At 65.4% G+C, this 229310-nt stretch carries 217 protein-coding genes, 3 tRNA genes and 1 pseudogene; 122 read left to right on the top strand and 99 right to left on the bottom strand.

Features of this window, described 5'->3' with window-relative positions; translation table 11 throughout:
* The first annotated feature begins 107 nt into the window (after positions 1-107).
* The 6 genes from DFR49_RS14505 to DFR49_RS14530 all read left to right on the top strand — a co-directional run bounded on the left by DFR49_RS14505 (position 108) and on the right by DFR49_RS14530 (position 9323).
* Positions 108-1874: a site-specific integrase gene (locus DFR49_RS14505; RefSeq protein WP_147373708.1), complete on the top strand. Its 1767-nt coding sequence runs from the start codon at positions 108-110 to the stop codon at positions 1872-1874.
* Between the two features lie 604 nt (positions 1875-2478).
* Entirely contained in the window at positions 2479-3840 is a 1362-nt protein-coding gene (locus tag DFR49_RS14510; protein WP_211325908.1) for an Eco57I restriction-modification methylase domain-containing protein, read from the top strand.
* 66 nt (positions 3841-3906) lie between these two features.
* Positions 3907-4932, top strand: a complete 1026-nt coding sequence (locus tag DFR49_RS14515; protein ID WP_119036457.1) for a hypothetical protein — start codon at positions 3907-3909, stop codon at positions 4930-4932.
* 247 nt (positions 4933-5179) lie between these two features.
* A complete protein-coding gene (locus tag DFR49_RS14520; RefSeq protein WP_170151029.1) occupies positions 5180-7018 on the top strand; it encodes an AAA family ATPase in 1839 nt (612 codons plus the stop codon).
* Entirely contained in the window at positions 7019-7915 is an 897-nt protein-coding gene (locus tag DFR49_RS14525) for a sensor histidine kinase (RefSeq protein WP_119036459.1), read from the top strand.
* The gene (locus DFR49_RS14530) at positions 7896-9323 is read left to right on the top strand and encodes a phosphotransferase (RefSeq protein WP_119036460.1); all 1428 of its coding nucleotides are present in this window, start codon (positions 7896-7898) and stop codon (positions 9321-9323) included. The genes DFR49_RS14525 and DFR49_RS14530 overlap by 20 nt, the downstream gene beginning before the upstream one ends.
* A gap of 123 nt (positions 9324-9446) precedes the next feature.
* Here the strand turns inward: DFR49_RS14530 and DFR49_RS14535 are convergent, their stop codons facing one another.
* Positions 9447-11204, bottom strand: a complete 1758-nt coding sequence (locus DFR49_RS14535) for a hypothetical protein (protein ID WP_119036461.1) — start codon at positions 11202-11204, stop codon at positions 9447-9449.
* 323 nt (positions 11205-11527) lie between these two features.
* Between DFR49_RS14535 and DFR49_RS14540 the strand changes: the two genes are divergently transcribed.
* From DFR49_RS14540 to DFR49_RS14585, 10 genes are all read left to right on the top strand, one after another.
* Positions 11528-12043 carry a hypothetical protein gene (locus tag DFR49_RS14540; RefSeq protein ID WP_119036462.1) on the top strand — a complete coding sequence of 172 codons (516 nt, stop codon included), beginning with the start codon at positions 11528-11530 and terminating at the stop codon, positions 12041-12043.
* A gap of 1 nt (position 12044) precedes the next feature.
* Complete coding sequence (locus DFR49_RS14545; RefSeq protein ID WP_119036463.1) at positions 12045-12719, top strand: hypothetical protein; 675 nt, start codon at positions 12045-12047, stop codon at positions 12717-12719.
* The gene (locus DFR49_RS14550; protein WP_119036464.1) at positions 12716-13111 is read left to right on the top strand and encodes a hypothetical protein; all 396 of its coding nucleotides are present in this window, start codon (positions 12716-12718) and stop codon (positions 13109-13111) included. The genes DFR49_RS14545 and DFR49_RS14550 overlap by 4 nt, the downstream gene beginning before the upstream one ends.
* 70 nt (positions 13112-13181) lie before the next feature.
* Positions 13182-13676, top strand: coding sequence for a hypothetical protein (locus DFR49_RS14555; protein WP_147373709.1), 495 nt, complete (start codon positions 13182-13184; stop codon positions 13674-13676).
* A gap of 276 nt (positions 13677-13952) precedes the next feature.
* Positions 13953-15038, top strand: coding sequence for a dsDNA nuclease domain-containing protein (locus DFR49_RS14560; protein WP_119036466.1), 1086 nt, complete (start codon positions 13953-13955; stop codon positions 15036-15038).
* A 57-nt stretch (positions 15039-15095) separates the two neighbouring features.
* The gene (locus DFR49_RS14565) at positions 15096-16784 is read left to right on the top strand and encodes a coiled-coil domain-containing protein (RefSeq protein WP_119036467.1); all 1689 of its coding nucleotides are present in this window, start codon (positions 15096-15098) and stop codon (positions 16782-16784) included.
* 505 nt (positions 16785-17289) lie between these two features.
* Positions 17290-18387, top strand: coding sequence for an Ldh family oxidoreductase (locus DFR49_RS14570; protein WP_119036468.1), 1098 nt, complete (start codon positions 17290-17292; stop codon positions 18385-18387).
* Between the two features lie 90 nt (positions 18388-18477).
* Entirely contained in the window at positions 18478-19785 is a 1308-nt protein-coding gene (locus tag DFR49_RS14575) for an MFS transporter (protein WP_119036469.1), read from the top strand.
* Positions 19786-20115: 330 nt separating this feature from the next.
* Positions 20116-20778, top strand: coding sequence for a flavin reductase family protein (locus DFR49_RS14580; protein ID WP_245968586.1), 663 nt, complete (start codon positions 20116-20118; stop codon positions 20776-20778).
* Positions 20779-20788: 10 nt separating this feature from the next.
* Positions 20789-21601 (top strand): cupin domain-containing protein, encoded by an 813-nt coding sequence (locus DFR49_RS14585; RefSeq protein ID WP_119036470.1) that lies wholly within the window; start codon positions 20789-20791, stop codon positions 21599-21601.
* A gap of 35 nt (positions 21602-21636) precedes the next feature.
* Here DFR49_RS14585 and DFR49_RS14590 read toward each other — a convergent pair whose 3' ends face one another.
* From DFR49_RS14590 to DFR49_RS14625, 8 genes are all read right to left on the bottom strand, one after another.
* Positions 21637-22677, bottom strand: coding sequence for a DUF6282 family protein (locus DFR49_RS14590; RefSeq protein ID WP_147373710.1), 1041 nt, complete (start codon positions 22675-22677; stop codon positions 21637-21639).
* A 30-nt stretch (positions 22678-22707) separates the two neighbouring features.
* Positions 22708-24195: a hypothetical protein gene (locus tag DFR49_RS14595; RefSeq protein ID WP_119036472.1), complete on the bottom strand. Its 1488-nt coding sequence runs from the start codon at positions 24193-24195 to the stop codon at positions 22708-22710.
* An 89-nt stretch (positions 24196-24284) separates the two neighbouring features.
* Positions 24285-27092, bottom strand: coding sequence for a TonB-dependent receptor domain-containing protein (locus DFR49_RS14600; RefSeq protein ID WP_119036473.1), 2808 nt, complete (start codon positions 27090-27092; stop codon positions 24285-24287).
* An 81-nt stretch (positions 27093-27173) separates the two neighbouring features.
* Positions 27174-28406 (bottom strand): mandelate racemase/muconate lactonizing enzyme family protein, encoded by a 1233-nt coding sequence (locus DFR49_RS14605; protein ID WP_119036474.1) that lies wholly within the window; start codon positions 28404-28406, stop codon positions 27174-27176.
* A gap of 413 nt (positions 28407-28819) precedes the next feature.
* Positions 28820-30025, bottom strand: a complete 1206-nt coding sequence (gene pcaF / locus DFR49_RS14610; protein ID WP_119036475.1) for a 3-oxoadipyl-CoA thiolase — start codon at positions 30023-30025, stop codon at positions 28820-28822.
* Positions 30022-30696 carry a CoA transferase subunit B gene (locus tag DFR49_RS14615; protein WP_119036476.1) on the bottom strand — a complete coding sequence of 225 codons (675 nt, stop codon included), beginning with the start codon at positions 30694-30696 and terminating at the stop codon, positions 30022-30024. The genes pcaF and DFR49_RS14615 overlap by 4 nt, the downstream gene beginning before the upstream one ends.
* Positions 30696-31406, bottom strand: a complete 711-nt coding sequence (locus DFR49_RS14620) for a CoA transferase subunit A (RefSeq protein WP_119036477.1) — start codon at positions 31404-31406, stop codon at positions 30696-30698. Before DFR49_RS14620 ends, DFR49_RS14615 begins: the two co-directional genes overlap by 1 nt.
* Before the next feature lie 114 nt (positions 31407-31520).
* Positions 31521-32303, bottom strand: a complete 783-nt coding sequence (locus DFR49_RS14625) for an HpcH/HpaI aldolase family protein (protein ID WP_119036478.1) — start codon at positions 32301-32303, stop codon at positions 31521-31523.
* A gap of 192 nt (positions 32304-32495) precedes the next feature.
* On the opposite strand from DFR49_RS14625, the gene DFR49_RS14630 reads away from it, so the two are divergent.
* Positions 32496-33311 (top strand): helix-turn-helix domain-containing protein, encoded by an 816-nt coding sequence (locus DFR49_RS14630; RefSeq protein ID WP_119036479.1) that lies wholly within the window; start codon positions 32496-32498, stop codon positions 33309-33311.
* A 54-nt stretch (positions 33312-33365) separates the two neighbouring features.
* Here the strand turns inward: DFR49_RS14630 and DFR49_RS14635 are convergent, their stop codons facing one another.
* The 5 genes from DFR49_RS14635 to DFR49_RS14655 form a co-directional block, all read right to left on the bottom strand.
* Entirely contained in the window at positions 33366-34166 is an 801-nt protein-coding gene (locus DFR49_RS14635; RefSeq protein WP_211325909.1) for an amidohydrolase family protein, read from the bottom strand.
* A gap of 84 nt (positions 34167-34250) precedes the next feature.
* Positions 34251-34928 (bottom strand): fumarate hydratase C-terminal domain-containing protein, encoded by a 678-nt coding sequence (locus DFR49_RS14640; protein ID WP_211325910.1) that lies wholly within the window; start codon positions 34926-34928, stop codon positions 34251-34253.
* Between the two features lie 3 nt (positions 34929-34931).
* Complete coding sequence (locus tag DFR49_RS14645) at positions 34932-35798, bottom strand: fumarate hydratase (protein WP_119036481.1); 867 nt, start codon at positions 35796-35798, stop codon at positions 34932-34934.
* 151 nt (positions 35799-35949) lie between these two features.
* Entirely contained in the window at positions 35950-37611 is a 1662-nt protein-coding gene (locus DFR49_RS14650) for a sulfatase family protein (protein WP_119036482.1), read from the bottom strand.
* Positions 37612-37652: 41 nt separating this feature from the next.
* The gene (locus tag DFR49_RS14655; protein ID WP_119037222.1) at positions 37653-40484 is read right to left on the bottom strand and encodes a TonB-dependent receptor; all 2832 of its coding nucleotides are present in this window, start codon (positions 40482-40484) and stop codon (positions 37653-37655) included.
* A gap of 396 nt (positions 40485-40880) precedes the next feature.
* Here DFR49_RS14655 and DFR49_RS14660 point away from each other — a divergent pair, with 396 nt between their 5' ends.
* The 6 genes from DFR49_RS14660 to DFR49_RS14685 are packed head-to-tail and all read left to right on the top strand — an operon-like array spanning position 40881 to position 47310.
* A complete protein-coding gene (locus DFR49_RS14660) occupies positions 40881-41960 on the top strand; it encodes an ABC transporter ATP-binding protein (RefSeq protein WP_281271801.1) in 1080 nt (359 codons plus the stop codon).
* On the top strand, positions 41960-42847 hold the full coding sequence (locus DFR49_RS14665) for a carbohydrate ABC transporter permease (protein ID WP_119036484.1): 888 nt from the start codon (positions 41960-41962) through the stop codon (positions 42845-42847). Before DFR49_RS14660 ends, DFR49_RS14665 begins: the two co-directional genes overlap by 1 nt.
* Positions 42847-43671, top strand: coding sequence for a carbohydrate ABC transporter permease (locus DFR49_RS14670; protein WP_119037223.1), 825 nt, complete (start codon positions 42847-42849; stop codon positions 43669-43671). The genes DFR49_RS14665 and DFR49_RS14670 overlap by 1 nt, the downstream gene beginning before the upstream one ends.
* Positions 43668-44978 carry an extracellular solute-binding protein gene (locus tag DFR49_RS14675; protein WP_119036485.1) on the top strand — a complete coding sequence of 437 codons (1311 nt, stop codon included), beginning with the start codon at positions 43668-43670 and terminating at the stop codon, positions 44976-44978. The genes DFR49_RS14670 and DFR49_RS14675 overlap by 4 nt, the downstream gene beginning before the upstream one ends.
* A gap of 14 nt (positions 44979-44992) precedes the next feature.
* Entirely contained in the window at positions 44993-46501 is a 1509-nt protein-coding gene (gene arfA / locus DFR49_RS14680; RefSeq protein WP_119036486.1) for an arabinosylfuranosidase ArfA, read from the top strand.
* A 44-nt stretch (positions 46502-46545) separates the two neighbouring features.
* Positions 46546-47310 (top strand): FadR/GntR family transcriptional regulator, encoded by a 765-nt coding sequence (locus DFR49_RS14685; protein ID WP_119036487.1) that lies wholly within the window; start codon positions 46546-46548, stop codon positions 47308-47310.
* Positions 47311-47589: 279 nt separating this feature from the next.
* Here DFR49_RS14685 and DFR49_RS14690 read toward each other — a convergent pair whose 3' ends face one another.
* Together DFR49_RS14690 and DFR49_RS14695 are read right to left on the bottom strand one after the other, a co-directional pair.
* A complete protein-coding gene (locus DFR49_RS14690) occupies positions 47590-48636 on the bottom strand; it encodes an arabinan endo-1,5-alpha-L-arabinosidase (protein WP_245968590.1) in 1047 nt (348 codons plus the stop codon).
* Between the two features lie 10 nt (positions 48637-48646).
* Positions 48647-51448: a TonB-dependent receptor gene (locus DFR49_RS14695; protein ID WP_119036489.1), complete on the bottom strand. Its 2802-nt coding sequence runs from the start codon at positions 51446-51448 to the stop codon at positions 48647-48649.
* 304 nt (positions 51449-51752) lie between these two features.
* On the opposite strand from DFR49_RS14695, the gene DFR49_RS14700 reads away from it, so the two are divergent.
* The 3 genes from DFR49_RS14700 to DFR49_RS14710 are packed head-to-tail and all read left to right on the top strand — an operon-like array spanning position 51753 to position 56979.
* Entirely contained in the window at positions 51753-53300 is a 1548-nt protein-coding gene (locus DFR49_RS14700; RefSeq protein WP_119036490.1) for an alpha-N-arabinofuranosidase, read from the top strand.
* A complete protein-coding gene (locus DFR49_RS14705) occupies positions 53300-55630 on the top strand; it encodes a glycoside hydrolase family 127 protein (protein WP_119036491.1) in 2331 nt (776 codons plus the stop codon). The genes DFR49_RS14700 and DFR49_RS14705 overlap by 1 nt, the downstream gene beginning before the upstream one ends.
* A complete protein-coding gene (locus DFR49_RS14710) occupies positions 55630-56979 on the top strand; it encodes a glycoside hydrolase family 27 protein (RefSeq protein ID WP_119036492.1) in 1350 nt (449 codons plus the stop codon). The genes DFR49_RS14705 and DFR49_RS14710 overlap by 1 nt, the downstream gene beginning before the upstream one ends.
* Positions 56980-56986: 7 nt before the next feature.
* Here the strand turns inward: DFR49_RS14710 and DFR49_RS14715 are convergent, their stop codons facing one another.
* From DFR49_RS14715 to DFR49_RS14740, 6 genes are all read right to left on the bottom strand, one after another.
* A complete protein-coding gene (locus tag DFR49_RS14715) occupies positions 56987-57517 on the bottom strand; it encodes a gamma carbonic anhydrase family protein (RefSeq protein ID WP_119036493.1) in 531 nt (176 codons plus the stop codon).
* Positions 57518-57542: 25 nt separating this feature from the next.
* Positions 57543-57619: transfer RNA gene (locus tag DFR49_RS14720), tRNA-Arg, on the bottom strand.
* A gap of 35 nt (positions 57620-57654) precedes the next feature.
* Positions 57655-58083, bottom strand: a complete 429-nt coding sequence (locus DFR49_RS14725) for a DUF1178 family protein (RefSeq protein ID WP_119036494.1) — start codon at positions 58081-58083, stop codon at positions 57655-57657.
* Positions 58080-58901: a carbon-nitrogen hydrolase family protein gene (locus tag DFR49_RS14730; protein WP_119036495.1), complete on the bottom strand. Its 822-nt coding sequence runs from the start codon at positions 58899-58901 to the stop codon at positions 58080-58082. Before DFR49_RS14730 ends, DFR49_RS14725 begins: the two co-directional genes overlap by 4 nt.
* Positions 58898-59155 (bottom strand): glutaredoxin 3, encoded by a 258-nt coding sequence (grxC, locus tag DFR49_RS14735; protein ID WP_119036496.1) that lies wholly within the window; start codon positions 59153-59155, stop codon positions 58898-58900. Before grxC ends, DFR49_RS14730 begins: the two co-directional genes overlap by 4 nt.
* 32 nt (positions 59156-59187) lie before the next feature.
* On the bottom strand, positions 59188-59904 hold the full coding sequence (locus tag DFR49_RS14740; RefSeq protein WP_245968591.1) for a ComF family protein: 717 nt from the start codon (positions 59902-59904) through the stop codon (positions 59188-59190).
* Positions 59905-59964: 60 nt separating this feature from the next.
* Between DFR49_RS14740 and DFR49_RS14745 the strand changes: the two genes are divergently transcribed.
* Positions 59965-60798 (top strand): methyltransferase domain-containing protein, encoded by an 834-nt coding sequence (locus DFR49_RS14745; RefSeq protein ID WP_119036498.1) that lies wholly within the window; start codon positions 59965-59967, stop codon positions 60796-60798.
* Here the strand turns inward: DFR49_RS14745 and DFR49_RS14750 are convergent.
* Complete coding sequence (locus DFR49_RS14750; protein ID WP_119036499.1) at positions 60785-61213, bottom strand: (deoxy)nucleoside triphosphate pyrophosphohydrolase; 429 nt, start codon at positions 61211-61213, stop codon at positions 60785-60787. The genes DFR49_RS14745 and DFR49_RS14750 overlap by 14 nt on opposite strands.
* Positions 61214-61270: 57 nt before the next feature.
* On the opposite strand from DFR49_RS14750, the gene DFR49_RS14755 reads away from it, so the two are divergent.
* Together DFR49_RS14755 and DFR49_RS14760 are read left to right on the top strand one after the other, a co-directional pair.
* Complete coding sequence (locus tag DFR49_RS14755) at positions 61271-61450, top strand: Flp family type IVb pilin (RefSeq protein WP_119036500.1); 180 nt, start codon at positions 61271-61273, stop codon at positions 61448-61450.
* A gap of 123 nt (positions 61451-61573) precedes the next feature.
* Entirely contained in the window at positions 61574-61750 is a 177-nt protein-coding gene (locus DFR49_RS14760) for a Flp family type IVb pilin (RefSeq protein WP_119036501.1), read from the top strand.
* Positions 61751-61985: 235 nt separating this feature from the next.
* On the opposite strand, the gene DFR49_RS14765 is transcribed toward DFR49_RS14760, so the two are convergent.
* From DFR49_RS14765 to DFR49_RS22030, 4 genes are read right to left on the bottom strand one after another with little or no spacing between them, the layout of a single operon-like run.
* Positions 61986-62933 (bottom strand): acetyl-CoA carboxylase carboxyltransferase subunit alpha, encoded by a 948-nt coding sequence (locus DFR49_RS14765; protein WP_119036502.1) that lies wholly within the window; start codon positions 62931-62933, stop codon positions 61986-61988.
* A gap of 13 nt (positions 62934-62946) precedes the next feature.
* Positions 62947-63852 carry a tyrosine recombinase gene (locus DFR49_RS14770; protein ID WP_281271777.1) on the bottom strand — a complete coding sequence of 302 codons (906 nt, stop codon included), beginning with the start codon at positions 63850-63852 and terminating at the stop codon, positions 62947-62949.
* A complete protein-coding gene (locus DFR49_RS14775; protein WP_119036503.1) occupies positions 63849-65669 on the bottom strand; it encodes a hypothetical protein in 1821 nt (606 codons plus the stop codon). The genes DFR49_RS14770 and DFR49_RS14775 overlap by 4 nt, the downstream gene beginning before the upstream one ends.
* Positions 65650-65787: a hypothetical protein gene (locus DFR49_RS22030; protein ID WP_170151030.1), complete on the bottom strand. Its 138-nt coding sequence runs from the start codon at positions 65785-65787 to the stop codon at positions 65650-65652. Before DFR49_RS22030 ends, DFR49_RS14775 begins: the two co-directional genes overlap by 20 nt.
* A 98-nt stretch (positions 65788-65885) precedes the next feature.
* On the opposite strand from DFR49_RS22030, the gene DFR49_RS14780 reads away from it, so the two are divergent.
* Genes DFR49_RS14780 through DFR49_RS14790 form a run of 3 tightly spaced genes read left to right on the top strand, consistent with a single transcriptional unit; the run spans position 65886 to position 69272 of the window.
* Positions 65886-66425, top strand: a complete 540-nt coding sequence (locus tag DFR49_RS14780; protein ID WP_119036504.1) for a shikimate kinase — start codon at positions 65886-65888, stop codon at positions 66423-66425.
* On the top strand, positions 66422-67519 hold the full coding sequence (aroB, locus tag DFR49_RS14785; protein WP_119036505.1) for a 3-dehydroquinate synthase: 1098 nt from the start codon (positions 66422-66424) through the stop codon (positions 67517-67519). Before DFR49_RS14780 ends, aroB begins: the two co-directional genes overlap by 4 nt.
* Positions 67512-69272: a class I SAM-dependent methyltransferase gene (locus tag DFR49_RS14790; RefSeq protein ID WP_119036506.1), complete on the top strand. Its 1761-nt coding sequence runs from the start codon at positions 67512-67514 to the stop codon at positions 69270-69272. Before aroB ends, DFR49_RS14790 begins: the two co-directional genes overlap by 8 nt.
* Here DFR49_RS14790 and DFR49_RS14795 read toward each other — a convergent pair.
* The 6 genes from DFR49_RS14795 to DFR49_RS14820 all read right to left on the bottom strand — a co-directional run bounded on the left by DFR49_RS14795 (position 69262) and on the right by DFR49_RS14820 (position 74613).
* On the bottom strand, positions 69262-69594 hold the full coding sequence (locus DFR49_RS14795; RefSeq protein WP_245968592.1) for a DUF423 domain-containing protein: 333 nt from the start codon (positions 69592-69594) through the stop codon (positions 69262-69264). The two genes, DFR49_RS14790 and DFR49_RS14795, sit on opposite strands and share 11 nt — an antisense overlap.
* Entirely contained in the window at positions 69591-71354 is a 1764-nt protein-coding gene (locus DFR49_RS14800) for a cation:proton antiporter domain-containing protein (RefSeq protein WP_119036507.1), read from the bottom strand. Before DFR49_RS14800 ends, DFR49_RS14795 begins: the two co-directional genes overlap by 4 nt.
* On the bottom strand, positions 71354-71791 hold the full coding sequence (locus DFR49_RS14805; RefSeq protein WP_119036508.1) for an iron-sulfur cluster assembly scaffold protein: 438 nt from the start codon (positions 71789-71791) through the stop codon (positions 71354-71356). The genes DFR49_RS14800 and DFR49_RS14805 overlap by 1 nt, the downstream gene beginning before the upstream one ends.
* Before the next feature lie 42 nt (positions 71792-71833).
* The gene (locus tag DFR49_RS14810; protein WP_119036509.1) at positions 71834-72394 is read right to left on the bottom strand and encodes a CvpA family protein; all 561 of its coding nucleotides are present in this window, start codon (positions 72392-72394) and stop codon (positions 71834-71836) included.
* A gap of 61 nt (positions 72395-72455) precedes the next feature.
* Positions 72456-73829 carry a DNA repair protein RadA gene (gene radA / locus DFR49_RS14815; RefSeq protein WP_119036510.1) on the bottom strand — a complete coding sequence of 458 codons (1374 nt, stop codon included), beginning with the start codon at positions 73827-73829 and terminating at the stop codon, positions 72456-72458.
* A gap of 79 nt (positions 73830-73908) precedes the next feature.
* Positions 73909-74613 (bottom strand): glutathione S-transferase family protein, encoded by a 705-nt coding sequence (locus DFR49_RS14820; RefSeq protein WP_119036511.1) that lies wholly within the window; start codon positions 74611-74613, stop codon positions 73909-73911.
* A gap of 159 nt (positions 74614-74772) precedes the next feature.
* Here DFR49_RS14820 and DFR49_RS14825 point away from each other — a divergent pair, with 159 nt between their 5' ends.
* Positions 74773-75918, top strand: a complete 1146-nt coding sequence (locus DFR49_RS14825) for a glycosyltransferase family 4 protein (protein WP_119037226.1) — start codon at positions 74773-74775, stop codon at positions 75916-75918.
* Between the two features lie 42 nt (positions 75919-75960).
* Here DFR49_RS14825 and DFR49_RS14830 read toward each other — a convergent pair whose 3' ends face one another.
* Positions 75961-76245 (bottom strand): DUF2218 domain-containing protein, encoded by a 285-nt coding sequence (locus DFR49_RS14830; RefSeq protein WP_119036512.1) that lies wholly within the window; start codon positions 76243-76245, stop codon positions 75961-75963.
* Positions 76242-76817, bottom strand: a complete 576-nt coding sequence (locus DFR49_RS14835; protein ID WP_245968638.1) for a PadR family transcriptional regulator — start codon at positions 76815-76817, stop codon at positions 76242-76244. The genes DFR49_RS14830 and DFR49_RS14835 overlap by 4 nt, the downstream gene beginning before the upstream one ends.
* A 150-nt stretch (positions 76818-76967) precedes the next feature.
* Between DFR49_RS14835 and DFR49_RS14840 the strand changes: the two genes are divergently transcribed.
* The 5 genes from DFR49_RS14840 to DFR49_RS14860 all read left to right on the top strand — a co-directional run bounded on the left by DFR49_RS14840 (position 76968) and on the right by DFR49_RS14860 (position 81414).
* A complete protein-coding gene (locus tag DFR49_RS14840; protein ID WP_119036514.1) occupies positions 76968-78287 on the top strand; it encodes a replication-associated recombination protein A in 1320 nt (439 codons plus the stop codon).
* The gene (locus DFR49_RS14845) at positions 78284-78634 is read left to right on the top strand and encodes an MmcQ/YjbR family DNA-binding protein (RefSeq protein ID WP_119036515.1); all 351 of its coding nucleotides are present in this window, start codon (positions 78284-78286) and stop codon (positions 78632-78634) included. Before DFR49_RS14840 ends, DFR49_RS14845 begins: the two co-directional genes overlap by 4 nt.
* Positions 78631-79503: a hypothetical protein gene (locus DFR49_RS14850; RefSeq protein ID WP_119036516.1), complete on the top strand. Its 873-nt coding sequence runs from the start codon at positions 78631-78633 to the stop codon at positions 79501-79503. The genes DFR49_RS14845 and DFR49_RS14850 overlap by 4 nt, the downstream gene beginning before the upstream one ends.
* Positions 79504-79601: 98 nt before the next feature.
* Positions 79602-79677 (top strand) — tRNA-Thr (locus tag DFR49_RS14855).
* A 117-nt stretch (positions 79678-79794) separates the two neighbouring features.
* Positions 79795-81414, top strand: coding sequence for an arylsulfatase B (locus DFR49_RS14860; protein WP_119036517.1), 1620 nt, complete (start codon positions 79795-79797; stop codon positions 81412-81414).
* A gap of 21 nt (positions 81415-81435) precedes the next feature.
* Here the strand turns inward: DFR49_RS14860 and DFR49_RS14865 are convergent, their stop codons facing one another.
* The 5 genes from DFR49_RS14865 to DFR49_RS14885 all read right to left on the bottom strand — a co-directional run bounded on the left by DFR49_RS14865 (position 81436) and on the right by DFR49_RS14885 (position 87827).
* Entirely contained in the window at positions 81436-82395 is a 960-nt protein-coding gene (locus tag DFR49_RS14865; protein ID WP_119036518.1) for a quinone oxidoreductase family protein, read from the bottom strand.
* On the bottom strand, positions 82392-83759 hold the full coding sequence (locus DFR49_RS14870; RefSeq protein WP_119036519.1) for an MFS transporter: 1368 nt from the start codon (positions 83757-83759) through the stop codon (positions 82392-82394). Before DFR49_RS14870 ends, DFR49_RS14865 begins: the two co-directional genes overlap by 4 nt.
* A gap of 29 nt (positions 83760-83788) precedes the next feature.
* Positions 83789-84943 carry an acetyl-CoA acetyltransferase gene (locus DFR49_RS14875; protein ID WP_119036520.1) on the bottom strand — a complete coding sequence of 385 codons (1155 nt, stop codon included), beginning with the start codon at positions 84941-84943 and terminating at the stop codon, positions 83789-83791.
* The gene (locus DFR49_RS14880; RefSeq protein WP_119036521.1) at positions 84940-85320 is read right to left on the bottom strand and encodes a Zn-ribbon domain-containing OB-fold protein; all 381 of its coding nucleotides are present in this window, start codon (positions 85318-85320) and stop codon (positions 84940-84942) included. Before DFR49_RS14880 ends, DFR49_RS14875 begins: the two co-directional genes overlap by 4 nt.
* Positions 85321-85451: 131 nt before the next feature.
* On the bottom strand, positions 85452-87827 hold the full coding sequence (locus DFR49_RS14885; protein ID WP_119036522.1) for a TonB-dependent receptor: 2376 nt from the start codon (positions 87825-87827) through the stop codon (positions 85452-85454).
* A 250-nt stretch (positions 87828-88077) separates the two neighbouring features.
* Here DFR49_RS14885 and DFR49_RS14890 point away from each other — a divergent pair, with 250 nt between their 5' ends.
* A complete protein-coding gene (locus DFR49_RS14890) occupies positions 88078-89265 on the top strand; it encodes a CaiB/BaiF CoA transferase family protein (RefSeq protein WP_119036523.1) in 1188 nt (395 codons plus the stop codon).
* 124 nt (positions 89266-89389) lie between these two features.
* Here the strand turns inward: DFR49_RS14890 and DFR49_RS14895 are convergent, their stop codons facing one another.
* The 5 genes from DFR49_RS14895 to DFR49_RS14915 all read right to left on the bottom strand — a co-directional run bounded on the left by DFR49_RS14895 (position 89390) and on the right by DFR49_RS14915 (position 95170).
* The gene (locus DFR49_RS14895) at positions 89390-90241 is read right to left on the bottom strand and encodes a MaoC/PaaZ C-terminal domain-containing protein (RefSeq protein WP_119036524.1); all 852 of its coding nucleotides are present in this window, start codon (positions 90239-90241) and stop codon (positions 89390-89392) included.
* Between the two features lies 1 nt (position 90242).
* Complete coding sequence (locus DFR49_RS14900) at positions 90243-91049, bottom strand: enoyl-CoA hydratase (protein ID WP_119036525.1); 807 nt, start codon at positions 91047-91049, stop codon at positions 90243-90245.
* Positions 91034-91954, bottom strand: coding sequence for an SDR family NAD(P)-dependent oxidoreductase (locus DFR49_RS14905; protein WP_119036526.1), 921 nt, complete (start codon positions 91952-91954; stop codon positions 91034-91036). The genes DFR49_RS14900 and DFR49_RS14905 overlap by 16 nt, the downstream gene beginning before the upstream one ends.
* Positions 91951-93624, bottom strand: a complete 1674-nt coding sequence (locus DFR49_RS14910; RefSeq protein WP_119036527.1) for a thiamine pyrophosphate-binding protein — start codon at positions 93622-93624, stop codon at positions 91951-91953. The genes DFR49_RS14905 and DFR49_RS14910 overlap by 4 nt, the downstream gene beginning before the upstream one ends.
* A gap of 109 nt (positions 93625-93733) precedes the next feature.
* Positions 93734-95170 (bottom strand): NAD-dependent succinate-semialdehyde dehydrogenase, encoded by a 1437-nt coding sequence (locus DFR49_RS14915; RefSeq protein WP_119036528.1) that lies wholly within the window; start codon positions 95168-95170, stop codon positions 93734-93736.
* Positions 95171-95315: 145 nt separating this feature from the next.
* On the opposite strand from DFR49_RS14915, the gene DFR49_RS14920 reads away from it, so the two are divergent.
* From DFR49_RS14920 to DFR49_RS14930, 3 genes are read left to right on the top strand one after another with little or no spacing between them, the layout of a single operon-like run.
* Entirely contained in the window at positions 95316-96248 is a 933-nt protein-coding gene (locus DFR49_RS14920; protein WP_119036529.1) for an alpha/beta hydrolase, read from the top strand.
* On the top strand, positions 96248-96829 hold the full coding sequence (locus DFR49_RS14925) for a cupin domain-containing protein (protein WP_119036530.1): 582 nt from the start codon (positions 96248-96250) through the stop codon (positions 96827-96829). Before DFR49_RS14920 ends, DFR49_RS14925 begins: the two co-directional genes overlap by 1 nt.
* A complete protein-coding gene (locus tag DFR49_RS14930; RefSeq protein ID WP_119036531.1) occupies positions 96829-97989 on the top strand; it encodes an acyl-CoA dehydrogenase family protein in 1161 nt (386 codons plus the stop codon). Before DFR49_RS14925 ends, DFR49_RS14930 begins: the two co-directional genes overlap by 1 nt.
* Positions 97990-98053: 64 nt before the next feature.
* Here the strand turns inward: DFR49_RS14930 and DFR49_RS14935 are convergent, their stop codons facing one another.
* From DFR49_RS14935 to DFR49_RS14950, 4 genes are all read right to left on the bottom strand, one after another.
* Entirely contained in the window at positions 98054-99628 is a 1575-nt protein-coding gene (locus tag DFR49_RS14935; RefSeq protein ID WP_147373711.1) for a class I adenylate-forming enzyme family protein, read from the bottom strand.
* Positions 99629-100735, bottom strand: a complete 1107-nt coding sequence (locus tag DFR49_RS14940; RefSeq protein WP_147373712.1) for an acyl-CoA dehydrogenase family protein — start codon at positions 100733-100735, stop codon at positions 99629-99631.
* Positions 100736-100737: 2 nt separating this feature from the next.
* Positions 100738-101958 (bottom strand): acyl-CoA dehydrogenase family protein, encoded by a 1221-nt coding sequence (locus DFR49_RS14945; protein WP_119036534.1) that lies wholly within the window; start codon positions 101956-101958, stop codon positions 100738-100740.
* 283 nt (positions 101959-102241) lie between these two features.
* Positions 102242-103150 (bottom strand): LysR family transcriptional regulator, encoded by a 909-nt coding sequence (locus tag DFR49_RS14950; RefSeq protein ID WP_170151031.1) that lies wholly within the window; start codon positions 103148-103150, stop codon positions 102242-102244.
* Positions 103151-103417: 267 nt separating this feature from the next.
* Here DFR49_RS14950 and DFR49_RS14955 point away from each other — a divergent pair, with 267 nt between their 5' ends.
* Together DFR49_RS14955 and DFR49_RS14960 are read left to right on the top strand one after the other, a co-directional pair.
* Positions 103418-104098: a nitroreductase gene (locus tag DFR49_RS14955; RefSeq protein ID WP_119037227.1), complete on the top strand. Its 681-nt coding sequence runs from the start codon at positions 103418-103420 to the stop codon at positions 104096-104098.
* A 214-nt stretch (positions 104099-104312) separates the two neighbouring features.
* The gene (locus DFR49_RS14960) at positions 104313-106028 is read left to right on the top strand and encodes a hypothetical protein (RefSeq protein ID WP_119036536.1); all 1716 of its coding nucleotides are present in this window, start codon (positions 104313-104315) and stop codon (positions 106026-106028) included.
* 12 nt (positions 106029-106040) lie between these two features.
* On the opposite strand, the gene DFR49_RS14965 is transcribed toward DFR49_RS14960, so the two are convergent.
* Together DFR49_RS14965 and DFR49_RS14970 are read right to left on the bottom strand one after the other, a co-directional pair.
* Positions 106041-107594 carry a hypothetical protein gene (locus tag DFR49_RS14965; protein ID WP_211325911.1) on the bottom strand — a complete coding sequence of 518 codons (1554 nt, stop codon included), beginning with the start codon at positions 107592-107594 and terminating at the stop codon, positions 106041-106043.
* Positions 107595-107608: 14 nt separating this feature from the next.
* Positions 107609-110410 carry a TonB-dependent receptor gene (locus DFR49_RS14970; RefSeq protein ID WP_170151032.1) on the bottom strand — a complete coding sequence of 934 codons (2802 nt, stop codon included), beginning with the start codon at positions 110408-110410 and terminating at the stop codon, positions 107609-107611.
* A 218-nt stretch (positions 110411-110628) separates the two neighbouring features.
* On the opposite strand from DFR49_RS14970, the gene agaR reads away from it, so the two are divergent.
* Complete coding sequence (agaR, locus tag DFR49_RS14975) at positions 110629-111408, top strand: transcriptional repressor AgaR (RefSeq protein WP_119036538.1); 780 nt, start codon at positions 110629-110631, stop codon at positions 111406-111408.
* 14 nt (positions 111409-111422) lie between these two features.
* Here the strand turns inward: agaR and DFR49_RS14980 are convergent, their stop codons facing one another.
* The gene (locus DFR49_RS14980; RefSeq protein WP_119036539.1) at positions 111423-112535 is read right to left on the bottom strand and encodes an amidohydrolase family protein; all 1113 of its coding nucleotides are present in this window, start codon (positions 112533-112535) and stop codon (positions 111423-111425) included.
* A 146-nt stretch (positions 112536-112681) separates the two neighbouring features.
* Here DFR49_RS14980 and DFR49_RS14985 point away from each other — a divergent pair, with 146 nt between their 5' ends.
* The 5 genes from DFR49_RS14985 to DFR49_RS15005 all read left to right on the top strand — a co-directional run bounded on the left by DFR49_RS14985 (position 112682) and on the right by DFR49_RS15005 (position 119147).
* On the top strand, positions 112682-114784 hold the full coding sequence (locus DFR49_RS14985) for a glycoside hydrolase family 36 protein (protein ID WP_119036540.1): 2103 nt from the start codon (positions 112682-112684) through the stop codon (positions 114782-114784).
* Positions 114781-115728: a DMT family transporter gene (locus tag DFR49_RS14990; protein ID WP_119036541.1), complete on the top strand. Its 948-nt coding sequence runs from the start codon at positions 114781-114783 to the stop codon at positions 115726-115728. The genes DFR49_RS14985 and DFR49_RS14990 overlap by 4 nt, the downstream gene beginning before the upstream one ends.
* Before the next feature lie 71 nt (positions 115729-115799).
* A complete protein-coding gene (locus DFR49_RS14995; protein WP_119036542.1) occupies positions 115800-117080 on the top strand; it encodes a D-tagatose-bisphosphate aldolase, class II, non-catalytic subunit in 1281 nt (426 codons plus the stop codon).
* On the top strand, positions 117073-118206 hold the full coding sequence (locus DFR49_RS15000) for an SIS domain-containing protein (RefSeq protein ID WP_119036543.1): 1134 nt from the start codon (positions 117073-117075) through the stop codon (positions 118204-118206). Before DFR49_RS14995 ends, DFR49_RS15000 begins: the two co-directional genes overlap by 8 nt.
* Positions 118203-119147, top strand: coding sequence for an N-acetylglucosamine kinase (locus tag DFR49_RS15005; RefSeq protein WP_119036544.1), 945 nt, complete (start codon positions 118203-118205; stop codon positions 119145-119147). Before DFR49_RS15000 ends, DFR49_RS15005 begins: the two co-directional genes overlap by 4 nt.
* A gap of 51 nt (positions 119148-119198) precedes the next feature.
* Here DFR49_RS15005 and DFR49_RS15010 read toward each other — a convergent pair whose 3' ends face one another.
* The 8 genes from DFR49_RS15010 to DFR49_RS15045 form a co-directional block, all read right to left on the bottom strand.
* The gene (locus DFR49_RS15010; protein ID WP_119036545.1) at positions 119199-120596 is read right to left on the bottom strand and encodes an alginate export family protein; all 1398 of its coding nucleotides are present in this window, start codon (positions 120594-120596) and stop codon (positions 119199-119201) included.
* Positions 120597-120654: 58 nt separating this feature from the next.
* Positions 120655-120834, bottom strand: a complete 180-nt coding sequence (locus DFR49_RS15015; RefSeq protein WP_119036546.1) for a YezD family protein — start codon at positions 120832-120834, stop codon at positions 120655-120657.
* Positions 120831-121889: a sulfate/molybdate ABC transporter ATP-binding protein gene (locus DFR49_RS15020; RefSeq protein ID WP_119036547.1), complete on the bottom strand. Its 1059-nt coding sequence runs from the start codon at positions 121887-121889 to the stop codon at positions 120831-120833. Before DFR49_RS15020 ends, DFR49_RS15015 begins: the two co-directional genes overlap by 4 nt.
* A complete protein-coding gene (gene cysW / locus DFR49_RS15025; protein WP_119036548.1) occupies positions 121886-122719 on the bottom strand; it encodes a sulfate ABC transporter permease subunit CysW in 834 nt (277 codons plus the stop codon). The genes DFR49_RS15020 and cysW overlap by 4 nt, the downstream gene beginning before the upstream one ends.
* Positions 122716-123603, bottom strand: a complete 888-nt coding sequence (cysT, locus tag DFR49_RS15030; protein WP_245968593.1) for a sulfate ABC transporter permease subunit CysT — start codon at positions 123601-123603, stop codon at positions 122716-122718. Before cysT ends, cysW begins: the two co-directional genes overlap by 4 nt.
* 6 nt (positions 123604-123609) lie before the next feature.
* A complete protein-coding gene (locus tag DFR49_RS15035; protein WP_119036549.1) occupies positions 123610-124695 on the bottom strand; it encodes a sulfate ABC transporter substrate-binding protein in 1086 nt (361 codons plus the stop codon).
* A gap of 71 nt (positions 124696-124766) precedes the next feature.
* The gene (locus DFR49_RS15040; protein ID WP_119036550.1) at positions 124767-125225 is read right to left on the bottom strand and encodes an RrF2 family transcriptional regulator; all 459 of its coding nucleotides are present in this window, start codon (positions 125223-125225) and stop codon (positions 124767-124769) included.
* A gap of 52 nt (positions 125226-125277) precedes the next feature.
* Positions 125278-126987, bottom strand: a complete 1710-nt coding sequence (locus DFR49_RS15045; RefSeq protein ID WP_147373713.1) for an SLC13 family permease — start codon at positions 126985-126987, stop codon at positions 125278-125280.
* 260 nt (positions 126988-127247) lie between these two features.
* On the opposite strand from DFR49_RS15045, the gene DFR49_RS15050 reads away from it, so the two are divergent.
* The 4 genes from DFR49_RS15050 to rplL all read left to right on the top strand — a co-directional run bounded on the left by DFR49_RS15050 (position 127248) and on the right by rplL (position 130879).
* Positions 127248-129029 (top strand): DEAD/DEAH box helicase, encoded by a 1782-nt coding sequence (locus tag DFR49_RS15050; protein ID WP_119037230.1) that lies wholly within the window; start codon positions 127248-127250, stop codon positions 129027-129029.
* Positions 129026-129475, top strand: coding sequence for a YaiI/YqxD family protein (locus tag DFR49_RS15055; protein ID WP_119036552.1), 450 nt, complete (start codon positions 129026-129028; stop codon positions 129473-129475). Before DFR49_RS15050 ends, DFR49_RS15055 begins: the two co-directional genes overlap by 4 nt.
* A gap of 435 nt (positions 129476-129910) precedes the next feature.
* Positions 129911-130426, top strand: a complete 516-nt coding sequence (gene rplJ, locus DFR49_RS15060) for a 50S ribosomal protein L10 (protein ID WP_119036553.1) — start codon at positions 129911-129913, stop codon at positions 130424-130426.
* A 72-nt stretch (positions 130427-130498) separates the two neighbouring features.
* Entirely contained in the window at positions 130499-130879 is a 381-nt protein-coding gene (gene rplL, locus DFR49_RS15065; RefSeq protein WP_119036554.1) for a 50S ribosomal protein L7/L12, read from the top strand.
* A gap of 124 nt (positions 130880-131003) precedes the next feature.
* Here the strand turns inward: rplL and DFR49_RS15070 are convergent, their stop codons facing one another.
* The 3 genes from DFR49_RS15070 to phaP all read right to left on the bottom strand — a co-directional run bounded on the left by DFR49_RS15070 (position 131004) and on the right by phaP (position 133953).
* Positions 131004-131414 (bottom strand): glycine zipper 2TM domain-containing protein, encoded by a 411-nt coding sequence (locus DFR49_RS15070; protein WP_119036555.1) that lies wholly within the window; start codon positions 131412-131414, stop codon positions 131004-131006.
* Between the two features lie 126 nt (positions 131415-131540).
* Positions 131541-133499, bottom strand: coding sequence for a CocE/NonD family hydrolase (locus tag DFR49_RS15075; protein ID WP_119036556.1), 1959 nt, complete (start codon positions 133497-133499; stop codon positions 131541-131543).
* A gap of 91 nt (positions 133500-133590) precedes the next feature.
* Positions 133591-133953 (bottom strand): TIGR01841 family phasin, encoded by a 363-nt coding sequence (phaP, locus tag DFR49_RS15080; protein WP_119036557.1) that lies wholly within the window; start codon positions 133951-133953, stop codon positions 133591-133593.
* A 106-nt stretch (positions 133954-134059) separates the two neighbouring features.
* Here phaP and DFR49_RS15085 point away from each other — a divergent pair, with 106 nt between their 5' ends.
* The 12 genes from DFR49_RS15085 to DFR49_RS15140 all read left to right on the top strand — a co-directional run bounded on the left by DFR49_RS15085 (position 134060) and on the right by DFR49_RS15140 (position 144382).
* On the top strand, positions 134060-134635 hold the full coding sequence (locus tag DFR49_RS15085) for a NifU family protein (RefSeq protein WP_119037231.1): 576 nt from the start codon (positions 134060-134062) through the stop codon (positions 134633-134635).
* Between the two features lie 29 nt (positions 134636-134664).
* On the top strand, positions 134665-135264 hold the full coding sequence (locus DFR49_RS15090) for a malonic semialdehyde reductase (protein WP_119036558.1): 600 nt from the start codon (positions 134665-134667) through the stop codon (positions 135262-135264).
* Between the two features lie 74 nt (positions 135265-135338).
* Positions 135339-135956 carry a tRNA (adenosine(37)-N6)-threonylcarbamoyltransferase complex dimerization subunit type 1 TsaB gene (gene tsaB, locus DFR49_RS15095; RefSeq protein WP_119037232.1) on the top strand — a complete coding sequence of 206 codons (618 nt, stop codon included), beginning with the start codon at positions 135339-135341 and terminating at the stop codon, positions 135954-135956.
* Positions 135953-136429, top strand: a complete 477-nt coding sequence (gene rimI / locus DFR49_RS15100) for a ribosomal protein S18-alanine N-acetyltransferase (protein ID WP_119036559.1) — start codon at positions 135953-135955, stop codon at positions 136427-136429. Before tsaB ends, rimI begins: the two co-directional genes overlap by 4 nt.
* Before the next feature lie 108 nt (positions 136430-136537).
* Positions 136538-136960 carry a Ros/MucR family transcriptional regulator gene (locus DFR49_RS15105; RefSeq protein WP_119036560.1) on the top strand — a complete coding sequence of 141 codons (423 nt, stop codon included), beginning with the start codon at positions 136538-136540 and terminating at the stop codon, positions 136958-136960.
* A 174-nt stretch (positions 136961-137134) separates the two neighbouring features.
* A complete protein-coding gene (locus DFR49_RS15110) occupies positions 137135-137557 on the top strand; it encodes a Fur family transcriptional regulator (RefSeq protein ID WP_119036561.1) in 423 nt (140 codons plus the stop codon).
* Entirely contained in the window at positions 137529-138299 is a 771-nt protein-coding gene (locus DFR49_RS15115) for a lysophospholipid acyltransferase family protein (RefSeq protein WP_119036562.1), read from the top strand. The genes DFR49_RS15110 and DFR49_RS15115 overlap by 29 nt, the downstream gene beginning before the upstream one ends.
* Before the next feature lie 183 nt (positions 138300-138482).
* The gene (gene miaB / locus DFR49_RS15120; RefSeq protein WP_119036563.1) at positions 138483-139790 is read left to right on the top strand and encodes a tRNA (N6-isopentenyl adenosine(37)-C2)-methylthiotransferase MiaB; all 1308 of its coding nucleotides are present in this window, start codon (positions 138483-138485) and stop codon (positions 139788-139790) included.
* A gap of 696 nt (positions 139791-140486) precedes the next feature.
* Entirely contained in the window at positions 140487-141488 is a 1002-nt protein-coding gene (locus DFR49_RS15125) for a PhoH family protein (RefSeq protein ID WP_119036564.1), read from the top strand.
* 67 nt (positions 141489-141555) lie between these two features.
* Positions 141556-142074, top strand: a complete 519-nt coding sequence (ybeY, locus tag DFR49_RS15130) for an rRNA maturation RNase YbeY (RefSeq protein ID WP_119036565.1) — start codon at positions 141556-141558, stop codon at positions 142072-142074.
* 77 nt (positions 142075-142151) lie between these two features.
* Positions 142152-143054: a hemolysin family protein gene (locus DFR49_RS15135; RefSeq protein ID WP_119036566.1), complete on the top strand. Its 903-nt coding sequence runs from the start codon at positions 142152-142154 to the stop codon at positions 143052-143054.
* Positions 143054-144382 (top strand): PQQ-dependent sugar dehydrogenase, encoded by a 1329-nt coding sequence (locus tag DFR49_RS15140; RefSeq protein WP_119036567.1) that lies wholly within the window; start codon positions 143054-143056, stop codon positions 144380-144382. The genes DFR49_RS15135 and DFR49_RS15140 overlap by 1 nt, the downstream gene beginning before the upstream one ends.
* A 131-nt stretch (positions 144383-144513) precedes the next feature.
* On the opposite strand, the gene DFR49_RS15145 is transcribed toward DFR49_RS15140, so the two are convergent.
* On the bottom strand, positions 144514-144801 hold the full coding sequence (locus DFR49_RS15145; RefSeq protein WP_119037233.1) for a hypothetical protein: 288 nt from the start codon (positions 144799-144801) through the stop codon (positions 144514-144516).
* Positions 144801-145904 (bottom strand): glycerophosphodiester phosphodiesterase, encoded by a 1104-nt coding sequence (locus DFR49_RS15150; protein WP_425454952.1) that lies wholly within the window; start codon positions 145902-145904, stop codon positions 144801-144803. The genes DFR49_RS15145 and DFR49_RS15150 overlap by 1 nt, the downstream gene beginning before the upstream one ends.
* A 29-nt stretch (positions 145905-145933) precedes the next feature.
* Here DFR49_RS15150 and DFR49_RS15155 point away from each other — a divergent pair, with 29 nt between their 5' ends.
* A complete protein-coding gene (locus DFR49_RS15155) occupies positions 145934-146509 on the top strand; it encodes a nucleotidyltransferase family protein (RefSeq protein ID WP_119036569.1) in 576 nt (191 codons plus the stop codon).
* 108 nt (positions 146510-146617) lie between these two features.
* Here the strand turns inward: DFR49_RS15155 and DFR49_RS15160 are convergent, their stop codons facing one another.
* From DFR49_RS15160 to DFR49_RS15215, 12 genes are all read right to left on the bottom strand, one after another.
* On the bottom strand, positions 146618-147826 hold the full coding sequence (locus DFR49_RS15160; RefSeq protein ID WP_119036570.1) for an ABC transporter permease: 1209 nt from the start codon (positions 147824-147826) through the stop codon (positions 146618-146620).
* Positions 147826-148548, bottom strand: coding sequence for an ABC transporter ATP-binding protein (locus DFR49_RS15165; protein ID WP_119037234.1), 723 nt, complete (start codon positions 148546-148548; stop codon positions 147826-147828). Before DFR49_RS15165 ends, DFR49_RS15160 begins: the two co-directional genes overlap by 1 nt.
* Positions 148549-148555: 7 nt before the next feature.
* Positions 148556-149953 carry an efflux RND transporter periplasmic adaptor subunit gene (locus DFR49_RS15170; protein WP_119036571.1) on the bottom strand — a complete coding sequence of 466 codons (1398 nt, stop codon included), beginning with the start codon at positions 149951-149953 and terminating at the stop codon, positions 148556-148558.
* The gene (locus DFR49_RS15175) at positions 149953-151434 is read right to left on the bottom strand and encodes an efflux transporter outer membrane subunit (protein ID WP_211325938.1); all 1482 of its coding nucleotides are present in this window, start codon (positions 151432-151434) and stop codon (positions 149953-149955) included. The genes DFR49_RS15170 and DFR49_RS15175 overlap by 1 nt, the downstream gene beginning before the upstream one ends.
* Before the next feature lie 92 nt (positions 151435-151526).
* Positions 151527-153617, bottom strand: a complete 2091-nt coding sequence (locus tag DFR49_RS15180; RefSeq protein WP_119036572.1) for an acetyl-CoA carboxylase biotin carboxylase subunit — start codon at positions 153615-153617, stop codon at positions 151527-151529.
* 285 nt (positions 153618-153902) lie between these two features.
* Complete coding sequence (gene bioB, locus DFR49_RS15185; RefSeq protein ID WP_119036573.1) at positions 153903-154907, bottom strand: biotin synthase BioB; 1005 nt, start codon at positions 154905-154907, stop codon at positions 153903-153905.
* The gene (locus DFR49_RS15190; RefSeq protein ID WP_119036574.1) at positions 154904-156181 is read right to left on the bottom strand and encodes an O-acetylhomoserine aminocarboxypropyltransferase; all 1278 of its coding nucleotides are present in this window, start codon (positions 156179-156181) and stop codon (positions 154904-154906) included. Before DFR49_RS15190 ends, bioB begins: the two co-directional genes overlap by 4 nt.
* A complete protein-coding gene (scpA, locus tag DFR49_RS15195) occupies positions 156178-158322 on the bottom strand; it encodes a methylmalonyl-CoA mutase (RefSeq protein ID WP_119036575.1) in 2145 nt (714 codons plus the stop codon). Before scpA ends, DFR49_RS15190 begins: the two co-directional genes overlap by 4 nt.
* Before the next feature lie 67 nt (positions 158323-158389).
* The gene (locus DFR49_RS15200; RefSeq protein ID WP_119036576.1) at positions 158390-159175 is read right to left on the bottom strand and encodes an enoyl-CoA hydratase-related protein; all 786 of its coding nucleotides are present in this window, start codon (positions 159173-159175) and stop codon (positions 158390-158392) included.
* Positions 159176-159179: 4 nt separating this feature from the next.
* Positions 159180-159599, bottom strand: a complete 420-nt coding sequence (mce, locus tag DFR49_RS15205) for a methylmalonyl-CoA epimerase (RefSeq protein ID WP_119036577.1) — start codon at positions 159597-159599, stop codon at positions 159180-159182.
* Positions 159600-159606: 7 nt separating this feature from the next.
* Entirely contained in the window at positions 159607-160389 is a 783-nt protein-coding gene (locus DFR49_RS15210) for a hypothetical protein (protein ID WP_147373714.1), read from the bottom strand.
* A 12-nt stretch (positions 160390-160401) separates the two neighbouring features.
* The gene (locus tag DFR49_RS15215) at positions 160402-161928 is read right to left on the bottom strand and encodes an acyl-CoA carboxylase subunit beta (RefSeq protein ID WP_119036579.1); all 1527 of its coding nucleotides are present in this window, start codon (positions 161926-161928) and stop codon (positions 160402-160404) included.
* 145 nt (positions 161929-162073) lie between these two features.
* Here DFR49_RS15215 and DFR49_RS15220 point away from each other — a divergent pair, with 145 nt between their 5' ends.
* Both DFR49_RS15220 and acs read left to right on the top strand, forming a co-directional pair.
* Positions 162074-163468 (top strand): helix-turn-helix domain-containing protein, encoded by a 1395-nt coding sequence (locus tag DFR49_RS15220; RefSeq protein WP_119036580.1) that lies wholly within the window; start codon positions 162074-162076, stop codon positions 163466-163468.
* Between the two features lie 64 nt (positions 163469-163532).
* Positions 163533-165476, top strand: a complete 1944-nt coding sequence (gene acs / locus DFR49_RS15225) for an acetate--CoA ligase (RefSeq protein WP_119036581.1) — start codon at positions 163533-163535, stop codon at positions 165474-165476.
* A gap of 22 nt (positions 165477-165498) precedes the next feature.
* Here the strand turns inward: acs and gorA are convergent, their stop codons facing one another.
* On the bottom strand, positions 165499-166845 hold the full coding sequence (gene gorA, locus DFR49_RS15230) for a glutathione-disulfide reductase (RefSeq protein ID WP_119036582.1): 1347 nt from the start codon (positions 166843-166845) through the stop codon (positions 165499-165501).
* An 89-nt stretch (positions 166846-166934) separates the two neighbouring features.
* Positions 166935-168431, bottom strand: a complete 1497-nt coding sequence (pgi, locus tag DFR49_RS15235) for a glucose-6-phosphate isomerase (protein WP_119036583.1) — start codon at positions 168429-168431, stop codon at positions 166935-166937.
* A 116-nt stretch (positions 168432-168547) separates the two neighbouring features.
* On the opposite strand from pgi, the gene lepB reads away from it, so the two are divergent.
* The 4 genes from lepB to era are packed head-to-tail and all read left to right on the top strand — an operon-like array spanning position 168548 to position 171357.
* Positions 168548-169366, top strand: coding sequence for a signal peptidase I (gene lepB, locus DFR49_RS15240; protein WP_119036584.1), 819 nt, complete (start codon positions 168548-168550; stop codon positions 169364-169366).
* A complete protein-coding gene (gene rnc / locus DFR49_RS15245) occupies positions 169363-170025 on the top strand; it encodes a ribonuclease III (protein WP_245968594.1) in 663 nt (220 codons plus the stop codon). Before lepB ends, rnc begins: the two co-directional genes overlap by 4 nt.
* A gap of 52 nt (positions 170026-170077) precedes the next feature.
* Positions 170078-170467 (top strand): GIY-YIG nuclease family protein, encoded by a 390-nt coding sequence (locus DFR49_RS15250; protein WP_119036585.1) that lies wholly within the window; start codon positions 170078-170080, stop codon positions 170465-170467.
* Complete coding sequence (gene era, locus DFR49_RS15255) at positions 170464-171357, top strand: GTPase Era (protein WP_119036586.1); 894 nt, start codon at positions 170464-170466, stop codon at positions 171355-171357. The genes DFR49_RS15250 and era overlap by 4 nt, the downstream gene beginning before the upstream one ends.
* On the opposite strand, the gene DFR49_RS15260 is transcribed toward era, so the two are convergent.
* Together DFR49_RS15260 and DFR49_RS15265 are read right to left on the bottom strand one after the other, a co-directional pair.
* Positions 171354-172058, bottom strand: coding sequence for an NAD-dependent deacylase (locus tag DFR49_RS15260; protein WP_119036587.1), 705 nt, complete (start codon positions 172056-172058; stop codon positions 171354-171356). The two genes, era and DFR49_RS15260, sit on opposite strands and share 4 nt — an antisense overlap.
* A 51-nt stretch (positions 172059-172109) precedes the next feature.
* A complete protein-coding gene (locus DFR49_RS15265; RefSeq protein ID WP_119036588.1) occupies positions 172110-172397 on the bottom strand; it encodes a PspC domain-containing protein in 288 nt (95 codons plus the stop codon).
* A gap of 296 nt (positions 172398-172693) precedes the next feature.
* Here DFR49_RS15265 and dapB point away from each other — a divergent pair, with 296 nt between their 5' ends.
* The 4 genes from dapB (at position 172694) to DFR49_RS15285 (ending at position 175908) form a co-directional block, all read left to right on the top strand.
* A complete protein-coding gene (dapB, locus tag DFR49_RS15270; RefSeq protein ID WP_119037237.1) occupies positions 172694-173422 on the top strand; it encodes a 4-hydroxy-tetrahydrodipicolinate reductase in 729 nt (242 codons plus the stop codon).
* A complete protein-coding gene (gene nth, locus DFR49_RS15275; RefSeq protein WP_119036589.1) occupies positions 173419-174063 on the top strand; it encodes an endonuclease III in 645 nt (214 codons plus the stop codon). Before dapB ends, nth begins: the two co-directional genes overlap by 4 nt.
* Before the next feature lie 257 nt (positions 174064-174320).
* Positions 174321-174397: transfer RNA gene (locus DFR49_RS15280), tRNA-Arg, on the top strand.
* 407 nt (positions 174398-174804) lie between these two features.
* Positions 174805-175908 carry a hypothetical protein gene (locus DFR49_RS15285; RefSeq protein ID WP_119036590.1) on the top strand — a complete coding sequence of 368 codons (1104 nt, stop codon included), beginning with the start codon at positions 174805-174807 and terminating at the stop codon, positions 175906-175908.
* Positions 175909-175947: 39 nt separating this feature from the next.
* Here the strand turns inward: DFR49_RS15285 and DFR49_RS15290 are convergent, their stop codons facing one another.
* Positions 175948-176625, bottom strand: a complete 678-nt coding sequence (locus DFR49_RS15290; protein WP_119036591.1) for an Abi family protein — start codon at positions 176623-176625, stop codon at positions 175948-175950.
* 561 nt (positions 176626-177186) lie between these two features.
* Here DFR49_RS15290 and DFR49_RS15295 point away from each other — a divergent pair.
* Positions 177187-179217 (top strand): ParB/RepB/Spo0J family partition protein, encoded by a 2031-nt coding sequence (locus tag DFR49_RS15295; protein WP_119036592.1) that lies wholly within the window; start codon positions 177187-177189, stop codon positions 179215-179217.
* Between the two features lie 144 nt (positions 179218-179361).
* Here DFR49_RS15295 and arsH read toward each other — a convergent pair whose 3' ends face one another.
* From arsH to DFR49_RS15325, 6 genes and pseudogenes are all read right to left on the bottom strand, one after another.
* On the bottom strand, positions 179362-180117 hold the full coding sequence (arsH, locus tag DFR49_RS15300) for an arsenical resistance protein ArsH (RefSeq protein WP_119036593.1): 756 nt from the start codon (positions 180115-180117) through the stop codon (positions 179362-179364).
* A complete protein-coding gene (arsB, locus tag DFR49_RS15305) occupies positions 180114-181190 on the bottom strand; it encodes an ACR3 family arsenite efflux transporter (protein WP_119036594.1) in 1077 nt (358 codons plus the stop codon). Before arsB ends, arsH begins: the two co-directional genes overlap by 4 nt.
* A gap of 32 nt (positions 181191-181222) precedes the next feature.
* Positions 181223-181753, bottom strand: coding sequence for an arsenate reductase ArsC (locus DFR49_RS15310; RefSeq protein ID WP_119036595.1), 531 nt, complete (start codon positions 181751-181753; stop codon positions 181223-181225).
* Positions 181754-181764: 11 nt separating this feature from the next.
* Positions 181765-182097 (bottom strand): ArsR/SmtB family transcription factor, encoded by a 333-nt coding sequence (locus DFR49_RS15315; protein WP_119036596.1) that lies wholly within the window; start codon positions 182095-182097, stop codon positions 181765-181767.
* 65 nt (positions 182098-182162) lie between these two features.
* Positions 182163-182386: pseudogene (locus DFR49_RS15320) on the bottom strand (YnfA family protein); the annotation flags it as partial.
* 60 nt (positions 182387-182446) lie between these two features.
* Complete coding sequence (locus tag DFR49_RS15325) at positions 182447-182851, bottom strand: MerR family transcriptional regulator (RefSeq protein WP_119036597.1); 405 nt, start codon at positions 182849-182851, stop codon at positions 182447-182449.
* A gap of 68 nt (positions 182852-182919) precedes the next feature.
* Between DFR49_RS15325 and DFR49_RS15330 the strand changes: the two genes are divergently transcribed.
* The 26 genes from DFR49_RS15330 (at position 182920) to DFR49_RS15455 (ending at position 205085) form a co-directional block, all read left to right on the top strand.
* Positions 182920-183567, top strand: a complete 648-nt coding sequence (locus DFR49_RS15330; RefSeq protein WP_119036598.1) for a cation efflux transmembrane domain-containing protein — start codon at positions 182920-182922, stop codon at positions 183565-183567.
* 340 nt (positions 183568-183907) lie between these two features.
* Entirely contained in the window at positions 183908-184207 is a 300-nt protein-coding gene (locus tag DFR49_RS15335) for a DUF736 domain-containing protein (RefSeq protein WP_119036599.1), read from the top strand.
* A 289-nt stretch (positions 184208-184496) separates the two neighbouring features.
* Positions 184497-185339 carry a DUF932 domain-containing protein gene (locus tag DFR49_RS15340; protein ID WP_119036600.1) on the top strand — a complete coding sequence of 281 codons (843 nt, stop codon included), beginning with the start codon at positions 184497-184499 and terminating at the stop codon, positions 185337-185339.
* Between the two features lie 243 nt (positions 185340-185582).
* The gene (locus DFR49_RS15345; protein ID WP_119036601.1) at positions 185583-185834 is read left to right on the top strand and encodes a helix-turn-helix domain-containing protein; all 252 of its coding nucleotides are present in this window, start codon (positions 185583-185585) and stop codon (positions 185832-185834) included.
* A 139-nt stretch (positions 185835-185973) separates the two neighbouring features.
* A complete protein-coding gene (locus DFR49_RS15350) occupies positions 185974-186237 on the top strand; it encodes a DNA -binding domain-containing protein (RefSeq protein WP_119036602.1) in 264 nt (87 codons plus the stop codon).
* Positions 186238-186398: 161 nt separating this feature from the next.
* On the top strand, positions 186399-187178 hold the full coding sequence (locus tag DFR49_RS15355) for a DUF2285 domain-containing protein (RefSeq protein WP_119037238.1): 780 nt from the start codon (positions 186399-186401) through the stop codon (positions 187176-187178).
* A gap of 120 nt (positions 187179-187298) precedes the next feature.
* A complete protein-coding gene (locus tag DFR49_RS15360) occupies positions 187299-187565 on the top strand; it encodes a helix-turn-helix transcriptional regulator (RefSeq protein WP_119036603.1) in 267 nt (88 codons plus the stop codon).
* A gap of 7 nt (positions 187566-187572) precedes the next feature.
* Positions 187573-188466 carry a replication initiator protein A gene (locus tag DFR49_RS15365; RefSeq protein ID WP_119036604.1) on the top strand — a complete coding sequence of 298 codons (894 nt, stop codon included), beginning with the start codon at positions 187573-187575 and terminating at the stop codon, positions 188464-188466.
* A 261-nt stretch (positions 188467-188727) separates the two neighbouring features.
* Positions 188728-189249, top strand: a complete 522-nt coding sequence (locus tag DFR49_RS15370) for a DUF2840 domain-containing protein (RefSeq protein WP_119036605.1) — start codon at positions 188728-188730, stop codon at positions 189247-189249.
* Positions 189246-189824, top strand: coding sequence for a S26 family signal peptidase (locus DFR49_RS15375; protein WP_119036606.1), 579 nt, complete (start codon positions 189246-189248; stop codon positions 189822-189824). The genes DFR49_RS15370 and DFR49_RS15375 overlap by 4 nt, the downstream gene beginning before the upstream one ends.
* Entirely contained in the window at positions 189805-190137 is a 333-nt protein-coding gene (locus DFR49_RS15380) for a DUF736 domain-containing protein (RefSeq protein ID WP_119036607.1), read from the top strand. Before DFR49_RS15375 ends, DFR49_RS15380 begins: the two co-directional genes overlap by 20 nt.
* Positions 190137-190895, top strand: a complete 759-nt coding sequence (locus tag DFR49_RS15385) for a lytic transglycosylase domain-containing protein (protein WP_342768476.1) — start codon at positions 190137-190139, stop codon at positions 190893-190895. Before DFR49_RS15380 ends, DFR49_RS15385 begins: the two co-directional genes overlap by 1 nt.
* 259 nt (positions 190896-191154) lie before the next feature.
* Positions 191155-192885 carry a relaxase/mobilization nuclease domain-containing protein gene (locus DFR49_RS15390; protein WP_119036609.1) on the top strand — a complete coding sequence of 577 codons (1731 nt, stop codon included), beginning with the start codon at positions 191155-191157 and terminating at the stop codon, positions 192883-192885.
* Between the two features lie 14 nt (positions 192886-192899).
* Entirely contained in the window at positions 192900-194927 is a 2028-nt protein-coding gene (locus DFR49_RS15395; RefSeq protein WP_119036610.1) for a conjugal transfer protein TraG, read from the top strand.
* Entirely contained in the window at positions 194924-195343 is a 420-nt protein-coding gene (locus DFR49_RS15400) for a CopG family ribbon-helix-helix protein (RefSeq protein ID WP_119036611.1), read from the top strand. Before DFR49_RS15395 ends, DFR49_RS15400 begins: the two co-directional genes overlap by 4 nt.
* Positions 195344-195483: 140 nt before the next feature.
* The gene (gene trbB, locus DFR49_RS15405; RefSeq protein ID WP_119036612.1) at positions 195484-196470 is read left to right on the top strand and encodes a P-type conjugative transfer ATPase TrbB; all 987 of its coding nucleotides are present in this window, start codon (positions 195484-195486) and stop codon (positions 196468-196470) included.
* Positions 196467-196799, top strand: coding sequence for a TrbC/VirB2 family type IV secretion system protein (locus DFR49_RS15410; protein ID WP_119036613.1), 333 nt, complete (start codon positions 196467-196469; stop codon positions 196797-196799). Before trbB ends, DFR49_RS15410 begins: the two co-directional genes overlap by 4 nt.
* A complete protein-coding gene (locus DFR49_RS15415) occupies positions 196799-197068 on the top strand; it encodes a VirB3 family type IV secretion system protein (RefSeq protein ID WP_119036614.1) in 270 nt (89 codons plus the stop codon). The genes DFR49_RS15410 and DFR49_RS15415 overlap by 1 nt, the downstream gene beginning before the upstream one ends.
* Positions 197065-199536, top strand: a complete 2472-nt coding sequence (gene trbE / locus DFR49_RS15420; RefSeq protein WP_119037239.1) for a conjugal transfer protein TrbE — start codon at positions 197065-197067, stop codon at positions 199534-199536. Before DFR49_RS15415 ends, trbE begins: the two co-directional genes overlap by 4 nt.
* Positions 199533-200255, top strand: a complete 723-nt coding sequence (gene trbJ / locus DFR49_RS15425; RefSeq protein WP_119036615.1) for a P-type conjugative transfer protein TrbJ — start codon at positions 199533-199535, stop codon at positions 200253-200255. Before trbE ends, trbJ begins: the two co-directional genes overlap by 4 nt.
* Positions 200256-200264: 9 nt before the next feature.
* A complete protein-coding gene (trbK-alt, locus tag DFR49_RS15430) occupies positions 200265-200570 on the top strand; it encodes a putative entry exclusion protein TrbK-alt (RefSeq protein WP_119036616.1) in 306 nt (101 codons plus the stop codon).
* Complete coding sequence (gene trbL, locus DFR49_RS15435; protein WP_119036617.1) at positions 200567-201952, top strand: P-type conjugative transfer protein TrbL; 1386 nt, start codon at positions 200567-200569, stop codon at positions 201950-201952. Before trbK-alt ends, trbL begins: the two co-directional genes overlap by 4 nt.
* Before the next feature lie 4 nt (positions 201953-201956).
* On the top strand, positions 201957-202640 hold the full coding sequence (gene trbF, locus DFR49_RS15440) for a conjugal transfer protein TrbF (RefSeq protein ID WP_119036618.1): 684 nt from the start codon (positions 201957-201959) through the stop codon (positions 202638-202640).
* Positions 202637-203653, top strand: a complete 1017-nt coding sequence (trbG, locus tag DFR49_RS15445; RefSeq protein WP_119036619.1) for a P-type conjugative transfer protein TrbG — start codon at positions 202637-202639, stop codon at positions 203651-203653. Before trbF ends, trbG begins: the two co-directional genes overlap by 4 nt.
* Positions 203650-204867 (top strand): TraB/TrbI/VirB10 family type IV secretion system protein, encoded by a 1218-nt coding sequence (locus DFR49_RS15450; RefSeq protein ID WP_119036620.1) that lies wholly within the window; start codon positions 203650-203652, stop codon positions 204865-204867. The genes trbG and DFR49_RS15450 overlap by 4 nt, the downstream gene beginning before the upstream one ends.
* Positions 204864-205085 carry a DUF2274 domain-containing protein gene (locus tag DFR49_RS15455; RefSeq protein WP_119036621.1) on the top strand — a complete coding sequence of 74 codons (222 nt, stop codon included), beginning with the start codon at positions 204864-204866 and terminating at the stop codon, positions 205083-205085. The genes DFR49_RS15450 and DFR49_RS15455 overlap by 4 nt, the downstream gene beginning before the upstream one ends.
* A 13-nt stretch (positions 205086-205098) precedes the next feature.
* Here DFR49_RS15455 and DFR49_RS15460 read toward each other — a convergent pair whose 3' ends face one another.
* The 6 genes from DFR49_RS15460 to DFR49_RS15485 all read right to left on the bottom strand — a co-directional run bounded on the left by DFR49_RS15460 (position 205099) and on the right by DFR49_RS15485 (position 212999).
* Positions 205099-205407, bottom strand: a complete 309-nt coding sequence (locus tag DFR49_RS15460; protein ID WP_119036622.1) for a hypothetical protein — start codon at positions 205405-205407, stop codon at positions 205099-205101.
* Positions 205404-206351 carry a LysR family transcriptional regulator gene (locus DFR49_RS15465; protein ID WP_119036623.1) on the bottom strand — a complete coding sequence of 316 codons (948 nt, stop codon included), beginning with the start codon at positions 206349-206351 and terminating at the stop codon, positions 205404-205406. The genes DFR49_RS15460 and DFR49_RS15465 overlap by 4 nt, the downstream gene beginning before the upstream one ends.
* A gap of 82 nt (positions 206352-206433) precedes the next feature.
* Positions 206434-209523 carry an efflux RND transporter permease subunit gene (locus DFR49_RS15470; protein ID WP_119036624.1) on the bottom strand — a complete coding sequence of 1030 codons (3090 nt, stop codon included), beginning with the start codon at positions 209521-209523 and terminating at the stop codon, positions 206434-206436.
* Positions 209520-210695 carry an efflux RND transporter periplasmic adaptor subunit gene (locus DFR49_RS15475; protein ID WP_342768477.1) on the bottom strand — a complete coding sequence of 392 codons (1176 nt, stop codon included), beginning with the start codon at positions 210693-210695 and terminating at the stop codon, positions 209520-209522. The genes DFR49_RS15470 and DFR49_RS15475 overlap by 4 nt, the downstream gene beginning before the upstream one ends.
* Before the next feature lie 424 nt (positions 210696-211119).
* The gene (locus tag DFR49_RS15480; protein ID WP_119036626.1) at positions 211120-212538 is read right to left on the bottom strand and encodes an efflux transporter outer membrane subunit; all 1419 of its coding nucleotides are present in this window, start codon (positions 212536-212538) and stop codon (positions 211120-211122) included.
* 29 nt (positions 212539-212567) lie between these two features.
* Positions 212568-212999, bottom strand: a complete 432-nt coding sequence (locus tag DFR49_RS15485) for a cupin domain-containing protein (protein ID WP_119037240.1) — start codon at positions 212997-212999, stop codon at positions 212568-212570.
* A gap of 381 nt (positions 213000-213380) precedes the next feature.
* Between DFR49_RS15485 and gcvA the strand changes: the two genes are divergently transcribed.
* The 8 genes from gcvA to DFR49_RS15525 all read left to right on the top strand — a co-directional run bounded on the left by gcvA (position 213381) and on the right by DFR49_RS15525 (position 218742).
* On the top strand, positions 213381-214346 hold the full coding sequence (gene gcvA / locus DFR49_RS15490; protein WP_119036627.1) for a transcriptional regulator GcvA: 966 nt from the start codon (positions 213381-213383) through the stop codon (positions 214344-214346).
* A gap of 18 nt (positions 214347-214364) precedes the next feature.
* Positions 214365-214946 carry a chromate transporter gene (locus DFR49_RS15495; RefSeq protein ID WP_119036628.1) on the top strand — a complete coding sequence of 194 codons (582 nt, stop codon included), beginning with the start codon at positions 214365-214367 and terminating at the stop codon, positions 214944-214946.
* Entirely contained in the window at positions 214933-215469 is a 537-nt protein-coding gene (locus DFR49_RS15500; protein ID WP_119036629.1) for a chromate transporter, read from the top strand. Before DFR49_RS15495 ends, DFR49_RS15500 begins: the two co-directional genes overlap by 14 nt.
* Positions 215470-215480: 11 nt before the next feature.
* A complete protein-coding gene (locus DFR49_RS22120; protein WP_211325912.1) occupies positions 215481-215753 on the top strand; it encodes a hypothetical protein in 273 nt (90 codons plus the stop codon).
* On the top strand, positions 215741-217156 hold the full coding sequence (locus DFR49_RS15510; protein WP_119036630.1) for a cytochrome ubiquinol oxidase subunit I: 1416 nt from the start codon (positions 215741-215743) through the stop codon (positions 217154-217156). The genes DFR49_RS22120 and DFR49_RS15510 overlap by 13 nt, the downstream gene beginning before the upstream one ends.
* A 12-nt stretch (positions 217157-217168) precedes the next feature.
* The gene (gene cydB, locus DFR49_RS15515) at positions 217169-218176 is read left to right on the top strand and encodes a cytochrome d ubiquinol oxidase subunit II (protein ID WP_119036631.1); all 1008 of its coding nucleotides are present in this window, start codon (positions 217169-217171) and stop codon (positions 218174-218176) included.
* On the top strand, positions 218176-218319 hold the full coding sequence (locus DFR49_RS15520) for a DUF2474 domain-containing protein (protein WP_119036632.1): 144 nt from the start codon (positions 218176-218178) through the stop codon (positions 218317-218319). Before cydB ends, DFR49_RS15520 begins: the two co-directional genes overlap by 1 nt.
* Before the next feature lie 246 nt (positions 218320-218565).
* Entirely contained in the window at positions 218566-218742 is a 177-nt protein-coding gene (locus DFR49_RS15525; RefSeq protein WP_245968596.1) for a type 2 periplasmic-binding domain-containing protein, read from the top strand.
* A gap of 170 nt (positions 218743-218912) precedes the next feature.
* Here DFR49_RS15525 and DFR49_RS15530 read toward each other — a convergent pair whose 3' ends face one another.
* Positions 218913-219791: a LysR family transcriptional regulator gene (locus DFR49_RS15530; protein ID WP_119036634.1), complete on the bottom strand. Its 879-nt coding sequence runs from the start codon at positions 219789-219791 to the stop codon at positions 218913-218915.
* A 98-nt stretch (positions 219792-219889) separates the two neighbouring features.
* Between DFR49_RS15530 and DFR49_RS22125 the strand changes: the two genes are divergently transcribed.
* The 3 genes from DFR49_RS22125 to DFR49_RS15540 all read left to right on the top strand — a co-directional run bounded on the left by DFR49_RS22125 (position 219890) and on the right by DFR49_RS15540 (position 221190).
* Positions 219890-220063 (top strand): thioredoxin domain-containing protein, encoded by a 174-nt coding sequence (locus DFR49_RS22125; RefSeq protein WP_211325913.1) that lies wholly within the window; start codon positions 219890-219892, stop codon positions 220061-220063.
* 114 nt (positions 220064-220177) lie between these two features.
* Complete coding sequence (locus tag DFR49_RS22130) at positions 220178-220558, top strand: hypothetical protein (RefSeq protein WP_211325914.1); 381 nt, start codon at positions 220178-220180, stop codon at positions 220556-220558.
* 23 nt (positions 220559-220581) lie between these two features.
* Positions 220582-221190, top strand: a complete 609-nt coding sequence (locus DFR49_RS15540; RefSeq protein WP_119036635.1) for an NAD(P)-dependent oxidoreductase — start codon at positions 220582-220584, stop codon at positions 221188-221190.
* Between the two features lie 78 nt (positions 221191-221268).
* Here the strand turns inward: DFR49_RS15540 and DFR49_RS22395 are convergent, their stop codons facing one another.
* A complete protein-coding gene (locus DFR49_RS22395) occupies positions 221269-221397 on the bottom strand; it encodes a hypothetical protein (protein ID WP_281271780.1) in 129 nt (42 codons plus the stop codon).
* Positions 221398-221423: 26 nt separating this feature from the next.
* The gene (locus tag DFR49_RS15550) at positions 221424-222788 is read right to left on the bottom strand and encodes a tyrosine-type recombinase/integrase (protein WP_119036636.1); all 1365 of its coding nucleotides are present in this window, start codon (positions 222786-222788) and stop codon (positions 221424-221426) included.
* Between the two features lie 632 nt (positions 222789-223420).
* Here DFR49_RS15550 and DFR49_RS15555 point away from each other — a divergent pair.
* Positions 223421-223693, top strand: coding sequence for a hypothetical protein (locus DFR49_RS15555; protein ID WP_003168944.1), 273 nt, complete (start codon positions 223421-223423; stop codon positions 223691-223693).
* A gap of 18 nt (positions 223694-223711) precedes the next feature.
* On the opposite strand, the gene DFR49_RS15560 is transcribed toward DFR49_RS15555, so the two are convergent.
* Positions 223712-224488 (bottom strand): 2-keto-4-pentenoate hydratase, encoded by a 777-nt coding sequence (locus DFR49_RS15560; RefSeq protein WP_119036637.1) that lies wholly within the window; start codon positions 224486-224488, stop codon positions 223712-223714.
* Positions 224489-224808: 320 nt separating this feature from the next.
* Here DFR49_RS15560 and DFR49_RS15565 point away from each other — a divergent pair, with 320 nt between their 5' ends.
* Both DFR49_RS15565 and DFR49_RS15570 read left to right on the top strand, forming a co-directional pair.
* The gene (locus tag DFR49_RS15565; protein WP_119036638.1) at positions 224809-225954 is read left to right on the top strand and encodes a porin; all 1146 of its coding nucleotides are present in this window, start codon (positions 224809-224811) and stop codon (positions 225952-225954) included.
* A gap of 64 nt (positions 225955-226018) precedes the next feature.
* Complete coding sequence (locus DFR49_RS15570; RefSeq protein ID WP_003168941.1) at positions 226019-226327, top strand: hypothetical protein; 309 nt, start codon at positions 226019-226021, stop codon at positions 226325-226327.
* A gap of 170 nt (positions 226328-226497) precedes the next feature.
* Here the strand turns inward: DFR49_RS15570 and DFR49_RS22135 are convergent, their stop codons facing one another.
* On the bottom strand, positions 226498-226893 hold the full coding sequence (locus tag DFR49_RS22135; RefSeq protein ID WP_170984267.1) for a hypothetical protein: 396 nt from the start codon (positions 226891-226893) through the stop codon (positions 226498-226500).
* A gap of 239 nt (positions 226894-227132) precedes the next feature.
* Between DFR49_RS22135 and dapA the strand changes: the two genes are divergently transcribed.
* The 4 genes from dapA to kdpF all read left to right on the top strand — a co-directional run bounded on the left by dapA (position 227133) and on the right by kdpF (position 229287).
* The gene (dapA, locus tag DFR49_RS15580; RefSeq protein WP_211325915.1) at positions 227133-228041 is read left to right on the top strand and encodes a 4-hydroxy-tetrahydrodipicolinate synthase; all 909 of its coding nucleotides are present in this window, start codon (positions 227133-227135) and stop codon (positions 228039-228041) included.
* A 182-nt stretch (positions 228042-228223) separates the two neighbouring features.
* Complete coding sequence (locus tag DFR49_RS15585; RefSeq protein WP_119036639.1) at positions 228224-228418, top strand: hypothetical protein; 195 nt, start codon at positions 228224-228226, stop codon at positions 228416-228418.
* 54 nt (positions 228419-228472) lie between these two features.
* Positions 228473-228721, top strand: coding sequence for a hypothetical protein (locus DFR49_RS15590; RefSeq protein ID WP_003168933.1), 249 nt, complete (start codon positions 228473-228475; stop codon positions 228719-228721).
* Between the two features lie 476 nt (positions 228722-229197).
* Positions 229198-229287 carry a K(+)-transporting ATPase subunit F gene (gene kdpF, locus DFR49_RS15595; RefSeq protein ID WP_114076011.1) on the top strand — a complete coding sequence of 30 codons (90 nt, stop codon included), beginning with the start codon at positions 229198-229200 and terminating at the stop codon, positions 229285-229287.
* The last annotated feature ends 23 nt before the right edge of the window (positions 229288-229310 follow it).

Here is a 229310-nt window from a genome sequence, read left to right on the forward strand (position 1 = left end):
TCTGTTCTTCCGAAAACTGCTTCCGCTTCATCTGTCCGTCCCTTTGTCGGGTCGGACTCTAGCTCCAACTGAAGGAAAAAGCGGGGGTCACGTCAAAAGTGATCCGAATGGCAGCACCGTCAAAAGATCCTCGCACTGGTATTTATCAGTTTCGTCGCGCCGTCCCCGAGGCGCTGCGTCCGTTCTTCGACGGCGGCGTAAGAGAGTTCAAGCGCACGCTGGATACCAGAGATCCGGTGGAAGCGAAGGAGCGCTATCCCGCCTTCGCGCTCATCTACGAGCAGAAGATCGCAGCGGCGCGTCGTGCGCTTCTCCACGATCACGTCCGTTCGGCCAAGGGCATGGTTGATGCCTACCTCGCAGGAACCAGCGAATCGAATCTCCGGGGCGTGGCCATGAAACTGGCGTCGCTCGAGCTCGACGCCTTCGATCACGCACACGGTGGAATGGGCTTTCTCCCCGGCGCACGATACGATTTCGGAACGCCGCCAAGCGCTGAGGATCTGCGTGACCACCGCGCACGTAAGCAGATGCTCGAGGCGGTGGATGACTTCGCGCCATTGCCTTGGCTCGAAACGCTCCGACGGATCGGCTCACTGCAATCGCTGGCGCCGATTGATCCCCTTATCGCGACGATCGCCTATAGAGCCGGTATCCAGGCAACCCCCGGCACGCCGATTCACGAGGCAATCGGCCGAGCCTATCTCGACCGCTTGTGTGCAGCGTGCGCCGTCAAGGTTGAACCAGGACGCACCCGCCTGATCCCGCCCGCCGTGATCTCAGGCGAAAACTTATTCACCCATAAGGCCAAGAGTTCGGCACCGATCATCACGGCCGTGTTCAAGGCGTGGTGTGAGTTCAAGTCTCGGGAACCTAAGCTGGTCGACGAGTGGAAGGTTGCCATCGATCGTTTCGTCGCCTTGAGTGGTGATCTGCCCGTCGATCAGATCACCGCATCGATGGTGCGCGATTTTCGCCGGACTTATGCGGGCCTTCCTTCGCGCCCTAAGAAGGCGATCAAGGAATTGCCCCTCCGCGAGCAGGTTGAATATGCCAAGGAGCATGAATTGCGAACGCTTGCTCCCGAGACGGTCAACAAGGCCCTCTCCGGCCTGCGCGTCACGTTAGAGCACGCCGTCGAGGAACTGGAGGCGGTCGAGGAAAATGTGGCGAGGACGGTAAAGTCGCTGCCAACGGATGTCATTGAGGATCCGCGTTTGCCCTTCGAGCCGGAGGACATGCAGAAGATTTATTCTGCGTCCCTCCCACAGAAAGACGGCGTGGCGACGACTACTTTATATTGGGCGCTGCTTCTTGCTCCGTTTACCGGCTGTCGTCTCGAGGAACTCGGCAAACTGCGTCCCGGCAACATCCGCCGTTACGACGGTATCGACTATATCGCGATCGAACCCGACCGGCGTCGAGTCCGCGAACAATCCGGAGACAACAAGCGCGTGAAGACCGCGAGCGGGAAGCGCGACTTTCCGATCCACTCGATGATTGCACGAGCTGGCTTTCTGGACTTGGTCGCCCAACGACGTTCAGAAAATGCGAGTTGGATTTTTCCCGAGCTGCAGCCGAACAAATACGGCAGCCGAACGACCCGTCTATCGCGGGTTATGAACGATTTCCTCGACGAGATTGGATTATCGGATCCGGAACTGGTCTTTCATTCGTTCCGGCACACGGGCAAGCGAGCCGTTCGCGGTAAGGTGGACGGCGAGATAACCGACCTTCTGTTCGGTCACGCTGACGGACGAGTATCTACCAAATACGGTCGGGGTGCGGAAATGGCCGTGCTTCGCGACGCTATAGAGGTGCTGAGCTATCCGGAAGTTGATTGGGATAAGTTTATCGCAAACGCGCCGCGCTGATGGCGTCCAAAATCGCTCGATAGCCAGCCGATCTCGAATAACTGTGAATCCTCAAATACTGCATAGCGACCGAGATCAAGATCGTCGATGTTCGCAATGACGGGCAGAGGGGTGACGGTCGTGATGCGGGCGCGCATGGCAGCAATTTGGGCCGGGAGCGGAATGACTGGTTTCCGCCGACAGGCCGACGAAAACAGCCATAGAGCGGCTGCATTTTAATTTGGCGAGTCCTTGGTTTGAGCCCAATTTATGAGGACCGCCCCAGGCGACCGCTGATCGGTGATGCCGACTTTCGCGCCGGCGCTACGAGAACGGGGTCGGCGCGCTCGGGTCTGATCGAGGCGAGCGTGTAGAAGACCTGTCTCGGCGTTGCTGCGTTTTGCGCGAGCCACGAGTAGCGGCTCGACCGGTGTCACTTGCCTCAAGTTATCGTTCCTATTATGTTCTTATATGTTCGGTTGCGGAACAACCCGATCTGGCTAAGGTGCGTATAATGGTGGGGACCACTCCGGAATATTCACAGAAGCGCTCGGGCGCCTATTTCACGCCCGATGACGTGTGCGCGGCACTTGTTGCTTGGGCTTGCCGCAAGCCGAGTGACCGCATGATTGACCCCTCGTGCGGCGATGGCCGCTTCCTCGCGCTTCACCGTAACAGCGTTGGGATCGAGCAGAATCCGATCTCGGCGCATACCGCGATCAAACGAGCGCCAGGCGCGCTGATCCACGAAGGCGATTTCTTCACCTGGGCGACCGAGACCCATGAGCGTTTCGAATGCGCGGCCGGGAACCCGCCCTTCATCCGCTACCAGCATTTCAAGGGCGAGACGCGGCGGCGCGCGCTGGACCTGTGCCTCGACCTCGGGGCGAGTTTCAGCGGCCTGACCTCGTCCTGGGCGCCATTCATCGTGGCAACTGCGGGGCTGTTGAAGCGTGGCGGGCGGATGGCGTTCGTGGTCCCGGCCGAGATCGGCCATGCGCCCTATGCGGCCCCGCTCCTCGACTATCTGGTCCAGTCGTTCGCCAAGGTGCAGATCGTCGCGGTGCGCGACAAGCTTTTCCCGGCGCTGTCGGAAGATTGCTGGCTGCTCTACGCAGACGGCTTTGGCGGCACGGCCAGCGCGATCGACATGACGGTCGTCGACAGCTTCGTGCCGACCCGGACACCGCCTAAGCCGACGCTGCGGGTCGACCTCGAAGATTGGCGCGGGGTCTGGAACCGGCGCCTCCGCCCCTATCTGCTCCCGGCGTCTGCGCGGGCGCTTTACGCCGCAACGCTGGGCCGCCCTGACACGCACCGGCTCGCCGACTTCGCGAGCGTCGGGATCGGCTATATCAGCGGCGACAATCAGTTCTTCCATCTGCGGCCCTCGGAAGCCAAGAAGCTCCGCATTCCCGTCGGCTTTCTACTGCCGTCGATCCGAAACGGCCGAGCGATGCCCGATGCGCAAGTCACCAAGGCGACCGTCGCCGACTGGGCTCGCAACGATGACCCGGTGCTACTGCTCCGGCTCGCCCGCGACATTGAGCTGCCCAAGTCAGTCCGGGACTATCTCGATTCTGCTCCCGGCCGCGAGGCCCGGCTCGGGTATAAATGCCGCAACCGCGCGCCTTGGTATGTCGTGCCTGATGTGCAGATCCCCGATTATGTGATGAGCTATATGTCGGGACGCGGCGCCAATCTGGTCCGGAACATGGCCGGCGTGTCTTGCACCAACAGCGTCCATGCGATCCGGGTGCGCGACAAGGCCCTTGCCGCCAAGCTGATGCCAGGCTGGTCCTCTCCGTTCGTGCGGCTGAGCTGCGAGCTTGAGGGCCATGCGCTTGGCGGCGGCATGCTGAAGCTCGAACCGCGCGAGGCAGGCCGGATCGCATTCCCGGCCGTGGCGACTCGACCGAAGGCTGAAACCGAGGCGCTGGAGGATGCGGTCACGGTCATGCAGCGCTGGAGGCATTATGCCGATTGATCCCTCGCGCCCTGCCCTATTCCCGCACTTCGCGGCCTGCCAATCCTCGACGCGCGCCGACTGATCGTGGCGATTGAACCCTCATCGAAGGCCAAGGCCTGGGTACTGTTCGACCATATCGTGGCGGACGCCGCGCCGGGTGGCGTGCCGACAAATCCATGGATGATGGGCCGCGATGGACAGCTCCGCTTCGAGCCGGATTATGCAACGCTGGAGCGCTTGCTCGGCGTGCCGCTGCATCTGAAGGCAAGCACGACCTCCGGCGTGCCGGCGCTCGCGCTTGATGTGTGGCTGAGCTACGAGCTACGCCGCGCTGGCTTCGTCGCCGACCAGGTCTGGCCGCGCCCGGTGCACCCGCGCATCCTGCCGGCGGCGGCCGCCAATCTGATCAAGTCGCTGCCGGGCGCGCTGCGCAATCAGGTCGCGGACCGCGTCGCCAAGATGAGTTCGATCCCGGGCGTGACGGCGTCGTCGGCGAATATCCTCGGCAAGAACTACCTGAAGCAGGTCGATGTCATTATGACCGACTGGGTCACAGGCCCCGAATTGCTCATCTCAACCAAGCGGATGGATTCCTCCTACGGGAAGAACGCGCCCAACCGGATCGAAGAATCCTACGGCGACGCCAAGAACCTGCGGCTGCGCCATCCGCTAGCAGCGCTGGGCTTCGCGTTCGGACTGCGCTCGGACATCCTGCAGAAGGAACCTAAGACCGCCGAATGGCTGTTCGATCTTCTCGCCAAGCTCGGCCAGGAGGACGATGCCTATCACGCGACCTGTCTGGTGATGATGGGCTATGCCGACGAGGAAGCCGTCGCCGACACCGCCACGGAACAGCCCGTTGGCATTCTCGAACCCGGGCTCGAGGCCGAACCTAGCGTTGAGGAAATCGCTCCCGTACTCCCAGAGGCCAGCGCTCCCGAGATCATCGCTGCGCTCCCGAAGGTAACGATTCTCACCGACCAGATCCCGGCGATCCTCTCGCCCGGCCGGTTCTTGACCATGATGGTGACGCGAGTGCTGGCAGCAACGCCGGTCAACATGCACGAGGAAGCGCGAGCACGCCGCACGTCGGCCGTCGCTGCTATCTAGCCAGTTTGCCATCGATCGCCCGAGCGGCTGCGCAGCGGGTTGGTCAGACCGCCGCATTGCACTGCCTAATCGGGGCTGTGACCGTGAGATCGACCGAGCGACATTTTGTGAGGCAGTGTTGGATTTAGCGGGGTAGAAGTCGAGCGAAGCGGGAGTCCAGCGAGGATTCGGAAGGCAGCATCGACGGCATTCTCCCGGCATCTCATCGGAGGGCGCCGCGCGCCCTGCGCCGGAAGGAACGGAAGACGTGGATATTGAACGGCTGCAAATCGAGGGGGGGTTTCTCGACGGGTTCGACGTGAAATTTGCCGATGGTCTCAATGTGCTGATCGGAGCCCGCGGAACGGGCAAGACCTCGGTCATCGAATTGATCCGATTCGCCCTGGCGGCGCGCAATCACACCTCGGAGGCTAGCGAGCGATCGGCGGAGCATGCTGAAGCGGTCCTCGCAGACGGCTCGGTTACGATCGAGATGAGTGACGTGATCGACACGGTTACGGTCACGCGCGCGGCCGGCGAGGATCAGCCGCAAGCTAGCGGCGACTACGAGAAGCCGCTCGTTTTCTCGCAGACCGAAATCGAGAACCTCGGGCTCAGTGAAGGTGGCAGGCTGCGCTTACTCGACGGGTTTGTCAGCGGCGGGGCGAAGCTTGCATCGGAGGAGGCATCCGCGGTCGCGGGCATCCGCTCCGTCTTCAAGGAGATTGGGGCCGCCGAAGCCGATCGCGTCAATCTCGCCAGCGGGCTCGACACGCTTAGCGCGCTCAATGAGCAGATTAAGGCGCTGAAAGCACAGGCGGTCAAGCATCAGGCATCGTCCGCCGATTTGGCAGGGAAGCAGAAGCAGCTCGCTGCTGTCACCGAATCCATTTCAGCTTCGGCGGTTCGCGAGGGCGTGCTCGAACGGTTCGCGGGGTCAGCACAGGAATGGGCGGACGCGCTCACCGGACTCGCCGAAGACGATTTCGGGGTCGAGGAATGGGACCCGCTCGATGGCGACGATCCCCTCGCCGAGGCCCGGCCAGCCTATGCGAAGCTGGTTGCCGAAGCCAAGGCGCTCGCCCAGCGCTTTGACGCGCTGGCCGGCAAGGCAACGAGCGATCGCGAGACGTTGATGAAAGCGCGGATCGCGCGCGAGAACCAGGCGCGCAGTGTCCGGGCGGAGGTCGAACAGTCGGTCGCGGGCGCCGGCACGGTGTCCCGTCAGCTGACGCAGGCTCAGACCGAGGTCGCGCAGCTGATGTCGCGTCGTAAGATTGTCGAAGAACGCGACCACCGGTTGACGCTGTTGCGTACCCGTCGGGACGAGCGGATCAAGACGCTCGACGCGGTGCGCTCGGAGCGCTTCGCTCGCCGCCAAGCGGTTGCCAAATCGCTGAGCAAGGCACTCTCGCCCCAGATCCGAGTGACGGTCGAGCGCTACGGTCAATATGCCGAATACGGCAAGGCGCTAACCGAAGCTTTGCGGGGCAGCGGGATGCGCTATACCGACCTCGTCACTGCCCTCACGCAATGCGTCAGTCCGCAGGAGCTGGTCCGTTTCATCGATTCGAACGATTTCGTCAGCCTCGCTGACATTGCATCGATTCCGAAGGATCGCGCTGCCCGGCTGCTCGGCCATCTGCGCGAGAACGGCGCTGCCGATGTCGTCGTGGCCAGTATCGAGGACAATGTCCGTATGTCGCTGCTCGACGGCGTCGACTATAAGGATGTCGAGAATCTCTCGGCTGGCCAACGATGCACCGTCATCCTGTCGATCGTGCTGCAGCATACGTCGCGGACGCTGATCATCGACCAGCCCGAGGACCATCTCGACAACGCCTATATCGCAACGACGGTGATCAAGGCGATTCGCAATCGCAAGGCGCACGGCCAGCTCATTATCTCCACTCACAACGCCAATATTCCGGTGCTGGGCGGCGCCGACCTGGTGGTCGAGATGACATCGGACGGGCGCAACGGGTACGTCCAGGTCTGCGAGCAGCTGACCAATCCTAAGGCGGTTGACGCGATCACCAACGTTATGGAGGGTGGGCGTGAGGCCTTTGCCAACCGCGCTGCCTTCTATGATGAGCACGAGCTTTGAATGTTGCGTGAGGAAGCGCTCGCCGCACTGACATCGCGAGAGGCCGACGAGCGCCTGAAGGCGGCGCGCTTCTTCGCGATGAATGCGGTCGGCGGCGACCGCCGCAAGCTTCGAGCAGCACTCAACAAGGAGACCGTGCCCTGGATTAAGCGCGCGCTTGAGCGGTCGCTGAGCCGCGCGGTGCCTATTGCTGAAGCTGTGCCGCGCCTGGGGGTCTATGCAGATCCGCCGGTCCGGGTGCTAGCCGAACTTCGAGCCGCGGCGATCGACGAAGTGGCGAGCACGATCATCCATGAACTCGCGACGCTGGTCGGACGCCTGCGCATCCGCGCGCCGGTTGAGGTCAATGAATACCCTGAGAGCGACACCAGAACCCTCGTTGACTCGCTCGCGGGCCTGCTAGCCGGCATCCGCAATCTCAAGACCGCCGTAGCGCAGCCCGATTATGCCGAGACCGACCTAGCGACGGAATGCCGCGAGACGTGTGCGATCTTCGCGGAGGCGGCGGACGCCTTCCGTTTTGGAGGTCCCTCGCCTTTCCTCGCCGAGATCGATTCTGGACTGTTCAAGCTCGCGCTGACGAACGTGGTGCGTAACGCCGTCGAATCGATCAGCGCAGCCGCAGAGGCAGAAGCGCTAATCACCCTCAACTGGGGCCGAGCCGGGCACGAGGTGTGGGTCGCGGTGATCGACAATGGCCCGGGCTTCGATCGCGACCCGTCATCGCTCGTCGATTTCGGCAAGAGCACCAAGGAAGAACATATCGGTTTCGGTCTCGCGACTGCAAAGCAGGCGATGCAGGCCATGGAAGGTGACGTCTATCCGTCAAACGCCGCTGAGGGCGGCGCCCGCGTTGAACTAAGGTGGTTTGGCACCCATGAGAATCCTGTTCGTTGAAGATAATGACGGGTTCGCCCGCGATCTCGAACCCGTGCTGCGCGAAATTCCGGGCGTTGGCGACGTGTTGCGCATCATCGACAAGGAGAGCGCGGCAACAGCGCTGCGCGACGAACTGATCGACCTAGTCATCCTCGACCTTTCGATCCCGCCGAACAGCACGGTGGACACGCCCGATCCCGAACATGGCCAGGCGCTGTTCCATGAGGCTCGCGAGCTGCGTCCGGGCACGCCGATCTTCATCCTCACCGGCGCGGAGGTCGAGAAATTCAGCCGCGGGCTGGCCAAGTTCGGCAACCAGGTGAAGCTCTGGGGTGACAATACCGCGATCGAGACCGTCAGTTTCTTCCTGAAGGAGGAGGTCGACGAGCTACTCGGCCGGGTCCGTGCCCTCGCCGAGATATTCGGCAAGATGAGCGCCGTAGCGATCAATACGCGCGGCAAGGACCTCGGCCTGACACCGATCCAGGATCAGATGCTCAAAAGCTTCGCTAATCTCGCCGATGGGGTTGCTTGCGATGTCAGCCTGCTGAGCGGCGGCCTGTCCGAAGCGATGGTTGTCAAGGCCTCAGCGATGGACAAGGGGCGCAAGCCGCAGGCTCTATGTGCGGGCAAACTTGGCCCGATCAGTGTCATCCGGTCTGAACATGAAGCCTATGAGAAGCATGCGCGCAAGCTCGGTATCGGTGCCTGTCCCCCGCTCTACTGCGCAATCGATGTCGGCGTCGGGATGAATGGCGCTATCTTCTACACGCTGACCGACGACGATACGGCGCCTCTGTTCGATCGGCTCAAGGCGGACCCGGCGATCGGCCCGGCGGTGGTCGGCCGGGTGCGGAGCGGATTGCAGCGCTGGTCCGAGGCTGCAACTGCCGACATGGTGGCTGTGGCGGACATCCGCCGCCGCCTGATAGACGATGACGATGCTGCCGCGATCGAGGCGAAATTCAAACTCGGGCCGCTGCGCAATGTTGAGGAGCGGACAGTCCAAGCGTCGCAGAGCTGCATCCATGGCGACCTACATTGTGGCAACGTTCTCGTCAAAAGCGATGGCGAGGCGGTGCTGATCGATTTCGGCGATGCCGGGCCAGGTTTCACCTCGCTCGATCCGATCGCTCTGGAGCTCAGTCTCGTCTTCCACCCGGATGCGAAAAAGCTTGGCTTGCGCGACGGGCTGATGGCCAATCTCGACGCTTGGCCGGATGTGGACGGGTTCGTGCAAAACGACAGTCTGAAGCCGATGGTCGCGGCGTGCCGGGACTGGGCGCATGACGTTGGCGGCGGCGATCAATCAGTGCTGGCGTCGGCCTATGCTTATGCGCTGCGCCAGCTCAAATATGACACGGTCGATCCCGCGATCACGGTCGCCTTTGTCGCGAAACTCTCCGAGCGGATCGCAGCCGCATAATGCAACATTGAGCTCGGGAGTCTGACGTCAGCTTTTGGGCGAACCAGATACTGCGGGAACAACCGATATGGGGCGCATTGTTGCCGTTCTGCGCGGCCTGTCCACAGGACGGCTGGACATCGATTATCGCTCGAACCCATCGTTGTTGCGGTCAATAGCTTCATCGCCTTCGTCCCGCTCAGACCCCTTGGCGTTGGTTACCCCCAGTCGCTGCAGGCCGACGGCCTGGTTGAATATGCCCGCCGAGCTCAATGTTCCTTGGATCGCCGGCGAACGGCTAGCCTCGGGAACGGCATCCCAATCAGTTAGGAAGCGCTGGGCGCGCGCAAGGATGCCGTCGATGGCGCTTCCTCGCTTGTCCAACTCAGCTTCCCGCTTATCCAACTTTCGCTCTCGAGCGGCAGCGCGAATAACGGCCATGTCCTGATTCTTGCGCCACTTTACCGCTGATCGAACCATGGTCGCGGCGAAATCGTGCACGCGGCCTGACCAAGCCGACCGATACGCGATCTGCTCGGTGGTATCCATCGACGCTTCATTCATGCTGAACCCGCGGTCGCTAAGATCGGCCTTCAACGCAAGCTCGCCGTCATGAAGAGCGCGACCGAGCAGCGCCATCTGCTTGCCGTCGAGCTCAACGTTCGCCATCGCCCGCTCCGCGTCGGCTTGCGCCTTGGCCGCCGCACGCTCGGCGGCATCTACATGCGTTCGACGCTCATCCAGTCGGCGCTCGGTTTCGGAAAGTTCCGCCTCGCGAGTCTTGGTCGCCTTCAGCACCCCTTCCCGCACAAGGTGGTCGAACCGCGCTTTCATGATCCGGCCCAATCGCCGCACGGCTTCGAGCCGACGCTTGGCTCGTGCCCGTAATGTGTCAGCTTCCGCCTCCGCCGCCGACCTGATGGCCGCAGCCTCCAATCGGGCAGCATCGCGAACGGCCTGGGCGTCACGTTCCGCTCGTTCGGCCGTGTCCAGCCGCGCCTTTCTGGCATCCTCCTCGGCCGATCTACGGATGGCATCGGCCTCCGCTGTGGCGCTGGCGATCATCTGCCGCCCCTTCTCAACCGCCGTGCCCTTGATATCTTCGCCGGCGCGCCACGCGTTCTCAAGGCCCTTCACCAGTTCGTCGCCGCGCGCGGCCAGCTCTTGTTCCTGGGTGGCGAGGCGCCCCTCGATCTTATCGTGATACTCCGCCGCGACCATTCGGTCGGCTCGCGCGATCTTGCGGTCGACATCGGCGCCGAAAGCCTCGGGAGACACCCAGTCGTCTTCCGTCGTCTGCTTCTTCTGGCCGCGGATCGCCTGATACCCTTCCGCGCGAAGGAACGCCGCGAACTCGTCCTGCAGCGCCTGACCCTGCGCGCGCAGGACATTCCGGTCGCTCGGCAGCGGCCCATATTTCTCGGCCATAATCTTGAGGTGCCGCGACAGGCTGATCGCGATCTTTTCGGCGTTCTTGGTTTTCTTCAGATACCGAGGCGCGATAAACAGGTCGGCGTTGGTCAGCGATTTCTCGTCCCGGTCCATACGCGCGGCGAACACCGCCTCGTCGCCGAACACGCTGGTCGCGAACTTGACCGCCACCGCGAGGGCGCGTTCGGCGTCTTCTGTTGTCGCCACTGGAACAGCCTCGGGAAACTTCACCAAGAGGTGAAGCACCTTGGACTTGGCGCGGGGAATGAATGCGCCTTCGACGTGTTCCTTGTAGCGCTCGACCAGCGCTAAATGATCCGCGTCAGTATGGTGTGGGACCCATGTGATCGGCGGTACGTCACGGACGCGGCGTTGCTGGGAACGTGCGTCGCCGCGGCGCGCATGTACTTCGGCCTTCTCAAGCGCGGCGAGCGTGAGCCGTCTGGTTCGAGCCATGCAGTACAGCGACACGGGCGCCCCCTTTTTCAAGCGTGGCGGCTGTAAAAGTGAACCCGCTATTCTTTTTTGTCAGCCACCCCCTCGGGTGGACGTCAAAAAAGGCGGGCCGGGGCAAGCCCTGGACTAACAAATCGCGCCGGTGGCGCGAACTCGCGCGGCGACCGATCATGGGCCTGACAGCCTCGATCCGCCGCGCTCGTGGAAGGGGCGCGCGCTAATGCGCCCGCCGAAGAAGGACGCCGCAGCCGGTGAAGCTGCCAGCGATAATGAAATGAAGCGGGCAGCCTGATCCGGACCATCCGGCCCGGGGATCATCCGACCCGAAAGGTATATTCATGTCGTTGCTCCCGACCGCCCACGCGGCCGACCCCTCGTTGCGCCTACTGGCCCTGCCGCTCCGCGCGCTCGGTCATTCCGGCGGCCTCACCTTGCTCACCTCGTCGGGGCTCCCGTCCGGCACGATCGAAATCATCGATGCCAATCTCGTGCTCGCCGCGACGCCGTGCGCGCACCCCATGTTCGCTGGCGTCGCCGTCCACGCCGCCGAGCGGCTCGGCAAGGATGTCGTCATCACGCGCACCGGGCTTCACCCGGAGACGCTCGATCCCGTCACGTCCGACGTCGCGCTGCATTCGACCGCGGGTGTGATCTCGCTGTCCGACATGTTGTTCGCGCGCCACGAGGAAGGCGGTCTCTGGCTGGTCCGGCACGGCGGCGGCCCTTTCGTCCAAATCGCGCCAGGCGGCTTGCGGCTCGAGATGGAGTCGCCGTTCGTCACGTGGCACGAGATCGGCGATACGGCCTGTCGCGCGGCCGCCGAGATCGTCCGCCTGTCAGCCGGAGGTCGCTGACATGGCCGTTAAGAAATCCTCGACCCGCAAGACCTCGAGCAAGACGATAACGAAAGCGGAGAAGGTCAACAACGCCGACCCGCAGAGCTGGCTCTACCTCAATCCCGCTGGCCCCATGCGGTCGGGGCTGGTGTTCGGCGTGCTGCGCAAGACCTATCGGCGCGGCGTCGGCGAGGAGCGGAAAAACACCGCGCTCGAGTTCGGGTGGCGCAAAGCTCACGTCGGACGCGCGTTCGAAAAGGGCGACCAGTCGATCTGGTCGCCGAACGTAGAGCGTATCGAGACGGTTCTGCCGGCTACGGCTGACGACAGTCTGGCGGATCCGGCAATCCTGCTCGGCCAGATGGACAAGCACGCGATCGAACGTGAGCAGGCGCTGCTCGTCTACCTGACGCTGCCGTTACATGACGTGCAGCGGGCGCATCATGGTTGGGAGCGTGCGCGAGCGTTCGCTCGGGGGCTTGCGGATGATCGAGAGCTGGCATCGCTCCTCGTTCTCCACGCGCCAGGCACTGTGAATGCGCCCTTCCCGCTTCACGCGCATTGCCTCATCGTGCCGCGCAAGATCACAGGCCTTGGGTTGCGTCACGGAACCTACGATGACGCGCTCACCTGCGACGGGGGCCAAGCGATCCTCGACAATTTGTGGACCGAGCATGTGGCGGCATTCGGATGAGCGGCCGTTTCGATGATCCCGGCGACATGATCGATCTCGCTGGGCGCATCATGCTGACACATCGGCTCGCTCCGGAACTCGCTATGCGGGCTCTCCGGATTGAGCGCAGCGATGCCGAGCGCATGATTGTCGAGGGCCGGCTTTCCCGGCCCCTCGAACCAACCGTCGGGGAGCGCCTGCGGCTGTTCGTCAACATCCTCACGCGGCTCGAGCACCGGCTCCGGCACGACAGTGCCGCAATACGCCGCGCGTTCGAAACGCCGCTCGACGCGCTCGAACGCAGATCGCCCACCGATATGCTCAACGGCGATGCGGCGGCGCTATTCGCCGTCCGCCAGGCGATCGATCACATCGATACGCCGAAGGAGAAGTGGTGGCGGGTCGGGCATTAGCCCGCCCGCCAGAAGGGGCTGGAGGATGGAGGTGGTCCCCGGTCCCGGGGATGAAAATCAGGAGAACATCATGATCGACACCACCGACATCATCCGCACGCACGTTCAGGCGGTTACCGCAATGCTCTTGGGGGGAAGTAAGATGGAGGACGGCATCGCCATTGTCGGTGGCGCACCGCTCGACGTCGAGGGTCGTATTGGCGTCGGCAAGATGGCCAAGGAGGCCGGGACGGACATTGTGCATCTCGAGTTCGACCGGGCCGAGCACAGCGATTTTGGGCTGCGCGGTATCAACCTTTTCGCCGTGCGCGATGAAATGTGCTTTATTCAGACGCGGTGCCAGCTTTGGCTGCCGCGGACCGGTAAGCGCGCCGTGATTTTGCCGCAGGCGCACGTGCGTGGCCAGTTCCGGTTGAACCCGCGCGAACTGATTCATATTGCTGGAAAGCCCACCGATACTGAACAAGGCATTGAGCGCGCGCAGGTTCGGTTAAACCGTCTAGTCGAACGAGACGTGTTCGACGGCACGCAAACTACCATGACGGTGTTGCCGAAGGCAGCGTAACCCCGCCCCGGGCGGCGCTTGCCTTTAACAGGTTCGCCGCCCAGCTTCGCTTCGCGCCCCCATCTCGGTTGTTCACGCTACCGATTAGGAGTCCTGAAATCTGCCCTCCATTCATGTAGGCCGCATGCAGGTTAGACGACCAGCATTGAATCTATCTCCTCGGCCAAGGGTCGATGGTGTTTGCTCAGTTCGGGACCTAGTGCGGCTCGCACAGCAATATTGCTGGTTGCAAAGGTATAATCGCGTGGCATCCTAGCGCTGGGGGAAGCAATTTCTATGGCATCCAAAGCTCTGATTGCAAAGAAGCCGCGTGAACAAGCAGGTTCAGCGGCCTCGCGCGCTTTTGACTTTCAAATGCACGCGTCGATGGCGCGCATCCTCGAGGCCTACCAAAACGGCGAAGGCTTCGTCGCCTATTTCGACTTCTTTGACGACCTGATCTTCCTGACCGGAGACGGCGACGACGCTGCGATCTGCTTCTATCAGATGAAGTCACGTGCAAGCTCGGCCTGGACGCCTAAACGTCTGGCGAGCAGGCCGGCCAAAGGCAATCTGCCCAAATCCATTGTCGGCAAGAGCTATCATAATCTGCATGAATTCGGGGTGTTGGTTCGCAAGGCGGCAATTATCTCGAACCAGCATCTGCAGGCCAAATATCCCGATGGCAGCAAGACCGGGCCAGACGACGGTGAGATATCGCTTTCGGCGTTATCGGCTGAGGATCACGGCGTCTTGGTCACTGCGATAGAAGCCGATTTCCCCGGCGGCATTGATCCACGGCATGCCGAGGTTCTGGTTTATGAGCGCATCGCGCTCGACATGCAGAGTTTCCGTCAAACCCTGCTCGGCATAGTCACGGAGTTCGCGAACGCGATCGGGCCAGAATATGGGGTATCCGCCCAGCCGCTTTATCAAGCGCTGCTCAGCGAAATCTCACGTTGCACCGGCACCGTCGCCACCAATGCTAAGACCCTCAACGAGCTGAAGAAGCAAAAAGGACTCGCGACCTCGGACATTGGATCGTTGGTCGAGCAAATGAAGCGACGCGGCCGAACGCCCGCCGAGTGGTGGCCTACTGTCGAAACCGAGCTGACAGCCGAAGGGTGGAAAACCATCTCGTTGCGCCGCTTATCGCTCGCCTGCCTCGAATATTGGCGTGCCCGCGAACGCGGCAACGCGATTGCCCTCGATCTTCATCAAGCGCTGGCTGAGCTGCTCACCGCGCACCCAAACTTCATGGACGACACGATCGTCGGAACAATGGCCGCTTATAAGCTGGCCGGCAGGATAACAGACCCGGTGGGCGAGCCCTACACCGGCCAGGCCGCACTCCTTGTCGAAATCATGGAATCGCTCGGATGACGGGCCCCAATGTCACGCGGCTACGCCGCATTTTGCGATCGCTAAAAGAGGCTAGCCATGGCCAACGTAAAATTCGTCGGACTCTTCCTGTTATCGCAGACCGAGAAGCGCGCGTTGAAGGTGCCCTTGAACGCATCAAGGATCGTCATTCAAGGTGGAAACAGCTTCGGAAAATCAGCGATTCTGAAGAGCATCTACGAGACACTGGGAGCCTTGCCGCAGAAGATTGATCGCCGATGGCGGTCCGCGCACGTTTCGAGCGCATTGGTCTTCGAATATCATGGCAATCGCTACACAGTGGTGAAGGCGCTAGGCATGCACGCCCTGTTCAGCGCCGAGCGCAAACTGCTGTTCTCCGGACAGCAGGTGGTGAAGGAGTGGGCTCCGCAGCTCGCGCGTTTCTTCGGCTTTAAGCTGATCATGACCGATCGCGACGGCGATATCGTCGTACCGCCACCGTCCTACATGTTCGCGCCCTTTTATATCGATCAGGATATGGGCTGGAGTCGGCCCTGGGCATCCTTCCAGGATCTCTACCTCCCCGACAGCGCGCGCACCTTAGCCGACTATCATTCTGGGCTCAGGCCCGATGCCTATTATGAAGCTCGCGCTAATCTCGCGGTGGATCGCATCGCGCTTTCCGAACTGGAAGCGAGTGTCTCGACGCTGCGGGAGGCAATCGAGCAAATCCAGCAGATCGATGAAGGTGTCAGCCCCACCTACGACATGGGAGAGTTTCGGGCCGAGATTGACGACCTTGTTCGGGAAAGCGAGACGCTGCTCACGCAGCAGCGTCAATTCCGAGGCGACATCTCCGAACTGCACGAAGAAACGCACCTGCTTCAGGCCGAGAAGAGCCTGCTCGAGCGAGCGTTGCGCGAAGTGCGCGAGGAGTTCGACGTCGCTGCCGCGCTACCCGACGAGATCGATTGCCCGACCTGCGGCCAAAGCTATGCGAACGAACTCGCCGACCGCTTTGCGCTAATCCAAGACGAGGGAGTGCTTACCGAGGCAATCGGCGCCGCCAACATCAAGCTGACTCGGGTCAGGGACGGCGAGCAAGAGAAACTGGCCAAGCTGCACGACATTGAGAAGAGTCTGCGTCGAATCGAGCATATCCTTGCTGTCGAGCGAGCGGCCCTGTCTTTCAACGATGTCGTGATCGCCGCGGGCAAGACCGAAGCTGCCAAGATACTACGCGGCTCGCTGGGCGAGAAAGCTGCGGATGCCGCTGATGCGCGCCAACGCGTTGACAAGCATCGAGATATCATGACCAGTCTCACCACTACCAAGCGTAGCGCAGAGATCCTGAAATTCTATCGCGCGCTTCTCGCTAAATATGCCTTCGACCTCGACGTCTCGCTCGAGGAGGACGGCGCGCAATCAATACACCGTATCCAGGCCGCGCGTGGCAGCGAGGGGCCTCGCGGACTGTTGGCATATTACTACGCTTTTCTGCGGACCCGCGATCAATATGCGACCGCTACGGCCTTCCCCATCGTAATCGACGCCCCAAATCAGCAGGGTCAGGACGCAGTTCACCTGCCACAGATGCTGAAATTCATCTTCGCGCAGGCACCGGCCGATGCGCAAGTCATCGTCGCCGCCGAGGAGGCGTCGCGGGGCCTACCAGACGATGTAGACATTCGATCCTACGGCGTGCAGCGGCGGCAAGTGCTGCGCGAAGCCGAGTTCGATGAGGTCAACGAAAGGTTCGCTATTTACACTAGGCAGCTACTGGTTTGATAGTGCGGCTAGATGAAACGGTGGCAGCTCTCGTGCAAAAGTGCGCTTACCGCAATCGGCCCCATTGCGGTCCTATAAAACCCATGAAAGTCAGGTTGACACGGTAGGCACAACAGCCGATTCTTGCTCATCGCGCATACAGCGCGTGCATACAACGCGATGGGTGTGGCGTCTCAGTAAGCGCAGAAATCCTTCATTTGCTTGGCACGGGACGCCTCCCGTAGGGGTCACCAGGCTGCAAAACCCGGCCATTCGTGGCGACGCTGCCGGGGCCGGGTTCCCCATAAGCCGGCGCAAGCTCCCGTTTAGCCGGCGGGTGCTCAACCTGTTCCCGGTCGCTGATACCCGCCCCGATCGCTCAATACACTCAACCCGCTGACCCTCGGTGCCATCGGCTCGAAGCGTTCGGCCATTTCGATTGGCGGAACGCGTCGCCAATCCACCGGCCTCTTTGGATCGGACGGTATAATCGTCCAATGCATCGTAATGTTGGAGGCGGGAGGGCGTGGGCGATACGGCGGCCCCGGATCAGGCGCGAACGGCCATAGTGTCGGTATCAGCCTTGCAAAAGGTGGTCGCGGCCCTGTTCGTGGATGCCGGTATGCGTGAAACGGCGTCGCAAACGATCGCGACAGCGCTCGTTGAAGCCGATCGGCAAGGGATCGGCTCGCACGGCGTCGCGATGGCGCAGATGTACATCGAACGTTTGGAGCGCGGATCGGTCTCGCGCGCGGAAAGCGTCACGATCGTTCAAGATAATGATGCGGTGGCGGTGCTCGACGCGGGTCATATGCTCGGCCATCTGGCCGGCGACGAGGCGATGGCGATCGCCGTCGACAAGGCGCATCGCTTCGGCCTCGGCGTGGTCGCGGTGTGCCACGGCTTTCATTTCGGTGTGGCGGGCCGCTATGCCGCGAGCGCGACGCGCGCGGGCTGCATCGGCATCGCCATGTGCAATACGCGCCCCATGATCGCGCCGCCGGGCGGGCTTGCGCCGACGGTGGGAAACAACCCGCTGGCGATCGCCGTTCCCACCAGCAGCGGCACGCCCATCCTGCTCGATATGGCGATGAGCGAGGTGGCGCTGGCGCGCATACGAGCGGCGGCCCGCAACGAACAGGCGATCCCACCCGATTGGGCCGTCGGCGCGGACGGTCGCCCCACGACCGATCCGCACGTCGCCCTCGAAGGCATGTTGGCGCCGATGGGCGGTACCAAAGGTTTTGCGCTCGCGCTGTTGATCGATGCCATGTGCGGTCTGCTTGCCGGCGGCGCCTGGGGCGCGGACGTGAAGCCGTTGTTCGACGACCTTTCGCAGCCCGCCGATTGCTCGTTCCTGTTCATCGCATTGAACATCGCACATTTTCGCCCGATCGAGGGCTTCCTGGAGGAGGCAACGATGATGCGCGAGCGTGTCCGTGCGGTGCCGAACCGCAACGAAGGCCAGACGCCGGTACCTGGCGACAGGAGAGCCGCGCTCGCGCGGGAGCAGGCCGCGCACGTGGCGCTCGACCAAGCCGTGCTGGATCGGCTCACGCACTTCGCGGTGGAGCGCGGCGTTGACGCCTCCTCCCTCACCTCTCTTGCCGCAGTGCCATTATGAGCGTCATCCACACGCCGCCCCCTTTTCGGTCAACCGATCCTTTCGCCTCGCACCGTCACCGGCCCCTTCGCGCCCAAGTGGAATAATCCCATGTCCAGCTATGTGCATTACGAACCGAACGCCGAGCAGAAGGCCTTGCTCGATCGTGTGTTGTGGAAGGTGATGCCCCTCGTCATCGCATTGATGGCGATCGGAACCATCGATCGCTCCAATATCGGTTTCGCCAAGCTGACGATGGTGTCCGATCTCGGCATGAGCGAAGCCGTGTTCGCACTCGGCGCCTCGCTGTTCTATCTGGGCTATATCGTCTTCGAAATCCCCAGCGCGCTCGGGGCACACAAATTCGGCGCACGAATCTGGTTTGCGCGCATCATGTTGACATGGGGCGCGGCCACGGTGGCGCTCGCCTTCACCAGTTCGACCGCAATGTTCTACCTGTTCCGGTTTCTGTTGGGCGCTGCCGAGGCGGGGCTTTATCCCGGGCTTCTCTTCTACGTAACTTTGTGGTTTCCGAAATCCTATCATGCCAAGGCAATGGGACTGCTTACCATCGGCAGCGCTCTCGGTAACGGTCTGGGGGCTCTGATCTCCGGGCCGTTGCTCGATCTGAACGGCTTCATGGGCGTCGCCGGTTGGCAATGGATCTTCATCGTCACCGGGTTGATGCCGATCCTGGGCGTGGGCGTCGTCGTGATGACCATGAGCGACACGGTCGAGAAAGCCAGGTTCCTTACGAATGAGGAAAAGGCTGAACTCAGCGCCCTGATCGGGCCGCGGCGCGAGACCAGGCACCACAGCTTCATGGACATCCTGAAGGCAATCGCCACCCCCCGCGTGCTGGGCCACGGCCTCACTTATACAACCCTCCTCACGGCGCTGTACGGCGTGATCTATTGGGCGCCGAGCGTGGTGCGCACCTTTGGTGTCACCGGCACCCAAAACGGCCTGCTCGTAACACTGCCCTGGGCGATCGACATCGTCCTGCTGCTGCTGATCCCCCCGCTCTTGCGCAACCGCCCTGCGGTGCTGAAGGCATTCATCGCGCTGACGCTCGTCGGCAGCATCGCTTTCGCCGCCGCTGTGTTCATCGATCAATCGATTTTCCGGTACGCGATGCTGCTCGTCGGCATTCCCTGCATCTCTATCGGGCTGGCGCTGTACTGGACCTTCCCCGCGCGCCTGTTGACGGGGGCGCAAGCTGCGGCAGCGCTGGCCGCCATCAGCACCTTCGGCAATACCGGCGGGCTGGCCGGGCAAAACCTGATGCCGGCCTTGGCCAAAGTCGGTGGCGACGCATCCGCGGCGCTGCTGGTGCCTTGCGTCTGCCTTGGCCTGCTCTGCTTCGGGGCGCTGGTGCTCCTCATTCGCAGCAGAGAGGACGGCCGCCCGGCAGCATGACCGCCGCCGCATGGGGCAGCATGTGCAACGTAGCGCGTCGCTGATCCCGCTGGATTCCCGCCAACACGTTGCGCAGTGCAAGGCACATCGGGACCCGAACGCAGGCGGCGGGGTCGATCGCCCCGCCCTGTACGTGCTCCAATCGAAGCCGGGCTATCCGACTAAACTTCAACAATAAATTTCGACGGCATTCCATGCCGCCCGCCGGCGCCTTTCGTTCCGTTCTATGGAACGTCCGCAAGTTGAGAATCCTATCCCCTCGTCAATGCCTCATATCGTCGGCTTCGGGGTCAAAGGCTTCGCCGACCATAATCGCCCGTTAGAAAGGACATGTCGACGATGCCAACCGGCAACTTCCGTTTCATCGACCCAGAAGTACAGGACGATTTCAAGCGGGGGATTTTCAACGCCATCATCGCGCCTCGGCCGATCGCATGGATCAGCACGCTCGATGCTAACGGCCATGCGAACCTCGCGCCCTTTTCCTATTTCGCCCTGTTTTCGTCGTTGCCGCCGATCATCGCCTTCTCATGCAACACGCCCGAGGACCGGCAGGCCAAGGATACGCTGGCAAATATCCGCGAGACCGGCGAGTTCGTCTACAACATGGCGACCTACGATCTGGTCGAAGCGATGAACGCGACCTCCGCGCCCCTGGCGGCCGGCGCCGATGAATTTCTGCTCGCAGGCATCGAAAAGGTGCCGAGCATCAAGGTTCGGCCGCCGCGCGTGGCCGGCACCCCGGCCAGCCTGGAATGTGTCGTCGATCGGATCGTGCAACTGGGCGAGCGCGAAGGGGAAATCCCGACGCACGTCACGTTCGGTCGTGTCGTCGGCATTCACCTCGACGAGGATTATCTCGACGAAAGCGGATATTTCCTGACCGAGAAGGCCAATCCGGTCGCACGGCTGGGCGGCATCCAATACGCCGTCTCGGCGCCGCCGTTCGAGCTGCCGCGCCAGTTCACCCGGGCACGTGAAGATTCCTACTGAGAGAGGTGCCATGCCGACCGAAACGCTTGCCAGCGGCGCGACATTCACATCGTTCGACCTTGCAGGCGGCAGCGGCCGCCAGATCGCCCGGGCGCAGAATTTCATCGTGGAATGGATAAGTCAGCGCGATCGACTCTACAGCGCGCGCAGTGACAACGAGATGATCGTTCTGCTCGCCGCCGGCATCGCGCGGCTTGGGGACGACGGAGAGATTGTTCTCGCGGGGGCTTCGGTCGCGATTCTGCCGGCGGGTGTCGTGGAATTGATGCTCGTGGAGGGCGGCCCGTTGCTGGTGCTGGCGACCGGCCGCTCCGACCTGGATGGCGCGGCAGATGCCGGGAATACCAGGTTCGACCCGCGCATCGCACCGATTGGCGTTCCCCTCGCTCGCCGGCAGCCGATCGAGCACCCCGTCGTGACGGCGCTCGACGACCTTCCCAATCCTTCGGGTAATCCGCGGATCCGGTTTCTGCAAAGCGAGACGATGAGCATCAACATCGTCCGCTACGACGGGCCACGCGACGCCACATCCCTCAGCCCCCATGCCCATGACGATATCCAGCAGGGCACGCTCGCGATCGCGGGGCACTATGTCCACCACCTCCGGACTCCCTGGGGGAGAGATGTTGCCGAATGGCGCGAGGATCAGCACATCGATGCCGGCCCCGGTACGCTGCTGCTGATCCCACCGGAAATCGTCCACACGACGCAAGGCGTGGGCGCGCATCCGCACCTGATGCTCGACATCTTCGCTCCGGCGCGACGCGATTTCATCGCCAAGGGCTGGATGGCGAATGCAGACGATTATCTCGCACCCGCATAAGTAGACGCAACATCCCATCCGCGGTCGATCGGCCGCTATTCGGCGGGTAGCCCCAGCACCATCGCGGGGTTGCGCTTGAACATCGTTTCCAGATCGTGCTCGCTGAACCCCGCCTTACGCAGTTCACGCGCGGCAAGGACCAGCGCATCGGGGCTATTGGCCGTCCCGACGAGACCGCTATCGGTGGAAATGATGCAATGCTCGACGCCGACCGCGCGGATCGTGGCAAGCGCCGCTTCCCGGCTCGTCTCCCGACGCAACCTGCCGCCGACGATCTCGATGAAACCGCCAAGGTCCGCCGCCTGCCGAAGCTGATCGTTCGTCGGGTCGGTATACATCGGGCCAAGGTTGGGATGGGTGATGATAATCCGCTTGACCCCACGCCGACGGGCCTCGCGCACGATCATCAGCATTTCCGCGTCGGTGACATGCCCGGTCGCCAGCGTCAGATCGTATTGCGCGATCAGATCCAGCACCTCGTATACTTCCGGCAACAAGGTGCCGTCCCGCGACACCTGTACATAGGGCCGCGCTTCGCCGCGCGTGCGAACCTCGTGCTCGGAATCGTGCGTCGGCATCCAGACGACCTTGCCGTAACCGCCCTCCACCTCGGCGAAATAGCGCACTGCTTCCGGATTGATGCCGCCTTCCGGCGTGTTCAGCGACAGGCTGCCGAACACCTCGAGGCCGGGTGTCGCATATTTGCGGACGAGGTAGGCAAGGCCCGCCGATTCCGACCAGTGGTTCTTGAAGACGATGCCCCGCATTCCGCGCTGTTGCGCAAGCCGCGCGATCTCGAACAAATCCCACTGGCGCGGATAGGTATCGGGGCCGAAATGGGCGTGGATGTCGATCGCCCCTTTCAGGATCGGATCATCCAGATGTTGGTCAGCCGATGGCTGCGTCGTGCGATGTTTATATGCTTCCCAGCCGCTCAGGGCGATATTGTGCGAGGGCGTGACGATCGAGGATAGATGCCTGGCCCAATGGATCTCTCCAACCTGCAACCCCGCGACTGCCTGCGCTGCCAGCAAGACAACGCAGGCGGTCGCGCTTCCCATCAAAAGCGTCTTCACGATCGTCCGCCGTGCCCCTCGCTGACGGAGTCAGACTTGCCGAAGCGTTGCCGCCGGCGTCGCATCGACCGCATGGAGCAGCCTCGTCAACATCTTGAACTGTTCGTACCAGAGCGTCGGGCTGAGCTTGTCGAGATGCCCGTTGGTGCCGTCATCAGCCATCAGGTAACTCGGGATGCTGATATAGGCGAAGCTCGGCATCTTGATGCGCCGATAGGCCGCGATGCCGGGCGTGAACGCATAGTCGGCCGTACTGAGGATCACCTCGCGGCCGATCGGCTGATCCGCCACCGCCTGTTTCGCCAGCGTGCGCATCGGCGCGGTCGGGCAGAAGGCGAAAGCGACTTCAAGCTCGCCGGTCGGCGTATAGGTATTGGAGATCGGGTCGCTCAGCCATTCGGTGCCGCCCAGATGTTCCGCGGCGATCAGCGCCACCGAGTTTTCGACGAGATCGGGCCGTTCCGTGATCCACGCCGATGTCGAGATATATTGCTCCGCGAAGTGGCTTTCGGGGATCACGACCTTGATCGTGCGCCGCCGCTCCGACCGCGGAATCTTGGAATAATAGCGCATCATGTTGAGCAACGCGATCGAGCCGTTTTCCTGAAGCGCATTCGGGCCATCGGTATGCGTCCACAGGATGATGCTTTCTTCGGTCGCCCCCGGCAGCGTGGCGACGATGGTGCGCGTGGGGGCGTTCTTCTGGGTATCGGCCTCCACCGTGAGGGTGACCGGCTCGCCCGTCTGGGCAAGCTGGATCAGCTTGGCGCCCGTTGTCGGCACCACCCAGATCGATGGGAGATGCTCGGTGCCCAGCCGCGACTGGCCCTTGGCATCCGCATCCGACAGGCCCCGCCACGCGTAGATCAGGCCTACGGCACCAGCTTCCTTCAGCTTGCGCTCGAAATCGTCGGGGGTCGCCGCCATGTTCGAGGCGCTCGGGCCTTGCAGCGGCGGCATCGGCCGTCCCAGCTTGTCGAACATGTAATCGACGCGGTCCTTGAACATCAGCCCCAACGGGCGGTGCCCCACCGTAATCTCGACCAGCGCGATCTTGCCACGGACGTCGGGTGGGATCGGCAACGCACTGCGGCGCTCCGGGTAGAGCCCCATCGAGAAACGCGACGCCCCCTCCACGCGGCCGAGATAACATATCGGCGCCGTGACGCCGCGCGGCCCGGTCTGCGCCGACCAGCGGCAGAAGGCTCCGACCGGCAACGCTTCGCTGCGGCTACGCAGCGCGACGTTGCGCGGCAGCCACTGCATCAGCGAGGTGTGCGGAATGTCGCTCAGCGTCATGCCGCATTTCTCGAATTCCTCGTCGAGGAAGTTCATCAGCCGGTTATGCGCATCGTTCCCGCAATAGCGCGGCCCGAGCCCGCTCAGAAACTCCACCTCCTTCCAGACACTTTGCTGGGAGGGCAGTTGGGCAAGCCGGATTCCGTCCTGGCCGAAAAGCCCGCCTGCCATCGCACGGCCATGCGTTGCCAGCGCTCCGAACGCGGCTGCGCCCGTCATGAATTGGCGACGTGATCCTTTCACTGAATCTTCTCCCCTGTCAGATGCGGCGAGAATGCCGCGGAATTTATCTACATTCGCCCGGTCGTTCAAAGGCGGAAGCGCACCCCGGCTGCAAAGCGGCGGCCGAGCTTGTCGTAATAAGGCGATGATGTCGGCGTCGGGTTGAACGCGCTGATCGGCGTCAGCGGCGGATCGTTGTCGAACAGATTGTCGATCTTGAAGAAGAGATCGACGCTGTTTTCGTCACCGGAGCCGAGCACGCGATAGCGCCCGGAGACGTTGAGGTAGGCGCGACCGCTGATGTTGTTGTCCGTGATGTCGTATTGGCCGTAGGTCTTGTCCCACACGCCGCCATCCACGTAGAGGCCCGTCAAGGCGACGCGCACGGGGCCGCTATCGTAGGAAAGATTGACCGTCCCGCGCCAATGCGGGACGCCGCCGCCGACAACCTGCCCGGCACGATCGAGCACGATGTTGCCGTCCTTCTGGCTGAATTCCTTGACGTAGGTCGCCAGCATTCGGAATTGCAGATCGCCCGACCACGAACTCACCAGGCGATCCACCGGCGTGCGGTAGGAAAGCTCGAAATCATACCCGCTCGTCCGCAGTTCCTGCAGGTTGAAATATTGCGAATACACCGTCGCGATTCCGTTCGTCGTCGGATCGCGGACGATGCCGGCGCAGGCCGGGGCCTGCCCGTTGTAGCAGGCGTCGATCGTGCCCTGGGCTCCCAGGGTCGTGATGGCACCGTCGAGATCGATCGAGAAATAGTCCACCGATGCCCGAAGGCCGGGAATGAAGCTCGGCGACAACACGACACCGACGGTGAACGTATCGGCTTCCTCGGGTTTGAGCAGCGGATTGCCCCCGGTGAAAGTCGGAATGCTGACCGTCGTATTTGTGAAGGGATCGTTCAGCGTCGGAATATTCTGCCGAAGCGACGAGAACAGTTCGTTGTTGTTTGGGGCACGGATGTCGCGCGACTGCGTTAATCGAACGCGGATGTCGCGGATCGGTGAATAGTTGAGCCCGACCTTCCAGGTGGTGACGCCGCCGCTCGTGCTGTATTCGGCATAGCGGGCGGCGCCGTTGACTTCGAGATTGTCCGCGAACGGCAACCCGACCGCGAGAGGAACCAGCGCCTCTACATAGGCCTCCTTCACGTTGTAGCCGCCCGAGATCGGCTGCGCGTTGACCTGGCGCCAGTTCATGATCTGCGAGTTGTAGTCGGAATCACCCTCCAGGTTGTCCTCACGATACTCAATACCCGTCGCGACGGACACGGGGCCGGCCCAGAGCGAAAACGGTTCGCCGTTGATGTTCAGCGCGAACACTTTCTGTTCGGAAACGGCATCCTGCCACGAATCGCCCGACACATAGGATTTGACGTCCGGGGAGATCGCTCCGGCACCGAACACATTCGCCGGCACGCACCCGTTACCGGGATCGGTCAGCGTGGAGCGGCAGATCGGGTCGCCCGTCACGGGGTCGAGGATCGAATCCACCGCCAGCCGCCATTGTTCCTGGAGGCGGTTCTCGATGACCTGGGCATAATAGCGGTTCTTGCTGTAGCTCAGATAGGATTCCCACTGCCAATCCCCGAGGACACCTCGGGCGCCGGCAACATAGCGGTGGTTGGTGTTTCTCGAATCCGGCCCGTCGAGGCCCAATTCCGGCTCGAGCCGCCCCAGGCGGAAGCTGCTGATGTGTTCGGCATCCATACGGGCGGCGATATCCGCCGGCAGGAACGCATTTTCTCGCGTGATCAGCAAACCGCGCGAGCCGAGGTCATTATGCTGCCCGGAATCGTACCAGGAATGCGTCCGCGTATACGACGCCTCGGCGAAAAAGGTTACGTTGTCAGTAAGATCGTAAGTAACCGTGCCGTACAAGGAATGCCGGTTGAGAGGCGCGACGCCTTCGCGCTGTTTGCCCGTCCAGCCGTCGTCGGTGCCGCCGATCATGTGCGTGGTGCCAACATTCGTGCCATATTCGAACGGCGCCGAAATGCCACCCGGCAGGAAATAGGTGCCCTTCAGCGGCCCGGTTGTGATGAGACCGCCGAAGGTGCCGCTGGCGAGCCGCGCGTTCGGTGAGATGATCTGCCGATATTCGCCGTTGCCCGGCGCGTAGTTGGGATTGAGCACCAGCGCCCAATTGTCTTGACACCAATCACGCTTTTCGCACGTTTCCATGCCTTGGTTGTCGGTATACTCGCCGGCAAGAACGAGGTGCCCGCGCCCTTCCGCAAACTTCGTGCCCCACGCCAGCGATGCCGAATATTCCTCGCTGTCACCATATTCGGTGATGCCGTATTGCGCATCGCCCTTGAGACCCTCCAGCGTCGTGTTGAGCTGGAGGTTGACCATGCCCGCGACCGCATCCGATCCATAGGTTGCTGATGCGCCGCCGGTGACGACGTTGACGCTTTGCACCAGCGCGGCCGGAACGACATTGATATCGGTTCCGCCCAAGGGGTTCGTCTGCGACACACGCCGCCCATTGATGAGCACCAGCGTGCGCGCGGCCCCCAGGTTGCGCAACGCCACATATTGGGCACCCACACTGGTGGCGCCACCGTTACCGCTCGTCATCGGTGCGATCGAGGGCAGTTCATAGAGCGACTGCGAGATATTGCGGTTTGCCTGCGTCTCCAGCGTCTCGGCCGCCATCACGGTTTCGGGAGTCGGCGATTCGAAGCCGTCGCGCTTCACGCGCGATGCGGTGACGACAACATTGCCTTCGCCGCTCGCCGTTTCCTGCTCGGGCGCGGCTTGTGACGCCGGCGCCTCCTCTTCGGGCGCAACCTGCTGCGCCGACGCCGGATGGGCCGAGGCAAAACATATCGTAAGCGCGGAAACGCCAAGCAAACGCGATCGTAGACTGATGGACATACATCCTCCCCTAAGATTTACCGGCCCGTGTTCGGGTATCGGCTCATTGTTTTCCTCGCCCGCCGATGCGGTGTCGGGCGGCTAGAAACGTTCTTCGATGAGATCCGCCGGAATGACGACGCCGAGACCGGGCCGCTTGGGTACCGGTAGATACCCTTCCTTATCGAGCTTCGGCCCGTCGGCGAAGATCGACCATATCTGGTGGAAATCCTGGAAGGGCGGATTGTGCTGCACTTCCATATGCGGCGTAAGGTCGAAGGTGCCGTAGGCTGCCTGGGGCTGCGTCGCCGCCAGATGGATGTGGCAAACCACGGCGAGGATATGCCCCGCATGCGGCACGACGCGTCGGTTGTGGGTGAAGGCCATCGCCTCGATCTGGCGATAGAGCGTAGGGCCGACGACGCTGCAATCGGTGTTCAGGATATCGTAGCAACCCTGATCGACATAGGTCCGGAATTCGGAAAGCGCCGTATTGCCTTCCCCTCCGGCCAGTCGCATCTGGTGCAACTGGCTGCGCAGGCGCGCGAGCCCTTCGTAATCGTGGCGGCCGAGCGGCTCTTCCAGCCAGTACAGGCCCAAATCCTGATAGGCGAGCGCGGTCTCGATCGCACGCGGATAATCCCACAGCGACAGCAACTGTGTCGCCGCGCCATAAGGCCCGGCCTTGTTGGCGTCGGTAAGGATCACGAAATCGTCGCCCAACGCTTTGCGAACACCTTCGATCAACGCAATGTCTTCGCGCATGGTGGGAAAGCTGGAGCGCATCTTGACGGCCTTGAATCCGTCGTTCCGGACCTGCGTGGCGCAACGGATGCGCTCGGCAACGCCGTCTCCGATGCCCAGCGTGGCGCCATAAGGGAGCACGCGATCCATGCCGCCGCCCCACAGCTTGGCCAGGGGCTGGTTGCACGCCTTGCCGACGAGGTCCCAAAGCGCGATCTCGACCCCCGTGCCCCAGCGCCCCTGAACCTGCAACCAACGGGCATGAAGACCGACATCGAAGGGATCTCTCCCGATCAGGCGCTCTTTCGCGCGCTCGAGCTGTTGCGCGTCGATTCCCGGGCCAATCCCGACGGGGCCCTGATCGGTATGGATTTCCGTCATGGTGAAGCCACCGACGCGCGCGGGAAAGCGCGCGGGCGGCTCATGAAAACGGCTCTCGTACACGCCGAGATCGCGCACCGTGCGAAGCCGTGCGACCTTGATGTCGGTGATCCGAAGGGGCGGCGCCACCGATTGCGCCATCAATGTGCCCGGCAGCGCGAAGGCGGGGAGCCCCGCAGCAAACGCCGTCAGCAAGGTTCTGCGATCCATCGGTTCCTCTACCCCTGAATGAGCGCGACGTTGGATGTGCTTTCGTCTGCGGAATTAGGGGTTGGGGAGGCTCCAAATTGAAGATCGAATACGCCGCATTCCATTGCACGAAACGCTGCTGTCGTTCGGATCGGGCCGCCGATCGCGCGTAAATGCAAGGATAACGGCGGGAAACGCGGCCGCGACTGTTGGATATGGATGGCGCTGCAATACCCGCCCGAAGCCCCCGCGCGCAGCGCGCGGACACGAGAGGCATGGAGGCTGCGGGAGCAATGCACGACCCGCTTGCGGTTGCGGACCGGCGGGTAACGATCGATGCACGCGATGCACCCGCTCCCGCCCGGTCGCCTTGCGGCGCCGATTCGGCGCGGCGCGGATATCGTCTACCGCCTGCCTCGACCGGCCGTCTTCAATCAGGTCCGCTCGAGCAGCAGCGCCACGCCCTGCCCGACGCCGACGCACATGAAAACCAGTGCATGGCGGCCGCCGGTGCGATGCAATTCCTCGACGGCGGTCATCGTTATTCTCGCCCCCGACATCCCCAGGGGATGGCCCAGCGCGATCGCGCCGCCATTCGGGTTGACGCGCGTGTCGGCCAGCGGATCGATGCCGAGCGCGCGACAGGTGGCAATCGCCTGGCTGGCGAACGCTTCGTTCAACTCGATCACGTCGAGCTGGTCGACCGAAAGCCCGGTGCGCGCCAATAGTCTACGCGCCGCCTCGATCGGGCCGATGCCCATCACGCGCGGCGCGATGCCCGCCGCCGCGATGCCGAGCACCCGCGCGCGCGGAACCAGGCCGTTGGCCTTTGCCGCGGCTTCGGACGCGACGATCATGGCCGCCGCGCCGTCGTTGAGCCCCGACGCATTCCCCGCGGTGATGGTGCCGCCCGCCCCCAGTGCCGGTTTCAGCTTCGCCAGCGCCTCGGCATCGGTATCCCGCGGATGCTCGTCGCGGTCGAAAACGATGGGGTCGCCTTTACGCTGCGGAATGTCGACCGGGATGATTTCCACCGCCAGCCGGCCATCGGCTTGCGCCTTCGCCGCCTTTTTCTGGCTGGCGAGCGCGAACGCGTCCTGTTCGGCTCGACCGACCTCGCATTCCGCCGCGACATTCTCCCCGGTCTGCACCATCGAATCGACGCCGTAGCGCTCGCGCATCCTGGGATTGACGAACCGCCAGCCGAGCGTGGTGTCTTCCACCTTCTGGGCGCGGTCGAACGGCTTGGCCGCCTTTCCCATCACAAAGGGCGCGCGCGTCATATGCTCGACGCCGCCCGCGATCATCAGATCGCAGTCGCCCGAACGGATCGCCCGCGCCGCCAGCCCGACGGCATCGAGGCCAGAGGCGCACAGGCGATTGACCGTCACGCCGGGGACCGTCTCCGGAAGGCCGGCAAGCAGCACGGCCATCCGCGCAACGTTGCGATTGTCCTCGCCTGCCTGGTTGGCACAGCCCAGCACGACATCGTCGATCGCGTTCCAGTCGACGCCGGGGTTGCGCGCCATCAACGCCTTGAGGGGCAAGGCGGCGAGATCGTCGGTACGTACGGCGCTCAGCGCGCCGTTGAGCTTTCCGATCGGTGTACGGATGGCATCGCAGACATAGGCGTCGGTCAAAAAGAGTCTCCATCGATGGCGGCGTGTATCTTGAGCGACGCGTCGACCGTGAACGCCGCGCCGGTCTTTGCCCGCATTTCGTCGAGCATCACGCCCGGTGCAAGCTCGATCAGTCGCAAGCCAGGCTTGTCGCACGCCAGCACGCCGAGATCGGTAATGATGAGATCGACGCAACCGGCGCCGGTGAGCGGCAACGCGCAGGCGTCGACGATCTTGGAGTCACCGTGCTTGCTGACATGTTCCATGACGACGACGATGCGCTTCACCCCTGCGACGAGGTCCATCGCGCCGCCCATTCCCTTGACCATCTTGCCGGGAATTGCCCAGTTCGCGATGTCGCCATTGGCGGCAACCTCCAGCGCGCCGAGCACTGTGAGATCGATATGCCCGCCGCGGATCATGGCAAAACTGTCGGCGGACGAAAAAATGCTGGAAGTGGGCAATGCCGTGATCGTCTGCTTGCCGGCGTTGATGAGATCGGGGTCGACCTCGTCCTCCTCTGGAAACGCCCCCATGCCGAGAATACCGTTCTCCGATTGCAGCGTCACTTCCACGCCCGCGGGGATATGGTTTGCCACCAGCGTCGGTATCCCGATGCCGAGATTGGCGTAATAGCCGTCCTTCAGTTCCTGCGCCGCGCGCGCGGCCATCTGATCGCGGTCCCAGGCCATCAGCAGATCCTCCCTGCGCGCGTTGTCCGCTTCTCGATACGCTTTTCGTTGATCGTGCTCTTGACGACGCGGTCGACGTAGATGCCCGGCGTATGGACACAATCGGGGTCGAAGGTGCCGGCCGGCACCAACTCCTCGACCTCGGCGACGGTGATCCTGCCGGCCGTCGCCATGTTCGGATTGAAGTTCCGCGCCGTCCTGCGAAACATCAGGTTGCCGGCGGGATCGCTACGCCACGCCTTGATGATCGCAAGATCCGCGCGCAGCCAGGTCTCCCGAATGTAGCGAACCCCCTCGAATTCCTCGACCGGCTTTCCCTCGGCGACCACGGTGCCGTAGCCGGTCCTGGTATAAAAAGCCGGGATACCCGCACCCCCCGCACGAATCCGCTCGGCGAGGGTGCCTTGCGGATTCAGTTCCAGTTCCAGCGCACCCGAAAGATATTGCTGCTCGAACAGTTTGTTGTCCCCGACATAAGACGAGATCATTTTCTTCACCTGCCGGCTTTCCAGCAGCATCCACAGGCCGAAACCATTGGCGCCGGCATTGTTGGAAATGACGGTCAGTTCCTTCACGCCCGCCGCCCGGATTTCCGGTATCAGGCTCTCGGGATTACCCGACAGGCCGAAACCGCCGGACATGATCGTCATGCCGTCGAACAGCAGGCCGTCGAGCGCCGCTCGCGGGCTGTCGTAGATCTTGTCCGTCATGCTCGCTCCAGAAATGTCGGGGTGAATATCCCGTCAAAGCCTTCGTCGCTCACCGCAATCATGCAGCAGGACAGCTAACGGCGCGGGGAAATCGTGCCGTCTCTCGCGCGCCGTTCATGTGCCTTCGGGGGTCAGCCGCTCGCACCGCAACGCCGCTTCGGTGACGATCTGCGACGCCTTCGCTTTCAGGTACGATTGGTCCGATCCGAGAACGATCGCGCGCGCGCCTAGGTCGATCAGGCGATCGGCCTCGGGCCACCCCGCGGCAAAGGCGCATATCGCCTTTCCGTGTTGCCTGGCGGCTGCCGCGATCGATCGGGCCGCCATCCAGATTTCCGGCGCGTCGCTGGATGCCGCACGCATCGATACCGCAAGGTCGCCCCGCCCGATAAACAGCCCGTCGATTCCTTCACAGGCCGCGATCTCCGCCGCTCGATCGACGGCAGCCGCATCCTCGATCTGCGCGATAACGACGATTTCGCGATCGACGGCCGCGATCGCCTCGCGCATCGCGCCGCGATTGCGCGTCGACCGAACCGCTCCCGAATACCCGCGACCAGCCCTGTAGCGGCAAGCCGCAGCCGCGCGGCGCGCGGTTGCGGCATCGCCGACATGCGGCAGCAGAATGCCCGCCGCGCCGCCATCGAGCGCCGCCAATATGACGCTCGGCTCGCTGGTCGGCACGCGGACGAGCGCGGGAAGGCCGCGTGACCGCGCTGCGAACAGCAGGATATCGAGCGACCGGCGGTCGAGCGGGGCATGTTCCTGGTCAAGCACAACGAAATCGATCGCGCTATCGGTCAACATCTCAATGACCGATAGGTCGCCGATTTTAACGAAGGTACCAATGGTCAGATCGCCGCCCTGGAATTTCGAACGAAAATCTTCGTTATTCATACAATTCTTCGCAATTTTGATATTTTCATTTTTCTATTGTCAATTATTGAATGATCTCTATAGGTATTTACTAATATTATAGACGATCTATTCAAATTTATTGACGTGATGCCCGGATATTCCGTATGCTGACTTTCGCCGTCGGATGCGCGAAGCTCCACTCCATTCTCGCACCGTTCCGCATGGAGGAATATGCAACCCGGCCTTTCCGAACCCGACCCGCAGGACATGGGCTGCGCTGGACGCAAGGATGGCCATGTCCAATCGGTGGTCCGGGCGCTCAGGCTTCTTGAATCGCTGAATCGGCGCAACGTCAGTTCGGTTGCCCAGCTCCACAAGGAAACGTCGCTCCCCAAGCCGACGATCGTGCGGATGCTCAAGACGCTTGTCGCCGAAGGGTATATCTCGAGCGATCACCGACAAAGCGGCTACAGCGTCACCGCGCGCGTCAATTCGCTGAGCTGCGGCTACCATGATGATCCTATGGTGGTGGAGATGGCCAAGCCCTGGGCGATCGCCCTGACCCGGAAATTCGGCTGGCCGACGGGCGTCGGGCTGCTGGATCAGAACGCCGTCGTCATCCGGTTCAGCACGATTCCGGATAGCACGATCTCTCCGTTTCATTCGTCGCTCAACCTGCGCATGGGGCTGATTTCCCGCGCGCTGGGCCTCGCCTATTTCGCCTTCTGCTCGAACAGCGAGCAAAAGCTTCTCCTCAAGCAGCTCGACGAGGCCGACAAGACCTTGCTCGGAGAACGCGAATCGGGCTGGCTCGACCGCCGCGTCAATATCGCGCGCAAAAACGGGTTCGCCCATCGTGATCCAGGCGTTGAGCCTCGCAATTCCGATACCGTGGCCGTGCCGATCATGGTTCGGAACCGCGTCGCCGCGACGATCGGCCTGACCTATTTTCGCGTGGGCGTCTCGCAGACCGATCTCAAGGCGTTCGCGACCAGCCTGAAGAAGACCGCCGCCGAGATCGGCGCGCGTATCGAGGACCTCGCTTAACGGCGATAGCGCGATGACGAGACGCGCGCCCGCACCAGGCGACCCCAACCGCGTTCAAACGAAGCCGTACAGCGCCGCGGGATTGGCGACCAGCAACCGATGGCGCTCGTCTGGTGTCGGCGCGAACTGTGGGATGAGCTGAACCAGATCAGCATTGTCGACAGGATCGGCAAGATTGGGATGGGGAAAGTCGGAGCCCCACAAGGCGCGGTCGGGGGCGGCTTCCAGGAGCGCGCGCGCGAACGGCACGGCCGCGCGGTAGGGCGACGGCGCCATCCGCTCCGCGCAAGACAGCTTCACCCAGCCATTGTCGCGGCGAACCAGGTCGAGCAGCGCCCGGAAAGCCGGCTGGCCGAGGCCGAGCCCGGTTTCCACGCGGCCCATATGATCGATCACGAACGGCACGTCGAGACTGGCGATCTCGTCGCGAAGTTCCAGGATATCCTCCCCCTTCAAATGGAACACAATGTGCCAATCCAGGCTGGCGGCTCGCGCGACCGCCGCGCGAAACTCGCCGGGATCGGGATAACCGCCCAGCGATTTGACGAAATTGAACCTGATGCCGCGAACGCCGGCCTCGTTCATCTGCTCCAGCGTGCGATCGTCGATCGTGCTGTCGATGATCGCGACCCCGCGATAGGCATCCGGCCGCCACGCCAGCGCATCGAGCATGGCGCGGTTGTCGGTGCCGTGGGCGCTCGCCTGGATGACGACGGCCCGGTCGATCCCGAGCCCGCGATGGAGCGCCGCCAGCACTTCCTTCGGTGAATCCGCGGGATCGTATTTGCGATCGGCGGCGAACGGAAAACGGGTTGCCGGGCCAAAGATATGGCAATGCGTATCACAGCTAAACAATGGCGGCTCGAACGGAGCGGCGTTGGCGCTGGTTGGTATGGCGGCTCTCCTTCGCGCGAAGGATAGCGAGTCACACCTCCGGGCTCACGGGCGCGTCCTGGGCATTTCGTCATGCGGCACGATCGGCGTGCGATCATTCCGCCCCAGCGGATCGCGTCGTCCCGCCATGCCGGAAAGAATAGCCGGCAGCCGCTGGCGTGCCACATCCGCGAGCTGGCCGTACAGATTGCCGCCGTGGGCATCGATCGCGATCGTCAGCGGCCCAAAGCCCCGAAAGCGAATACGGGTCAGCCGGAATTGCGCGATGAGGTCATCCCATCCGGTCTCGACGACCTCCGTTATGGCCGCTGTCAGCAGCGGGGCCGCGCCGCCCACGATCGCCATATAGACGCACCCCTGTGCCGCCATCGCATCGACCGATGCCTGGTCCAGCCCGCCTTTGCCGGCAACGGTCGTCAACCCGAGGCGGCGGATCATGGTCGGCAATTGAGCGGCGAAGCGCGTGCTCGTGGTGGGATTGACGTAGAGCGGCGTGGTGTCGCCGCCTTCCGCCGCCTCGCACAAACCGAGATGAAAAAATGCTTGGCCGCGCAACTCGAGGGGAAGCGGCAGAGCCTCGTCCAGATATCGTACGATACGCTCATGCGTGGGCAGCCCCGCGGTGATGACGGCTTCGCCATCGGCAAGCACGACATCACCGAGCTTTAGGCGCCGCGCCGCATCAGGCGAGAGCGGCAGTTGCACACGGGGAAGCATCGCCATGCGCTACTCCAACCGCTCCACGACGCCCGAGTTGTAAATCCGTGCGCGGGTGCGCCGGTTGATCCAGCAGTTGAAGCACACGGCCACCGGCGTGAAGCCGTGTCCCGCCGAATAATCGACGTGAACGGCGAGGGCGGTCGTCTGCCCGCCCAACCCCATCGGGCCGAATCCGGTCGCGTTGACGGCGGCGAGCAACCTGCCTTCCATATCCCGCAACACGGGTTCGTCGTTCGTCGAGCCGATCGGGCGCAACGTCGCCTTCTTGGCGATCGCGGCCGCGCGATCGAAGCTGCCGCCGATGCCCACGCCGATCACCACCGGCGGACAATGCTGGCCGGCGGCGTTCATCACGACATCCATGACATAGGTTTCGATCGTCTCGAGCGTGGGATAGCTGAAAATCTCGAGCGCCGCCCACCGGCCCGATCCCAGCGATTTCGGCGAACAGGTGATGTCGATGCAATCGCCGTCGGTAAAATCGTAGGAGACGATCGGCATGTCCTTGCCGCGATAGCCGCGTTCGTTCGTCAGCGGGTTCGTCACGAATTTCAAAATCGGTGGCTCGATGGTGCGCACCAGATCATCGAAGCCGTCGACAAACGCCTGCCGGATATCGCCCGACATGACGGCCTGCGCCCCGATCCTCACGAAAAAGACCGGAATACCGGAATCGGAACACAGGAATTTGTCGTCCCGCTCGGCGCGTTCCGCGCTGGCGAGCATGAACTTCAGCGTCTCTCGCGCACGCGCGTCCGGTTCCGATACTTGCGCCCGTGCCAGGGCGGCATGCGTATCATCGGGCACCTTCCGCAACGACCAACTGTAAAGGTCCGCGGACAAGGCGCGAACCATCTCCTGGGTTATCGGCATGAATCCTCCACGCGGACGATAATGCCGCGACAGCCGCAAGAGACGCGCTATCACGCCTCATTCCACTGGTCGAAACGCCGTGGCGGTTTGCGTCTCGATCATAACCGTAGAACGGCGCCGTCACGGCGATGGCGCCGTTCTACCCTCAGCCTCAGGGAATGAAGGCCGTCGGCGCAGTGCCATGCCGATATGGTGCGTACCAATTATGTGGACGCGCCCATTTGGTTCGATACTTGTTGTTCTGCGGGCCGGTCGGCAGGCTGTCCTGGTTGCGGATCGTCCACATCGCCAGTTCGGCCATCATTGTCGCCTGGTCGGCGGCGTGCTGCGGCTGGTTGAACAGGTTCGTCAATTCGCACGGATCGGTCTTGAGGTTGTAGAGCTGGCCGTAGCCCATCATGTCGTAGATCAGCTTCCAGTCGCCCATCCGCACCATCTGCGCGTTGCCGCTTTGGGTGATGCCGTTGAGTTCGTCCCAATGCCCGCCCGTGCCGCGGCTGACCGTGACCGGGATATCGTCCTTCTCATCGTAATAGAGCCCGCCCACGCCGACTTGGGCAGTGATGCTGCGGAATTCCTCGGCCGGGAAATCCTCACCCTTCAGCAGCGGCAGCAGGCTCCGTCCCTGCACCCCCGGCGGAATCTCGGCGCCCATCGCCTCGCAGATCGTCGGCATCACGTCCGCCATCGACACGAAGGCCGTTTCGCCGACCTCGGGACGCGGCTTGATGCCGGGGCCGTTCCAGATCATCGGGATGTGCGTCAGCAGCTCGGGCAACCCCACGCCTTTTCGCGCCAGCCCGTATTCCATCAGATAATCGCCGTGGTCCGCCACACGCACGATGATCGTGTTGTCGAGCAGCCCCTGCTTGTCCATGAAGTCGAGCATACGTGCGACCTGATCGTCGATCATGCGCAGCGCGCCGATATAGTTGGAGACGTAGCGCCGCCAGACCTTCTCGGTGTCGGGAAAACCCGCGCGCTGGAGCCGATCGAGCCAGTTGGCGCGATAGCCGAGCCTCTCCAGCGCCTCGCGGCCCGCGCAACGCTCAGGGATCTCGTCGGGCGGGAACATGTCCCAATAGGGATGCGGCACCTGTTCGGGATCGTGCGGCTCGGGGATCGAGACCTGCATGAAGAAGGGCTGGTCGCGTGTCGTGCGCATGAATTCGATCGCGTCGGAAACGATGCGATAGGGAAGCTGCGTCTCAAGCGGGAACGGCGCGGGCTCGAGCGCGACGTTGAAGTCCAACTCGTCCATCCATTTCTCGAACCCGGCGATGTCGGCCGACGCGCCGGGCGCCTTATACCCCTTGTTGTGATCGTACTGGCGCCAGAAATCGACGCCCTGCGCGGTCTTGTACGTATGGTTCTTGCCGCACAGCGCAGTGCGATAGCCCTGATCGTGTGCGACCTGGTAGACGTCCTGCGAAAAGAAGGCGTCCTGCGGATCGAGGTTCATCCGCACGCGCGTGGCCTGCGGCCAGCGACCGGTCAGCATCGATGTGCGGCTCGGGACGCAGGCGGGAATCGTGCAATAGGCGCGGCGGAAATCCACGCCGTTCGCCGCAAGGCGATCGAGCGTCGGCGAGGTGTCGAACTTGTAGCCCGATCGCTTGGTGAGCCCGGCGCTCGTCTGGTCGGTGATCAGGATGATGACGTTCGGCCGCCCCGCGGCACCGGCCTTGCGCCTTGCCGGCGCCCTCTGCGCGCGCGCGCCCGGCGCGGCGGCCGCGGCCATTCCCGTGCCGCCCGCCAGCACCGTCGCCAGCGCGCCGCCGGATACCTGCCTCAGAAAGTCACGCCGCTCCATCGCCCTTCTCCTCCTTTTTTCCGTTTGCCCTCGACGTCGATTTAGAGCCGTACCCGCACGCCGATCGTATAGGTCGTCTCGTCGCCGAAAACCTCGCCGTTGATGAAGGATTGGCCGATATAGGTCTTGGTCTCGTTCCGCAGGATGTTGCTGCCGCCGACATCGATGTGGAATTGCGGCGTCACGTCGTAACCGATGCTGAAATCGAGCCGGCCGGCGGGCCGGGTATAGGTCAGCAGCGTCGGCAGATAGGGGTCGTCGACCGGGCGGCTCTGATCGTACGGCCGCACGTTGGTGCTGCCCGTGATGTCGCCGTCATAATATTTCGAGCGGAACGTATAGACCAGCCGCGCGCTCAACCCGCCCTTGTCGAAAACGCCGCCCACCGTGTAATTATATTTGGAGACGCCCTGGAGCGGATAGCCCGACAGCGGATCGTCCCCCCGAATCTCCGAATCCACGTAGGTGAAGGCGCCCAGCACGCCGAGGCCGGAAAGGTCGCCGGGCAGGAAATCGAAGAAATACTGGCCGCTGGTCTCGATCCCCTTCAGCTTCACGCTGCCGACGTTGCGCGGCGTCGAGATGATGAAATTCTCGCCGTCGATCTGCTGCTGCGACGCGGAACTGACGACGCGGTCCTGGATGGTGCGATAGAAACCGGTCAGCGCAACGAACCCGCTGTGGAAATAATATTCCGCCGAGGCATCGAAACTGTTCGATTTCTGCGGTTTCAGGTCGGGATTGCCCTGGCTCCCGTTGTTGATCAGGATCGGGTTGCCGACATAATTCAGCTTGCGCACCGGATTGAGCGAGCCGAAATCCGGCCGCCGCATCGTGCGTGAATAACCGGCACGTAGCTGGAAGCCGCCGGGGAACTTCACCCGCGCCGTCGCGCTCGGCAGAATATCGACGTCGCTGGTATGGGCGGTGACCTTGGTCAGATCGCCGTTATCCTCCGCGCGGAAGGAACTGATCGTGCGATCGGTCTTGATCACGCGAACGCCCACCGTGCCGTCGAGCGAAATGTCCGATCCCAGGGGGAAATCGTAATCGCCCATCGCGTAGGTGGCGTAACTCGTCTCGGTGGCGTCGAACTCGTGGGTCGGATCGTAATCGGGCTGGCTGAGCGCCAGGCCGTACAGCGCACGCAATTCGTTGCGCCCTTCCTCTGAGCGCAGATAGGCCGGATTGGGGCCGACGAAATTAGTGCCGCCGTTCAGCCGCGGCGCATAGCCGATCGTGCCGATGAAATCGGGCGACAGGCCCAGCGACGATACCAGACACGCCTCCGCCTGCGACGCTTCCTGATTCTTGCAGCCGTTGGGGCCGAACTGCTTGAGTTCGCCAATCTTGTTCGTCTGCTGCACGTTCTGGCTGACTGCCTCGCGCCGGGCGAAACGGAAGCCGGTCCTGATCTTGCTCAGGATACCGTCGAAATCCTGCTCGCCGTCGAGCCTGGCCTGGATCAGCGATCCGGTGTTCAGCGTGAAATTCTGGTTGAACGAATTGCGCAGATAAAGATCTGTATTCATCGGATATTGATCGCCGACCGTGAAGCTCGGGCCGCCGTCCACGTCGGTCTCCACATCGACCCAGGGCACGCGCTGGCCGGCTTCGGCGTTAATGCCCTCGTTGAAGCTCTCCGATGTCTCATAGGCGAGATCGAAATTGAGCTTGGTGCCGTCCTGATCGTAGCGCAGCCCGCCGCCGACCATCTTGTTGCGCTGGGTCAGGCGGATCGAGGACGAGTTTTGGTTGATGATGATGTTGTTGAAGCGGACGCTCTTGACGTTGCACACCGTTTGCACCGTGAAGGGCTGGAGCGAGTGGGTGCCATCCGCATTGTTGATGATGTTGGGGTTGGTGCCGCCGGCGGTGACGCGGGCGTCGAAACAGTCGTCGGTCGCGACCACGTTCGAGAGCGTCAAATCCTTGCCACTGACAAAGGGCGAGGGATTGAAGCCCGCGAAACCCGATGTCGTCCGGAAATAGGTGTAGAGACCGTCGACATAGGCCTGAAGCGACGGGGTCGCCTGCCATTGGAGGGCGGCATTGGCCTGCCAGCGCGTGACCGAGCCGACATTGGGCATGTTCCGGCTGACTTCGGGGATCAGGTAATTCCCCTGGTTGATCGGGTTGCCCGCCGAGCTGCGCCGATTGCCCAGGTTGCTGTTGCTGCGTTCGTTGGCGGCATGCGACCAGGTCGCGTTCACCAGCACGCCGATCTCGCCGATGCCGGTATCGAACCGGTCGGTCGCCAGCGCGCCGATCTGCGGATTACCCCGGTTCAGCCGCGTCACATAGTTTTCGCGCACGTTGAAGACGAGCGTCGGCTTGTGGAAATCGAACGGCTTGTTGAGCCTCAGGTCGATCGCGCCCGCCACGCCGCCTTCGATCTGATCGGCGGTCTGCGACTTGAACACGTCGACGCGCTTCAACGCCTGCGCGGGCAGATCCTTGAGATCGAACGCGCGGCCGGTGGTGGTGAAGACCTCGCGCCCGTCGACCGTCGTCGAGATATCGGACAGGCCGCGAATCTTGACGTTCGACAGTTCGTTGTCGCGATCGTTGGAAACCTGGACGCCGGGCACACGCTGGAGTGCGGCGGCGGTGGTCGGATCGGGCAGCTTGCCGATATCCTCCGCGACGATCGAATCGACCACCTGGACGGCATTCTGCTTGACCTCGGCGGCGCGTTCCAGCGACGAACGGATGCCGGTGACGACGATGGCGTCCTCCGCCGGTTCGCCCGACAGGCTGGCTTGCGACGCCGCCGGCGCATCGGCCTGATCCTGGCCCACGGCCTGTGCGAAGGCCTGCGAGGCCGCAAGAGTCGATGCGCTGATCAGCAGCGCCGAACGCCAAATTTTCATCATTCCTCCCCTGCGCATCCCCGAAAGCTGGGTGCGGGGGCGCCAAGTCGGCTTAGCAAATCCCCTCTCTGTTGCAAATATATATATGATCAATAGGACGGCCGGCTGGATTACAGGCGGAATACTGTGGCGCGCAGGCCACACCGGGCACGCGCGGCGGACACCCGAATGCCGGCACCCCGAGCGCCAACGCGCGCCCGGAATTCCGTCCTGATCAAGGGAGTGCATCGCCGATATCGACCGAGGGCACGCCCGCCGGCATCCCCCGGCGGCGATCGGCTCGCGCGCGTGCCGTTGAGGAATCCCGAAAGAAGAGCAAACTGACGGTTGACGTCCTCGCACCCTGCCTTCATTACTCAGACAAATAAAGATGGGGAGGATCGTTTGTCGGGCGTCGTGCTGGATGGAGTGAGCAAGCGATACGGCGCGGTGACCGTGATCGATCGGCTGTCGCTAACGATAGCGGCGGGCGAGTTCGTGGTGTTCCTCGGCCCGTCCGGCTGCGGTAAATCCACGTTGCTCAGGATGATCGCCGGGCTCGAAACCGTCGACGGCGGCGAAATCCGCATCGGCGCGCGCCGCGTCGATCATTTGGCCCCCGGCGCGCGCGGCGTGGCGATGGTGTTCCAGCAATATGCGCTCTACCCGCATATGAGCGTGCGCGAGAATATGGCGTTCGGCTTGCGCAACGCGCATGTGCCTGCCGACGAGATCGACCGCCGCGTCGCCGCCGCCGCCGACGCGCTCGAAATCATGCCCCTGCTCGATCGCAAATCGACGCAGCTTTCGGGCGGCCAGCAGCAGCGCGTCGCGATCGCGCGCGCGATCGTCAAGCAACCCGATCTGTTCCTGCTCGATGAACCGCTGTCGAACCTCGACGCCGCGCTCAGGATGCGCACCCGGCTCGAGATCGCGCAGCTTCATCAACGTCTCGGCACGACGATGATCTTCGTCACCCACGATCAGGTCGAGGCGATGACGCTCGCCGATCGGATCGTCGTGCTCAACCAGGGCGGGATCGAACAGGTCGGCAGCCCGATGGACATCTACCTCACCCCGCGCACCGAATTCGTCGCCAGCTTCGTCGGATCGCCCAAAATCAACCTGCTGCCGGTGACGGTCGAGGCGGCGGGCGAAATGACCCGCGTCCGGCTGGCGAACGGCGCGATCATCGACACCGCCGTTGCCGCGGCCGATTTGCCCGCGGGCGCTATGACACTCGGGCTGCGCCCCGAATGTATCCGCCCCGCCGCGCTCGACGGCGCCCCGCTCGCCGCGCGCGTGCAGGTGGTCGAGCGGCTTGGCGAACGCACGCTGCTCCACGTCGTGCTCGATGACGGCACCCCGATCGTCGCCGAGGATAGCGGGCTGTCGGCGGTACGCCCCGGCGATCGCATCGGCCTCGCGGTCCAGCCCGAACGCGCGCATTTGTTCGATGCCGACGGTCTCGGCCACCATCCGGCGCAGCGCGGCTGATGGCGTCCCTTACGCCTCGGCGCCGCCGCGCGACGGATTGGACGAACGCCTTGTTCGTGCTGCCCTATCTGATCGTGTTCGTCGCGATGATCGTCGTGCCGCTGGCGTGGGGCATGTGGCTGTCGACCACCAAAAGCGACCTGTTCGGCACCGAAGGCTTTGTCGGCCTCACCAATTTCGTGCGGCTGTTCGGTGATCCGATCTTCCTCCAAACCGTCTGGAACACCTTCTATTTCGTTCTGCTGACGGTGCCGCTGCTCGCGGTGCTCGGGCTCGCACTGGCGCTGGTGCTCAATCGGCAGGCGCGCTGGGCGGCGGTGCTGCGGACGATCTTCTTCGCCTCGACGGTGCTGTCGGTGACGGTGGTGACATTGGTGTGGCGGCTGGTGTTCCTGCCCGACAGCGGGCTGCTCTCGGTCGTCACCCGCGCGCTTGGCGGCACGCCGATCGCGTTCCTCAACGACGAGACGCTGGCGATGCCCGCGATCGCGATCACCACGATCTGGTGGTGCATCGGGCTGCCGATGGTGCTGTTCCTCGCCGCGCTCCAGCAGGTGCCGCGCGCGCTGTACGAGGCCGCCGCGCTCGACAACGCCTCGCGCTGGCGGACGCTGACGCGGATCACCCTCCCCGCGATCCGGCGCACCTTCGCGCTCGTCATCATCATCGAGGTGATCCTCCAGTTCCAACTCTTCGGCCAGCCGCAGTTGATGACATTGGGCGGCCCCAACAACGCGACCCGCCCGATCGTGCTGTTCATCTACGAGACCGGGTGGCGGCAGTGGGAGCTTGGCTATGCCTCGGCCGCAGCTCAGGTGCTGTTCGCGATGATCCTGATCGCGGCGATGGTGCAATATTGGCTGTCCTCGCGCCGGGAGGCCCGCTGATGCGTTTCGGTCGCACCCACCCGGTTGCACTCACGCTGATCGTCATCGCCGCGGTGCTGATGATGGTGCCGCTGTTCTGGGTGCTCGCGCTGTCGTTCAAGGCCAATGCGGCGCTGATGGCGGATACCAATTCGGTGTTCAGCCTGCCCTATACGCTCGCCAATTATCGCACGCTGTTCGGTGATGGGCAGGTGTTCCGCTGGATCATGAACAGCCTGATCGTATCGCTGGGCATGACGGCGGGGGTGCTGATTCTGTCGAGTCTGGCGGGCTACGGCTTCGCGCGGCTCGACTTTCCGGGGCGATCGGTGCTGTTCGTGATCGTGCTGCTCGGCCTTGCGGTGCCCGAACAGGCAGTGATTATCGCGCGCCACCAGATGCTCAGCCTCGTCTCGATGCACAACACCTACGGCGCGCTAATCCTGCCGGGCCTGTCGGCGCCGTTCGGCGTGTTCCTGATGACGCAATATTTCCGCGCGATCCCCCGCGACATCGATGAGGCCGCGCTGCTCGACGGCGCCTCGCGCTTCAAGATCTTCTGGAAGGTGCTGCTGCCGCTCACCATCCCCGCACAAGCGACGCTCGGCATCTTCACCTTCCTCTCCGCCTGGAACGATTATTGGTGGCCGCTCATTTCGGCGACTAACAAGCAGATGTTCACGCTGACGGTCGGCATCGCCTCCACCCAGATGAATTTCGCGCAGACCGAGGGGCTCGGCTTCCTGATGGCGCAGGCGGTGCTTGCGGGGCTGCCGATCCTGATCGTCTATCTGTTCTTCCAGAAATATATCGTCCAGGCGGTCGCCGGAGCGGCAGGCCGATGAGGCCGCTCGCGCTCCTTGCGCTCGCGCTCCTCGTCGCCTCGTGCGGCGGCGCGACCCATGACGATCGCACCACGCTCGTCGTCCAGCGTTTCTTCGGCGCATGCGAGGCCGAATACGGCCGCAACACCGATGTCGCCGCAGCCGAGGGCGAATGCGGGATCATGACCTCGATCATCAACAGGTTCGAGGCCGACAATCCCGACATCCGCGTGGTCGAGAACATCGTCTTCTGGCCAGGCTACGATCAGCTCACCGCCCAGCTCGCCGCCAATGACGCGCCCGATCTGGTGACGATGCACGGATCGGTGATCGCCGATTATCAGGCGCGCGGCCTGCTCGATCCCGTGGGCGGCGATCTCGCGACGGTCGGAATCACGCCCGATCAGTTCACCGACGCCGCCCGCCGTGCGGTGACGATCGACGGGAAAATCTGGGGCCTGCCGCTCGATAGCTGGACGATGCTCTGGCACGTCAACACCAACCTGTTCCGCAAGGCCGGGCTTATGCGGAACGGCCAGCCCGTCCTCCCCCGCTCGCCCGAGGAACTGCTCGCGCAGGCCGAACAGTTCGAGCGCCGCACCGGCAAACCCTATCTGGTGCAGGCGACCGCCAACGAATATGCGAGCTACACGCGCAATTTCTACACCTTCGTCATGCAGCAGGGCGTGCCGCTGTTCACCGACGCGCGCCACGCCAATTTCCGCACCCCCGCCGCGCACCGCGCGCTCGAATTGTTCAAGCAAATCCGCGCGCGCGATCTCACCACGCAGAATCAGGATTACAGCGCGGCGGTGGCGAGCTTCCTGAACGGCGGCGGCGGCGTGTTCCTCGTCGGCACCTGGATGGTGCAGGATTTCGATACCGCCTCGCGCAACCCGGACAGCGCGCTCCACAACGGCTATGCCGTCTTCCCCTACCCTCAACTCTTCCAGCGCAACGTGACCTTCGCCGACGGCCACAATTGGGTGATGCCGCACAATCCCGAACGCACCCTGGCCGAGCACGAAGCGGTGCTGCGCTTCCTCAAATTCTTCGCCGCGCATGATGCGGATTGGGCGCGCACCGGCCACATGCCCGCATTCGCTGCTGTGATCGACAGCCCCAAATGGCGCGCACTGCCGCACCGCGCGGCGCTCGCCGAGATCGCCCACACCGCGACGCCGCTTCCGAAACAAATCCGCCGCCAGTTCCCGATCGAAACCGTCGTCGGCCAGGAAGCCGCCGCCGCGATCGCGGGCAACAAGTCGATCGATCAGGCGCTCGCCGACATGGAGCGGCGCGTGAACGACATCCTCCAGCATATCTAGGATTTTAACCGACCATGCTCTCATCCCATGTCATCGCCGACGCCGATTTCGTGATCGCCCCCGTCGCCCGCCACGTCTTCGGCAGCTTCGTCGAGCATCTCGGCCGCTGCGTCTATGGCGGCATCTACGAGCCCGGCCATGCGACCGCCGACGCCAACGGCTTCCGCGGCGACGTGCTCGCGCTGATCCGTGAGCTTGGCCCCACGATCGTGCGCTATCCCGGCGGCAATTTCGTCTCGGGCTATGATTGGGAGGATGGCGTCGGCCCGAAGGACCAGCGCCCTGTCCGCCTCGACCTCGCCTGGGGGTCGACCGAGACCAACCAGTTCGGCACCAACGAGTTCATGGACTGGTGCAAGGCCGCCGACATCGAGCCGATGTTCGCGGTCAACCTCGGCACGCGCGGGGCCGCCGAGGCGCAGAATTTCCTCGAATATTGCAACCACCCCGGCGGCACCCATTATGCCGATCTGCGGCGGAGCCACGGCTATGAGGCGCCGCACGACATCAAATTCTGGTGCCTCGGCAACGAGATGGACGGCCCCTGGCAAACCGGCGCCAAGACCGCCGAGGAATATGGCCGCATCGCCACCGAAACCGCCAAGATGATGCGCTGGACGTCGGACGGCCTCCAGCTCGCCGCGTGCGGCTCCTCGGCGCGCACGATGCCCAGCTTCGGCGCGTGGGAATATGAGGTGCTCGATCATTGTTTCGAGCAAGTCGATTACATCTCGCTCCACCAGTATTTCGAGAATCACGAACATGAGGTCGATCGCTTCCTGACCGCGATCGACGATCTCGAAAGCTTCATCACAGAGGTCACCGCGATCGCCGATGCGGTTGCCGCCAAGCGCCGGTCCCCCAAGCGAATCATGCTCTCGCTCGACGAATGGAACGTCTGGTATCGCGCGCGCTCAGGCGAGCAATTGCGCGGGGTGGGCTGGCCCGAGGCGCCGCCGCTGCTCGAGGAAATCTACAATATGGAAGACGCGCTGGTCATCGGCGGCGCGCTGCTCACCATGATCAACCACGCCGATCGCGTGAAAGCGGCGTGCCTCGCGCAGCTCGTCAACGTGATCGCCCCGATCATGACCGAAACCGGCGGCCCGGCGTGGCGGCAGACGATCTTCCACCCGTTCGCGCAGGCCTCGCGCCACGCCCGCGGCAACGCGCTGCGCTTGAAGGTCGATACCGGCACCTTCACCGCCGGCAACCAGCAGGCCGCGCCGCTGCTCGTCACCGCGGTCGTCCACGATCCCGATACCGGCGCCGCAACGCTGTTCGCGCTCAACCGCAGCCTCGATGAGGAGATGACGCTCACCGCCGAATTGCGCAACATGGGCACGCGCCGGCTTGCCAGCGCGGACGAACTGCACCATCGCGATCTGGAGGCGACCAATACGAAGGACGCGCCCGATCGCGTCACCCCCGTCGCTCATCCCAAGGCCGCGCTCACAGATGGCGTGCTAACGGCTACGCTTAAACCGCTGTCATGGAACGTCTTTACGACGATCCCGGCATGACGCGGCAGCTTTGTCTTCAGGTCGGTCCACGCTAAGGGAGAAATATGCCGTCGCGCGCCCGCACCACCACGATCATCGACACCCCCGAGGGGCGCAAGCTGCTGCGTATCCACGGCACGATCGCGCGCGATATCGGCATCCGCATCGTCTCGGGCCAGTTCCAGCCCGGTGAGGTGCTCAACGGCGAGGTCGAGGCGAGCGACCGGCTGCGCGTCTCGCGCACCGCCTATCGCGAGGCGGTGCGCATCCTCGCCGCCAAGGGGCTGGTCGAATCGCGCCCCAAAACAGGCACGCGCGTCAGCCCGCGGGCGAAATGGCATCTGCTCGATCCCGACGTGCTGTCGTGGATTTTCGAATTCGAGCCCGGCGACGATCTGCTCGCCAGCCTGTTCGAGCTGCGCAAGATCGTCGAGCCGGAGGCCGCCGCGCTCGCCGCGCAGCGCCGCACCGAGGCGCAGGTTACCGCGATGGCCGAGGCGCTCGCCGACATGACCGAACACACGCTCGCTTCGCCCGAAGGCCGGGCCGCCGATCAGCATTTCCACGCCGCCCTGCTCGAGGCATCGGGCAATCCCTTCCTCGTCACGCTCACCAGCGGCGTCGGCGCGGCGGTCGCATGGACGACGATCTTCAAGCAGCGCCACATGCCGCTCAGCCGCGATCCCATCCCCGATCACCGCCGCGTGTTCGAGGCGGTCGCCGCGGGCAATGCCAAGGCCGCGCACAAGGCGATGGCGAACCTCGTCGACATGGCGTTCCTCGATACCACGCGCGCCCTGCCCGGCCCGGCGGATCGCAACGCGACCTAGGCTGCGATGACTTTACATTGATCCGTTCGCCCTGAGCTTGTCGAAGCCTGTCCTGAGCGCCTGCCTTAGCAGGCAGTCGAAGGGGGCCGTTCTGCGATGGGCCCGCTGATCGCTTGCGGCGCGGAGTACGGTGCTTCGACTACCCCGGATCAAGTCCGGGGACGAACGGGTTTTAGGATGCGGCTCAACGCAAAGTCATCGCACTCTAACGCCTCCCCACCCTGCAAGGGAGGGGCCGGGGGTGAGTCGCGAGCAACGCGAGCGTCCGACGCCCGCTCCTTACACCACCGTCGGCCAGCCGTCCGTGCTCCAGTCGAGCGGGTGAATGCGCAGCGTCGGCACGCCGTCGCGCTGCGTGTCATAGGCGTGATAGACGATATAATCGCGGTCGCTGTCCTGAAGCACCGCGCAATGGCCGGGGCCGACGAACCGGTCGCCGGCGCTGCGGTCGGCGCGCAGGATCACCATGCCGCCGCCCTTGAGCATCGATCGGCCTTCGCGGTCGACATACGGCCCGTCGGCCTTGGCCGCGCGCCCGACCACGGTGTAATAGGTGCTGTTCGCGCCCCGGCAGCAGAAATCGAACGACGCGAACAGGTAATAAAAGTCGCCACGCCGGATGATGAACGGCGCCTCGATCGCATCGGGCATCGGCCGCCGCGCGATCGTGCGCGGTTTGGCACCGGCGGGCGGCTTGCCCGTCGCGGGATCGAGCGGCACGATCTGCAACCCGCCCCAGAAGCTGCCGAAGGCGAGCCACACCCGCCCCTCAGCATCAACGACATGATTGGCATCGATCGCGTTGTAATCATCTTGCGGCGTCGATCGGAGCACCACCCCTTCGTCGCGCCAGCCGAACGCTGGGTCGGCCGTGTCGAGCGTCGGCGTCGTCACCAGCGCGATCGCGGAGCGGTTTTTCCCGAAGGTCGAGAGCGAGTAATAAAGGTGATAGCGCCCGTCGCTGTACGAGATGTCGGGCGCCCAGATGCCGCGCGTCCCCGGCACCTCGTCCTGCGCCCAGCCGGGCAGGCCATCGAACACGCTGCCGTGCGCGCTCCAGTGAATCAGGTCGGTCGAGACCCGCCACGGCAGCACCCCCGCGCCCTCGCCCACATGCCCGGTGCAGAACAGATGATAGGTGTCGCCCTGGCGGATGATGCAGGGATCATGGACCGGGCTGATCGCCCCGGTCAGCCGGTCGGCAAAATTGCCGCTGCCGCCGACCGAACCGCTCGGCCGCACCCCTGCCGCCGCGCACGCCCCGGCGGCGAGCGACGCGAGCACGAAGCCGCGCCGCCCGATCGCCGCCGGATCGATTCGCGTCACCCGCGCCGCCTCAATTGAAGCTGTAGCGGACGCCGAGCGCGAAGGTCCGCGACAGCAGGGTCGAGCCGAGATTGTCGGTCGCGAAGCCGCCCGCATCGCCGAACCGGTAATAGCTCTGCTGCACCTCGTTGGTCAGGTTGGTGGCATCGAAGGTGATGCCCAGCCGCTTGGTGACATCGAGCGTCACCTGAAGGTCGAGGCTCTTTTCGGGCACGCGCCACACGCCGATCGGATTGGCGAACAGCCGCGCCTCGTTGTTCGACAGGAAGTTCTTGCGCCAGACATAAGAGAGCCGCACCCCGACCGGCTTGCGATCGTAGGCCAGCGTGACGTTGTACGACAGATCGGACACCCCGAAGAACGGCGACGAATCCTGCCCGATCACATTGCCGTCGATATCGACCTGCGGGATGTTCTGTTTCGAATCGAGGATGGTCATGCTGCCCTGCACGCCCAGTCCGCGCAGGATGCCCGGCAGGTAATCGGGGAAATAGAGCGCCCCCAGTTCGATTCCCTTGAGCACGCCGTTCGACGCGTTCTGCGGCCGCGTGACGAGGAAGGTATCGGTGTTGAGTCCCGTCCCCGGCACCTGCACCAGCGAGGTGATCGGCACCACCAGCCCGTCGACCTCGCGGCGGAACAAGGTGGTGTAGATCGCGCTGTCGCGATCGAAATACCATTCGAGCGAGAGATCGTAATTGGTCGATTGGGTCGAGCGCAGGTTGGGGTTGCCCGCCGAGCCCGAACCGTAGCCGACCTGCGTCAGATCGCCCGTCAGGTTGAAATTGGAATTGAGATCGCCGAACGCCGGGCGCCGCAGCGTCTTGCCGTAGTTGAACCGCAACCGGAGTTTGTCGGTGACGTCGAAGATCGCGGTCGCGCTGGGCAGGAATTTCCAGGTCCCCGACGACCCTCTTGTCGTCACCAGCGAATAGCGGTCGGTGAAGGTCACGTCGGTATCGACATCGGTATAGCGCAACCCGGCCTGCAACCGCAGCGGCCGGCCGAAGATCGTCAGCTCGCCATCCGCCTGGATATAGGCCGACATCGTGATCTCGTTGATGTCGAACACCCGCGTCATCGTCAGATCGTCGCTGAGCAGGATGCCGGGATCGACCGTCGAGCGATAGAGTTCGCGGATCTCGTCGGCATGGGCGAGGTTGTAATAGCCGTTCGCGACCACCCACGACGTGGGCACGCTCGCGCGGCCGTTGAAGAAGCCGTGGTTCAGATATTGCGCGCCTTCGGGCAGCGAGGTGAACGGCACGTTGAGCGCGGGCGCATCCTGCCCGCGCACCGAGGACGCGGCCTTGCGGTTGTCGTAGCGAATGCCCGCCTTGACCTGTCGCAGGAAGCCGCCGTCGAAATCCTTCTTGCCGTCGAGCCGGAAGGTCCAGGCCGAACCGCTTGACTTGTCGGCATTGTCGTACAGTTCGCCGACCGTCCACGCGCTCGGATCGGCAAGCACCGAATTATCCGAGAAATTGTATGACGGATACCCGTTACCGGTGTTGAAATCGACCATGATCTGCGGCGCCACGCGCGTGGTCCGCATCGCGAAGAACTGCGACTGGTTCTTGCTGTCCTGATACGCGAGGTCGGCGGAGATGTGCGCGCTGTCGCCCACCTCCCACTGGCCATTGAGCGCATAGACGAAGCTGTCGGTCTTGCTCTTGGTGATGTCGCCACTGTTGAACCCGAACACATCGCCAACGGTGCGCGTCTTGATGATGTTGGTGCCGGGATAGAGCGTGATCGTATCCGCGGGATTGGGGCCGAGGCTGCCCCACCAGTCGACGAAGCTGAAGAACAGATTGTTGAAGGTCGTCTGGCGGAACCCCGTCCAGAAGAATTCGGCCGTATAAACCGAACTCGAATTGGGCGACCATTGCAACGCCGCATTGACCGAGGGCCGTTTGCGATCGCCGCGCACGTCGGGGCTGAACACCGCGTCGCGGGCAAGGTAATAGGGCGTATCAATCCCGTTCAGGACGAAGGTCGAGCCTTCCTCGGTCGGAAGCCCGCGATCGAGCCCCGGCTGCCACGCACCTGTCTCCGGGAAAACGCGCTGGAGCGGCGTAAAGCCCGTGCCCGCCGGCGGATTCTCGGTGACGAACGGCACCAGCGCGCCCGCGGTGATGCTCATGTCGCGATATTTGGTGCGGGCGTAGCTGCCGTTCACCATCAGGCCGATATCGCCGACCCCGGTTTCCCAGCGATCGCTGACGAGCAGGCTGACATTGGGGTTCAGCGTATCCGAGGTCTCGTTATAGATGCCGCGCCCCGTTGCGGAGAGCGCGAAACCGTCGAAATCGAACGGACGGCGTGTCTGCACGTCGATCTGCCCGGCAAGCCCGGTCTCGATCTGGTCGGCCGCGCGCGTCTTGTAGACGTCGATCCGCTTGACGAGCGTCGCGGCGATATCCTGAAGCGCGAACGAGCGTCCCGCCGCGGTGAAAATCTCGCGGCCGTTCATCGTCGTCAACGGATCGGGCAGGCCGCGAATCGACAGCGTCCCGGTTTCGCCGCCGCCACGGTTGGTCACCTGCACGCCGGAAAGCCGCTGGAGCGCCTCGACGACGTTGTTGTCGGGCAGCTTGCCGACATCCTCGGCGACGACCGATTCGACCACCTGGGTCGAATCGCGCTTGACCTCTAGTGCCTGGATCATGCTGGCGCGAACGCCGGTGACGACGATATCGGCGCCGGTGTCCTGCCCATCATCGACAGCGGTTTGCGCGAACGCCGGGCTGCCCGCAGCAGCCAGACCGATCAACGATGCCGAACACAGGATTGCAAGCTTCGCAGCCATTTAAACTACCCCTCTCCCCAAATCGGACGGTTCATCGGCTTCGCGCCGCTTTCTCGTCGGATTATTAACTCAGACAATTTATTAGACCCGCGATCGGTAGCGCGCAAGCGCCTGTGCGTATTTCTCAGACAAAAACCAACAGGTGTTGCCGGAAATCCACGACCGTGCACCATTCCGTGGTTTCTGAGAGCGCTATCGCTATCGACACGAAGCGATTGACGTATCGCGCCAGCATTATATGTCTGAGTTAATAGAACCCGCCGGAAGCCGGCGATCGATTCTTTGAAAAAAGGGGAGCAGAGCGATGAAAATGTGGACGCGCACCGCCTTGTCGGCCGCCGCGATGATGGTGGCGATGCCGGCGATGGCACAGCAGCCCGCGCAGGTTTCGGTCGCGATCGACCTTAATTCGCCCGGCGCGAAAATCGAACCCGCAATCCAGGGCCAGTTCGCCGAGGATCTCGGCCGCGGCCTCTACGACGGCATCTGGGTCGGCCCCGATTCGAAAATCCCCAACACCAACGGCTATCGCAGCGACGTGATGGCCGCGCTCGACAAGCTGCATATCCCCGTGATCCGCTGGCCCGGCGGCTGCTTCGCCGATCAATATGACTGGCGCGACGGCATCGGCCCGCGCGAGAAGCGCCCGGTGCGGATCAACTATACCTGGGGCGGCGTCACCTATGACAACAGCTTCGGCACCAACGAATTCATGGACTATGCCGAACGGCTCGGCGCCGACGCCTATGTCGCGGGCAACATGGGGTCGATGGCGCCGCGCGACATGCAGCAATGGATCGAATACATGACCGCCGGCGGCAAGTCGACGCTCGCCGAGGAACGCCGCGCCAACGGCCGCGACAAGCCGTGGACCAACCTCAAATATTTCGGTGTCGGCAACGAAACCTGGGGCTGCGGCGGCAACATGACCGCCGAGCACGCCGCCAACGAGCATCGCCGCTATGCCACCTTCGTCCAGCGGCAATCGGAGGGCGGGCCGATCGTGCGCGTCGGCTCGGGCGCCAATGTCGACGATTACCACTGGACCGAAGTGTTCATGCGCGACGCCGCGCGCACGATGGACGCGCTCAGCCTGCATTATTACACCTTCCCCGGCTCGTGGGAGCATAAGGGGCCCGCGACGGGCTTCGACAAGGCCGCCTGGGCCTCGACACTCGTCCACGCGCTGCACATGGACGAACTCGTCACCAAGCATTCGGCGATCATGGACAAATACGATCCCGACAAGCGCGTCGCGCTCTATGTCGACGAATGGGGCACCTGGTACGATCAGGAACCCGGCTCGCACCCCGGCTTCCTCTATCAGCAGAACAGCCTGCGCGATGCCGAGGTCGCGGCGCTGACGCTCAACATCTTCCACCGCCACACCGATCGCGTGAAGCTCGCCGCGATCGCGCAGATGGTGAACGTCCTCCAGGCGATGATCCTGACCAGGGACGACAAGATGCTGCTGACGCCGACCTATCACGTCTTCGACATGTACGTGCCGTTCCAGGGCGCGACGCCCTATCCCGCCACGGTCGAAGGCCCGCGCTACAAGCAGGGCGAATACGATCTGCCGATGGTCGACGTCTCCGCCGCCAAAGGCGCCGACGGCAAGCTGTACCTGTCGCTCGTCAACCTCGATCCCGATCGCGCCGCGCGGGTGACGACCGGGCTTGGCGGCACCGCCACGGGCCGCATCCTCACCGGCCCCGCGATCGACACGCACAACACGTTCGACGCACCCAACACGATCCACCCGGTCGCCTATGCGGGCAAGAACGTGGGCGGCAAGCTGGTGTTCGACCTGCCGGCCAAGTCGGTCGCGGTGGTCGCGGTCACGCAGTGATGCTGTCGCGGCGCGCTTTCCTGGCGTCGGCGAGCGTGGTCGCGCTCGCCGGCCCGGTGGCGGCGCGCACGGCGGTGGCAAGCCCCCGCATCCGCGTCGAGCCCGTCCCGCTCGACGCGGTGCGGCTCGGCCCCTCGCCGTTCCGCGATGCGGTGGACAAGAATCGCGAATTCCTGCTGTCGCTCGACCCCGACCGTCTGCTCCACAACTTCCGGGCAAGCGCCGGGCTGAAGCCCAAGGCGCCCGTCTATGGCGGCTGGGAAGCGCGCGGCATCGCCGGCCATTCGCTCGGCCATTACCTCTCCGCCTGCTCGCTGATGCACGCACAGACCGGCGACGCAGCGGTGCGCGACCGCATCACGCACATCGTCACCGATCTCGCCGAATGCCAGCGCGCGCATGGCGACGGCTATATCGGCGGCACCACCGTCGAGCGCGACGGCAAGGTGGTCGACGGCAAGATCGTGTTCGAGGAAATCCGCCGCCACATCATCCGCACCGGCGGGTTCGATATCAACGGCGGCTGGGTGCCGCTCTACACCTGGCACAAGGTTCATGCCGGGCTGATCGACGCGTACCGGATCGGCAAGATCGCGGCGGCGCTGCCGGTGATGCTCGCGATGGCGGGCTATCTCGCGACGATCCTCGAAGGCCTCGACGATGCCGAGATGCAGACGCTGCTCGCCTCCGAATATGGCGGCTTGAACGAAAGCTATGCCGATACCTTCGCGATCACCGGCGACCCACGCTGGCTCCGGCTCGCCGAGCGTATCCACGATCGCAAGATCCTCGATCCCCTCGCCGCCGAGCACGATCAGCTTTCGGGGCTCCACGCCAACACGCAGATCCCCAAGCTGATCGGCCTCGCCCGTCTCTACGAATTGACCGGCAATCGCGATCACCAGACCGCCGCGCGCTTCTTCCGCGACGTGGTGGTCCATCATCACAGCTACGTCATCGGCGGCAATTCGGAACGCGAGCATTTCGGCCCGCCCGACAAAATCGCCCCCTTCATCACCGAGCGCACCTGTGAGGCGTGCAACAGCTACAACATGCTCAAGCTCACGCGGCATGTGTACGGCTGGGCGCCCGATGCGGCCCTGTTCGACTATTACGAGCGCGTCCACCTCAATCACATCCTCGCGCACCAGCACCCGGCCACCGGCATGTTCGCCTATTTCATGCCGCTCTCGGCGGGCGCGCGGCGCACCTGGTCGACCCGCGACGACAGCTTCTGGTGCTGCGTGGGCTCGGGGATGGAGAGCCACTCAAAGCACGGCGATTCGATCTACTGGCACGACGCGCGCACGCTCTACGTCAACCTGTTCATCGCCTCGACGCTCGATTGGGACGGCTGGAAACTCGATCTCGCGACGCGCTTTCCGTTCGAGGACGAGGTGACGCTTACGGTCGCCAGGCCCGGCAAGACGCGCGCCCTCGCGCTCCGCCTTCCCGGCTGGGCGAAAGACCCGATGATCGCGATCAACGATGTCGCCACCCCGATCGAGCGCCGCGACGGCTATGCGCTGCTCGATCGCCGCTGGCGTGCGGGCGATCGGATCACGCTGACGTTGCCGATGGCGCTCAAGGCCGAACCCACGCCAGACGATCCAACGATCGTCGCCTATACCCACGGCCCCGTCGTCCTCGCCGCCGATCTCGGCCCCGCGAACGCCCCTTTCGACGCCCTCCCCCCAACGCTCGTCGCCGCCGATGCCGGCGCAGCGCTCACGCCGCTGGACGCCACCGCACACCGCTTCCGCATGGCGGATGCGAAGCCCGAGCCCGCCACGCTTGTCCCCTTCTTCGCGCAATACGACCGCCGCACCGCGGTTTATTTCCCCACCTTCACCGCCGATCGCTGGGCGAAGGAGGAAGCCGCCTTCATCGCCGGGCAGCGCGCCAGCGCCGCGCTCGCGAAACGCACGGTCGATGTCATCCAGCTTGGCGAACAGCAGCCCGAACAGGATCACGGCTTCGCCTCCAACCAGAGTGATCTTCTTTCGTGGGACGGACGCGCCGGGCGGCAGGCGTGGTGGGGCGTCGGCAACTGGCTCGAATTCGACCTCGCCGTCCGCCCCGGCCCGATGGCGATGCGCGTGCTCTATTGGGGCGAGGAGACCAACAAGGATTTCGTCATCCTGATCGACGGCGTGCAAATCGCCGAGGAACGCCGTGCCGAGCCGCCGGTGAAGGCGTTCGTCGCCAAGGATTATGCGATCCCGCCCGATCTCACGCGCGGCAAGGCCAAGGTCCGCGTTCGCATCGAAACGCGCGGCACCGATGCGCCGGTCTATGAAGTGCGGATGATCGAAAGCGAGGCCCGCTGATGCCCGGCTGGACGCGACGCAGCACGATGGCGGGGCTCGCCGCCGCCGCCACGCTGACGCCCGCCTTCGCTCGTGCGGCCACCGCGCCCGACTTCCACGATCTCGCGCCACGCCCGCCGATGGGCTGGAACAGTTGGGACAGTTTCGCCGCGACGATCAACGAAGCGCAGGCGCGCGAAATCGCCGCGATCATGGCCGAAAAGCTGCTGCCGGCGGGCTATGACATCTTCACGGTCGATATCCAGTGGTATGAGCCCGGCGCGACCGGGTTCGAGTATCGCACCGGGGTCGAACTGGCGATGGACGGCTATGGCCGCCTGCTCCCCGCCCCCAACCGCTTTCCCTCGGCCACAGGCGGCGCCGGCTTCCGCCCGCTGGCCGATATGGCGCACGCGCTCGGCCTGCGCTTCGGCATCCACCTGATGCGCGGCGTGCCCCGGCTTGCCGCCGATCGCAACCTGCCGATCGCGGGCACCCGCCACCGCTGCGGCGACATCGCCGATCGCGTCAACGTCTGCTCGTGGAATTCGGACATGTACGGCGTCGATATGAGCAAGCCGGGCGCGCAGGCCTATTATGACAGCGTGTTCCGGCTGATTGCGTCGTGGGGCGTCGATTTCGTCAAGGTCGACGACATCAGCCGCCCCTATCACCGCAACCAGCCCGAGATCGAGGCCGTGCGCCGCGCGATCGACGCATCGGGCCGTCCGATGGTGCTCAGCCTGTCGCCGGGCGAGACACCGCTATCGGCCGCCGATCATGTCGCGGCGCACGCGAATATGTGGCGGATCAGCGACGATTTCTGGGACGAATGGCCGCTGCTTCTCGCGCAGTTCGAACGGCTCGCGAACTGGGCGCCGCACCGCCGCCGCGGCGCCTGGCCCGATGCCGATATGCTCCCGCTCGGGCTGCTCGCGCTGGGCGAGCGCCCCACGCGCTTCACGCCCGACGAACAGCGCACGATGATGACCTTGTGGGCGATTGCCCGCTCACCACTCATCATGGGCGGCGACCTGCGCGCGCTCGATCCCGCCACGCTGGCGCTGCTCACCAACCCCGGCGTGATCGCCGTCAATCAGGCGAGCGAGGGCGGCCGCCAGTTGTTCCGCGAGGGCAACCGCGTCGGCTGGGCCGCGCGCGAACCCCGAACCGGCGATATCTATCTCGCGCTGTTCAACCTCGGCGATGCACCCGAATCCATATCGGCGCCGCTTGCCGGCCTTGGGCTGGGCGAGGGTGCGGCGGTGCGCGATCTCTGGGCCGGGGCACCGATTGCTACTGTCCGGCGCACGTTCGGGACCACGCTGCCGCCCCACGGCGCGGGCCTCTTTCGCCTGAGCGCCGTATAGACCGCCGTCAATCTATCCGCCGCAAGTCCCCGGAGAAATGCCGCTGACGCGCCACATAGTGATCGGCCCCGCCCTTGAGTTGGGCGATCATCTCGGGCGTCAGTTCGCGCACCGCGCGTGCGGGCGCACCGACGATCAGGCTGCGCGGCGGGAAGGTCTTGCCCTCGGTCACCAGCGCGCCGGCGCCGATCAGGCTATCCTCGCCGATCACGGCCCCGTTGAGCACGGTCGCGCCCATCCCGACCAGCACCCGGTCGCCGATCGTGCAGCCGTGCAGGATCGCGTGATGGCCGATCGTGCAATCTTCCCCCAGCGTCAACGGAAAGCCGGGATCCGAATGGAGCATCGCGCCTTCCTGCACATTGGTGCGATCGCCGACGACGATCGCGGTATTGTCCGCCCGGATGACGGCGCCGAACCAGATCCCGACCTCGCGCCCCAATTGCACATCGCCGATCAGGTCCGCCGAGGGCGCCACCCAGCTCGACCCGTCGGCGGGAAGCTGCGGCGCTTTGGCATCGATTTCATACAGCGGCATCGCGGGCCTCCCTGTCGCAAAAGACTGGTGCCCCCGAGAGGACTCGAACCTCTGGCCTGCGGTTTAGGAAACCGTCGCTCTATCCTGCTGAGCTACGGGGGCGCCGGCCGGTCTGGTAATGGTGGGCGAACCTGCGGTCAATTGCGGGCACCGGGCGGAATGATCGGGAACGGCAACGGCGCGACCGGAACGCCATCCTCGACGAGCGCCTTCGCTTCGGCAGGCGTCGCCTGGCCGTGGATCGTCGCCTGCGCTTCCTCGCCGTCGTGCATCGCGCGGGCGCGATCGGCGAACGAGCGCCCTACCCATTCCGAGCCCTCGAGCGCCTTTTCCTGCGCCGCCGCCAGCGCCGCGAGCGCGGCCTTCATCTCTGCGGGCGCGGCACCGCCGGTACGATTGCCCTTGGCGGCGACGTTGGGCGCCATCAGCGCCTTTTCCACGCCCGCATCGCCGCAGATCGGGCATGCCACCAGATTGCGCGCACGCTGATCGTCATAATCGGCGGACGAGCCGAACCACGCCTCGAAGACATGGCCGGTCGCGCAGCGCAGGTCGAAGACGATCATGCCAGCGTCACCTCGGGGATAGCGCGGCGATGCGCGATCACCGGGATGCGCGCGCGCACCGCCTCGATCGCCGCCGGATCGATCTCGACCATGCCGAGCCCCGCTGCCTCGCCCATGTCGAGCAGCACCTCGCCCCACGGATCGATCACCAGCGAATGACCATAGGTTGCCCGGCCATCCTCGTGGATACCGGTCTGCGCGGCAGCGACGACATAGGCCGCCGATTCGATCGCGCGGGCGCGCAGCAGGATATGCCAGTGCGCCGCGCCCGTCGGCCGGGTGAAGGCGGCGGGCACCGCGAGCACGCGCGCGCCGGCCGCGCTCAATGCCTGATAGAGCGCCGGAAACCGCAGGTCGTAACAGATCGAGAGACCAAGCGGCCCGGCCGGTGTCTCGGCCACCACCGCCGTCTCGCCACCGGCAAACGCCGCCGATTCGCGCCAGCTCTCGCCGGTCGGCAGATCGACGTCGAACAGATGGAGCTTGTCGTAGCGCGCGCGGATCGCGCCATGATCGTCGATCACGAAACCGCGATTGGCGAGCCGCCCGTCGTCGCGCCGGAGCGCGAGCGAGCCTAGATGCACCCATATCCCATGCCGCGCCGCCGCCTCGCGCACCGCGGCGAGCACGCGATCGTCCGCCTCGGTCGCGATCTGCGTGTGCCCCCGCGCGCGATCACGATCGAGCAGCCCAGACATTTCTGGGGTGAACACCATCGCCACCCCATCGCCGGCCGCACGCTCGATCGCGTCGACGATCGTGCCGGCGTTGGCCGCGGGATCGATCCCGCTCGTCATCTGGAGCAGCGCGAGCTTCATCGGCCCAGCAGCGCGTCCAGCCGCCCGGCACGCTCGGCCTCGGCAAGGTCGTCCGAACCGCCGATATACGCGCCGTTGATGAAGATCTGCGGCACCGTCATCCGCCCGCCCGCGCGCTCGATCATCTCGGCGCGCTTCGGCCCGCCCATCGTGATATCGGTTTCCTCATAGGCGACGCCCTTGTCGTCGAGCAGCCGCTTGGCGCGCGCGCAATAGCCGCAGAATGCCTTGGTGTAGATTTCGACCTTTGCCATGCCTTCCGAGGTGTGGCGCGATCGGGCGCTTGTCAATCGTGCGGTTCGCCCGCGAGCACGCGCGCCCAGCACAAGACGGTCACCCGTGCCGCCCCGGCCTTGCGCAAAGCGCGGGTACAGGCGTCGGCCGTGGCGCCGCTGGTATGAACGTCGTCGATCAGGACGATGCGCTTGCCGCCAAGCGCCGCCGTCGCACGACCGGCGACCTCAAAGGCACCCGCTACCGTCTTCGCGCGGGCACGCGGCCCCATGCCACGCAATGGCGGCGTCCTACGCCGACGCACGAGCAGCGTCGGATCGCTCGCCACCCCGCTCGCCTTTGCGAGCGCGGCCGCGATCAGCGCCGCCTGGTTGAACCCGCGCGACCACAGCCGCCAGCGGTGCAGCGGCACCGGCACGAGCAGATCGGCATCGGCGGGCAGCAGCCGCGCCATTGGCCGCGCGACCGTCTCGGCAAGCGCGGCACGGCCGCCATATTTGAGCCGCAGCACGACGCGGCGCGCAATCTCGCCATAAGCGACCGCCGCGCGCGCGCCGTCATGGCGTGGCGGCGAATCGAGGCAGGCGCCGCAACGCGCATTTTCACCGCGATCGAAGGCAAAGGGCTCGCCGCACCCTGCACACCACGGCGGGCCGAGGAAGCGGAGCTTGCCCCAGCAGGCGCCGCAAAAGCGGTGATCGGCCTCGGCCACCGCCCCGCAGCCGGGGCAACGCGACGGCAGCGCCCACCGCACCCCCCGGCCGAACATGCGCGCTATTCCCCCCATGCCCCCTTGTCGCCAAAGCGGCGTGGCGGCACAAGTGCCGCCGTGGACCGCCCCGACATCTTCGATCGCCATCGCCGCCGCTTGCGGCGGGATCGCGCCGCCCCGCATTTCGGCGATTACGATTTCGTGCGGGCACAGATGATCGACGGCATCGCCGAACGACTCGCCTCGGTGAAGCGACACTTCGACGACGTGCTCGATCTCGGCTGTTTCGACGGCGGCTTCACGCCCGCCAACGCCCGGCGGATCGCCCGCATCGACGCCGGGCGCCACTTCGCCGCGGCGGCCGGAGGCATCCAGGCCGACGAGGATCGCCTGCCGATCGCCGATGCAAGTGTCGATCTGGTGGTATCGGCAGGCGTGCTCGACAGCGTCAACGACGTGCCCGGCGCGCTCACGCTGGCACGGCGCGCGCTGCGCCCGGACGGGCTGTTCCTCGGTGCGTTTCTCGGCGGCGACAGCCTGGCGACGCTGCGCAGCGTCTTGCTCGATGCCGAAGCGGCGCGCCCGGCGGCGCGCACGCATCCGCGCATCGACGTCCGTTCAGCGGGCGACCTGCTGGTCCGCGCAGGCTTCGCGCTGCCGGTTGCGGACACCGAGACGCTGACGGTGCGCTATCGCGACATCTTCAGCCTGCTGCGCGACCTGCGCGGGATGGCCGCGACCAGCTTGTTGCCCGATCCCACCGCGCTCGGTCGCGACACGCTTGCCCGCGCCGCCGCGCTGTTCGCCGAACGCGCCGATAGCGACGGCCGCACCGCCGAACGTTTCGACATCATCGCGCTGACCGGTTGGGCACCGGCGCCCTCGCAACCCAAGCCCGCGCGGCGCGGCAGCGCCACGGCGTCGCTTGCAGCGGTGCTCAAGTCGCGCTGAGCCACGGCGCCAGCGGATCGATCAGCGGCACGTCCGCCGGCGGCATCGGAAGGCGGCGTAGCGCGTCGATGGCGCACCATCGCAGCGCCGCCGCGTCGAACGGCCGCGGCACGCCGCGCCATACCCGGCTCGCGAACAGCAGCAGCACGAGCGACAGCGCGTCGTCCGTCGCGGTGGAGAAAGCGACCGGCGACAGCGCCGCCGCGTCGATCGCGATCCCGAGTTCCTCGTCGAGTTCGCGCACGAGCGCTTCCTCCGGGCTTTCCCCCGGCTCGGCCTTGCCGCCCGGAAATTCCCACAGCCCCGCCAGCGATTTGCCCGGCGCGCGCTGCTGCACCAGGACGCGCCCTTCGGGATCGATCAGCGCGGCGGCGACGACGAGGATCGAACGACGCGCCGGCCCGGCATTCTCCATTTGTTAACCCTCCCGATCTAGGCGTGACGTTCGACGTCGTACCAGAATGGGGCCGCGATGCTGCAGTTCGCCCGCAACCTCTATCGGAATCGCCGAGGCGGCGCCGCCATCGAATATGGCCTGATGTGCGCTTTCATCGTCCTCGCGATGATGGCCGCGCTCACCCAACTCGCCGACGTGACCACCAACTTGTGGAACACGATCGACAATAATGTCGCGGCGCCCGGCGACGATTGACGCCGCCGAAACGGTTCGCGTTTAGAGATTCTCAACTTCCTCTCCGTAATCCCCTGTCTGCTGGCCCGGTCTCTTCCGGTTCAGCCGGGTGACTGAACGTTTGGAACCATTGGAGATCGGATCATGAAGACGATTCGCAAGATTTTTTCGGACAAGAAGGGCGCGACCGCCATCGAATACGGCCTGATCGCCGCGCTGATCGCGGTTGCCGCGATCGCCGCGATGTCGGGCCTCGGCAAGCAGCTCGGCAACACCTTCAACGAGGTGTCGAGCACGATGGCGAACGGCTCGGGCAGCTAAGCGCGCCATAGCCTGAAACGTCTGGGGCGGCGAGGCCAAGGCTTCGCCGCCCTTTTCGTATACCGCGCCACAAAACCAATCATCGCCGCGCGGACGTCAACGACGTCGGCGCTTCGTCCTCCCCAACTCCTCTTCCCCGGCGAAGGCCGGGGTCCAGTTACGAGCGGCCCGATGCTGGACCCCGGCCTTCGCCGGGGAAGCGCGCGCGGGTGATTCCACCCGGCTCGAAATCGCTCTACAGCCGCCCGATCGCGAGAAATTTGGCACGACGATCGGCGCGCAGCGCGGCGGCGTCGAGCCCGTCGAGTTCGCCGAGCGCGCCCGCGATCGCATCACCCAGCTCGGCGATCGCCGCCGAAGGCTCGCGATGCGCGCCGCCGAGCGGTTCGGGCACGATGCCGTCGATCACGCCCAGGCTCTTAAGATCCTGCGCGGTCACCTTCATCGCCTCGGCAGCCTCGGCCGCCTTGTCGCCGGTGCGCCACAGGATCGAGGCGCAGCCTTCGGGCGAGATCACCGAATAGACGGCGTGTTCGAACATCAGCACGCGATTGCCCGTCGCCAGCGCGATCGCGCCGCCCGAACCGCCCTCGCCGAGGATCGACGCGACCATCGGCACGCCCAGCGCCAGGCATTGTTCGGTCGCGCGCGCAATCGCCTCGGCCTGCCCGCGCTCCTCGGCCTGGACGCCGGGGAAGGCGCCCGACGTATCGACCAGCGTCACCACCGGCAGGCCGAACCGGTCGGCAAGCTGCATCAGCCGGATCGCCTTGCGATAGCCCTCGGGCTTGCCCATGCCGAAATTGTGGCGGAGCCGGCTCGCGGTGTCGTCGCCCTTCTCGTGGCCAAGCACCATCACCTTGCGGCCGCGGAAGGTCGCGAAACCGCCGAGGATCGCCTGATCGTCGCCAAAGGCGCGATCGCCCGCCAGCGGCAAGAAATCGTCGAACAGCCCCTCGACATAATGTTTGAAGTGCGGCCGATCGGGATGCCGCGCGACCTGCGTCTTTTGCCACGGCGTCAGCTTGGCATAGGTGTCGCGCAGCAGCTTGTCGGATTTGGCCTGGAGCCGTGCCACGTCGGCGCTGATATCCAGCGCGCCGTCGCTCGCGGTCTCACGCAGTTCGTCAATCCGGCCCTGAAGCTCGGCGATCGGTTTCTCGAAGTCGAGGAAGCTTGCCATCAGGAGCGTTCGGTTAAGCGTGCCGCCGCTCTACGTCAACGAGCGGGTGGCGCTGGTTGACCAGTTCGACCAGCCGGCGGGCATCGACATGGGTGTAGATTTCGGTGGTCGCGATGTCGGCATGGCCGAGCATCGATTGTAGCGCGCGCAGGTCCGCCCCGCCTTCGAGCAGGTGGGTGGCGAAGGCGTGGCGCAACACATGCGGGCTGACGCGATCAGGCGGCACCCCCGCCTCGGCGGCGAGCGCCTTGATCAGTTGATAGAGCCGGACGCGCGACAAATGCCCCTTGCCCGAGGGAAAGAGCCACAATCGCCCGGCCGCGACATGATCGCGCCACGCGCCGACCGCGGCGCGCGCGCGATCGGAGATCGGCACCATCCGCTCGCGCCCGCCCTTGCCTTTCAGGATCAGGAACGGCCGATCGGGCGCGACCGCGTTCCTCGGCAGCGACACCAGTTCGCTCGCGCGCAGCCCCGATCCGTAGAGCAATTCGACCAGCGCCGAGAGCCGGAGGTCGTTGGGATCGGCCGGATCGCGCGCCAGCCGCGCTTCCACGCCCGCGAACAGCCGATCGACATCGGCGTGCGACAGCGTCTTGGGCAGCGCCCGCGCGGTGCCGGGCCGGGGCAGCGCCGCCCCCGGATCGTCGCCGCGCAGCCCTTCATCGGCAAGAAAGGCGTAGAAACGCCGCAGCGCCGCCGCCTTGCGCGCCACCGTCGATCGCGCCAGCGTCGCCCAGCCGTCGCCCAATCGCGCCAGATCGACTTCCGAAGCCTCGACCAATCCGCCGTCGAGCGCCACCGAGGCAAGATCGAGGTCGCTGCGATAGGCGGCGATCGTGTTGGCGGCAGCGCCGGCCTCGGCGGCCATCATTTCGAGGAAGCGCTCGATCAGCGCGCGATCCCCCCCGCCGGTCACACCCGGCCGACCGCCTCGGCCGCGATCATCCGCGCATAGCCTTCGAGCCCCGTCGCGCGGAGCGCTGCGACGATGTGATACAGGTTCTCGGGCGGCACGGCGCGCCAGTCGCTGCCCTGCATGCCGACAGCGGCCAGCAGCATCACCGTCGCGGGCTGGTTCTGCGCCGCTGCGCGGTCGATCGCTTTGGTCCAGGAATTGATCGCGCCGATCCTCAGATCGAGTTCCTTCGCCGCGCGTTCGGCATCGTCGGCCGACATCCGCCCCAGCCCGGCGGCCCCCGCGAGGAACAGCCGCGATCGCGTGAAATTCGCGTCGTCACGATCATGGACCGCATCGACATCGCCATAGCTGATCCGCGCGCGCGACGACGGATCGGCGAGCGCGAGCATCGCCCACGCAGGCTCTCCGCGCACAACGTGCGGCTGCCAGCGCAGCGCCGCGCGATCGAAGCCCGCCGTCAGCATCGAGGCGACGATCGTATCGGCCTCGGCGGTCTTGTCGGCGGGGGCGACGCGCGCCGCGGCGCGCGCGGTCATCACCAGCCGGCCATAGCGATCCAACGGATCGTCGCCCGCATCCCAGAGTGCGCGCAACGCCGACAGGCGATCGTCGCGATCCTGATCGACATAGGCGCTGCGCAGATCGCTGGCGACCGCGGCGGCGGCCGATCCGCTATCCTCGCCGGCGGCGATATCGCCGAACAGATCGACCAGCGCGACGTTCGAGAGCACGCCGCGCGCCGCCGCCCGCTGCGCCGGCACTGCCCGTTCGGTCGCGCTCAGCATCGGCGATTGCGCGCGCCAGCCGGTCACCCAGGGCGCGACCGTGGCGTAGAGCTTGTCGGGAATCTCGACCCCGGTCGCCATCGCCAGCCCGTAACGCCACGCGGTAAGTTGATCGACGCCGGTCCATTCGATCGTCACCGCGCCCCGGCGCGAGGCGGCGCCGAGCACCTTTTCGGCCAGATGGAGGTCGATCCCGGTCGCAAGGCGCTGGCGCCGGACCGTGGCCAGCGCCGCATCCGCCTGTTCGGCATGGCCACCGAGCGCGGCGCACATCACGCGGGCGAGCGGCCAGCCGGCGGTATGATCGTCATAGCGATCCATGACGTCGCCGAGCGGGCACAGCCCCGCCGGATCGCCGGTCGCGAGCGCGGCCTGCATCGCCACCTGGAGCAGCTTAGGGGTGTAATTGCCGGTATCGACGTCCTGGATCAGCGAGCGCGCGACGACGGGCTCGCCCATCCTGATCAGCAGCCACGCGCGCTCGGCGGCGAAGTCGGCGCCGTTGACGTCACCCGGCGTATCGAGCCCCGAGGCGAGCATGCGACGCAGCCCGATATGCAGCCAGCGCGACGGCAGCGGCGTATCGAGCCGCCGCATCAACGCTTCGAGGAAGCGCCCGTCGGCATCGCCGAACGCATCGGCGCGCAGCCCGTCACCCTCCCGGGCCGAGCCCACGCGCGCAAGCGAATGGCGCGCGAATGCGGGCAGCGTATAGCGCGCGAGCACCGACGCCTGATCGGGCGTCTCGGTGGGGCTGGGCGTCGGCGTTCCCGACGGTGATGGCGATGGCGACGCGGTGGCGCCGGGCCGTTCGAGATCGGGCAGCACCAGCCGCGGCGAGGGGCTGGCGCCCGGTCGCGGCGTCGCACGCGGGGTCGGCGTGGGGGTGGGGGCCGGCGTCGGCGCGGGATCGCCGAAACCGGGCGGCAGGATCGATTCGGGCGTCTCCTGGCTCAGCGCCGGGATCGACGCGCCCGCCAGCAGCAGCGCGACCGCGCCAAGCGCGACCTCAGCTCGCGAGATTCTCAAGCGCCACGGCCTTTTCGACACGAACCGGGGTCTGCTCGGCGTCGCGACCGGCCAGAAAGAACAGCCCGCCAACAATGACGACCAGGATGAGCAGGAGAATCACAAGCGAACGAGACATGGCAACCCTTGTACCGACCAACACAGGACGAACCGAAAGAGACGGAGCGGAACGGCCTTTTGCCCGAGCGAGGGCCACGCTGTATAGCCCCGGCCGCAATGTTGCAAAGCCGGTCCCGAAAACTAGCCTGGAAAGGCAAGCCGATCGTGCTCGTCGGATTGATGGGCGTGGGCAAGTCGACCGTGGGCAAACGCCTCGCGACCCGGCTCCGTCTCCCGTTCGTCGATGCCGACACAGAGATCGAAACCGCCGCGGGCATGTCGATTTCCGACATCTTCGACCGCTTCGGCGAGCCCTATTTCCGCGATGGCGAGCGGCGCGTGATCGCGCGGCTGGTCGACGGCACGCCCAAGGTGATCGCCACCGGGGGCGGCGCGTTCGTCAACGACGACACCCGCGCGCTGATCCTCGAATCGGCGCTGGCGATCTGGCTCGACGCCGATGTCGAGGTGCTGGTCGATCGCGTCGCGCGCCGCGACACCCGCCCGCTGCTGCGCGATCAGAACCCGCGCGCGGTGCTCGAATCGCTCGCCGAGGCGCGCAATCCGCTCTATGCGCAGGCGCATATCCGCGTGCCCAGCCATCACGCGCCGCACGAAACCACCGTCAACGCGATCCTGGAAGCGCTCGACCAATGACCATCCACGTCGCGCTCGGCGCGCGCAGCTACCCGATCCACATCGAGCGCGGGCTGCTCGGGCGCGCCGCCGATCATCTGGTGCCGCTCGCACGCGGCCGGACGATGGCGATCGTCACTGACGAGAATGTGCGGCCGCATCTCGATACGCTCCAGGCGGCGCTGACGGCGGCCGGCGTGGCGAGCGAGGCGATCGTGCTCGCACCGGGTGAGGCCACCAAGAGCTGGGGTCAACTCGAGACGCTGACCGATCGGCTGCTCGACCTCGGCGTCGAGCGCAACGATCACGTCGTCGCGCTGGGCGGGGGCGTGATCGGCGATCTGGTGGGGTTCGCCTGCGCGATCCTCAAGCGCGGCTGTAACTTCGTGCAGGTGCCGACGACGCTGCTCGCGCAGGTCGATTCGTCGGTCGGCGGCAAGACCGCGATCAACGCGGCGGCAGGCAAGAATTTGATCGGCGCGTTCCATCAGCCGGCGATGGTGCTGATCGATCCTGACACGCTCGACACGCTGCCCCCGCGCGAGGCCCGCGCGGGCTATGCCGAGATCGTCAAATACGGGCTGATCGACGATCCCGAATTTTTCGCGTGGTGCGAGGCGAACGGCGCCGCGTTGCTCGCGGGCGATGCCGATGCCCGCATCCACGCCATCACGCATTCGGTGACCGCGAAGGCGCGCATCGTCGGCGAGGACGAGCATGAGACGCGCGGCCGCCGCGCATTGCTCAACCTCGGCCACACGTTCGGCCACGCGCTCGAGGCGGAAACCGGCTATTCGAGCCGCCTGCTCCACGGCGAGGCGGTGGCGGCGGGGATGGCGCTGGCCTTCGCCTTTTCCGCCGAACAAGGATTGTGCGCGGTCGAGGATGCCGCGCGGGTCGCGGCGCACCTGCGCGACGCCGGCCTGCCCGGCGGGCTTGCCGCAGCGGGCGTCGACGCCGATGGCGAAACGCTGGTCGCGCACATGCTCCACGACAAGAAGATGGACGCGGGCACGTTGCCCTTCCTGCTCGCGCGCGGGATCGGGCAGACCTATCTCGACCGCTCGGTCGATCTCGGGGCGGTCGCCGCTTTCCTGAACGCCGCGCGTGGCTGATCCGGCGGGCGGCCGCCAGACGCCGCCCGAGTTCGCGGAAGCGCGTGCGCACGCCCGCACCGGCCGCAGTGGCGAGGCCGCCGACCGCTACCGCGCGTGCATCGCACGCCATCCCGGCTTCCTGCCTGCTTATGTCGAGCTTGCGCAGCTTCGCGCGCACGACGATCCAGCAGGGGCGCGGCGTCTGTTGATGACGGCGCTGACGCTGGCACACGATGCCCCCGCCGCACGATCGGCGATCGCGCGGATGCTCGCCGCGCTGATCGCGCCGCTGTCACCGGATATCTATGACGCGGACCTGGAAGCACAGCTTGTCGCGTGCCTCGACGACCCCGCGCTCGATCCGCAGCCGCTCGCCCAAACCGCCGCCGAACTGCTCTTGCTCAAATATCCCGTCGTCGATGCCGAGGCGGCCGCCCACGATCCGCTTTGGCACGCGTTCCTTGCACGCTGCCGCAACACGCTGCCCGCGATGGAGCCCCGGATCGCCGCGTTGCGCCGGCACGTCCTCACGCACGACGACTCAAGGCTCGACCCCCTCGCCGCCGCGCTCGCGCTGGAGTGTTTCGCGAGCGGCTACGTTCTGCCCGTGACCCCGGAGGAAATCGAACTCCTGAACGAGTATTCCCGCGCAAGCGGGAATCCAGGAGTCCGGACGGCTCGCTCCGAGACCCTGGACTCCCGCTTGCGCGGGGTTGATGGCGGAGCATCTGCCTCGGCAACGCTCCGCCGCGCGATGGTTGCGCCGCTGATCGATCTCGATACGCCGCCGCCACCCCTCACCTCTCCGCTCGTCGCCGCGCTCGTCAAACGCACGCTGACCGATCTCGCCGAGGAACGCGCGCTCGCCGCGGCACTACCCAGCGTCGGCGCCACCAGCCGCTCCGCCTCGCAGCACGTGCGCGCGCAATACGAATCGCACCCCTATCCGCGCTGGCAGACCCCGCCCACGCCGCGCCCGGCCGATCTCCGCGCACTCATCGAGCGTTTGCCGGGGATCAACCACGCCGCGCTACCCCCTGCCCCGCTTGCGACGCTGATCGCGGGATGCGGCACTGGATACGAGGCGATCGATCTCGCGCGCACCGATCCGAGTCTCGCGATCACCGCGATCGACCTCAGCCGCGCCAGCCTCGCGTTCGCGCAGCGCAATGCGGCCGAGCTGGGGCTCGGCGCGATCGCCTTCGTCCAGGGCGACCTGCTCGACCTCGGCGCGGAGCGCTTCGATCTCATCACCGCGACCGGTGTGCTCCACCACCTCGCCGATCCGCTCGAAGGGCTACGCACGCTCACGGCCGTGCTGGCGCCCGGTGGGGTGATGCGGATCGCACTCTACAGCCGCCGCGCCCGCGCGCTGGTGCGCGAGGCGCACGCGCTGATTACCGCGCGCGGCTGGCAGGGCGACGACGGCATCCGGGCACTGCGCGCGCATATCCTTGCGCTCGCGCCCGAGGCGCCGCTCGCGCGGCTCACCGAAAGCGACGATTTCTGGAGCCTGAGCGGGTGCCGCGACCTGCTGTTCCATGTCCTCGAACACCAGTTCGACGTGCCGGAAATCACGCGGATGATCGATACAGCGGGTCTGAAATGGATAGGGATCGATGCCTCGCCCGAGGCGCAGCACCTGTTCCGCGCGCGCTTCGGTGACACCTCGCCGCTCGATCCGCAAAAATGGGACTCGCTGGAGGCCGATCACCCCGCGCTGTTCGCCGGCATGGTCCCGCTCTGGTGCCAGAAGCCGGTCAGCCCCTGATCGCGGTATAAGCGAGCCACAGCCAGCCCGCGATCAGCAGCACGCCGCCGATCGGCGTCACCGCGCCCAGCCAGCGCGGCAGCCCGAGCGCCATCAGATAGAGCGAGCCGGCGAACACCAGCCCCCCGGCGAGGAACAGCCACGCCGGCCCGCGCGCGCCGAGCTGGAGCGCGACCAGCGCCGCCACCGCGTGGATCAACTGATATTGCCCGCCGGTCTTGAGCCATTCGGCCGCCGCGCCGCTTGCGCCATGCGCGCCGAACGCCCCCGCGCCGACCGCGAGCGCACCGGCAAGCGCGGCGAGCAGCAGGATCATGTTCATCCGCAATCTCCATCGGCCATCGTGGCCTGCGTCGCCATCCGTTCGGCGGCGGCGTGCATGTCGCCGGTCTCGATCTGGCGCGTCAACCGTTCGCCGTCGCGCTCGCGATAATCGGCCTCGGCATTGTCGATCGCCGCGTCGTCGAGCCCGAGTTGGTCGAGCGCGAGCCGCCCCATGCAGATCGCCGATTCGTACACCTCGCGCACGCTCGCGGCGATCGGCGCGCCCTTCAGCTTGATCAGCGCGCGGCGATCATAGGTGCGCATCAGGATCCGCGCTTCGGGAAATGCCTTGTGGATCGCGTGCACCTGACCGGCATCGAGCGCATCGCCGTCGAGGCAGAAGGCGAGCAGTTCGGCTTCCCCGGCGCCCGCCTGCCGCAGCAGATCGATCCGCGTGCCGTCGCCATAATAGACCTTGGCGCCGAAACTCCCCGCCACCTCGATCATCTCGACATCCTGATCGATCAGCGTCACCGCGATATTCTGCCCGATCAGCATCTGCGCGACAGTCTGGCCGAACCGGCCGTACCCGATCACGATCGCATTGGCGCCGTCCTGATTGGGGGTCTCGAACCCGTCGCCGGTGCGCTCGGGCTCGGTGCGCAGCCGCGCGGTCGCCATCATCAGGAACGGCGTCGTCGCCATCGACAGCGTCACCACCGCGCCGAACAGGCTCGCCGCCTCGGGCGCGATCAGATACGCGCCCTGCGCCTGCGCGAACAGCACGAAGCCGAACTCGCCGCCCTGGCTGAGCAGCAACCCGAACGCGAGCGCCTGGCGCCACCCCAGCCGGAAGGCGAGGCCGAGCCCGAAGATGATCGCCGCCTTGGCCGCGATCAGCGCCGCCGCCATCGATACGACGAACAGCGGCCGTTCGGCGATCGCGGTCAGGTTGAGCATCATCCCGATCGACAGGAAGAACAGCCCGAGCAGGATCGATCGGAACGGCTCGACATCGGCTTCCAGCTCGTGCCGATACGGGCTGTCGGCGAGCATCACCCCCGCGACAAACGCGCCGAGCGCGGTCGACAGCCCCAGCGCCTCCATCACCGCCGCGCTCGCGATCACGGTGAACAGCGCGGCGAAGATGAACATCTCGCGCTCGCCGAGATTGCCGATCAGCATGAACAGCGGGCGCAGCAGGAACCGCCCCGCAAGCACCAGCCCGGTGACCGCGAGCACGGTGTAGAGCGCGAGCTGCCAGCCCGGCGGCCCCATCTGATCGGCGGGGTTGCGCGACAGCGCGGCGATGATCGTGATCAGCGGCACGATCGACAGATCCTGGAACAGCAGGATCGAAAAGGCGCGCTCGCCGAACGGGGTGCGCAGCCGGCCCGCCGATTGCAGCATCGGCAGCACCTGCGCGGTCGACGACAGCGCCAGCGGCAGCCCGAGCGCGATCGACGCGGCGAGCGAGAAGCCGGTGAAGAAGAACACCACCCCGGTCAGCGCGAGCCCGCACAACACCACCTGCAACGTGCCGAGCCCGAAGATGTCGCGGCGCATCCGCCACAACCGCGACGGGCTGAGTTCGAGCCCGACGATGAACAGCAGCAGCGTGATGCCGAGTTCGGCGATCCCCATTTTCGATTCGGCGCCGCCGACCAGCCCGAGCACCTGCGGCCCGACGACCGCCCCCGCGACCAGGAAACCCAGCGTCGCGCCCAGCCCGAGCTTGCGGAACAGGAGCACGAAGCCGAGCGCGAAGCCGAGCAGCAGCACGCCGTCCCGCAGCAGCGAGGTGGCGTGCCCGTCCATCAGCCGACCGCTGAGCGGGCGCGCGCCTCGGCCGCCGCATCGGCAATCGCTTCGAAGGCGAGCCGGATCGAGGGATGGCGCGCGCTGTGGGGAAGCGCGGGAGCGAGCGTCTCGAGCCCCGGCCAGTCGGGCACGCCGCCCTCGCCGCGCAACCATGCCGCCAGCGCATCGCGCGCGGCGGCGAGGTCTTCGGCGCCGCGCCCGATCGCATTGGCCGCCATCAGCGCGGACGACGCCTGCCCCAGCGCGCAGGCGCGCACGAGCATCCCGATCGCGGCGACGCGGCCCTCCTCGTCCACATCCACGTCGACGGTCACGCGGCTGCCGCAGACCGGCGAGCGCTTCTCCGCCGACCCCATCGGCGCGGGCAAACGCTCATGATAGGGGATCGAGGCCGCCAGCCGCAGGATGTCCGTATTGTAGAGCGGGGCCGTCATGAATGCGGATGTAGGCGCGAACCACGCCGAACGCATCCCCTGTCAACCAGTTGTATTTGCGGGCGCGCGGCCATCGTCCCGGCGCCGCTCGAATACCGGCTCGCCATGCCGCCGCCGGTCGACGAAATCGGCGATGCTCGCGCTCGTCGCGTTGAGCAGCGGATAGCTGCGCGATTGGGTCAGCCAGCCCGGCCGTTCGGTGGGGCCGCCGCCGGTTGTGTCGAGCACCAGCACCGCGAGCAGGAACAACAGGCTCGCGAGGATCAGCCCTTTGAGCGCACCGAAGCCGAAGCCGAGCGCGCGATCGACCGGCCCGACGATCGAATTGCGCGTCCGCCGGCCAAGCGCGTTCGCCACCATCCGGCCGCCGAACCAGGTCACCCCCGCGATCAGCACGAACGCGAGCACCGCCGCCCCGCCGACGGTTCCCACCACCGGCGCCAGCATCGCCGCGAGCGGGGTGTGGAAAAGCTTGAGCACGAACACGATCGCCACCCAGGCGAACAGCGACAGCACCTCGGTGACGAAGCCGCGCATGAGCCCGAGCACGGCGGCGCCGCCGACGAGCAGGAGCACAAGGATGTCGAGCGTGGTCAGGCCCATCGTCTTATCCGAATAACACAGTCAGAGGTGGCGGCGAAGCCCGTTTGCGGGTTGTGCGGCGCTAGCCTCGCCCGAGCATATGATCAACCAGCGCGCCGAGCGTCTTGAACCCCGATAGCCGCAACCCGCTCTTTTCGCCCGCCATTCCCGCGGGCACCAGCGCGCGCTCGAACCCCAGCTTGCCCGCTTCCTTGAGCCGGAGCGCGCCATGTGCCACCGGCCGCACCTCGCCCGACAGCGCGACCTCGCCGAACGCCACCGCGTCGGCGGCCACCGGCCGCTCGCTCAGCGCCGAGACGAGCGCGGCGGCGACCGCGAGATCGGCGGCCGGATCCTGCACCCGATACCCGCCGGCGATGTTGAGATACACCTCGCACGCCGAGAAGCTGAGCCCGCAGCGCGCCTCGAGCACCGCGAGGATCATCGCCAGCCGCCCCGAATCCCAACCCACCACCGCGCGCCGCGGCGTCGCCCCCGACGCCAGCCGCACCACCAGCGCCTGGATTTCGACCAGCACCGGGCGCGTGCCCTCCAGCGCGGGGAACACCGTGGCGCCGGTGACATTCTCGTCACGATGCGTCAGGAACAACGCCGAAGGATTTGAAACTTCGGTCAATCCTTCGGTCTGCATCGCGAACACGCCGATCTCGTCGGTGCCGCCGAAGCGGTTCTTGAGCGCGCGCAGGATGCGATATTGGTGGCTGCGCTCGCCCTCGAAGCTCAGCACCGTATCGACCATATGTTCGAGCACGCGCGGCCCCGCGATCGTGCCGTCCTTGGTCACATGCCCCACCAGCACCACCGCGCTGCCGCGTTCCTTGGCGAAGCGGATCAGTTCCTGCGCCGAAGCGCGGACCTGGCTCACCGTGCCGGGGGCACCTTCGATCAGGTCCGAATGCATCGTCTGGATCGAATCGATGACGAGCAGCGCGGGCGGGGTGCCTTGCCCGAAGGTGGTGAGAATATCGCGGGTCGAGGTCGCCGCGGCGAGCTTGATCGGCGCGGTGCCCAGCCCGAGCCGTTGCGCGCGCAGCCGCACCTGATCGGCGGCTTCTTCACCAGATACATAGGCGATATTGTGCCCAGCCAGTGCGAGCTGTGCCGCGGCCTGCAACAGCAGCGTCGATTTGCCGATCCCCGGATCGCCGCCGATCAGCGTCGCCGATCCTTCGACCAGCCCGCCGCCGAGCGCGCGATCGAGTTCGGCGATTCCCGTCGCCAACCGCTCGGGCAGCGCGACCTCGGTATCGAGCTGGACGACCTGCAAGGCGCGGCCGCCCGATTGCAGGTTATGCTTGGCCTGAAACGGCGTCACCACCGCGCCCGCTTCCTCGATCAGCGTATTCCATTCGCCGCAATCGGCGCATTGCCCCTGCCAACGATGGCTCACCGATCCGCACGATTGGCAGACGTAGCGTTTCTGGGGTTTGGCCATCTCCAAGCCTGTAGCAGAACGAGAACGATAGGAGAACAGAGAAATCGTACGCCCCCTCCTGAAAGGGGCGCGCCGAAGCCTATTCCTTCGACGGTATCGCCAGCCCCCGCTGCACCGCCGGCCGGTCGAGCCCGCGTTGCAGCCACGCGGCGACGTTGCCGAAATCGTCGAACCCGACGATATCGCGCGCCTCGTAAAATCCGATCAGGTTGCGCACCCAGCCGAGCATCGAAATGTCGGCGATCGTATAGGCGTCGCCCAGGAACCACGTCTTGCCCGCGAGCGCCCCGTCCATCACCCCGAGCAGCCGCTTCGATTCGTCGACGTAGCGTCCGAGCGGGCGCTTGTCCTCCCACGCCTTGCCCGCGAACTTGTTGAAGAAACCGAGCTGGCCGAACATCGGCCCGACGCCCCCCATCTGGAACATCAGCCACTGGATCGCGTGCCAGCGGCCCGCCGGATCGTGTGGCACGAACTTGCCCGTCTTGTCGGCGAGGTAGAGCAGGATCGCGCCCGATTCGAACAACGCCAGCGGCTTGCCCCCCGGCCCCGCCGGATCGAGGATCGCGGGGATTTTGCCATTGGGGTTGAGCGACAGGAATTCGGGCGTCTTCTGATCGTCGGTGCCGAAATCGACGAGATGCGCCTCGTACGGCAACCCCGTCTCTTCGAGCATGATCGACACCTTCACCCCGTTGGGGGTGTTGAGCGAATAGAGCTGCAACCGATCGGGATGCTCGGCCGGCCAGCGGCAGGTGATCGGGAAATCGGCAAGGGGGTCCACGCGCTACATCCTCGAACCTGAAGCCTTCCCGACTTCTGGCGAGTTTGGCGTCCGTCTTCAACACCCTTTCCCATCGTCGCCGCCGACCCGGACCACACAGTGGCAAATTCTGATATCGTTGCGGTGGCGTTTGTCGTCGGCTGCCGCTATCGGCGCGGAATGAAGCCGAGCGATCTCCGCGTGGCGCTGTTCAGCGGCAACTATAACTACGTCCGTGACGGCGCCAATCAGGCGCTCAACCTGCTCGTCGGTCACCTGCTCGACCGGGGGGTGCATGTGCGCGTCTATTCGCCCACCGTCGCCGAACCCGCCTTCGCTCCGACCGGCGATCTGGTCGACGTGCCCGCGATGCCGCTGATCGGCGGGCGCGGCGAATATCGGGTGGCGGGCGGAATCACCCGGCGCGTGCGGCGCGATCTGGAGGCGTTCGCGCCCAATCTGGTCCATGTCTCGGCACCCGATTGGCTCGGCCACCGGGCGGTCTGCTTTGCGCGCCGTCGCGGTCTTGCGACGCTGGCCTCGCTCCACACCCGGTTCGAAACCTATCCGCGCTATTACGGGCTGCCGTTTCTCGAGCCCATCTTCGTGTGGATGCTCCGCCGCTTCTACGGCCGGGTCGATCAGGTGATGGTCCCCACCCCCAGCATCGCCGACCTGCTCGAACAATGGGGCGTCGCCACGCCGATCGGCATCTGGTCGCGCGGGATCAACCACGATCGCTTCTCGCCCGCACGCCGCGATCTCGCGTGGCGCCGCGCGCACGGCATCGGCGACGATGAAATGGCGATCGGCTTCCTCGGCCGGCTGGTGAAGGAAAAGGGGCTCGACATCTTCGCCGAGGTCGTCACCGATTTGGCGCGGCGCGGCGTGCCGCACAAGGTGCTCGTCATCGGCGAAGGCCCGGCGCGGGACTGGTTCGAAAACCAGGTGCCCGAGGCGGTGTTCGCGGGCTTCCAGTCGGGTGACGATCTCGGCCGCGCGGTCGCATCGATGGACGTGTTCTTCAACCCCAGCATCACCGAGACCTTCGGCAACGTCACGCTCGAGGCGATGGCGGCGGGCGTGCCCGTGGTCGCCGCGCGCGCGACCGGCGCGGTCGATCTGATCGACGAGGGCGTCACCGGCTTCCTCGTCCCCCCGCGCGAGGTCAGCGGCTATTCACAAGCAATCGAGCGCATCGTCGGCGATCCCGCGCTGCGCCGACGGATGGGCGCCGCGGGCACCGCGTGCGCGGCGGGCTATCAATGGGAAACCGCCAACCAGGCCGTGCTCGACGCCTATCTCGAGGTGATGGCGCGGCGCTGACCGCCGCCGCAGCGCGCGAACGAAGCAGCGGCGGACAGGCTTTCATTTCCAATCGTAGGTCAGCGGTCCTTCGCGGAATGCGAAGCGATCGATATGCTTTTCGACCACCTCGCGCATCCGGCCACTATCCTCGCCCTCGGGCACGGTGAGTTCGAGATCGAGGCTCTCGCTGTCGGCGCGCATCGCGAGCCGGCTGCCGCCCGGAAAATCGATCGTGCCCTCCTCCGGCGTGAACACGACCGTCATCTTGTGGCTCCAGTGCTTGGCAAGCTGCTGGAGATAGCGGCTGGCCGACGCCGTCGGCACACGGGCGACCGAGAGGCTCATTTGAGCCGCTCGATCTTCTGCGCGGCTTCGTCGATGATCGCGGCAACGTCGAGCAGCGTCTCGACGCCGACATCGTCGCGCGTCAGCCGATGCTGGAGCACCTGCCGCAGATTGCCCATCGCCCGCCGGATCGGCGCGCCGTCGGTGCGCTCGCGCATCTCGCCGACTTGCGCCAGCCGCGCCATCAACGCGGCGACTTCCTCGACATTCTCGTCCAGATGCGCGCGCCCGGCATCGGTGATCGCGAATTTCTTGCGGGTGCCTTCGGCCGCCTGCTCCTCGATCAACCCCATGTCGCCGAGCAAGGTCAGCGTCGGATAGACGACCCCCGGGCTGGGTGCATAGGCGCCGCCGGTCAGATCCTCGATCTCGCGGATCAGGTCATAGCCGTGGCGCGCGTCGTCGGCGATCAGCTTCAACAGCACGAGCCGCAGTTCGCCGCCGTCGAACATCCGCCGCCGGCCGCGCCCGCCGCCACGCTCGCGGCCCCAGCCGCCGTGGCCGCCATGCCGGTCGCCCCAGCGCCCCGGCCCCATGTGCATGCCGCCGCAGCGGCCATGTCCGTGTCTCATCATGTCATGTCCTTCATTTAAGATGGCGTTAAGATATATCTTGATAGAGTTTATGCAACCCACTTTTTTGGGATGTTTGGGCTAAACTTCGCATCGCCTTCCGGCTCGAGACGTGCGTTCCGCCGACAACCATCCTATCTTCCCCGCACGATGGCAGACCTCTTCGCCGATCAGGAACCGACAGCCGCCGCGCCGCCCGAGCCCGACGATACCGCGCCGCTCGCCGATCGGCTGCGGCCGCGCGCGCTCGACGATGTGGTGGGGCAGGAGCATCTGACCGGCCCGGAAGGCGCGATCGGCCGCATGGTCGGCGTCGGCAAGCTCTCGTCGATGATCCTGTGGGGGCCGCCCGGCACCGGCAAGACGACGATCGCGCGGCTGCTCGCCGATGCGGTGAGCCTGCGCTTCGTGGCGATCTCGGCGGTGTTCTCCGGCGTCGCCGATCTCAAGAAGGCGTTCGCCGAGGCGCGCGAACATGCCCGGATGGGCAAGCGCACCTTGCTGTTCGTGGACGAGATCCATCGCTTCAACCGCGCGCAGCAAGACGGTTTCCTGCCCTTTGTCGAGGACGGCACCGTCACGCTGGTCGGCGCGACCACCGAGAATCCGAGCTTCGAATTGAACGCCGCGTTGCTCAGCCGCGCGCAAGTGCTGATCCTGTATCGGCTGGGGCATGAAGCGCTGGCGACGCTGCTCGACCGCGCCGAGATGGTGGAGGATCGCCCCCTGCCCCTCACCCCGCCGGCGCGCGACGCGCTGATCGCCAGCGCCGATGGCGACGGCCGCTTCCTGCTCAACCAGGCCGAGACGTTGTTTTCGGTCGCGTTGGAGGCGCCGCTCGATCCGGCCGGGCTCTCGGCCTTTCTCCAGCGCCGCGTCGCGGTCTACGACAAGGATCGCGAGGGGCATTACAACCTCATCTCGGCGCTCCACAAATCGATCCGCGGCAGCGACCCGCAGGCCGCGCTCTATTATCTCGCGCGGATGCTCGTCGCGGGCGAGGAACCGCTCTACGTACTGCGCCGGCTGACGCGGATGGCGTCCGAAGATATCGGCCTCGCCGACCCGCAGGCGCTCGTCCAGTGCCTCGCCGCCAAGGACGCATACGATTTCCTGGGCTCGCCCGAGGGCGAACTCGCGATCGTGCAGGCGTGCCTCTATCTCGCGACCGCGCCCAAATCGAACGCGGCGTACAAGGCGGCGGGCGCGGCGTGGCGATCGGCGAAGGAGACCGGCTCGCTGATGCCGCCCCAGAACATCCTCAACGCGCCCACCAAATTGATGAAGCAGATCGGCTACGGCAAGGGCTACGCCTACGACCATGATCAGGCGGAGGGCTATTCGGGCGCGAATTACTGGCCCGACGACATGGCGCCGCAAACCTTCTACACCCCCACCGACCGCGGCATGGAAAAGCGCATCGCCGAACGCATGGCTTGGTGGCGCGAACTGAAGGAGCGCGGCACATGATCACCCTCGACGATGCCGTCGCCTACGCGCTGGGCCTTCCCGATACCGAATTGTCGACGAGCTACGGCCAGCCCGCGGTCAAGGTCGCGTCGAACGGGCGCGCGTTCCTCTATACCGGCCACGAACGGGACACGTCGTTCGGCCTCGCGCTCGATCTCGACACGATCGAGATGCTCAAGGAAACCGATCCCGACACCTATTGGCAGAGCGCGCATTACGAAGGCTGGCCTGCGGTGCTGGTGCGCTACGACAGCCCCGATCCCGAACGCGTCCGCACGATGACCGAGCGCTCGCGCGACTGGACGGCCGCCAAGCCCAAAGTGCGGCCCCGCAAACGCAAGGCGTGACGCCTTTCACCCATTTCGCCGCGATCGACTGGTCGGGCGCGGTCGGGCCGCGGCAGAAGGGGCTCGCGGTGGCGCTCTGCACCATCGGCAGCGAGGCGCCGGTGCGCGTGCGGCCGGGCCATGTCTGGTCGCGCGGCGAGGTACTCGGCTGGCTCGACCGCGAGATGCCGCGCGATACGCTGGTCGGGCTCGATCTCGGCCCATCGCTGCCCTTCGTCGATGCCGGCGCCTTCTTCCCCGGCTGGCGCGAGAGCCCCGCCGATGCGCGCGGGTTGTGGGCGCTGGTCGAGCGGCTGTGTGCCGACGATCCGCACCTTGCGGCCTCGTCGTTCGTCGATCACCCGCAAGCCGCGCGCCATTTCCGCCGCCACGGCGGGCGCACCGGCGACAAGTTCGGCGTCGGGCGCGGCCGGCTGCGCGTCACCGAGTTGGCGCAGCGCGCGCAAGGGCTCAACCCGTACAGCAACCTCAACCTCGTCGGCGCGGCGCAGGTCGGCAAATCGAGTCTTACCGGCATGCGCGTGCTCCACCGCCTCGCCGGCCGCGTGCCCGTCTGGCCGTTCGATTCCGCACCGCCGCGCGGGCCGCTGATCGTCGAGATCTACACCAGCCTCGCCGCGCGTGACGCGGGCCGCCCCAAGGGCCGCAGCAAGATGACCACGATCGCCGCGCTCAACGCCGCGCTGACCCACCCGGCGATCGGCAGCGCCCCGGTGCCCGGCGACGGCGCGATCGACGATCACGGCGCCGACGCGCTGCTCACCGCCGCCTGGCTGCGCGCCAATGCGCACCGCGCGGCGTTGTGGCAACCGCACGACCTCACGCCTCAAATCGCGCAAACCGAGGGCTGGACCTTCGGCGTCGTCTGACGCATGGGGCGTTGACGAGGCGGCATCGGCCCGCTTCCCCCACCTCGTCACCGGTGGCCGGGTGGGGGAAGCGGGCCGGTGCCGCGACCGATAAGAACGCCGGTTTAGCTCAGTTGGTAGAGCAGCGGTTTTGTAAACCGAAGGTCGCGGGTTCGAATCCTGCAACCGGCACCACCGCGCTAAAAGGCGCCCCGATGCCGCCGGATTATCGGCGCAACTACCGCCGGCCGACCGACTGGCGACGACGTTGGCCGACACCTCTTGTCGGCGTGAATGGATTAGGAGAGGCCAATGGCGCACCCGCGTTTCGGCAGGCTTTTCGGCCGGTTTTCCAGCACATCGGCCGCATCGCCGGCGCAAGCGCCGCGACTCCTGCGCCTCAAGCGGCGAGGGGTGATCCTGTTGGGCGTCTCGGCGGTCGCCTGCGCGGCGGTCGCCTCCCCCGTCGCCAGCGCGCTCGCGCCAACGCCGCGCGAGGGCGTGGAGCACGACCAGCCCTCAACGGCGCGCGCGCCCAATATCCTCGTCATCGTCGCCGACGATCTGGGATATCAGGACGTGGGCTTCAACGGCGCGTCCTTTCCAACGCCCAATATCGATCGGATCGCCGATAGCGGGATGGTGCTCGACCATTTCTATACTTCGGCGCTGTGTTCGCCCTCGCGCGCGGGGTTGTTGACCGGCCGCTATCCGCACCGATTCGGCATCATGGGCGACACCGTCACGCCGGGGAGCGACTTCGGGCTCGATCCGCGGGAGGAAACGATCGCCGACGTGCTGGCGCGCGCCGGCTATGCGCGACGGTCGTTTCTCGGCAAATGGCATCTCGGCCATCGTTCGCGGGCCTATCACCCGATGAACTTCGGCTTCACCAGCTTTTACGGGCATTACAACGGCGCGATCGACTATTTCACGCACAAGCGCGAAGGGCAGGTCGATTGGCATCGCGACTATGCGCCGTCCGCCGACAAGGGCTATTCGACCGACCTGCTGGCCAATGAGGCCGCGACGATCATCCGCAGCCCGTCGCCGAACGGGGGTCCGTGGTTCATGTGGCTTGCCTTCAACGCGCCGCATGGTCCACTCCAGGCGCCGCCGGCGGATCTGGCATGGGCCGGGTTCGATCGCTCCAAGCCGCGCTTCACGCTGCACGAGAGCAAGCGTGAAGGCGTCGGCTACGGCGCGCAGGGGCGCGGCAACACGCACCGGCAGACCGCGATCGCCGCGATCCACGCGCTCGATCGGAATATCGGCACCGTGCTCGACGCGCTTCGCGAGACCGGGCAGCTCGACAACACGCTTATCCTGTTCACCAGCGACAATGGCGGCCCGGGCCGGGCCGGCGGCAAGGACAATGCGGCGAGCAACGGTCCGCTGCGCGGCTGGAAGGCCCAGCATTACGAAGGCGGCGTGCGCGTGGCCGCCGCGATTTCCTGGCCCGCCAGGCTGAAACCGCGTGCCGATGCCGGCATCGGCCCCGTCTCCTACGTCGATCTGCTGCCGACGCTGGCGCACATTGCCGGCGCGACACCATCGCGGACGCTCGACGGCAAGGACATGTCGACCGCCTTGCTCTCGGGCCAGCGGCCCGCGGGCGGCCGCACGTTGTTCGTCGGCGAGGATTATCGGACGCCGCCCAAATATGGGAACCGCTTCCCGGGGACTCCCGCCATGCTGCGCGCGCGCGCCGGAGCGGTGATCGTGGGGCAATGGAAGCTGGTGGGCGACCAGCTCTTCGATCTCGCGAGCGATCCCGACGAGAAGAACGACGTCGCCGCGCAGCACGCGGATATCGTCCGGCAACTCAAGACGCAGATCGCGACATTTTCCGCGCTGCGCAAGGTGTCCCGCGATCAATTGAACGCCACCCACCTGCCACCGCTGCCGCTCTGGACGCTTCCGAAAGAGTAGCGCGAGCCGCCTGCCCGTGCATCAGGCGCTCAGCAGCACGACCTTGCCCAGCGTATCGCGCTCCTGAATCGCCCGATGCGCGGCGGCCGCTTCGTCGAGCGCGAAGCACGTCGTGGTGATACGAAGATCCCCGTCCACGCACAGCGCGAACAGCGCTTGCAGGTCCGCACGCAGCGTATCCCGATCGACGTGTCTCGCGAACGCAAATCCGCGCAGCGATACGTTGCCCAGCACCAGCTTGCGCATCGCCACCGCGCCCAGCGTGAGTGGCGCCAGGCACGGCGCGCCGTAGACGAACAGCGTGCCCCCCGGAGCGACGGCACCGAGGCAGGCGAGCAATGTCTCGCCGCCGACCGAATCGCAGGCGATATCGAAAGACGCACCCGCGATGTCGGCATAGGCGATCGCCGCATCGGCGCCATTCGCCGTGGCGAGATCGCGCTTGGCCTGCGAACTTGCCACGGCGACGATCCGGGCGGCGCCGTGATGCCGGGCAAGCTGGACGAGCAACGATCCCACCCCGCCCCCGGCAGCGGTGATCAGCACCGATCGATCGCGCACCGCCGCCGAGCGGACGAGATACTGCGCGGTCGCCCCTTGAACGAGCAGCGCGGTCGCATCGGCGAACCCAAGGCGATCGGGAAGCGGCGCAACGGCCCACGCCTTCGCGGTCACGAACTGCGCATAGCCGCCGTGCAGCTTGCCGCTCGCCGCCAGTGCGGCGCCGACGCGCTGCCCGGGCGCGAGATCGGCCACCTCGGCGCCGACCGCCTCGATCGTGCCCGCCACCTCCGATCCGGGGATCGCGGGCAAGGCGTAGGACGCGACATAGCGATCCTCCCGCATCAGCGTCTCGGCGAAATTCACCCCGGCCGCGGCAACGCGGATCAGCACCTCGTCGGCCGCCGGTTGCGGGATCGGCATGTCCGCGACCTCAAGGACGTCCGGCCCGCCGAAGCGCGCGATGCGGATGGCTTTCATGCCGCCGGCTGCGCCTCGGCGCGTTGCTCGACCATCAGCGCGCGCGTCTGTCGGCGCACCAGCGCGAGCAGCACCGCCGCGATCACCAGCCCCGCCAGCGCCACGATCGCCATCGCCGGCTGCAATCCGTCGGCCGCGGTGAACCAATGGTCGGACAGCACGCCGATCAGCAGCGGCCCGATGCCCATGCCGACCAGGGTGACGAACAACAGATAGATCGCGATGATCCGCCCGCGCATCCGCGGCGGTGCCATCAATTGCAACGCGGTGCCCTGCACGCTCGATGCCGCCGTCGTCAGCATCATCGTCGGCACCAGCAGCGCGAAGGCGAGCGTCACATTGTCGATCAGGAACGCGGCGGGCATCAACGGCATCTGGGCGATCAACGTCCAGAAGGTGACGCGTACCGGCGCGTCCACCTTGCCCTTCTGGATCAGGCGATCCGAAAGCGCGCCGCTCGCCAGCATGCCGATGCTGCCGAAAACGCCGATGATCGCCCCGAGCACGAGCCCCGTGGTCCGCGCGTCGAGGCCGTGGACGCGCATGAACAGCGGCGCGCCCCACAGGAACACGACATAATTGGCGACATTGGCGAAGCTGAAGGCGCTCAGCGTGCCGATCATCGCCGCCGGCCGCCGCATGATATAGCGCCCGAGATCGGCGAAGGGCGGCGCCGGTGTCGTGATCCGGCGCGGCGCCTCGCGCATCGTAAGCGCCATCAGCAAGGCGAGCGGCAAGCCCAGCAGCCCGACGACGAAGATCGCCAGCCGCCAGCCGCCCACCGCCCCGACCAGCGGCACGGCGACCGTATGATCGGTCGCCCAATTGACCAGCACGCCGCCGAACATCGTCGCCAGCCCGCCGCCCAGCGACACCCCGATCGCATAGATCGCGATCGCGATCCCCAACCGGCGCGGCGGAAACCGGTCCGCGATCGTCGAATAGGCGCTGGGCGACAGCGTCGCCTCCCCCACCCCGACCAGCGCGCGCATCATCAACAGCATGGTGAAGCCGCCCGCGAAGCCGCTGGCACTGGTGGCAAGGCTCCACGCGACCAGCCCGAACAGGATCAGGTTCCGCCGGTTCGCGCGATCGGCCAGCGCGCCGAAAGGCAGGCCCAGCACCGAGTAAAAGACCACGAAGCCGAAGCCGATCAGCGCGCCGATCTGCGTGTCGCTGAGCGCGAATTCGCTCTTGATCGGCTCGATCAGCAGGCTGATCAGCGTCCGATCCATGAACGACAGCATGTAGGTGACCGACAGCAACCCGACGACATAATAGCCGTAGGTCAGCCGCTGGCCGCCCTCGGGCGCCGCGGCGATCGATCCGTCGGTGGTGTCGCCCGCCGCGCCTGGTGTGGCCATCGTTACTCTCCCGCCGCCTTCGATGGCGGTTACAATGTGCTTGCCGACCCCAGCACCACCGTCGCCTGGCTCGACAGCAGCATGCCGTTGCCGTGCGCCAGGCTGAGATCGACGGCGCGGTCGATCTGGTGCGCGCCCGCGGTCCCCATCAACTGGTCCGCCGCCTCGGCCAGCGCGAACAGGCCGTACATGCCCGGATGCACGCATGAGAGGCCACCGCCGTTGGTGTTGACCGGCAGTTCGCCGCCCGGCGCGATCCGCCCGCCCGACACGAAGCGACCGCCCTCGCCCTTGGGGCAGAAGCCGAGATCCTCGAGGAACAGGATCGGGTTGATCGTGAAGGCGTCGTAGAGTTGTAGCGCGTCCATGTCGGCGGGGCCGTAGCCCGATTGCGCCCAGACGCGCGGCCCGGTGTCGGCGGCGCCGGTCACCGTCAGATCGGGCATCGCCGCGATCCGGTTGTGCGTGGTCGCCGCCGCGCCGGCGAGCAGATAGGCCGGGCGCGCCGACAGGTCGCGTGCGCGGTCCGCCCGCGTCATCACCACCGCCGCGCCGCCATCGGTGACGAGGCAGCAATCGCGCACCGACAGCGGATCGCAGACCATGCGCGCGCCGAGCACGTCATCGATCGTCAACGGCCCGCGCTTCACCGCCTTGGGATTACGGTTCGCCCAGCCCCGCGCGGCCACCGCGACCTCGGCGAGTTGTTCGCGCGTCGTGCCGAATTCATGCATGTGGCGCGCCGCCGCAAGCGCATAGGCCGAAATCGGATAACGCGCCTTGTACGCCCATTCGAAGGGATCGGGCGGCGGTGGCGAAATCGCCCCCGCGCCGGTGCGCAGGTTGCTGCCGTAAGCGATCAGCGCGACATCGCACAGCCCTGCGTCGAGCGCCAGCGCAGCGGCGATCGCGAGTGTCTGGAAGGCCGATCCGCCGGTGCGGTTGTTGTCGGTGATCCGGGGATGGATGCCGAAATATTCGGGCACGCTGAGCCCGGAAATCAGATCGAACGGCATGCCGGTGAAGACACCATCGACATCCGCCGGCGTCAGCCCCACTTTCGCCAGCGCCGCGATGCTCGCATGCGCCAGCAGGTCGATCGATTGCAGGCCGGGCGCTTCGCCCATACCGTAGGTCGCGGTCGAGACGATCGCGGTGCGGCCGCGCGGGAACTTCTCGGTCATGCCGCGCTGTCCGGCTCGAACACGACGAACGGCCCGCCGCCCTCGTCGACGATCCGCGCGCGGACCGCCATGCCGATCGTCACCTCATCGGGGGCGATGCCGTCGATCCGGGTCAGCATCCGCGGCCCTTCGGCGAGATCGACGAGCGCAAGGCTCGCATCGGGCGCCGGCGGCCGGTTGCGCTGGACCGTGACCGAATAGACGACCCCCCTGCCGCTCGCCTCGACCCAGTCGAGATCGGTCGCCCCGGTGCGGGGCTCGGCGACGCGCGGATAGAAGACATGGGCGCCTGAACCCCGCGCGCGTTGCAGCATGAAGCGCCCCTGTTCCAGGAAGGCGCGAAACTGTTCGGCGGGGTGGATGGGAGCGTCGATCATGGTCCAAGGCTAGCAAGAGTTGGCCGGCCGCTCCATTTCGTATCCCGGCATGAGGCCGATCGCGGAACGGCGGTTGGCGACGCGACCCGGAAAAAGGGGGGAACGGCCCGCCGCTCCCCCATCGCCCCCGATCAGAACTTGAAGCCGATCTGTATGCCGTAGGTCGCGGGCTGGCCGGCCAGACGGCGCACGGTATCGTTGAACTTCGCGACGTTGGTCCAGTAATAGGCGTTGGTCACATTGTGGCCGAACACCTGGACGCTCCATTTCTTGTCCGGGTCCTGGATGCCGACGCGCAGGTCGACCAGCGCATAATCGTCGATCGCCAGATACGGATGCGTGCCGAACCCCGCGGTCGTCTTGGTGCGGTAGTTCATGTTGCCGCCGATCAACCCGTCGACGCTGCTGCTCAGCGGGAAGACGTACTGGCCGTCGAGCACGACCTGCCACTTGGGCGTGTATGGGAACGGGTTGCCCTTGAAATTCTCCTGCGTGGCCAGGATCGTATAGTTGATGAAATCGTCGGTGACCTTGGATTTGAGATAGGTCGCCGCGGCGGTGAGCGTCAGCCCGCTGACCGGATAGACGTTGATCTGGCCTTCGGCGCCGATGATACGCGATTTGGGCACGTTGATCAGCGCGGGCAGCGCGCCCAGCAGGTTCGGCGTCGTGATCCGGCGCGCCAGCAATTGCTTGTCGGTATAGTCGTAATAGAACGCTGCCCCCGACAGATCGACCAGCCGGTTGGCGAGCGAGACCTTGAACCCGCCTTCATAGGCCAGCACCGATTCCTGGCTGACGGGATCGAATTCCTCAAGGTTGATCGCGCCCGGCGCGGGGACGCTGCCCGCCTTGTAGCCGCGCGACACGTTGGCATAGAGGAGCACGTCGTCGGTGGGTTTGAAATCCACGCCCGCGCGCCAGCTCACATTATCCTGATCGAAGCTTTCCGCGCGCAGGTTGGGCGTCAGCGTCGCATCGAGCGATTGGCAATCGCCCGCGCGCAAGGGGGCGATCGGATCGAGCCCCTGGCCCGCGCGCAGGGCGTTGAACAACGTCGTGATCGCCGCGCCGGAGGCGTCACTGTTAACCTTGGTGCAGCCCGAATAATCGAGATCCGCCTTGGTGTAGCGCACGCCGGCATGCAGCGTGAACTTGCCGATATCGAGATCGACGTTTCCGAACGCGGCGAGGGTGCGGAAATCCTGCGTCGTGAACGGATTGGTGGCATCGTAATTATAGTCCGGGGTGAAGGCATGCACCGCCGAGGCATAAGGGAAATTCAGATAATCGTTCTCGATCGTATGCTCGCGCGCGTAATTGCCGCCGACGATCCAGCGCAACGCGCCGGTATCGCCCGAAAGCCGCGCTTCGGTGGAAAAGGACGTGATCTTGCCGACCACGGCGATATCACTGCTCGGCAAGGCGGTGCCGTCGACATCGTTGTTCTGGTCGATCGACGCGCGCGACCACGCCGTCACCGACGTGAAGGTGATGTCGTCGGTCAGGTCGTAATCGCCCCGCAGCGACGCCTGATAGAAGTTGTTGTCCTTGTGATAATTGGTCGCCGGGTCCCAGTCCGCGGCGCGGTTGTTCTTCGGGGCCAGCGGATAGGTGCCGAGCAGCGGCACTTCGTCGGCAAGCCGCGGCGTGACGTAGAGAATCCCGATCAACTGCGCGGCCTGCGTCTCGCCATGATCGACGAAGCCGTTGAGGTTGGCCGACAGCGACAGCCGATCGGTCGGCTTCCAGTCGAGCAGGATGCGGCCCTGGGTGAAGTCGCGCTGGCCGATCGCATCGTCGCGCGTGTAGCTTTTCTGCCAGCCGCCGCCCTGCACGCTGCGCGCCGCGACGCGGATATTCATGGTCGGCGTGATCGGACCGGTCACATAGCCCTGGAAATCCGCGGTGGCGAAGCGTTCGAAGCTCACCAGCCCGCCCATTTCCCAATAATCCTTGGGCTTGGCGGCGATATAGTTGATCGCGCCACCGGTCGAGTTCGAGCCGAACAAGGTGCCCTGCGGCCCCTTGAGCACCTCGACGCGCTCGAGATCGAACGCCGCGCCCTGCGCCATGACCGAGAAGGGCAGCGGCACCTCGTCGGTATAGACCGACACCGTCGGGCGCGCGCCGATCGAGGTTTCGAAGAAGCCGACGCCGCGCAGCGAAAAGACCGGCGTCCCCTGCCCGCTATCGGTATAGCTGAGCCCCGGCGTCACCTTCACCAGGCCCTGAACGTCGGTGATGCCCTTTTCGCGCAGCGAATCGCCGCTGATCGCGGTGATCGACATCGGCACGTCGCTGAGATTCTCGGCGCGCTTGGAGGCCGTGACGACGATGTCGCCGGGATAGGATTGGGTCGCCTGCCGGCTTTCCTGATCGCCCTGCTGATCCGCCGCGGCGACGCCGTCGTCCGCAACCGGAGGCGTGGCCGTTTGCGCCTGCGCCTCGCTCGCAAAGGCAGCCAGCAACGCAAGTGCAGATACCGACCAAAGGTGTTTACGCATCAGCCAATCCTCCCCAACAAAACGACACAAGCGGGTCTTCATGCCCGCTGGTTCATCGTCTCCGGAAAGGCACACGACCGATCCGCCGTCCTGCCCCTGGTGATGGAGCGGGCGCGAAAGCCGGGGTCCGTCCCGAACGACGACATCCTCGAGCTAACATCGCCCCGACCGCCAAGCACTTCGCATGTCGCTATGGGTGCGATTACAAATTCGTCCTAGTGAAGCGGACACCGAAAGCCATGAGTATCGCATGACCTCAGCACATGACGCCCCCGCGCCGCTCGCCGGCATCAAGATTCTCGAGCTGGCGCGTATCCTCGCCGGCCCTTGGGCGGGGCAAACGCTCGCCGATCTGGGCGCCGATGTCGTCAAAGTCGAGAGCCCCGAGGGCGACGATACCCGCACCTGGGGTCCGCCCTTCGTCGCGGCGGCCGACGGCGGCGATCTGTCGGCCGCCTATTTCCACGCCTGCAATCGCGGGAAGCGCTCGATCGTTGCCGATTTCACCACCGCCGAGGGGCAGGCGCTCGTCAAGAAGCTTGCCGCCTCGGCCGATGTCGTGATCGAGAATTTCAAGGTCGGGGGATTGCGGAAATACGGGCTCGACGCCGATGCGCTGATGGTCTGCAATCCCCGGCTCGTCGTCGCCTCGATCACCGGGTTCGGGCAGGACGGCCCCTATGCCACGCGCGCGGGCTATGATTTCCTGATCCAGGGCATGGGCGGCGCGATGTCGATCACCGGCGACCCCGCCGGCCAGCCGACCAAGACGGGCTATGCCGTGGCCGATCTGTTTTCCGGTCTCTACGCCGTCATCGGCATCCTCGCCGCGCTGCGCCGGCGCGACGAGACCGGCAAGGGCGGCTGGATCGATTGCGCGCTGCTCGACAGCCAGGTCGGCGTGCTCGGGAACCAGGCGCTCAACTATCTCGTCTCGGGGGACGCACCGTCACGCCTCGGCAATGCGCACCCCAATGTCGTGCCCTACGAGGTATTTCCGGCCAGCGACGGCCACGTCATCATCGCCGTCGGCAATGACGGGCAGTTCCGCCGATTGTGCAAGGCGCTGGATTTGGCCGATCTCGGCGACGCGCCCGATTATGCGACCAACAAGCTGCGCGTCGAGAACCGCGTCGCCCTCATCGCCGCGCTGGTGAAACGCACCGCCACCCTCACCCGCGCCGATCTGCTGGCGCGGCTCGAAGCGGCGACCGTCCCGGCGGGGCCGATCAACACGATCGCCGACGTGTTCGACGATCCGCAGGTACAGCACCGGGCCATGCGCGCCGATCTGCCGCATCCCGCCGCCGCCGGGGGCAGCGTGTCAGGATTGCGCACCCCGATCGTGCTCGACGGCCGGCCGATGATGCACCCCGGCCGCTCACCGATGCTGGGCGAACACGGCGACGCGATTCGCGACGATCCCGACTGGAGTTAGGACCATTTCGAGGAAGCGGCACCGGCCCACGCCCCACCCGGCCACCCAACGACGGTATCCTATGGGTGGCCGGGTGGCGAAGCCGGCCGGTGCCGCACCCGATTCAGCGTAGCTCAATCCGACTCTAACGCAGTTCCACCTTGCCGTGGTCGATCGCGACCACATCCCGCCCGGCGACGCGGGTGCGGAAGCTGACGACCGCGCCGTCGATCCAATAATCGGTGAGGAACGTCTCGCCCGGAAAAACCGGCGCGGTGAACCGGCCCGCAATACTCGCGATCCGGCCGGGTTCGTATCCGCACACCGCCTTGAGCAAGGCATGCGTCGCCACGCCGAAGGTCGACAGGCCGTGGAGGATCGGCCGATCGAAACCCACGCGCCGCGCCGCCTCGGGGTCGGCATGGAGCGGATTGTAATCGCCCGACAGGCGATAGATCAGCGCCTGCTGCGGCATCGTCGGCAGCGATACCGTGCCGTCGGGCGTACGATCGGGCAGCGGATGGGGCGGCTGTTGCTGCCTTGCCGGGCCGCCGATCCCGCCGTCGCCGCGCGCGAAGATGGTTTGGCGGATCGTCGCCAGCCGCGCGCCCGTCGCGGCATCGGAAAGCACGCGCTCGGCGATGATCAGCGCGCCTTTGCCTTCGCCCTTGTCGATCACGTCGACGATGCGCAGCGACGCCGTAACCTCTCCTTCGGACGGCAGCGGGGCGTGGAACGCGCCCGATTGCTCGCCGTGGACGATCCGGGCGTAATCGAGCCCGCTCTCGCGCACCCACGCCCCCGGCAGCGCGAGCACGAAGGCCTGGGTCGGCACCACGCGCAGGCCGTTTTCATAAACGAAGCGAAGCTGCTCGGCATCGGTGGGGTCGGCGCCCATGCCGATACCGAGCGCGTAGAGCATCGTGTCGCGCGCCGTGTATCGCTGGGTCACGTCGGGCACGCGAAATCCCATCAGCGTTTCATAATCGACAGCCATATCAACGTCCCTCGAAATGCGGCGAGCGCTTCTCGACGAAGGCGCGCTTCGCCTCGGCATGATCCGCGGTATCGGCGCAGCGCTGCTGGTGGATCGCCTCGATCTCGAGCATCCGTTCAAAGGGCGCGCTTTCGGCGGCAAGCAGGTTGCGCTTGATATAGCCGTAGGCGAGTCGGGGGCCGGCGGCGATCTCGCGCGCCCGCGCGATCGCGCGCGGCAGGCATTCCTCATCGGCGGCGATCTCGCTTACCAGGCCGATGCGCAGCGCTTCCTCAGCATCCACGCTGCGGCTGGTGAGATAGAGGTCGCGCGCCAGCGTCGGGCCGATCAACCGCGGCAAAGTGTGCGATCCGCCCATGTCGCCCGACAGGCCGACCTTGGCGAATGAGGTGGAAAAGCGCGCGCTCGCGGCGGCGATACGCAGATCGCACGCCGCGGCGAGCGTGAAGCCCGCACCGGCCGCCGGCCCGTTGACCGCCGCGACGACGACCTTGGGCATCGCGCGGATGAGCGCGGGCACGCGGTGCATCTGCTTGAGGTCGGCCACCCGCCCCTCGAAACTGCGCGGGCCGCGTGCCGCCATATTCTTCACATCGCCGCCCGCGCAGAAGCCGCGCCCCGCGCCCGTCAGCACGATCGCCCCCACCGCGTCGTCGCCTTCGAGATCGGCGAGCATATCGGCAAGCGCGATCATCATCGGCAAGTGGACGGCGTTCATCCGATCGGGCCGGTTGAGCGTGACGATCGCCACCGCGTCGGCGCGCTCCAGCAGGATTTCCGGGGCGACCATCGTCAGATCGGCTCCCACGGGAACACCCCCGCTGCCGTCACCGGCTCGCGGAATCCGGCGGCGAGACCGGGCATCGCGACATCGGCGATGCTGTTGGGGGTCCAGCCGTCGACATCGGCCACCACGCGCGCCAGATCGAACTGGTTGTAGAGATAGATTTCGTTCTTGCGCACGCCGAACACCTGCCCGCTGACATGCGCGGCACGATCGGATGCGAGATACACCGCGAGCGGCGCGTTCTTTTCGGGCGTGATCTGCATCATCTTTTCGACCCGCGCCTTCTGTTCGGGCGTGTCGGTGGGGATCGAGCTGACCATCCGGCTCCACGCCACCGGCGAAATGCAGTTCGAGCGCACGTTGTAGCGCTTCATGTCGATCGCGATCGACTTCGAAAGCGCGGTCATGCCCAGCTTGGCGGCGGCGTAGTTCGCCTGCCCGAACGCCCCGATCAGCCCCGAGGCGCTGACCATGAAGACGAACGCGCCCGATTCCTGCTGGCGGAAATGCTGCGCGGCCGCCGACGCGACATAGAACGACCCGTTGAGGTGGACGTCGACCACCGACTTCCAGTCGTCCGCGGTCATCTTGTGAAAGATCGAATCGCGCAGGATGCCCGCATTGTTGACCACCGCGTCGATGCGGCCGAAATTGTCGAGCGCGCATTGGACGATCTTCTTCGCGCTTTCGGGGTCGGCGACGCTGTCAGTGCTGATCGCCGCCTCGCCGCCCGCCGCGCGGATCGCGTCGCGCGTTTCCTCCGCCGGCGAGGCCGAGCCGCCCTCACCCGTCAGCGACACGCCGATATCGTTGATGATGACCTTCGCCCCGTGCGCGGCCATCATCACCGCGATCGCGCGGCCGATGCCGTTGCCGGCGCCGGTCACCACCGCGACCTTGCCTTCCATCAGTCTCGTGTCGGTCATATCGCCTCCTGTTGCCGCCTCGCTGCGTCGCGGATCTGGTCGAGTGTCATTGTCGGCGTGATCGCCTGGCTGTCGAGCTTGCAATGCAGGATCGCCGGGCGCCCGCTGGCGAGCGCGCGCTCGAAGGCGGGCGCGAAGGCGTCGGTGGTCTCCACCGTCTCGCCATGCCCGCCGAAGGCGCGCGCGAGCGCGGCGAAATCGGGACTGGTGAGCGTCGTCGCGGCGACCCGGCCGGGGAAGGTGCGTTCCTGGTGCATCCGGATCGTCCCATAGATGCCGTTGTCCACCACCACCACGATCAGCGGAATCCGGTGATGCACCGCTGTCGAGAATTCCTGCCCGTTCATCAAGAAGTCACCGTCCCCCGCCATCGTCACGACGATGCGATCGGGATGGTATCGCTTGGCGAAGACGCCGGCAGGAACGCCGTAGCCCATCGATCCGCTGGTCGGCGCCAATTGGGTCGCGAAGCCGCGGAACCGGTAATAGCGGTGGACCCACCCCGCGTAATTGCCCGCGCCGTTGCAGATGATCGCGTCGTCGGGAAGGCGATCGCGCAGCCACGCCACGACCTCGCCATATTGGAAATCGCCGGGCAGTGGTGCGGGCTGGTCGCTCCAGACGCGATAGGCATCGCGCAGCGCCGCACGCGCGTCGCCCCACGCGGCTGTCGCCCGCGTCTCTGCGACCGCATCCAGAAACGCGCCGGGCGTGGCGTTGATCGCGAGCACGGGCTGGTAAACGCGCCCCAGTTCAAGCGGATCGGGGTGGATGTGGACGAACGGCTGTTCGGGCCGGGGAATCGCGAAGTGCGCGTAGGAATTGGACGCGATTTCCGACATCCGCCCGCCGATCAGCACCACGAGATCGGATTGGGCGACATAATCGGCCAGCGCCGGGTTGGGGCCGATCCCGAGGTCGCCGACGAACTGCGCGTTCGTCGCCGGGAACAGCGCCGCGCGCCGGAATGCGGCGGCAACCGGCAGGTCGAGCCGCTCGGCAAGCGCGATCAGCGCGTCGCGCGCATCGGGCGTCCAGCGCGATCCGCCGACGATGACGATCGGCCGCGCCGCCTGCGCCAGCAGCGTCTCGAATCGCGCGATGTCGTCGGGGAGCGGCGCCGGGCTGGCGGGCACCACCACCGGCGCATCGGCGACAATCGCCACATCGTCGAGCATATCCTCGGGCAGCGCGATCACCACCGGGCCGGGGCGCCCCTGCATCGCGACGCGGAAGGCGCGCGCGATGAGTTCGGGAATCCGGCGCGCGTCATCGATCTCGACCGCCCATTTCGCGACACCGGCAAAGGCCTGCGGATAATCGAGTTCCTGGAATGCCTCGCGGTGGCGGAAGCCGCGCTCGACCTGCCCGACGAACAGGATCATCGGCGTCGAATCCTGCATCGCGATGTGCAGCCCCGGCGCGGCGTTGGTGGCGCCGGGGCCACGCGTCACGAAGCAGATGCCGGGGCGACCGGTGAGCTTGCCGTGCGCCTCCGCCATCATCGCCGCCCCGCCCTCGGCCCGGCAGGTGAGGAGATCGATTCCGCTGTCGATCAGCGCGTCGAGCACCGAAAGATAGCTCTCGCCGGGAACGCAACTCGCGTGCGTCACGCCTTGCGCGATGAGCTGATCGACCAGAATCCGTGCGGCGGTGCGTGCCTGCGCCATAACTCTCCCCGTCGCCAATCCGCGCCGGCGGAGCGACGCATCGCGCTATAGGGGTGCTTGCCGCGGGGTGACCAATGCCGATCCGATATGCGGCTGATAGCGCGGGGCGCTACGCGATGTGCACCGCCTTCGTCACCATGTGCGCCATGATCCCTTCCGGCCCATCCTCCGATCCAAAACCCGATTCCTTGACCCCGCCGAACGGGCTGTCGGGCCACGTCATCCGCGCCTGGTTGATCGCCAGCATCCCCGTCTCCACCGCCTCGGCCAGCACATTCTGTCGCCGTCCGCTTTCGGTGAAGCAATAGGCCGCCAGGCCGTAGGGCAACCGGTTCGCCTCGGCGATCGCGTCTTCGTCGGCGGTAAACGGGCGGATCAGCGCGACCGGGCCGAAGGGCTCGTCGATCATCGCTTTGGCATCGAGCGGCACGTCGGCCAGCACCGTCGGCTGGAAGAAGAAGCCGCCCTCTTCGCCGCGACCGCCGCCGGCCAGAATCCGCGCGCCTTTCGCCGCGGCATCGTCGACCATCGCCGCGACTGCCTCGGGCCGGCGCGGGTTCGCCATCGGCCCCATCTGCACGCCGGTCGCTGCGCCGTTGCCCACCGTCACCGCGCGGGTGCGCTCCGCGAACCCCTTGGCGAAAGCCTCATAGACGCCTTGCTGCACATGAAAGCGCGTCGGCGACACGCACACCTGGCCCGCGTTGCGAAACTTGTTCGCCACCAGCAGGTCGAGCGTCTTGTCGAGATCGCAGTCGTCGAACACCAGCACCGGCGCATGGCCGCCCAGTTCGAGCGTCATCTTCATCACCGTGTCGGCGGCGAGCCGCATCAGATGCTTGCCCACCGGCACCGATCCGGTGAAGCTCAATTTGCGCGTGATGGGCGACGCGAGCAGGCGGCGCGAGATCGTGTCGGGCACACCGAACACCAATTGCGCCACCTCACCCGGAACGCCCGCATCGGCGAAGCAGCGCATGATCTCCACCGCGCTGCCCGGCGTCTCCTCGCTGGGCTTCAGGATGATCGAGCAGCCCGCGGCGATCGCGGGCGCCAGCTTGCGCACGACATTGAGCGCCGGGAAATTCCACGCGCAGAAGGCCGCCACCGGCCCCACCGGCTGGTGCAGCACCATGCTGCGCATCCCCGCCGGCCGCATCAGCACGCGGCCATAGACGCGCCCCGCCTCGGCGGCGTGGAAATCGATCAGCCCGGCCGAGCCGAGCACCTCGCCCTTGGCTTCGGCGAGCGGCTTGCCCTGTTCGAGCGTCACGATGCGGGCGATCCGATCCGCGCGCTCACGGATCAGCGCCGCCGCGCGCTGCAACACCCGCCCGCGCTCGTCCGGCCCGACGCCCCGCCACTGGCGGAATCCCCGCTCCGCCGCATCGAGCGCGCGATCGAGATCGTCGTCGGTGGCATGCGGCACCTCGGCGAGCACCGATCGATCGGCGGGATTGAGGACCGGTTCGCTGTCGCGCGCGCCGCCGGTGATCCATTCGCCGTCGATGAACAGCGCGGGTTGCGTCTCATAACCTTCAGCCACCGTATGCGTCTCCCTTCGGTATCGCCGCCATCATCGCACCGCGCGCGCGCATTGCGTTATGCCAAATCACAAACGCGGTGATGCGAAATCGGTAAGCTACTTCATCGGCTGCGCTCTTTATCCCTTCAACCCGAAAGGATGAGCCATGCACCCCGCCGCCGAACCGGAACGCTACACGATCGACAGCGAAAACCCGGCGCACGCGCTTCATCTGCTGCGCGCGCAGCCCGCCGATCGCGACGGCCGCGCCCCGGTGCTGTTGCTTCACGGTTCGACGCTGCCGGGCAGCATCGCCTACACACTGCGGTTCGACGGGCGATCGTGGCTCGATGATCTTGCGCAGCGCGGTCGCGACGCCTGGTCGCTCGACATTCGTGGCTACGGCCGCTCCTGGCACCCCAAGGATAGCGGCGATCGGCCGTGCGCGCCCGTTGCCGATACCGCGCAAGCGCTGGAGGACGTGGACGCCGCGATCGCCTTCATCCGCAAAGAAACAGGCGCGCCCTCGATCGATCTCGTCGGCTGGTCGTGGGGGGCGACGATCGCTGCCGCGTGCGCGGCCGGCGGCGGCGCAGTCAACCGGCTGGTGCTGCACGCCCCGCAATGGCTGCGCGACACGCCGTCGCCGCTGGTGACGCCGCAGACGATGGCCGAGCCCTATCGGACGGTCGACATCCCGGCCTTTATCGAACGCTGGCTCGGCCGGGTGCCGCCCGAGGCGCGGGCGACGCTGGAACGTTGGCGCGACACGCTGGAGCGCGCGCTTGCCGAAAGCGCGCCGATCCTCGTTCCCAACGGCAGCATCCGCGACATCGCCGGGCAATGGATGGCGGGATCGCCCGCCTACGATCCCGCCGCCATCACCGTCCCGACGATGGTCATCGTCGGCGCCGCCGATACCGACACCCCGCCCGCGCTGGGGCGTGAGGTGTTCGACCGACTCGGCACCGACGAGCGCATTTTCGCGCAGGTGCCGGGCGGCACCCATTTCACCGTGTTCGAACCTGCGCGCGACCATCTGTTCCGCGCGGTTGCCGGATTCCTGGACGCAGAGACGACCCCGAAAGGAGCAATTTAATGAAGACGATCGACATCTCGCCCGAGGAGATGAACAAGCGCGTGGCGCGCTACGCAGACCTCGTTCCCTATGGGAACCAGCACACCGGCACGATCAACCCCGAAGTGTTCGAGCACCTGACGGCGCGCCGGGTGCTGTCGATCATGGCCCCGCACAATTATACCGGCCGCAGCGCCCAGGCGCCGATCAAGAGCCTGCCCGGCGCGGTGATCTCGATCGCCGAAACCCCGCCCGGCAATGCCCCGGCGCTGCACGCCCATGATACCGCAATCGAGAATTTCTTCGTCATCAACGGGCGCTACAAGATATCGTGGGGCGACGAGGGGCAGCACAGCCTCGAGCTGGGGCCAATGGATTTCATCTCGATCCCGCCGCGCGTCAATCGCACTTTCCTCAACATCACCGACGAGACGGCCCGACTGCTCGCGATCATCCAGCCGCTCGGCGAGGATCAGGAGGATCGTGTCGCCTTCGCGACCAGCGTGGCGCCGAAGATCTCGGATCAATATGGCGAGGAAACGCTGGCGGCGCTGCGCGAAATCGGTTTCCACTTCGACGCCGGCCAGGACTCGGAAGCCTGATGGATTTCCGACTGTCCGAGGACCAGCTCGCGCTTCAGGAAACCGCGCGGAAGTTCGCCCAGAGCGAGCTGCCGGCGCTCGCCGAAACGATCGAATCGACCTCCAGTCCCGTCCCGCACGACTGGCTCAAACGCTATGCCGAAATGGGCTTTCTGGGCGTCAACACGCCGGAGGCGCTCGGCGGGCTCGGGCTGACGCTGCTCGATGCGCTGATCGTGATGGAGGAATTCGCGAAAATCTCGGTCGGCGTCGCGTTTCCGGTGTTCGAATGCTGCACCGGCCCGGTGCGGATCGTCGAGCGGCTGGGGTCGCCTGAACTTCGCGAGCGGATCGTGCCGCGCGCGGCCGGCGGCGAGATGCTGGTGGCGGTGTCGATGTCCGAACCCGATGCCGGCACTGCGCTGACCGATCTCAGGACGCGCGCGTCGATCGACGGCGACGAAATCGTGCTCGACGGCACCAAGCGCTGGTGTTCGGGCGCGGGTCATTCGGGCGGCTATGTCGTCTTCTGCCGGTTCGACGGCATCGAAAGCGCGAAGGGCATCGGGGCGGTATTCGTCGACATGGGAACCCCGGGCCTGAGCTTCGGCGATCAGGAACGGATGATGGGGTTCCGCGGCGTTCCGTCGGCCGACATTTTTCTCGACGGCGTGCGGGTGCCGAAGGAAAACCTGCTCGCGGGGCCGGGCGATTTCGCGCGGCTGATGCAGCTTTTCAACATCGAGCGGCTGGGCAATGCCACGATGGCGCTCGGCGTGGCGGCGGGCGCGCTCGAACGGGTGACCGCTTACGTTCAGGAACGCCGGCAGTTCGGCAAGCCGCTGGTCGATTTTCAGGCGGTGCAACTGCGCGTCGGCGACATGGCGTGCAAGGTCGAGGCGGCACGGCTGCTGATCCACCGCGCGGCGGCCAACGCCGGCCACGATCTTCCCGATCCGCAGGAAGCTGCGATCGCCAAATGTTTCGCCAACGAGATCACCCGCGCGGTCACCGCCGATGCGATGCAGCTCATGGGCGGATACGGCTATGCCCGCGAATACGGCATGGAACAGAAGCTGCGCGATTCCTACGGCTGGGGCATTGCCGGCGGCGCGATCGACATCCAGAAGGTGAACATCGCCGGCGGACTCGTCGGCCGCCGCTTCAGCCAGCGGGGCTAGAGTTTGATCCACTGGCGTGGAAGCGCTCAGAGGAAAAGGTACGGTTCGTGCCGATCGGGAAAACTCAGGCCGCCGCCGTCCGCTCGGACCGCACCACTGCCTTCGCCACCTTTCCCGCCCCCGATACCGGCAAGGGTGTCGTCCGAAACGCGATCGATCGCGGCACCTTATAGCCCGCGATCGCCGCCCGGCAGTGATCGGCCACTGCCTGCTCGCCAAGCCGGGTTTCCGGCTGGAGCACGATCTCGGCATGCACGATCTCGCCCCAGACGGGGTCCGGCAGGCCGATCACCGCGACATCGGCAACGCCGGCCATCGCACGGATAACGGTCTCTACCTCGACCGAATAGACATTCTCGCCGCCGGTGATGATCATGTCCTTGAGCCGGTCGACGAGGAAGAAATTGCCCTGCGCATCGGCACGGCCGAGGTCGCCCGAGCATAGCCAGCCGTCGCGGATCGTCTGCGCCGTCGCTTCGGGATTGCGCCAATATCCCTTCATCACCAGCGGCCCGCGCATACGGATCTCGCCGACCTCACCGGGGACGCATTCGCGGTCCGCGGCGTCGAACACCCGCACATCGGTGAGCGGCATGGCCCGGCCGATGGTCGACCATTGCCAGTCGTCCTCGGGCCATTCGTCCTCGGGAAGGTCGCTGGCCGCGATGCCGTCGCTCACCGTCGCGGCCGACGTCACCTCGGTCATGCCATAGGTGTTGTAGAAACGCGCGTTGGGAAAGCCCGCGACCAGTTCGTGGAGCAGACCCGCGGGCATCGGCGCGCCGCCCATGTTCATGCCGACAAGGCTGGTCAGATCGCGATCGGCGAAGCCCGGCGCATCGACGATCATGCGAAACATCGTCGGCACGCCGTTGGCGAAGGTGATCCGGTGGCGCTCGATCAGCTCGGCATAGCCCGCGGGATCGAATTTGGGCATCATCACGATCGTGCCGCCCACGAGCAACACCGGCGGGATCACCGCCGCGGCGGCGACATGGAACATCGGCGCGGAGCCGAGCAGCACGACATCGCGCGACCAATGCCAGTGCGCGACGTACATCAGCGCCGAGGTGACGAGGTTGGCGTGCGTCTGCATCACCCCCTTGGGCAGCCCCGTCGTCCCGCCGGTGAAGAAGATCGTCGCAACATCGTCCCCGCCGCGCATCGCATCGGGCGCCGCCGCGGTCTCAGCGATCGCCGTTTCGTAATTGATCAGCCCGGCGGGCGCCGCGTGGTCGCTCATCAGCACGACGTGCTCGATGCAGCCGGCTTCGGCGCGCAGCGTCTCGGCCAGCGGCAGGAATTCGTCATCGACGATCAGTACGCGCGCCTCGACCATCCGCACGATACCGACAAGTTCGGCCGGCGACAGGCGATAATTAAGCGGCGCCGCGATGCCACCCGCCCAGATCGCGCCGAACAGCGCCTCCAGATTGCGGTGCGAATTGAGCGCGAGGATGCAAACGCGATCCTCCTCGCCGACGCCGAGGCTACGGAACAGACCAGCGCAGCGCCCGGCCCGATCGTGCAGCGCCGTATAGCTCAGCCGCTTGTCACCCTCGATGATCGCCGTGCGCTCGCCATGATGCCGACGGGCGGCGTCGAGCAACTGGGTCAGGCGCATCCGGCCGTGCGTCACTCAATCGAACTCCCGCGCGTACCGGGCGAGATGGTAATCGCCGTTTCCATACAGCGTTTCGAGCGCGAACACCCGCTTGAAGCAATGGCTGACCTTATAATCGTTCACGGTGCCGACCCCGCCATGCACCTGGATACCCTGATTGACGACGAAGCGCGCCTTCTCGGCGACCAGCACCTTGAGCGCCGACGCGGCAAGCGCGCGTTCGCCGGCGTCGGCAGCGACATTGGCGAGCGCCTCGAACACCCCGCCACGCAGCGCTTCCAGCTCGATGAACATCCGTGCCAGCCGATGGGCGATCACCTGGAAGTGCGCGATCGGCCGGCCGAACTGCTCGCGCTTGCCCGCATAGCCGGCGGTTTCGTCGAGCGCGGCCTGCGCGGCGCCCGCCGCTTCGGCGCCCAGCGCGGTGATCGTGCGATCGATGCCGGCCGTGATCGCTGCCCCGACGCCGCCGCCGATGGCGACCGCGCGCGCCGCAACCCGATCCAACGTCAGGTCGGCGGCAGCGGCATCGTCGATCGTGTAATAGCCGGTACGTACCAACCCTTCGGCCTCACCCGCCACCATGAACAGCCCCGTCGTGCCGTCCGCCAGACGCGCGGAGACGAGGAGGTGATCGGCATCGGCGCCGTCCATGACCACCGCCTTGCGGCCGCTGAGTACCCAGTCTTCGCCTGCCTGCTCGGCGCGGGTGGTGACGACCTCTGGCCGGAACCGCCCGCCGGGTTCGTACAGCGCCGCCGCGAAGCGCCCCTCGCCCGATCCGATGCGGGCGAGGATATTATCCGCAAGCGCCGGCTCGGCCGCCTCGAACACCAGGTTGGCGACCAGGAAGGCCGATCGGAAAAACGGTTCGACCACGACCGCGCGGCCAAATTCCTCGGCGATGATCGCGGCATCGATCGTCGATTGCTCGATGGCGTCGCGGTTCGGCAGCGCGCGCGCGATCCAGCCGCGGTCGACCATCGTCCGCCAACGCGCGTCGTCGCGCGACGTGGCGGTCGCCGTCCGCGCGAGGTGCGCCGCGAACGTGTAATCGGAATCGAGCCATGCGCGCAGATCGTCACGCAGATTCTGTTCGGCGTCGGAAAGCTTCAGGTCCACGCTCAATACCCCCACACCGTCTTCGCGATGATCCCGTGCTGCACTTCGCTCGACCCGCCGAAGATCGTGATCGCCCGGCGGAACATCAGGTGCCCGAGCTTGCCGGGGGCATAATCGGGCGCGAATTCGGGCGCTTCGTCACGATAGGGGCTCTGATCGAGATCGTGTTCGGTGGTCGCATCGTGGTTCGGGAAATAGACCGGGCCGTATTGCCCCAGCGCCTCGACGATCAGCGCGGAAACCTCCTGCTGCGCTTCGCCGCCCTGCACCTTGATCGCCGCGGTCGAGGCCGCGACGCTGGGGGTCGCGTCGGTCAGCAGGCGCTGCATCTGCCAGCGCAGTGATTTGAGCTGGATCTCGAGGCGCGCGACCTTACGGCGATAGGCATCGTCGTCCCATAGCGTCGCATCGCCGTCGCGCTGGTCCCGCGCGAACGCCTTGGCGCGCTCTACCTCGTGCCGGATCAGCCAGCTTTGCGCCACCATCCCGCGCTCGCGTGAGAGCAGGAACTTGGCATAGTCCCAGCCCTTGTTCTCCTCGCCGATCAACTCGTCGGCGGGCACGCGGACGTCGCGCAGGTGGACCTCATTCACCGTATATTGGTGATCGTACATGTGGATGGGTTTCAGCTCGACGCCCGGCGCGTTCATGTCGATCAGCAGGAAACTGATGCCCGCCTGCTTGCGCACGTCGGGATCGGTGCGCACCAGCGTGAACATCTTGTCGGCGAAATGCCCCTCGCTGGTCCACGTCTTGACGCCGTTGACGACGTAATGATCGCCGTCGCGCACCGCCGTCGTGGTCAGCGACGCGAGGTCGGACCCGGCATTGGGTTCCGAAAACCCCTGGCAGAAGAAGATATCGCCATTGGCGATCGGTTCGAGATATTTCGCTTTCTGCGCCTCGGTGCCGAAGGTGAAGATCACCGGCGCGACCATGAAGACGCCCAGGTTCGATACCCCCGGCGCCCCCGCGCGGCCCAGTTCCTCGACGAACATGTCGACCTGCGTCGTGTCCCAGCCGGGGCCACCATATTCCTTCGGCCAGTTGCGCCCGATCCAGCCGCGCCGGGCAAGGATGCGCATCCACTCGCGCAGATCCTCCTTGGGGGGATGGAAGCCGCTGGTCGCACGATCACGAAGCGACGCGGGGAGGTTGTCGGCGATCCACTGGCGCATCTCGGCCTTGAGGGCCGCGTTTTCCGGGCTGAGCGTGAACTTCATCTAATCCCCTCGATCGCCGTGGCTTTCGCGCCATCCATGACGGGCCATGCTTGCACTTCGGGATACGAAGCACCACCGCCCCCCTTCAAATGCCGAATTGCGATTCCGGGCATAGCCGGCGGGTATGCGCATGGCTGTTCGGGAAATCGCGAAAGAGCGATTTCCGGAGCGGCACCGGCCCGCTCCCCCACCCGGCCAACCACAGGATCATGCTGGATGGGTGGCCGGGTGGGGGAGCGGGCCGGTGCCGCAATGCGCCTTTCGGCGCATTCCCAAACGACCCCTAAGAACGCCGCGGGAAGCGTTCCTTCAGGATCGTGCTCAGCCGCTGCGTCACTTCGAGCACCGCGTGCGAGGGGGCATGTTCGGCCGATCGCGCCACGATCCGTTCCAGCCGCAACGCCTCGATCGGGCGCACTGCCAGCGATCCTTCGCGAATCCCCTGTTCCGCCGCGCTTTCGAGGCTGATCGTATACCCCAGTTTGCGCGCCACCATCGGGCGCGCCATCAGCGTGGTCTCGACCTCCGCAACGACGTTGTTGGGCGTCAGGCCGGCATCGGCGAAGGCGCGTTCGACGATATCGCGAATCCCTTCCTTGCGGATTCCCGCGATGATCAACGGAAGATCGACGATCTCGGCGAGCTTGAGCGGCTCGTCGCCATCGAGCAGCGGATCGCCCTTCGCCCCGACCAGCGAGATCGGCTCGGTGAACGATGCGCCGAGGATGAGGTGCGCGGGATCGACGTTGAGCGACAGCACCGCGACGTCGACCACCCCCGTCACCAGCATCTTGCGAAGCCGCGGCGACAGGCCCTCCATGAAATTGAGCGTGATCTCGGGAAAATCGGTCCGCACCTGCTCCAGCAGGTCCGACGCGATCCATTCGGCAAGCGTCGGCGCCAGCCCGATATTCACCTTGCCGCCGACATGCGTCTGGCGAAACAGGATGCGCTGCTTGACCTGTTCGGTCAGGTGCAGGATCCGCTCCGCCTCCTCGAGCAGCATCAAGCCGTCCTCGGTGGGGATCGAGCCGCGCGTGTGGCGAGTGAACAGCGTCGTCTTGAGTTCGTGCTCGAGCAATCCGATCTGGCGGCTGAGGGCGGGCTGCGCGATGTGCAGTTCGATCGCGGCCTTCTTGAAACTTTCGTTCCGCGCTACCGCCACGAAGTAGCGGAGTTGACGCAGTTCCATTCTTTCACCTCTCCAACGAGGAGGACGCCGGCCACATGCCGGCGCACCTCCCATTCTGCGCCCGGCGGCGATCGTGTTGCTGTCGGGATCACGCGTGCGATGCCGGGGGCGACCATGCTGCCGGACTCATGCCGCATCTTGCCGCTGCGGGCAAAAGGCAAGTCGCCCCCCGGCACGAAGGCGGCACGCTCTCCCATGTCAATTCGCGTCTTGCTATCGGCTCCATGTGCTTGCGAACCGGTACGCGATTGAAGCATGGCTGCCGCGATGCGCGATCTTGACCAGTTCGAAGCGATCGCCGGGCGCAGGCGCGCGGTTCGGGCCTTTCTTCCCCGGCCGGTAGACCGCGCGCTGATCGCGCGCGCGATCGCGATCGCCGCGACCGCGCCATCAAGTTGCAATACCCAGCCCTGGACGCTCCACATCGCCTCGGGGGCGGCACTCGATCGCCTTCGTACGGCGCTGACCGAGGCGGTGTCGTCGGGCAGGCCGCCCGCTTACGAGGTCGAGGCCGCCGATCGCTACGAAGGGCCGTTTCGCGAACGGCAGATCGACGCTGCCGTCCGCCTGTTCGAGGCACAGGGCGTCGGGCGGTACAACACCGCGGCACGCGCGCAATCGATGCTGCGCAATTTCGCCTTCTTCGGCGCGCCGCACGCCGCATTCCTGTTCATCCCGGCCGGCGGGGGGCTTCGCGAGGCCGCCGATTGCAGCAAGTTCGCGCAAACCTTCATGCTCGCGCTCGCCGCGGCAGGGCTCGGATCGTGCCCGCAGGGCGCACTGAGCGGCTATCCGGCGGTCGTCCGCCAGGCGCTGAGGCTGGGAAGCGAAACCGGCAAGCTGCTGCTCGGCATCTCGTTCGGCTATCCCGATGACGACGACCCGACTGCCCGCGTCCGTCCGCCGCGTTGCCCCACACAGGATATCACCCGTTTCCACGACGATTGAAGGCGCGGAAAGGCGGGGAAAAGCACGACCCGGCGTGGCGTCCGGCCGCGCGCCGGCAGCATAAGCGTCGGCTGGCAGTTTGTTTTATAATTGACACATCGTGTTATATATGAGACTTACGACCCAAGTTCGGGCGGGAGACGCGGCGCCGGGCAGCGATCGAATGGCGGGAAAACGATTCCATTCGGCGCCGAAAAGGGGAGCTTCCTGGGAAATGAACCGCTTCGCAGCCCTGCTCATCGCCGCACTCGCATTGCCCTCGCCGGCGCTCGCCGAACAGAAGAGGCCGCTCGTCCTGGTCGACGACGAGGTCGCGCCCCTGCCCGGGGCGGACACGATCGGCACCCGCCCGAATTCGCCGATCGATGTCGCCGACTATATGACCCCCGAACAGGTCGCCGACGTGATCGCCGGCACCAAGACGCTCGATGTCACGCAAGCGGTGCAGAACTGGCTCGCGGCGTGCGTTGCGCAGCATCGCGCCTGCCGCGCCATGCCCGGCATCTACCGGCTCAGCGGCCCGATCGTCTTCGAACAGGCCGGCAACCTCACCACCGGGCTGACGGTCTATTCCGAATCCCCCGGCCAGACCATTTTCGACAACAGCTATACCGCCGGCCTGCCCTTTCTCCTCCAGGCCTCGGGCGGTACGCCAGAGGCGCCGGTCAGCGCGACCTACGCCTATCTCAGCGGGCTGGCGTTCCGCTGCAATTATGCCGGGCCGTGCGTCACGATCGGCAGGCCCGATTATGCGGACCAGATCAACGAATTCACGCTCTGGCGGCTGTCGGTGCAGAATGCCAACGCCAGCGCAGGCAGCACCGCCTATGAATTCAACGCGGTGTTTTCAGGCTATGTCTATGCCAATGGGTCGACCGGGGCTTCGCCGGGCCGGATCGCCAAGCTGGGCACGATCACCGGTGGCAGCGGCTATGTCGACGGCACCTATGTCGATGTGCCGCTGACTGGCTCGGTTCAGGGCTCGCTCGCGAAGGCCGAGGTCACGATCGCCCGTGGCAAGGTGACCAACGTCATGATCACCTCGGGCGGCGTCATTTACAATGTCGGCGATGTCGTGACGATCCCCGCCGCCAGCGTCGGCGGCCGCGGTGCGGGGTTCTCCGCCCCCGTCACCGCCGTCACCAACGTCGCGAACGACATCTACCGCATCAAGCAATCGGCGTTCACCAGCTACAAGATCGGCGGCTCGAGCGGCTGGAACTTCGTCCACCTTACCGACACCTATTCATACGGCAACACCTTCATCTCGCCCGACTGCGAGATCGTCGCGACCTGCTACAAGATCGACAGCTTCAACGCGGTGCGCAACACCAGCCTCGGCGGCACCTATGCCTATTCGAACTATGGCCACGGCGTCGATGCATCGACGGGCAGCTTCGTCGCGATCAACCCCAACATCAACGCCGACGCCTCGCGGTTCATGGCACCGGGCTCCACCGCCTTCGCTGCGCGCTGGACCAACGACACCGTCGCGCTGACCAACGCGCCGACCTTTTCCTCCTCGGTCACCACGCGCAACCCGTCGGGCGCCGCGACGCTGGCGCTCACCTCAGCGGCGCACACGACCAAGCTCAACGCCGATACCGGCGGCAATTTCTTCCTGAGCAACACCAAGCAGGGCGGCTTCACCGTGCTTGATCAGGCCGGGCGGGGGGTACTGCAATTCAAGGTCAACGGCGCGCAGGTCGCCGCGATGTTCGATTCGACGACGATCTTCGACACCAAGACGACGGCACCCGCGATCGGCACGTCGGGCTATATCGTGTCGACGCTGCCCGCATCGCCCGCCAACGGCGATCGCGCCTATGTCACCGACGCCCATGCCTGCACCTTCATGGCGACCCCGATCGGCGGCGGCGCCACTTTGTGCCCGGTGATCTATCTCGACGGCTGGAAAGCGGGCGGCTGATCGACCGCGGGCCTACAGATTGCGTCGCAGCGTCAGCGACCCATCGGCGTTCAGCGTCTGCCGGCACGCCCAGCGCATCGGGTAGCGCGCGCTCTTGACCTCGATTTCGGCGCTGAGGCGCAGGCCGGCCCAGTCCCTGATCCCCGGCAGCGGCAGCAACGCCTGGCGGATACCCGACGGCCGAGGATAACCCGGATCGACGCAGCCGCTCGCCACGACCTCTCCATTCTCGCGCCGCAGCGTGAGGCGCAACACGCCGGGCACGCCCGCCACCCCGTCATTGGCGAGCCCGATCACCAGCCCCGCGCCGCCCTCGCGCTCGAACGCCCAGATGAAAGCGGGATAGACACGGTAGCCGATCCGCCGTGCGATCCGGTCGATCGGCTCGGGGTAGCGCTCGTAGTAACTGAGCACGTTGGCGGCAGCGATGTTGTGCCAGTTCCAGATCGACCAGTAATTCGCCCCCACCGCGAGCACATGATCGATGATCTGCTCGTTCCTGGTGACGCCGTCGACGAGCCCGAGCTGATCCGGCGCGCCGGTCGTCATCCCGACTTCGCTGATCGCGGCGGTCCACGCCGGCCGATTGCTGAGCGCCTCGATCTGCGTGTTCTCGATGAAGATCGTGTCGCTTCGAATCCAATTGCCCGAACGCACGCTCCGGTCGAGCATCGCGGCGTTGCCGACATGGTTGAAATCGGGCTGGGTGTTGGTGACCAGCGGCGTTGTCGTCCAACGGCGCACCTGGCTGTCCATCATCTTGCGCCAGGTGCGTTCGGCGCTGGCATCGTCGGGAAAGACATTGCCCTCGAACGGCCAAGCATGCCCTTCGCCCCAGAAGCCGTACATCATCGTATCCATATATTCGACGTCGGGGCTGCCGTTGAATTGATCGGCGAGCAGCGCGTTCAACTCCTCGAACGCGGCCTGATACGCGGGATGGTCGTAGCGCGGCAGCGCGTGTTTCTTGGCGTAGCGCACCTGCGATCGATCCCCGGCCCATACCCCCTCGAGCGGCACCGAAGGAACCTTGTCGATCAGGAACGCGGGCATCCCCGGCTCGGCGAAATCGGGGTTTTCGAGCATGATCCGAAACCCCACCCTTTTGCCGTACGCGCGCGCCAGATCGAAGGTGATCCGCCACCAATCGGGCAGGTCGAGCCGCCCCGGCCTTGTCTGCACCTCGCGCCAATTGGGCCGCAGATAGACCTTCTGCGTGAACGGCAGGCTGACGATATCCTCGATCGATCGTTCGAGCGTCTGGCCGGGGAGCCGTGGCGGGCCGATGTCGCCCGACACATAGGCGGTGAGCCCCATGCCGAAATTGGGGACGATCTCGCGCGACGGCGTGGTCCCCATCACGACATCGCCACCGGGCGCGATCGCCGCCGGGCCGTAATTGGGGAATGGCCCCTGATAGAGGCGGTCGTGGACGTCCGGCCCCGGCCCCCAATCGTATCCGGCCCAATTATGGTCGGGCAGCTCGCCACGCGCCGCGCGCGCCCCGAAGGCGGCGGCGACGGCGGCAGACCCCGCCCCCACTTTCAGGAAGTCACGCCGATCCATGCCGCGGTCCGCTCCTACAGGCGGCCGCGCACGCCGAAGAAGAAGCTCCGGCCCGAATATTCGTAGAAATCGGGGACGTTGCGATAGAGGTTGAACCGCTCGATCGCCGAGCCGAGCAGGTTCGATCCCTCGACATAGACCTGGAAATGGTCGGTCAGGTCGTAGGCGAGGCTCGCCGACATTTCATGATACGGGTCTTCCTTGATCGGCAGATAATCGATCAGCCCGGACTGCGCCTGCACATAGCGCGACGCGTAATTGTACGAAACCTGCGCGTTGATGCCGTGGCCTGCGTAGAACAGCTTGAGGTTCGCCGAAAACGGGATCGCCCCGGGCAGATCGGTGGTCACGTCGCCGCTCTTGGCGCGCGAATGGTTGTACGTCGCATTGGCCTGGATGCCGAAGCCGTTGTCGAGGAAATATTGCGCGCCCGCCTCGATGCCGTAGACGTTCGCCGAATCGCCGTTGAGCACCTGAACGCGGGTGAAATCGAACGATGCCGGCTCGCCCGCCGGCTGATCGGTGGGCGCGATCGTGACATCGACGGGCATCGAGGTCACGAAACTCTTGATGTGCTTGTAGAAGCCGGCAAGCGTCAGCGCGAGCTTGTCCGACCGGTAATATTCGAGCGAGATGTCGAACTGGTCGGCGGTTGTCGGCTTCAGATCGGGATTGCCGGCATCGAAGATGATGAACGTCCCCGATTGCGCCGATGAGGCGTCGCTCGCCGGCGACAATTGCGCGAAGGTCGGCCGCGCGATCGCCTTCGATGCCGCCAGCCGCAAGCGCAGCTCCCCCGTCAGATCATAGGCGAAATTCACCGAGGGCAGGATCTTGGTGTATTTGCCGCCGCCCGTCTCGGGGACGGATTCGTTGAACTGGACGTTGTAATCGGCCTGGTTGCCCGCGCGTTTGACGATGCTCTTGATCGTGGTCGAAAAGCCGTTCGACGAGACGCGCGTGTTGACGACGCGCACGCCGATGTCGCCGCGCCAGTTGGCACCCTCGAAATTGGCCTGGACGTACCCGCCGAAGGTGCGCTCCGAAATGCGGAACGACAGCGGCAGATCGGGCTGGATGATCTGGTTGGCATAGCCCGACGGATAGGGCTCGCCCGTTTCGGGGTTGAGCACCGCGGGGTTGTTCTCGGCATCGGGCAGCGCGTTCAGATAGGTGTCAATATCGAACGACGCGAAACCGCGCGGAAAATTGCCGGGCTGCTTGAACAGCAGATTGTCCACCGGGAAGCCGCGGATCACATCGGCGCCGATCTGGCCGAAGGTAAAGGGATAGCCGCAGAAATTGCACTCGGTCGCAAGGTTGTCGATCACGGTGTCGCGCTTCTTGCGATCGGTCCAGGTCGCCCCGGCGGAAACCGATTTCAGCACCCCGGCAAAGGTTTCCAGCGTCGCATCGAGCCGGGCGCCCTGGGTTTCGTCCTTCAGGTCGTCACCGCCGATCCCGATATAATGCGCGCGGTAATCGTCGTTGGTCGCCTCCGACAGCGGCCGCCCGCCGGGGATGGTGATCGCGAGATCGGGCAACGCACCGTTGCGGGTCGCGAAATCGGCCGACGCATCGAGCACGCCCGCGACGACGAAACGCTCCTTGGCGCCCGAATTGCGCGTCGCCTGCCCGCGATAGCCGTCGATCGCGACCGTCAGGCTGTCGATCGGCTTCCAGTCGATATGCCCGCCGATCTGATAGGTATCCACCGTCCGCGGCTCGTCGGTCGTCAGCACCTCGGCGACGAGATCGTTGATCGTGAAATTGGTGACGACGTTGTTCTCGTCGACGCGCACGCTCGCGGGATCCCATTTGACCGGCGAATCGAGATCGTTGCGCGGGCTCAGGAAGTTGGACTGGCGGTAATTGTGCTGGATGTCCTTGTAATGGCTGTACAAGCCGTCGAGCGTGATCGTCATCCGGTCGCTCGGCTTCCACTGGACCGCGCCCGACAGGCCGAGCCGCTTGCGCTGCCCCAGCACGACGCCGTTCGAATAGAAATCGGGCCAGACATATTCCTGCCCGTCGTCGTCGATCGTGCCGTTGCCGTTGAAATCGAACTGCTGGCCCTCCTCGGTATCGCTGGCGGGGGAATATTCGCCGAGATTGTCGGTGCGCAGCTTGGTCGAGGAATAGGTCGCCGACAGCAAAACGCCGAAGGTGTTGTCGGCGAACGTATCGCTGACGACGCCCGACGCCTTATAACCCATCTTCTCCGAAAGATCGTTGTACTGGCCCTCGATCGAGCCCGACAGGCGCAACCCGTCATGGTCGAACGGGCGCGCGGTGCGCAGGTCGATATTGCCGCCGATGCTCCCTTCGAGCGCAGAGGCCTGCACCGCCTTGGTGACTTCGGCGCCCGAGATCATCTCCGCGGGCAACACATCGAACGCGAAGGCGCGGTCGGTCGAGTCGGTCGGCAAGATGCGACCGTTGAGCGTGGTGATCGCGAATTCCTCGCCCAGCCCGCGGACGGTAACGGTGCGCCCCTGCCCGCGGCCGTCCCGCCCCACCGTGACGCCCGGAATGTTGGCGAGCGCCTCGGCGACATTGCGATCGGGGAATTTGCCGAGTTCTTCGGCCGAGATGGCATCGACGATCGTGCCCGAATTGCGCTTCGCCTCGATCGATCGCAACAGGCTGCCGCGCACGCCGCGAACGACGATCTCCTGCGCGTCGCTGGCGGCCTGGTCGCCGATCCCGGCCTGCTGCCCGGCCGCGACCGTATCAGCCTCGGAATCGGGCGTCGACGCGACCTGACCGATCGCCGGAGCCGCCGCCAGCAGCGCCAGACTGCTCGCCCCGGCCATCGCTAACGCGCGCGTGCACCTGCCTAAAACCATTCCTCTCCCTTTCTGTCGCGCCGCCTCGTGACGACTCTTTCTTTCGATTTGCATTTATGTTGCGTTTAGACGCTATCTCAATACCCGCATTGCTGTCAAAACGAAATTTAGCGAAACAAGTTGGCGAGATTGATTGCGCTTGTGCAGCTTGATAGGAGAGTAGGGAGATCCAGGGGTTCAGAATCTTGCCAGTTACACGCGATACGAGCGCACGGCGCCAGCAGATCAGCGCGATGGTGCGCGAACGGGGCAGCGTCCAGGTCGCGCCGCTCGCGCGGCAATTCGGCGTGTCGATGCAGACGATTCGCAAGGATCTCCATTTCCTGAGCGAACGCGGGATCACCGAGCGCTCTTATGGGGGCGCGATCCTGGCCGGGGCGATCAACGCCGTCACCGAACCCGGGCTCGATACCAAGCGTGCGACGCATACCGACGAGAAGGTACGCATCGGCGAGATCGCCGCGGCGATGGTGCAGCCCGGCGATTCGATCGTGCTCGATTCGGGGACGACCACGCTCCAGATCGCGCGCCACCTGCCCGACGATGAGACCATCACCGTCCTCACCAACGATTTCGACATCCTGTCGGTGCTGACGCGCAAGGCACGGATCAACGCGGTCATGCTCGGGGGGGCCTTGCGCCGCCGGAACATGGCCTTTTACGGCGCGCAAACGACAGGTGCGCTCGCCGATCTGCACGTCGACAAACTTTTCCTCGGCGTCGACGGGTTCGACGTCGAACGCGGGATCACCACGCATTACGAGCCCGAAGCCATGCTCAACCGCGCGATGGTGCAGGCCACGCGCCAGGTCATCGTCGTCACCGATCGCTCGAAATTCGGCCGGATCTGCCTGCACCGCATCGTCAGCATCGACGAGGTCGACGATCTGGTGACCGATGGGCCCCTGCCCGACGATATTCGCGCGGCGGGCGAACGAATGAATTTCGGCGTCCATCTCGCCTGACGCGCGGCGCGCGATCACGCGCCCTTCAGGAACACCCGGCGGGCGTTCTTGTAATAGATTTTGTCGATCACCGTCCGCGGCAGCGCCAGCCCCTTCACCTCAGCATCGAGCGCGGCGATATGCTGGCTGTTCGGGGTGGCGAGATAGCGCCAGTCCGATCGCCACACGCTATCGGCCTCCTGCACGAAATCGTCGGTCATCGGCGGGTTTTGCGCGAGAGCGTCGGGCCCCGGCGGGCTCGCGGTCAGATCGGTGCCGTAGAGCAGCCGGTCCTGATATTTGATCAGAAACGCGCGGACACGCTCGTAATCCTGGTTGGACTGGTGCTGCAACTCGCTCATCCGCGCGGCCATGTCGACCGTCGCATTGGGGAAACGATCGAGGAATTCGGCCACCCGATCGACGTTCCATTCGAGGCTGGCGAGATGGGCGCCGACGAACGGCAGACGGGGATGGAACGCGACGAAGCGATCGCGCGCCGCCATGATCATTTCGTAGCTCGGCTCCTCGGGGTGGAGATACATGTAATAATTGGGATGCGCCTTGAAGTAGCTGCGATCGTTGTCGGTCGTCATCTGATCGAGCGGCAGCCAGCAATTCCTGGGTTCGCCTTGGTGCGCGATCAGCGGGACGTGCGCCTGCCGGATGTGCGCCATGACCGGATCGAAGCGCGGATCATCGAGGAAGACGCGCTTTCCGTTGGCATCGTTCTCGACCATGCCGATATTCTTCCAGACCTTGACCGCGATCGCGCCCTTGGCGAACGCCGCATCGAGCGTTTGCAGCACCCGCCCGCTCCATCCCGGCGTGCCGAATCCCTTCATTGAGAAGGTCGTCGCATAGTGGAAATGCGCCGGATCGGCCTTGTGGAACTTCTCCGCCAGCCGCGCCTGCGTGTCGATCGGCGGGAAATCGGGATAGTCGACATTGATCGACAGCAGCTCGAATCCATCCTTGCGGGCGATCTCGAGGAATGCGGGGCTGTCGTCGTTGGCGTGAACATGGGCGTCGAACTTCGGCACCGTCGCGAAATCCCGCTCGCTGTAGGTTTGCCGGGAATTTTGCTGCGCCTGCGCACCGGCCGCCGCCATGATCGCCAATGCCGAGACGACTCCTTTGATCCACATATCCTGCTCCTTCGCGCGAAAACGAAATATAACGCGTTATGTATCGTGCTTTTAAACTTGCGTTACGCAGCTTTCCAGTGCAAGCCTTTTCCCGGAGGACGCGGCGGGGAAGCCGGCCGCCCCACAGGATGGAGGTGAGGAAGATCATGCTGGACCGCGCCGTTTCGCGCCGAGGAACCATTGCCACGCTGCTCGGCGGCAGCGCCGTCATGATGTTTGCCACCCTCTCCCCCCGCCCCACCCTCGCCGCCGCCCCGGCCTCGGCGACGCTCTCCGACGGCACGATCAGCATCGACATCGACGGGTCGATGCACAGCCGGATCGCGCTCCGCGGCAAGCCGCTGACCGACATGGAGGCGAGCGATACGCTGCGCCTGGCCGGCGGCGAGACCATCGATCGCTTCATCCTGCTCGATCATGAGACGCACGCGCTGCCCGCATCCGCCCCGCACGGCGCCGGGACGCTTCATCGGCTACGCGGCGCGGCGGGCGCCGATCTGGAAAAGACCGTCGAGATCGCGTTCCACGATCGCTATCCCGGCCTCGCATTGATCGACACGCGCTATCGCAACACCGGCAAGGCGGCGGTCAGCGTCGCGCGCTGGCGCGCCGCGTCGCATCAATTGCTCGCCCATCCGGCGGGCGCATGGACCTTCGCAGGCGCCTCCTTCCCCGATCGGCGCGATTGGGTGCAGCCGGTCAAGGCCGGGTTCGATCAGCACAATTTCATGGGCATGAACGGATCGGATTATGGCGGCGGCACTCCCATCGCGGTGGTCTGGCGGCCCGATGCCGGGCTTGCGGTCGGGCATATCGAAACGGTCCCCCGGCTCGTCTCGCTGCCGGTGGCACACCGGCCGCATGGTACAGCGCTCGGGATCGAGGGCGATCAGCCGGCGCTCCTCAAACCCGGCGAGGCGCTGACCTTGCCGCGCGTGTTCCTGATGGCACACGAGGGCGATTATTTCCGGCCGCTCAACACCTATCGCAAGGTGATGGCAGAGCGCGGCCTCGCGGCGCCGGACATCCCCGAATCGAGCTACGCGCCGATCTGGTGCGCCTGGGGTTATGAACGCAATTTCACGACGGCGCAGGTCTACGGCACGCTGCCCAAAGCCAAAGCGGTCGGGCTCGAATGGGTGGTGCTCGACGACGGCTGGCAGACGTCGGAAGGCGATTGGAAGATCGACCGTACCAAGTTTCCGCGCGGCGGCGCCGATCTCAAAGCCTTCGCCGACACCGTTAAGCAGGCGGGCATGAAGCCGCGGCTGTGGTTCGCGCCGCTCGCCGCCGACCCGGGCACCGATCTGCTGCGCGACCATGCCGATATGCTGCTGCTCGGCAAGGACGGCCAACGCCAGAAGGTGACGTGGTGGGACAGCTATACCTTGTGCCCCGCCTACGCGCCGGTGGTGGAATATTTCAAAGGCCATGTCCGCCGGATGATCGGCGACTGGGGGTTTGAGGGCATCAAGTTCGACGGCCAGCATCTCAACGGCGTCGCGCCGTGCTACAATCCCGCGCACCACCACGCACGCCCCGAGGAATCGTTCGAGAAGCTCCAGGATTTCTGGAAAGCGATGTACGACACCGCGCTGGCGATCAACCCGCAGGCGGTGATCGAAATCTGCCCGTGCGGCGATTCGTTCGCGTTCCACAACATGCCCGCGATGAACAACACCCCCGCCTCGGATCCCGAATCGTCGTGGCAGGTGCGATCGAAGGGCAAGACCTTCAAGGCGCTGATGGGCCCGTCCGCGCCCTTTTCGAGCGATCATGTCGAACTGAGCGATGGCGGCGACGATTTCGCGTCGGGCTATGGCGTCGGCGCGATCCCGTCGACCAAGTTCACCTGGCCCAAGGATACCGACAAACCCACCGATCCGTTGCCCCCGGGCGGCTTCGTGCTGACCCCCGAGAAGGAAGCGGTGTGGCGCCAGTGGGTCGCGCTCTACAACAAGAACCAACTCGCCAAGGCCAGCTATCGCGGGGCGCTCTACGATATCGGCTTCGACAAGCCCGAAGCCCATGCAATCGAAGCGAACGGCGCGATGCATTACGCCTTCTTCGCCGATCGCTGGGATGGCCCGATCACGCTGCGCGGGCTCGGCAAGGGGCGCTATCGGCTGACCGATCCGATCAACGGCCGCGGGCTCGGCATCGTCACGGCCGATGCTGCGACGATCCCCGCACGCTTCACGCACGCACTGATTGTCGAGGCCGTCCCGATGACGGGGGGCGCCGCGTGATCGCGCGGGCCGGCGCGAATCGCGCGTGGCTTCTCTATGCCCTCACCACCGTCGTGCTCTGGGGTTTCTGGGGCGCGTTTTCGAGCCTGTCGCCCGAGCACGGCTTCCCCGAGACCCTCGTCTATTGCATCTGGTCGCTGACGATGATCCCGCCGGCGCTGATCGTGCTGGCACAAAACAAGTGGCGGTTCGATCGCACGCCGCGCGCGATCCTCTACGGCCTCGCGATCGGGCTGCTCGGCGCGGGCGGGCAGTTGGTGCTGTTCTACGCGATCACCCGCGGGCCGGCGTATCTCATCTTCCCGATCATCTCATTGTCGCCGGTCGTGACGATCGCGCTTTCCTTCTTCCTGCTCGGTGAGCGGACCGGCAAGCTCGGCGTAATCGGCATCGTGCTCGCGCTGCTGGCGCTTCCGACATTCGATTTCATACCGCAGGCTGGCGGCAGCGGGCAGGGATCGACGTGGTTCGTGCTCGCGCTGATCGTGATGGCGTGCTGGGGCGTGCAGGCCTATTTCATGAAGGCCGCCAACGGCTTCATGGCGGGCGAAAGCATCTTCTTCTACATGATGGTCGCCGGGCTTGCGCTGGCGCCGGCCGCTTATGCGATGACCGACTTTTCGCAGCCGATCAACATGGGGGCGGACGGGCCGTTGCTCGCCGCGGGGATCCAGGTGCTCAACGCGATCGGCGCGCTGACACTGGTGTTCGCGTTTCGTTACGGCAAGGCGATCGTGGTCGCACCGCTCAGCAATGCGGGTGCGCCGCTCGTCACCGCAGCCATTGCGCTCGTGATCGCCGGGGTGATTCCCAATCCGCTCAAGCTGGCGGGGCTCGCGCTGGCGCTGGTGGCGGCGGTGCTGCTCGCGATCGAACCGGACACTGCTGACGAAACGCTGGACGACGAAACGGCATCCTTGCCGCCGCTTTCCTCGGCCATATAATTTCGTTTAGTTTCTTTTTATTGCGTTATCTGCGCTTAACGCCTATATGCGGATGCGCGAAAGGAGCCGGCATGCAAGCGATCCGCGCGTTGGTTACGCGGCACAAATCGGGCGAACGGGTGGGCATCACCTCGATCTGCTCGGCGCACCCGCTGGTGATCGAGGCGACCTTCGTCCACGCGCTGCGGCACGATCTCCCGATCGTGCTGATCGAAGCGACCTCGAACCAGGTCAATCAGGACGGCGGCTATACCGGCATGGTCCCCGCCGCGTTCCGGTCGTTCGTCGAAGGGATCGCGGCGCGCGTCGGCTTTCCGCTCGATCGGCTGGTGCTCGGCGGCGATCATCTCGGCCCCAACGCCTGGACGGCGCTGCCCGCCGAAGCGGCGATGGCGAAGGCCGAGATCATGGTGGCCGATTATGTCCGCGCCGGGTTTCGCAAGATCCACCTCGATTGCTCGATGAGCTGCGCCGACGATCCGGTTCCCCTTCCCGAACACCTGATCGCCGATCGCGCCGCTCGCCTCTGCCGTGCCGCCGAACAGGCGTTTGACGGTGCGCCCGATGACGCCCCCGTCTACGTCATCGGCACCGAAGTGCCGGTGCCCGGCGGCGCGGCAGAGGACCTTGATGAACTCGCCGTCACCACCCCCGAGGCCGCGCTCGCCACGGTCACGATGCACCGAGATCTGTTCCATGAGCGCGGGCTCGGCGCCGCATGGGATCGCGTGGTCGCCACGGTCGTCCAGCCGGGAGTCGAATTCGATCACGACAAGGTCGTCGATTATCGCCCCGAGAAAGCGCGCGCGCTGAGCACAGCGATCGAGCCGGTCGATCACATCGTGTTCGAGGCGCATTCGACCGACTATCAACCGCCCCAGGCGCTCGCGGCGTTGGTGCGCGATCATTTCGCGGTCCTCAAGGTCGGCCCTGGCGTTACCTTCGCCCTGCGTGAAGCGCTGTGGGCGCTCGATGCGATCGAGGCCGAATGGATCGCCGACGGCCGCGCCGCAATGCGCGAGGTGACACTCGCGCGGATGAAGGCCGATCCGGCCAATTGGCGCAAATATTATCACGAACAGGGCCGCGCGCTCGATCTTCAGCTCCAATACAGCCTCAGCGACCGGATCCGCTATTACTGGCCCGATCCCGCCATCGTGGCCGCGCAGCAAACGCTCTTCGCCAACCTGCGAAGGTCGCCGCCGCCGATGGGACTCGTCAGCCAGTATCTGCCCGCCGCCTTCGCCGCAGTGCGCCGCGACGACATCGCGACCGATCCCGCCGCGCTCGTGATCGCCCATATCGGGATCACGCTCGACGCCTATTACGGAGCCTGCTACCCTCATGTCTGATGTGCTCCCGCCGCGCGCCGACGCCGCCGAGTGCTGGACGCGGCGTGAAATCTTCCAGCAGCCGCAAACGCTGCGCGACACGCAACGCCTGCTCAGCGATCAGGCGGCGGCGATCGAGCGTTTCATCAGCCCGCTCCTCGCGCGACCGAACGTGCGCATCGTGCTGACCGGCGCGGGCACCTCCGCCTTCGTCGGCCAATGCCTCGCGCCCTGGCTCGCACGCGAGACCGGCCGCAGGGTCGACGCGGTTGCCACCACCGACATCGTCAGCGCGCCCGATCTCTATTGCGAGCGCGACACGCCGACGCTGCTGGTGTCGTTCGGCCGTTCGGGCAACAGCCCCGAAAGCGTCGCCGCGGTCGACATCGCCAATACCCGGATCGCGCGCGTCCATCATCTCGTCATCACCTGCAACGCCGAAGGTGCGCTCGCCCGGAATGCGGGGGCCGACAGCTATGTCGTCACCCTGCCCGACGCGGTGAACGACCGCGCGTTCGCGATGACATCGAGCTTCTCGTCGATGATGTTCGCCGCTTTGTCGATCCTGTCGGGCATCGGGAAACTGGACGCGCGCGTCGCCGCGATCGCCGACGCGGTCGGGGGCATCCTCGCCGATGGGGAAGCGCAGATGGCCGCGCTCGCCGCGCAGCGCTTTGCGCGCGTCGTCTATCTCGGCAGCGGCTTGTTCGAAGGGCTGGCACGCGAGGCCGCGCTCAAGTTGCTCGAACTCACCGACGGCGGCATCGTGACGTTCTTCGACACGCCGATGGGCTTTCGGCACGGCCCGAAGACGGTGGTCAACAAGGACACGCTGATCGTGGTGTTCGTCTCGAACGATCCGTATACCGCGCGCTATGACCGCGACCTCATCGCCGAACTCCGCCGCGATCGGGTGGCAGGAGCGATCGTGACGATCGCGGCACACGCGCAGGCCGACGATACGCTCGCGATCCGCCATCTCGACAAGGTTGACGATGCCGATCTGCTGTTCCCTTATATCGTCCCGGCACAGCTCTTCGCCCTCCACGCCTCGCTCGCGCTGGGCATGACGCCGGACACGCCCAACCTCGCCGGCACCGTCAATCGCGTCGTCCGGGGCGTTCGCATCCATCCCCTCAAGGCATGACCGTCCGCTATTTTCTGGGCGTCGACGGCGGCGGCACCAAGACGCAGTTCGTCTGCATCGACGATGCGGGCAACGTCGTCGCCAGCCACCGCGAACCGACGACCTATCATCTCCAGGTCGGGCTCGACGGGGCGGAGCGCGTCCTTCGCGCGGGTGTCGCGGTGATCTGCGGCACGCTCGGCATTTCGCCGACAGGGTTTGCATACGTCTTCTTCGGTCTGCCCGCGTTCGGCGAGGACGACGAGGTGGACCCGCAGCTCGACCGGCTGTGCGGCGACATCCTCGGCCACGCGCGCTATCGCTGCGGCAACGACATGGTGTGCGGCTGGGCGGGCTCGCTCGCCTGTGAAGACGGGATCAACATCGTCGCGGGCACCGGGTCGATCGGCTATGGCGAACGGCAGGGGCGCGCCGCGCGCGTCGGCGGTTGGGGCGAGGTCTTCGGCGACGAGGGCTCGGCCTATTGGATCGCGATCCAGGGGCTCGACGCCTTCGCGCGGATGAGCGACGGCCGCCTCGCCAAGGGGCCGCTGCACGAGGGTTTCCGCGAAGCGCTGCACCTCGACACCGATCTCGGGCTGTGCGCGGCGATCATGGGCGAGCACGGCCTGACGCGCGATGCGATCGCCGGGCTGGCGCCGATCGTCGCCGCGGCCGCCGATCGCGGCGATCGCGCGGCGCGGGCGATCCACCGCCACGCCGCGATCGAACTCGCCGGTATGGCGGACGCGCTACGCCGCACGCTCGGTTTCGCCGACACCGAGCAGGCGCTGCTGTCCTGGTCGGGCGGCGTCCTCAACCATGTGGCGGCGGTGCGGGAGGCGTTTTGCGCCCGGCTCGATCGATCGGGCGGCTATTGCGTGATCGAGCCACGTCACGAACCCGGCTACGGCGCAGCGCTCTACGCGAGGCACCTGCACAAAAACGCTGCATCCGCCTGAGGGCTTGCCGCCTCGATCGCAGATACCGCGCGACGGCCATCGCCGCCGCCATCAGAACGTCGCCGTCAGGTCGAAATAACCATAAACAGGGTCGCCGAAGCCGTTGGCGTTGGGCGCGTCGTTCAGGAACCGGCCGTTGATCAGCAAAGCCGCGCCGGTATCGACCCGCAGCAGCTTGGGGACAATCCAATAGCGCACGCGGCCTTCGATCTGATGGCCGCCGAAACGCCCCGATGCGCCACCGGGGTCGCGCACGCCGGTATTGGCGAAGCTGTCGATCGCGCTGTCGAGCCAGTTCGCGCGGTACATCACGAAACCGTCCCAGCGCTTGTCCGGCGTCACCTCCAGCCGGACGCCCGGCGAATCGATGTTGTTGCGGCCCAGCGGGCCATAGATGCTGCTCGGCCCGTAATCGGGGCGCCGCACGCCGTAGAGGCTGTCGAACCGGCCGAAACCGCCCCCGGCACGATCGCCGCTCGCCCGGTCATATTCGATCGAAACCCGCGGCGTCCACGCGATGTCGAACTGATGGCCGATCTCGGCATGGACGAAATAGGCCGACACGTCCTGCTCGGGCGCTGTCGCCGTCGTGCCGGTACGGGCGCGGCCAAACTGATAGGCGCCCTCGATCTCGAAATCGGTCTTGCCCGGCTTGGGGTCGGAGAAAATGCGAATCCCCGGCGTATAGAGATGGCGATTTTTGGTCGGATAATCAGGCGAATCGCGCTCGGTCAGCCCATAGAAATAGAAATCGAGATTGGCGCGGCCCGCAAGCGCCGGCTTGTTGAGGAAGCCGCCCCAGAAGGCGACGTCGAAACTCTCGCGATCCCACATCACCTTGTTGTCGAGGATACCGGCCTTGTCGCCCGGCAGGCGATTGAGCGGCAGCGCGTAGAAGGCGGTGAGATAGGTCTTGTCGGCGCCGCGGAATTCGGCACGGATGCCGGCGAACGCGTTGGTCGCGTTACGGAAATTGTTGCGCCCCACCAGGCGACGAGATCCCAGATCCATCGTGAACCGTCCGACATCGACGCTGGTCGAAGAGCCACTGCCCAGCGCATCGTCGAGATCGACTCCGACATAGCCCTGGATCAGTTCGGCCGCATTGACCTCGCCGGTCGATACCGAACTGCCCGCATCGTCGAAATAGGCGCGTGAATCCATGATCTCGCCGCCGATCCGGATCGGCCCGGTGTCATATTCGGCGAACAGCGTTGTGCGCAGCACGACGAGATCGTCATGCCGGTCGAGCCCGGGGCGGAACTGGTTGCCGAGCACTTCGTACCGGCCGCGCACGCTGCCCGAGATCGTCAGGCCATCGGGATCGCCCAGCGCCTGCTGAAGCGTGAACGGCGCGTCCTTCTTTTCCTGTTGGTCCTGCGCCCGCGCGGGCACAGTAGCGCTCGCCGAGGCAAGCAGGGCGGCTATCAAAACGGGGCGTGCGATCATAAGTCCTCCAGATGGATCGCGACGCCTCCGGTGGTCCGGTCGGCATCAGGAGTGGTGGTCAGGTGCCCAAGCGGTGCTTTTCGCTGATCTCGATCAGGGTCACCCGGCCTTCGTGAACGGTGAGCGCGACGCTGCCGAAGCGCAGCCGTCGCAGCGCGTCGCGTACCGCGGCAACCGCGCGCTCGATCTGCGCGTCGTCGGCATTGGCGGCGGCCAGGCGCTGCGGTGCCAGGCTCATGCCGCCCGCGCCCCGGCGATGCGGTCGGCAAAGACGCGCGCTCGTGTGGGAACGATACGGATTGCCTGTCCGGGCGTTGGCGCCGCGTCGGGCGCGACATCAAGCTCGATCGGGCCGGAAACGCCGTCGATCGCGCTCTCGACGCGGACCCGCCCTTCACGCGGACGCACGAGCGAGACGATCGCGTCGATCCCCACCTCGTCGACGCTACCGATCCGCGCGTCGTGCGGCCGGAAGAACAATTCGCCCGGCCCGCGCACCCCGTTTGCATCGACGTCGAGCGCGCTGCCGCGAAAGATCGCCTTGCCGTCAGCCGCCGTCACCGGGATGCGGTTCGATTCGCCCACAAAGTCGAACACGAAGGCATTGGCGGGCGCGTCATAGACCTCGGCGGGCGTCCCGATCTGTTCGATCGCGCCGTTGCTCATCACGACGACGCGGTCGGCGACCTCGAGCGCTTCCCCCTGATCATGCGTCACGAAGATCGATGTCAGCCCGACGCGATCGTGGAAACCGCGCAGCCAGTGGCGCAATTCCTTGCGCACCTTGGCGTCGAGCGCGCCGAACGGCTCATCGAGCAGCAGCAGGGTGGGGTCGACCGCGAGCGCACGCGCCAGCGCCACGCGCTGCCGCTGCCCGCCCGAAAGCTGCGCCGGCAGCCGGTTGCCGAGATCGCCCAACTGGACGAGATCAAGCAATTCCTGCGCTCGCGCGCGGATCGCACGGCGCGACGGCCGCTCGCGCCGCGGTCGCACCGACAGGCCGAAGCCGATATTCTCCGCCACCGTCATATGCTTGAACAGTGCATATTGTTGAAACACGAAGCCGATCCGTCGCTCGGCGACGCTCAGCCCGGTGATGTCCGAACCCTCGAAATGGACTGTCCCCCGTTCGGGAAACTCGAGCCCCGCGATGATCCTCAGCAACGTCGTCTTGCCCGATCCCGACGGCCCGAGCAGCGCGAGGAACTCACCCGGCCGCGCGGTGAGGTTGATGTCGGTTAGCGCGGTGAACGCGCCGAACCGCTTCGAGATGTCGGTCAGCCTGATGCTCAATATCCTGTCCTCCCGTGGATGCCGTAGCGCCATTCGAGGATGCTCTTGAGCGTCAGGGTCACCAGCGCGAGCAGCGCCAGCAGCGACGCCACCGCGAACGCGGCGGCGAAATTATACTCGTTGTAGAGAATCTCGACATGGAGCGGCATCGTGTTGGTCTTGCCGCGGATATGGCCCGAGACGACCGACACCGCGCCGAATTCGCCCATCGCCCGCGCGTTGCACAGCAGCACGCCGTAAAGCAGTCCCCAGCGGATATTGGGCAGCGTCACGCGGCGAAACGTCTGCCACCCGCTCGCCCCCAGCGACAGCGCAGCCTCCTCGTCGTCGCGCCCCTGTTCCTGCATCAGCGGGATCAGTTCGCGCGCGACGAAGGGAAAGGTGATGAACATCGTCGCCAGCACGAGCCCGGGCACGGCGAAGATGATCTCGACATCGTGCGCGCGCAGCCACGGGCCGAACCAGCCCTGCGCTCCGAACAGCAGCACATAGATCAGCCCCGAGACCACCGGCGAGACCGAGAACGGCAGGTCGATCAGCGTGATCAGCACACTTTTGCCGCGAAAATCGAACTTGGCGATCGCCCAACTCGCGGCCAGCCCGAAGACGATGTTGAGCGGCACGCTGATCGCCGCGACCAGCAAGGTCAGCCGCACCGCCGACAATGCATCGCGCTCGATCAGCGCGGCGCCGTAAGCGGCAAATCCCTTCGACAGCGCCTCGGCGAACACCGCCACCAGCGGCGCGACGAGAAACACGCCCAGAAAGGCGAGCGCGATGCCGAGCAGCGCGGCGCGCGCGAGCGGGGTCGATGCGGCGCCGCGCGTCATGCCATCCCCCGCTTGCGCGACCAGACCTGGATCAGGTTGATCAGCAGCAGCAGCGCGAACGACGCGATCAGCATCACCGCCGCGATCGCGGTCGCGCCCGCATAATCGAACTGTTCGAGCTGGGTGACGATCAGCAACGGCGCGATCTCGGTGCGATACGGCATGTTGCCCGCGATGAAGATCAGCGAACCATATTCGCCCACGCCACGCGCGAAGGCGAGCGCGAAGCCGGTCAGCAGCGCCGGGCCGATCGCGGGCAGGATGATGCGATGGAAGGTCTGCCACCCGCTCGCGCCGAGCGTCGCGGCGGCTTCCTCGACATCCTGGCCGAGATCGGCCAGCACCGGCTCGACCGAGCGCACCACGAACGGGAGCCCGATGAAGACCAGCGCCACCACCACGCCTATGGGCGTGAACGCCACCTTGATCCCGAGCGGCGCGAGTAGGCCGCCGAACCAGCCGTTATCGGCATAAAGCGCGGTGAGCGCGATGCCGGCGACCGCGGTGGGCAGCGCGAAGGGCAGGTCGACCAGCGCGTTGACGATGCGCTTGCCGGGAAAATCCTGCCGCACCAGCACCCAGGCGACCAGCATCCCGAAGACGGTGTTGATTCCCCCCGCTGCCAGCGAGGCGCCGAAGCTCAGTTGATACGCCTTGAGCGCGCGCGCCGAGAGGCCGACCGCGACGAAATCGTCCCAGCCCATGCCCGCGGCGCGGATGAAGATCGTGGTCAGCGGAACGAGGACGATCAGCGACAGCCACGTGATCGTAAACCCCAGCGTAAGCCCGAATCCGGGAATGACCCTGCGATGATTGGATTTGGGTGACGAGCGGTGCCACGCCCGCCCGTCACCCATGTCGATCGCCATCTCCGCCGACTGCATGGGAGCTTAGCGTTTGATGCCGGAGAAGATGCGATCGAACACCCCGCCGTCCGCGAAATAGGTCGTCTGCGCTTGCTGCCAGCCGCCGAAATCCTTGATCGTCACCAGATCGAGCTTCGGGAAGGTGCCGGCATATTTGGCTGCCACATCGGCGTTGCGCGGGCGATAATAGTTTTTGGCGATCAGTTCCTGCGCCTCGGGCGTGTAGAGGAACTTGAGATATGCCTCGGCCACGGCGGTCGTGCCGTGCTTGGTCGCGTTGGCGTCGACCAGCGCGACCGACGGTTCGGCGAGGATCGAGATCGACGGCACGACGATATCGAACTTGCCGGCGCCCAGCTCCTTTTGCGCCAGGAATGCCTCGTTCTCCCAGGCAAGCAACACGTCGCCGATGCCGCGTTCGACGAAGGTCGTCGTCGCCCCGCGCGCGCCCGAATCGAGCACCGGCACGTGACCGAAGAGGTCGCCGACGAATTTCTCCGCCGCCGCGTCCGACCCGCCGGTCTTGCGACCGTACGCCCAGGCCGCGAGGAAATTCCACCGCGCGCCGCCGCTCGTCTTGGGATTGGGCGTGATCACCGCCACGCCGGGCTTCACCAGATCGCCCCAATCCCGGATATGCTTGGGGTTGCCCTTGCGGACGAGAAACACGATCGTCGAGGTGTAGGGCGCGCTGGCATCGGGCAGGCGCTGCTCCCAGTCCCTGGCGAGCACATTGCTGTTCTGCGCGATCGCATCGACGTCATAGGCGAGCGCCAGCGTGACGACATCGGCCTCGAGCCCGTCGATCACCGCGCGCGATTGCTTGCCCGAGCCGCCGTGGCTCATGTTGATCGTCACGTCCTGGCCGTGCTCGGCCTTCCACTGCGCGGCGAACGCGGCGTTGATGTCTTTGTAAAGCTCGCGCGTCGGATCGTAGGAGACGTTGAGCAGCTCGATCGCGCCACCGTTCGCCGCTTTGTCGGCCGACGTCTTGGAGCCGCAGCCGGCCAACGCGAAGACGGCCAGCGCCCCGATCGCCGCCCCGAACCAGCGCCGACCGCGCGCGCGCGGCTGCGAAACCTGTAGAAAACGCTGTCCCCGTTCGATCATCAGTGCCTCCAGAGCCGTTAAGCCCTTATAACCTACCTGTGTAGTAGGCTAAAGCAACTGAAGTTTCGCTTTCAGGCGCTTCGGCGTGCGCTTTTGTCGTCCTGGCGCTCGCCCTCCTCGCGCGTCAACGCATGGCCGAGCGTGCGGTTATCGAGAATCGCCCGATACGCATCATAGGCGCGGCCGAATTCGCGTCGGATGTCGCACGCCTGTTCGTTGACGCAATCCTCGCACCGCCGATAGGCCTGGCGCGACAGGCAAGGCAGCGGCGCCAACGGACCTTCGAACAGGCGCAAAACCTCGCCGAAGGTGATCATATCGGCGGGGCGCAGCATCACATAGCCGCCGTGCTTGCCGCGGCGACTCTCGAGCAACCCGGCATTGCGAAGATCGACGAGGATCTGTTCGAGGAACTTGTGTGGGATGGCGTGGCGCGTCGCGATCTCGGCGCTCGTCAGCGGCTGGCCATCGGGCATCTCGGCAATGGCGAGCAGCGCCCGGAACGCATAACGGGCCTTGTTGGAGATCATCGAACAAATCCTAGTGGAAATATGGGGAACCTAGCAGAATTTTGGGCGGCTGTCATATCCAGAACACCCGGATCCCCAGCAACGCGACGATCAGGTTCACCGCCAGCAGCGGCAGCCCCAGCTTGGGAAAATCGCGGAAGCGATACCCCGCCGCCCCCATCACGACCGCATTGTTGTGATGGCCGAACGGCGTCAGGAAATCGAGCGACGCCCCGATCGCCACCGCAACCAGCAGCGGCTCGATCGGTATCCCCGATCGCGTCGCGACCCCGGCGGCAACCGGACTCAGCACCGCGGCGACCGAAACATTGTCGACGAACGGCGTGAGCAGTGCTGCGAACCCCAATGTCGCCCCCACGACGACGATCGGATCGGCCGTCGGCAGATGGCCGACGACCGCGTCGGCGATGACGCGCGCCGCGCCGGTTTGTTCGACCGCCATGCCCAGCGGGATCATGCACGCCAGCAGGATCACGATCGTCCAGTTGACGTCCTGCAACCCGCTGCGTAGCCGCAGCGAGCCGGTCAGCGCCATCGCCAACACGACGCCGCCGAACGCGATTTCGGGCGGCACCAGCCCGAGTGCGGTCGACGCCACCCCGATCGCGAACACCGCCACCGACAGGAACGCATCGGGGCGCGCGGCTGCCGGGGCTTGCGGCATCAGCGCCAGCAGCCCCGCGTCGACGATCGCCTCGCGCAACACCTCGCGCTCGCCCGCGAGCAGCAGCACGTCGCCGAGGCCGATCTGGAGGTCGCCGAACCCGCCCTCTATCCGCCGCCGCCGGCTGGCGATGCCGATCACCCGCACACCGCGCTCGGCCAATGTGTCGAGCGCACCGATCCGCGATCCCACCAGATAGCTGTCGGGGGTCACGACCGCCTCGATCCGCTCGTCCGGCCCGGTCGGGCGGTGAATCGCGTCGAGCGCGTCGAGGCCGCCTTCGACCAGCACGACATCCCCCGGTTCGACGTGCATCGTATCGCGCCGTGCAAAAACGTGCCGTCCATCGCGAACGATGCCGTGCAGCGTCAACGCATGACGCTGCTCGATCGCAGCCGCCGACAAGCCGACCAGCGCCGATCCGGGCAGCGCCCGCAATTCGGTGACGAACGCGCCCGGCGTCCCGGCGGCCGCGCTCACATCGGGTTCGAACCGCCGGAACAAACGCGGCGCCACGATCACCATCCAGCCGATGCCGAGCATGGCGATCGGCCCCCCTACCGAACCGAACGCGAAATAGCCGAACCCGCCCCCCGTCTGCGCCACCTTCCAATCGTTGACGATCAGGTTGGCGGGGGTGCCGGTGAGCGAGCACATGCCCCCCATCAGGGTCGCGAACGACAGCGGCATCAGCATCCGCGCGGGCGCGATCCCCAGCCGCGTACACACCGACAGCGCTACCGGAAAGATCAGCGCCAGCGCCCCGATATTGTTCATGAACACCGAGACGAACGCCGCCGCCGCGCACAATATCGCCAGCGCGATTCGCTCGCCCCCGGCGCGGTCGACGATCAGCCGCGCGAACGATTCCACCGCGCGCGTCCGCGCCAGCACCGAGACGATCAGCAGGATTTCGACGACCGTGATCACCGCCGGGCTCGAAAAGCCGCCGAACAGTGCGGTCGAGGGAACCAGCCCGATCGCGAAGGCCGTTGCCAGCCCGGTCAGCGCCACCAGTTCCACCCGGAAACGGTCGAGCGCGTAAGCGACGAACATGGTGCCCAGCAGGATTATGATGGCGACTTGATCGATCGTCATGAACACCGTATCCGCGCGTCCTTGATCCAGATGCTTATCGGCTAAGCGCGCGATGACCAAGAACCGCGAACGGCCGATTCGGAAGCGCTGGGGAAAAATGGCGTCCCATCCGACGGCCGCACCTTAAGCGACCATCGAAACCCGCGAGCCAGGCGCTCGAGGCCGAATCCGGCCCGTGCCGTCCTCGCGAATGGGCAGCAACGCTATACCGGCCAATGTTCCGCCTGCCGCCGCTGCGGCTGGCCAATTTCGTGAGTCCCATGCCCTTTTCCGATCTCCCCCCCGTCCTCGTCCAGGCCCTTACCGAGCACGGCTACACCGCCCCCACCCCGGTCCAGGCCGCGGTCCTCACGCCTGAGGCGCCGGGCCGCGATCTCGTGGTCTCCGCGCAAACGGGATCGGGAAAGACGGTGGCGTTCGGCCTCGCGCTCGCCACCGATCTGCTCGACGACGACGACGACGACGGCACGCTCCTGCCCGCCGAGACGCCACGTGCGCTGGTGATCGCGCCGACGCGCGAACTCGCGTTGCAGGTCAGCCGCGAACTCGCCTGGCTGTACGGCAAGGCCGGCGCGCGGATCGCGACCTGCGTCGGCGGGATGGACGCCGCGAAGGAGCGGCGGTCGCTGCGCGGCGGCGCGCATATCGTCGTCGGCACACCGGGGCGGCTGCGCGACCATCTCGAACGCGGGGCGCTCGATCTGTCGGCGCTCAAGGCCGCGGTGCTCGACGAAGCCGACGAGATGCTCGACATGGGCTTTCGCGAGGATCTCGAACAGATCCTCGATGCCACCCTCGACGGGCGCCGCACGCTGCTGTTCTCCGCGACGATGCCACGCCCGATCGTCGCGCTCGCCAAACGCTATCAGCGCGACGCGCTGCGCATCTCGACCGTCAGCGACGAACGCGGGCATGGCGACATCACCTATCAGGCGGTCACCATCTCGCCGTCCGAAACCGAGGCCGCGGTAATCAACCTGCTGCGCTTCCACGAGGCGGAAACCGCGCTGCTGTTCTGCGCGACGCGCGACAATGTCCGCCGCTTCCACGCCACCCTGCTCGAACGCGGCTTCTCGGCGGTCGCGCTGTCGGGCGAACATTCGCAATCCGAACGCAACCACGCGCTCCAGGCGCTCCGCGATCGGCGCGCGCGAATCTGCGTCGCCACCGATGTCGCCGCGCGCGGCATCGATCTGCCGAGCCTCGGGCTCGTCATCCATGTCGAAATCCCCCGCGATCCCGAAGCGCTCCAGCATCGCTCGGGCCGCACCGGCCGCGCCGGCAAGAAGGGAACGGCGGTGCTCGTCGTCCCCTATCAGCGGCGCAAGCGCGTCGAATCGCTGCTGCGCGCGGCGAAGGTCACCGCCGAGTGGATCGAGGCGCCGACCCCCGAGGCGATCCGCAAGCAGGACCGCGAACGCCTGCTCGCCGCCTTGCTCGAGCCTGTCGCGTTCGACGACGAGGATCGCGCGCTCGCCGAGCGGCTGATGGCCGAGCGCCCGGCCGCCGACATCGCCGCCGCTTTGGTGCGCGCGCACCGCGCGCAGATGCCCCAGCCCGAGGAATTGATCGGCAACAGCCCCGATGCACGCCGCGCCGCGCAGGCCGAGCGCCACCGGCCGGGGTTCGAGGACACTGTCTGGTTCCGCATGGATATCGGCCGCCGCCAGAATGCCGATCCGCGCTGGCTGCTGCCGTTGCTGTGCCGGCGCGGCCACATCACCAAGAACGAGGTCGGCGCGATCCGGATCGGCGTGAACGAAACCCATTTCCAGATTCCGCGTGCGATCTCGGGCAAGTTCAGCGCCGCCGTCGCGCGGACCGTCGGTGCGGAAGGCGGGGACGATCCCGTCCACATCGAGCCGTCACAGGCCGGCCCGCGTGAAAGCGCGCGCGCGAACCGCGCGGGCGGCCCCCGTCCCCACGCCGGCGCCGCGCCCTATAAAGCGCGCCCGAACGGTCGCGGTCCGGGCAAGGGCGGCAAACCGTTCCGCAAGCCCGGCGATCGCGGCCCGGGGAATCGGGGCGGCCACCACAAATGACCGTCCGCATCCTCGTCGATGCCGATGCCTGCCCGGTCAAGGACGAGATCTACAAGGTCGCGTGGCGCCACAACGTGCCGGTGACGATCGTCAGCAACAGCCGCCTGCGCGTGCCCGACCATCCGCTGATCGGCGGCGTCGTGGTCGGCGACGCGTTCGACGCGGCCGATGACTGGATCGCCGAGCGCAGCGATCCCGCCGCGATCGTCGTCACCGCCGACATCCTGCTCGCCGATCGATGCCTCAAGGTGGGTGCCACCGTCATCGCGCCGACCGGCAAGCCCTTCACCGCCAATTCGATCGGCGGCGCGATCGCGGTGCGCGCGATCATGGCCGATCTGCGCGCAGGCGGCGATGTGATCGGCGGCCCCGCGCCTTTTTCAAAGACCGATCGCTCACGCTTCCTGCAAGCGCTCGATACCGCGCTGGTGCGGCTCAACCGCTAGGCTGTATCGACATTCAGGGTCCGTTCGTGCTGAGCCTGTCGAAGCACCGTCCTTCTTGCGGCGGCGTCGAGAGAAAGAACGGCCCTTCGACAAGCTCAGGGCGAACGGGTCCGGATTAGCGCTCTTGGTGCTCGGTTGTGGAAGCGACCCCCGCCCGCTTCCCCACTCCTCGACAATTGACTCTGGCGCCCGAAGCGCTAGAGGGCAGCGCTTGATCGGGCCTCGGCCCGGTCGCCGTCCGAGACAGCGGGTGGGCCTCGGCCCTTAATCTCCCGCCGAGACGGGGAAAAGGATTTCGGTTCGGCCGCCGATGCGCGCCGATCTGCCGCTGCCATGCGGCGCCCTTCCCCATCGCAAGGACAAACCGGGTGCGGGTTCGCCCTCGCCCGGCGTGTAACCGGGCCTCTTTCGAGAGGCCCAAACGTGGAGAATGGCATGGATCGTGCTCAAAAGACCGAGGCCGTTGCCGAGCTGAACCGCACCTTCAACGAGGTCGGCGTGGTGGTCGTCACCCGCAACCTCGGGCTCACCGTCGCGCAGTCGACCGAGCTTCGGATCAAGATGCGGGAAGCTGGCGCGACCTATAAGGTCTCGAAGAACAAGCTTGCCAAGATCGCGCTCAAGGACACCGATTACGCCGGCATCAGCGACCTGCTGACCGGCCCGGTGGGCCTTGCCACCTCGTCCGATCCGGTTGCCGCCGCCAAGGTGGTCGCCGATTTCGCGAAGACCAACGACAAGTTGGAAATCGTCGGCGGGGCGATGGGGGCGACGATCCTCGACGTCAAGGGTGTGAACGCACTCGCCGCGCTGCCGTCGCTCGACGAGCTGCGGGCCAAGATCGTGGGCCTCGTCCAGGCGCCCGCGACCAAGCTCGCCCAGCTCACGAACGCCCCGGCATCGAAGCTCGCGCGCGTGTTCGCCGCCTATGGCGACAAGGACGCCGCCTGAACGATCGATCAGGCTCAATTCGACGTTATCGACCTGAACAATTGGGGGCTTTCCCCCGCATGGAGACTTAAAATGGCTGACCTTAGCAAGATTGTTGACCAGCTTTCGGAACTGACCGTCCTCGAGGCCGCTGACCTCGCCAAGCTGCTCGAAGAGAAGTGGGGCGTTTCGGCCGCTGCCGCGGTTGCGGTTGCCGGCCCGGCCGCCGGTGGCGCCGGTGGCGGTGCCGCCGAAGAAGCCAAGGACGAGTTCGACGTGATCCTCACCGGCGACGGTGGCAAGAAGATCAACGTCATCAAGGAAGTCCGCGCGATCACCCAGCTCGGCCTGACCGAAGCCAAGGCGCTCGTCGAAGGCGCGCCCAAGGCCGTCAAGGAAGGCGTGAACAAGGAAGAGGCCGAGAAGATCAAGGCCCAGCTCGAAGCCGCCGGCGCGACTGTCGAACTGAAGTAAGCCGCAAGGCTTGTTTCATCCCGGCGCAGGCCGGGATCCAGAACAAAAAGAAAGGGCGGCTTCCCACGCGGGGAGCCGCCCTTTTGCTTTCACGTGGATTGCGGCCCCGGCCCGCTTCCACCAATCAGCGACACTTGATGTCGCCGCGATCCAGCTCGCGGCCCAGCAGCGCGCCGCCGCCCGCGCCCAGCAAAGTGCCGAGCGTCTTGCCGCCGCCGATCACCTGATCGCCGAACAAATTGCCGAGCACGCCGCCTGCGACCGCACCGATCACCAGACCGGTCGTGCCGTCGTCGCGTTTGCAGTAATAGCGCCCGTCATTGCCGCGATAGATGCGGTCGTTGCGGCTCATGCGGCGCTCGTGGCGCTTGCTGCGCGCCTTGTAATGGTTGGACGGGTTCCAGTTGCGGTTGTTATGGTCGCCCTGCCAGCGATAATCGCGATCGCGATGATGGCGCTGCGCGGCGGCCGGGGTCGGCAACGCCACTGGAGCCGCCACCGCGAGCGCGGTGAATGCGATCAGAAACTTCTTCATCGTGTCGTTCCTTCCAAAAGACCCCGTCTCAATGCCGGAGCGCGCGGGAAGGTTGCATGAACGCAATGCTCATTCGCGCGACAGGCAAGGCGGCCGCGCGCGCCCGGCGCGGGCCGCCCCGTTCGGTCAGTTCGCCCCCGTCGCCATCGCCGCCGATTGATCGAGCGGCACCACCGGCAGCCACACCTTGCTGCCCTCGGCGCCGCCCCGCATCAGCGTGATCGTCGCCTTCTGGTAATCCTTCTTGTCGGCGAAGAAGATGTTGGGGACATATTTCTGCGGATTGCGATCGTAGAGCGGGAACAGGCTCGACTGCACTTGCACCATGATCCGGTGCCCGGGCTGAAACACATGGTTCACCGTCGGCAGGCGGAACTTGTATTCCTGCACCTGATTGGCGGGGATCGGCGAGGGATGCGCGAAGCTCTTGCGATAGCGGCCGCGGAAAATGTCGAGGCTGATCGCGAGCTGATAGCCGCCCATCTTCGCATCGGTGGCATTCTCGGCCGGAAAGACGTCGATCACCTTGACGACGAAATCGCCGTCGGTGCCCGTCGTCTTGGCGAACAGATCGGCGATCGGCGCGCCCGAAACACGCACCGCCTCCGTCAACACCGGCGTCTGATAGGTCATCACGTCGGTGCGCCCGTCGAAGCTGCGCTGATCCTGCACCAGCCAGTCGGGCCAGCGGCCGTCGCCGAAATTCACCGGCCGCGGCAGATGCGGCACCGGCTTGGCGGGATCGGAGACATAGCTGTCGCCCCCCGCCGCGGGCACATCGAAACCGAGCCCGCCCTCGGCCTGAAGGTAGATCGGCTTGAGCGCGTTGGCGCAGCCCTCGACGCACGCGAGCGGCCAGGTCGAGAAGCGATCCCAGTGGTTCTCGCCGGTGTTGTAGATCGCCGCCGCAGGCAGCCTCACCGCGGGGCCGTCGTTCAGATACTGGTTGAAGAAGGGCAGCACCATATCCTCGCGGAATTGCGCGGCGGTGTCGCCGTTCCAGGTGAACGGGCCAAGGCTCCGGCCCTCGCGGTTGATCTGGCTGTGCCGCCACGGCCCCATGACGAGATGGTTGTTGCCCATGTGGCCCGCCGCCTTGAGCGCTTCCCAACTCGTGATCGCGCCGTACATATCCTCTTGGTCCCACAACCCCTGTTCCCAGATCGTCGGGACGTTGGACGGATTGGCGGCGATCAGCTTGTCGAGCGCCTGCCCCTGCCAATATTCGTCATAGGCGGCATGCTCGCTGGTCCGCTGCCAGAAGGGCAATTGATCGTAGCCCGATTTCTTCGTCCACGCGCCCGCCGAGCCGATCTCGCGGAAATTGTCGTAATCGTCATAGCCGCCCGACGGCGGCGCCTTGCCGCGCCCCTTGTAACCGGTCTGCCCGCCGATCCAGCCGATGTTGGCGAGGCGGAAGGCGCCGTAATGGAACCAGTCGTCCCCCATCCAGCCGTCGACCATCGGGCTTTCGGGCACCGCCGCCTTCAATGCCGGATGCGGATGGAGCAGCGCCATCACTACGGTGAAGCCCTCGTAGGACGATCCGATCATGCCGACTTTGCCGTTCGATTGCGGCAGGTTGGCCTTGTTCACCAGCCAGTCGATCGTGTCATAGGCGTCGGTGACGTGATCGGTGTCGGTCGGGTTGAGCGGCCCCTTCACTGGGCGCGTGACGACATAGACGCCTTCGGACCCGTATTTGCCGCGCACGTCCTGATAGACACGGATATAACCCGCCTTGACGAACGGCTCGTCGGCGAGCGGCAACGTCGAGAGCATCGACGGCGAGTCCATCCGCTCGGCGCGCCCCGCGGCATTGTACGGCGTGCGCGTCAGCACGATCGGCGCGTTGGTTGCGCCCTTGGGGATGACGATGACGGTATAGAGCTTCACGCCGTCGCGCATCGGGATCATCACCTCGCGCTTGATGTAATCGCGCGCGACTGTGGGTGGCGTGAAGTCCGCCGGGATGTCGCCCTTGGGCGGCCAGATATCCGCCGGCACCTGCTGCGCGACCGCAAACCCGGTGCCCGTCGCTGCCAGAACCAGGGCGAGCGCCGCCCCTCCAAATCGAATGCGCATGATCCTGCCCCTCAATTCTGTCGTGATGCGACTTGCTAGCACATCACGGCCTCAGAGGAAGCGCGCGCGCGACGACCCGAGGGACGCCGTCTTATTTGTTCTCGTCGCGCCCGGTTACGCGGTTGATCGCGTCGCGGCCGAAATTGGCGATCATCTCGCCCACCTCGCGCGCCTGCGCCATCGATCGGCTGCCCTGCTCGCGCAGATACTCGCCCTGGACGTGCATCACCTCGGAAAGGTCGCGCGCTTTGGCGGCACGGCGCATCGCCTCGAACGCCTCGCGCGTGTTCTGTTCGGCCTGGTCGAGCAACTTCATGCCTAGGTCACTGCCGTGCCCCGCGATCCGCTCGCCAGAGGCACGCATCTTCTCGCCGGCCTCGCGGACCTTGTCGGTGATCCCGCTCGCGGCGGTCGTGCCCGCTTTGCCGGTGCCGGGTTTCTTCGCTTGTGCCATCTCTACCTCCTGTCGGCCCGGATGCGGGCCTCGTCCCGCAGCGACGCGTGAAACGGGGGCAGGTTCCACCCTTGATCCCCGGCGCCGTCGCCGCCACATGGCATATATGCTGATCGAGACCGAGACCACGCCGAATCCGGCGACGCTGAAGTTCCTCCCCGGCCGCACCGTCATGGAGGCCGGCACCCGCGATTTCGCGAGCCCCGAAGAAGCCGACGCCTCGCCGCTCGCCGAGGCGCTGTTCGGCCTCGGCGACGTGACGGGCGTGTTCTTCGGCAAGGATTTCGTGTCGGTCACCGCCGCGCCCGGGGTCGAGTGGCGTGGGCTCAAGCCCGACGTGCTGGCGCTACTGCTCGATCATTTCTCGGCCAATATGCCGCTGTTCAAGCCGGGCTCGGCCGCCGCGATCAGCGTGCCCGGCGACGACACCAGCTATGGCGACGATCCCGCCGATGCCGATATCGTCGAGCAGATCAAGGATCTGATCGACACCCGCGTGCGCCCCGCGGTCGCCAATGACGGCGGGGACATCATCTATCGCGGGTTCGACAAGGGGAAGGTCTTCCTCCAGATGCAGGGCGCCTGCTCGGGCTGCCCTTCCTCGACCGCGACCTTGAAGAACGGGATCGAGCAACTGCTCAAATATTACGTGCCCGAAGTCACCGAAGTCCGCTCGATCTGATCCCCAACCCCAGGACGACAGGGAACCCGATGGGCGAGAAGCTATCCGATTCCGCGCTCGACACGATCTTTCGTACCGCGCGCACCTATAACGGCTACACCGACGAACCCGTCACGCAAGACCAGATCCGGCAGATCTACGACCTGCTCAAGATGGGGCCGACATCGGCCAACCAGCAGCCCGCGCGCTTCGTGTGGCTGCTGAGCCAGGAAGCGAAGGACACGCTCGCCGCGTGCGCGACGGGCACCAATCCGGACAAGATCAGGAAAGCGCCCGCCGCGGTCGTGATCGGCATGGACGAGCATTTCCATGATCACCTACCGTTCCTCTTTCCCCATACCGACGCCAAAAGCTGGTTCGAGGGCGACGCCAAAGCGGCGCTGCGCCACGATCACGCGTTCCGCAATTCGTCGCTCCAGGGCGCCTATCTGCTGATCGCCGCGCGCGCGATCGGGCTCGACACCGGCCCGATGTCGGGTTTCGATCCCGATGCCGTGAACAAGGCGTTCTTCGCCGATCAGCCGAACGTGACGGTGAACTTCATCGCCACGCTGGGCCACGGCGATCCGGCGACGATCTTCGGCCGCAGCCCGCGCCCCGATTTCGAAAGATTCAACCGGGTCGATTGACGCGATCCGTCACGCCGGCGAAGGCTGGAATCTTTCGACAACTGGAGATGCCAGCCTTCGCTGGCATGACGATCATGGCCCTTACTCTCGTCATCGATACCGCGACGGCGGCCTGCTCGGTCGCGCTGATCGACGATGGCCATGTCGTGGCCGAGCGACACGAGATCGTCGGGCGCGGCCATGCCGAGCGGCTGCTGCCGATGATCGCCGAACTGCCCGATGGTGGGCGCGCCGATACGATCCTCGTCGATGTCGGGCCGGGCAGCTTCACCGGCACGCGCGTCGGCATCGCGGCGGCGCGCGGGCTCGCGATCGGCTGGCGCGTGCCGGTCACCGGCTATTCCTCCACCGCGCTCCTCGCCGCCGCCGAATTCGCGCGCGATCCCGCGCTGGCGCGGCTTGCCGTCGTGCTCGAGGGCGGGCATGGCGAGGTCTTCATGCAGCCCTTCTCGCGCCCGATTCTTGCCGATGCCGCGCTCGCGTCGCTCGCGCCCGAGGCGGCGCGCGCGCTGATCGAGGGCCGTCGCGCGATCGGCAGCGGGATCGGATGGCTGGGCGCGCTCACCGATGCGCGCGACGCGCTGCCCCGTGCCGCCCAGGCGATGCTGCTGCCGTCGGCGTTGCGCGTACTGGCGCCAAGCCCGATCTACGGCCGCCCGCCCGATGCGGTGCCGCAGCAGCCCCGCACATGAGCGCCACGCTCACCCAGGTCACGCTGCGCCGGGGCGGGATCGATGATCTCGCGCTCGTCGAGCCGATCATGCGGGCCGCATTTGATCCGCGCTACGGCGAGGCGTGGACGCGCAGCCAGTGCGCCGGGGTGATGGCGATGCCCGGCGTCACGCTGACGATTGCCGAACTCGACGGCCGCGTCGCGGGCTTCGCGATCGCGCGCACGATCATGGACGAGGCCGAACTGCTGCTGCTCGCGGTCGACCCCGCACGGCGCCGGCGCGGTATCGGCCGGGCGTTGCTGCGCTCGGTCATCGCCGACGGCGAATCGCGGGGAATTGCGAAAATTCATCTCGAAGTGCGGGCAAGCAACGGCGCGATCGCGCTCTATCGGCAAACGGGATTCGAGAAGATCGGCGAACGGCGGGATTATTATCGCGGGACGAACGGCAAGTTGTTCGACGCGCATACGTTTATGCGAATGCTGCGCTGACGTCATGATTTCGGGACAAAACTTCGCTTGCACGGCGCACCCGTTCGCTTGATAGAAGCCGGTATGCCTGTTTTCCCTAGATAGGCAGTACGGGTCGAAAGGAACGAAATGGATACCGATACCGAAATGCACGAGACACTGGTTACGCTGACCGCGGATATTGTCGCCGCCCATGTCAGCAACAACAGCGTCGCGGTTTCCGACCTTCCGTTGATCATCCAGAACGTCCACGGGGCGCTTTCCGCGCTCGGTACGCCCACTGAAGAGCCGCCGGTCAAGCAGGAACCTGCCGTTTCGATCCGTTCTTCGGTAAAGCCGGACTATATCGTCTGTCTCGAGGACGGGAAAAAGCTCAAGATGCTCAAGCGGCATCTGATGACGCACTATCAGATGACCCCCGAACAATATCGTCAGAAGTGGAACCTGCCTGCCGACTATCCGATGGTCGCGCCCAGCTATGCGGAGCAGCGCCGCATGCTCGCGAAGAAGATCGGGCTCGGCACCAAGACGAAGCGCCGCAAGACGCGCTGATCTGTCGCGGCGCCGGCCCGCTCCCCCACCCGGCCATCCAACGCCAGTATTCTACGGGTGGCTGGATGGGGGAGCGGGCCGGCGCCGCCTTTTCGTGCGATAGCGCGACAACAACGCTCTTGTTGCGAGTCGGTCGCCCTTGGCCCCCGCACGATATGGCATTACATCATGGCTATGCCGCGCAAGATCGATCTCGAAGCCCTGTGCAACGAAAAGGGCCTCCGCATCACCGAGCAGCGTCGCGTTATCGCGCGCGTGCTCTCCGACGCCGACGACCATCCCGATGTCGAGAAGGTCTATGAACGCGCCTCGGCGATCGATCCGGGCATCTCGATCGCGACCGTCTACCGCACGGTGCGGCTGTTCGAGGAGGCGGGCATCCTCGATCGCCACGATTTCGGCGACGGCCGCTCGCGCTACGAGCCCGCGCCCGAATCGCACCACGATCACCTGATCGACGTCGAGACCGGCAAGGTGCTCGAATTCGTCGATCCCGAGCTTGAGCAGCTCCAGAAGCAGATCGCGGAGCGGCTGGGCTTCCGCCTCGTCGATCACCGCATGGAGCTTTATGGCGTCGCACTCGATCGCAAGAATTGACGTCGCCGGCCGGATAAGGATCGGCCTGAGGCTCGCGGGCCTCGTCCTCGCCCTCATCGCCTGCGTCGCCGCCCACGGCCTGTGGCGGCTGTTCCGCCTGCCCTCGCCCTGGCCGCGCTGGTTCCTCGGCGGCGCCGCGCGCATCTGCGGCGTGCGCCGGCACGATGTCGGCCGGGCGATGCGGCGCGACGTGATCTTCCTCGCCAACCATACGAGCTGGCTCGACATCCTCGTGCTTGCCGGCGGCACCGGCACCGCCTTCGTCGCCAAGGCGGAGCTGCAAGGCGTCTCGCTGATCGGCTGGCTGTGCACCTTGAACCACACGATCTTCGTCGCGCGCACCGATCGGATGGGGATCGCCGCCCAGATCGCCGACCTCCACGACGCGCTTGCCCAGGCATGGCCGGTGACGATCTTCCCCGAAGGCACGACCAGCGGCGCCGACGAATTGCTTGCCTTCAAGGCTTCACTGCTCGCGGTCCTCGAACCACCACCGCCCGGCGTGATGGTGCAGCCCGTCCTGCTCGATTACGGCACCGGCGCCCGCGCGGTGGAGTGGCTCGGCGACGAGACCGGCCAGGCCAACGCGCTCCGCATCCTCGCGCGGCGCGGCAGCTTCGCGGTGCGGGTGGCGTATCTCCCCCCCTTCGACCCCGCCGACCACGCCGGCCGCAAGGGCATCGCCGCGGAGGCGCGAAGGCGCATCGCCGAGGCGATGGGGCTTCCCGCAAGCGACGACTAGCGCCCCAATTGCCGTCATGCCAGCGAAGGCTGGCATCCATGACTCTATCGGAAATAAGCGCGCTGCCTTGCTGGAGAGATAGACCCCAGCCTTCGCCGGGGTGACGAAACTCGGAACGACCGCTTTCCACCAACAGCCACCCACCCTAGCCCCGACCCCCGCACCCGCGTATAGGCCGCCTCCATGCCAAAGCCCGCCCCCAAGACCTTCGCCGTCAAGTCGTTCGGCTGCCAGATGAACGTCTATGACGGTGAGCGCATGGCCGAATTGATGGCGGCAGAGGGTCTGTCGCCCGCCGATGCCGCCGACGCCGATCTGGTCGTGCTCAACACCTGCCACATCCGCGAACGCGCGACCGAGAAGGTCTATTCGGATATCGGCCGCCTCAGGAAGCACGGTGATCCGATGATCGCGGTGGCGGGCTGCGTCGCGCAGGCCGAGGGCGAGGAAATTTTCGCGCGCGCGCATGTCGACGTGGTCGTCGGCCCGCAAGCATATCACAACCTGCCCAGGCTCGTCGCCGACGCCGCTGCCGGTCGCCCCGCGCTCGATACCGACATGCCGGTCGCGTCGAAATTCGGGGCACTCCCCGCGCGCCGCAAGGTAGGGCCGTCGGCGTTCCTCACCGTCCAGGAAGGCTGCGACAAATTCTGCACCTATTGCGTCGTGCCCTACACGCGCGGCGCCGAGGTCTCGCGCGCGTTCGCCGCGATCGTCGACGAGGCGAAGGCGCTGGTCGATGCAGGCGCGAAGGAGATCACGCTGCTCGGCCAGAACGTCAACGCGTGGGCGGATGCGGACGGGCGCGGGCTCGATCACCTGATCCGCGCGCTCGACCGGATCGAGGGGCTGGCACGCATCCGCTACACCACCAGCCACCCCAACGACATGACGGAGGGACTGATCGACGCGCATGCGCAGGTCGAGCGGCTGATGCCGTTCCTCCACCTGCCCGTGCAATCGGGCAGCAGCCGCATCCTCAAGGCGATGAACCGCAGCCATACGCGCGACAGCTATCTGCGCGTGCTCGACAAGGTCCGCGCCGCGCGGCCCGATATCGCGCTGTCGGGCGATTTCATCGTCGGCTTCCCCGGCGAGACCGACGCCGATTTCGAGGAGACGCTGCGCCTCGTCGACGAGGTGCGCTACGCGCAGGCGTTCAGCTTCAAATACTCGCCCCGGCCCGGCACCCCCGCCGCCGAGATGGCCGATCAGATCGCGCCCGAGGTCATGGACGAACGGCTCCAGCGGCTCCAGGCCGCGATCAACCGCGATCAACTCGCCTTCAACGAGGCAAGCGTCGGCCGCCATTGCCCGATCCTGATCGAACGCAAGGGCAAGCTGCCCGGCCAGATGCTCGGCAAGTCGCCCTGGCTGCAATCGGTCCACCTGATCACCGACGCGCGCGTCGGCGACATGGTCGAGGTGACGATCGAGAGCGCCGGCCCCAATTCGGTGGGCGGCGTAGAGCGGCTGCGCGCCGCCGCCTGAACCGGCAGCCGACTCGAGAGCCAGCGTGCCGCCGCGGCTTTTCGCACGCAAAAGTGACAATGCCGCCACGCGTTCGACAATAGTCGACCAGATGTGTCTGGCCGTCGACGAATCACCGCCGCCCGTGCGATCTAGATCGACCCGCCGCCCGGCCTCGCAATATCGATTTCCGCCACCGTCGTTCGCGCAGTTGCGAAAATAAAATTATTAATCAACACGTTCCCGGCACCGCATTCGCCCATCCCGTCGCCGAGCCGGCGTCGGCCCGGGCGGAGTGCCGGATCGGCCTCGAACGTGGGCGGACTTGACGTTTTTACAGAGATGCTTAGGGCAGCCGGAGAGACACGCCTCTGAGAAGGGTTGCCTCAGAGAGCCCTTTAAGGCTCCCCCTTTGAGTTGTGTTTCCGGTGGATGGGTTCGCCGAGGCGAACCCCAGACGTCTTGCGTTCCCATCCACCGTTAGCCGGTCGGGCTATCGGCGGTGCGGCATCCCTGCCACGCTTGTGCGCAAAGGTTGTGGCTGGCGCGTGCAAGCCCTGTCCTATACGCGTGCGCTCTGCCACACTCGCCCCGGATGAGTCTCGCCACCCCCTTCGCCAGCGCCTGCGGAACCCACGTCCGCCCCCGCCGTTCGGTCGTGGGAGCGATGGCGCGCCAGACCGTCAACTGGGTCAACTTAGCCCCCGAAAGGACCGCATGAGCCGCAAGCCCGTTCCCGCCCAATCGGGCGATCGTTCTCGCCTCGAGGTAGCGTTCGACAAGCCGCAACTGCTCAGCGTCCTCTTCGGCCAATATGATCAGAATCTGGTGGCGCTCGAAAACCGGCTCGGCGTCTACATCACCGCGCGGGGGAATCGCGTCGGCCTCGAAGGCGCGGCCGAGAATGTCGCCCTGGCGCGCGACGTGCTGAGCGATCTCTACAAGCGCATCCAGCGCGGCGAGGAGATCGATACCGGCCTTGTCGACGCCGCGATCGCGATGGCCTCCGAACCCGAACTCGACGGCATCGTCCGCGCCGAGGCGGGCGATCGCGCGCCCTCGATCATGATCCGCACGCGCAAGAAGACGATCGTCCCGCGTACGCCGATGCAGGCGCATTACATGCGCGAACTGGTAGCGAACGACATGATCTTCGCGCTCGGCCCGGCGGGCACGGGCAAGACCTATGTCGCGGTGGCGCAGGCGGTGGCGCAGCTCATCACCGGCAGCGTCCAGCGCCTCATCCTCTCGCGTCCCGCGGTCGAGGCGGGCGAGCGGCTGGGCTTCCTGCCCGGCGACATGAAGGAGAAGGTCGATCCCTATCTCCGCCCCTTGTACGACGCGCTCTACGATTGCATGCCGCCCGAACAGGTCGAACGGCGGATCGCGAGCGGCGAGATCGAGATCGCGCCGATCGCCTTCATGCGCGGCCGCACGCTCGCCGACGCCTTCGTCATCCTCGACGAGGCGCAGAACACCACACCCGCGCAGATGAAGATGTTTCTGACGCGCTTCGGCCAGAACAGCCGGATGGTGATCTGCGGCGATCCGCGTCAGGTCGATCTGCCCGGCGGGGTCGCCGCCTCCGGGCTCGCCGATGCGACCGCGCGCCTGGAAGGGATCGAGGGCATTGCGATGGTCCGCTTCACCGCCGCCGACGTCGTGCGCCACCCCATCGTCGGCCGCATCGTCGAGGCATATGAAGGGGTGGACGCATGATGCCCGGCATCAACGTCTCGGTTCGCCCTGAACCTGTCGAAGGGCCGTCCACCTATGGGGTTCACCGATGATCGAGGTCGAACTCGCCCGCGAATCCCCTTGGCCGTCCGCGACCGACTGGGCCGCGCTTGCCCGCCGCGCCGCGACGGCGGCGATCGCGCGCACGCCGCACGGGCCGCTGATCGATACCCCTGCGCATATCGAGATTTCGCTGCGGCTGACCTCGGACGACGAGGTGCGCGGGCTCAACCGCGACTATCGCGGCAAGGATGCGCCGACCAACGTGCTCTCGTTCCCGATGGTCCAGCCCGATCTGATCGAGGCGATCAGCGAGAATTCGGACGATGGCGAGGTGCTCCTCGGCGATATCGTGCTCGCGCATGGCGTCTGCGCGCGCGAGGCCGCCGAAAAGAAGCTTTCGACCGAGGATCACGCGGCGCATCTGATCGTCCACGGCACGCTCCACCTGCTGGGCTACGACCATATCGACGACCTGCAAGCCGAGGAAATGGAGGAGATCGAGCGTCAGGCGATGGCCGATCTGGGCCTTGCCGATCCCTATCTCGTCCGCGAGGACGAGGGGTAAACCCACAAGCCCTCTTAACGAACCCGGCGCCGCGCCGCTATATGGCGGGCGCAACCCTGAGGAAATGACGACGACCAATGCCCGACGATTCGAGTACCACGCCCGCCGATAGCGGCGGGATATGGCGCGGCCTGCGCGCGCTCCTGTTCGGCGACGAGGCCGACGAGACGCTCCGCACCCGGCTCGAGGAGGTGATCGACGAGCATGAAGGTGAGCCCGGCCCCGACGCCAAGGGCGATCTTTCGCCGCTCGAACGCCAGATGGTGCGCAACCTGCTCCATTTCGGCGAACGCGACGCCGGCGATGTCGGCGTGCCGCGCGCGGATATCATCGCGGTCGAACAGGGTATTTCCTTCGACGATCTGGTGAAGACCTTCGCGAGCGCCGGGCACAGCCGGCTCCCCGTCTATCGCGACGCGCTCGATACGATCATCGGGATGGTCCACATCAAGGACGTGTTCGATATCCTCGCCACCGGCGCGCCGCATCCGCACGACATCACGGCGCTGATCCGCGAGCCCGTCTATGTGCCGCAATCGCGCGGCACGCTCGATCTGCTCGCCGACATGCGCCAGCGCCGCGTCCACCTCGCGATCGTGCTCGACGAATATTCGGGCACCGAGGGGCTGGTGACGATCGAGGATCTAGTCGAGGAGATCGTCGGCGATATCGAGGACGAGCATGACGAGGCGCCGACCGCGCTGATCGTGCCGATCGAAGGCGGCGGCTGGGAGGCCGACGCGCGCGCCGAGTTGGAAGACATCGCCGAGGCGATCGACCCGCGCCTCGCCGATACCGAGGACGATATCGATACGATCGGCGGGCTGGCCGCGACGCTTGCCGGGCACGTCCCCCAGGCGGGCGAATGCCTCGAACACCAATCGGGCTGGACGCTCGAGGTGATCGAGGCCGATCCGCGCCGTGTCGCGCGGTTGAGGCTGCATCCGCCGGCGCGGCAGGCAGAAGAGGAAGAAGCATAATGCGCAGACACATCCTGATCGTCCTCGCGCTGATCGTGATTGTCGCGGCGGGCTTCTGGTTCTGGATCAGCCGCCCCGATACCGCGCGAGTGCCGGTGGCGGCGGTGATGGGCGCGCGGCCGGACATCGGCGCGCCACGCGACCAGTGGGTTCCGACGGTGAAGGTCGCCGACGCGGTCGGCTGGAAGGACGGGCAGACGCCCGCCGCCGCGCCGGGGCTCGCAGTCAACGCCTTCGCGACCGGGCTCGATCATCCGCGCTGGCTCTATCGCCTGCCCAATGGCGACGTGCTGGTCGCCGAGACCAATTCGCCCCCTCGAACGGGCGGCGGGATCGCCGCTGTCGTGATGCGGCGTCTGATGGACAAGGCGGGCGCGGGCGTGCCCTCGGCCAACCGGATCACGCTGCTGCGCGACGCCGATCATGACGGCGTCGCCGAGGCGCGCTCGGTGTTCCTCGCCGGCCTCAACTCGCCGTTCGGGATGACGCTGGTGGGTGACAGCCTGTACGTCGCCGACACAGACGCGCTGCTGCGCTTCCCCTATAAATCGGGGCAGGCAGTGATCACCGCCAAGCCCGAAAAGATCATCGATCTGCCGGGCGGCGGCAACCATTGGGCGCGCAACGTCGTCGCGGCGCCCGATGGCACCCGGCTCTACGTGACGGTAGGATCGTCGAGCAACATCGCCGAAAACGGCCTCGACGCCGAGCAGAACCGCGCCAACATCCTCGAGGTCGATCCCGAGGCCAAGACATACCGCATCTATGCGGCCGGGATGCGCAACCCCAACGGCGTGGATTTCGATCCTGCGACCGGGCAGATGTGGGCGGTCGTCAACGAACGCGACATGATGGGATCGGATCTGCCGCCCGATTATCTCACGACCGTGGCACTTGGCGATTTCTTCGGCTGGCCGTGGTTCTACTGGGGCGGCTATCCCGACACGCGCGTCGAGCCGCAAAACCCGGCGATGCAGGAATATTCGAAGCGCCCCGATTACGCGCTCGGCCCGCACACCGCGTCGCTGGGGCTCGCGTTCGCGCGCTCACCGCTGCTCGGCGATCGCTTCGCTCGCGGCGCGTTCGTCAGCCAGCACGGCTCGTGGAACCGCAAACCCAAATCGGGCTACAAGTTGATCTACATCCCCTTCGACGATCGCGGATTCCCCGTAAAGGGCGCCAAGCCGATCGACGTGCTGACGGGCTTTCTCAGCAAGGACGAAGACGAAGCCTATGGCCGTCCGGTCGGGGTAATCGAAGGCGACAACGGGCTGCTGGTCGCCGACGATGTCGGCAACACGATCTGGCGAGTCAGCAAGGCGGGCTAGAATCGGATTCAGCTACGCTGAATCGGGTGCGGTGCCGGCCCACACCCCCACCCGGCCACCCATAGAATACCCTGTTGGGTGGCCGGGTGGGGGTGTGGGCCGGCACCGCTTCCACGCGAGTGGATCAAACTCTAATCGCCGTAACCCGCGCGGTAGCCATCATATTGGCCCTGGCACGAATCGGGATGCTTGCGGCATTCCTTTTCGCGCTGCTTGCGCTCGCGGCCTTCCTTGGCTTCCTGCTTGCGCATCTCGCGGCCGTAATTGCGGTCGGCCTCGTCCTGGCTGGTCGTCGTCCAGTCGACCACCTGGCCGCCCGCGCGCACCGGCGCAGTCACGACATTGGCCGCGGTCTTGACGAGGCAACCGCCCGCCAGCAGCGGCAGCAGCGCCACCGGCACGATCAGGATTTTCCGCATCACTCGGCACTCCTTGCGGGTGCGGCAGTGCGCGCCGCATCCCGCGCTTCTACACCAATCGCCGGGAAATCGGTGAAAAATCCATCGATCCCGGCCTGCAACTGGTCGCGAATCTCACCGGCAACGTCGCCGTGGCCGCGCGGGTTGATGCCCTTACGATACGTGGAAGGCAGGAAATAATTCTCCGCGCGGAAGGTCCAGGGGTGGACACGCAGCCCCGCCGCGTGCGCGTCTCGCACCAGATCGGTCGGCATCCGCCCGTTCATCACCATCGCCTTGTTGGGGCCGATCCCCCAGGCATAAGCGGCGATCGCCTTCAGCCCCGCCGGGGTCGTCATCGCGGCATAGCGCGCCACCGCGCCGTCGGCCGGCCCACCTTCCTTGTCGAGCAACTGGATGAGGCGAACCGGCGTCAGCGCGTGCAGCGCCTTCAGATTGTCGACCTCGAACGACTGGATGAACACCGGCGCATCGGCTGAATCCCACCCCGCCTGCTTCAGTTCGGCGATCAGTCGCGGCTCGATCGCATGGCCGATCGACGCAAAATAGCCCGGATGCTTGGTTTCGGGGTAGATCGCGATCGTCCGCCCCCGCGCCTTGCTCTCGCGCTTGGCCAGCGCGATGATCTCGGCCAGCGTCGGCACCTCGAAGCGGCCGTCATAGGCCGTGTTGCCGGGCCGGAGGAGCGGCACGCGTTCCTTCGCGCGCAGCGTCTTGAGTTCGGCGAGCGTGAAATCCTCGGTGAACCAGCCGGTGATTGTCTTGCCGTCGATCTTTTTGGTGGTGCGGCGGCCGGCGAATTCGGGATGATCGGCAACGTCGGTGGTGTCCGAAATATCGTTCTCGTGCCGCGCAACGAGCACATCGTCCTTCGTCGGCACCAGATCTGGCTCGATCACGTCGGCACCCTGCTCGATCGCCAGTTCGTACGCCGCAAGCGTATGCTCAGGCCGAAGCCCGCTCGCGCCGCGATGCGCGATGACGATGGGCGGAGACAGCGACGGCCGGGCGGAGGTCATCGGGTCAGTCTGCCCCTTCGCGCAGCCCGATACCAGCAGTGACGCGATGACCGCGAGCCGGAATTTCGATAGGTGATCCATCATGGCACCATCCCTCGGCGAGACCCTGTTCGATGATCAAGGCTGAAAATACCGTTCTGCTCCTGCTCGCCGCCGGCCGTTCGCAGCGGTTCGGCGACGCCGACAAGCTCGAACAGGATTATCTCGGCCATCCGCTTGCGTTCCATGTCGTCACCGCGCTGGAGGGGGTGCCGTTCAGGAAACGCATCGCGATCGTCTCCGGCACCCGGCTCGATTTCGCGGCGCGCGGGTACGAGATGATCGAGAATACGGCGCCGACCAGCGGCCTGTCCGGCTCGATCAAGATCGGTGTCGAGGCGTGCCGTGCGTGCGGCGCCGATGCCGTGCTGATCGCGCTCGCGGACATGCCGCGCGTCACCGCGACGCACATCTATCGGCTGCTCGATTATGCCGACGGCCCCGACACGATCCTCGCGTCGAGCGACGGCGTGCGCCCGCGCCCACCGGCGCTGTTCGGCAAGCATCGCTTCGATTGGCTGATGAGCCTCACCGGAGACCGGGGCGCGCGCGAGATGATCCTCAAGGCACACCATGTCATCGCCGCCGCCAACGAATTGTTCGACGTCGACACGCGCGAAGACCTCGAAAGGCTGCGCGCGATGGTATGATGGCGCTTTCGTGAGAGCGGCGCCGGCCCGCTCCCCCACCCCACCTCCCAAGACATTATACTAAATGGGAGGTGGGGTGGGGGAGCGGGCCGGCGCCGCTCTTTCCCTCTATTCGTGCCGCAACGCATCGATCGGGTTGAGCGCGGCGGCGCGGCGGGCGGGGAAATAGCCGAACACCACCCCGATCACCGCCGAGATCGCGAACGCGATCAGGTTGATCCCCGGATAGAAGACGAAATCGACCTGCATCACCGGCGCGATCGCGACGATCGCGATCTGGGCGATGATGAGCCCGACGAGACCGCCAAGGCACGACAACACGATCGCCTCGACAAGGAATTGCAGCAACACCTCCCGCGCGACCGCGCCGATCGCCAGCCGGATGCCGATCTCGCGCGTCCGCTCGGTAACCGACACCAGCATGATGTTCATGATCCCGATCCCGCCGACGACGAGGCTGATCGCCGCGACCGCGGTGACGATGCCGGTGAGCAAGGTCGTCGTGCCGGTCAGCGTGTCCGAAATCTGCTTGGTGTCGAAGATGTTGAAATTGTCTTCCTCGCCCGGCCCGAGATTGCGGCGTTCGCGCAGCAGGCTGGTGAGCGACGCCTGGACCTGCGAGGTCTCGTATGCCTGATCGACCCCGACCAGCATCAGCCGGACATCCCGGCTGCCGGTAAAGCGGCGCTGGACGGCCTTGATCGGCATGATCACGACATCGTCCTGATCGCCACCGAAGCCCGCCTGCCCCTTGATCGTGAGTAGCCCGATCACGTCGCACGATACGTCGCCGACGCGGAAGCGCTTGCCGATCGGATCGGCACCCTTGAACAGGTTGGTGGAAACGGTGCCGCCGATGATGCACACCGCCTTGCCCGCTTCTTCCTCGGGCGCGTTGAAGGTGCGGCCCGCCTGGAGCGGCCAGGGCTGGACCTGGAAATAGGCGTCGGTGGTGCCGTTGATCGTCGTCGACCAGTTGTTGCCGTTATAGATCGCGGTGACGCTGGTCTGGGCCTGCGGCGCGACCGCGGTGACCCCGGTCACCTGCTTCTCGATCGCCTCGACGTCTTCGGGCTTGAACTCGGGCGGGCGCGGCCCGCCACCGCCCCGGCCGAACCCCTGCCCGGGCCGGACCTGAAGGATGTTGGTGCCGAGACTCGCGATCTGCTTCTGCACCGCGGCGGTGGTCGCGTTGCCCAGCGTCACCATCGTGACGACCGCGCCGACGCCGATGACGATCCCGAGGATGGTCAGGAACGAGCGCAGCAGATGGCGCCGGATCGATCGCAGCGCGAGGACGAAGGTGGTGCCCAGCATCAGTGCGCCCTCACCCGTTCGCCCTGCCGGTGGCGCGTATCCACGCTTTCGACCAGCCCGTCCTTGAAGTTGACGATCGTGCGCGCGAACGCCGCCATGTCGGGCTCGTGCGTCACCATCAGCACGGTGATCCCGCTCGTCTGGTTCAGATCGGTGAGCAATTCCATGATCTCGACCGAGCGCTCCGAATCGAGGTTGCCGGTCGGCTCGTCGGCGAGCAGCACGTCGGGGTGCGTCACGATCGCCCGCGCGATCGCGACCCGCTGCTGCTGCCCGCCCGAAAGCTCGGCCGGGCTATGGTCCCACCAGTCCTTGAGGCCCACCTTGTCGAGCGCCGCCATCGCCTGATCGCGGCGCGCGGCGCGCGCTTCGCCGCGATAGAGCAGCGGCAGTTCGACATTCTCGAGCGCGCTGGTGCGCGATAGCAGATTGAAGCCCTGGAACACGAAGCCGAGATACTTGCGGCGCAGCAGCGCGCGCTGATCGCGGTCGAGCCGTTCGATATGATGGCCACGGAACAGGAATTCGCCTTCGGTGGGCACGTCGAGGCAGCCGAGGATGTTCATCGTCGTCGACTTGCCCGATCCCGACGGCCCCATCACGGCGACGAAATCGCCTTGTTCGATGTCCAGGTCGACGCCCCTCAAGGCCTGGAACGCGGTCGGTCCGGTGCCGTAGACCTTGGTAACGCCGCGCAGGCGAATGATCGGCTCGCTCGCCATCGCAGGATCAGCCGCCGCGCGCCGCACTGCGATTGCCGCGCCGTTCACCGCCGCCGGAAACGCCTTCCTTGCCCGAAAGCTGGCCGACGATCACCTCCATGCCGGGCTTCAGGTCACCGCCCGTCACCACCGTCAGCGATCCGTTGCTCTTGCCGATCGTGATCTGGATCGGCCGGGGCGTTCCGTTATCGCCCTTCACATACACCGTCGCCTTGCCCGAATTGGTCAGGCTCTCGCCCGCGCCGTTGCCCACAGTGCGGCGGCGGCGGCTCGGCACCAGCGCGCTGGTGATGCCGCCGCTCTCCTTCGCAGCAGGGGTTGCAGCCGCCGGCGGCGAGAAGCGTAGCGCGGCGTTGGGGACGAGCAGCGCGTCTTTCTGTTCGGAGGTGATGATATCCGCGGTCGCGGTCATCCCCGGGCGCAGTTCCAGCGTCGGATTGCTGACCGACAGATCGGCGGCATAGGACACCACCTGCCCCGCCGAACTCGTCGTCGAACTGGTGGTCGAGGACGACGCATCCTGCACCGTCAGGTTGGAACCGAGATCGACGCGGGTGATCGCCGCGGGAAAGGTCTTGCCGGGGAAGGCATCGACGGTGAAGCTCGCGCGCTGGCCTTCCTTGATCTGGCCCACGTCCGCCTCGTCGACCGAGACTTCGAGCTTCATCTTCGACAGATCCTCGGCAATCACGAACAGCGTCGGCGTGTTGAACGACGCCGCAACCGTCTGACCGGGATCGACCTGCCGCGCGAGCACCACCCCCGTCACCGGCGATCGGATGATCGCGCGCTGACGCTGCGTCTGGTTCTGCGCGAGGCTCGCTTCGGACGACGCGACATTCGCCTGCGCGACCTTGAGCGCGCCCGATGCGCGGTCACGCTCGGCGATCGCGGCGTCCATCTCGGTCTTGGCGGGCACGCGCCCGTCCGACAGCCGGCTGACCTCCTGATAGCGCGCGAGCGTGGCGTTCGCCTGCGCGAGCGTCGCGCGCGCCTGCGCAACCGAGGCGGTGCTCGCGGCGAGTTGCGCGCGGCCCGCGCGGATCTGGTCGTCGATCTGTTCGGGATCGATCAGCGCCAGCGGCTGCCCCTTGGCGACGCGATCGTTGACGTCGACCATCACCTGCGTGACCAGCCCCGAAAGCTGCGATCCCACGGTGACCTGATTGACCGGCGCGAGCTTGCCCGTCGCCGACACGCTCGTCGTCAGCGCGCCGCGCGTCACCGGCTGCGTCGCATAGGATGGCCCGTCGCTCTTTTTCAGGAAATGCGCGGCGAGCACGATCAGCAGGATCGCGCCGAGCCCGAGCGCGGCCCACAAGACGCGGCCCCGCCACGCGGGCCGTTCTTTCACGCCGAGGAATTCCTCGTCACTTTGGGGGGTGGAGATATCCTGATCGGCCATCACTGTTCCTCAGCGGGCTGGAAGGTTGCGGGCGTATCGGGCGCGGTGGGCACGGTCGTGCTGTCCCAGCCGCCGCCCAGCGCCAGATAGAGCTGGATCAGCGCCGTCGCCTGATCGGCTTTGGCCTGCGTCAGCCCGTTGCGCGCCGAAAGGAGTTGGCTCTCGGCGGTGTTGAGCGTGGTGAAGTCGGTGAGCCCGGCGCGATACTGGCTGCGCGAGAGGATCGCCGAATTGTTCGCCGCGTCGAGCGCGATGGCATATTGCGCCGCGCGTTCCTTCGCGGTGTTCATCGCGACGACGGCATTCTCGATATCCTCGAGGCTGGTCAGCACCGTGCCCTTATACGCGGCAAACGCGGCCTCGGCCCCCGCCTCGTTCGAGCGCACCTGCGAGCGCAGCCGCCCGCCATCGAAGATCGTCTGGGCGAGATTCGCGAACAATTGCCCGCTGATCATGTCGAACAGATTGCCGATCGAGGTCGAATTTGACGACATGCTGCCGCCGATCGACAGCCCCGGATAGAGCTGCGCCTTGGCGATGCCGATCTGCTCGACCGATGCGGCGAGCGACCGTTCGGCCGCGCGCACGTCGGGCCGCTGGCGCAGCGTATCGGCGGGGATGCCGATCGCGACGTCGGACGCGGCAACGGGGATCGGCTTGACCGCTTCCATCTCCGCGCGCAGCGCCCCCGGCGCCTGCCCCGTCAGCACCCCCAGCCGCGCCACCGCCTGGCTATACGATTGCTCGATTCCGGGGACCGACGCGGCGGTCTGCGCACGGGCGGCACGCGCCTGTTCTTGATCGAGCGACGAGACCAATCCGGCCTGCACGCGGAACCCTGCGATTTCGAGATTGTCGTCCTGGATCGCCAGCGACTGGCGCGCATTGGCAAGCTGCGCCTGATAGCCGCGCGCGAGCACATAATTGCGCGCGATCTCGGCCTCGGTGGAAATCAGCACGGTCGCGTAATCGTAACCCGCGCCTTCATATTGCGCGCGGCTGGCGGCAACCGCGCGGCCGACCTCGCCGAACAGCCCGAGCTGGTACGACACATTGCCGCCGACCGAAAAACTGTCGCCCGAATTGCGCGAGATCGTGGTGACGGTGCCGTCGGGCAGCGTCACCGTATTGGCGCCCGCAACATCGATCGACCGCGAATAGCCGGCAGACCCCGACACCTGCGGCAACCATTGCGCGCGGGATTGGATCAGCCCCTCATGCGCCTGCCGCAGCCGCGACACCGCTTGTGCGACGTCGAGATTGTCGGCGCGCGCCTGTTCGATCAGTCGCGTCAGCAGCGGATCGTCGAACCGCGTCCACCATGTCGACAGATCCTCCTGCGCACGGGCATCGGCGGCAACCGAGAATTGATCGGGCACACCAAGCGCGCCCGACGACGCGGGGCGATAGGTCGGGCCGACGGCGCAGGCGGCAAGGCTCGCGGCCGGCACCATCAGCAGCAGGAAGCGCGATCGGGCCATACCGATCAAATGGCCGCCGCCCGGCCGGGCGTCCACCGATTTATTGTCGCAATTTGTATCGGTTCGCTCATGAACCGGCGAACGTTCGCGGCTTATTCCAGTTCCAGAATGACTTCGTCGACGGCCAGGCTGTCCCCCGCCTGAGCGTTGACCTTGGCGACAATCCCCGCCTTGTCGGCGCGCAGGATATTCTCCATTTTCATCGCCTCGACCACCGCGAGCGGCTGCCCCGGCTCGACATGATCGCCGGCGTCGACATCGAGCCGCACCAGCAGCCCCGGCATCGGGCAGAGCAGGAATTTGGAGAGATCGGGCGGCACCTTCTCGATCATATGCCTGGCATAAGGCGCGATCCGCGCCGGGAGGACGCGCACCGCGTGCGACGCGCCGCGCGTCGTCAGGCGGAAGCCGGCTCGGATCGCGGCGATGCGGATCGAAAGCGTAGAAGCGATATGGCGCTCGCCATCCTCATCTTCGCCGTCGCCAAGCAGATCGGCCTCGATCATCCGGTCACCGGGTGTGTATTCCATCGCCAGCGGCACGTCTTCGCCATCGACGGTGATGCCGTCTCCGGCCAGCGTGACCGCATGGTCGTCGCCGTCGATCGTCACCGTCCAGTCGCCCGGCGGCGACAGCGGCCGGCCAAGCTGGCCATCGATGCGGCGCGCGCGATCGGCGTGCGCGGTGGCGGCGAAGGCCGCGACGGCGGCCAGAGTGCGGATCAGCTCGGGGGACGCAGGCGCCCCGGTGAAGCCGTCGGGATATTCCTCGGCGATGAACCCGGTGGTGAGATTGCCCTCACGGAACCGCGGGTGCTGGACGAGCGCCGAGAGGAAATCGATATTGTGCCCCGGCCCCTCGATCTCGAACGCATCGAGCGCGGCGACCTGCGCATCGGCGGCTTCCTCGCGCGTCGGCGCCCAGGTGATCAGCTTGGCGATCATCGGATCGTAGAACATGCTGACCTCGCCGCCCTCTGCGACGCCATCATCGACGCGCACAACCACCTCGTCACCCCCGCGAAAGCGGGGGCCCATCTCCCCACCGTCGCGCTTGGCGGAACCACTGGGAGATGGGTCCCCGCTTTCGCGGGGATGACGGTCGGCTTCTACCGGCGGGTTGTAACGGATTAGCCGCCCGATGCTCGGCAGGAAGCCGCGATAGGGATCCTCGGCATAGACGCGCGTTTCGATCGCCCAGCCGTCGAGCGTCACATCGTCCTGCCCGAACGCCAGTTTCTCGCCCGCCGCGACGCGGATCATCTGCTCGACCAGGTCGAGCCCGGTGATCTCCTCGGTCACGGGATGCTCGACCTGGAGCCGGGTGTTCATCTCGAGGAAGTAGAAGCTCTCGCCACTGGTATCGGCGCCCGAGACGATCAGCTCGACCGTGCCCGCGCTGTAATAGCCCACCGCCTTGGCCAGCGCGACCGCCTGCTCGCCCATCGCCTTGCGCATCTTGGGCGTGACGAACGGCGACGGCGCTTCCTCGACCACCTTCTGGTGGCGGCGCTGGATCGAGCATTCGCGCTCGTGCAAGTAAACGACATTGCCATGCTGGTCGCCGAGCACCTGAATCTCGATATGGCGCGGGCTTTCGATGAACTTCTCGATGAACACGCGGTCGTCGCCGAAGCTGGCCAGCCCCTCGCGCACGTCCTGTTCGGACCACGCCAGCCGCATCCCCTTGCCGCCGCCGCCGGCCGAGGCCTTCATCATCACCGGAAAGCCGATGTCCTTGGCGATTGTCACCGCTTCCTCGGTATCGGCGATCTCGCCGAGATAGCCCGGCACGACGTTGACCCCCGCTTCCTTGGCGAGCTTCTTCGATTCGATCTTGTCGCCCATCGCGGCGATCGCCTTGGGCGGCGGCCCGATGAAGGCGATGCCGGCCTCGGCGCAGGCGCGCGCAAAACTCTCGCGTTCGGACAGGAAGCCGTAGCCGGGGTGGATCGCATCGGCCCCGGTTTCCTTCGCGGCCGCGAGGATCAGATCAGCCAGCAGATAGCTCTCGGCGGCAGGGGGTGGACCAAGCCGCACGCGCTCGTCGGCCATCAGCACATGCGGCGCGCGCGCATCGGCATCCGAATAGACCGCGACCGTGGCGATCCCCATCGCCTTGGCGGTGCGCATCACCCGACACGCGATCTCACCGCGATTGGCGACCAGGATTTTCTTGAACACCCTCTATCCTCTGCGATTATCTATTTGAGAAGCCAAAGCGTCAGGATTGCAGCTACCGTTCCAACACCGAACAGTATTCGTGAAAGCAACGGATGACGCTTTGTCCAAGAACCAAACCATCGCTGGCCGAGCCATGCACCAAGTCCAGCGGTCCCCCAATCTTCCATCAGTCGCACCTGTATTTGCCGTCATGCCGGACTTGATCCGGCATCCCGCTGCCTTCGCCACCGTCGACGAAGAAGCGGGACCCCGGCTCAAGGCCGGGGTAACGGGAGTGGCGCGAGATCACTCCGCCGCCTCACACGCCCGCATCGGCTCCTCGCCCGACAGCGGGGTCAGGCCCAATTTAGCGAACAAAGCTGCGTCCTTGTCGTCGCCGGCGTTGGCGGCGGTGAGCAGCTTGTCGCCGGTGAAAATCGAGTTGGCCCCGGCGAGGAAGCACAAGGCCTGCGTCGCCTCCGACATGCTCTCGCGGCCCGCGCTGAGGCGGACCATCGAGCGCGGCATCGTGATCCGCGCGACCGCCACCGTGCGGACGAACTCGATGTCGTCGATCTTGGCCATCGGTGTGTCGGCGAGCATGTCGCCAAGCGGCGTGCCCTTCACCGGCACCAGCGCGTTGACGGGCACGCTTTCGGGATGGCGCGGCAGCGTCGCCAGCGCGTGGACGAAACCGACGCGGTGGCCGCGCGTCTCGCCCATCCCGACGATCCCGCCCGAGCAGACGTTGATCCCCGCCTCGCGCACGTGGGCAAGCGTATCGATCCGCTCCTCGAAGGTCCGCGTGGTGATGACATTGGCGTAATTCTCGGGCGCGGTATCGATATTGTGGTTGTAATAATCGAGCCCCGCCGCCTTGAGTTGCGCGGCCTGATCGGGCGTGAGCATCCCCAGCGTCATGCAGGTTTCCATGCCCATCGCCGAGACGCCCTGCACGATCTCGACGATCGCGGGCATGTCGCGATCCTTGGGGTTGCGCCACGCCGCGCCCATGCAGAAGCGCTGCGAACCGGCATCCTTCGCCTGCGCCGCCGATTGCAGCACGCTGCGCACGTCCATCAATTTGGTCGCCTTGACGCCGCTCTCGGCACTCGCGGATTGCGAGCAATAGCCGCAATCCTCGGGGCACCCGCCGGTCTTGATCGAGAGCAAGGTGCATAATTGCACCTCGCCCGCGGCATGGTGCGCGCGGTGGACCTCGGCCGCGCGAAACACCAATTCGGTAAACGGCAGATCGAACAGCGCGGCGATCTCGTCGCGGGTCCAGTCGGTGCGGGGCTCGATGCTCACGCGGCCTCCAGTCCCTGCGCGAGATCGGCGATGATATCGTCGATATGTTCGATCCCCACCGACACGCGGACCACCTTCGGCCCCGCCCCGGCCAGTTCCTGCTCGTCGAGCGACAATTGCCGGTGCGTGGTCGAACTGGGATGGATAATCAGCGAACGCGTATCGCCCATATTGGCGACGTGGCTGAACAGCTTGACCGCGCTCACCAGCCGGACGCCCGCGTCATAGCCGCCCTTGAGCCCGAAGGTGAACACCGCGCCGCCCTTGCCGCCGAGGTATTTTCCGGCCAGCGCGTGATAGCGATCGCCGGGCAGGCCGGCGTATGACACCCACTCGACCTTGGGATGCTTCTGCAACCATTCCGCCAGCGCGAGCGCGTTGGCGCAATGCCGCTCCACGCGCAGGTGCAGCGTCTCCATGCCGGTCAGCGTCAGGAAGGCGTTCATCGGCGCCATCTGCGGGCCGAGATCGCGCATCCCCAGCGCGCGGCAGCCGAGGATGAAGGCGACGTTGCCGAACGCCTCGGTGAAAACCTTGCCGTGATACGAGGGGTTGGGTTCGCTGAGATACGGATATTTGCCCGCCTTCGCCCAATCGAAATTGCCCGAATCGACGATCACGCCGCCCACCGAATTACCATGCCCATTGAGGAATTTGGTGGTCGACTGGACGACGATGTCGGCACCGTGCTCGATCGGGCGGCACAGGATCGGGGTCGCCAGCGTGTTGTCAACGATCAGCGGCACGCCCGCATCGTGGGCGATCTTCGCCAGCGCCGCGAGATCGGAGATCACGCCACCGGGATTGGCGAGGCTTTCGACGAAAATGCAGCGCGTCTTGTCGGTGATCGCGGCGGCGACATTGGCGGGATCGTCGGTATCGACGAAGCTCGCATGCCAATCCATCTTGCGGAAGCTGTGCCCGATCTGGTTGAGCGACCCGCCATAAAGGCGCGTCGAGGCGACGATATGGCAACCCGGCTCCATCAGCGTGTGGAAGGCGAGGAACTGCGCAGCGTGCCCCGATGCGGTTGCCAGTGCCGCCACGCCGCCTTCGAGCGCGGCCATCTTGGCCTCCAGCGCGCCGTTGGTCGGGTTCATCAGCCGGGTGTAGATATTGCCCGGAATTTCGAGATCGAACAGTCCGGCGGCGTGATCGACATCATCGAATACGAACGACGTCGTCTGATAGATCGGCGTGACCCGCGCCTTGGTGGTGGGGTCGGCCTCGGTGCCCGCATGAACCGCCAGCGTGTCGATCCTCTGATCCGTCACTCGTCATCCTCCTTGTTCGGCGGCAGGTTGTGGCCAAGCAGCTTGAGCACCTCGCCCGCCGCCGCGACCAGATTGGTGCCGGGGCCGAAAATGGCCTGCACCCCTGCCTTGCGTAAGAATTCGTAATCCTGCGGCGGAATCACGCCCCCCGCGACGACCCTGATGTCCGCCCGGCCCGATTCCTTCAAGAGCGCGATCAATTCGGGGATCAGCGTCTTGTGCCCCGCCGCGAGGCTGGAGGCGCCGACGACATCGACCGATTCTTCCAGCGCGAGGTCGCGCGCCTCGGCAGGCGTCTGGAACAACGGCCCCGAAATCACCTCGAAACCCATGTCGGCGAAGGCGCTGGCGACGACGTTCGCGCCGCGATCGTGACCGTCCTGCCCCATCTTGGCGACGAGGATGCGCGGCTTCCTGCCCATCCGGCTCCCGACCGCGGCGATTCCCTCGACCGCGCGGTGCCAGCCGGCATCGTCCTCGTAGGCGGGGCCGTACACACCCGTGATCGGGGCGACTCCCACCGCGTGGCGCCCGAACACCGCCTCCATCGCCGCCGACATCTCGCCCAGCGTGCACCGCGCGCGCGCCGCTTCGACGCACAGCGCGAGGAGGTTGGCATCGCCGGTCGCGCCCCCTTGCAATGCCGCCAGCGCGGCCTGCGCTCTGCCCTCGTCGCGCTCGGCCTTGATCCGCTCGATCCGCCTGATCTGATCGGCGCGGACCTTGGCATTGTCGATATCGAGAATGTCGATCTCGTCCTCGTCCGCCAGCCGATATTTGTTGACGCCGACGATCACGTCCTCGCCCTTGTCGACCCGCGCCTGCCGCGCCGCCGCCGCGCGTTCGATATGCTGCTTGGGCAAACCCTTTTCGACCGCATGGGTCATCCCGCCCGCGGCTTCGACTTCCTCGATCAGCGCCCAGGCCTTGTCGGCGAGGTCCCTGGTCAGCGCCTCGACATAATAGCTGCCGCCCAGCGGATCGACGACATGCGTCATCCCGGTTTCTTCCTGGAGGATGAGCTGGGTGTTGCGCGCGATCCGTGCCGAGAAATCGGTCGGCAGCGCCACCGCCTCGTCGAGGCTGTTGGTGTGGAGCGATTGCGTGCCGCCGAAGGTCGCCGCCATCGCCTCGATCGTGGTGCGGACGACGTTGTTGTACGGGTCCTGCTCGGTCAGCGAGACGCCCGAGGTCTGGCAATGCGTGCGCAGCATCTGGCTGCGCGGGCTCGCGCCGAACCCGGCCATGATCCGCGACCACAAGGTGCGCGCCGCGCGCAGCTTCGCCACTTCCATGAAGAAGTTCATGCCGATGCCGAAGAAGAAGCTGAGCCGCCCGGCGAACGCATCCACTTCCAGCCCACGATCGAGCGCCGCGCGCACATAGGCCATGCCGTCGGCGAGCGTGAAGGCCAGCTCCTGCACCGCCGTCGCCCCGGCCTCGTGCATGTGATAGCCGCTGATCGAGATGCTGTTGAAGCGCGGCATGTGTTGGCTCGTATAGGCGATGATGTCCGCAACGATCCGCATCGATGGTTCGGGCGGATAGATATAGGTGTTGCGGACCATGAACTCCTTGAGGATGTCGTTCTGGATCGTGCCCGACAGCCGGTCCTGCGCGACCCCCTGTTCCTCGGCCGCGACGATGTAGAAAGCGAGGCACGGCAGCACCGCGCCGTTCATCGTCATCGACACGCTCATCTCGCCGAGCGGAATGCCGTCGAACAGGATCTTCATGTCGTCGATCGTGTCGATCGCGACGCCCGCCTTGCCGACATCGCCGGTGACGCGCGGGTGATCGCTGTCATAGCCGCGATGCGTCGCCAGATCGAACGCGACCGACAAGCCCTTCTGCCCGGCCGCCAGGTTACGGCGATAGAAGGCGTTCGATTCCTCGGCGGTCGAAAAGCCCGCATATTGCCGGATCGTCCACGGGCGCCCGGCGTACATCGTCGCCTTCACGCCGCGCGTATAAGGCGCGAAGCCCGGCAGGCCCGGCCAGGCATCGTCCGCGCACGCGTCCCCGGCGGTGTAAAGCGGCTTGACCGCGATCCCCTCGGGCGTGTGCCACGCGAGATCGGCGCCCTTTACTTCCTTGTCGGCAAGCGCCTGCCAGTCGGACAGGGTTGGTTTGTCGGTCATAATCTTTACGAACTCGCTTCCCCGGCGAAGGCCGGGGTCCAGTTGGAAAAGCGGCGGCAAGACACGCTCACGCTCCCCGAAACTCAGGCTTGCGCTTCTGGAGAAAGGCCATCCCGCCTTCGTTCGAATCGTGGGTGCCACGCGCGCGGCGCTGGTTCTCGGCCTCGCGCCGCATCGCGGCCGCATAGCCGTCCTCGAACCCCTGCTGCATCTGTTGCCGGATCAGCCCGAGCGCCACCGTCGGCCCCGCCGCCAGCCGCTCGGCAAGCGCCAGCGCCTCGGCATCGAGTGCGTCGTCGGCCACAACCTTGTGGATCAATCCCCAATCGAGCGCTTTTGCGGCGGAAATCCGCTCACCCAGCATCATCATCTCGGCGGCGCGCGCGCGCCCGATCAGCCGCGGCAGCATCCAGCTCGCGCCGCCATCCGGCACCAGCCCGATATTGACGAACGCCTGGAGGAAATAAGCGGTCTCGCTCGCGACGCAGAAATCGGCGGCGAGCGCGAGGCTGCACCCGATCCCCGCCACCGGCCCGCGCACCGCCGAGACGATCGGCACCGCGAGGCCGGCCAGCGTCTCCATCAGCGGATGGTAATGGTCGACGAGCGCCAGAAAGGTCGCTTCGCCGGGATTGTCGCCGCCGAGCGCCCCGCCCGCCACGTCGGCGCCCGAGCAAAAGCCCCGCCCCGCGCCCGCCAGCAGCACCGCGCGCGCGCCGCCCAGGTCGGCTAGCGCCGCCCTGATCTCGTCGAACATCGCCGGCGGCGCGGCGTTGAGCCGGTCGGGCCGGTTGAGCGTCACCACCAGCACGTCGCCGCGCCGCTCGGTCAGAATATGGTCGTAACCCGGCATCGGCTCAGTGTCCTTCCTTGGGCGTTTCCATCAGTTCGACGAGCACGCCGCCCATGTCCTTGGGGTGGACGAACACCACCAGCGTCCCATGCGCCCCGATCCGCGGCGCGCCGAGCACGCGCGCGCCCTTCGCCGTCAGATCGGCGACTGCGGCAGCGATATCGGCCACCTCGAAGCAGACGTGGTGCTGCCCGCCCGCCGGGTTCTTTTCGAGGAATTTCGCAATCGGCGAGTCCGCGCCCAGCGGCTCGAGCAATTCGATCTGGCTGTTGGGCGCATCGACGAAGCACACGCGAACCTTCTGCGCCGGCAGATCGAACGCCTCGCCGATCGCCTCGGCGCCCAGCAGATCGCGATAGAGCGCCACCGCCGCCGGAATCGACGGCGTCGCGACGCCGATATGGTTGAGCCGTCCCAGGGTCATCGCGTCCTCAGCATTGCGGCAGCCGCGAGGCGCCTTGAAGTACGTACGTACCGCCCTTCATCACATAGTGATCGTCGAAGGTCGCGGCGCCGGTGTAATGGACGGTGAAGCCCCGCCCCCGATCGATCTGCGTGATCGCGCCGCTGATCGCCTGGCCCGCCTCGCCCTTGGCGCCGGTATCGTCATAAAGGGTCTGCACCCGCACGAGGTCGACCGGCTTGTCGGCGGCAAGCTGTGTCAGGATCGTGTAGCCGCAGGTATAGCCCTGCCCGGTGAACCCGCCCTCGGCCGCGATCACCGGGGTGTCGGCGAACGCGTCGGACACCGACCAGCCGCTCATCTGCCCGAAACTCCCCGCCTCGATCGCCTTGGGGAAGCGCTTCGCCACGGCGAAACCCTCACCCTCGGGCGTCAAATAGGCGATATCGAGCCGCCCGGCGGCGACATGCGGCGCATCGATCGCCTGCCCCTCACTCACCAGCACCGGCCCGAACGGCGCCAGCACCAGTTTGCGCGTGTCGAACGTATAGCGGCTGCCGTCCTCATCGGAGAGCGCCGCGCCCTCCGGCCACGCGGCCCTGGTCGCAGCGGCGAGCTGCTCGGGCGAGGCGACGGCGGGTGCCGCCGGGCTCGCCGAGACGAGCGGCGCCGGCGAGGCGCTCGCGACCGGTTCGGGAGCGGTCGGCGTCGCGCGCACGAACACCGCCCACACGATCACCCCGATGACGACAAGCACCCCAAGCGCCATCGCGATCACCGTGCCGGGGCGGCGGGTAGGACCGTCACTCATCGATCGGCTTCCTCACAGCGGAATATTGTCATGCTTCTTCCACGGATTCTCCAGCGCCTTGCCGCGCAGCTTGCGCAGGCCCAGCGCGATCCGCCGCCGCGTCGAATGCGGCTGGATCACCTCGTCGATAAAGCCCTTGCTCGCCGCGACGAACGGATTGGCGAAGCGCGCTTCATATTCCGCCGTGCGTTCAGCGATTTCCTCAGGCGTCTTGCCACGAAAGATGATCTCGACCGCGCCCTTCGCGCCCATCACCGCGATCTCGGCGGTGGGCCAGGCATAGTTGAGATCGCCGCGCAGATGCTTCGACGCCATCACGTCATAGGCGCCGCCATAGGCCTTGCGCGTGATGACGGTGATCTTGGGCACCGTCGCCTCGGCATAAGCGAACAGCAGCTTGGCGCCGTGCTTGATGATGCCGTTATGCTCCTGCCCGACGCCGGGGAGGAAACCCGGCACGTCGACGAAGGTCACGATCGGAATGTCGAACGCGTCGCAGAAGCGCACGAACCGCGCGCCTTTTTTCGACGAATTGATGTCGAGGCACCCCGCGAGCACCATCGGCTGGTTGGCGACCACGCCCACCGTGCGCCCCTCGATCCGGCCGAAGCCGATCAGGATATTGCCCGCATGTGCCGGCTGCACTTCAAAGAAATCGCCCTCGTCGAGCACCTTGCGCACCGCTTCGTGCATGTCATAGGGCTGGTTGGCCGAAGGCGGGATCAGCGTGTCGAGGCTTGGCTCGATCCGGTCCCACGGATCGGCGGTCGGGCGCTCGGGCAACTCGGCGCGGTTCGACACAGGCAGGAAATCGATGAAGTCGCGCGCCGCGAGCAGCGCCTCGATGTCGTTCTCGAACGCGATATCGGCGACCGAGGATTTAGTGGTGTGCGTCACCGCCCCGCCCAACGCCTCTTGGCTGACCACTTCGTTGGTGACGGTCTTGACGACATCCGGCCCGGTTACAAACATATAGGACGAATCCTTCACCATGAAGATGAAGTCGGTCATCGCCGGCGAATAGACCGCGCCGCCCGCGCACGGCCCCATAATCAGGCTCAATTGCGGCACCACGCCCGAGGCGAGCACGTTCCTCTGGAACACCTCGGCATAGCCGCCGAGCGACGCCACGCCCTCCTGGATGCGCGCGCCGCCCGAATCGTTGAGCCCGATCACCGGCGCGCCGACCTTCATCGCCATGTCCATGATCTTGCAGATCTTCTGCGCGTGGCGCTCCGACAGCGAGCCGCCGAACACCGTGAAATCCTGGCTGAACACGAACACGAGCCGACCGTTGATCGTCCCCGATCCGGTGACGACGCCGTCGCCGGGCACCACCTGATCGGGCATCCCGAAATCGACGCAATTATGCTCGACGAACATATCGAGTTCCTCGAAACTGCCTTCGTCGAGCAGTACGTCGAGCCGCTCGCGCGCGGTCAGCTTGCCCTTGGCGTGCTGCGCCGCGAGCCGTTTTTCGCCCCCGCCCGCGCGCGCTTCGGCGCGGCGGCGTTGAAGCTCCTGCATCGTCGACGGCATCTCACTCTCCCTGGGCACGTGCCTCTGTTCCGTGTCGGCGCGCCGATTGCAAATGTGAACTTGCGAAGTTGCGAATGAAGCGCTTGCGAAGTGCCGCTTTCTGCTTATACGGAAAGCGGCGCCAGCCGGACAACAAACAACCACCATGCCTCACACCCGCCTCTACGCCGGCGAACGGCTGCGCGCGCTGCGGCGCGGGCTCGGGCTCGGCCAGCCGGCGATGGCGGCGCGGCTCGGGCTGTCGGTCAGCTATCTGTCGCAGCTTGAAAACGACGCGCGGCCCCTGACGGCGGCGGTGATCGCCGAGCTTCGCCGCCATCATCCCGCCGAGACGGCCGCGATCGAAGGCGAGGCGCCCGCCCGGCGGATGGGCGCGCTTTCCGACGCGCTGACCGATCCGGTGCTCGACGCGCCGCTCGCGCCCGATGCGATCGCGCGGCTCGCGATAGAGCGCCCCGACGTCGCCGATCGCGTGATTGCGCTCCACGCCGCGCTGCGCGATGCCGATGCCCGCGTCCAGATGGTCGAGGAAGTGCTCGCCTCGGGCGTCGGCGCGCGGATGCCGTGGGAGGCGGTGCGCGACTGGTTTCACGAAGCGGGCAATTACGTCGATCCGCTCGATCGCGCGGCCGAAGCGCTCGCCGGCGAGATCGCAGGCACAGAGGCGGTGAGCGAGGCCGCGCTCGCTCGTCGGCTCGCCACCGAGGGCATCGCGATCGCCGAGAGCGCCGACGAGGAAGCACCGATGCGCAATTTCGATGCGGCGCGCGGGCTGCTGACGATCAACGCCGCCCTCCCCTCCGAAAGCCGCCGCTTCCTGATCGCGCATCAATTGACCGCGACCGTGTTCGCGAACCAGATCACCGCGATCGTCGAGGGCGCGCAAGTCGGCAGCGATGCCGGACGCACCCTGCTCGGCATCGGCCTCGCCAATTATGCGGCGGGCGCGCTGATGATGCCCTATGCGCGCTTCCGCGCCGCCGCGCGCGCGCTGCGCCACGATATCGACCGGCTGTCGCGCCGCTTCGGGGTCAGCTTTGAACAGGCGTGCCACCGCCTTTCGACCTTGCAGCGGCCGGGCGCGGAGGGCGTGCCCTTCTATTTCTGCCGCGTCGACATGGCGGGCAACATCACCAAGCGGCATTCGGCGACGCGCCTGCAATTCGCGCGCTTCGGCGGCGCCTGCCCGCTGTGGATGGTGCATGAGGCAGTCGCGATCCCCGATCGAATCCTGGTCCAGCACGCCGAGACGCCGGACGGGGTGCGCTACGTCTCGATGGCCAAGGGGCTGGTCAAGCCCTCGGGCAGCTTCACCCGCGCCCCGCGCCGTTATGCCGTGGTGCTGGGCTGCGAGGCCGAACACGCGCGCGATTTCGTCTATGCCGACGCGATCGACCGCGCGGCACCCCCCACCCCGATCGGCATTTCATGCCGCCTGTGCCCCCGCAGCGACTGCGACCAGCGCGCCTTCCCGCCCGCCGATCGCGCGATTCGCGTCGATCCGGCGGTGCGCGCGATCGTCCCCTATGAGGTGACATGACCCAATTGGTCAGCTTGGCTTTGCGCGCGCGTTTGGGCAAACAGGGCGCGAAGAGGAGAGCCGCATGACCGACGCCGACATCTATCCCGTTCCCACCAATTGGGCGAAGGACGCGCGCGTCGATGCGGAAACCTATGCGCAGATGTACGGCCGCAGCCTTGCCGATCCCGGCAGCTTCTGGCTGGAGCAGGCGAAGCGGCTCGACTGGATCAAGCGGCCCGAGATCGCGGGCGACTGGTCGTTCGACGAGCAGGATTTCCATATCTCATGGTTCCGCGACGGCGTGCTCAACGTCGCCGCCAACTGCCTCGACCGCCATCTGGAAAAGAACGCCGACACGGTCGCGCTGATCTGGGAGCCCGACGACCCCGCCGCCGAACCCCGCCGCTTCACCTACGCCCAACTCCATGCCGAGGTCTGCCGCTTCGCCAATGTGCTCAAGGCCGAGGGCGTCAGGAAGGGCGATCGCGTTACCGTCTACATGCCGATGATCCCCGAGGCGACCTTTGCCTTGCTCGCCTGCGCGCGGATCGGGGCGATCCATTCGGTGGTGTTCGGCGGCTTCTCACCCGACGCGCTGGCAGGCCGGATCACCGATTGCGATTCGAGCGTGCTGATCACCGCCGACGAAGGCCGGCGCGGCGGCAAGCGCGTCGCGTTGAAGGCCAATGCCGATGCGGCGGCCGATCATGCCCCCGCGCTCCAGAAGATGATCGTCGTCAAGGCAACCGGCGGCGACGTCGCGATGCAGCCGGGTCGCGACATCTGGTATCATGAGGCCGCGGCTGCGGTATCCGCCGATTGCCCGCCCGAGCCGATGAACGCCGAAGACCCGCTGTTCATCCTCTATACCTCGGGCTCGACCGGCAAGCCCAAAGGGGTGCTCCACACCACCGGCGGTTACCTGCTGTGGTGCGCGCTCACGCACGAAGTCGCGTTCGATTACCGCCCCGGCCAGGTCTATTGGTGCGCCGCCGATATCGGCTGGGTGACCGGGCACAGCTATATCGTCTACGGCCCGCTCGCCAACGGCGGTACGACGCTGATGTACGAAGGCCTGCCCAACTGGCCCGACGCCAGCCGCATCTGGCAAGTCTGCGACCGGCACCAGGTCGAAATCCTCTATACCGCCCCCACCGCACTGCGCGCGCTGATGCGCGAAGGCGACGAGTTCGTCCAAAAGACGTCACGCAAATCACTGAAATTGCTTGGCTCGGTCGGCGAGCCGATCAATCCCGAGGCGTGGCGCTGGTATCACGATGTGGTCGGCGAGGGCCGCTGCCCGATCGTCGACACCTGGTGGCAGACCGAAACCGGCGGGCACATGATCACCCCGCTGCCCGGCGCCCACGCGCTCAAACCCGGCAGCGCGATCCGGCCCTTCTTCGGGATCGACCCGCAGATCGTCGATGCCGACGGCATCGTCCAGACGGGCAACCCGGCCGAGGGCAATCTGTGCATCGCGAAGAGCTGGCCGGGGCAGATGCGCACGATGTGGGGCGATCACGAGCGCTTCTTCCAGACCTATTTCGCGACCTATCCGGGCTATTATTTCTCGGGCGACGGCTGCCGCCGCGATACCGACGGCGATTACTGGATCACCGGCCGCGTCGATGACGTCATCAACGTCTCGGGTCACCGCATGGGCACCGCCGAGGTCGAAAGCGCGCTGGTGCTCCACCCGCTGGTCGCCGAGGCCGCGGTGGTAGGTTTCCCCCACGACATCAAGGGCCAGGGCATCTACGCTTACGTGACGCTCAACGTGGGCGTCACTGCCGACGATGATCTGCGCAGGACGCTGGCGCAATGGGTGCGCAAGGAGATCGGCCCGATCGCCACCCCCGACGCGATCCAGTTCGCACCCGGCCTGCCCAAGACCCGCTCGGGCAAGATCATGCGCCGCATCCTGCGCAAGATCGCCGAAGGGGACACCACCAACCTCGGCGATATCTCGACCCTCGCCGATCCCGGCGTGGTCGAGGATCTGGTCGCGAACCGGGTGGGGTGAGGCACCCTCCCGGCGCGCGCCTTCACTTCATCAACACCAATTCCTCGGCCATGCTGGGATGGAGCGCGACCGTCTGGTCGAACGCGTCCTTGGTCAGCCCCGCCTTCACCGCGACCGCGGCGGCCTGGAGGATTTCGGGGGCGTCCGGCCCGATCATGTGCAGGCCGACCACGCGCCCGGTCTCGGCATCGCAGATCATCTTGTAGAGCGCGCGCTCGTTGCGCCCGGCAAGCACGTTCTTCATCGCCCGGAAATCGGACGTATAGACCGCGATCGACCCGATCGTCTCGCGCGCCCGGCTCTCGGTCATGCCGACGCCCGCCATCGGCGGATGGCTGAACACCGCGCTCGGGACATTCTCGTAATCCACCCGCGTCGGCTTGTTGCCGAACACCGTATCGGCGAACGCCTGTCCTTCGCGGATCGCGACGGGAGTAAGCTGCATCCGATTGGTGACGTCGCCCACGGCATAGATGCTCGGGCAGGTCGAGCGGCTGTCGTCATCGACCACGATCGCGCCCTTCGCATCCCATTCGACCCCGGCGTTCTCGAGTCCGAGGTCGCCCGTATTGGGCACGCGGCCGGTGGCGAACATCACGCAATCGACGGTGATCGGATCGTGCCCGGTCATCTCGACCGTCAGGCTGCCATCCTCGTTCTTGGTGATGCCGCGGAAATCGGCGTTGAAGCGGAATTCGATCCCCTTCATCGTCGAGATCTGGAGCAGCCGGTCCCGGATCGAATGGTCATAGCCGCGCAGGATCACGTCGGAGCGGTTGATCAGCGTCACCTTGGCGCCGAACTCGTTGAAGATACCGGCAAATTCATTGGCGATATAGCCCGCGCCCGCGATCAGGATACGCTTCGGGATCGCGTCGAGGTGGAACGCCTCGTTCGAGGTGATGCCGTGTTCGTGCCCCGGGCATGACGGCACGTGCGGCGTCGCCCCGGTGGCGATCAGAATAAATTTGGCGGTGACGGTGCGCCCGCTTGCCAGCGTGACCTCATGAGGGCCGGCGATCGTCGCGCGCTCGAGGATGACTTCGACATCGTGGCTTTCGAGCGTCTCGGTATAGGCCTTGTTGAGCCGATCGACCTCGCCGAGCACGTTGTCGCGCAGCACGGACCAGTCGAAATCGCAATCGGGCACGTTCCAGCCGAAGCGCCGCGCATCGTGCAGATCCTCGGCGAAATGCGCGCCGTAGACGAGCAGCTTCTTGGGCACGCAGCCGCGGATCACGCAGGTGCCGCCGACACGATATTCCTCGGCAATGGCCACCGTCGCGCCGTGCGCCGCCGCCACCCGCGACGCCCGCACCCCGCCCGAGCCCCCGCCGATGACGAACAGGTCGTAGTCATATTGGGGCATGGTCGGGCTCACTCGTTCAAGGTTTCATCGCGTCGCACCACCGCGAGGTAGGGATCGGCCGCGCACTTGGCCACCGTCACCCGCCACGGTCACCCGAACGCACGCCGCATCAGATCGGTGGTCGAGGAATCGAAATCCTGCCCGCCCTTCTCCGCCGCCTTGGCCATTTCCTTGCCCAGTTCGACCCCGAACTGGTCGAACGGATTGATGCCCAGCAGCACCGCGTTCACGAACACGCGCTGTTCGTAAAAGGCGATCAGCGCCCCCAGGCTGCGCGGGTCGAGCATGTCGAGCAGGATCGTCGAACTCGGCCGGTCGCCCGGATAGGCGCGCGCCGGATCGTCGGCATTGGCGCGTCCCTGCATCAGCGCGGCGCCTTGCGCGAACATGTTCATCAGCAACTGGCGGTGGTGATCGTCGGCCAGCGCGTCGCCCGGTTCGATCACGCCGACGAATTCGACCGGCACCAGATGCGTGCCCTGATGGAGCAACTGGAACACCGCGTGCTGGGCATCGGTGCCCACGCCGCCCCAGGTGATCGGCGCGGTCGCGCGACCGACGGGCGCGCCCTCGACCGTCACGCCCTTGCCGTTCGATTCCATTTCGAGCTGCTGGAGATAGGAGGGCAGCAGCCGCAGCCGTTCGTCATAAGCGAAGGTCGCGCGCGTCTCGGCATGGCGGACCTGCGTGTAGAACAGGTCGGCAAACGCGGCGAGCACGGGGGCGTTCTCGTGGAGCGCCGCCAGCCGGAAATGCCGGTCCATCTCGCCGGCACCTTCGAGCAGCTCGGCGAACGCATCCCAGCCCAGCGCGAGCGCGGCCGGAAAGCCGATCGACGACCACAGCGAATAACGCCCCCCGACGCTTTCCGAAAACGGCAGCACGCGGGTCTCGTCGACGCCCCATGCGATCGCCTTGTCGGGCGCGGCGGTCAGCGCGACGACCTTGCCATAGGGATCGTCGACCCCGCCCTCGGCCATCCATTGCAATACGCTCGTCGCGTTGAGCATCGTCTCGGTGGTGGTGAAGGTCTTCGATGCAATAACCAACAGCGTCGTCGCCGGATCAAAACGCGCGAACGCCTCCTCCAGCGCGGCGCCGTCGACATTGGAGACGATCGCGACGTCGTAGCGATCCTCGTCGCGGCCCAAGGCGTCGATCAGCAGGTCCGGCCCCAGCGCCGATCCGCCGATGCCGACATGCAGTACGTGCCGGATCGGCCCCAGCGCGCCGCCCTCGATCGCATCGATCAGCGCGCGCATCCGGGCGTGGAGCGCGGCGGCCCTGGCGACCGCTTCTTCGCTGCCCTCGCCGCGTTCGGCGCCATGTTCGGCGGCGCGATCCTCGGTGACGTTGACAGGCTTGCCCGCGAACAGCGCCTCGCGCTTGCCGGCGAGATCCTGCGCCTTGGCGAGCGCCGCGAACGCCTCGACCACCGCCGTCGTCAGATGCGTCTTGGACCAGTCGAAATGCAGCCCCGCGACGTCGACCGAAAACCGCGCCACGCGATCCTCGTCCTCGGCGAACAGCGCGGCGAGTCGGGGCGGGTCGAGCGCATCGATCGCGCTCCAGTCGGGCTTGGCCATCGGGGTTCCTTCGGGCGTGCGGGTGGGAGTCGCGTTTCCTCTATCCTCGCTGTGGGCGCCGTGCCACCCGAAACGGCCCGCTTGACGCCCCGTCGCGCGCGCCGCAAAGCCTGAACATGGCCGATACCCAACCCGCCGCCGCGCCCAAGGCGCGCAAGAAGCGCTCCGAGACCGCCGATACGCTGGTGTTCCTGCTCAAGCTCGCGGCGCTCGTCTTCGTGATCCGCAGCTTCATCTTCTCGCCGTTCAGCATCCCGTCCGAATCGATGCTGCCGCGGCTCTACATCGGCGACTATCTGTTCGTGTCGAAGTGGAATTACGGCTATTCGAAACACTCGCTGCCGTTCAGCCTGCCACTGATCCCGGGCCGGGTCTTCAGCCGCCTGCCGGCCCGCGGCGATGTCGTCGTCTTCAAGGCGCCGCCCACCGACAAGCAGGATTATATCAAGCGCGTGATCGGCCTTCCCGGCGATACGATCCAGATGCGTGCCGGCCAGGTCATCCTCAACGGCACCCCCGTGCCGCGCGAACGGATCGCCGATTTCGTGATCCCGCAGAGCCCCAATTACCATTGCGACGCCGCGTTCGAGGATGTCGATGCGGCCGGCGCGCCCGTCTGCCGCTATCAGCGCTACCGCGAGACGCTGCCCGGCGGCAAAAGCTTCGAGACGATCGACCGCGGCCGCACCGTCGCCGACGACACCAGCGTCTACACCGTGCCCGCCGGCCACGTCTTCATGATGGGCGACAATCGCGACGACAGCGAAGACAGCCGCTTCAGCCAGGAAACGGGCGGCATCGGCTATGTCCCGATGGCGAATCTCGAAGGCAAGGCGATCCTCACCTTCTGGTCGACCGACGGCTCGGCGGCGTGGATCAAGCCGTGGACCTGGGTGTCGGCGGCGCGCTGGAGCCGAATCGGGGACGGCTTTTGACGGACCTCGCCGGCTGGCTCGCGGCGACGTTCGGCCGCGAGCCTGGCGATCTCGCGCGGTTCGAGCGCGCGCTGACCCACGGCAGCCGCACCCGCGACAATTACGAACGGCTCGAATTCCTCGGCGATCGCGTGCTCGGGCTGGTCATCGCCGAATGGCTGTTCGAGGTGTTCCCCACCGAACCCGAAGGAGCGCTCTCGAAGCGCCTCAACGCGCTCGTCACCGGGGCGGTCTGCGCGGCGATCGGGCGCACGATCGGCGTGCCGCCCTATCTTCGCCTCGGCAAGCAGGCGCGCGACGACGGTGCGGCCGACAGCGACAACGTGCTCGGCGACGTGGTCGAGGCACTGATCGGCGCGCTCTATCTCGAAGGCGGCATAGAGCCCGCGCGCGCCTTCATCCGCGGGGCCTGGGGGGATCGCGTCCGCACCCATGCGCGAGCGCCGCAGCACCCCAAGTCCGCACTCCAGGAATGGGCGGCGGCGCACAACCGCAAGCCCCCCGCCTACGAGATCGTCGAGCGCGCCGGCCCCCACCACGCCCCGCGCTTCACCGTCAAGGTATCGATCAACAAGCTCGCCGAGGTCACCGCCACCGGCACCAGCAAGCAGGAAGCCGAAACCGCCGCCGCGGCGGCACTGCTGGAGAAATTATCATAGCCGTTCGTGCTGAGCTTGTCGAAGCACCGTTCTTCTTCGTAAGCCACCACGAATGAGCTTCTGGGCCTATATTCTCCACTGCCGCGGCGGGGTGTTCTATACGGGACATACCGACAATCTCGACGTCCGCATCGGCCAGCATCAAGACAGCACGATGCCCGGATTCACGCGGAAATACGCCCCGGTGACACTCGTCTGGAGCCAGGAGTTCCCATCGCGACTGGAGGCGCTTGAAGCGGAAAGGCGGATCAAGGGCTGGAGTCGGGCGAAGAAGCTCGCGCTGATCAGGGGCGATTGGACGACGATCTCGGCTTTAGCTAAGAGCAAGAACGGCCCTTCGACAAGCTCAAGGCGAGCGGCGGAAGGCGAGCTGTTGTCCAAATCCGTTCGTGCTGAGCTTGTCGAAGCACCGCTCTTCTCTCCCCAAGGCTCCGTAAAATGACCCAGTCCTGCGGCCTCGTCGCCGTGGTCGGCGCGCCCAATGCGGGCAAGTCGACGCTCGTCAACGCGCTGGTCGGCCAGAAGGTCGCGATCGTCAGCCCCAAGGCGCAGACCACGCGCACGCGGCTGATGGGCGTCGCGCTTCAGGACGACACGCAGATCCTGCTCGTCGACACCCCCGGCATCTTCGAGCCCAAACGCCGGCTCGATCGCGCGATGGTCGCCGCCGCCTGGGGCGGCGCGGAGGACGCGGACGTGATCGCCTTCGTCGTCGACGGCAAGGGCGGCGTCGGCCCCAAGGTGTCCGCGATCGCCGAGGCGCTCGCCGCCCGCCGCGAGCCCAAATACCTGATCCTCAACAAGGTCGACATCGCCGACAAGGCGCGGCTGCTCGCCCATGTCGAGCGACTCCACGCGATCACGCCGTTCGCGGAGACCTTCTTCGTGTCCGCCGTCACCGGCGACGGTGTCGCCGACTTCAAGACCGCGCTCGCCGCCGCGATGCCCGAGGGGCCGTGGCATTTCCCCGAGGATCAGGTCTCCGACGTCACCGAACGCATGCTCGCCGCCGAGGTGACGCGCGAACAGCTTTACCTCCAGCTCCACGCCGAGCTGCCCTATGCCAGCGCGGTCGAGACGGAAGCGTACAAGGAACGCGAGGACGGTTCGGTTGAAATCCACCAGCAGATCCTCGTCGCGCGGCCTACGCAGCGCGCGATCGTGCTCGGCAAGCAGGGCAGCCGGATCAAGGAAATCGGCGCCAGGGCCCGCGCCGAGCTTGCCGCGCTGCTCGGCCATCCCGTCCACCTCTACCTGCACGTCAAGGTCAAGGAGAATTGGGACGAGGACCGCGGCGTCTATCGCGATATCGGGCTCGATTGGGTCGACTAACCGGCGGCGAGCATCTCGTTCACCCACGCCGGTACCACCTCGCTCGCCGGCCCGACGCGCGTCTCGTGGAAGAAGCCGCTGCCCGCCGACGGTTCGAGGTTGAGTTCCACCGTCCGCGCCCCGGCATAGCGTGCGGTCTGGACGAAACCGGCCGCCGGATAGACCGCGCCCGAGGTGCCGATCGACACGAACAGGTCGGCGGCGGCAAGCGCGCGCTCGATACGGTCCATCGCGTAAGGCATCTCACCGAAGAAGACGATATCGGGCCGCAGCGCGGGGGCGCCGCACGCCGCACACGCCCGTCCCTCGCCCATCGGCCCGTGCCAGTCCTGCCGCGCCCCGCATGCGGCGCACAATGCCGACAGCAGTTCGCCGTGCATGTGGAGCAAACGCCGCGCGCCCGCGCGTTCATGCAGGTCGTCGACATTCTGGGTGACGATCAGCAGGTCGCCCGGCCACTCGGCATCGAGCCGCGCCAGCGCGTCGTGCGCAGCATTGGGGGCAACCGACGCCAGCGCCGCCCGGCGCGCGTCGTAGAAGCGATGCACCGTCGCCGGATCGCGCGCCAACGCCTCGGGCGTGCACACGCTTTCGACGCGATGCCCTTCCCATAGGCCGTCAGGCCCGCGAAAAGTCGCGAGCCCGCTCTCGGCCGAGATTCCGGCGCCAGTGAGAATGACGATATTGGGGGCGTCCTGCATCGAAGGGGCGATACCCGCAACGCCCCGCCAATGCCACCGCGCCCGCGGCGATCACGCGGCTTTGGCGAACTCGACCGTATCCGGCTGATCGACCACGGACGGCGCGACCGGCGCGACCGCCGCCGCAACGGGCATCGGCGCGATCCAGCGCGACACCACCACGCCGACGCCCAGCAGCGCATAGGTCGCCAGCACCGCGACCGGACTCCAGATCATCGCCACCGCCAGCGTCACCCGCAGCAGGTTCGGATTGATCCCCAGATCCTGGCCGACGCCCTCGCAAATGCCGAACAGCGTGTCGGGGCGGTTGAACAGCGACCAATAGGATTGCTTCTGCACGGGGAACCTCCTTTGAGCGGGCCGGCCAGCGCCGGCGCGAATGCGGAAGGCATCGCAAGCGGTGTGCCAAAAGCGGCGACGCCCCGATTTCCGGGCGGCCCGAACCGCCACCGGAGGCTCGGGACCGGGAAGAGGTGGAGATTTCACCAATCTTTGGCGCAATTTCCGACGCCCGATCCCGCGAGCCGGCGTCATCGCGCCGTGTCTCCGGTGTCAAAATCGCCATCCCGGGCTGTCGCGATCCCGATCCATCTGGCATGGCGGCGAACGGTATTGCGCAAGAGGATCGCAGGCGGATGACGAGCATCGGGATTTTCGGCAGCGCCGGTCGGATGGGCCGGACGATCGCGGACCTGCTCGCCGCCGAAGGCGTCGCGCTCGCGGGCGGCACCGACGTCGGCGACGATCCGCTGCCGCTCGCGCAGATCGCCGACGCGCTGGTCGATTTCTCGATTCCCGCAGCGCTCGACGCCAATCTCGCCGCCGCGCGCGCCGCCCGCACGCCGATCGTGATCGGCACCACCGGATTGAGCGACGCGCACCACGCGCTGATCGACGAGGCCGCGCGCGAGATCGCGGTTCTTCAGACGGGCAACACCTCGCTCGGTGTCACCCTGCTCGCCACGCTGGTGCGCGAGGCCGCGGCGCGGCTCGGGCCGGATTGGGATATCGAGATCGTCGAGATGCACCATCGCTACAAGGTCGATGCCCCCTCGGGCACCGCGCTGCTGCTCGGCGAGGCGGCCGCCACCGGCCGCGGCGAGGCGCTCGGCGATATCAGCGTGATCGGGCGCGGCGGGCTCGTCGGCCAGCGCAGCGAAGGCACGATCGGCTTCGCGTCGCTACGCGGCGGATCGGTCGCCGGCGATCATCAGGTCGTCTTCGCCGGGCAGGGCGAGCGGATCGAGCTTGGCCATCGCGCCGAAAACCGCGACATCTTCGCGCGCGGCGCCGTCCGCGCCGCACTGTGGCTCGCCGACAAGCCCGCCGGGCGCTATACGATGCAGCAGGTGCTCGGCCTGTGAAGAAGGCCGATATCGTCGCCTTCTTCGCGCGGCTGGCGGAGGACAATCCGCACCCCGAAACCGAACTCGAATCGGTCAACGATTACACGTTGCTCGTCGCCGTCGTGCTCTCCGCGCAGGCGACCGACGCCGGCGTCAACAAGGCGACCCGCCGCCTGTTCGCAGAGGTCGATACACCGGAAAAGATGGTCGCACTCGGCGAGGCGGGGCTCAAGCAGCACATCAGGACGATCGGGCTGTTCAACACCAAGGCGAAGAACGTGATCGCGCTGTCGAAGGCGCTGATCGCCGACCATGACGGCAAGGTTCCCGCCGATCGCGACGCGCTCGAAAAGCTCCCCGGCGTCGGCCGCAAGACCGCCAATGTCGTGATGAACGTCGCCTTCGATCAGGAAACCTTCGCGGTCGATACCCACATCTTCCGCATCGCGAACCGCACGGGCCTTGCGCCCGGTAAAACCCCGCTCGCGGTGGAAAAGACGCTCGACAAGGTCGTCCCCCAGCCCTTCCGGCTGCACGCGCACCATTGGCTAATCCTGCACGGCCGCTACGTCTGCAAGGCGCGCAAGCCCGAATGCTGGCGCTGCGTGGTCGCGGACCTGTGCGCCTACAAGCCCAAGACCCCACCCCCACCGAAATGAAACCGCTGGCGCCCGCCCGGATGCTTTGCTAGGCGCTTGCCCCGGCCTGCACCCGTAGCTCAGCTGGATAGAGCGCTGCCCTCCGAAGGCTCGCGTCCAACGCGAGAGCAGTGATTTTATACAGGAATTTCGAGGGTTTAGGAAGACAGAAGAAAGGACGGACGAAAAAACTCACCAGATTCTCACTAAGTTCGGACAGCCGATTCTGATCGCGGATTGACCTTCATCGGCGCAAGACATACGGCTTCAAGCCATTCGCACCCGTAGCTCAGCTGGATAGAGTGACGCCCTCCGAAGGCGTAGGTCGCAGGTTCGAATCCTGCCGGGTGCGCCAAAATCTACAATAAAGTCATTATGTTGAGAGGAAATTGCCTCTCCCGTTCACGGCCTCGCCGATCCCAAAACTCACCAGTTTTGGACGCGACGCCCGCGCAGTCCCTTGGATTTCAGCCGAAAACCGCCGCGCACAAAACTCACCATCGCTAAACCTGAGATGTCGATCGGTCGGGAGGTGGCTTGCCGCCCCCTATTTTGCTGGCCTTAGGCTGACCCTTCTCGCTGCAACGCGATGGCCGTCGGTAGGGGCGCCAATCAAGGCATGAACGGAGCGGCTATGTTCTGCTATCGACGTCGTAAGGGGGAAGTGTGACTCAATCGCCAGCAGCTACATCACCGCCGCAAGCATTGGCACCGGCAAATGCTCATGTTCAAGCGCCGCCCACCATCCCGGCTCCCCCTGTGATGTCCAGCGCTGCCCTGTGGGCCGCGATCATAGGCGCTGGAAGCGCGCTCGTAGTCTCGTTCCTGAAGGACTTTCTCTTCGAGTGGCTGAAGGAGCGCCGTGCCAAACGGCAGTCCCAAGCGGAAGTGTATCGCCAGTATTTAGCGCCGCTGTGTGAGACCTGCGAGAAGATCGTTTGGCGATCGAAGGAGATTTTCGTCGACAAGCGGCACGCCTTCCTCAAGACCACCACGCTGCCCCTCGATTTCAACGCATATAAGCGAATCAGCACGCTCTACCGGATCGCGACCCTGATCGGTTGGATACGGGGGATGAATCTGGAGCTGCGCGCGCTTCCCCGTGGGAAATCGAACTACGCGACACCGATCGCAAAGCAGATCACGGCGTTTCAGAAGGCGCTGGCCGATGGTCCGCATGTCGAACTGCATCGCGTGACACGGCTGAGTGCGCTTTGGTCCATTGATCTATCCCGGCTCGATCAGGCCGAGCAAGCCGCACTCGCCATGAGGTTCGAGGTCGAGGCGCACGCCGCGACCGGAGGTAATCTGAAATCGAACCCCGACCATCTCCGCAACCTCCCGGCCAATGAGAAGCTGGAAATCTGCCGGTGCTTGTCTGCCTATCTCGCCAAGGAAACGGGCAGCAAGGCGCCGGACGAAGAAGTCATAAGGGAAACCGTGGACCACGCCGTGGGCGGCCTGTCCTACCGCGAAGCGCTGCTATATCGCGATTGGCAGGACGCGCTCGGCGATGCGATGATCGAACGCGACCCGGATTCCGTTCGGCAATTTCGGATCGTCGGGTACGAGGGATTCACGGCGCTCCTAGAAACGGAGGCGCCCTGGTTCGAGGTTCTCGCCAAGAGCATCGACGATATCGACTTCGATGAGATCGACCCCAGTGACTTCCGATCGCAGCAATTGCGCGATGTGTCGGCCGCAGTCGCCGCAATCCTGATTGGCATCGCTCAGACTAAGGACGCATTCCTTCTCGATCCGGCGAGCCTCGACGCGGCGAAGCGGCTAAGCGCTGCCATTGCCGCGGCCACGCAGGCACAGGGCAATGACATGGGAACCTGCGCAGCGAGGCGGGGCGGATCATAAACTGACAGCCGGAGCGCCCCCAACTCGCGGACAGGGCGCTCAGTTCGGAAGAAACGGAACGACCGCAGGCGCGACCGTCAGCCTGCCGGATGCGGGATCGGGCACGAGGATCGGCACCGCCGGATAGAGCACGGGCCAGGTCGAATAGTTGGCGATCCATGCCGCCGCGCTCGGCGACAGCCAGCCGGTCAGCGTCGTGATGCTCGCATAGCGCTGCGCCAGCGGCAGCGCGACGATCGGCTCATAATGAGCGACCCGGTTGCGCAGCAACCGCGCCTCGCGCAGTTCCTGCGCGATTGTCCCGCGCTGGACGCCCTTGGCCTGGAAAATCGGTCGCAGCGTCTGCCAGAGATGATGCGCCTGCCGGCCGAACAGCGACGACCAGAAGCCGAAATTGAGTTCGGCGATGATCTGCGACCGTGTGACCGCCTTGCCCGCCTGCTGGAGCGTCTGGCGCGCCTTGGCGATGCACCCAGTCTGATACGGTATCGTCAGCACGGCGGGATCGTCGAACCACGTCGGGCCGTAACGCTTGATCAGCGCACCGTCCGCCATGTTCCGCAGCGCGATTTCCTGCATGTGCAGCGGCCCATAGAGCGCCGCCGAGAGCTGGACGTTGTAGGTGTAGAGCCGCTCGGCAAGCGCCTGATCTCCGCCCGTCCAGTTGAGATAGGTGTCGAATCGTTCGGCGGACAGGGCGGCAATGAGTGTCGGCACGCGGCGGCTTGATCCTTGATTTTTCCGCCCCGATCATCCATATGGAGCCGGTATCCCCCGGTGGTCCCTGCTCTGCATACCGCCGGGGCACTTTATTTCTAGCCATAGCCATCCGTCTCCGCAACGCGCTTAGGGCGTGTGCATGGTCATGTGGTCTTCCCAACATCTGCCAGCTTGAGGGGGAAGGCCTTCCCCCTGCTGCCGAGCCCCTGACAGGTCTCGCCAGACCCCTTCAAGCGGGGACACCCCGCAACGCCCCGCTCGGCGTGGACACGCCAATCCGTAAATCCGCCTTGGCGGATTTGGGTCTTTCCTATGCTGCGGAGATCGGGCCAGGGCTGCGCCGGCCCGATCGCTTTGTTTGTAGCTCTCCCCGTCGGTGGGGTGGGCGACGCTTCCCTTTAGGCCCGCCGCGCCGGGCCGCAACGCGCGGTAGGCCGCGCTTACCTCCTCTGCGTTCCGGTCCTGCGGATGCTGCCCGGCTCCGCCGGCGGGCCTACCGGTCCGCTCTTTCGCCGCCCACCCCATTCCGGGGTGAGTGCGGTTTGAAGGAGAATAGTGATGAACGCCGTTACCCAAACCGTAGCCGCCGAGCCTGTGTCGGGCATCGAGATTTTCGTGCCGCTTGCCAAGCTCAAGAAATCCCCGCGCAATGCCCGCAAGGTGCCCCATGGGGAAGCCGCTATCGAGGCGCTGGCCGCTTCGATCCAGCACAAGGGGCTGATCCAGAACCTTGTCGTGGAACCCGAGGTGAAACCGGATGGTGAACCGACCGGCTGCTATTTCGTCACCGCTGGCGAAGGCCGCAGGCTGGCGATGCTGCTGTGCGCCAAGCGCAAGCAGATGAAGAAGACCCATCCGGTGCGCTGCTGGCTGGACACCGAGAACGATCCTGCCGAGATCAGTCTGGACGAGAACGTCACCCGGACCCCGATGCATCCCGCCGACCAGTTTGAGCGGTTCGCGGAGCTTTCCAACGACAAGGGTTGGGGGGCGCAGGAGATCGGCGCGCGGTTCGGCGTGTCGGCTTCCGTGGTGAAGCAGCGGCTTCGCTTGGGCGCTGTCAGCCCGAAGCTGTTGCAGGTCTATCGTGAGGACGGCCTTACGCTGGACCAGCTTATGGCCTTCGCCATCACCGAGGACCATGCCCGGCAGGAGCATGTGTTCGAGGGGCTGCATCACAACCGCGAGCCATGGATCATCCGCCGCGACATGACGGCGAGCAATGTGCCTGCCGATGATCGCCGCGCCGTGTTCGTCGGGGCCGACGCCTATGTCGAGGCGGGCGGCACCATCATCCGCGACCTGTTCAGCGACGACCGGGGCGGGTTCTTCGAGGATGCGGGCTTGCTCGACATGCTCGCCATCGAAAAGCTGCGCGAGATCGCGGGGACCGTGCAGACCGAGGGCTGGAAATGGGCCGAGGCCCATATCGACTATCCCCACGCCCACGGGATGCGGCGCTTCTATCCGCTGTCCGTTTCCCTGTCCGATGAGGACGAAGCGCGGCTGGAGGCGCTGTCCACCGAGCATGACGAACTTGCCGAAGGCTATTCGTCCTACGACGAGATGCCCGAGGACGTGGCCGAGAAGCTGGAGGCGATTTCCGACGAGATCGACGCCATCTCCGAGAAGCGCCATGCCTACGATGCCAACGTGATCGCCCACGGCGGCGCGTTCGTGGTGCTGCATCATGACGGCACCGTCAGGATCGAGCGCGGTTTCGTCCGTCTGGAGGATGAGGCGCTGGCCGATCCGCAGCCCGACGAAGAGGCCGAGGCTACCGATGCCGAAGCCGTGGAAGACGAGCAGGCCGAGGACGACGAGGACGCGCGGGAGATCGAGGAAGAGGACGAGGAACCGGGCAAGCCGATTTCCGACAGCCTCACCCGCGACCTGTCTGCCCATCGGACGCTGGCCTTGCGTGTCGCCCTTGGCGAACGGCCCGATATGGCGCTGATCGCGTTGACCCACACGCTCTCGGCGCAGTTGTTCTACAGCTACACCGAGGCCGGTTGCCTTGAGGTTCGTCCGACCGTGACGCCGCTCGGCAGTCATGCGGACGGGATCGAGGACACGCCGTTGGCGGCGCGGGCGAGCGAGCAGCACGAAGCTTGGGCCGAGCGGATGCCCCGCGACGTGGCGGACCTGTGGGGCTTCATCGTCGGGCTGGACGAGGCGAAACGGATTGCGCTGCTGGCGCATTGCGCGGCTCGCACCGTCAACGCCCTGCGATTGCCATGGGACCGCAAGCCCCGGTCGCTGCAAACGGCGGACAGGCTGGCGGGCGCGCTGGCGCTGGACGTGGCGAAGGGCTGGACGCCGACCGTGGACAGCTACCTTGGCCGCGTCACCAAGGCGCATATCGTCGAGGCCGTTGCCGAAGGCGTGTCCGAGGATGCCGCCCGCCGTATCGCGGACATGAAGAAGCCGGACATGGCGCAAGCCGCTGAGCGGCTTCTGGCCGGGACAGGCTGGCTTCCCGCCGTGCTGCGGACGCCAGAGCCGGAGGCGGAGCAGCCGTCCGAAGCGGAGGCCCCCGAGACCGGAGCGGAGGACGGCGAAGCGTCCTATGCCGTGGCAGCCGAATAGCGGCATTGGGCCGGGGCCGTGTGAGCGGTCCCGGCCTTCCTTTCGTGACCGGCTGAAAAATCACGGCCGCGCCCTGGCGCGGCCGCTTCTGTCATGCAGGGAGAAATCGGCGCTCGCCGGGCATAGCCCGGCTCGCGGACCAGTTTATCTCGATGTTTGCGACGCGATGGCGATAGCAGACAGGTCGTTTGCCGGATCGACCGTGACGCCCGCAGACTTCCGCTCGGAATACCGATCCACAAGCTGCGCGGCGTGCGGGCGCAGCAGCACGGTGAACCGAACCAGCTCCTCCATCACATCGACGATCCGATCATAGTAGTTCGACGGCTTCATGCGCCCGACCTCATCGAACTCCTTGTATGCCATCGCCACGCTCGACTGGTTTGGAATGGTGAACATCCGCATCCACCGGCCGAGCAAGCGTAGCGTATTGACCGCGTTGAACGACTGCGAACCGCCCGACACCTGCATGACCGCAAGCGTGCGGCCCTGGGTCGGGCGCATCCCCTTCATCTCCAGCGGCAGATGGTCGATCTGCGCTTTCATGAGGCCGGTGATCTGGCCATGCCGTTCCGGGCTGCACCACACCATGCCTTCCGACCATAACGCATGGTCGCGCAGTTCATGGACGGCGGGATGATCGTCGCCCGTCACCTGGTCGGGCAAAGGCAAGTCGGACGGATCAAAAATGCGCGCCTCCGCACCGAAAAACTGGAGCAGCCGCGCGGATTCCTCGACCGCGAGACGCGAGAAGGACCGTTCGCGTAGCGAACCGTAAAGCAGAAGGATGCGCGGCGGTGGATCGCCCGCGCCAAGGCCAAGGGCTGGCCGGTCATGAGCATAGCGCGATTCGAGCGCGGGCAGATGGTCCGATTCGGAAAGCGCGCGAATACGGGTCACACAGTTACTCCCTTTTCATACCAGCCGCGCGTGCGTTTCACGATCGCCACCACCGTCAGCATCACCGGCACCTCAACCAGCACGCCGACGACGGTCGCAAGCGCCGCACCGGACTTGAGGCCGAACAGCGAGATCGCGGCCGCAACTGCCAGCTCGAAGAAATTGGATGCGCCGATCAGCGCGGCCGGCGCCGCCACGCACCACGCCACGCCGAACCGGCGGCTCAGCCAGTAAGCCAGCCCCGCGTTGAAATAGACCTGGATCAGAATCGGCACGGCCAGGAGCGCGATCACCAGCGGCTGCGCGATGATCGCCTCGCCCTGGAATCCGAACAGCAAGATCAGCGTCGCCAGCAGGGCGACGAGCGAGATCGGGCCGAGACGCGCCAGAACCCGGTCGAGCACGGGCTGGCCGCCGGCCGCGAGAACGCGCCGCCGCAGGAGCTGCGCCGCGATCACCGGCGCGACGATATAGAGGACGACCGACAGCAAGAGCGTATCCCACGGCACCGTGATGGCGGCGACGCCGAGCAGTAGGCCGACCAGCGGCGCGAACGCGAACACCATGATGAGGTCATTGAGCGCCACCTGGCTGAGCGTGTAATTGGGTTCGCCGTCGCACAGGTTCGACCAGACGAACACCATCGCCGTGCAGGGCGCCGCCGCGAGCAGGATCAGCCCGGCAATATAGGAGCTGATCTCGCCCGCTGGCAGCAGCGGCGCGAACAGCCAGCCGATGAACATTGTGCCGAGCAGCGCCATCGAGAACGGCTTGACCGCCCAGTTGATGAACAGGGTGACGCCGACGCCCCTCCAGTGCTGCCGGACGCTGCCGAGCGCGCCGAAGTCGATCTTGAGCAGCATCGGCACGATCATCAGCCAGATCAGCACCGCCACGGGCAGATTGACGCGGGCGACCTCGGCCGACGCGATGGCGCCGAACAGGCCGGGCAGCGCATGGCCGAGCGCGATGCCGACGACGATGCAGAGCGCGACCCACAGGCTAAGATAACGCTCGAAGAAGGAGATAGCGGGACGAGCCGGCGCGGCGCCGGCGAGCGGAGCGGTGGACATGGCCCGTCAGCCGGCCGCGTTGACGGGGCAGCTCATGCCGCATCCCCGCGCCGGCTGCTCGCGCCTTCGGCCTGCCCGATCTCACGGACATGCGCCTTCAAGGCCATCGCATCGAGCCGATCGAACGGCAGCGCCATGAACAGCTTGATCCGGTTCTCCAGATAGCGCAGCGCCGTCACGAACGCGCGCTCGCGCTCGATGTCGTTGCCTTCGACATGGCTCGGATCTTCGATGCCCCAATGCGCCGTCATCGGATGGCCGGGCCACACCGGGCAGGTTTCGCCCGCCGCATCGTCGCAGACGGTGAACACGAAATTCATTTGCGGCGCGCCGGGCGCCGAGAACGCCTCCCAGCTTTTCGAGTGCAAGCCTTCGGTCGGATAGCCGATCCGTTCGAGCAGCCGCAGCGCGTCCGGATTGATCGCGCCCTTCGGGAAGCTTCCCGCCGAGAAACCTCGAAAGCGGCCTCCGCCGAGCTTGTTCATGGCGCTTTCGGCGAGAATCGAGCGCGCCGAATTGCCGGTGCAGAGGAACAGGACGTTGAACACGCGATCGGCGGGCATGGCGGCATCCTTCAGCAGCAGGGGACGAGTTCGGCGACGAGCGGCGCACACAGCTCCGGCTTTCCGGCGCAGCAGTCCTTGACGAGATAGAGCGTGAGCGCGCGCAGTGTATCGAGGTCGGCGCGGTAGATGATCGACCGGCTTTTCCGCTCGGGCCTCACCAGTCCCGCCCGCGACAGGATACCGAGATGCGTGGACATGGTGTTCTGCGGCACGTCGATCCGACGGGCGATCTCGCCGGCCGGCAGGCCATCCGGCTCATGCCGCACAAGCAGACGGAAGGTGTCCAGGCGCGTCGGCTGCGCGAGTGCGCTCAGAGCGAGAATAATCGAATCGGATTCCATATATCCAGATTAACAGATATATGGTTAGAAGCTACCCTTTTCGAAATCGGCGTCGAAACGATTGGTCCTTCCACCGTCCAGAGCCAGCCCAGCGACGCGGCGATATAGACGCCGCCATAGGCGGCTAGGCGCGTCCCGCCGTATCGCTGTCCACCAGCGTCAGCAGCCAGGCGAACAATGCCAGCGAGACCATGCCCGGTACCAGCCACAACGGCGACTTGCCGAGGCGCAGCCACGCCCAGAACGAGAAGCAGCCGGCAATCTCGGCAAAGGCCGCAACGAGAAGCAGCCGGCAATCTCGGCAAAGGCCGCGCCGACATAGGCGAAGGGCGTGATGGTCATAGGCTCCCTATCCGTTGGTATGCGGCGCAAGCGCCTCGATGATCCGGCAGTCCGCGACCGTGCCGCCGCAGCATGACTCGATGAGCGCCGACAGCTCGCGGCGCAACGCCGTCAGATCGGCGATCTTGCGCTCGACTTCGCTGAGGTGGTCGCGGGCGAGCGCATCGACGGTGGCGCAATCGCGGCCGCGATCGTCCGACAGCGACAGCAAAGCGCGCACCTGATCGAGCGGGAAGCCGAGATCGCGCGCGCGGCGGATGAACGACAGTCGGCCGAGTTCAGCCGCGCCATAGGCGCGATAGTTGCCACCCGTGCGCGGCGGCTTCGGCAGCAGCCCGATCCGCTCGTAATAGCGGATCGTCTCCACCTTCGTATCCGTCGCCTTACCCAGCTCGCCGATGGTGAGCGCCATGTCCTTGACCCTGTAGTTGCTACAGGGTGCATATAGCCGGTCACATTGAACGAATCGAGGTGACGAACATGGCAGGCGGATGCTGCGGCGGCTGCGAGACGGCTGCGCCGACCAAGGACAGGACATGGCGGCGCGTGCTGTGGATCGCGCTCGCGATCAACGCCGGCATGTTCGCCGTCGAGATCATGGCCGGCGTCGCCGCGCACTCCGCCGCGCTCAAGGCCGACGCGCTCGATTTCCTTGGCGACAGCGCCAATTATGCGATCAGCCTCGGCGTCGCGGGCATGGCGCTGCAATGGCGCGCACGGGCTGCGCTGCTCAAGGGCGCGTCGCTGTTCCTGCTCGGCCTGTGGGTGCTGGGAAGCACGGGCTGGATGGCGCTCGCCGGCACCTTGCCGCAGGCCGAGACGATGGGCACAATCGGTGTGCTGGCGCTTCTCGCCAACTTCGCCTGCGCCGCCATGCTGTGGCGGCACCGCGAGGGCGATGCCAACCGCAGATCGGTGTGGATCTGCTCGCGCAACGATGCGATCGGCAACATCGCCGTGGTCGCCGCCGCGCTCGGCGTGTTCGGCACGGGCACGGCCTGGCCAGACATCGCGGTCGCGGTAATCCTTGCCGGGCTTGGCGTCAGCGGCGGCTGGCAGATCATCCGTCAGGCACACGCCGAACTGCGCGAGGTCGCGTCTGCGAAGCGGGAGCAAATCGCCGTCTGACTCGCCAGTTGCACCACGGAGCAGAGGGGGTCTCATCACGCCGTTGATGGCCGTGCATTTCGCGAGCGCCGTTCTTCACCGCCAATCCTCACGCCTGGCCGGGCCACACCCGGCAGCCTCTCCGATGGCTTGTCTGACCGAGGCCGATCGCCTTCCTGCAAGGGCGTCGTTCGACTTTTTTCCGCCGCCTGCGGCTTTGCATCGCGAAACAAAAAAGCCGCCCGTCGCCCAACCTCCTCTGCGTTCCGGCCGCAAGCGGTGCGGGGTGGATCGCGCCCCGGCCGACGCCGAGCCATCGAGGCCGCGATGGGCGTGGCCCCAGCAGACAGGAGATTATGACATGGCTACGATCGGTACCTTCACCGCCAACAACAAGGGCGAGTTCACCGGCGTCATCAAGACGCTCACCCTCAACACCAAGGCGGCCCTTCGCCCGGTCGAGAAGGAAGGCGAGAAGTCCCCCGACTTCCGCATCAGCGCTGGCGACATGGACATCGGCGCCGCCTGGAAGAAGACCAGCCGTGAAGGCCGTGACTACATCTCGGTCAAGCTGGACGATCCGAGTTTCCCGGCTCCGATCTACGCCACGCTGTCCGAGACCGAGACCGCCGGCGATTACGTCCTCATCTGGTCCCGCTGACCACAGGAACGGCGCCCCGCTCCAACCGAGCGGGGCGTCTTCGTGTGCTAGTGTTTTCCCTGATAGTGGACGGGGCCAACAGGCCCGGCGCCATATTGCGGGTGCTTGGGGCGCTGCCCCTAGCGCCCTTCGGAACGGCTTCCGCCCAGCTTCCTCCACGCTTCGCGTTCCGTGCAGCCGGTTCCCCGCGAAGCCGCCCACTCCGGTTGCACCCCCGGTCTCGCCGACGGGCAGGGTTTCAGCGCGGCACTCCGCTGCGCGGAAACCCAAGCCAAGGAAGGTCAAGACCATGTATCACCAACTTGCCACCCGGTTCGGCCGCAACGCCCACCAGATCAGCGGTCGGGAGCCGCTGGACAACGAGGCACTGTATCGCCACGTTCCGTCCATCTTCGCCCGCGAGGCGCACGACAGCCGTTCGGAGCGGTATGTCTATGTCCCCACCATCGACATCGTGGAGGGGTTGCGCCGGGAAGGATGGTTCCCGTTCTTCGCGGTGCAGTCCGTCCCCCGCGACGGCAGCCGCCACGGCCACGCCAAGCACATGCTGCGCCTGCGCCGGGATGACGGCATCGGCAAGCCCGAGGCCGCAGAGGTCATCATCGTCAACAGCCATGACGGGACCAGCGCCTACCAGATGTTCGCCGGGATGCTCCGTTTCGTCTGCACCAACAGCATGATTGCGGGCGAGCGGTTCGAGGAAGTGCGCGTGCCCCACAAGGGGAATATCGAGCACGACATTATCGAAGGCGTTTACACGGTTGCCGAGGACTTCCCCCGGCTGATCGACGCCAGTGAGACGATGAAGGAGGTTCGGCTGTCCGAGGATGAGCAGCGCTTGCTTGGCGAGGTCAGCCTTGTCGCCCGCTATGGCGACGATGAAAGCCCGCTCACCCCGGAGCAGATCATCGAACCGCGCCGCTACGAGGATCGGGGCGATAGCCTGTGGACCACGTTCAACGTGATACAGGAGAACGTCATTCGGGGCGGATTGCATGGTCGCAAGCACAATGCCGAGGGGCGTATCCGCCGGAGCCGTTCGCGCCCGATCAACGGTATCGACCAGAATGTGACCCTCAATCGCGCGCTCTGGACGCTGGCCGAGGGGATGCAACGCCTCAAGACGGGTTGACCGTTTCGAGCCGCAGGGTGGGACCGTCCGGCCCTGCGGCTTCGCTTCCTATCGCCCGCATAGCGCCGCCGACCCGCTCCCCGGATCGACGGCGGCCGCGCGTCCCGATGGTCCGCGCGGCCGCAAAAAGGGCGCGCTCGCCGGGCGTTCGCCCGGCTCGCGGCGTCAGGTGCCATTATACCAAGACGACTATATTAGTCGTTTTCATAGCGTATAGCTGTTGGCTCGTGAACGTGATCGCACATGATCACTTCCCGCCAGGTGCGGGCCGCACGCGCGCTTCTCGGTTGGACACAGGAGATGCTTGCCGACAAGGCCCTCGTCGCACTGACCGCGCTCAAGCGCGTAGAGTCGGTAAGCGGCCTGCCCGTGCGCGAGGAAACCCGGCATCAGGTGGTCAAGGCGCTGGAGGCGGCCGGCGTCGTTTTTCTCGACTCGGACCGAGGCCAGGGCGTGATGGTGGTCAGCGAGGCCGCGGCGAAGGCACGGAAATAAAAGGCCAGGTCGCTAAGTCTATTATCCCTCTTGCATGGAGCGGCCATAGCCGATCCGGTGTGATTACTTCGGTCCATTATGGTGTATATCTCGCCGGTCAGCAGGCGCAGGAGGCTATAGCTGAAGGCGGAGCGTGGCGATGGCGATAGCCGCTTTCGAGGATCGCGCGCCCGACGCGCCCCAAGTCACCGATTATGACGAACGTCACCACCGGACCTACTGGCGGCTGCTCGACGCTGCGGAGGAAAATGCCGACTGGCGCGAGGTCGTGCAGATCATTTTCGGGATCGACCCGGTAGCCGAGCCGGAGCGCGCGCGCCTGGTTTACGACTCCCATCTCGCCAGAGCCCGATGGATGTGCGAGGCCGGCTATCGCCATTACCTGCCCCCGGACCAATCGTAGAATTGGGATTCACGCTGTTCGGCTAGAGCGTGGAATATCGAGCCAAAACGCTGACTTGAATCAGCTATGCGACTGTCCGGACAGCAGGCCTTCACAGCCGATACTTGCCTGAGAACATCTCCCGACGCGCTCCATAGAGGGCCATGCTTGGGAGGGATTCGATGCCGCCTGAGAGGGACTGGCGCGCGCCCCTGGACGAAGCCGGGGACGACGCGCTGCAATATTCCGACATCGCCATCGGCTATGTCAGCAGGAACACGCGCTATCGCATTGATTACCGCCGCGCCCTCGGCCGCGTGAAGCGCGGCGCGACGACCGCCGACGAGGCAACCGCCGATCTCGTGCGACGCTGGGGGATCAGCTTCTACGCCGCGCCGACCGCCGCCTACGATCCGAAGCTGGCCGTCGCGCGGCCTGACCTTTCGCCGGACAATATCGTGCTGGCGCCATCGCTCGATGGAATCGGCGACGCGCGACCGCTCGACATGAAGATGCTGGGCGCCGTGCGCGCGCGCATGAAGATCGGCGACTTCCTCCATCTCATTCTCGCTGACAGCGACGGCGATGAGCATATCTGGATCTCGGGATCGCTCGATCTTCCGCTGGCGATGATCCTGCCGCTCGGGCGCGATCCCTTCGCACGCCTCGCGGCCGCTGAACGCCTGTCCCGTCGCTTGCTTGGCGTTGCCGCGGGGCCGCCGGCTCTGCGCCCCACGCCCTTTCGCCGCCAGCATCTTCTCACCCTGTTACAGGTGCTCGACGGACATCAGGCGGGCGCTACCCGCCGCGAACTGGCCGCCGTCCTGATCGACGGCAGCGTCCGCGACTACAGCGCCGCCGAATGGTCCGACAGTCGCCAGCGCAAACGCATCAACCGATGGTTCGCCGAGGCCGTCGAACTGCGCGACGGCGGCTATCTGCGCCTGCTGCGCGGCGCGTGAACGGGGACATTTCCGCCACCCCCGGTTCTGTCCATTCACCGCATAGGGGTCGATTCGCCACCATCACCTCCTGTCCGCCGACCCCGCTTTTCGGAGCCGGCCAACATCAGGAGGATCATCATGGCCGAGCCTGTCACCGCCACGACGCCACGCTATCTCAAGACGCCCGATGCCGCGATCCATCTGGGCCTGTCGGCCCGGACGCTGGAGAAGCATCGCTGCTTCGGCACCGGGCCGGTCTTTCGCAGGCTCGGCGGCCGCATCGTCTATGCCATCGACGATCTCGACGCTTGGGCGGCGCTGGGCACCCGGCGCTCGACCTCTGATCCGGGCAACGGCGTCGTCCATCCCGCCAAGCCGCTGCCCACCGATTGCGTGCGGCGCTGAGCGATCCATGCACGCAATTCGCTCTCACTCCGGCTGCGCCAACGGCGAACGAACGCAGCTTGAACTGTTTCGCTCGAAGCCCGGCGATCTCGCGCCGCGCGATGCCCAGGACTTGATGGCCTGGCCGTTCTTCAGCCTCGCCAAGAGCAAGCGCACGACGCCGATCGACTTCCGCATGGGCGCAACATGGATCTCGGTCGAGGCGGTATTCGAGCACGGCATGGCGACCATTTGGGACGCCGACGTGCTGATCTGGGCCGCCAGCCAGCTCGTCGCCGCGCGCGACGCCGGCCATCCGACATCGCGGCTCATGGTGACGACGCCGCACGAGATATTGGCCTTCACCCGGCGCGGCACCGGCAAGGCGAGCTACGAGCGGCTGAAAGCCGCGCTCGACCGCCTGCAATCCACGACCGTCGCTACGTCGATCCGGCAGGAACATCAGCGCCGGCGCCACCGCTTCTCCTGGATCAATGAATGGCGCGAGCTGGCCGATGGCAACGGCCGCGCGCTCGGCATCGAATTGATCCTGCCCGACTGGTTCTATGCCGGCGTGCTCGATCGCGCACTCGTCCTGACGATCGACCGCGCCTATTTCGACCTGACGGGCGGCCTTGAACGCTGGCTCTACCGCATCGCGCGCAAACATGGCGGGCGGCAGGACGGTGGCTGGAGCTTCGATGTTCCGCATCTTCATCTGAAGTCCGGCGCGCTGTCGCCGCTTCGCCGCTTCGCCTTCGAGCTGCGCGCTATTGTCGCCCGCCAGTCGCTTCCGGGCTACGTCCTCACCCTCGAAAACGCGCTGGGCCGTGACCGGCTGAACTTCGCGCCGATCCCGCCCGATCCGCTCCACGCCGCGATGCGCCGTGTCGGCCTCAAGCCTGTGGAAAACTGGCCATGAGGTTCGGACGATCAGGAACAGCCGGAGTCGGACCATCAGGAACGCCGGACTCGGACTTTCGGGAACGCGCGCACCTTCCAAGCACCTGTGATTCCTCGCTGAATCCACCCCCTTCTAACCATGCTAATAGAATCGAATCCTTCGGATTCTTGCTAACCGCGCGCGCGGCTGTGGACAGCCGCCGTCCGGCCGCGCGCGCTCGATCGGGAAGCGACCCGGCCAAGCCTCGAACCGACTGCCCATCATCCCCGGAGATCACCGATGAACGATGACCGCCCTCGCGGCGTCCGCGTCGGCGGCGCGTTCAGCGCGCTCGCCCGCGACGGACTCACCCATGTCGAAGTGACCTGGATCGAGCAGAGGCTGGAGCATTGGATACGCTTCGGCCGCGTCTCGGATGACCGCATCCTGAGCCGACGAACGCGCGTCGTCAGCTTCCGGCCGGGCGCGGTCTTCGCCTTCGTCCGCTGGGCCTCGAACGACTTCGGCACCATCGTCTCGCGCATCGACGTGGTGCGCGCGGTGGCGTCGGGCGAGCCCTATACCACGCTCCCATTCGTGCGGCCCGGCGGGGAAATCCTGCTCAAGATCCAGGGCTGGCCGAAGGTCCAACAGGCGCTCGCCGCCATCGACGCGGTGGAGGCGGCCGGCGTCGATCCCTGCGACGCCGCGCCCGATCACTGGCGGCATGTCCACCAGCGCATCGCCGCCGGCCATCAGCCGCGCCTCTACACGGCGGAGCGCCATAGCGCCTGGCTCAAGCGGCGGGAGATCGAGCAATGACCTCCCGCTTCTATGGCATGGCCACCGTCATTGCGGCGTCCGCGGCCACGGTTTCGTTCGTCGTCGTGGCGCTCGCCGATCCGGCGCCGTGGCTGATCTGGAACGCCAGCGCCAGCGCGCCGATCGGCCTCTACCGCATCCATTCCGACCGCGATCCGCAGGTCGACGCGCTGGTCGCCGCGCTGCCGCCCGCCGGTCTCGCACACTGGCTTGCCGAGCGGCGCTATCTCCCTGTCGGCGTCCCGCTTTTGAAGCATGTCGCGGCCAAGGCGGGGCAGCGCATTTGCCGGACCGGCGACGTGGTGAGCGTCGATGGGCGCACCGTCGCCATCGCTCAGACGCGCGATAGTCGCGGCCGGCCGCTGCCCGTCTGGCGCGGCTGCCGCAACCTGCGAACCGGCGAACTGCTGCTGCTCAACCCGGCCGTCCCGGACAGCCTGGACAGCCGCTACTTCGGCCCGCTTCCGGCATCCGCCGTCATCGGCCGAGCGACGCCGCTCTACCTGCGCACGCCGTCGCCGCCGCTTTCACCCGTCAACCCCAAGGAGAGTGACCATGCCCGTGAACGTCTTTGAACCCACCGATAACGGCTATGCCGGCCGCGTCCGGCTGTTCGCCATCAACGAGGCGATCGTGCTCGTTCCTGCCGAGCCGAGCCGCGCCGAGGATGCCGCCGACTATCACATCCATCTCGACGACGCGGACGGTCCCATCGTCGGCTTTGCGCGCAAGCGCAGCAGCGAACTGGCCGGCGATTACATCGCGCTGGAGATCGAAAGCCCGCTGTTTCCGCGCTGGCTCAAGCCCAAGCTGTTCCGCGCGGATGCCGAAGGGCGGACGTTTCGGCTGGCGTGGCGGCACCCGCGATCCGGCCAGGACCGCGCCTGATGCCGTTCCGGCGTCCCGGTTCGCCGCGTCGTCGGATGGTGGCGCTGGCGTTGCTCGCCGTCACGGTGGGCGCGCCGGTCGCCATTCGAGCCGCACTCGCCCACGCGCAAGCCGCCGCGTCGCCGAGCGCCACGGCGCTCGACCGCCATGTCGCCGACGCGGCGCGGCGCTTCGCCATCCCGGAAGCCTGGATATGGGCGGTGATCCACGCCGAGAGCAACGGCGACGTCCGCGCCGTTTCGTCGGCCGGGGCGATGGGCCTCATGCAGATCATGCCCGCGACCTGGGCAACCCTGCGCGCACGTTATCGTCTCGGGTCCGATCCCTTCGATCCGCGCGCCAATATTATGACGGGCGCGGCCTATCTGCGCGAGATGCACGACCGCTACGGCAACGCGACGGCGATGCTGGCCGCCTACAATGCGGGGCCGGGCCGCTATGACGAATATCTGTCGCGCGGCCGCCCGTTGCCCGCGGAAACGCGCGCCTACCTTGCAAAGCTGACAGCGATCACCGGCGGTTCGGGCGACGCCCGAATTGCCGTCGCGCCTGCTCCCGATCCGTTCGCCTGGCGCCGCGCCGCGCTATTCACCACGCGCTCGGGCGTCACCTCGACAGCGCCACCGGATGCGGCAAGCGATCCCGCCGCCGCACAAACCGGGCGTCGCCCGACCGACCGCACAGGCGTTACGGTGGCCGCGACCACGCCGCCTTCGACCGGCCTGTTCATCCCTCTTTCCGGCTCGCCCGCGCCATGAGCGGCTACCGCGCACTCTGGCGGGCTTCGTCGCGCGCTTTCGCAATGCCGGAAGGAGGCAGGCTTCAGGTTTGGCAGGGTAAGGAGCGAGGGCAAGATAAAGGGCGACAATGTGCGTTGCCATTTCGCCCCGGTCGTAGCCTTGATTCTCAAGGCTTTGGGTCATTGCTGCGCAATGTGTGCGGCAATCCCGCACTGTGCGGCGCTGCCCGAACGTCAGCATCGCCAAGAGTCTTTCGCACTGTGCGGAGCGCCGCGCCATGAGCGGCGACGACGATTTTCGCATCCGGCTTGGCCGCATCCGTTCGCGCGGCGGCCAGCGCGCGCTTCCGATCGTCGCCCAGGTGATCGCCGCTGCGCAGCGCGCCGGCGGCCATGTCTCGCGCCGTGGCCGGATCATTGCGCCTGGCCGCTCGACCTTCGGCCGGGGTCGCGTCGCCAGCCTGCGCGCTACGCACCGGCTCGGCCACCGATCGCGCCAGGTCGTCATCAAGGCGCGCGTCATCCGGCATGACGGCCGCGCCTCACTCGCCGCCCATCTCAAATATCTGCAACGCGATGGCGTCACCCGCGATGGCGAGAAGGGCGTGCTGTTCGGCGCCGAGGGCGATGGCCTCGACCGCAACGAGTTCGCCGCGCGCTGCGAGAACGATCGGCACCATTTCCGCTTCATCGTCTCGCCCGAGGACGCGCCGCAGATGGCCGACCTCAAGACTTTCACCCGCGAACTGATGGCACGGATGGAAACGGATCTCGGCACCCGGCTCGACTGGCGGGCCGCCGAGCACTGGAACACCGACGATCCCCACATCCATGTCATCGTGCGCGGTGTCGGCGAGGACGGGCAGAACCTCGTCATCTCGCGCGACTACATCAGCGAAGGGATGCGCGCCGTCGCGCGCGAGATCGTCACCCGCGAGCTGGGGCTGCGCAGCGACCTCGACATCCATGCCTCGCTGGAACGGCAGGTCGAGGCCGAACGCTGGACCGAGATCGACCGCGACCTCTCGCGCACCCTCCAGCGCGATGGCGTCATCGACATGGCGCCCGAGCCGGGCGTGCGGCCGGGCGGCGACCACACGCCGAGGATGGGTCGGCTGCGCAAGCTGGAACGGCTCGGCCTCGCCAGCGAGATCGCGCCCGGCCAGTGGACACTCGCGGACGAGGCGCAGCCGGCTTTGCGCACGCTTGGCGAACGCGGCGACATCATCAAGCGGATGCACAAGGCGATGACCGACCACGGCATCGACCGGGGCGCCGCCAGCTATGTGCTCGAACCCGATCCCGCCCAGCCCGTCATCGGCAGGCTGGTCGATCGCGGCCTCCATGACGAACTGACCGGCCGGACCTATGCGATCATCGACGGCATCGACGGGCGGACGCACCATGTCCAGCTTCCCGACATCGAGGCGACTGGTGATTGCCGGCCGGGCGCCATCGTCGAGCTGCGCCGCTTCGAGGACCGCAAGGGCCGCCAGCGCGTGGCGCTCGCCGTGCGCTCGGACATGGACTTGTCGGCGCAGGTCCGCGCGCCGGGCGCTACCTGGCTCGATCGCCGCAATCTGGCAAGCGATGGCCGCGATCTCGGCGGCGGCTTCGGAGCCGAGGTGCGCGCCGCGATGGAAGCGCGCGCCGAGCACCTGGCGGATATGGGCCTGGCGCGGCGGCAGGGCCAACGCATCATCTTCGCGCGCGGCCTGCTCGATACGCTCAAGCGGCGCGACCTCGACGCGACGGCCAAGGAACTGTCGGCCGAGATCGGTCTGCCGCACGCGCCGTCAAAGGCCGGCGAATATGTCGCCGGCACCGTGCGCCAGCGCCTGACGCTCGCCTCGGGCCGCTTCGCCATGATCGACGACGGCCGGAGCTTCCAGCTTGTGCCCTGGTCCCCCTCGCTCGACCGTCAGATCGGCAAGCACATCTCCGGCGTCATGCGCGGCGATGGTGGTGTGGACTGGTCGTTCGGCCGCGGGCGGGGCCTGGGGCTGTGACAAGGAGATAGACGATGCCCGCCACGAAGATTCTCTGGGGCCAGGTCATCACCGTTTTCGCGATCGTCCTCGCGACGGTCTGGATCGCGACGCAATGGACGGCGGCGGCGCTGGATTACCAACCGCAGCTCGGCCCGCCGTGGTTCATGCTGGGCGACTGGCCGATCTATCCGCCCTATGCCTTCTTCATCTGGATGTTCTTCTTCGACGCCTACGCGCCGAAGATATTCGAGACCGGCGCGTGCATCGCCGCTTCGGGCGGATTCCTCGGCTTCATCATCGCCATCGCCATGTCGGTGCGCCGGGCGCGCGAACTGAAGAACGCAGAGACCTACGGCTCGGCCCGCTGGGCGGAGCGCCAGGAGGCGGAGGCGGCGGGCCTGCTCGGGCCGAACGGCGTCATGCTTGGCCGGCTGGGGCGCGACTATCTTCGCCATGACGGCCCCGAGCATGTGCTCTGCTTCGCCCCAACAAGGTCGGGCAAGGGTGTCGGCCTGGTTGTGCCGACACTGCTCATCTGGCCGGGCTCGGCGATCGTCCACGACATCAAGGGTGAAAACTGGACGCTGACCGCCGGCTTCCGCGCCCGGCAGACGCGCGTGTTGCTGTTCGATCCGACCAATGCCGCATCGGCCGCCTACAACCCGCTGCTCGAAATCCGCAAGGGCGCCTGGGAAGTGCGTGACGTGCAGAATGTCGCCGACGTGCTGGTCGATCCCGAAGGGTCGCTCGAAAAGCGCAACCATTGGGAAAAAACGTCCCATGCGCTGCTGGTCGGCGCGATCCTCCATGTCCTCTATGCCGGCGAGGACAAGACGCTGGCCGGCGTCTCCGCCTTCCTGTCCGACCCGCGCCAGCCCATCGAATCCACCCTGCGCGCCATGATGACCACGCCGCATCTCGGCGAGGCCGGCGTCCATCCCGTCGTGGCGTCGGCCGCGAGGGAATTGTTGAACAAGTCGGCAAACGAGCGATCCGGCGTGCTCAGCACCGCGATGTCGTTCCTGGGATTGTATCGCGATCCCGTGGTTGCCGAGGTGACGCGCCGTTGCGACTGGCGCATCGCCGATCTGGTCGACGGTGCGCGGCCCACCACGCTCTACCTGGTCGTGCCGCCGTCCGACATTTCGCGCACGCGGCCGCTCATCCGGCTCATGTTAAATCAGATCGGGCGGCGCCTGACGGAAGATCTGAAGCCCGCGGCCGGGCGCCAGGACATGCTCATCATGTTCGACGAGTTTCCGTCCGAAGGCCGGCTGGACTTCTTTGAAAGCTCGCTCGCCTTCATGGCGGGCTACAAGATCAAATGCTTCCTCATCGCTCAAAGCCTCAATCAGATCGAGAAGGCTTACGGCCCCAACAACGCGATCCTCGACAACTGCCATGTGCGCGTCTCGTTCGCGACCAATGACGAGCGAACCGCCAAGCGCATCTCGGACGCGCTCGGGACCGCCACCGAGATGCGGGCGATGAAGAATTATGCCGGGCATAGATTGTCGCCCTGGCTGGGCCATTTGATGGTGTCGCGCTCCGAAACGGCCCGCCAGCTCCTGACGCCCGGCGAAGTGATGCAGCTCCCGCCCGACGACGAGATCGTCATGGTCGCGGGCGTCCATCCGATCCGCGCCAAGAAGATTCGCTACTTCAAGGATCGGCGGTTCACCGAGCGGGTGCTGTCGCCACCGGACCCGAAGGCCGGCGTCGGTCAACCGCGACCCGACGACTGGAGCGCATTGGCACCGGTCTCTGCGCCACCCATGCCCGACCCACCGGAATCCAAAGAGTCGAAGAAGCCGAAGAAGAAAAAGGCCGGCAAGAAAAAGCAAGATGCCGACGATGATGCCGCGAACGCGGACCTGCGCCGCGAGCCGGAAATCGAGCGCCATGTCGACATCGCGCCTCCACCCAGCCCGGAGCCTGCCAACGAGTTCGAGCTGGATGAGCCCGATGCCGATGCTGGACGGCAGGCCACGGTTCGGCGCCACATGCAGGATATGGCGCAGCAGGCGTCGCTCGATCCCGACGACGGCATCGAGCTATGACCACCAAGACGCCGTTCTCGGTCTATCTCGACCCGGAGGTGATGGAGGCGCTCGCTGCCTACGCGGATCGCCGCGGCAAGTCGCGCTCTCTGGTCGCCGAGGCCGCCATCGCATCCTTCCTCTCGCCCGACGCCGACGAACAGCGCGAGGCCGCTATTGCCAAGCGGCTTGACCGGCTCGACCGCCGCCAGACCCGGCTTGAGCGTGATGTCGGGATCGGCGTCGAGATGATCGCGCTGTTCGTCCGCTTCTGGCTATCAAACACCCCGCCGCCGCCCGAAGCGGAACGGGCCGTCCTGCGCCGTCAGGGCGGTGATCGCTACGACGCCTTCATCGAGGCGCTGGGCCGCCGACTCGCCAAGGGTCCGAAGGTCAAACAGGAAATCGGCGAGGACTTTGCGCCCCAAGAAGAATAAGCAAACTACGCCAGTTCTTGTATCTCTGCGCCAGACTACGATGACCGCATTTCTTTGTTGAATCCCGATTTCTTCTGCCTTTCTTGATGTGTCCCTGATGCCGGGCGGCGGTTCGCCCGGCCCAATTCAGGGGCCATCTCTTGTCCATCCACCCGATCCGATCCGAGGCGAATGCACGCGGCGCGCGAATGCTGCGCACCGCTCTCGGGCCGTCGATCGCCGCCTGGCTCGATGATGCCGCCGTCATCGAGGTGATGCTGAACCCGGACGGCCGCCTTTGGGTCGATCGGCTGGGCGAGGGGATTTCCGATACCGGCCTCACGCTGTCCGCACAGGATGGCGAACGCATCGTGCGCCTGGTCGCCCACCATGTCGGTGCCGAAGTTCACGCCCGTTCACCGCGCGTCTCGGCCGAGTTGCCGGAAGGCGGCGAGCGGTTCGAGGGCCTGCTCCCGCCCGTGGTCGCTGCTCCGGCGTTTGCGATCCGCAAGCCCGCGGTCGCCGTGTTCACGCTCGATGATTACGCGACGGCCGGTATCATGTCGGCTGCCGAAGCGGCGGTGCTGCGCGATGGCGTCGCCAGTCGCGCCAACATCCTCGTTGCGGGCGGCACCGGCAGCGGCAAGACCACGCTGGTCAACGCGCTATTGGCGGAAGTCGCCAAGACGACCGACCGCATCGTCCTGATCGAGGACACGCGCGAGCTGCAATGCGCCGCGCCCAATCTCGTCGCCATGCGGACCAAGGACGGCATCGTCTCGCTGTCCGATCTCGTGCGCTCATCGCTGCGCTTGCGGCCCGATCGCATTCCCATCGGCGAGGTGCGCGGCGCCGAGGCGCTCGATCTGCTCAAAGCCTGGGGCACGGGCCATCCCGGCGGCATCGGCACGATCCATGCCGGCACCGCGCTGGGCGCGCTGCGCCGCATGGAGCAGCTCATCCAGGAGGCCGTCGTCACGGTCCCGCGTGCGCTGCTGGCCGAGACCATCGACCTGATCGCGGTCCTGGTCCGCGACGGCCACGGCTGGCGCCTCGCTGAGCTGGCCCGCGTCGAAGGGCTCGACGCCGCGACCGGCGACTACCGGCTGACCTCTCTCACACCCGCACCCCAAGGAGATACACCATGATCCATGCCTTGCCGGGCCGCGCACGTCGCGCCGTGCTCGCCGCAACCGCCAGCCTCGTCGCCTTGACCACTGCCGTTCCCGCCTATGCGTCGGGCTCGTCGATGCCGTGGGAAGCGCCGCTGCAAAGCATCCTCGAAAGCATCGAGGGGCCGGTGGCGAAGATCGTCGCAGTCATCATCATCATCGTCACCGGCCTGACGCTGGCGTTCGGCGATACATCGGGCGGCGCGCGGCGCATGATCCAGATCGTTTTCGGCCTCAGCATCGCGTTCGCAGCCAGCTCCTTCTTCCTGAGCTTCTTTTCGTTCGGCGGCGGGGCGCTGATCTGATGGACGCTGGCGACCCGATCGCGGGCTTCTTCGCCCCCGTCCACCGGGCGCTGACCGAGCCGATCCTGCTCGGCGGCGCGCCCCGTGCGCTCGCTATCGTCAATGGCACGCTGGCGGGCGCGATCGGCCTCGGCCTGCGCCTCTGGATCGCCGGCCTGGTGATCTGGGCGATCGGCCACGCGATTTCGGTCTGGGCCGCGCGGCATGACCCGCAGTTCGTGGACGTGGCCCGGCGTCACCTTCGCTATCCGGCGTGGATGCGGCCATGATGTCCTTGCGCGAATATCGGAACAAGGCGGCGACCCTCGCCGACTTCCTGCCTTGGGCGGCGCTCGTCGGCGAAGGCGTCGTGCTCAACAAGGACGGCAGTTTTCAGCGCATCGCGCGGTTCCGTGGCCCCGATCTCGACAGCGCGACGCCGGCCGAGCTGGTCGCCACCACCGCGCGGCTGAATAATGCGCTGCGCCGCCTAGGCTCGGGCTGGGCGATCTTCGTCGAGGCGCAGCGCACGCCCGCGCTCAGCTACCCGGAATCGGCGTTTCCCGATCCGGTCTCGGCGCTGGTGGACATGGAGCGGCGCGAACAGTTCCACGAGGAAGGCAGCCATTTCGAGAGCGCCTATTATCTGACGTTGCTGTGGATGCCGCCGGCCGAGGATGCGGCGCGCGCCGAAGGCTGGCTCTATGAGGGCCGCTCGACATCCGGCGTCGATCCGTGGGAGCTGCTCAAGGGCTTCACCGATCGCAGCGACCGCGTGCTGGGTCTGGTCGAGGGCTTCATACCCGAGGTCCGCTGGCTCGATGACGGCGAAACCCTGACCTATCTTCATTCGACCGTTTCCACCCGCCACCAGCGCGTGCGGGTGCCGGAAACGCCGATGCACCTCGATGCGCTGCTGGCCGACGAGCCGTTGACCGGCGGACTGGAGCCGCGCCTGGGCGAGCATCATCTGCGCACGCTCACCATTACCGGGTTCCCGAGCCTCACCTTTCCCGGCCTGCTCGACGAGCTGAACCGCCTGGCCTTCGAGTATCGCTGGTCCACCCGCGCGATCATGCTCGACAAGACCGACGCGACCAAGCTGCTGACGCGCATCCGGCGCCAGTGGTTCGCCAAGCGCAAGAGCATCGCGGCGATCCTCAAAGAGGTGATGACCAACGAGGCATCGACGCTGCTCGACAGCGACGCCTCCAACAAGGCCGCCGACGCCGACACCGCCCTCCAGGAGCTGGGCGCGGATTATGCCAGCATGGCCTACGTCACCGCGACTGTCACGGTCTGGGATCGCGACCCGGCCATCGCCGCCGAGAAGCTGCGACTGGTCGAGAAGGTCATTCAGGGCCGCGACTTCGCCGTCATCCCCGAAGGCATGAACGCGATCGAGGCATGGCTGGGGAGTCTTCCCGGCCAGGTTTACGCGAATGTCCGCCAGCCCCCCATCTCCACGCTCAATCTCGCCCACCTGATCCCCCTGTCAGCGGTATGGGCGGGGCCGGAGCGGGACGAGCATTTCGGCGCTCCCCCCTTGCTCTACGGCAAGACCGAAGGCTCGACCCCGTTCCGGTTTTCCCTTCACGTCGGCGATGTCGGGCACACGTTGATCGTCGGCCCGACCGGCGCGGGAAAATCGGTGCTGCTCGCGCTGATGGCGATGCAGTTTCGCCGCTACGAGAACGGCCAGGTCTTCGCGTTCGATTTCGGCGGCAGCATCCGCGCCGCCGCACTCGGCATGGGCGGAGATTGGCAGGATCTCGGCGGCGGTCTTTCCGATGACGACGATGGCGGCGTCCAGTTGCAGCCGCTGGCCCGCATCGACGATCCGGCGGAACGCGCCTGGGCGGCCGAATGGCTGGCGGCGATCTTGGCATCCGAAGGCGTCGCGGTCGATCCGCAAGCCAAGGAGCATATCTGGTCCGCACTCGGCTCGCTGGCCTCGGCGCCGATGCCGGAACGCACGCTGACCGGGCTGGCAGTGCTGTTGCAGAGCCAGCAGCTCAAGCAGGCGCTCGCGTCCTACTGCATCGGCGGGCCGTGGGGCCGGTTGCTCGATGCCGAGGTCGAACGGCTCGGCGAGGCCAGGTGCCAAGCGTTCGAGACCGAGGGATTGGTCGGCGCGGGATCGGCTGCGGCCGTGCTGTCCTATCTGTTCCACCGGATCGAGGGCCGGCTGGACGGTTCGCCGACGCTCATCATCATCGACGAGGGCTGGCTCGTGCTCGACAGCCCGGCCTTCGCGGCGCAGCTACGCGAATGGCTGAAGACGCTCAGGAAGAAAAACGCTTCCGTCGTCTTCGCCACGCAGAGTCTCGCCGACATCGAGACCAGCGCCATCGCGCCGGCCATCATCGAATCCTGCCCGACGCGGATATTCCTGCCCAACGAGCGCGCGGCCGAGCCGCAGATCGCGGCGATCTACGAGCGGTTCGGGCTTAACGCGCGGCAGATTGAAATCCTCAGCCGGGCGACGCCCAAGCGCGACTATTACTGCCAGTCGCGGCGCGGCAACCGGCTGTTCGAGTTGGGGCTGGGCGAGGTGGCGCTGGCCTTCGCCGCCGCCTCGGCCAAGACCGATCAGCTCGCCATCGCCGAGATCATCGAAACCCATGGCGCTCCCGCCTTCGCCGCCGAATGGCTGCGCCATCGCGGCTGTGCCTGGGCCGTCGAGCTGCTGCCGGACCCTGTGTCCGACCGCGAGCCCGAGCTTCCGCTCACGCCCGACATGGAGATCGAACCATGAAACTGCCTGCCATTCGCCGCGTCCTTATGGCCGGCGCTCTCGCCACCACGGCGATCCTGCCAGCGATCGCGCCGATGCCGGCCTACGCACAGTTCGGCTTCGGCGGGATCGTCTATGATCCGACGAATTATGCCCAAAACGTGCTGACGGCGGCCCGCTCGCTCCAGCAGATCAACAACCAGATCCAGCAAATCCAGCAAGCCGCGACGAGCCTCATCAATCAGGCACGGAACCTGGAGTCGCTGCCGTTCAGCTCGCTCCAGACCTTGCAGGGCCAAGTCCAGCGCACCCAACAGCTTCTCGGGCAAGCCCAGCGCATCGCCTACGACGTCCAGAACGTCCAGCAGGCATTCACCAATCGCTACAAGGGCGCGGCGCTGACCGGCGATCACGCGCAGATGGTCGCCAACGCCAATGCTCGCTGGGAGGATAGTGTCGGCGCGTTCGAGGACGCACTGAAGGTGCAGGCCGGTGTGGTCGGCAATATCGACGGCGAGCGCGCGACGATGGACGGCCTGGTATCGGCCAGCCAGTCGGCAACCGGCGCCCTCCAGGCGAGCCAGGCGGGCAACCAGCTCCTCGCGCTGCAATCCCAGCAGCTCGCCGACCTTACCGCGGCCGTCGCCGCGCAGGGCCGGGCACAGGCGCTGCAATCGGCTCGGCAGACCGCCGAGGAAGCCGAAGGCCGCGAGCGGTTCCGCCGCTTCATGGGCAACTGAGGTCTCGCGATGTCGCGCACGGCGAAGATCGCGGGGGTGGCGGCGCTGGCCGGCTTGATGATGGCCGTGGCGATCGTCGCCGCTACCGATGACCGCAAGCCGGCGTCGGCGACGCACCTCGCCGTGCCGGCGGTCGAAGGCCGGGCCCGGCTTGCGCACGAGCTGGACCGCTGCGCCACGCTCACCATGCCCGACAGCGGCTGCGAGGCGGCCTGGGCGGCAAACCGGCGTCGCTTTTTTCACCAGGACATTCCCGCGCCCGAACGGCCGAGCGATGGGGACGTTTCCCCTGATGTCGAAGGCGTCGCACCATGAACGACACCGGCGTCATCGACACATTCCTGTCGGTCTTCAGCACCTATATCGACAGTGGATTCGGGCTGCTCGGCCACGAAGTCGCGTTCCTCTCGACCACGCTCATCGCCATCGACCTGACCATCGCCGGCCTGTTCTGGGCCTGGGGTGCGGACGAGGACGTGCTGCAACGGCTCGTCAAGAAAACGCTCTATATCGGCACCTTCGCCTTCATCATCGGCAACTTCCAGTCTCTCGCCGACATCGTGTTCAAGAGCTTCGCCGGGCTCGGCCTCCAGGCCAGCGGCGGCGGCATGTCGATCGACGACTTCATGAAGCCCGGCACGATCGCCGCCACCGGCCTACAGGCGGCCAAACCGCTGCTCGATGCGGCAGGCCAGTATTCCAGCCTTTGGGCCGTCTTCGCGAACCTCGCGCTGATTCTCGTGCTGCTGATCGCCTGGTTGATCGTCGTTCTCGCCTTCTTCATCATCGCCGTCCAGGTCTTCATCACGCTGATCGAGTTCAAGCTGGTGACGCTCGCCGGCTTCGTCCTGTTGCCCTTCGCCTTCTTCAACAAGACCGCCTTCATGGCCGAGCGCGTGCTGGGCCATGTCGTCTCGACCGGCATCAAGGTTCTGGTGCTCGCCGTCATCACCGGCATCGGCACGACCTTGTTCAACCAGTTCACCAGCGCCAACCTCGGCGTTGAGCCGGACATCAATCAGGTGATGGCGATCGCGCTGGCCGCGCTGTCGCTGCTGGGCCTCGCGATCTTCGGCCCCGGCATCGCCAACGGGATCGTCTCGGGCGGTCCGCAACTCGGGGCGGGCGCCGCAGCGGGGACAGCGCTGGCGGCGGGCGGCGCCCTAGTTGGCGGCACCGCGCTCACGCGGCTCGGCATGGGAGCTGCCGGGTCCGCGATGGGCACGGCCGGCCGGATGACCGCCGCCGCCGCGCGCGGCGGCACCCAAATGGCCGGAGGGGCGACCAGCGCCTACAGCCTCGGCTCGCTCGGCAAGACAGGCGCGGGCGCCGTCGCGGGCGGCATGGCCGCGGTCGGCCAGGCGGCAACGGGAAGCGCCGCAAACGCCGTGCTTTCGCCGCTGCGCAAGGCGGCCGCCAAAGGCGGCGACGCCATCAAGGCCAGTTTCCGTTCCGGCGCGCGCGTGGGCTTTACCGCCACCGGCGGCACGATCACCGGCGGGTCGGCATCCGCAGCCGCGCCGACGGCCAGCGGCGCGACCTCTGGCGCAGCCAGCGCCTCGGGCGTGCCGGCATGGGCCGCCGCAATGAAGCACCGGCAGTCCGTCACGCACGGCGCCACCATTCTCACCCACACGATGAAGTCCGGCGACAGCCACGGCGGCGGTGGCGGCCCCGACATCAAGGAGAAGGACTGAGCCCATGTTCCGACGCCCGACCATCCGCTACGGCCAGATGCCCGAACCCGTCACGCCCTATCAACGCGCTGCGCAGGCGTGGGACGATCGGATCGGCTCCGCCCGCGTGCAGGCGAAGAACTGGCGCCTGGCTTTCTTCGGCGCGCTGGCCCTGGCCGGTGGACTGGCCGGCGGCCTCGTCTGGCAGTCGGCGCGCGGCACGATCATTCCCTGGGTGGTCGAGGTCGATCGGCTGGGCCAGGCGCAGGCCGTCGCGCCCGCCGAGGCCGGCTACCATCCGACCGATCCCCAGATCGCCTTTCACTTGGCCCGCTTCATCGAACAGGTGCGTTCGATCCCCGCCGATCCGATCGTGGTGCGGCAGAACTGGCTGCGCGCTTACGACTTCACGACCGACCGGGGCGCGGCCGCGCTCAACGATTACGCCCGCGCCAACGACCCGTTCGCGCAGATCGGCAAGGTGCAGGTCGCGGTGGACGTCTCCAGCGTCATCCGCGCCTCGCCTGACAGCTTCCGCGTGGCCTGGACGGAACGCCGCTATCAGGACGGTAGCCTCGCGGCCACCGAACGCTGGTCCGCCATCCTCACCATCGTCGTGCAACCGCCACGCACGCCCGACGCGCTGCGCAAGAACCCGCTCGGCGTCTTCGTCAACGCCCTCAACTGGTCAAAGGAGCTGTCGCAATGACGCATGTGTCTTTCCACCGTTCCGCCTCAGCGGTCCTGCTTGCGTCCGCCGCGGCGCTGGGCGGATGCGCCACCACATCAGCGAAGCCGCCCGCCATTGCCTATGACGATCCGCCGACCGAGATTGCCGCAACCCTGGCGCCGGAACCGCCCAAGCCCGTCAAGGTGGTGACGATCCCCGAGCCTCTGCCATTACCCGGCCAGCTAAAGCCGCTGACGCAGAGCACCCCGTCGCCCGAGCCCGCCGATCCGCGCAGCCGCGTCAGCGCGGCCAACGCCGCTGCGCGTATGCAGCCCGTGCGCGACGGCTTCCTCAATTCCATCCAGCAATATCCGTGGACCGATGGCGCGCTCTATCAGGTCTATGCCGCGCCCGGCCAGGTGACGGACATTGCGTTGCAGGAAGGTGAGCAGCTCGTTGGGCCAGGCCCTGTAGCGGCCGGCGATACGGTGCGCTGGATCATCGGCGACACGATCAGCGGCGCTGGTCCTACGGCGCGCGTGCATATTCTGGTGAAGCCGACCCGGCCCGACATCACGACCAACCTGGTCATCAACAGCGACCGGCGCACTTATCATCTGGAACTGCGCGCCACGCCCGCGACCTACATGGCGTCGGTCTCATGGACCTATCCGCATGACACGCTGATCGCCCTGGCAGGCCGGAACGCGGCGGCGGCCTCCGCCGCGCCGGTGGCGGCCGGCGTGAACGTGTCCGCGCTCAATTTCCGCTACCGGATCGACGGCGACCGCGCGCCGTGGAAGCCGCTGCGCGCCTTCGACGATGGCCGGCAGGTCTATATCGAATTTCCGGCCGGGATCTCGCAGGGCGAGATGCCGCCGCTGTTCGTGATAGGCGCGGCCGGCGACACAGAGCTGGTCAACTATCGCGTCCAGGGCCGCTACATGGTGGTCGACCACCTGTTCGCCGCCGCCGAACTGCGCCTGAGCGACAAGCACAGCGAGCAGCATGTCCGCATCGAGCGGGACGATGCACACAGGGGGCGGCCGTGAGCGATCCCGCCGACACGGCGCCGGAATCAGGTGCGCCCGAGGCGCCGGCCTCCGATCCGCAAGCCTTTCAGCTTCGCGGGGATGCGCCGCGCGTCATGCGGCTGTCGCGCAAGACGCTGGCCGTCTTCGGCATCGCCACCGGCCTCTGCATCGGCGGCTCGCTGATTTATGCGCTCAAGCCCGCGGGGCATCGTGAGGCCAAGGAACTCTATAATACCGATGGCCGCGCCACCGCCGAGGCCATCACCTCGGCGCCGAAGGATTACGCGCACGTTCCACGACTCGGCCCGCCGCTCCCCGGCGATCTCGGCGGCCCCATCCTCTCGGCGCAGCAACGCGGCGACAGTGTGCCCCCGCCAGCGATCGGCACATCCGGCGCGCAGCCCGATCCGCGTGCGCAAGCAGCGGAGGCCGCGCTTCAGCGCATCGCCCAGGAACGCGATGCGGCACGCACCAGCTCGGTATTCCTGGGCCAGGGTGCGGCAAACGCGGGCGCGGCCGTGCAGCCGACCGCGATCACGCCGGATCAGGCGGCGGCTTCGCAAACCGGCGGTGCGGCGCAGGGCGACGAGGCCGCCAAGCGCGCCTTCATGGCGCGGGCGTCCAACCCGAACACGGTAAGCGTCGAGCGGCTTGCGCCGCCAGCATCGCCCGACATCATCCAGGCCGGCAGCATCATTCCAGCGGCGCTCATCACGGGCATCCGGTCCGACCTTCCCGGCCAGATCACCGCCCAGGTGACGGCCAACGTCTATGACAGTCCGACCGGCCGCATCCTGCTCATCCCACAAGGCGCACGGCTGATCGGCGAATATGACAGCGAGATCGCCGCGGGGCAGACCCGCGTGCTGCTCGCCTGGGATCGCCTGATCCTGCCAAATGGCCGCTCGATCGTGCTCGAACGCCAGCCTGCCGCCGACGCGGCCGGGTTCGCGGGACTACAGGACCGCGTGGACCAGCATTGGGGCAATATGCTCAAAGCCGCCGCCATCTCGACCTTGCTTGGTGTTGGGGTGGAGCTGGGCGCGGACAGCGACGACGATCTTACCCGCGCGCTGCGCCGGGGAAGCCAGGACACCATCAACCAGAGCGGCCAGCAGCTTGTGCGCCGGCAACTGGACGTGCAGCCGACGCTCACCATCCGGCCGGGCTACCCGCTGCGCGTCGTTCTGACGCGCGACCTCATATTGGAACCCGTTGGAGGCCCACGATGACGAAATTGAAGCTGGGGCCGCTGGCCGATGACCGGCCGGTCAAGCTCACGGTGGAACTGCCCGCTGCCGTCCATCGCGATCTCATTGCCTATGCCGCCGCACTCGCCGCCGAGACCGGAGAACCGCCGGCCAAACCCGACAAGCTGGTCGCGCCGATGCTGACCCGGTTCATGGAGACCGATCGCGCCTTTCGCCGGCATCGCGCCCAGGCGAAGTGAGGGAGCGTCCGCCCTACTTGCCCAGGAAACGCTTGAAGCGATCCCGGCCATCGGCCTCGGTGACGGCCTGCTCGGCATTGGCGCACTCGTTTCCGCGCACCGTTCCCTGCGCGCAGTCGGCCACGATCCGGCGCCCTTCATCCAGATGCGCCGCGAAATATTGCGTGCTGCGCGCCTCGGCCGGCGCTGGGGCGGCGAGCGGCGGGCTGGCGACCGCCGCTGTCTGAGGCGCGGGGATAATCACCGGGCGCAGTACGAGGCCCGTCCCAAACCCAACGATTAATGCTATCAGCACGATGATGAGTGTCTTACCTTGCGTCATGACGGGTCCAATTCTGATTGCTGAGGCGTAGGATGCGACCCCGACAAGAGCGGTAGGGAATAGCGGACGGCCACAAAATCGAGGAACCGGCGCAACACCGCATTCTGATTGTCCTCGCGCCAGTAGCCCGAGAAACCGATTCGTATGTGGCCGTTGGTTTCGTGAACTTCGCGAAACACAACACCCGGCACTTGGATGCCGAGCGCTGATTCCGCAACGATCGACATGTGCTCGCCGAGTGCGATGGCGCTCAGCACCGTTTCACGGCTAACGTCGTTCATGTCGATCTCGGGCGTGTAGCCGGGCATCCCGAGCTTGCCCAAAAGCATGTTGCGCGTCTCTGGGCCGGGATCTCGTTCGGTCAACAGGAAGCGTTCGCGGGTCAGGTCGGTCCAGTGGATGCGTTCGCGTCCGGCCAGCGGATGGCCTTCCGGCATCGCCACCAATATACGCTCGCTCCAGAACGGGCGGGTCATCAGCCCCCGGTAAGGCGCTTCGCCAATCATGATCGCGATGTCGAGTAGGCCGTTCTCTATGCCGGCCAGCAGCATATCGCGGTCGCGTTCGAACCCACGCACCCTGACCTCGGGATAGCATTCGCCGAATTCGGTCATGGTCGCGCGCAAATTGCCGGCAGAGAAAGAGGTGTAGAAGCCGACACTGAGCTTGCCAGCATGCCCGTCGTTCGTGGCACGGACCCACGCGTTCAGTTCCTCGAACTCCTTTACGATACGTTGTGCCGTGCGCAGATAGATCATGCCGTTCGGCGTCAGCGTAGCGCCGCGCGTCATGCGGTTGAAGAGCACCATGCCTAGGCGCTTCTCGATCTGTAGGATGTGTCGGCTGAGCGTGGCTTGCTTGATGTTCAGATTACGGGCCGCGCGGCTGAAGCTACCCGCCTCATCCGCTGCGATCAAATACCGAAGTTGACGAAGTTCAGTCAAATATATGCCTATAATTATGCGAAATCCATCGTGAACTATGTCTTATTTCTAAAGTTGTTTATGCTGAACGTGATAAATAAACTTAGTCGTTTTTCTTCATCCATATTTGGAATCTATCGAGATAGAGGTAGATTACCGGCGTCGTGTAGAGCGTGAGCAACTGACTAAGCGCAAGTCCGCCGATTATCGCGTAACCGAGAGGTTGACGTAACTCCGAACCGGTGCCGGTGCCGAGCGCGAGCGGAATGCCGGCCATCAATGCCGCCCCCGTCGTCATCAGGATTGGGCGGAAACGCAAGAGACACGCCTCGCGAATGGCTTGGGCTGGCGTAAGATGATGGTCTCGCTCGGCGACGATAGCAAAGTCGACGAGCATAATGCCGTTTTTCTTGACGATGCCGATCAATAGGATGATCGCGATGATGCCAATCACCGAAAGATCCATGTTCCCCATCCACAGCGCAAGTAGCGCCCCGACGCCAGCTGATGGCAATGTGGACAGGATGGTCAATGGATGAATGAAGCTCTCATATAATATGCCGAGAATGATGTAGATAACGACGAGTGCGGCGATGATAAGCGCGGGCATCGTCGACAGAGACGCCTGGAATGCCTGCGCATTACCTTGGAACGCGCCGGTCACTGTCCCTGGCATGTTGATCTCATCTGCTGCACGGTTAATGGCGGTGACAGCTTCCCCTAACGCGACACCTGGCCGAAGATTGAACGATAGGGTAACAGCCGGAAATTGGCCCTGATGCGTTACCGACAATGAGCCGATGTGGGAGGTATCCACTCTCACAAGCGCGGAAAGCGCTACCGGAGTGCCCGTCAGCGGAGATTGCACATAGAGGCGATCGAGTGATGCGAGCGTGCGCTGCAGTGACGGTGTCGTTTCGAGAATAATCGGATATGTATTAAGCTGGGTGGAATATTGCGTGATCTGGCGCTGTCCGTAGGCATCGTTGAGCGTATCGTCGATCATCTGCGGGGAAATGCCAAAGCGGGAGGCTTGGTCCCGGTTGATGTCCACCGTGAGCAGTGGCGCTTCAGCGAGAAGGTCGGTGGCAACGTCCGCGAGTTCCGGCAGTTCGCGCATTTTTTCGAGCATCTTCTGCGTCCATGCGGTCAACTCAACGTTATCGGCGCTCTGCAACGTATATTGAAAACTGCCGCGCGAAGAGCGGCCGCCTACGGTGATGTCTTGTGTCGCCGACAGGGAGAGATTGACGCCCTGGACTTTTGCGATCTGTGGTCTCAACCGGTCGATAATCTGGGACGCCGTATTCGTGCGCTCGCCGCGCGGCTTGAGAACGATATAAAAGCGAGCGGTATTCGCCGTCTGTGCATTGCCGTTGCCACCGGTGCTCCCCGTCCATGAGGCAACTCCCTCGACGCCAGGATCCTTGAGAACGACTTCGCCGAGCACGCGTTGGAGACGCTTCATCTCCTCGGGCGAGACATCCTGAGCCGCCTCCGCCAGGCCGCCGATCAGGCCGGTGTCCTGAATCGGAAAAAAGCCCTTGGGTATCTGGACGGCCATGACCACGGCCAGCCCGACCGTCAGGAAGAACACGCCGAGGGTGGCCGCTTGATGGCGCAACACAATGTCGAGCGTGCGCTGATAGCCGGACAGCATCGTGTTGAAGAACGCTTCGAGGGCGCGATAGACGCGGCCGTGACCCTCCGGCGCCTCCCGTCGCATGAAGCGCGAGCAGAGCATCGGCGCGAGCGTGAGCGACACCAGCGCCGAAACCGCGATCGCCGCGGTCACGGTTAGCGCGAACTCTCGAAACAATCGGCCGACAACCCCGCCCATCAACAGAAGCGGGATAAAAACGGCGATCAAAGACAAGCTGATGGAAAGCACGGTAAAGGCGATCTCGCGCGAGCCTTTCAGCGCGGCTTCAAAGGGCGGTGCTCCATTTTCGAGATGACGGTAGATATTCTCGACGACGACAATCGCGTCATCCACGACGAAGCCGACAGCTATCGTCAAAGCCATCAGCGACAAATTGTCGAGACTGAAGCCAAGCATATGCATGGTCGCGAACGATCCCAGCAGCGCGAGCACGATCGTGACGCTCGGGATCACCGTCGCCCAGATATTGCGCAGGAAAAGCAGGACCACCATCACGACGAGACCGATGGTCAAGAGGAGCGTAAACTCGACATCATGCACCGAGGCGCGGATTGTGGTCGTGCGGTCCAGAACGGTGTGGATCGTGATGGCCGGTGGGATGTCGACTGTGAGGCTGGGCAGTTGCGCCTTGATCCGGTCAACGGTATCGATGACGTTGGCGCCGGGCTGCTTATAGATCGTGAGAAGGATCGCGGGTCTATTATTGTCGTAGGCTGCCGCGGTTCGATCGGATGCGGCGAAAACTGCCTGACCGACGTCGCTGACCCTGACAGGGGCGCCGTTGCGGTAAGCGAGTACGACATCATCGAATTTTTTTGCTTCGGTGATCTGGTCGTTTGCGCGAATTGTGAAGCTCAGCTTGCCAGTGTCGAGTGCCCCCTTGGCACTCTCTGTTGTGGCGCTGGCAAGAACGGGCCGCATCTCCTCGAGTGTCAATCCGCGCGAGGCGAGCTTGGCTGGATCAACCTGGATACGGATCGCCTGCTTCTGCTCGCCGCCGAGCGAGACCTGGGCCACGCCGGGGACTTGCGAGATTTTCTGGGCGAGATAATTGTCGGCGTATTCGTTGACGCCGGTCAGCGGGATGGTGTCTGAACTTGCCGAAAGGACGAGGATGGGTGCGTCGGCCGGATTCAGCTTCTTATAGGTCGGCGGCGTCGTCATCGATTGCGGCAAGGTCTTGGTTGCGGCGTTGATCGCCGCCTGCACGTCCTGCGCAGCAGAATCGATGTTGCGATCGAGATCAAATTGAACCGTGATGGATGTTGCACCCAGAGCGCTAACCGATGTCATCTGGGTAACGCCCGCGATTTGCCCGAGCTGGCGCTCCAGCGGCGTCGCAACCGATGAAGCCATCGTCTCGGCGCTTGCTCCGCTAAGCGTCGCGGTGACTTGAACGGTTGGGAAATCCACCTGCGGCAGCGGAGCCACGGGCAGGAGCGGAAATGCGGCAATGCCGAGGAACGCCAAGGCCGCCATCAGCAATGTCGTTGCGACTGGCCGCGCGATGAATGGTGCGGAGAGATTCACCTAATGCCCTCGGGCCTTGGCGACGTCGATGACGTGGCCCTGATCTGTACCTGCGCATTGCGTTTCAGCTTGAACTGTCCCGCCGTCACAACACGCTCACCCCCGCGAAGACCCGACGTGATCACCGTCAGATCGCCACTCGACGGCCCGGTCTTGATCGGCCGGGTTTCAGCCGTGTTATGCCCTGTCACGAGCCATAGAAATAAGCCCTTCGGCCCTCGTTGGACCGCAGCCGATGGAACCACGACGACATTGTCGAGTGTCTTGAGCAGCAAACGCGCGTTGACGAACTCACCGGGCCAGAGCCGTTCATCATCATTGGGGAAGATGGCTTTCAGACGAATGGTATCGGTGGCCTGATCGACCGTACCGTCCACCAGGAGGAGCCTTCCGGTGCTGAGGGGGCGCAAATTGTCCTGGTCCAACGCCGTCACTTCAACCGCACCGACGGCCAACGCGCCACGAACGTCGTCGAGGAAGCGCGCCGGCAAACTGAACAGAACGGCCGACGGCCTGATCCGCGTCAGCACGGCGATCGGCTGTGCGTCGGACACATGCACCAGGTTGCCAGGATCGACCGAGCGAATACCAATCCGTCCGTCGTTTGGCGCGCGGATTGTCGTGTAGGAGAGTTGCGTTCGCGCCGTCTCGATCGCGGCTTCGTCTGCGGCAATGGATGCTTCCAGTTGACCGACTGTCGCCTGTTGATGTTCGACGGTTTGCCGCGCTATCGCCTCCAACAGGACCAATGCCTTATACCGCTCGAGATCTTTCCTGGCGGAAACGAGCAGCGCGGTATCCTGAGCTTTTTTCGCCAGAGCTTGGTCGAGCGCAGCCTTGAACAGGCGTGGGTCTATCCTCGCGAGCACGTCGCCTTTTCTTACATTCTGTCCTTCGACGAATACCACGTCCTGCATTGTTCCATCGACCTGGGGCCGAATGCCGACGGTCAAAGATGCCTGAACGATGCCAAGCCCGGTTTGATAGACAGGCACATCCTGTCGACTAGCAACAGCGGTGCTTACCGGCACGGGTGTGTGTGTGGAGAGCTTGCTCTTGGGACTCGCCAAATGCCAGTAAGTGGCCGCGCCAATTGCAAGGAGAGCGGCAATCGCGCAAATGAGAACGATGCGACGTTGTTGGATAGGGCGGCGCCTAGCAGGCGGATTCACTATTGTCCCACCGTGTTGCTAGAGTCCACCACGCTTCCAGCCGGAGAGTGCCGCCAATCATGCCAAGGCCAGTCCCATCCGTGGTGCATAGGCTCTCGTGGAACTAGGTTCGCAATGGCCGCCACTATGCTTGTGGCAACGAACAAACCGATGATCGTTTTGACATCGGGAGCAACCTTACACATAGTAATTCTCCGCCATGCCGTACAAGATGCCCCCGATAATCCTATGCAACAAATGCAAATTTCTCACCGTTAGCCCAATCTAAGTTTATGGTCATAATGACTTGCCATCTATTCTCTTTGAGAGGATGACGCGTCTTCGAAGCGGCTACGCGGCATAGGCTGCGACATTGCCGCTGTGCCTCAGCCCGGCGCCCCGACATCGGTGTCGAAGCCAGTCGGGCAGCCAAAAGAGAGGCGGCTTAGCCGCCATTGCCGGTCGGCGGAGGCAGGGTGTCGACAAGCTGGTCGCCGCCGAGCGCACGGTAGACGGCAACTAGGTTGGTGGCGCGCACAAGCCGCGTGTTGGCGACGGTGCGGCGTGCCTGATATAGCGTCCGCTGAGCATCCAGAAGGTCAAGGTATGTGTCGATTCCGCGCTGGTAACGCGCGGTGACCAGGGTCAGCGTGTCGGCGGCGGCGGCCTCAAGCCTGGTATCGGCGGCCAATTGATCATCGATCGTCGCGCGCCGTGCGAGGGCGGTGGCGACATCGCTGAACGCGGTCTGGATCGCCTTCTGATACTTGGCTGTCGCCGCGTCGCGCTCGGCCTTCGCAAAGGCCAGATTGCCGCGATTGGCACCGCCGTCGAAGATCGGCAGCGTTGCTTGCGGGGCGACCTGCCAATTGAACGCGCCACCGGTGAACAGCGCCGACAAGGCGGTGCTTGCTAGTCCGGCGACGGCGGTCAGCGAGATGGTTGGGAAAAAGGCGGCACGGGCGGCACCGATGCGGGCGTTGGCGGCGCGCAGCGCATATTCCGCCTGGACGACGTCGGGCCGTCGTAGCAGAATTCGCGAATCGAGCCCAGCCGGTATCGCTGCCCGCAGCCCCTCGACCGTTTCGATCGCCGCCGGCAGGTCCGCGTCGGCGACCGGCGCGCCGACCAGCAGGTCAAGCGCGGCGCGATCCTGCGCGACCTGGGTGGTCAGTTGCGCCTTGTCCGACTGCGCCTGCGACAGAATGGTCTCGGCCTGACGCAGGTCGGTGCGCGGGGCGAGCCCACCCGCCAACCGCACTCGGGTGAGTTCAACGCTACGTGTCGCACTGTCCTCCGTATCAACCGCGATGGCCAGCAGGCTGCGATCGGCGGCAAGGGTCAAGTAGGTGGCGGCAACCTGCGCCACCAAGGTCAGCCGTGCCGACCGCAGCGCTGCTTCGGTCCCCAGATATTCATTGAAGGCGGCCGTGCTCAGGTTGCTCAACCGCCCGAACAGGTCCACTTCGAAGCCGCTGAGACCGCCGTCGAGCGCGTAGCTCTTGCCGGGAAGGTTGTTGCTGGCGCCACCCGCTTCGCCATGCCGGACGTCGGCACCGGCGGTGACGTCCAGCTGCGGCAGTATCTGCGCTTGCGCCACTCGCGATTGCGCGCGCGCCGCCGCAACATTTGCGAGTGCCACGCGCAGGTCCTGATTGTTGGCCAGTGCCTGGCCGATGATCGCTAGCAGATGTGGATCGCGGAATATCTCGCGGTAGCTGACCGCCGGCAACGCTGCTTCGTCGGCTCGCAGGTCTGGTGCGCCAGCCGACCATGATGGCGGGATGGCCGGATCAGGCCGGTGATAGGCCGGCGCCAGGCTGCACCCGGCGAGAGCGAGAAGTGCGGGGAGGCCTGCGGTCATGCAGTCGCTCCCTTGGAGCCCATGGAACCTCACTTTTTTATGGGGTCCGGAATAGAGCGCCCTTTCCCTTTCTCGGCTACGATGAACTCCAGGAATCGTAGAGGCTTCGTTGCGCTGGGATTCCAGTGAGAATGGATCGTGCCGGCAGGAACATACAAGCTGTCGCCCGCGCGCAGCGTTACCGCGGGCTTCCCCTCCTCCTGCCAAACACCTGTTCCTGACACGACATAGAAGGTGACGGCCGCCGGATGGAGGTGTCGCGGATTGATCGCGCCGGGAGCATATTCCGTCTCGTAAACCGCGACCTCGACGTTCGCCGTGCCGGGCAAGAGCGTTTTCAGGAGCGGCGCGTGCGGTATCACACCATGCTTTACCTGGCTCGCGGCCGGCGCTGCTTGAAGGATACACAAGGCGCCCATTGCCGCGACCATGATTCTTGGGATGCTCGATATGGTCGTCATTTGAAGCTCCTCGCACGTCGGGCCACCATAGAGCCGCATGGCGCGAGCTCGTTGCTGGATGGATAGCCGGGTCAGGCTGTGGCTGCCCGCCAGCTTACGCTATCATCGGACCTTGCTGCTGAGGCCAACTGCACTGCCGGTCTGAGAATGCCACCAATCGTGCCAAGGCCAGTCCCACCCGTGGTGCATGGGTCCTCGTGGAACCAAGCTTGCAATGGCCACCACTATGATTGCAACGGCAATCAAGCCAATGGCGATTTTGATACCGGGAGCAAATTTACGCATAGAAATTATCCGCCTCTGCGCTTAAGATTGCTCCGATAGGCGTGGGTAGCAAACGCAAATTTCTCACGGTTAGCCCAACATATATTAGGGGTCTCAATGCATCGCCAACTACCCTCTTTGAACGGTTTGCGCGCCTTCGAAGCGGCTGGAAGGCATGGCAGCTTCAAGGCGGCAGCAGAGGAATTGAATGTCACGTCAACGGCCGTGAGCCATATGGTGCGACTTCTGGAGAATCAGCTCGGGTTCGGGCTTTTCCATCGTCGTGCGAACAAGCTTGAATTTACCGATCAGGGTCGGGCTTTCCAGCCAGGCCTTACAGACGCCTTCGATGCGATCGCGCGACTCACCGAGCAGGTGACCGTGATGCAGGCAGGGCCAGTGCTCACCGTAGGAGTTTCCCCCGCCTTTGCTTTGCACTGGCTTATTCCGCGGTTGACGAATTTCAATCGCAACCATCCCGACGTCGAGGTGCGAGTCTCTACTGGCGGTGCAATGCATCCTATGCGCGACGATTGGACATGCACTGTGCGGCGCGGCACTGGCGACTGGCCTGGCTATGCTGCCGAGGAACTCTTCGCGTCGACATTGGTACCTGTCTGCACGCCAGCATTAGCGGCAGACTTGCATCACTCTAGCGATCTCAGCAGTGCCACCTTAATCGTCGTTGCTCATTTGCGTGAACAATGGACTTGGTGGTTCCAAGCGGCAGGCCTGCATGCGTCGATTCAGCCTGCCAATGAGGTGCTGTTCGAGAGTTCCGCGATGGCAATTCAAGCCGTTCTTGATGGAGTAGGAATCGCCGTCGCACAACTTCCGTATGTCAGTGACGCGCTGGCGGCAGGCCGTCTGGTTTCCCCCTTTCCTGTCAGCGAGCTTAAATATGAAGACTGGTATCTGGCCTATCGGCCGATGCGTAAGAAGGATCCAGCGTTATTGGCGTTCCGCGAGTGGCTGCACAGTGAAGCAGAGTTGCAACGCCAAGCGTATAAGAAGCTAAGTTCGACACAACCGCTTACGGCTGCATCGCACCTTAAAGAGTCCATGTCGGCGGTTACACGGTGATCTCCAGAAGGGGTACGAATGGAAAATCTCGAATCCCCACCTTCTAAGCCACCTTCCTTAGCAGAGATCGCTTACGTTTCCGTCCGGTACGGCAATTTCACTTTAGGGGGCGGAAGCGCCGGCGTGGCGGTCATGTACCGGGAGATATTCCATAAGCGTCATTGGCTCACCAATGATCAGTTCAATCTTGTTTTCATCTTGGCTCGGCTCGCGCCCGGTACGAACCTCTTTGCTTTCGGAACGGGCGTAGGCTGGACATTGCGCGGCATTCCCGGTGCCGTAATCGCATTGTTGGCGGGCTCCATCCCTTGCAGCCTAATAATCTTTGCCGCGACGGCATTATTCCGTGATTTGCAGCACAATCCTTGGGCTCAACCCGCGATCCATGGCGCTATTGCCGCCGCAGTTTCAATCACCGTCAAAGCCGGTTGGGAGATCGCCCATTCCCAATTGCACGGCCGCGCCAAGCCTCGTGTTGTCATCATCGCGATTACAGCCTTCGTGCTTTACACCTTTTTTTGTGTCCCCGCTTTCGACGTTCTATTGCTAGCAGCACTGACAGGCGCAGTCGTTACACGGGATACCGATGAATTTATTTGAACTATATATCGTATTCTTACGAGGGTCTTTGACGGCTTTTTCTGGACTTGCGTCATTGCCAGTAATCCAAGATAGCCTAGTCATTCATAGCCACGTCCTCACTGCCGCGCAGTTGAACGAAGCGGTCATGATTACGCGGGGCGTGCCAGGACCCGTGGGATTATATTTTGTCAGCGTTGGCTACTTCGTCGCTGGCATTCCGGGCGCGATCACTGGTTGGCTGGCAACGATTACACCTGCGTTTCTTATCATTCCAATGACCCATTTTGTTGGGCGCAAGATGAAAAATCCGCGTGTGCGCTCAATCTTAGATGCTGTCATAACCGCAAGCGCGGGCCTTCTGGTCGCTTCGGCCATCCCTCTCGCTAAAGATGCACTTACGAATCCTGTCGATATAGTGATCGCCTTGGTTAGCTTTGCATTCCTTCTGAGGACGAACATTGACACAATTTGGATTCTTCTTGCTGCTGGCGTTATTTCAACTAATGTTCACGCCCTCGGTGTTCTCCAGAGTCTCACCTAAATCCGCCCGATATGTCCTGCATCATCGACCCGCTCGGCAATGTGCTCGTCGAACCGGATTTCACGGGCGAGACAATCCAGCTGACGGAACTGGACCGCGTCATCGCGCGCGGTAAATACGACCTCGACGTGGTCGGCCATTATGCGCGCCCGGATATTTTCAGCCTCGCGGTCGATGCCAAGCCCAAACCCGCTGTGGCTTTCACGCTGCCACCTGGGCTATCGATCGTTGCTGATGCCGACGCGGAGAGTAAGGCGCAGAGGGGAATCGCATGTTCGGACTGACCGCATTGGAATTGGCGCGCATTCAGTTCGGCTTCACCATCTCCTTCCACATCATCTTTCCCGCGATCACTATCGGGCTCGCCAGCTATCTCGCCGTCCTCGAAGGGCTGTGGCTGTGGAAGAAAGACACGGTCTATCGCGACCTCTACCATTTCTGGTCGAAGATCTTCGCCGTCAATTTCGCCATGGGCGTCGTTTCCGGCCTGGTCATGGCCTATCAATTCGGCACCAACTGGAGCTATTTCTCCTCCTTCGCCGGCTCGATTACCGGCCCGCTGCTCGCTTATGAGGTGTTGACGGCCTTCTTTCTCGAAGCGGGCTTCCTGGGCGTCATGCTGTTCGGCTGGAACAGGGTCGGACCGGGCCTCCATTTCTTCTCCACCATCATGGTGGCGCTCGGCACCTTGATCTCGGCGACCTGGATTTTGGCGTCGAACAGCTGGATGCAGACCCCGCGGGGTTATGAGATCATCAACGGCGTCGTCATTCCGGTCGACTGGTTCAAGGTGATCTTCAATCCCTCCTTCCCCTACCGCCTCGCCCATATGACCGTGGCCGCTTTCCTCGCGACGGCGCTCTTCGTCGGTGCATCGGGGGCCTGGCATCTCCTGCGCGGCAACGATACGCCGCGCGTGCGCACGATGCTGTCGATGGCGATGTGGATGCTGCTCATCGTCGCGCCGATCCAGATATTCATCGGCGACATACACGGCCTGAACACACTGAAGTATCAACCGGCCAAGATCGCGGCGATGGAGGGGCATTGGGAGAACACGCCCGGCGAGGGGGTGCCGCTCATCCTGTTCGGGATGCCCGACATGGAAGCGGAGACGACGCGCTACGCCGTGGAGATACCCCATCTCGGCAGCCTGATCCTCACGCATGAGTGGAACGGCCAGTTTCCGGGGCTCAAGGAATTCGCCCGCGAGGACCGCCCGAACTCGCTCGTGGTGTTCTGGAGCTTTCGCATCATGGTCGGGCTCGGCGTGCTGATGCTGGTGCTCGGCGTCTGGAGCCTGTGGTTGCGCTGGCGCGGCGGATTGTTCCGATCGAAGCTTTTCCTGCGCTTTGCCATGTGGATGGGACCGGCTGGCCTGATCGCCATCCTCGCCGGTTGGTTTACCACCGAGATCGGTCGGCAGCCCTGGATCGTCTATGGGGTGATGCGCACCAAGGACGCGGTCTCGAACCACTCGGCACTGGTGCTTTCGACCACGCTGATTGTCTTCATCGTCATGTATGCGATCGTGTTCGGAACCGGCATCAGCTACATGCTCAAGCTCGTCGCCAAAGGGCCGCATCCAGGCGAGGATGAAGCGCCCCCGCATGACCTCGACCAATCGCAACGTCCGGCGCGGCCGCTCTCGGCCGCACCCGACGACATCGATCCGTCGCCGTACTGAGGAGGACATATCATGGGTATCGATCTTCCTCTGATCTGGGCGATCATCATCGGCTTCGGGGTGATGATGTACGTCATCATGGACGGCTTCGACCTGGGCATCGGCATCCTGTTCCCCTTCGTGAAGGGCAGGGAGGACCGGGATGTCATGGTCAACAGCGTGGCGCCGGTCTGGGACGGCAACGAGACATGGCTCGTGCTTGGCGGCGCGGCGCTTCTCGCCGCCTTTCCGCTTGCCTATGCCGTGATCCTGAGCGCGCTCTATCTGCCGCTGATGATGATGCTGGCCGGGCTGATCTGGCGCGGCGTCGCGTTCGAGTTCCGGTTCAAGGCGGACGAGGCGCACAAGCCGTTCTGGGACAAGGCCTTCATGTGGGGATCCTATATCGCGACCTTCTCGCAGGGGCTAGCGCTCGGCGGGTTCATCAACGGTTTCGAGGTCAGCAAGGACGCCTATGCTGGCGGGTTCCTCGACTGGCTGTCCCCATTCAGCCTGTTCACCGGCGTCGCGCTGGTCATCGGCTATGCGCTGCTCGGGGCAACCTGGCTCGTCATGAAAACCGAAGGGGCGTTGCAGCAGCGGATGCGCGCGCTGGGCAAGCCGATCACCTTGGCCGTCCTCGCAGCGACCGCCATCGTCAGTCTCTGGACACCCTTCGTCCATGCCGACATCGCGGCCCGCTGGTACTCCTTGCCCAACCTCTTCTTCTTCGCCCCGGTGCCGGTGCTGGTCGTTCTGGCGACATGGGCACTTCTGAGGAGTCTGAAGCGTGAGAGTCACGCCGCGCCATTCATCCTGGCGCTGTTTCTGCTGTTCCTTGGATATACCGGGTTCGGGATCAGCCTGTGGCCCAACATCATCCCGCCGGACATCTCGATCTGGGATGCCGCCGGCCCGGCACAAAGCATGGGTTTCACGCTGGTCGGGGCCCTGCTCATCATCCCCTTCATCCTCGTCTACACCGCCTGGTCCTATTACGTCTTCCGCGGCAAGGTGAAGCCCGGCGAGGGCTATCACTGATGTCGTCCGACAGGCGGGACAAGAAGCTCTGGCCGCGCCGCATCGGCTGGCTCGTGCTGATCTGGGTCGCCAGCGTCGGCGTGCTGGCAATCGTCGCGGTCCTGTTTCGGCTATTGATGAACATGGCCGGACTGACCGTGTAGGCGGGCCGAGAACGACGAAACGGGGAACTACGTCTACACGCAATGGCCCTCCGTGACCCTCCCAAATGGAGCGGCGGCTGAATGGCAGCACAGGGGTGGATTCCTGTCCGACCGCTTCCAAGCGGCAGAGTTGGAAAATCGGCCATCTACGCAAACAGGCGTGTGTGGCACGCTTGCGCCTGAACCCTCAATAAGTCGAGCCTGGTTCGGCTTGCAGTTCTCGACGGCGCGGGCATTGGCTTCTTCATGGAAGCCGATATTGGCGACGACATTGCCGCCGGATGGCTCGAACGCGTTCTCGAAGACTGGATGCCGTCGGTCGCCCCGCTTTGCCCCTATTATCCCGGCCGCAAAAATCCCCGTGCCGCTTTCAGCGCCTTTATCCAAGCCGCGCGCGAATTCGGGAATGCTCGGCGTGCATGATTTCAGGCCGCCGATCTTCAAGGGTCAGCATCCGACCGTCCGCAATCTCCGATGTCGAGCAGATGAGGTGAGGAGCGGGATGATTGAAATAGTCGATCGGGGTCATGTCGGGGTTAGGAAACAGACCCCCCGCTCTTGGTGCGGAAAAGCAGACCCACCTGTTTCTCGTCTTATGTCTCAATGCTCTTCCCGAGGAAATCGATGAGAACCCGCGCTGCCATCGGCAGATGACGCCGGGAAACATAGAGCGCGTGGATGCCCAATGTCTCAGGCTGCCATTGCGCAAGCACCGTTTCGAGCCTGCCATCGCGAAGGTCGTGTTCGGCGGCGAAGCGCGGCAGCGTCGCGATACCCATGCCGGCGATCGCTGCGCGGCGCAGGGCCACCGTGTCGTTGGTCTCGAAGCTGCCCGCCACCGGTATCGAGACCTGGATGTGCCCGTCCTGGAGTGTCCATTCGGCGCCGCCCAGATTGGTATAGGTCAGGCACTGATGCTCTCTCAGGTCGTCGACACTGACCGGCCGCCCGCGGGCGTCCAGATAGGCCGGCGCAGCGTAAAGCTGCGACTGGCACGTTCCCAAACGCCTGCCGATAAGCGACGGGTCGAGATTGTTGGCGATCCGGATGGCGACGTCGATCCGATCCTGCACCAGATCCACGGGTCTGTCGGAAATGAGCACATCCACTTTGATGCGGGGATAGTCACGCGCAAATTCCGCCAGCAACGGGACAAGAAGCGCGTCAGCGAGGATGGTCGGGGCAGTCACTCTCAACCTGCCCCTAGGCGTTGCGGCGTCTGCCGCCACCTCCGAGACCGTGTCGGCGATGCGGACCATTTCCTTGCATAGTTCGAGGACGCGCTCGCCGGCCGAGGTCAGGCTGAGCCGGCGCGTCGTGCGGTGCAGCAGCCGAGTTCCCGACCAGTCCTCGATCGAGGCGATGTACCGGGACGCCATGGCGCGCGACATGTCCAGCGCCTCGGCCGCCGCCGTGGCGCTGCCGCGCTCAACGGTCTCGATAAAAACGCGGGCGGCCGTAATCCGGTCCATGGCTATTCGCTCGTTTCATGCAACATTCTGTCGATCATAACGCTGTTTATCTCCATTTTGCGCGACAGTACATATGTCTTCGACAAAAGGAGACCGCTATGACCCAGACCATTGAACTCCAGTATTTCTTCGATCCCTTCTGCGGCTGGTGCTACGCTAGCGCGCCGGCTCTCAAAGGGATCGCCGCCAAATACTCCGGCCAACTGAGCATGATGCCATCCGGGCTGTTCTTTGACGGCCGGCCCATCTCTTCGATGGCGGATCACGCCTAGCGCAATGACCAGCGGATCCAGTCGCTGACCGGCCAGCAATATACCGAGCGCTACCACCAGAATGTCCTGCTCGCCCCCGATGGGGTGTTCAGCTCCGCCCCCGCCACGCTGGCGTTGCAGGCGCTGGGCGAACGCGACGCAAAGCTCGAACCCGCCTTCCTCCATGCCGTGCAGATCGCCCGCTATATCGACGGGCGCGACACGGCCAGGAAAGAAGACGTGGCGAAGGTGGCCGTTGCGGTCGCCGGCGAGAACGGGATCGATCTGACGGCCGAAGACTTTGCCGACAGGTTGCGCAGCGATGCCGAACTGCGCCAGCGCACGCTCGACCGCATCGAAGCGTCGCAGGGCCGCATGAACCAGCTCGGCATCCGTGGCGTGCCCCAACTGGTGGCCGTGATCGACGGCAAGCCGACCGCTCTCGACGGCCAAATCCTTTACCACGGTCCCGACCGCCTGATTGCTGCGATCGAAGACCTCACCGTCACCGCATAACTCTCAACAGAAAGGATATAATCATGAACATCGCTCTTATTGGCGCTTCCGGCCGGGTCGGCTCGCGCATTCTGGCCGAGCTTTCGAACCGCGGGCATACCGTCACCGCCATTGCGCGTGACCCTGCCAGGGTCGCTTCGCTTCCCGGCGTCACCGCGATTGCGGGCGACATCGAAGCCACGGAGGCGCTTGCCGAGCTTGTGAAAGGCCATGATCTGGTCATCAGCTCGGTGCTCTTTTCCGCAAGTGATGCGAACAAGCTCATCGCTGCCGTCAAGGCTTCCGGCGTGCGTCGCTATTACGTCGTCGGCGGGGCCGGCGGCCTGGAAGTGGCGCCTGGCAAGATGCTGCTCGATACCCCGGAATTCCCCGAGATCTACAAGGTCGAGGCGCAGGCGGGCGTGGACTTCCTCGACAAGCTCAAGGCCGAAGACACGCTGAACTGGACCTTCCTCGCGCCGTCGGCCGTCTTCGAGCCCGGCGAGCGCACAGGAAGGTTCCGCCTCGGCAAGGACCAGCTCCTGGCCAACGAGAACGGCAGCAACATTTCCTTCGAGGATTTTGCCGTCGCGCTCGTGGACGAGATCGAAACGCCGACCCACGTCCGGCAGCGCTTCACCGTCGGTTACTAAAGCCTGAAATCTCAGACATCGTGTGCGGCAGCTCGTCCGCCGCACCTTTCCAAGCGAGCGCGCCGAAGGGCGTCTCGGCTAGGGTGCCTCGTCGATCATGATGGCGATGTCGAGCTGGCCGTTCTCTATGCCAGCCAGCAGCATCGCCCGGTCGCGCTCGAAACCGCATACCCTAACGTCCCGATAGCCTTCGCCAAACTCGCTCATGCCTCACGCCGCATCGCCCAGGTCCATCAGGCCGCGAGGCGTTCCGGTTCTTCCGGTTGGGGCGGCGCTTCCGGGCGCGGCGTCAGAAAGCGGACCAGCGCCGCCTTTCTGGAGCTGCGATCGAGCGCGTAGTGCGTATGGGATAGCTTCGCTCCGCTAAGCAGCGCATCGATATATCCAGAGACCGTATCCGCTGCCATGACGAGCGCCGCATCAAGCGTATGCACGTACCGGCTTGTGACCGACCCAGACGCATGACCGAGCAGCGCCGCGATGGTGATCTCTGTGAAGCCCAGATCATTCGCCATACTGGCGAAGCTGTGACGCAGCACATGCGCGGTGAGGTCGGCCAACTCCGTGTCGGCAAAAATCTTCGCCCAATGCCGGGGGAAGCTGCCGAACGGCTTGTCGCTGTTTCGCGTGCCCGGAAACACATAGGGGCTGTCGCTGCTCATATCCTGTTCGTCGAAATACTCCAGAACAGGCAAGCCCATCGGCCGGACCGACTGGCCCTCCTTCGTATCCTCGAACCTGAAGCAGCTTCCCGCGGTGTCGAGTTCGTCCTTGCGCAGCTTGATGATCTCACTGCGGCGACAGCCCGACATGGCGATCTGTCGGATCATCTCGACGGTGCGAGTGTAGCGTTCGTCTTCGGCGGCCTTGGTTAGGATGAGACCGAGCGTGCGATACTCGTCCTCGTTTAGGCGCCGCGATCGCACCGCATCCTTGGGCTTGCGGACGCCGTGCGCTGGATTCACGTCAATGATGCCTAGCTCGTCCCGCGCATAGGTGAAAATGCCGCCCAGGAGGCCAACGGTGCGGCTGGCGACGCCGATGCCGCCGCGCACGATCGACTTACCGCGCAGCTTCTCGGTCTTCTCGATCCCGCGCGTCTTGCCCGCCATGATGTCCTTCATCATGGCCGTCACGTCCGCCTTGGTGACGTGCGTGACGCGCTTCTTGCCCAGAAGCGGGATGATGTGGCGGTTGATCCGGCCGAGGTCGGTGATCTTGGTGCTGGCCTTCTTCGGCCGCCCGCCCTTGCCGAGGATGCGGCCGGCATCGAGTTCGGCAATGTATAGCTCGCACAGCTCCTTCACCGAGATAGCCTTGCGCGCGCTGTTCCGATCTTCGAGCGGGTCGTTGCCCTTGGAGACATCCGCCAGGGCTTGAATGGCCAGCGTGCGAGCCTGCTCGGCGGTGATCTGACCGTGCCGGCCCAACTTCATCCGGCGTCGCACATTGTTGGCGTTCCGGTAATCGACGAAGTAGGTCCGGGTGCCGGAGGGCAGGACGAACACGCCGAAGCCCTTTAGCTCACCGCACCAAACGGTATATTGCTTGTCGCGTGGCTCGGCCTTGTCCACGACGGTTTTCGTAAGTTTCGACATATGCACCTCGCTAGAGCGGGCTCAAAAAACTCACCAAAAACTCACCACTGGATCGAAAACTGTGGGGGTCATTGGAGTAGCGCAGAGAACCCTTATAGTCAAGAAACTACTGTTAAAACAGTATGTTAGCGTGCTCTAGCGTTGAGCTGGCAAGCCTTTCGTAGCGGTGTAGTTCTAGCTCCGAAGGTGGAGGCCACACGTTCGAATCGTGTCGGGCGCGCCATTTCATACCTGAACCATGAACACTTCTGCCGCTGTTCCCAAGATCGAAGTGGAACGGGGGAGTAAGGTTTTCGATCCTGACCCCGTGATCCAGTTCACCTAGCAACGCACCTCAAGCTCCGAAATAAAATCCGCTTATGCAGCTTGCGGACGGTCCCTCTCGAATTCCTATGCAGCAGCATCCTAGAAATAGCTGCGCACTGGAGCGCCGAGGGAGCGCTCATCGCAAATGGCTGGAAATGGTAGGGTCCGGAAGAATCAGAACGAGGCGCCGCGCCCTCAGAAAGAGCCAGGGAATGGTGGGCTTGGCTTGCTGCTTGTCCTGGCGATTACCGCGATCGGCGTTGGGTATGTCGGCTACCGGCTGTCCCTCGTCTTCGGCCTGATCTAACGAACGATCCAGGCGTGTTATGCGGTTAGACGAGCAGTCGCGAGAGCACATTGGGCGCTATGGCATCAAGCTGGTCGTCGCTGCGGCAATCGCCTACATTCTGAAGAGCGAAAACTTCCTTGCCACATTCGCGCTGTGGACCGGCATATACGGCGTAATGGCCGTCGCTTACGCAGTTCATCGCGGCGAACGATTCGGCAAGACCAGGTTCACCTATTGGGATGAGGCTCTATGGTTGGCGGCGACGGCGTTGGGTCTCTACATTTTCAGTGGCCATCAGTTGGCCGTCTGATCGGCCGCTTCTGTTGGTTCAAAGAAACCGTGCGGATGCGTCGCCAACGCCTGACAACTCGACCTTCAGTTCCTGACCAGGAAGGATTTGCAGCAGCATCGGGATGATCGATCCGGTTGCTACGATATCGCCGGCGCTGAGATAATTGCCTCTGGCGATCAGATCATTCACGAGCCAGAGCGCAGAGTTGATCGGATCAACCAGCCCCTCTCCCGATGCCGACTGAAACACTGGAACGTTGTTGATCGACGCTCGCATGTCGATTCTGTCCATAGCCTCCAGGCCTGTTGGCTCATGATATTTGTCGACGATCGTCGAAACATGGAACGCATAGTCAGCAATGGCGGCCAGGTGTGGTTGCCCAGTCAGGTGACCACGTCGCCCGACAAGACCGATAGCCGGTTGGTAGCTCAGGATCGCCTTCCAAAATTGATCGCGAGTGATGGGCCAATGGTCCGCCCCCAAGGGACCGCCTATCGTAAAGACGATTTCGCATTGTGCCCCGATGAAGCCTTGGGGAAGCCGGAACGGCCCGTGGGAGTCCTGAAGAACTGTTCCGACAGGGATCGGGCAGTAGATGGGACTGGCAAGGCCAAGCGTGCCGCGGATGGCGGGGCAAGTGCCTATCAGGGCGTAACCTACCGCGTCATTGGCGAAGGCCGAGATTGCTGCTGACTGCACCGCCCAGGCGTCATCCTCGCTTCGAAGCAGATCGAACGGGATATCTGAGGTAATTCCCTGCCGACGGTTTTGGCAAAGCAAGTTAGCGAGATAGTCGAGATTCTGGTCAATCATAGAAGCACACTCCCGCGCGAGAGAGGGCGCAAAGTCGTGCTCAGTCAAATAAAAATCCGACTATATAGGTACGTATATTTTTGTCAGGGCTTTTTCTTATGAAAATACTATCGCAGCGCGGCTGAGCTCCCGTCGAAATAATATGCGGCTCTATCTAGCTTGAGGGTCCCACCAAACCGGAAGGACCTGAAGGTATGAAGCCGCTTAAACCGTCCCTCGCACCCGCCGCTACGGCCACAGCCGAGGCCGGTCGTCCAACAAGACCGGGGTCGGAGCGTCGGAAGACGCTTTGCCGGAGCGCGGTTGGCGCGGTCGCGATCATGGCCGGTTCGATGATTGGTCTTGGCCAGGCAGTGGCCGAACCCCTGAGCGCGCCGAGCTTTGGTGGCCCTCTGCGCCCGAACCCCGATCCGATGAGCATGGATGCGGGCCTGTTTGGTCGCCTTCATATCACCGGCCAGCTCACAGGCATCGGGAATGCGCAGACGAACGGCATTCCCGGCGTCGATCCGCGAACGACAGATCCCCTCGTCGATATCGGCAATGCCCAAATTCAGGTGCAGACAACCGGGGCGCCTTTGACGTTCTTCGTCCAGGGCGGTGTCTACTCGCTGCCTTCTTTGGGCTCGGCCTACACCCGCGCAACCGACGTCACCGATCAGTTGTACGGGCCGGTGCCGGTTGCTTATGGCAAGCTCGAGCTGTCGCCGAATTTCTCGGTGCAGGCGGGTTTGCTGCCGACGTTGATCGGCGCGGAATCGACCTTCACCTTCCAGAATATGAATATCGCGCGCGGCCTGCTCTGGAACCAGGAGCCGGCGATCAGCCGCGGTGTTCAGGTGAATTATAGCAATGGACCGGTCAACGCCTCGGTGTCGGTCAATGATGGTTTCTACTCAGGGGATTACAACTGGGTATCCGGTCTCGTGTCTTATGCGGCGACGCCGTCGAGCACGATCACGCTTGTCGCCGCAGGCAACTTTGCAGAGTCCGGCAAGACCGGCGCCGCGACGCCACTGGCGCAGAACAACAGCAGCATCTTCAATGTGATCTACACCTATGTCGACGGCCCGCTGACGCTCCAGCCCTATCTGCAATACACAACGGCCCGCTCGAACAGGGACATCGGTATTGATCGCTCGGCCGAAACATTCGGCGGAGCGCTGCTCGCTCGCTATGCCATCAATGAGAATTTCTCGATCGCTGGACGTGCCGAGTACATCGCTTCAAGCGGAGGAGATTGCGGCGTCGCCGCAGACTGCGCCCCCACCAATCTGCTCTACGGGCCGAAAAGCAGGGCGTGGTCGCTGACGGTGACGCCGACCTACCAGCGCGGGATCTTCTACGCGCGTACCGAGCTTTCGTACACCCGCATCGATCGGGTCACCGAAGGCTACGGCTTTGGGTCCAACTTCGACAAGCGCGACCAGGTACGCGGGATGTTTGAGGCCGGGGTGCTTTTCTAGGACGGGCGCGGGCGGAAATGCGGAGCCACCGGCTCCGCAAACGCACTGCGAGCTTAGGTGAAACATGGGTTTGGAACAGATCATATCGAAATTGGAGGCTCCTCAAGCCACAGCGACTGTGTATCCGGTCCTGCCCGTTCTCTGGGTCTATCGGAACTATGATGATCGCTGGACTGTGCATCTTGAAGGTGAAGACTCCGAATGGTGCCACCCAACGCGCAATGATGCGGTCGGTGCGGCAAGGCTGATAGGCGAGAGCTACGGCTGCTACCGCCTCTATCTTCAACTGACAGACGGTCGCTTCTGCCTGGAGATGATGAACCTCAGTCGGCGGCGCGAGCCGCGTCAGATGGGGAGCGAGGGCGAAAATTGAGCCGGGCTGTACCAAGCAAGCGCCAAGTCTCCCGACACGTCTTCCGCTGCGCCGTGGAGATCATCGCTCTGGTGGTGATCGCCGGTTGCGCTGTTCTTGCTGCCGCAGGCCCCAGCATCTACCTGGTGCTCAGAAATGGCGGCTGAATGCAGATTTTTGGGCCGTCCTGCTCACCCCAGGTTGCCACGACCGAAACCGAGGTTCAGCAAACGCGAGCGACGCCGTAGATCGGAATACCTGCTTCTGATGTTTGCTGCGAGCTGTGCCGCGGTGCAGGTCGTCGCCATAGTTTTTCTGAGAGCGGCATGACACGCCCTGCGGCTCCAGATCTCCAAGCCGACGATCCAAGGCCGGGTATCGGTGAAAGCCGTCTGGCTGCGCTGCCAGGCCTGAGGACGCAGTTGGAGATGGCTCGGGTCCTCAAGGAGCACCACATCTGGCTGGCTGTGAGGATTATCGAGGAGCGCGAAGATCAGTCGCAGTTTCGACGGCACCGCCGGCTCCGTGATCTGCTCGAAGCAAATGCCTTGCTTGAAGCGGTTCTCGAACTCGGAGCGCATCTGCAACCAACGCGGCATCCTTGGTCGATGGGCCGCTCGGGAGATCGTTGGCGTTGTCGCGTGGCGTGGAGCGATCGAGGCAATTTGCGCAGGTGCGTGGGCCGACACGACGATCTGGCCGCTGCCATGCTGATCGCATTGCTGGGCTCCCTCGATCGTCGCCAGCGCCGACCAAAAGAACTCTCGAAACGTGGAGAAGAGGCAGCATGAAACCCAGTGGCGACCCTCCGTTATTCGGCGGTCTGATGACCGCACTTGTCACCCCGTACAGGGGTGAGGCTATCGCTTTCGACGCCTTGGCGGAACTCGCCAACTGGCAGATCGACCAGGGCGTACAGGGGCTTGTCGCCTGCGGCACTACGGGCGAGGCGCCGACCCTCTCTCATCCGGAATGGGCGGCGGTGATCCGCTTGTGCGTCGAGGTCTCCAATGGCCGTGTGCCGGTGATCGCCGGCTCGGGCACCAACGACACCCGGCGTACCGTGGAGTTGACCCGCGAGGCGGCTCGCCTTGGCGCGGATGGTGCTTTGGTCGTCACGCCTTACTATAGTCGGCCGAGTCAAGAGGGCCTGTTCCGGCATTTCGAGAGCGTCGCGCAAGCTGCCGAGCTGCCGATCATCATCTATAACGTGCCTTCCCGGACGGCCGTCGATATCAGGATCGAAACGCTCGACCGCCTTGCGCACCTGCCCGGTCTTGTCGGCGTCAAGGACGCAAGCGGAGATCCGACGCGGGCTAGCACGATGGCCGTCCGATTCGGCGATCGTTTCACGCAGCTTTCCGGCCATGACCGATCCATGCTGGCTTTCATGGCGACTGGCGGCGACGGCGCCATTTCGGTCGTGTCGAACGTCGCCCCGATGCTGACAGCGGCGATGATCGGCGCGGTGCGGAAGAGTGCCTATCTGGAAGCTCGGCGCATCAACGCCCATCTTTTCCCGCTGATCGAGGCGCTGGAGCTTGAAAGCAACCCATGCCCGGTCAAGTTCGCGTTGCATTGCGCGCGCGGATACTCGCCCGCCGTCCGCCTTCCGCTGGTCGAGGTCACTGAAGGCACCGCAGCAAGAATACGCGCTGCCGTGGCGGAGATCGACTCCTTGGAGATCGATACGTCTTTGGTCGCCGAGAGGTCTCTCGTCCCCCTCTCGGCCTGATCGGATCGCCCTTATAAGAACAGCATGATGCTGCTGTGTTCTCCAATGAAAATACTATGAAATCCGGCTATCCGTGAAATGGAGAACAAATCCCGACATCTTTAAATTCAATGTATCGGCAAAAGGCATCATTTGACTCGACGAGTGGAATGGCCTGCCGATACTGAGAAAGGATCTCTTCAATGCACCCTCGCGCATACTATTTCTATGCGATGCAACAACAGAACAAGGCCAACCCTGGGCGGACGGATGGCGAAGCCAAGGTTGCCGTGCGCTCGGATGAGCCGATGGCCGACGTTGGAATGTTCCTGCGGCTCGGAGTCGTGATGGCCCTCGTGATTGCGGCTGTCGCCACAGTCACCGCGTTGGCCGGCTAGCGCGCCAACGACGTCCACAGCTCACTCTTCAACGAACAATCAGGATCATCTTCCATGGCAAGCGCCATTCAGCCGAAAGAGCCTCCCCAACCTCTGAATCATTTTTTCGTCGGCCAGGACAACCGAGGATGCTGGACCGTCCGCGATGAGCGTAACCTCGTCGGCGGCTGCTTTGTCAGCAAGGATGCGGCGATTCACTTCGCCCGTCAGGAAACCAATAACGCGCCAGGGGCTGTGATCTGCATGGCCGAAAGCCAGCGCCTGAGCCTTGACCCGCTGTTTGGACGCCGGGCCGCCGCCTAGCCGGTTGCTATCGATGACTCGCTCACGCTCGCTGACGTTACCGTGACGAGCGAGATGGAGAAGTAACTCTTCTCGTTGACATAAGCAAAGCCTGCCGCCTCTACCGAGTCGGCGGGCTTTTTGCTTGCCAATGGGCGGTTTGGCAGAAATTCCTATGGAATTTTTATGCACGCCGCCAAAATAACTATTGGATTCCTATTTTTTGAGGCCCCGTTCTCTCTCGAACCTATATGCGGTTCGCGTCCATATTTCCGCCAAATTCCTCCTCCGGCACCCGTGCGTACGCAAGGGCGCGCTGGAAGAATTCAACCTGTGACCGGTCAGGACGATCCATCCTGGGCGGCCATTTGTACCAACAGCGGCGCCGGAGGCGAAAGCAATGGATGTTCTTGTACTAGCGATAGGGTTCGGATTCTTCGCCTTGATGTTTGGATACATCAAGCTTTGCGAAAAGCTCTGACCCAGGAGGCGGCAACATGATCTTGGAATATTTCCTTGGGGCAGCAGTCGCGGTGTTTATCACCGGCTACCTGCTTTACGCCCTCGCTCGTCCCGAGCGGTTCTGATCAAGGCAACAGCTCGGAAAGAA

Origin of the sequence: Hephaestia caeni, assembly GCF_003550065.1 — a bacterium.
Taxonomy (GTDB): domain Bacteria; phylum Pseudomonadota; class Alphaproteobacteria; order Sphingomonadales; family Sphingomonadaceae; genus Sphingomonas; species Sphingomonas caeni_A.

Coding starts and splice junctions, on each gene's coding strand:
- DFR49_RS14505 (WP_147373708.1), top strand. CDS start 108: ATGGCAGCACCGTCAAAAGATCCTCGCACTGGTATTTATCAGTTTCGT.
- DFR49_RS14510 (WP_211325908.1), top strand. CDS start 2,479: ATGATTGACCCCTCGTGCGGCGATGGCCGCTTCCTCGCGCTTCACCGT.
- DFR49_RS14525 (WP_119036459.1), top strand. CDS start 7,019: ATGTTGCGTGAGGAAGCGCTCGCCGCACTGACATCGCGAGAGGCCGAC.
- DFR49_RS14530 (WP_119036460.1), top strand. CDS start 7,896: ATGAGAATCCTGTTCGTTGAAGATAATGACGGGTTCGCCCGCGATCTC.
- DFR49_RS14540 (WP_119036462.1), top strand. CDS start 11,528: ATGTCGTTGCTCCCGACCGCCCACGCGGCCGACCCCTCGTTGCGCCTA.
- DFR49_RS14545 (WP_119036463.1), top strand. CDS start 12,045: ATGGCCGTTAAGAAATCCTCGACCCGCAAGACCTCGAGCAAGACGATA.
- DFR49_RS14550 (WP_119036464.1), top strand. CDS start 12,716: ATGAGCGGCCGTTTCGATGATCCCGGCGACATGATCGATCTCGCTGGG.
- DFR49_RS14555 (WP_147373709.1), top strand. CDS start 13,182: ATGATCGACACCACCGACATCATCCGCACGCACGTTCAGGCGGTTACC.
- DFR49_RS14560 (WP_119036466.1), top strand. CDS start 13,953: ATGGCATCCAAAGCTCTGATTGCAAAGAAGCCGCGTGAACAAGCAGGT.
- DFR49_RS14565 (WP_119036467.1), top strand. CDS start 15,096: ATGGCCAACGTAAAATTCGTCGGACTCTTCCTGTTATCGCAGACCGAG.
- DFR49_RS14575 (WP_119036469.1), top strand. CDS start 18,478: ATGTCCAGCTATGTGCATTACGAACCGAACGCCGAGCAGAAGGCCTTG.
- DFR49_RS14580 (WP_245968586.1), top strand. CDS start 20,116: ATGTCGACGATGCCAACCGGCAACTTCCGTTTCATCGACCCAGAAGTA.
- DFR49_RS14585 (WP_119036470.1), top strand. CDS start 20,789: ATGCCGACCGAAACGCTTGCCAGCGGCGCGACATTCACATCGTTCGAC.
- DFR49_RS14595 (WP_119036472.1), bottom strand. CDS start 24,195: ATGACGGGCGCAGCCGCGTTCGGAGCGCTGGCAACGCATGGCCGTGCG.
- DFR49_RS14600 (WP_119036473.1), bottom strand. CDS start 27,092: ATGTCCATCAGTCTACGATCGCGTTTGCTTGGCGTTTCCGCGCTTACG.
- DFR49_RS14605 (WP_119036474.1), bottom strand. CDS start 28,406: ATGGATCGCAGAACCTTGCTGACGGCGTTTGCTGCGGGGCTCCCCGCC.
- DFR49_RS14615 (WP_119036476.1), bottom strand. CDS start 30,696: ATGGCCTGGGACCGCGATCAGATGGCCGCGCGCGCGGCGCAGGAACTG.
- DFR49_RS14620 (WP_119036477.1), bottom strand. CDS start 31,406: ATGACGGACAAGATCTACGACAGCCCGCGAGCGGCGCTCGACGGCCTG.
- DFR49_RS14625 (WP_119036478.1), bottom strand. CDS start 32,303: ATGAATAACGAAGATTTTCGTTCGAAATTCCAGGGCGGCGATCTGACC.
- DFR49_RS14630 (WP_119036479.1), top strand. CDS start 32,496: ATGCAACCCGGCCTTTCCGAACCCGACCCGCAGGACATGGGCTGCGCT.
- DFR49_RS14640 (WP_211325910.1), bottom strand. CDS start 34,928: ATGGCGATGCTTCCCCGTGTGCAACTGCCGCTCTCGCCTGATGCGGCG.
- DFR49_RS14645 (WP_119036481.1), bottom strand. CDS start 35,798: ATGCCGATAACCCAGGAGATGGTTCGCGCCTTGTCCGCGGACCTTTAC.
- DFR49_RS14650 (WP_119036482.1), bottom strand. CDS start 37,611: ATGGAGCGGCGTGACTTTCTGAGGCAGGTATCCGGCGGCGCGCTGGCG.
- DFR49_RS14655 (WP_119037222.1), bottom strand. CDS start 40,484: ATGAAAATTTGGCGTTCGGCGCTGCTGATCAGCGCATCGACTCTTGCG.
- DFR49_RS14665 (WP_119036484.1), top strand. CDS start 41,960: ATGGCGTCCCTTACGCCTCGGCGCCGCCGCGCGACGGATTGGACGAAC.
- DFR49_RS14670 (WP_119037223.1), top strand. CDS start 42,847: ATGCGTTTCGGTCGCACCCACCCGGTTGCACTCACGCTGATCGTCATC.
- DFR49_RS14675 (WP_119036485.1), top strand. CDS start 43,668: ATGAGGCCGCTCGCGCTCCTTGCGCTCGCGCTCCTCGTCGCCTCGTGC.
- arfA (WP_119036486.1), top strand. CDS start 44,993: ATGCTCTCATCCCATGTCATCGCCGACGCCGATTTCGTGATCGCCCCC.
- DFR49_RS14685 (WP_119036487.1), top strand. CDS start 46,546: ATGCCGTCGCGCGCCCGCACCACCACGATCATCGACACCCCCGAGGGG.
- DFR49_RS14695 (WP_119036489.1), bottom strand. CDS start 51,448: ATGGCTGCGAAGCTTGCAATCCTGTGTTCGGCATCGTTGATCGGTCTG.
- DFR49_RS14700 (WP_119036490.1), top strand. CDS start 51,753: ATGAAAATGTGGACGCGCACCGCCTTGTCGGCCGCCGCGATGATGGTG.
- DFR49_RS14705 (WP_119036491.1), top strand. CDS start 53,300: ATGCTGTCGCGGCGCGCTTTCCTGGCGTCGGCGAGCGTGGTCGCGCTC.
- DFR49_RS14710 (WP_119036492.1), top strand. CDS start 55,630: ATGCCCGGCTGGACGCGACGCAGCACGATGGCGGGGCTCGCCGCCGCC.
- DFR49_RS14715 (WP_119036493.1), bottom strand. CDS start 57,517: ATGCCGCTGTATGAAATCGATGCCAAAGCGCCGCAGCTTCCCGCCGAC.
- DFR49_RS14725 (WP_119036494.1), bottom strand. CDS start 58,083: ATGATCGTCTTCGACCTGCGCTGCGCGACCGGCCATGTCTTCGAGGCG.
- DFR49_RS14730 (WP_119036495.1), bottom strand. CDS start 58,901: ATGAAGCTCGCGCTGCTCCAGATGACGAGCGGGATCGATCCCGCGGCC.
- grxC (WP_119036496.1), bottom strand. CDS start 59,155: ATGGCAAAGGTCGAAATCTACACCAAGGCATTCTGCGGCTATTGCGCG.
- DFR49_RS14740 (WP_245968591.1), bottom strand. CDS start 59,904: ATGTTCGGCCGGGGGGTGCGGTGGGCGCTGCCGTCGCGTTGCCCCGGC.
- DFR49_RS14750 (WP_119036499.1), bottom strand. CDS start 61,213: ATGGAGAATGCCGGGCCGGCGCGTCGTTCGATCCTCGTCGTCGCCGCC.
- DFR49_RS14755 (WP_119036500.1), top strand. CDS start 61,271: ATGCTGCAGTTCGCCCGCAACCTCTATCGGAATCGCCGAGGCGGCGCC.
- DFR49_RS14760 (WP_119036501.1), top strand. CDS start 61,574: ATGAAGACGATTCGCAAGATTTTTTCGGACAAGAAGGGCGCGACCGCC.
- DFR49_RS14765 (WP_119036502.1), bottom strand. CDS start 62,933: ATGGCAAGCTTCCTCGACTTCGAGAAACCGATCGCCGAGCTTCAGGGC.
- DFR49_RS22030 (WP_170151030.1), bottom strand. CDS start 65,787: ATGTCTCGTTCGCTTGTGATTCTCCTGCTCATCCTGGTCGTCATTGTT.
- DFR49_RS14780 (WP_119036504.1), top strand. CDS start 65,886: ATGTTGCAAAGCCGGTCCCGAAAACTAGCCTGGAAAGGCAAGCCGATC.
- aroB (WP_119036505.1), top strand. CDS start 66,422: ATGACCATCCACGTCGCGCTCGGCGCGCGCAGCTACCCGATCCACATC.
- DFR49_RS14795 (WP_245968592.1), bottom strand. CDS start 69,594: ATGAACATGATCCTGCTGCTCGCCGCGCTTGCCGGTGCGCTCGCGGTC.
- DFR49_RS14800 (WP_119036507.1), bottom strand. CDS start 71,354: ATGGACGGGCACGCCACCTCGCTGCTGCGGGACGGCGTGCTGCTGCTC.
- DFR49_RS14805 (WP_119036508.1), bottom strand. CDS start 71,791: ATGACGGCCCCGCTCTACAATACGGACATCCTGCGGCTGGCGGCCTCG.
- DFR49_RS14810 (WP_119036509.1), bottom strand. CDS start 72,394: ATGGGCCTGACCACGCTCGACATCCTTGTGCTCCTGCTCGTCGGCGGC.
- radA (WP_119036510.1), bottom strand. CDS start 73,829: ATGGCCAAACCCCAGAAACGCTACGTCTGCCAATCGTGCGGATCGGTG.
- DFR49_RS14825 (WP_119037226.1), top strand. CDS start 74,773: ATGAAGCCGAGCGATCTCCGCGTGGCGCTGTTCAGCGGCAACTATAAC.
- DFR49_RS14830 (WP_119036512.1), bottom strand. CDS start 76,245: ATGAGCCTCTCGGTCGCCCGTGTGCCGACGGCGTCGGCCAGCCGCTAT.
- DFR49_RS14835 (WP_245968638.1), bottom strand. CDS start 76,817: ATGAGACACGGACATGGCCGCTGCGGCGGCATGCACATGGGGCCGGGG.
- DFR49_RS14840 (WP_119036514.1), top strand. CDS start 76,968: ATGGCAGACCTCTTCGCCGATCAGGAACCGACAGCCGCCGCGCCGCCC.
- DFR49_RS14845 (WP_119036515.1), top strand. CDS start 78,284: ATGATCACCCTCGACGATGCCGTCGCCTACGCGCTGGGCCTTCCCGAT.
- DFR49_RS14860 (WP_119036517.1), top strand. CDS start 79,795: ATGGCGCACCCGCGTTTCGGCAGGCTTTTCGGCCGGTTTTCCAGCACA.
- DFR49_RS14865 (WP_119036518.1), bottom strand. CDS start 82,395: ATGAAAGCCATCCGCATCGCGCGCTTCGGCGGGCCGGACGTCCTTGAG.
- DFR49_RS14870 (WP_119036519.1), bottom strand. CDS start 83,759: ATGGCCACACCAGGCGCGGCGGGCGACACCACCGACGGATCGATCGCC.
- DFR49_RS14875 (WP_119036520.1), bottom strand. CDS start 84,943: ATGACCGAGAAGTTCCCGCGCGGCCGCACCGCGATCGTCTCGACCGCG.
- DFR49_RS14880 (WP_119036521.1), bottom strand. CDS start 85,320: ATGATCGACGCTCCCATCCACCCCGCCGAACAGTTTCGCGCCTTCCTG.
- DFR49_RS14885 (WP_119036522.1), bottom strand. CDS start 87,827: ATGCGTAAACACCTTTGGTCGGTATCTGCACTTGCGTTGCTGGCTGCC.
- DFR49_RS14890 (WP_119036523.1), top strand. CDS start 88,078: ATGACCTCAGCACATGACGCCCCCGCGCCGCTCGCCGGCATCAAGATT.
- DFR49_RS14895 (WP_119036524.1), bottom strand. CDS start 90,241: ATGGCTGTCGATTATGAAACGCTGATGGGATTTCGCGTGCCCGACGTG.
- DFR49_RS14905 (WP_119036526.1), bottom strand. CDS start 91,954: ATGACCGACACGAGACTGATGGAAGGCAAGGTCGCGGTGGTGACCGGC.
- DFR49_RS14910 (WP_119036527.1), bottom strand. CDS start 93,624: ATGGCGCAGGCACGCACCGCCGCACGGATTCTGGTCGATCAGCTCATC.
- DFR49_RS14920 (WP_119036529.1), top strand. CDS start 95,316: ATGCACCCCGCCGCCGAACCGGAACGCTACACGATCGACAGCGAAAAC.
- DFR49_RS14925 (WP_119036530.1), top strand. CDS start 96,248: ATGAAGACGATCGACATCTCGCCCGAGGAGATGAACAAGCGCGTGGCG.
- DFR49_RS14930 (WP_119036531.1), top strand. CDS start 96,829: ATGGATTTCCGACTGTCCGAGGACCAGCTCGCGCTTCAGGAAACCGCG.
- DFR49_RS14945 (WP_119036534.1), bottom strand. CDS start 101,958: ATGAAGTTCACGCTCAGCCCGGAAAACGCGGCCCTCAAGGCCGAGATG.
- DFR49_RS14950 (WP_170151031.1), bottom strand. CDS start 103,150: ATGGAACTGCGTCAACTCCGCTACTTCGTGGCGGTAGCGCGGAACGAA.
- DFR49_RS14955 (WP_119037227.1), top strand. CDS start 103,418: ATGCGCGATCTTGACCAGTTCGAAGCGATCGCCGGGCGCAGGCGCGCG.
- DFR49_RS14960 (WP_119036536.1), top strand. CDS start 104,313: ATGAACCGCTTCGCAGCCCTGCTCATCGCCGCACTCGCATTGCCCTCG.
- DFR49_RS14965 (WP_211325911.1), bottom strand. CDS start 107,594: ATGGATCGGCGTGACTTCCTGAAAGTGGGGGCGGGGTCTGCCGCCGTC.
- DFR49_RS14970 (WP_170151032.1), bottom strand. CDS start 110,410: ATGGCCGGGGCGAGCAGTCTGGCGCTGCTGGCGGCGGCTCCGGCGATC.
- DFR49_RS14980 (WP_119036539.1), bottom strand. CDS start 112,535: ATGTGGATCAAAGGAGTCGTCTCGGCATTGGCGATCATGGCGGCGGCC.
- DFR49_RS14985 (WP_119036540.1), top strand. CDS start 112,682: ATGCTGGACCGCGCCGTTTCGCGCCGAGGAACCATTGCCACGCTGCTC.
- DFR49_RS14995 (WP_119036542.1), top strand. CDS start 115,800: ATGCAAGCGATCCGCGCGTTGGTTACGCGGCACAAATCGGGCGAACGG.
- DFR49_RS15000 (WP_119036543.1), top strand. CDS start 117,073: ATGTCTGATGTGCTCCCGCCGCGCGCCGACGCCGCCGAGTGCTGGACG.
- DFR49_RS15005 (WP_119036544.1), top strand. CDS start 118,203: ATGACCGTCCGCTATTTTCTGGGCGTCGACGGCGGCGGCACCAAGACG.
- DFR49_RS15010 (WP_119036545.1), bottom strand. CDS start 120,596: ATGATCGCACGCCCCGTTTTGATAGCCGCCCTGCTTGCCTCGGCGAGC.
- DFR49_RS15015 (WP_119036546.1), bottom strand. CDS start 120,834: ATGAGCCTGGCACCGCAGCGCCTGGCCGCCGCCAATGCCGACGACGCG.
- cysW (WP_119036548.1), bottom strand. CDS start 122,719: ATGACGCGCGGCGCCGCATCGACCCCGCTCGCGCGCGCCGCGCTGCTC.
- cysT (WP_245968593.1), bottom strand. CDS start 123,603: ATGCAGTCGGCGGAGATGGCGATCGACATGGGTGACGGGCGGGCGTGG.
- DFR49_RS15035 (WP_119036549.1), bottom strand. CDS start 124,695: ATGATCGAACGGGGACAGCGTTTTCTACAGGTTTCGCAGCCGCGCGCG.
- DFR49_RS15040 (WP_119036550.1), bottom strand. CDS start 125,225: ATGATCTCCAACAAGGCCCGTTATGCGTTCCGGGCGCTGCTCGCCATT.
- DFR49_RS15045 (WP_147373713.1), bottom strand. CDS start 126,987: ATGACGATCGATCAAGTCGCCATCATAATCCTGCTGGGCACCATGTTC.
- DFR49_RS15050 (WP_119037230.1), top strand. CDS start 127,248: ATGCCCTTTTCCGATCTCCCCCCCGTCCTCGTCCAGGCCCTTACCGAG.
- DFR49_RS15055 (WP_119036552.1), top strand. CDS start 129,026: ATGACCGTCCGCATCCTCGTCGATGCCGATGCCTGCCCGGTCAAGGAC.
- rplJ (WP_119036553.1), top strand. CDS start 129,911: ATGGATCGTGCTCAAAAGACCGAGGCCGTTGCCGAGCTGAACCGCACC.
- rplL (WP_119036554.1), top strand. CDS start 130,499: ATGGCTGACCTTAGCAAGATTGTTGACCAGCTTTCGGAACTGACCGTC.
- DFR49_RS15070 (WP_119036555.1), bottom strand. CDS start 131,414: ATGAAGAAGTTTCTGATCGCATTCACCGCGCTCGCGGTGGCGGCTCCA.
- DFR49_RS15075 (WP_119036556.1), bottom strand. CDS start 133,499: ATGCGCATTCGATTTGGAGGGGCGGCGCTCGCCCTGGTTCTGGCAGCG.
- phaP (WP_119036557.1), bottom strand. CDS start 133,953: ATGGCACAAGCGAAGAAACCCGGCACCGGCAAAGCGGGCACGACCGCC.
- DFR49_RS15085 (WP_119037231.1), top strand. CDS start 134,060: ATGCTGATCGAGACCGAGACCACGCCGAATCCGGCGACGCTGAAGTTC.
- DFR49_RS15090 (WP_119036558.1), top strand. CDS start 134,665: ATGGGCGAGAAGCTATCCGATTCCGCGCTCGACACGATCTTTCGTACC.
- tsaB (WP_119037232.1), top strand. CDS start 135,339: ATGGCCCTTACTCTCGTCATCGATACCGCGACGGCGGCCTGCTCGGTC.
- rimI (WP_119036559.1), top strand. CDS start 135,953: ATGAGCGCCACGCTCACCCAGGTCACGCTGCGCCGGGGCGGGATCGAT.
- DFR49_RS15105 (WP_119036560.1), top strand. CDS start 136,538: ATGGATACCGATACCGAAATGCACGAGACACTGGTTACGCTGACCGCG.
- DFR49_RS15110 (WP_119036561.1), top strand. CDS start 137,135: ATGCCGCGCAAGATCGATCTCGAAGCCCTGTGCAACGAAAAGGGCCTC.
- DFR49_RS15115 (WP_119036562.1), top strand. CDS start 137,529: ATGGCGTCGCACTCGATCGCAAGAATTGACGTCGCCGGCCGGATAAGG.
- miaB (WP_119036563.1), top strand. CDS start 138,483: ATGCCAAAGCCCGCCCCCAAGACCTTCGCCGTCAAGTCGTTCGGCTGC.
- DFR49_RS15125 (WP_119036564.1), top strand. CDS start 140,487: ATGAGCCGCAAGCCCGTTCCCGCCCAATCGGGCGATCGTTCTCGCCTC.
- ybeY (WP_119036565.1), top strand. CDS start 141,556: ATGATCGAGGTCGAACTCGCCCGCGAATCCCCTTGGCCGTCCGCGACC.
- DFR49_RS15135 (WP_119036566.1), top strand. CDS start 142,152: ATGCCCGACGATTCGAGTACCACGCCCGCCGATAGCGGCGGGATATGG.
- DFR49_RS15140 (WP_119036567.1), top strand. CDS start 143,054: ATGCGCAGACACATCCTGATCGTCCTCGCGCTGATCGTGATTGTCGCG.
- DFR49_RS15145 (WP_119037233.1), bottom strand. CDS start 144,801: ATGCGGAAAATCCTGATCGTGCCGGTGGCGCTGCTGCCGCTGCTGGCG.
- DFR49_RS15150 (WP_425454952.1), bottom strand. CDS start 145,904: ATGATGGATCACCTATCGAAATTCCGGCTCGCGGTCATCGCGTCACTG.
- DFR49_RS15155 (WP_119036569.1), top strand. CDS start 145,934: ATGATCAAGGCTGAAAATACCGTTCTGCTCCTGCTCGCCGCCGGCCGT.
- DFR49_RS15160 (WP_119036570.1), bottom strand. CDS start 147,826: ATGCTGGGCACCACCTTCGTCCTCGCGCTGCGATCGATCCGGCGCCAT.
- DFR49_RS15165 (WP_119037234.1), bottom strand. CDS start 148,548: ATGGCGAGCGAGCCGATCATTCGCCTGCGCGGCGTTACCAAGGTCTAC.
- DFR49_RS15170 (WP_119036571.1), bottom strand. CDS start 149,953: ATGGCCGATCAGGATATCTCCACCCCCCAAAGTGACGAGGAATTCCTC.
- DFR49_RS15175 (WP_211325938.1), bottom strand. CDS start 151,434: ATGGCCCGATCGCGCTTCCTGCTGCTGATGGTGCCGGCCGCGAGCCTT.
- scpA (WP_119036575.1), bottom strand. CDS start 158,322: ATGACCGACAAACCAACCCTGTCCGACTGGCAGGCGCTTGCCGACAAG.
- DFR49_RS15200 (WP_119036576.1), bottom strand. CDS start 159,175: ATGCCGGGTTACGACCATATTCTGACCGAGCGGCGCGGCGACGTGCTG.
- mce (WP_119036577.1), bottom strand. CDS start 159,599: ATGACCCTGGGACGGCTCAACCATATCGGCGTCGCGACGCCGTCGATT.
- DFR49_RS15210 (WP_147373714.1), bottom strand. CDS start 160,389: ATGAGTGACGGTCCTACCCGCCGCCCCGGCACGGTGATCGCGATGGCG.
- DFR49_RS15215 (WP_119036579.1), bottom strand. CDS start 161,928: ATGCCGTCGACGATGCAGGAGCTTCAACGCCGCCGCGCCGAAGCGCGC.
- DFR49_RS15220 (WP_119036580.1), top strand. CDS start 162,074: ATGCCTCACACCCGCCTCTACGCCGGCGAACGGCTGCGCGCGCTGCGG.
- acs (WP_119036581.1), top strand. CDS start 163,533: ATGACCGACGCCGACATCTATCCCGTTCCCACCAATTGGGCGAAGGAC.
- gorA (WP_119036582.1), bottom strand. CDS start 166,845: ATGCCCCAATATGACTACGACCTGTTCGTCATCGGCGGGGGCTCGGGC.
- pgi (WP_119036583.1), bottom strand. CDS start 168,431: ATGGCCAAGCCCGACTGGAGCGCGATCGATGCGCTCGACCCGCCCCGA.
- lepB (WP_119036584.1), top strand. CDS start 168,548: ATGGCCGATACCCAACCCGCCGCCGCGCCCAAGGCGCGCAAGAAGCGC.
- DFR49_RS15250 (WP_119036585.1), top strand. CDS start 170,078: ATGAGCTTCTGGGCCTATATTCTCCACTGCCGCGGCGGGGTGTTCTAT.
- era (WP_119036586.1), top strand. CDS start 170,464: ATGACCCAGTCCTGCGGCCTCGTCGCCGTGGTCGGCGCGCCCAATGCG.
- DFR49_RS15260 (WP_119036587.1), bottom strand. CDS start 172,058: ATGCAGGACGCCCCCAATATCGTCATTCTCACTGGCGCCGGAATCTCG.
- dapB (WP_119037237.1), top strand. CDS start 172,694: ATGACGAGCATCGGGATTTTCGGCAGCGCCGGTCGGATGGGCCGGACG.
- DFR49_RS15285 (WP_119036590.1), top strand. CDS start 174,805: ATGTCCAGCGCTGCCCTGTGGGCCGCGATCATAGGCGCTGGAAGCGCG.
- DFR49_RS15295 (WP_119036592.1), top strand. CDS start 177,187: ATGAACGCCGTTACCCAAACCGTAGCCGCCGAGCCTGTGTCGGGCATC.
- arsB (WP_119036594.1), bottom strand. CDS start 181,190: ATGTCCACCGCTCCGCTCGCCGGCGCCGCGCCGGCTCGTCCCGCTATC.
- DFR49_RS15310 (WP_119036595.1), bottom strand. CDS start 181,753: ATGCCCGCCGATCGCGTGTTCAACGTCCTGTTCCTCTGCACCGGCAAT.
- DFR49_RS15315 (WP_119036596.1), bottom strand. CDS start 182,097: ATGGAATCCGATTCGATTATTCTCGCTCTGAGCGCACTCGCGCAGCCG.
- DFR49_RS15325 (WP_119036597.1), bottom strand. CDS start 182,851: ATGGCGCTCACCATCGGCGAGCTGGGTAAGGCGACGGATACGAAGGTG.
- DFR49_RS15330 (WP_119036598.1), top strand. CDS start 182,920: ATGGCAGGCGGATGCTGCGGCGGCTGCGAGACGGCTGCGCCGACCAAG.
- DFR49_RS15335 (WP_119036599.1), top strand. CDS start 183,908: ATGGCTACGATCGGTACCTTCACCGCCAACAACAAGGGCGAGTTCACC.
- DFR49_RS15340 (WP_119036600.1), top strand. CDS start 184,497: ATGTATCACCAACTTGCCACCCGGTTCGGCCGCAACGCCCACCAGATC.
- DFR49_RS15345 (WP_119036601.1), top strand. CDS start 185,583: ATGATCACTTCCCGCCAGGTGCGGGCCGCACGCGCGCTTCTCGGTTGG.
- DFR49_RS15350 (WP_119036602.1), top strand. CDS start 185,974: ATGGCGATAGCCGCTTTCGAGGATCGCGCGCCCGACGCGCCCCAAGTC.
- DFR49_RS15355 (WP_119037238.1), top strand. CDS start 186,399: ATGCCGCCTGAGAGGGACTGGCGCGCGCCCCTGGACGAAGCCGGGGAC.
- DFR49_RS15360 (WP_119036603.1), top strand. CDS start 187,299: ATGGCCGAGCCTGTCACCGCCACGACGCCACGCTATCTCAAGACGCCC.
- DFR49_RS15365 (WP_119036604.1), top strand. CDS start 187,573: ATGCACGCAATTCGCTCTCACTCCGGCTGCGCCAACGGCGAACGAACG.
- DFR49_RS15370 (WP_119036605.1), top strand. CDS start 188,728: ATGAACGATGACCGCCCTCGCGGCGTCCGCGTCGGCGGCGCGTTCAGC.
- DFR49_RS15375 (WP_119036606.1), top strand. CDS start 189,246: ATGACCTCCCGCTTCTATGGCATGGCCACCGTCATTGCGGCGTCCGCG.
- DFR49_RS15380 (WP_119036607.1), top strand. CDS start 189,805: ATGCCCGTGAACGTCTTTGAACCCACCGATAACGGCTATGCCGGCCGC.
- DFR49_RS15385 (WP_342768476.1), top strand. CDS start 190,137: ATGCCGTTCCGGCGTCCCGGTTCGCCGCGTCGTCGGATGGTGGCGCTG.
- DFR49_RS15390 (WP_119036609.1), top strand. CDS start 191,155: ATGAGCGGCGACGACGATTTTCGCATCCGGCTTGGCCGCATCCGTTCG.
- DFR49_RS15395 (WP_119036610.1), top strand. CDS start 192,900: ATGCCCGCCACGAAGATTCTCTGGGGCCAGGTCATCACCGTTTTCGCG.
- DFR49_RS15400 (WP_119036611.1), top strand. CDS start 194,924: ATGACCACCAAGACGCCGTTCTCGGTCTATCTCGACCCGGAGGTGATG.
- DFR49_RS15410 (WP_119036613.1), top strand. CDS start 196,467: ATGATCCATGCCTTGCCGGGCCGCGCACGTCGCGCCGTGCTCGCCGCA.
- DFR49_RS15415 (WP_119036614.1), top strand. CDS start 196,799: ATGGACGCTGGCGACCCGATCGCGGGCTTCTTCGCCCCCGTCCACCGG.
- trbE (WP_119037239.1), top strand. CDS start 197,065: ATGATGTCCTTGCGCGAATATCGGAACAAGGCGGCGACCCTCGCCGAC.
- trbJ (WP_119036615.1), top strand. CDS start 199,533: ATGAAACTGCCTGCCATTCGCCGCGTCCTTATGGCCGGCGCTCTCGCC.
- trbK-alt (WP_119036616.1), top strand. CDS start 200,265: ATGTCGCGCACGGCGAAGATCGCGGGGGTGGCGGCGCTGGCCGGCTTG.
- trbL (WP_119036617.1), top strand. CDS start 200,567: ATGAACGACACCGGCGTCATCGACACATTCCTGTCGGTCTTCAGCACC.
- trbF (WP_119036618.1), top strand. CDS start 201,957: ATGTTCCGACGCCCGACCATCCGCTACGGCCAGATGCCCGAACCCGTC.
- trbG (WP_119036619.1), top strand. CDS start 202,637: ATGACGCATGTGTCTTTCCACCGTTCCGCCTCAGCGGTCCTGCTTGCG.
- DFR49_RS15455 (WP_119036621.1), top strand. CDS start 204,864: ATGACGAAATTGAAGCTGGGGCCGCTGGCCGATGACCGGCCGGTCAAG.
- DFR49_RS15460 (WP_119036622.1), bottom strand. CDS start 205,407: ATGACGCAAGGTAAGACACTCATCATCGTGCTGATAGCATTAATCGTT.
- DFR49_RS15480 (WP_119036626.1), bottom strand. CDS start 212,538: ATGACCGCAGGCCTCCCCGCACTTCTCGCTCTCGCCGGGTGCAGCCTG.
- DFR49_RS15485 (WP_119037240.1), bottom strand. CDS start 212,999: ATGACGACCATATCGAGCATCCCAAGAATCATGGTCGCGGCAATGGGC.
- gcvA (WP_119036627.1), top strand. CDS start 213,381: ATGCATCGCCAACTACCCTCTTTGAACGGTTTGCGCGCCTTCGAAGCG.
- DFR49_RS15495 (WP_119036628.1), top strand. CDS start 214,365: ATGGAAAATCTCGAATCCCCACCTTCTAAGCCACCTTCCTTAGCAGAG.
- DFR49_RS15500 (WP_119036629.1), top strand. CDS start 214,933: ATGAATTTATTTGAACTATATATCGTATTCTTACGAGGGTCTTTGACG.
- DFR49_RS22120 (WP_211325912.1), top strand. CDS start 215,481: ATGTCCTGCATCATCGACCCGCTCGGCAATGTGCTCGTCGAACCGGAT.
- DFR49_RS15510 (WP_119036630.1), top strand. CDS start 215,741: ATGTTCGGACTGACCGCATTGGAATTGGCGCGCATTCAGTTCGGCTTC.
- cydB (WP_119036631.1), top strand. CDS start 217,169: ATGGGTATCGATCTTCCTCTGATCTGGGCGATCATCATCGGCTTCGGG.
- DFR49_RS15520 (WP_119036632.1), top strand. CDS start 218,176: ATGTCGTCCGACAGGCGGGACAAGAAGCTCTGGCCGCGCCGCATCGGC.
- DFR49_RS15525 (WP_245968596.1), top strand. CDS start 218,566: ATGGAAGCCGATATTGGCGACGACATTGCCGCCGGATGGCTCGAACGC.
- DFR49_RS15530 (WP_119036634.1), bottom strand. CDS start 219,791: ATGGACCGGATTACGGCCGCCCGCGTTTTTATCGAGACCGTTGAGCGC.
- DFR49_RS22125 (WP_211325913.1), top strand. CDS start 219,890: ATGACCCAGACCATTGAACTCCAGTATTTCTTCGATCCCTTCTGCGGC.
- DFR49_RS15540 (WP_119036635.1), top strand. CDS start 220,582: ATGAACATCGCTCTTATTGGCGCTTCCGGCCGGGTCGGCTCGCGCATT.
- DFR49_RS22395 (WP_281271780.1), bottom strand. CDS start 221,397: ATGAGCGAGTTTGGCGAAGGCTATCGGGACGTTAGGGTATGCGGTTTC.
- DFR49_RS15550 (WP_119036636.1), bottom strand. CDS start 222,788: ATGTCGAAACTTACGAAAACCGTCGTGGACAAGGCCGAGCCACGCGAC.
- DFR49_RS15555 (WP_003168944.1), top strand. CDS start 223,421: ATGCGGTTAGACGAGCAGTCGCGAGAGCACATTGGGCGCTATGGCATC.
- DFR49_RS15560 (WP_119036637.1), bottom strand. CDS start 224,488: ATGATTGACCAGAATCTCGACTATCTCGCTAACTTGCTTTGCCAAAAC.
- DFR49_RS15565 (WP_119036638.1), top strand. CDS start 224,809: ATGGCCGGTTCGATGATTGGTCTTGGCCAGGCAGTGGCCGAACCCCTG.
- DFR49_RS15570 (WP_003168941.1), top strand. CDS start 226,019: ATGGGTTTGGAACAGATCATATCGAAATTGGAGGCTCCTCAAGCCACA.
- dapA (WP_211325915.1), top strand. CDS start 227,133: ATGACCGCACTTGTCACCCCGTACAGGGGTGAGGCTATCGCTTTCGAC.
- DFR49_RS15585 (WP_119036639.1), top strand. CDS start 228,224: ATGCACCCTCGCGCATACTATTTCTATGCGATGCAACAACAGAACAAG.
- DFR49_RS15590 (WP_003168933.1), top strand. CDS start 228,473: ATGGCAAGCGCCATTCAGCCGAAAGAGCCTCCCCAACCTCTGAATCAT.
- kdpF (WP_114076011.1), top strand. CDS start 229,198: ATGATCTTGGAATATTTCCTTGGGGCAGCAGTCGCGGTGTTTATCACC.